Origin of the sequence: Agrobacterium bohemicum (assembly GCF_002896715.1) — a bacterium.
Taxonomy (GTDB): domain Bacteria; phylum Pseudomonadota; class Alphaproteobacteria; order Rhizobiales; family Rhizobiaceae; genus Agrobacterium; species Agrobacterium bohemicum.
In genome coordinates this window covers 346,027-576,712 of record NZ_PGEL01000028.1, presented here as the reverse complement: position 1 = coordinate 576,712, position 230,686 = coordinate 346,027, and the positions used below count along the sequence as shown (strand labels likewise).

Here is a 230,686-nt window from a genome sequence, read left to right as displayed (position 1 = left end):
GGCGAGGCTAAAAGTGCTTGCCGCGCAAGGCAGCAGAGGTGCCACCATGGCGCTCACCCTTGGAGAAAACCCCGGACGTTTTCTCTCCACCGTGCAGATCGGCATTACGCTGGTCGGCGTGCTCTCAGGCGCTTTCTCTGGTGCGACACTCGGTGCGCGTTTCACCGGATGGCTTCTGGAGCAGGGCGTGCCGGATCGCGCTGCCGATGCGATCGGCGTGGGCGTGGTTGTTGTCGCCATTACCTATCTTTCGCTGATCGTCGGCGAGCTGGTGCCGAAGCAGATTGCTCTGCGCGATCCTGAAAAGGTTGCCGTGAAGGTATCTCCTGCCATGGTGATGCTGTCGAGGATCGGTGCGCCCGTGGTGTGGCTGCTGGACAAGTCCGGCAAGCTCATCCTTGCGCTTCTTGGTCATAGCGGCGAGTCCAACAATTCTGTCACCGATGATGAAATTCGTACGGTTTTGGCCGAAGCGCATAGCGCGGGTGTCATTGAGAGCGAAGAATCGGCCATGATCACCAGCGTCATGCGTCTGGCAGACCGCAATGCGCGCGGCCTGATGACGCCACGCCGTGATGTGGAAGTGGTCGATATCGAAGATACGGCTGAAGAAATCCGGGTGCAGTTGCGCGAAACGCAGCGTTCGCGCCTGCCTGTGCGCAATGGTGCTTCCGACGAAATTCTCGGTGTCCTCTTCGCCAAGGATGCGTTCGATGCACTCGCTTCCGGTAAGGAACTGAATGTTCGAGAGCTGCTTCGCGAAGTGCCTGTCGTATCGGACCTGACAAGTGCGGTCGACGTCATCCAGTCGCTGCGCCGTTCTACCGTGCATATGGTTCTCGTCTATGACGAGTACGGCCACTTCGAAGGTATCGTCAGTTCCGGTGACGTTCTGGAAGCCATCACCGGTGCTTTCCAGGAAGATGACGGCGAAGAGCCCGCGATGGTCGAGCGCGAAGATGGCAGCTTCCTCGTTGCAGGCTGGATGCCAGCCGACGAATTTGCCGACCGCATGGGCTTCCAGATTGCCGACGATGCCGAGTTCGAGACGGTTGCCGGTCTGGTTCTCGATGAATTCAGGCGTTTGCCGGAGCTGGGTGAGCATATTACCCGCGATGGCTGGCGCTTCGAAGTGATTGACCTCGATGGGCACCGGATAGACAAGGTGCTGGTCAGCCGGGCGGCCTGATGACATCGGGCCTTCTCACCAAAGCCCAGATACGTGTGGAGCGTCTCGCTTTGCGGGACGCTCTTTCCTTTGAGCAGCGCCAATTAAAAAGCCTCGCCATTTCGGAAAATGGAGCGGTCGCTTTGAGGTTCGCAGCGGGAAGCGTTGTGTCCGGCTTTATGCCTATCAGGTCCGAAGTCGATGCGCGGCCCTTGATGGAAGCGCTGCGCGCCAAAGGCGGGCGGATTTGTTTACCTGTTATGGTGGACCGCGAAACCATTGTCTTTCGCGAATTCGTCAAGGGTGCCGAACTCTTCAAATCAGGTTTTGGCACCACAGGCCCCGGCGAAAACGCGGCGGTTCTGGACCCCGATGTTCTGTTGGTGCCGCTGTCGGCTTTCGACGTAAGTGGCCACCGGATCGGTTACGGAGCGGGACATTACGACCGTGCGATTGCCAGACTCCATGCAAANGGACTGAATCCAGTGCTCATCGGCATTGCATTCGACTGCCAGGAAGTGCCATCAGTGCCGGCAGAAGCGCATGATGTGGCGCTGGATGCCGTTCTGACCGAGAGCGGTCTACGATATTTCGATAACAGGACGGCGCAATGAGATTGCTTTTTCTCGGGGATATGGTTGGCAAGACGGGCCGCACGGCGGTGTGGGAGCGTCTTCCGGGACTTATCTCCGATCTGAAGCTGGATTTCGTTGTCGTCAATGGCGAAAANCGCCGCTGGCGGTTTCGGGATCACCGAAGACATTTATCTTGAAACGATCAATGCGGGTGCCGATGTAGTGACAACAGGCAACCACGTCTGGGACCAGAAAGAGGCGGTCAGTTTCTGCGAGCGTCATGACCAGTTTCTGCGCCCTGCCAATTACCCGAAGGGAACGCCGGGCAAGGGCTCAGGCCTGTTTNATGCCCGTAACGGTGCGCGCATTCTGGTGGCCAACATCATGGGTCGCGTGTTCATGCATCCCGAACTGGATGACCCCTTCAGCTCTGCGGAAACCATTCTTGGCGCCTGCCCGCTGGGGGAACAGGCCGATGCGATTGTTTTTGATTTCCACGCCGAGGCAACCAGCGAAAAGCAGTGTTTCGGTCACTTTGTCGACGGACGTGCCAGCTTCGTCGTCGGCACCCATACGCATGTACCCACGGCAGATGCGCAAATCCTGAACGGCGGCACTGCCTATATGTCTGATGCAGGTATGTGTGGCGATTACGATTCGTCGCTCGGCATGGAAAANGAAGAACCGATAAACCGCTTCATATCAAAAATGCCAAAGGGTCGTTTCGAGGCGGCCAGTGGTCCGGCGACCATTTGCGGCGTCGGCGTTGAGATATCTGATCGTACCGGTCTTGCAGAAAAGATCGCGCCGCTGCGGTTGGGGCCAAGGTTGGCGGAGACGGTTCCAGCGTTTTGGGTTTGATCGGGGCCTGGAGGTTGGTTCTCAGTTAATTGGCAGCGGGTGTGGCTTACCCCCNTCTGTCCTGCCGGACATCTCCCCCACAGGTGGGNAGATTAGTTGGGCGCACGACCTAGCTTCATCTCGACGCAAGAGATGGCCGAAAGTTAGCCACGATTCGATCTCCCCACCTGTGGGGGAGATGTCCGGCAGGACAGAGGGGGNTAAGCCACACCCGCCAACCCCAATAGCAATCTACCTCCAATGACGACATTGTGAGCGGCCTCTACCTCTTGCGTCTGGACGATCATCAACCCTTGCCGCATCCTGCCCGCACTCGTCTCGTTATGGGAGTGGTGCCGATGCTTCGCATGCTTATCTTCGCATTGTCAGGGCTTTTGGTGGCCACTGGCGCATCGGCCCAGCAACAGCCAAGCCGCCCTTCCGTGAGCCGCCCGCCCATCAGCCAGTGTCAGGCGATTGCCCAGACCCTGCCCGGTGTGACCTTCGCCAGCTTTCAGCCTTCGAATGTTCAACTGGCGCAGGTGGCGAAGGAAGAGGTGAAGATACAGTATATCGGGCATTCGACGTTTTTGATCACCTCTCCCGAAGGTGTGACAATTGCGACGGATTATAACGGCGTCTATCTACCTCCGGTTACTCCTGCCATCGTCACCATGAACAATGCGCATTCGACCCATTACACGCTGTATCCAGACCCGGCGATCAAAAATGTGCTGCATGGCTGGAGCGATATGCCTGACGAAAAGGCCGTGCATAAGTTACAAGTGGATGACGTTTATGTGCGCAATGTCACATCGGACATCCGCAATCGCTGGGGTGGTGGCGGGCTGTTGAAGAAAGACGGCAATTCGATTTNCATTTTTGAAATCGCCGGCCTCTGCATCGGACATCTCGGGCACCTGCACTACGAACTGACGGAAACCCAATATGCGGAAATCGGACGATTGGATGTCCTGATGGTTCCGGTTGATGGGGNATTGACGATGGGGGCAGACAGCATGAGCCGCATCGTCAAACGGCTGAGGTCGGCACTGATTTTGCCGATGCACCAGCCAAGCGCTCTAGAGCAATTTCTGGTGACGTTCGGCGCCCAGTTCAAGATCGCCTATGCCAGCGATCCTGTCATTCGCGTATCCATGCGGAGCCTTCCCCGCCAACCGCAAATTCTCGTGCCGCAAGGCATGTGAATCCATGATTGGCGGGAGAAGAAGACGTTAAGCGAATGATAGATGCTGGCGTACCCNGACGTCGGNTGTCTTGTCGTCGGACAAGTTCGCCTTGGCGATTTCCCAGCCAAATTTCAGCGTGCTGTCCGTGGAGGCCCAGATATCGGCATCATCGACATGTAGCGCAAGCATCGTCAGTTGCGGATCACTCTTACCATGTTCGTACCAGGCAGCGGTCACTGAATTCCAGTATTCTTCGAGCTTTGCCTTGTCATCGCGCACTTCCAGCTTGCCGGACAGGCAGGCGTGATAGTCATGGTCTTTCCCGACAACGCAAAAGTGGGCGCGTGCGCCCGACTTCAGCGCCTGCACGATATGGGCATCCTTTTNGGTGAAGAACCAGATGGTGTTCGTCTTTGGATCCGCATGAGGAGCCATTGGCTGCATATGGCTGTGGAGGCCTTCCAGACCAAGCATGCCGGCATGAACGGAATTGATTTCGTCCCAGAGCTGCCGGGCAGGGGCTTCGCGTGCTTCACTCAGACTGACCATGGAGTAGTTTCCTTCACATTTCTCGTTATCTTTNGCGATGACGGGGACAAGGCCACCCGCATCGGCACTCCTGACCAAAACGAAGAGAATAGATTTCAGTTCCCTAAAGCGTTTCCTTGTTAACTGGAACAGTTCTGCCGGGTATCTTTCCGCCAGGCTCAAGGGCGATTGGCTCGGGCGTACCTAGGGGTGTGCCCTTCGCCAATCGATTTTGCCCTGACGAAAACCTGCTCCGGCAAAACTGTTCCAGTTAACAAGGAAACGCTTTAATGTGTTGAGAGAAGAGTGGGCGCTTGGGCTTGAACCGCAGGGCTATCACACTTATAAGCACCGCAATCCAAACAAACGATCCGATCAGGGGTGCCATGGCTGGCCATTCACAGTTCAAGAACATCATGCATCGCAAGGGAAAACAGGATTCGATTCGTTCGAAGATGTTCTCCAAACTCGCGCGTGAAATCACCGTCGCTGCCAAATCCGGCCTGCCGGATGTGAGCATGAACGCGGCGTTGCGCCTGGCGGTGCAAAACGCCAAAGCGCAGTCGATGCCGAAGGATAATATCGACCGTGCCATCAAGAAGGCGTCTGGCGCGGATGCCGAGAACTACGATTACGTCCGTTACGAGGGTTATGGCCCGGGCGGCACGGCCGTTATCGTCGAAGCGCTGACAGATAACCGCAACCGCACGGCATCCAACGTTCGCTCGATCTTTACCAAGGCTGGCGGTGTGCTGGGCGAAACCGGATCTGTGTCCTTCTCCTTCGACCGCGTCGGTGAAATCACCTACAAGGCCTCTGTTGGAGATGCCGACAGTGTGATGGAAGCGGCGATCGAAGCCGGTGCCGACGACGTTGAAAGCAGCGAAGATGGTCACACGATCATCTGCGGTTTCGAAGCGATGAACGAAGTCTCCAAGGCTTTGGAAGCGGCTCTCGGAGAAGCGGACAGCGTCAAGTCCATCTGGAAGCCGCAGAACACCGTGCCGGTGGATGAAGAAAAGGCGCAGTCTTTGATGAAGCTCATCGATAATCTCGAAGACGACGATGACGTCCAGAGCGTCTATTCCAACTTCGAAGTATCCGAAGAAATCATGGCCAGACTTTCGGCTTGATTGCCTCTCCGCTAAANTTCAACAAGCCCTCGGCAGTGATGCGCGAGGGCTTTTATGTTTCAGACATGGATCAAGCGGCTAGTTTCAACCCGCCACGCACTTCCGCAAACACTTCCACAGAGCGCAGGCGCTTTTCGATGTCGTGGACTGGCATGGAGATGATCAATTCATCCGCGCCGGTGTCTGACAGGAAATCTGCCAGTTTCCGTTCCACCGTCGTATGAGAACCCACCACCGCGTATCTCAGCGTATGATCGACGGTGATACGTTCCATGTCGCTCCAGTGAGCGTCCATGCTTTCGACGGGTTTGGGGAACTGGGTGCGGATGTTTTTCCGCAGGTTGACAAACTGCTGCTGCGCCGAGGTGAACAGGTGTTGCGCCTCTTCATCGGTGTCCGCGCCTACGCCCATGACGCCCACCATGACATAGGGTTTCGAGAGTGTGGCGGAGGGCTGGAAGCGCTCGCGGTAGATGGCGATAGCATCCATCAGCATATCAGGCGCAAAATGTGACGCGAAAGAATATGGCAGACCAAGGGCCGCCGCCAGATGTGCGCTGTAGACGCTGGAGCCCAACAGCCAGATCGGCACGTTGGTATTCATGCCCGGTACGGACAGAATTGCCTGATCCTGTATCGGTTGACCGAGATATTGTTGCAACTCGAGTATGTCCTGAGGGAAGTTTTCGGCTCCCGCATCGAGGTTGCGACGCAGCGCACGCGCAGTGCGCATGTCGGTTCCCGGCGCACGACCCAAGCCAAGATCGACGCGGCCCGGCAGCAGGGCGGCCAGGGTGCCGAACTGTTCGGCGATGACGAGGGGCGAGTGGTTGGGAAGCATGATGCCACCGGAACCGACGCGAATGCGTTTCGTTGCAGCGCCCACATGAGCGATGACGAGGGAGGTTGCAGCGCTGGCGATGCCGGGCATGCCATGGTGTTCGGCAAGCCAGACACGCTCATAACCGTGGTCTTCCACGTGGATGGCCATGCGGCGCGAATTTTCAAGCGCCTTGCTCACGTTCTCGCCTTCGCCAACTGGGGAGAGATCGAGAATGGAAAANGGGATCATCGTACGCTCCTGACGCGTTTGATATTTTACGTTGGGCAGGATGTAAGCCGCACGGGCAAATTTGCCAGAGCAGTCGCGGCGAATTGATCGATGGATCAAAAAANCTGGTGTTGAACTGCGACGTTTTGGCACGGCACCTTGCTCGCCTTGTTGCGCCTCCTACGTGATGGTAGCGGACCGGGCCCNTCTGACCAGACCATTTTTCTGGTGATGTCGGACCGCATCGAGCGTGCTCGGTGCAGTCTGGCGGGAAACCCAAACTCTCTGAAGATGCTCGATTTATTTNAGCCAAGCGCTTCAGCGCAACTTGCGAAAGAGAGTGTCAATTATGTGCAATCTATCTCGACGTCTTTNGTTGACCGCCGGGGCAGCGACTGCCGCTGCCGCCATTCCTGCCGTGAGCCAAGCCCAGAGTTCACCCTTGCGGCAGGCAGCGCCCCTGAAACACGCGCCCGTCAAGGATGGGAAGTCAGCATTGACACCGGATGGCGCGCTCGATCTTCTCAAAGAGGGTAATCAGGCATTCCTGCGCGATGAACTGGTGTTTGCCGATCGTAACGAAGCGAGGCGGCTTGAGCTTGCCAAGGGACAGGCACCATTTTGCGCTTACGTGTCCTGCTCGGACAGCCGTGTACCACCAGAACTTCTGTTCGGGCGTGGATTGGGTGAACTCTTCATCATTCGTAACGCCGGCAATACGGTCGATACCGTCGCCATGGGCTCGATCGAATACGCCGTTGCCGTCCTCGGTGTGCCGCTCGTGGTTGTGATGGGCCATGAGAGTTGCGGTGCTGTAAAGGCTGCTATGTCGGTCGTTGAGAAAAATGCCCGCTTCCCCGGACAGATCGACAACATGATCGAGCCCATTATTCCAGCCGTGCTGGAGGCCCGTGGAATGGAGGGCGATGCCACGGAAAACGCCGTCAAACAGAATGTGAGGCGCGTCGTGCGGACATTGAGAGAGGAAAGCGACCCGTTGCTGTTGAAGCCCTTGGCAGACGGCAAGATCAAGATTGTCGGCGCCTATTACCACCTCGATACCGGTGCCGTCGATTTCTTCGATGTGATGTAAAGCAATACGGGGAACGGCGGTGTGCCGCCGCTCCCCCTCACATCAAATGAAGGATGTTGTCGTTTTGTTCACTTATCGCTGGCAGGTTTTGTCGCTCAGAGATAGGGTGCCATATGCAAAATGCGATTCGAATTATCGGGATTGATCCGGGACTGCGCCGAATGGGATGGGGTGTCATAGAAACCTTGGGCAACAGCCTGCGTTTCGTGGCGTCAGGCACCGTGACATCGGATGGCGATATGGATCTGGCTTCACGCCTTTGCCAGTTGCATGACGGCCTTGCCGAGATTGTTCATTCCCATCAGCCACATGAAGCCGCCGTGGAGCAGACATTCGTCAACAAGGATGCGGTGGCGACACTGAAACTGGGACAGGCGCGTGGCATTGCCATGCTGGTTCCGGCGCGCGCTGGGTTGCCGGTTGCGGAATACGCCCCGAATGCGGTCAAGAAAGCGGTCATCGGTGTCGGCCACGGCGACAAGCAGCAAATCCACATGATGCTGAAAATTCTCATGCCGAAGGCGGAGTTCAAGGGCAATGACGCAGCGGATGCTCTCGCCATCGCCATTTGCCACGCCCACAATCGCGTCAGCGAGCGCATGCGGCGCGTTCTGGCGGCCAGCTAACCCTTATACACATCGGACGGGCATCGACATGATCGGAAAACTCAAAGGCACTATCGATGAAATCGGCGACGACCATGTGGTCGTTGATGTGCACGGTGTCTGTTACGTCGCCTATTGCTCGACGCGCACCCTGTCACGCCTCGGCTCCGCTGGCGAAGCCGTGGTTCTCTTCATCGAAACCTATGTTCGTGAAGATCAAATCAGGCTTTTCGGCTTTCTCAGTGCGCTGGAGCGTGAATGGTTCAATCTTCTGCAGAGCGTTCAGGGCGTTGGTGCCAAGGTCGCTTTGGCGGTGCTGTCGACGCTTACCCCCTCCGAGCTTGCGAATGCCATCGCGCTCCAAGACAAGGTGGTCGTTTCGCGTGCGCCCGGTGTCGGGCCGAAAGTGGCGGTGCGTATCGTCACGGAGCTTCGCAACAAGGCTCCCGCGTTTGCGGGTGAGGCCTCCGCCTCCATCGGTTTCAAGCAGGAGCTGGGCGAGGGTGTCGCATCCGCGCCGGTGGCCGATGCCGTCTCCGCACTCACCAATCTCGGCTATTCCCGCGATCAGGCGGCCAATGCTGTGGCCGCTGCGCTGAAGAATGGCGGTGAGGGTGGTGACAGCGCCAAGCTGATCCGGCTGGGGTTACGGGAGCTTTCGCGCTAGGACAGCCTGTGTTAATTTCCTTACGATTTTAAAAAAGTAAGAAAGTCGCTTGTTATGGGGTTCCAGACAACCATCACATCCAAGGGGCAAATGACTGTTCCCAAGAATATTCGAGATCAACTCGATATCAAGCCGGGTGACAAATGCTACGTCTGGGTCCGTAATCGCGAGATGGTCGTCGTACCGCGTAACCAGTCTTTCAACGATCTGGCCGGTCTGTTGGGTGCCCCACCCAATGGCAGAAAGCTGACGATTAACGAAATGAACCCTGCGATCGGATATGCTCTGTCCGATGCCTATAAGGAATCGTTGCGCGACGAGGATGATGAATGAGCGGTCGATTTGGTATCGATACCGATATTCTCCTTCGTGTTGCTGTCATTGATGATCCCGTTCAAAGCGACAGCGTGATGAACTTCATCGACAAGCTGGGAGAAAATGACACGCTTGTCGTGGGCGTGGTCGTCATTATGGAAACGTCATGGGTCTTGGAGCGGTTTTATGGCTACTCCAAGAGTGCCGTTCTTGATTTTGTTCAGGCGATCCTCGANCGTCGTGAAATTGAGGTGCCAGACTATGAGGTGGTGGGCAACGCGATTGATATTTGCCGGAATTCCGGTGCGGATTTTNCCGATGCCGTTATTTCGGAAATGAATAGAATGGCCAGCTGCAAGATGACATACACATTCGATCAGAAAGCGGCCCGCAAAATACCCGGAATGGAACTTCTGACATGAGCGACGCGGCACGGCTGATTTCTTCGGAGAAGCGCGGCGAAGATATCGATACAACGTTGCGCCCGCAGACGCTGGATGATTTTACCGGTCAGGCGGAAGCTCGCGCCAATCTGAAAATCTTCATCGAAGCGGCCAAGAACCGTGGTGAGGCGCTGGACCACGTCCTGTTCGTCGGCCCACCCGGTCTTGGCAAGACGACGCTGGCGCAGATCATGGCCAAGGAATTGGGCGTCAATTTCAAGTCTACCTCTGGCCCCGTCATTGCCAAGGCGGGCGATCTGGCGGCGCTGTTGACCAATCTCGAAGAGCGCGACGTCCTTTNCATCGATGAANTCCATAGGTTAAGCCCGGCTGTAGAGGAAATTCTTTATCCAGCGATGGAAGACTTTCAGCTGGATTTGATCATCGGGGAGGGGCCAGCGGCGCGGTCGGTGAAGATCGATCTGTCAAANTTCACACTGGTTGCGGCCACAACTCGGCTCGGGCTTTTGACAAACCCGTTGCGAGATCGCTTCGGGATTCCCGTGCGCTTGTCCTTCTACACGGTTGAGGAGCTTGAGCTGATCGTGCGGCGTGGGGCCCGCATCATGGGATTGCCGATGACGGAAGAGGGTGCCAGAGAAATTGCGCGTCGCTCACGCGGTACGCCGCGTATTGCCGGACGGCTATTGCGTCGTGTGCGTGATTTTGCCGAGGTCGCGAGGGCGGAATCGGTGACACGTCAGATTGCCGATGAGGCGCTGACGCGGCTGCTGGTCGACAATATGGGCCTTGATCAGCTCGATAAGCGCTATCTGACGATGATTGCCGTCAACTTCGGTGGTGGGCCTGTCGGCATCGAGACCATAGCGGCTGGCTTGTCCGAGCCACGGGATGCCATCGAGGACATCATCGAGCCCTACATGATCCAGCAGGGCTTCATTCAGCGTACGCCGCGTGGCCGTATTTTGACCGCAACCGCGTGGAAGCATCTCGGCATGCAGCCGCCAAAGGATTTGGAAGCGGCGCAATTTCGTCTCACCCTCGAGGACGACTGATCATGATCACCCGCCGGACCCTGCTGAAAACTGCCGCGACAATGGCGGCGGGGCTGGTTTCTCTTGGCGCCTATGCAGGTGGCATAGAACCTTTGGCGCGGCTTTCCACCACCCGCTATCGCATCAACCNGCCGGGTTGGCCTACAGGTCAGCGACTGCGCATCGTGGCGTTGGCAGATTTTCATGCTTGCGAACCGTGGATGCCTGCTGAACGCATCGCCAAAATTTGCGACTACGCCAACACATTGGACGGAGATATCATTCTTCTGCTGGGCGACTACATGTCGGGCATGAAACTGGTGACGGGTGTCGTTCCTCCAGAAGAATGGGCACGCGCTCTGTCCGGGTTGAAGGCAACCTACGGCGTTCACGCCATATGTGGGAACCACGACTGGTGGCAGGACCTTGAAGCCCAGCGGCTGAGGCTGAAAGAGACAGTCGCACATCGGGCTCTGAGGGCCGTCGGTATTCACGTTCATTCCAACGATTCTGTCCGAAGCGGGTCTGCCGACCAGCCATTCTGGATTGCCGGACTGGAAGACCAATGGGCGTATCTTCAAGGGCGCCGAAGGACGGGGCTCGATGATCTGGGCGGAACGCTTGCGCAGGTCACAGATGATGCGCCGATCATTTNGCTGGCACATGAGCCGGATATTTTCACGTCGGTTCCTGATCGCGTTGCACTTACGCTTTCGGGGCATACGCATGGCGGGCAGGTGAACCTTTTCGGTTGGCGACCGGCAGTGCCATCCCGTTATGGCGAGCGATTCGCCTATGGTCATGTGGTCGAGGACAACAGGCATCTCGTCGTGTCCGGTGGGCTGGGATGCTCCATTGCACCCGTTCGCTTCATGTCTCCGCCAGAGGTTGTGGTGATCGAACTCGGCGGGGTGTGAGGAACCATCCCGCAGTCCGGTCATTCACCGTTTTTGGTGAGGAGCGTGTGATGACGAAGTTTCGCAAGGGTACCAAGGTTCAATGGAAATGGGGATCGGGCACGGGTGAGGGCAAGGTTACCGAGAGCTTTACCCAAGATGTCGAACGCAAGATCGAAGGCTCCGTCATCAAGCGCAAGGCAAGTGAAGACGAACCGGCCTATCTGGTCGAACAGGAGGACGGCGGTCGTGTTCTTAAAAGCCAATCTGAACTGGAAAAGCTGGACTGATCCGGGAGCCTGCCATGGCCTATGATCCGTGCCGCGTGTTCAGGAAACTCGCCCGTAACAATCTGCTGGCGAATTTCAGGCTGCACGAAACCTGCCTCCGCCTCTCACGCGATGAGCTGGTGGCCCCAAGAACAGGCTTTTTTCCGACGATCCGCGCGACCCTGAACCACATTTACTGCGTCGATCTTTTTTATATCGATGCCCTCAAGGGCGGCACATTGGGATATGCTGCTTTCTCAATGGCCGAGCCATACAGTGATATGGTCGAGCTGCGCGAAGCGCAGGCGAAACTCGACGCTGATCTCCTGGCATTCACCGATGGGCTGGCGCCTGATATGCTTGCCGATATCGTGCGCATACACAGGGCAGAGCGGATACAGACCGACCGCTGCGACGATATTCTCACGCATCTGTTCCAGCACCAGACGCATCATCGCGGACAGGTTCATGCAATGCTGTCCGGCACCTCCATCAAACCACCGCAACTGGACGAATTCGTCGTTGGTGATGATGCGGGGGTTCGCAAAACGGAACTGGACGCGCTAGGCTGGTCGGAACGTGACCTCATGCTCCCGGAAGCAAAAACATATGACTGAAGACACCCGTATCCGTATGAAATTCAAGCCGAAGCGCATTTTCCAGATGCGCGTTGCAGGCATCGCTTTTCGCGATGGCTATGTGCTGGTGCACCGGGCCACACATGAGAAATTCTGGAGTTTTCCCGGCGGCCGCGCCGAAATGGGCGAACAATCACAGGATACGTTGGCGCGCGAGATGGTGGAAGAGCTTGGCGTCGAGGCCCAGATCGGGCGTCTGCTTTGGGTGGTGGAAAACTTCTTCCATTATGAGGGCAAGGACTGGCACGAGCTTGGTTTTTACTACCTGATGGAACTGCCCGAGACGTTTCCTTTCCACGAGGAAGACATCGTGCACCGCATGCAGGATGGCAAACATCCGCTGGAGTTTCGCTGGGCAAGAGCGACCACGGAAGCCTTGACGCAGTTGGACATTCCGCCCTATTTCATCGCCGGTGAAATCGAAAACCTTCCCGCTTCCGTTCAGCACATCGTTTGGGATGACGGGAACTTGGACGACAAATGAGCGATGTCATTTCTCCACGGCACATGATCAGACTGGATCATAAGCCGCAGCTTTTCAGCTTTCGTGTGGCGGGCCTCGTGTTCCACAACGGTCATCTCCTGGTGAACCGCAGTGTTACCGACCGCTACTGGGCGCTCCCCGGTGGTCGTGCCGAAATCGGGGAGAGTTCGGAAGAAACGATCCTGCGGGAGATTGAGGAAGAACTGCATGTTAAAGCGCGGATCGAGCGTCTCTTGTGGTCAGCCGAGAGCTTCTTTTCATACGGCGAATATGACGCGCATGAGTTGGCTTTCTATTACCTGATCCATCTCGAACAGGCTTTTCCCTTTCATGAAAGCGACATCGTTCATCGTATCGTGGATGGGGTGGATGTCGAGTTTAGATGGTTGCTCGCGACCGCTCCTGTTTNGAAAGAGAGTGATTTACGGCCTGCATTTATCGCCGAGCGGATCGAGGCGCTGCCGGAACGGCACGAGCATCTGATTGTGCGTGAAGGAGTAAAGCGGCATGACTGACCTGACCGTATCCCTCTCCGGCGAACTCATCGAACACGGCCACCGGCTGACGCAGCGTGTCTATTACGAAGACACCGACTTCTCCGGCCTCGTTTATCACGCCCGCTATCTGCACTTCCTTGAGCGTGGTCGCACGGATTATCTGCGTTGCCTTGGCTGCGAGCAGAGCGCGTTGCTGACGGCGGATGAGGAGGGGCTTGTGTTCGTCGTTCATCGCATGGAAATCGACTTCAAGTCACCGGCGCGGATGGACGATGTGCTTGCAATCACCACACTCACCGAAAAAGCTGGTGGGGCGAAGATGGTGCTCAATCAGGAAATCCGGCGCGGGGAAACTTTGCTGGTTACCGCGAAAGTGATTATTGCCGTGATCAATGCCAAGGGAAGACCGCGGCGTCTACCTGATACGATTGCAGAGAAATTTTTGAAGTAAGAATTGGGAAATATGGTGCTGCTGTTTGAAGTGCCTATTTCGTAACACTCCCTTAACCATAATGTAGTCTACCTTAACCATTCGGTATTTGTGCGCCGCACGCCTTCCTTTTACCAAATTTACGGTCAAGGAAGGCTAAATGGTAATATCGGGGCACGGCTCATGGGGTTTTCGGCACTTGCCGCAGGACTTCAAACGTTGATGCGCGTTTAAATCGCCCGGTCATGCACCGGGCGTTTGGATTCGGGGATTGGATTTTTATGGAACAGGCAGGTTTGGCCGCGGCAACGCACGACGTAAGTCTTTGGGCGCTGTTCATGCAGGCTGGTCTCATCGTCAAGCTGGTTATGATCGGCCTCATCGCCGCATCTGTCTGGACGTGGGCCATCGTCATCGACAAATATGTGTCCTTCGGCAAGGCGAAGCGTCAGTTCGACCAGTTCGAACAGGTGTTCTGGTCCGGCCAGTCGCTTGAAGAGCTGTACCGGACGCTGGCGGAACGCCAGAATACGGGCCTTGCGGCGATCTTCGTGGCGGCGATGCGCGAGTGGAAGAAGTCCTTCGAGCGAGGCGCACGGTCTCCCATCGGTCTTCAGATGCGTATCGACCGTGCCATGGACGTGACCATGGCACGCGAAGGCGAAACCTTCGAAGCGCGTCTCGGTTCTCTGGCGACAATCGGTTCTGCGGGTCCGTTTATCGGTTTGTTCGGTACGGTTATCGGTATCATGACCTCGTTCCAGGCGATTGCCGGTTCCAAGTCCACCAACCTAGCGGTTGTTGCACCTGGTATCGCCGAAGCGCTTCTCGCGACGGCCATTGGTCTGGTTGCCGCTATCCCGGCGGTTATCGCTTACAACAAATTCACAGGCGATGCAGGCAAGCTCTCTGCGCGCATGGAAGGTTTTGCGGACGAGTTTNCCGCCATCCTTTCGCGCCAGATCGATGAGAAGCTGCAGACACGTCAGGCCGCGCAGTAAACGCGCACCCGAGCGAGTGGAGTAACATAATGGGAATGTCAGCAGGCGGTGGCGGCGGTGGGTCCGGTGGGCGCCGTGGTCGAGGCCGAGGACGCCGCAAGGGTGGCGCGATCAGCGAAATCAACGTGACGCCCCTCGTGGACGTCATGCTGGTGCTGCTTATCATCTTCATGGTGGCAGCACCTATGATGACGGTCGGCGTGCCTGTTGATCTGCCACAGACATCCGCCAATGCCCTAAATTCCGATACGCAGCCGATTACCATTNCCGTCAATGCCGATGGCGTGATCCATTTACAGGAAACGCCGATCCAGGCGACGGAAGTCGCTGACAAGCTGCAGGCGATTTCGACGACCGGCTATAACGAGCGTATTTTCGTGCGTGCGGACTCGGTTGCGGCCTATGGCATCGTTGCCGATGTCATGGCGCGTATTCAGGCTGCGGGCTTCAAGAATATCGGCCTTGTAACGCAACAGAAACAGGACAATTGATCTAAGTATGAAGGGCAGCGTCACCACATCTGCGATCGTGCACGCCTCGCTGCTGGCCTTTGCCCTCGTGTCTCTGGGCTCGCCAGCGCCGCTTGAGGTGTCTCAGGCTGAGTCGATGCCTGTCGATCTCGTGTCCGTGGAAGAGATGACCCAGATCCAGCAGGGCGACAAAAACGCGCCCAAGGCCGAAAAATCCGCGCCTGTTCCGACAACCCGGCCTGATATCATTCCCAATGCCCAGAACATGGGCAACAACACCGCTGATCTCGACGCTCCGCCGACACCAACGGAAAAGCCCAACAATAACGACAGTGCTGCGGCTCCGCCCAAGCAAGAAAAACCAGCGCCTGTTGTGGATACCAAGCCCAACGATGTGAAAGACATCGTCAAGGAAGAGACGTCTGCGCCAAAGCCGCAGGAGACGGCATCGCTGCCCATTCCCAAGCCGGAAATAGCGACACCACCGACGCCGACGCAACCGCCTGCCGAACAACAGGCGCAGGAGCCTCCGCCGCAAAATCAGGAGCCTGCCGAAATTCCGGTGCCGCCGAATGTGCCGCGCCCGAATTCCCGCCCGCAGCCGCCTGAGCCGAAGCCGGAGCCGCCCAAGCAGGCCGAACAAAAGCCAGCCGAGCAGAAGCCTGCTGAAAAGCCAGCGGAGAAGAAGCCGGAGCAGGCTAAATCGAACGAGAAGCCGTCCGACAAGAAACCGGCAGACCGCAAGCAGGAAACCGCCAAGTCTGCCGCTTCGCAGGCCAGCGAGTTCAATGCCGACGAGATTTCTGCATTGCTGAACAAGCAGGCTCCCTCCGGTGGTGGCGCGAAACGCTCGACCGAGACGGCGTCGCTGGGTGGCAAGAAGACGATTGGTACCGGCTTGAGTGCCAGTGAAATCGACAGTGTCAGAGGTCAAATCCAGAACAACTGGGCTATGGCATCCGGTTTGACCGGCGTTTCCGAGGTGCGGGTTGTCGTTCGCGTGTCTCTCGACCAGTCCGGCAACATCGTCGGCCAGCCGGAAGTGACTGCGACCGGCGGACCGGAAGGGACGCGACGCGCTGTTGAAGGCAGTGCGCGTCGCGCAATCTTCAGGTCTGCGCCGTTGAAAAATCTGCCAGTTGAAAAATACGATGGCGAAAGGGGATGGAACACGTTGGTCCTGAACTTCGACCCATCCGAATTCGCGCTTTAAACCGACAGTTTTGGGACCGATGGAAAGACCAATGCCCAATTCGATGTCCAATTTTTGTATGAAGCTGAAAGGCTTGTCTCAATGATCAAGTTCTCTCTCCTGCGTGCGGTAATGGTTGCCTCCGGCATGCTGTTTTCCTTCGCAGCGGTCACACCGGCCAGTGCTGAAGTTCAAATCAATATCAACAAGGGCAACGTCCAGCCGCTGCCGATTGCGGTCACCGATTTCATGTCGGGTGATGGCATCGGCGCGCAAGTTTCGCAGGTTATCGCAGCCGACCTGCAGCGTTCAGGCCTGTTTGCTCCGGTCAACAAAAACGCTTTTATCGAAANGATCAGCAACCCGGACCAACAGCCACGCTTCGAAGACTGGAAGGTCATCAATGCGCAGGCACTGGTCACGGGCCGCGTAACCAAGGAGGCCGATGGCCGTCTGCGCGCCGAGTTCCGCCTGTGGGACACGTTTGCCGGTCAGCAGATGAGTGGTCAGCAATTCTTTACCCAGCCGGAAANCTGGCGTCGTGTCGCCCACATCATCGCCGATGCTATCTATGAGCGCGTCACCGGTGAAAAGGGTTACTTCGATACCCGCGTCGTTTTCGTCTCTGAAAGCGGACCCAAGACCGACCGAAAGCGTGCGCTTTCGATCATGGACCAGGACGGCTTCAACGTTCGCAACCTGACCACGACGAAAGACCTTGTTCTGACGCCGCGCTTCTCGCCAAGCCGTCAGGAAGTCACCTACATGTCGTTCGAGGGTCAGCAGCCGCGCGTTTATCTGTTGCAGCTGGAAACCGGACAGCGTGAAGTTGTCGGCAACTTCCCCGGCATGACGTTCTCTCCGCGCTTTTCGCCCGACGGTCAGAAGGTCATCATGAGCCTTCAGCAGGAAGGCAACGCCAACATCTACACCATGGACCTGCGCTCGCGCACCACGACGCGCCTTACCAATACGGGTGCCATCGATACGGCACCGTCCTATGCACCGGATGGTCAGCGCATCGCCTTTGAAAGCGACCGTGGTGGTCGCCAGCAGATTTACGTCATGAATGCGGATGGTTCCGGCCAGACCCGTGTGTCCTTTGGCGATGGTTCCTACTCGACGCCTGTCTGGTCTCCTCGCGGCGACCTGATTGCATTCACCAAGCAATCTGGCGGCAAGTTTTCCATCGGCGTCATGAAGCCTGATGGTTCAGGCGAGCGCATCTTGACCACAGGCTTCCACAATGAAGGCCCGACCTGGGCACCGAACGGTCGCGTTATCATGTTCTTCCGCCAGAATGCCGGTTCGGGCGGCCCGCAGCTCTATTCCATCGATCTGACGGGTTATAACGAACAGTTGATCAAAACACCGACATTCGCGTCGGACCCGGCATGGTCGCCGCTTCTGGATTGATTTNCCTATTGCGGCGGCACTGAGCACAGTTGCCGCCGTATTCTACGCATGCCCTTATCCGGAACTGCCTGCTTTCTTACCGCTACGTGTTGCGGGGACACAGAAAATGAGGCATTTCCTTTCTGTTAACCATAATTGTTTGGGGGCAATTAACTGCATTCGGTTATTGTCTGGCAACGTTACTGAATTCTAAGGAGAGACCGGCAATGAGCCGTACAAACACTTCGGCACTCGGCCCGATGCAGAGAATTGCCCGCAACCCGGCCATGATCGCTCTGACGCTTGCGCTTGCGCTGGCCGGTTGCGCCAACAAGAAGAACATGCCCAACAGTGCTGGCGAACTTGGCCTTGGCGGCGGCGCAGGCTCTGCAACGCCGGGCTCTGCCCAGGATTTCACCGTCAACGTCGGCGACCGTATCTTCTTCGATACCGACAGCACATCCATCCGCGCAGATGCGCAGCAGACGCTGCAGCGTCAGGCACAGTGGCTGGCTCGTTATCCAAACTACGCCATCACCGTTGAAGGCCACGCCGATGAGCGCGGCACACGCGAGTACAACTTGGCGCTCGGCGCACGCCGTGCCGCTTCGACCAAGCAGTTCCTGGCATCGCAGGGTGTTCCTGCAAACCGCATGAGGACCATTTCCTACGGTAAGGAACGTCCGGTTGCTGTTTGCGACGATATCTCCTGCTGGTCGCAGAACCGTCGCGCTGTCACCGTTCTCGGTGGCGCAGGCATGTAATTGCCTCGCAATTTTGTGAGGATGATTGAAAGGCGGTCTTCGGACCGCCTTTTGTTTTTTCCATAGTTTGGCCGAAGTTAAGTTGCTTTTTGATGCCAAATGGAAAAANTCCGGTTTNGCGTCGTTGGGGCGCAAATCAACCAGACAGGACGCAACATGAAGAAACTTGTGGTGGCGGGAATGCTGGGGCTTGCAGCCTGCACAGGCTTGAGCGGCACTGCCGTTTCAGGGCCGCTGTTTGGGTGGGGTGGGGNCTCTGGCACGGTCAATTCGCGACAAGCACCGGTGGTGAATGTTCAGGCGAATGACACCTACCGAGTACAACAACTGGAAGAACAGCTTCGTCAGCTCAACGGTCGTATCGAGGAAATGAGTTTCCAACTGCTGCAAATGCAGGAAACGATCCGCAAGGCGCAGGAAGACAACGAGTTCCGTTTTCAAGAACTTGAAGGCGGAAAGTCTGCCGCACCGACTGCACCGAAGAAGAAGGCCGAAGCCGATATTCCATCGTCGGGCGGCCAGGACGATGTCGCAACCATCATTGAAACGCCGTCCCAAGGCGGCGCTTCAATGGGTGGCACGCCGGGTGCAGGCCAAACGGCAACAGGTCCACGGAGCAATGCCGCTCCAGGTGAAACGACGCTCGGCTCGATCGAGCTCGACCAGCGCGGCATGCCGATTGGCGGTTCACTGAACAGCAACGCGCAGAATTCTGCAGGTGCTCTTCCCGGTGTTGAAACCGGTGGCTCCCCCAGCCCTGATCCGGTCAACACCGCAGCTTTGACCAGCGAGAACGATATCTACCAGGCGGCCTACAGCCACGTTCTGTCGGGTGATTACAAGGCGGCGGAAAAGGGCTTCGAGCAGTATATCCAGGGTTACCCCAAAGGCGCAAAAGCTGCGGACGCAAACTTCTGGCTGGGTGAGGCGCAATATAGCCAAGGCAAATTCACCGATTCAGCCAAGACGTTCCTGAACGCACACCAGACCTACAGCAAGTCGCCCAAGGCGCCTGAGATGCTACTAAAGCTCGGCATGTCTCTGGCTGCACTCGACAACAAGGAAACTGCCTGCGCAACACTTCGCGAAGTGCCAAAGCGTTATCCCAGCGCCTCCAAGACCGTTCTCGGCAAAGTCACGAGCGAACAGAAACGCCTGAGCTGCTGAGCAGGTGCTGACCGGTGATGGCGATCTGTCGTTTTCCGTAGAGCCGATTGCGCCCCTAGAGGCAGCGCGGCTGTTTATCGACAAAATTTCAAAGCCCGCCCGCATTCTCGTTGCCGTTTCCGGTGGCAGCGATTCGACCGGCCTGTTGATCGCGCTGCATCGGGTTTNGACCGATACGGGCAGCCGCGACATCTCGCTGCAAGCCGTGACAATCGACCACGCATTGCGTGGCGGGTCCGCGGATGAAGCGAGGGGCGTCGCAGAGCTTTGCGCCCGGCATGGCATTGTTCACCATATCCGCCGATGGGATGGTGACAAACCGGCCACCGGAATTTCAGCCGCCGCCCGGCTTGCACGGTATGCTTTGATTGGCGAAGTGGCAGCGGAGATCGGCGCTGATGTCATTGCGATTGGCCATACGCATGGCGATCAGCGGGAAACCATCGCCATGCGCAGCGCTCGAAGCCAGCGTCATGACAATCTCGGTCTCGCTGGTATGGCGGACGCGGTTCTCTATGCCGGTCGTCATTGGATCGTGCGCCCGTTTCTAGTCTCCACACGTCAGGATATTCGCGACTTCCTGAGAGAAAAGGGGCAATCCTGGTTCGATGACCCCACCAACAACGACGCCAAATACGAGCGGGTGCGGGTGCGGATTCGTCACTCGGAACCGCAAAGGACTTTGATTGATCAGTCAATCAACAGATCGATGCTATCTGCTGCGGCGGCGCACTGGATTGAAAAACAAGCCGAATCTCATCTTGACTGCCTGATCAAGATAAANCCCGCTGGTTTGCAGTCAGATACTGCCATCGTCCGGTATGCGCTCTCGGCGCTGGCGAGCGTCATCGGCGGCCGGCGCTTCGCAATGGCGGCGGATAGCATGGACAGGGTCATGGCATTCCTGTCCAAGGGTGAGCCAGGGCGGATAACGGCGAGCCGCGCGGTTTTCGAGCTGCGTAAGGATGCGCTTTATCTGATGCGGGAAACCCGGGACATACCATCCTTGGCGGTTGCCGCAGGTGCCACCGCCCTGTGGGACGAGCGATTCGAGATCACGAATCGGTCAACGCGTACCCTGTTGATTGGCGGCAAACACGCACGAATGGCGGTTGATCTGCCCGCCTCCATTCCAAAAAGCGTTGCGAAACGGGTAATGCAGATCACGCCTACCATTGAGGTCGAGGGTAACGAAGGGTCTGCTGCGGAGGCAGGGGAGGTTGATATTCGTCCGCTGCTTGTGCCTTACGATCTGTTTTNACCGCGGTTCGATCTCGAATTGGCGAACGTGATCGCCCGCCTTATCGGTCGTTCCGCCTACCCGCAGCCTCCGGTCTAGCCGAACCTGCGCTTTTCACACGGATTTTCTCAGAGTTTTTACCTCAAATCGCATCTGATGTCCCCGCCTGCCTTGGCAAGGGCGACTGTGCTCCTTATGTTAGGGTCAACATAATGGCGGGCGCGCATTTGCCCGTTGGAGTTCGGGGAGTTCGATGAACCCAAATTTTAGAAATTTCGCCTTGTGGGCAGTGATTGCTCTGTTGCTGATCGCATTGTTCAGCATGTTCCAGACATCACCGTCACAATCGGCTTCACGTGAGATTCCCTATTCGCAGTTTCTGCGCGATGTCGATTCCGGGCGTGTTCGTGACGTCACCGTTACCGGTAATCGCGTTCTCGGCACTTACAGCGATGGCGGCACTGCGTTTCAGACCTATTCGCCGGTGATCGATGATTCGCTGATGAATCGCCTTCAGGGTAAAAACGTCACCATCGTGGCGCGCCCTGAGAGCGACGGTTCATCCGGCTTCCTGAGCTACCTCGGTACGTTGCTGCCGATGTTCCTTATTCTGGGTGTATGGCTATTTTNCATGCGACAGATGCAGGGTGGCTCGCGTGGCGCGATGGGCTTTGGCAAGTCCAAGGCCAAGCTTTTGACCGAAGCGCATGGCCGGATCACCTTCGAAGATGTCGCCGGTGTCGATGAGGCAAAGCAGGATCTCGAAGAGATCGTGGAATTCCTGCGTGATCCGCAGAAGTTTCAGCGCCTCGGCGGCAAGATCCCACGCGGCGTTCTGCTCGTTGGCCCTCCGGGCACGGGTAAGACCCTGCTGGCTCGCTCCGTTGCGGGTGAGGCCAATGTACCTTNCTTTACGATTTCCGGTTCGGACTTCGTTGAAATGTTCGTCGGCGTTGGTGCGAGCCGTGTCCGCGACATGTTCGAGCAGGCCAAGAAGAACGCGCCCTGCATCATCTTCATCGACGAAATCGACGCGGTCGGTCGCCATCGTGGCGCCGGTCTCGGTGGTGGCAACGATGAACGCGAACAGACGCTGAACCAGCTTCTGGTCGAAATGGATGGTTTCGAAGCCAATGAGGGGATCATTCTCATTGCCGCTACCAACCGTCCTGATGTGCTTGACCCGGCTTTGCTGCGTCCAGGCCGCTTCGACCGTCAGGTTGTCGTGCCGAATCCTGACATTGTTGGTCGTGAACGCATCTTGAAGGTTCATGCTCGCAACGTGCCATTGGCACCGAACGTCGACCTGAAGGTTCTGGCTCGTGGTACGCCCGGTTTCTCCGGTGCTGACCTTGCGAACCTCGTCAATGAAGCAGCCCTTATGGCCGCACGTCGCAACAAGCGCGTGGTGACCATGGCCGAATTCGAAGACGCCAAGGACAAAATCATGATGGGTGCGGAGCGTCGCTCTTCCGCCATGACCGAGGCCGAAAAGAAGCTGACCGCCTACCACGAAGCCGGCCACGCGATTACAGCGCTGAAGGTGCCGGTTGCCGATCCGCTGCACAAGGCAACCATCATTCCGCGCGGTCGTGCGCTTGGCATGGTCATGCAGCTGCCTGAAGGCGACCGCTATTCCATGAGCTACAAGTGGATGGTTTCCCGTCTCGTTATCATGATGGGTGGCCGCGTGGCGGAAGAGCTGACCTTCGGCAAGGAAAACATTACCTCCGGCGCGTCGTCCGATATTGAGCAGGCCACCAAGCTTGCCCGTGCGATGGTCACGCAGTGGGGCTTCTCCGATGCGCTTGGTCAGGTTTCCTACGGTGAAAACCAGCAGGAAGTCTTCCTTGGTCACTCGGTTTCACAGTCCAAGAACGTTTCCGAGGCGACTGCACAGACGATCGACACCGAAGTTCGTCGTCTGATCGATGAAGCCTATACGGAAGCGCGTCGTATTCTGACGGAAAACCACGATGGCTTCGTTGCCATTGCCGAGGGTCTTCTCGAATATGAAACGCTGACAGGCGAAGAGATCAAGGCGCTGATCCGCGGCGAAAAGCCAGCACGTGATCTGGGCGATGATTCTCCGGGTCGTGGTTCTGCTGTTCCGAAAACCGGGACTAAGAAGGATGGTCCTACCGAAGCCAAGGGTGACGGTGAGACCAAGGGCGACGGCGAGGCTGAAGGCGGCCTTGAACCGCAACCGCGCTGATGTCTTGAACAGACTTGATATGAGGGCCGTCCGCTGTGCGGGCGGCCTTTTTCATTGTGCGTATGTTTCTGTCGCGCCAAACAGAGTTGGTAACAACATATATTGGCCTTTCGCGGTAATTGACGTGTTGTTTNCCGGCTTTTATGGCATCTAACCAGAAAGGCTTGGCGCGGTTTAAAAGCGCTTGCCGAGCACGGGACAAATTCTGGAGTTCACATGACACGTCGCTATTTCGGAACCGATGGTATTCGCGGGCAATCCAACGTCTTTCCGATGACGCCGGATCTGGCAATGCGGGTCGGTATCGCAGTCGGCACGATTTTCCGCCGTGGAAATCACCGCCATCGTGTTGTCATCGGCAAGGATACACGTCTGTCCGGCTATATGCTGGAAAACGCGCTTGTTGCCGGTTTTACCGCCGCTGGCCTCGATGTGTTTCTGCTCGGGCCGATCCCGACGCCTGCCGTGGCCATGCTGACGCGTTCGCTGCGCGCTGATATCGGAGTGATGATTTCTGCCTCGCACAATCCATTTTCCGATAATGGCATCAAGCTTTTCGGACCAGACGGGTACAAGCTTTCGGATGAGCTGGAACTCGAGATCGAAGATCTGCTGGACAAGGACATCTATTCGCAGCTTGCCAAGCCCCATGAAATCGGGCGAGCCAAGCGCGTGGATGGTGACATCTATCGCTATATCGAATTCGTCAAGCGTACCTTGCCCCGTGATGTGACACTGAGTGGTTTGAGGATTGCGATCGATTGCGCCAATGGCGCCGCCTACAAGGTGGCCCCGGCTGCCCTTTGGGAGCTTGGTGCGGAAGTCGTCACCATCGGCAATGAGCCGAACGGCACCAACATCAATTTCGAATGCGGCTCCACCCATCCCGAAACACTTCAACGCAAAGTCCACGAAGTTCGAGCCGATATCGGCATTGCGCTCGATGGTGACGCGGACCGCGTGATCATCGTTGACGAGTTGGGTCAGATTGTTGATGGCGATCAACTTATGGCGACGATTGCGGCTAGCTGGGCCGATGACAAAATCCTGCGTGGCGGCGGCATCGTCGCAACTGTCATGTCGAACCTTGGTCTTGAACGCTTCCTTGGAGACAAGGGCTTGACGCTGGCGCGCACCAAGGTTGGTGACCGTTACGTGGTGGAGCATATGCGTAACCACGATTTCAATGTCGGTGGAGAACAATCCGGCCACATCGTACTGTCTGATTACGGCACGACCGGCGATGGCCTTGTTGCCGCACTTCAGGTTCTTGCGCGGGTGAAGCGCTCCGGTCGTACGGTCAGCGAGGTCTGCCGCAAGTTCGAACCCGTGCCGCAATTGCTGAAAAACGTTCGCACAACCGGCGGCAAGCCGTTGGAAAACCCTGTGGTTCAGCAGGCGATTGCTGATGCTGAAAGCGCGCTGGCCAATAATGGCCGTCTGGTTATTCGCCCTTCTGGGACGGAACCGCTGATCCGCGTCATGGCGGAAGGCGATGACAGCGCGCAGGTTGAGCGCATCGTCAACGAACTGGTTGGCGTCATTTCCAACGCCAGATCGGCAGCGTAAAGTTCAGAGCTTCATGAAAAGGGTCAGCGGTGACGCTAGCCCTTTTTCACATCGTGCAATGTCATGCTGTGCGGTGATAAGACGGTTGAATCTCAGTTTCGGATGCAAGAAAATCGGAAATGGCGCTTTCTTTCATCGGGCGTGAGAACAGGTAACCCTGCACGAGATTGCCACCGAGATGGGTGATGAAGGCCATTTCTTCCTCGGTTTCGACACCTTCAACGATGGCATCAAGCCCCATTTCACGACTGAGTGTCAGCACGGATCTCACGATTTTCTCGCTGGCGGGATTGTTTTGGATTCCACGCACGAAGCTATGGTCGATCTTGATCTTGGTGAGCGGCAGGGAATGAAGCGACGTCAGGCTGGAATATCCCGTGCCAAAATCATCCAGTGAAATGCCGCAGCCGATCTGTTTCAGCAAGTCTACGGATTGGCGGGCCTGGCGTGTATCATGAATAAATGCTGTCTCCGTAATCTCGAGATCGAGACGCGAGGCATCGAAACCGCTTGTCTCGATTATGGCGATAATCGTCATCACTGCTTCCGGGCTGCTCAAATCCTGCGCCGAAAGATTAAAGGATAGCCTGACGGCATCAGGCCATTTGCGGGCGGCTTCCAATGCCTTTTTGAGCAGAGGTTTCGTCAGGCTGCCGATGATACCGGCACGCTCCGCAATTGGAATGAACTGCGCAGGCGACATATGTCCGAGAACGCTGCTATTCCAGCGGGCCAGAGCCTCGAAGCCGGTGGTTTTGTTCAGCGATACATCNATGATGGGTTGAAAGACGACAGACAGTTCCGCCATCAGATCGGCTTGTTTCAAGGTCTGTTCGATCCGCGCATCTCGATGGATTTCAGCGACGTGCCGGGCGGTGAACAGCGTGCTGTTGCCGCGCTTTTGCCGTTTGCCATGATAGAGGGCGTAATCTGCGCGGTCGAACAACTCTTCCGGTGACGATGCCAGATCAGGGAAGACCGCGATGCCAATGGAGCCGGAGATCATGATCGTCGCATCGGGAAGATTGAACGGCGAGCGCAACTGATCGCACATGCGGTCGCCCTCCGAGACGATGTTGCGATCGCAGGCGACGTCGGAAATGACAAAGGCAAATTCATCACCGCCGAGTCGTGCCAGAAACAGGTCGGTTGCGGCGAAATTTCGAGTGAGGCGGTCGCTCACTTCGATCAGCAGCCGGTCACCTGACGAGTGTCCATAGAGATCGTTGACGGGTTTGAAACCATCGAGATCAATTACACCGATGGCCAGACGGGTTTCGTTTTCGATAGCCAGTTGAAATGCTTCCGTCAGATGATTGAAAAACGCGCGCCGGTTTGGCAGTCCGGTGAGGCTGTCAATATTAGCCAGTCTCAGATTTTCATTGCTGAGCGCTTGGGTCTGTTGTTGTGCGCTGATCATTTTTTCGAAGTTGCGGTAGTTGACCGTCAGTACGGCCAGCATGCCGAAACTGACGAGCAGAATATTGACTGCAATGGCGATGAATGTGGCTTGGCCGGTCCACGCAAAAANTACGATGAATGTGCCATTGACGATGACGGCGACGAAGAAAGCCGCAGAGCGCACATGCATCAGACAGAAGATGCAGGAAATGACAGTGATAGCCATGTAAAAGGCAATGTGAGACTGCTGATACGCATCGCCATAGGGATAAAGCAGGAAAGACCACAGCGTGAAGGCGATGGAGATGCCGACCGACAGACGTTGCGTTCTCTTCAAGGAAGCAAAAGCTTCCCGCGCCGTTGGGATGACTTTGCGAGACTTCCACCAAAAGGCGACCCTGATGGCGCTGATGATTGAGAAANTCATCGGGACGACAATTGTCAGCCAGACCGGTGCTACGGACAGGTGTGTCGCGGCCAATGCCCAAGTGCTTGATATCAAGATAAANTACATGATCGGCATCTGCCTGCAAANCGCACGGTATTTCGCAATCAGCAGATCGGGATTGTGATCTGGTATTTTAACAAACTCGAGAAGGAGCTTCAGCGGCGTGTTCAAAGCTTGATAACCTTGAGAAAATTGTCTTTGCGACCTGCGGCACCGAAGTGCCGACGGAAGGCGAGGGACGGGATTCCCTATGGTATCAGCGCATCATGCCTGACCTGCACTCTTGCGTCGCTTCAAGTTCGCGACCGATACTCACTATGCAGCAGCATTGTTGTGATAAGGACAATAATATTAGCTAACAAAATATTATTCCGAATTCATACAGGGNTGGGTGATATATGACGCTCCAGGCGAAAATACCCGCATTCCGGGAGTTTTATTTNGCTTTTGATAGGGAGACTGCGGCCGAGTTGCTTGAAGAACATTAACCGTGTTTTTNAGTAAATCCAAACAAGGTACTTCGGATTTTAACAGGGATTTAACCATTTTCCTTCAGGCTTCGTAAATGAAGAATTTCACGGGTATTGCCGCGTTTGCCGCCTATACCGCTTAGGGAGCCGTCATTATGAAAAAGAGCCTGATCGGTATTGTCGCCGCTTTGATGGCAAGCCAAACCGCCTTCGCAGCCGATGTGTATCAGGAGCCGCCACCTGCATTCCCTGATCAGGCACCAGAAGTGACCGTTCAGGAAGCAAGCGGCTGGTACCTGCGCGGTGATGTCGGGTACTCGTTCAACAAGTCGCGGAGCTTTGAGTTCAGCCGCGCAGCAGGTGGAACAAACACCCTCATCCGCTCGTCAAGAACATCGTCGGATGACAGTTTCCTTTTCGGTGCGGGTGCCGGCTATCAGATCAACAACTACCTGCGTACAGACTTGACGTTCGACTACATGGGGAAATCCGACTATCGCGGTCAAGCCGATTCGGCTGGCGGTGGTATCGATAATTTCCGCTCATCAATGCGTGCCTACAGCCTGCTGGCCAACGCCTATGTCGATCTTGGAACATACGGTCGCATCACTCCTTATCTGGGTGCAGGTATCGGCGGAGCTCACGTCAAGTGGGATAAGGTTCAACTTGACAGCGGTTGCTGCGAGTTCGAAGGTAAAGGCAACTGGCGCTTTGCTTACGCGTTGATGGCTGGCGCATCTATTGACGTGACATGCAACCTCAAAGCCGACGTGGGTTACCGTTTCCGACAAATCGGCAGTGGTGAAATGTTTGGTGGTACTGGTGCTGTCAGTTCAGGACGTGACAAGGGTTTGACCTCGCATGAGGTTCGCCTAGGTGGCCGCTATGTCTTCAACGGTTGCGACACAGCACAGTATATCCCGCCGGCAGACATTCCGCTTCAGCCTGCGGTTTACAAATAACCGTTACGTTTGAGCTTTAGACATAGACCGCTCGTGTCCATCAAGGATGCGGGCGGTTTTCGCGTTTTGGGGGGTCTTCCTCTATGACGCATATGGGCCAAGATTCTTTTTGCTTGCGACATATTCTACTTGACTGCGACAGGCGACGAGCATAGCAACGACGGCAGGACACCTCTCCCTAACGAGAGGCGCCTATCTGAAAGGATAGTCAAATGACAGATATAGTGAAGCCGGACACCCGTCCGGGCAATACGCATTTTTCTTCTGGTCCCTGCTCCAAGCGCCCCGGTTGGTCGCTAGATGCTCTTGCCGATGCACCTCTTGGTCGTTCGCATCGCGCCAAGGTTGGCAAAGCCAAGCTCAAGCAGGCCATCGATCTTACCCGCGAAATTCTGAACGTTCCCGCCGATTATCGCATTGGTATCGTACCTGCGTCCGACACCGGCGCCGTTGAAATGGCTCTGTGGTCGCTGCTCGGCGATCGCGGCGTCGATATGGTTGCCTGGGAAAGCTTCGGTGCCGGTTGGGTAACCGACGTCGTCAAGCAATTGAAGCTCAAGGATGTTCGCAAGATCGAAGCCGATTATGGCGTTCTTCCAGACCTTTCCACAATCGATTTCGACCGTGACGTGGTCTTTACCTGGAATGGTACGACCTCTGGTGTTCGCGTTCCAAACGCTGATTTCATTCCCGCTGATCGCAAGGGCCTGACAATTTGCGACGCTACGTCCGCGGCATTTGCGCAAGACATGGACTTCTCCAAGCTCGACGTCGTGACCTTCTCCTGGCAGAAAGTCCTGGGCGGCGAGGGCGGTCACGGCGTCATCATCCTGTCGCCACGCGCCGTAGAGCGTCTGACGACATACGTCCCAGCATGGCCGTTGCCGAAGATTTTCCGCATGACATCAGGCGGCAAGCTTATCGAAGGCATCTTCACCGGCGAGACCATCAATACGCCGTCCATGCTGTGTGTCGAAGATTATATCGATGCGCTGTTGTGGGCGAAGAGCCTCGGCGGTCTCAACGCGCTTATGGCGCGTGCCGATGCAAACGCGAAAGTCATTTTCGATTTCGTAGCAGAACACAACTGGATTGCCAATCTGGCGGTGGTGGACGAGACGCGCTCCAACACGTCGGTCTGCATTAAGATCGTCTGCAAGGATGTCGCAGCTCTCGATGCTGCTGCGCAGGCCGATTTCGCCAAGGGCATGGTTGCCCTTCTCGAAANGGAAAACGTGGCGCTCGATATCGGTGCCTATCGTGATGCGCCATCCGGTCTTCGCATCTGGGCCGGTGCGACCATCGAAACAGCCGATATGAAGGCCGTTATGCCTTGGTTGAAATGGGCATTCGAAACGCAGAAGGCTGCGGTTTTCAAGGCTGCTGCCTGATCTATTCCGGCCCTGCGACGGCAGGGCCGCGCATTTTCGCTTTCAAGACTGAACCCTTTTCAAGGAGCCCAAACCATGGCACCTCGCGTACTCGTATCTGACGAACTGTCGGAAACCGCCGTCCAGATTTTCCGCGATCGCGNCGTCGAAGTCGATTTCCAGCCGAAGCTCGGCAAGGACAAGGATAAGCTGGCCGAAATCATCGGTAATTATGATGGTCTGGCCATCCGCTCTGCCACCAAAGCTACGGAAAAGCTGATTGAAGCCGCTACCAACCTCAAGGTCATCGGCCGCGCCGGTATCGGTGTCGACAACGTCGATATTCCAGCGGCGTCGCGTCGCGGTATCATCGTCATGAACACCCCGTTCGGTAACTCCATCACCACAGCTGAACATGCCATCGCGCTGATGTTTGCCGTTGCTCGCCAGCTTCCTTCCGCCGATACGTCCACGCAGGCTGGCAAGTGGGAAAAGTCCAAGTTCATGGGTGTCGAAATCACCGGCAAGACGCTTGGTGTCATCGGTGCTGGCAACATTGGCGGCATCGTCTGCTCGCGTGCCATCGGCCTCAAGATGAACGTTCTGGCCTACGACCCATTCCTGTCGCCAGAGCGCGCGCAGGAAATGGGCGTGACCAAGGTCGAGCTGGACGAATTGCTGGCACAGGCCGATTTCATCACGCTTCACGTTCCGATGACGGACAAGACCCGCGGCATTCTCGGCGCTGAAAACATTGCCAAGACCAAGCCTGGCGTTCGCATCATCAATTGCGCTCGTGGTGGCCTTGTGGATGAGGCAGCACTTGCCGAGGCCATCAAGTCCGGCCACGTTGCCGGTGCCGGTTTCGACGTGTTCGAAGTCGAGCCTGCGACCGAGAGCCCGCTTTTTGGCCTGCCGAATGTCGTTTGCACGCCGCATCTCGGTGCATCCACCACCGAGGCGCAGGAAAACGTGGCGCTTCAGGTTGCCGAACAGATGTCGGATTACCTGATCAAGGGTGCTGTTTCCAACGCCATCAACATGCCGTCGATCACCGCTGACGAAGCACCACGCCTGAAGCCGTTCATCAAGCTGGCAGACGTTCTCGGTTCCTTCGTTGGTCAGGTGCAGGAAAGCGCCACCAAGGAAATCGAAATTCTCTACGATGGCGCAACCGCCAACATGAACACCAAGGCGCTGACATCTGCGCTGCTGGCCGGTCTTATCCGTCCGCAGGTTGCCGATGTGAACATGGTTTCCGCACCTGTCATGATCAAGGAAANGGGTATTATTCTTTCCGAAGTCAAGCGCGACAAGACCGGCGTTTACGATGGTTTCATCAAGCTGACCGTGAAGACCGAAAACCAGGTCCGCTCCGTTGCCGGAACGGTGTTTTCGGACGGTAAGGCTCGCTTCATACAGATCAAGAACATCAACATGGATGCCGATGTCGGTCAGCACATGATCTACATCACCAACACAGACGTTCCCGGCATGATCGGCTTCATGGGCACCACGCTCGGCGAAGCCGGCGTCAACATCGCCAACTTCCAGCTGGNTCGCGAAAAGGAAAGCGGCGATGCGATTGCGCTGCTTTATGTCGATGGCCCGGTTTCCGAAGAGGTGCTGGACAAGCTGCGCGCCAACCCGGCCATCCGCCAGGTCAAGTCACTGTCTTTCAACATCGACTGAGACTTTCGCCTTACATTCTATCGCAGTCATCACCCGGCACAGGAGAAATTCTGTGTCGGGCTTTTTGTATTTACGATCAAATATTTATCTATGGTTGTATATCACGAAAAATTTTATGCCATTCCCCTAAAANTGATGATCCATAGTTGCTATATCGACGATGATGAGCCGATCCTTGGGAGGGCGGCGTAATAGGAGAAGACGATGTTTGCTGCCATTAGGCGCTTTAGAGGTTTGTTTGCTGTTGCCGCATTGGGCATAGCAGTGTCATTCATTGCTGTGGATATGGCCGAAGCACGACGGGCAAGCGGCGGATTTGGCAGCCGTGGTACTCGGACCTTTTCTGCGCCGCCTGCGACAGCGACCACGCCAGGCCAGGCCGCCCCGATCAACCGTAGCATGACCCCGAATACCAATCAGGCGACACAGCCCGGTGGCGCGGCACGTCCTGCGGCCCAGGCTCCGCAACAGAGCCGCGGTATGTTTGGTGGCATGATGGGCGGCCTCATGGGTGGCTTGCTGATGGGTGGCCTGTTCGGCATGCTCATGGGCGGTGGCTTTGGCGGTATGGCCGGTTTCTTCGGCCTGTTGATCCAGGGTCTCCTGATTGGCGGTCTCGTGATGCTGGCTATGCGTTTCTTCGCATCGCGCCGTCAGGGCAAGCCTGCTTTCGGCGGTGCGGCTGGTAACGACTCTGCGCGCAACGACTATTCCGCGCCGCAGAGCAACCAGAATTCGATGGGTGGCTTCAAGATCCCGCAGATGGGCTCCAAGGCCGGTTCTTTCAGTGGTGCTGCCGCCGCTGAAACGACTGCCCCTGTTGCGCCAAAGCCGGTGCCGCATGAAAATGCCATGTCGGAAGGTGACGAAATCGGCGTGACACAGGTCGATCTGGAAACTTTCCAGAAGACGTTGCAGAACGTTCAGGCCGCTTATGCTGCCGAGGACTACGGTACACTTCGCAAGCTGACGACGCCGGAAGCCATGTCCTATCTGGCCGAGGAACTGAGCGACCATGCCACAAGCGGCGTTAAGAACGACGTGCGTGACGTGACCCTGTTGCAGGGTGATGTTTCAGAGGCCTGGCATGAAGAGGGCAAGGACTACGCCACCGTCGCCATGCGCTACTCCGCGATCGACGTGATGCGTGACCGTAACACCGGCAAGATCGTTGAGGGTGACGAGCACAAGCCGGAAGAATCGACTGAGCTGTGGACGTTCGTTCGACAGAATGGTTCGGAATGGCAGGTTGCCGCTATCCAGGCCGCTGCCTGACAGGTTGAAAAAACTGAATAAAAATGTGGCCGGTGCAGAGCTCTTCTGCACCGGCCACATGCGTTCTGAAGCCCCTGTATTTCAGGCGATCTCGGCATTTCAACCCCTAAGTCCTTGTTCCTGCTTGCCGCAGTTCATCCACGCAATTGCCCTTTTTTATTCATCCGGTGTTCAGTTGGTCCGCTCTAACCAAGGGTGGAACACAGCAATGTGAAATCATAGCGAGCGCTAAAACTTCGTTTTTATCGGAACCGTAGCTTTAAAACCGCGTTCACGATCCAAGTCAGGATGGCGACCCAAGATCCATCCAGTCGTTCGGATCAGGCAACTTTTGTTCAAAGGCGCCTGCGAGTATGGAGAGCAATCTAAATGAAACGCTTCGACCTGATCGATGGGATGCGAGGGTATTTTCTCGTCTTCATGCTTATCAACCACCTCGTTTTNGCAGGCGGTCTTTGGCTGATGGAAATCAACCATAGACAACTCGCATTCGTGGAGGACGCGCAGGGATTCGTGTTCCTGTCCGGTCTGCTGATCGGTATGGTCTATGCACGAAAGATGATGAAATACGGATATGAGCAGGGTCGCGACCTCATCTGGGCGCGGGCACTCGAGCTTTATAAATATGCAATGGGCCTTGTCATTGCGGTTCTGTTTGTTCGCATGGTCATCCCGCACGCACCATACATCTGGTACAATTGGTTGGGCATGACATCGTTTGACGATCCGCTGCGCCTGGCGGCAATTGCCACTTTCCTCTTCCAACCAACCTTCATGGATATCCTGCCGCAGTATATCGTCTACATGGTGTTTGCACCGTTGCTGGTGAAGCTTTGCCTGGATGGCAAGTGGGCCTACGTCGTCGCTGGCTCGTTGCTGGTCTGGATGGCCGGTCAGTTGGGCTTGCAGCAACTGTTTACCGCGCCTGTGAACGAGCTCGTCAAAGGTGCAGATGAGCAGGGCATTCGCGTCAGCTTCAACCTGTTCGGCTGGCAGCTCGTGTTCTATTCCGCTCTGGTGATGGGTGCTATGACGGCGCAGAACAAGATTGCCTGGACGAAGATTTTCTCGCCGCAACGTAGCTGGATTCCCAAGGCTGCTCTGCTGGTATGCCTTTTCTTCGTTCCGCTTCGCATCGCAACCGCCTGGAATCTGATGCCTGAGTTCATGCTGGGCAAATTCTCGACAATGGAAATCCGCGCCGACTTCGGTCCGGTTTATCTCATCAACTTCCTCGCCGTTGCCGTTGGCCTGACATGGTTGCTGATCGCCGGTCCGAAGCACCACAACCCGCTGGTCCAGAAGGCTGCTGCCGCTGTAATCTGGGTTCTGTCGCTGAAGTTCCTGCAGCTTCTGGGGCGCCACTCGCTTCAGGTCTATGTCTGGCACGTCGCGATCGTCTACGGCATCTATTACCTCGATGGCCGCACCGCAGAGCTGACGCAGGTCGAAAAGACAATCATCGCGCTGGTTGGTGTGGCGATGCTGGCTCTTCCTGCCCTGTGGCGCGAACGCGAAAAGTGGATTGGCAGTGGCCAGAAGACCGCTGGCGCGTAACGTACAAACTTGATTTCCCATTCGTAGAGGGCGGCTATGTCGCCCTCTACTTGCGTGTTGGCTGATTTTTTNCTATATGCAGGCCTGAAAAATCTGGCTGAACGCCTAGTGGCGATCCAGATACGACAGGCGGCGGGGCCTTGAACCCCGGTATGACTGACGATTGGAAAACACGTGAACACGCTCGACTTTGATAAGAAGCCGGAAGATACCCGTATTGTGGTCGCCATGTCCGGCGGTGTCGACTCTTCGGTGGTTGCTGGCATTCTGAAACGCGAGGGCTATGATGTTCTCGGCATTACCCTTCAGCTGTATGATCATGGTGCCGCTGTGCATCGAGCTGGCTCCTGCTGCGCTGGCCAGGATATCGATGACGCTCGGCGGGTATGCGAAACGTTTGGCATTCCTCATTACGTTCTCGACTACGAGGCACGTTTTCGCGAANCCGTTATCAACCCCTTTGCCGAAGCCTATGCAATGGGCGAAACGCCTGTTCCTTGCGTAGCGTGCAATCAGACGGTCAAATTTGCCGATCTTCTAGCAACCGCCCAAGAACTGGGTGCCGATGCTTTGGCAACCGGACATTATATCCGCTCGCGGCTCAACCCTGTCGCCGGTCATCCCAATCGCCGCGCGCTGTATCGCCCAATTGACAGTGACAGGGACCAGAGCTGGTTTCTGTTTGCCACGACGCAGAAACAGATCGATTATCTGCGCTTCCCGTTGGGCGGCCTCTCGAAGGCGGAGACGCGTGAGCTTGCCGAAGAAATGGGTCTGGTCGTCGCCAAGAAGGCAGACAGCCAGGACATCTGTTTCGTGCCGCAGGGCAAATATACCGATATCATCAACAAGCTGAAGCCGAACGCGGCTCTGGTCGGCGATATCGTCCATCTCGACGGGCGCGTGCTGGGGCGTCATGACGGCATCGTTCACTACACCATCGGCCAGCGGCGCGGCATCGGTGTTGCAACCGGTGAGCCACTCTACGTCGTGCATCTGGATGCCCGCGGCCGCCGCGTCATTGTCGGCCCACGCGAGGCGCTGGAAACTCACCGCGTCTATCTGCGTGATATGAACTGGCTGGGCGATGCATCGCTGACGGAAGATGCAGGGCAAGGCTTTGCGTGTTTNGCCAAGGTGCGCTCCACACGCCCGCCCATGGAGGCCGTGATTCACAGCGATGAGCGCGGCGTCTATGTCGATCTGTCGGTCGGTGAAGCAGGTGTGGCACCGGGCCAGGCCTGCGTGCTCTACTCCGCACCCGGCCCGGATGCGCGCGTTTACGGCGGAGGGTTCATTGAACGTTCTGAACGATCCGCCGACGCGGAAGCCTCCTTGAAGACGCTTCTGCAAAGGCCGGTGGCTGCTTGAAACGACAGGCTTTTTAGCGCGACGCAGAAAGCGGTCCTTTTTGCACATCTTGCGCTTGACACTTTAGGGAGCGGCACCTTATAAGCCGCTCATCCTTNGGAACGGACAGTTATAAAACTGTCACGTGCCTCTGTGGCGGGGTAGCTCAGGTGGTTAGAGCAGCGGAATCATAATCCGCGTGTCGGGGNTTCAAGTCCCTCTCCCGCTACCACTTTNCCAGATTTATCTGATGTTTCAATATCTCCGCAAGCGGTTGATGCACTGAGCGTTTACCGTTGAAAAAACGAGCGCCTAGCAATCCGTTCTCGCAGGCACGGTCGTCGTCCCAGCCGGGGTGGTTGAGGATGGGGTAGAGGCAGATGCCTTCTATGGGTACGCCTTGTCTCATGGCAGCGGTGACTTCTGTGTGGATGTAGGACATCCAGCTTGCTCTCCTGTCTCCTTCGATGCCTGTTTCGGCAATGAAAATTGGTTTGCCGTAGCGGGCGTAGGTCTCTGTCAGGATGGTTCTGAACGGTTTGTAGAGGGGATGGTCCATGTCGATGGGCAGGCCGCCGTGGATCCATTGGTTGTTGTGGTAGTAGTTGACGCCGATGATATCGAGATATTTGTCGGCTCCACCGATTTGCGGCCATATTCGGCCTGACAGCAGGTCCCAGCCCTGAAATTGCGATTGACGATGGCCTTCTGCCACGCCTCTTTCCCAAGGGCGTGAGGGGTCGGTGATGACGTTGATGACTGGGTCGCAATGGACGAAGCGCGCTCTGCTATCCACTGCCAGAATGGCATCCATTGCAGCAATGGCGGCACGTGCCAGCTGAACTTTCAACTCGAAGCCGCGCCCGTGGGCGAAAGGATTGAGATAGCCTGCATCTCCGCCACCCCATGAGAAGAACGAGATTTCGTTGACGGGCGAATAGTAGGGAATTTCGCCGGTCTGCTCTTTAATGAGCTTTGCGGTAGCGGTGGCAAATGCGGCGAAGCGGTCCACGAAATGCGGCGACCAGATATCGATATCGTCCGGCCATCCATAATGCAGGAGGTCCCAGATCACCTGTGTGTTGGTGTCCTTCGCTGCATTCAGCATCGGTATGAAACTCGACCAATCGTAGTGGCAGGGCGCCTTTTCGATCAGGTGCCAGCGCAACCCATCGCGCACGGTGCGGATGGAGTAGGATGCGAGTTGCCGGTAATCTTCTGTCGCATAAACGTCGTGTTCGGTAGCGGCGATGACATCAAGCCGCTTACCGATGGTCTGACCGTCTCGTGGGCGCAGGCGATGGGTTGAGCACTCGAACCCGCCTTGAAGAAAAGACTGGAGCAATCCTGTCGGGCCGGATGCCGGTCTCTCCGCGATCACGGCGTTGATGAGGCGCTCCCATTGCGGAACGACCGCAGAGGCGCTGTAGCTGGCTTCTACCTTGTGGCGAAGAGCCTGCCCAAGCGTCTCGCGCAAGCTTGCGGAAGTGCTGAGCCTTATGATCGCATCAGCAACGGACGAGGGGGAGTTGTAAGGCACGAACAGGCCGGAGACGCCGTCTTTGATCTGCTGCAGCGCGCCATTGTCTGGTGTGGCGATAACAGGCAGCGCCGCTGCTCCTGCTTCCGCGATCACATGTGGCATTCCTTCGCCTCTGGAAAGCCAAACGAAAATGTCGAGAGCCGAAAGAAGGGCGGGGATGTCCTTTCTGTCTCCGAGAAAGCTTAGGACATCATCCAGTTGTTTCGACGTCGCCAATGCCCGCAACTGCTCGGCATAGTCTGGCATGAATGCATCTGGCCCGCCGATGATCACGAACCGGACATTGGTATCTTGAGCGTGCACCAGCGCCGCTGCTTCGATAAAGTCCTCGACGTTCTTCTTCGGGTCCAGCCTTCCGACCCAGCCGACGAGGAGCCTGTTTNCATCTACACCCAGTGAACGGCGAATGGCTGCTCGTCCTTTATGATCGAACTCGGAGAGATCGACCATGGACGGTATTTCAATGACGTCATGCTCGCGACCCGGCATGACGGACGCAGCCGCGTCACATATGGATCGGCAAACGCCGACATAGCGGCTGGTGAAGTGCTTCGGCCCGGCCAGCGCTTCGGAGACCAGTCCGCCGTGTTCGATCAGTGGTGGGCGCCAGTGAAGATGCTCCAGCGCAGGGTAGATGTCAGCCACGTTCTGGCAGGAAATGACGACGTCGTAGCCCGGTATCTTGTTTGCGAGGTAGGACGCCGTGTCCTCGAAAGACATGTCGTAGGGCGCAGTGTCGACATCGACGCCAAGTTCACTCAGTTGCTCATGCGTCTGACGCGGCATGTTCGGTTTGTGAAANCATGCCACGACTTCGATGCGGTAGCGGGTGGGATCGAGATTGCGGGCCAGTAGCCGAACCTCTGTCTCCTCTCCACCCACGACGAGCCACGCGAAGACGAACAGGATGCGAATAGGCGGCTCTTGCGGCGTCATTTGTGAACCTTGAAAACGATCTGCATAAATTCCGGGCGGTTGGTAACGAGGTCGGCGAGGAAGTCCGGCCCGTCCTCAAGAGGGACGATGTGCGTTATCATTTGATCGCGGATGATGCCGCCGTGGCTCTTCAGCAGGCTCATGGTTTCATGGGCGAGACGTCGCCTGTCCCATTGACCGGAAAGCCCTCGCGGCACGCGGTTGATCTGGGCGCAGCGAATGTTGAGGCCATTATGGTGGAACTCCTCGCCCAACCGCAGACGGTCCGCGCCGCCTTGGTAGAAGGCGAGATCGATGACCGTTCCTTGCGGGCGCAACGCCTTCAACGCAATATGGAGGCTTTCCGCATGGGCGCGGGTCTGGAAGACGATATCGGCACCGCGGTCGCTGCCGCCATTGTGCCAACGTGCCTTGGCATGCTGCCATGCATCATGCTCCGTCATCGCAGTGAAGCCCATGGCTTCGGCCTTTTTACGCCTGAACTCTGATGGATCAGCAATGATGATGCCGAGCGCGCCAGCCCTTTGCGCGAATAGCGCCGTCATCAGGCCGACGGTGCCGGCGCCAACGATAATGACGTGTCGTCCGGCAATACCTGCTCCAAATGATGGGACATTGCTCCCAAGGAGGTCTGCATCTGCATGCAGGATACCATTGGCGGCGATGGGGCTCATCTGTGCAGCGAATACGCCGAGAATAGGGTCGATACCATCAGGCAGTGGAACCAGCACATCATGAAACGGGTCGGCGGTGTGGCCGCTTTTGTGACCGTAGGTTCCCGCGACGACATCGCCGGGTTGGAAGCCAGCTGCTTGGGATTCCGATACGCGGGCGACTTCCATGTAACCGAGAAACGGTACGGGATAATGCAAATCAGGTTCGTTTTCGAGAAAGACACCTCTGTTCCCATCGAACCGTGAGTGGAAATAGGGGTTGGTGTTCTTCATGAACGTCAACTCGGTTCCCGCAGAAAAACCGGTATAGAGGGTTTCCAGACGGACCTGACCATCAGAGGGTGGGCCTTCTTCGTAATCGAACAGGTAGGCTTTTCCCGGAGCCTCGATGCCAAGCGAGCGGATGATGCGATGACCCGGAGCAAGCCCTTGCGGTTCTTCCGTGCGGGATGGGTGAGCCAGAGGGGCCGGTGGATTGCGAGTAACAGCCGTATGCTCAAGTCTCACTGGCTCACCGTCTCGTGCCGATGTGGCAACCGCCAATGCGACGCGGTGCGTGACCAGGGCATCCTGATAGGTGCAGCGAATGTGATTTTCGCCGCCGCTGATAGCGTCGATGAAATCGCGGTCTTCACGCCAGACCGGATCGCCTTGCGCGTGACGGACAGGTCTTCCGGCGCCGACATCCACCATGATGTCGTGATCCGTCAGTTCGATGGCCAGGCGGTCCGCGAAGATGTTGAGGCCAACCTTGTGGCTCCATCCCAGCAGACAGGTGGAAGAAATGTTGGCGATGACGCCGGACTGAAACGTTAGACTTGCTGTCGTGACCGCTGGCACATCGAGATCGGGAAANTCCGGGCGATCCTTGAAGCCGACACGGCCATAAACATCGGTAACTTCGCCGACGAGATAACGGGCAAGATCGATGATGTGGGTTGCCTGCTCCACCATCTGGCCGCCTGAGAGCTCGGATTTCCACCACCATTGCGGCGGTGGGGTCTGGTCCAGCCAGTAACCTGAAAGAAGTTGTGCGGGGTTGTCAGCCAGACGGTTGCGCGCCTCATCGACGGTATCGAGGTAACGCCAGTGGTAACCGACACCCGTTATCAGCTTTGCGGCTTCGATGGCGGTGCTGAGTTCTTCGGCTAAAGCGAGATCGAGCGTGATCGGCTTTTCGACGAAGAAGGGTATTGCGCGGCTGATCAGATCGCGCTCCGCATCTCCATGGGCGAAGGGGGGAATGCAGATATAGACCGCATCCAACGTCTCCTGCTCCAGCATTGCGCGGTGATTATCGAAGGCTTTTGCACCGAAGCGAGAGGCGGCCTGCTCAGCGCGTGCGAAATCCGGATCGGCAAATGCGACAAGTGCGACGTCCTCAAAACCGGCGAGAATATCCAGATGGCGGTTCGCAATACCGCCGACACCGATAAAGCCGATGCGTGCCTTTTTCATGGAAACGTGTCCTTGTATGGGTTGAGTGTGGCGAGAAAGAACGCGTCGGTAAACTGCTGCGGTTTCGGTCGCCATGCGTTGAGCTGAGAATTCATTGTTGAAGCGTGTGCAGCCAGCTTGTCCGATGGCCTTGGTCTTTGCAGGGTCATTGAGAGCGTCGATCACCGCAGCGGCCAGAGAGATAGGGTTTCCAGCTTCGGCCAGGAATGGATGCTGCGCTTCCAAGGCCTCTATGTTGCCGCCAATACTGGTTGCGACGACCGGTAGCCCAATCGACATGGCTTCCAGTACCGCAAGCGGCAGTCCTTCGAACCGCGATGGTAAGACGAAAAGATCGGCGCTGGCCATGAGGTCGGCAATATCACTGCGGTGACCGGCAAACAGCACGTGTTCTCTCAAAGAGAGCTCATCGACCAAGGCCTTGACCGCTTTCAGCTCCTCACCTTTGCCGACCAGAAGAAGCACGGTGGACGGGTGAGCGGCGAGAATGATGGGTAAAGCTTTGATCAGTGTGGTGTGGTCTTTTNGCCGGGAAAATCGGGCAACCGTAATGAGAACTTTTTTACCCTTGAGATCATCGGTCAGGTCGATGTGCCGGTCCTGTCGGCACTCCAATGCAAATGTGCCATTGCGCACCACTGTCACGTCATCGGGATCGACGCCATTGTCTTCGAAACTGGCTTTGGATGCCTGTGAGACGACGATACGATGAGCAAGTGACGCGCATTCGCGTTCATATTCACGCTTCTGATCGCCATCCGTCAGAAGGTAGGGCAGATGTTCCGTTCTGATGACGGGAATATTGCAGGCAATGCCTGCTCTGGCGGTCTTGTGTCCTTCCCAACCAATGCCCGCGTGGACGTGAAGCAGCGAGGCGTCCGAGGTTTTCAGCCATTTTGAAAATTCTGCATCGTCGCTGAAGCTTTTGACGGCCAGACCATGACGTGCGGCTTTCGAAATCAATTCGTCCGAAGTGCCGGATGGTGCTGCAATGGTGACATCCCAACCATCGCCCAACGCTCGACCGAGCGTCAGCATGTGTTCACCCATGCCGGACGGGTCGAGACTGTCAGTTGCAAGGACGATCCTATGACGACCGTTGCTCATAGGCCGCTGACAGCCGCGATGTCGTTGTGTGACACGACAGAAGGTTGGCTCTGTTTGCGGATCACAGGCTGAGCAGTGGTGACAGCCGCGTAGGGATGTCTCCGAACCGCTTCATCCATCAACGCCTTCATGCCGAGAAACGTCTTGTTCCAGGATGACGCGTCGAGCATGACGTCGACAGGGACCAACCAGTTCTGACCGGACTTTTTCAAAGCAAGCGCTTCATCGCAGGCTTTTGCAAACCCGGCAGCATCGGCGGCAACAAAAACGCCTTCGACCTCCCCGTAGTGACGCATGACATCGGTAATCGGTGTGCTGACCACCGGACGACCTGCCGCGAGATATTCGGGCGTCTTCGTTGGACTGATGAATTGCGTCGAGCTGTTCAGTGCAAAGGGCATGAGTGCTGCGTCCCACCCGGAGAGATAGGCGGGCAATTCCCTGTAATCTTTCTGACCGAGGTAGTGAATATTGAGAGCTCTCGGAAGGTCTTCAGGCGCAATTTTCGCCACCGGGCCGATGATGATGAAGGAGAGTTGCGGTCTGGCTTTGGCCACTGCTTCGATCAACGCCAGATCCAGACGCTCATCTATAACGCCGTAATAGCCGACTTTCGGGCCAGGTATCGACATCTGATCTGCTGGCTCCTGCCGATCCCTACGGGCGGCATGGAAATGCGCGACATCCACGCCCGAGGGGAAGGCATGAATGTTGTCATGCCGATCGCGTTTCGCCTCGTAAAGGCTGTAACCGCCGGTGAAGACGACGTCGNCGCGCGCCATCAGCGCTGCTTCCATTTCCTTCATGCGTTGAGGTGCAAACTTGAAATTCGCCAGCTCATCCATGCAGTCATAAACAACTGCCGATGCATCGACGTGGTGTGCGAAGCCGTACATCGCAGGTGTGTAGAACCAGAGGATAGGCAGCGCCGCGCCATACATTGCCAACAGGTCATCCAGCAATTTGGCAAGGGCGCGTTCGCGATCAGCTTCGCTCCACCAGTGGGGNATGCGAGGACGCACGGATTTGACCGTCGTACCCTCGAAAGGATGAATTTCGAGATAGGCGAGGTGGTGGTCTGTCGGGATGAATTCTTCGAAGAAGAACACCGCTCTGTCCTTGGCAAAGCGTTCCATCAGATGTTGCGGACGCTGAAGAACGAAATCCCACCGCAGGTGCGAAAAACAGATGAGCGGCGCGTTGCGCTCGTTCATTGCATGTAGTGGTGAAGATATCGAACTGGAGAGATTCATTGGTGCATCCGCGTTTGAGGGCGTACTCAAACCGGGGGAAATAGGGTTTGTTCCTGAGCTATTGAAAACTTTCTAATGCTCTGAAATTCCCATGAATTTACGCAATTTCGTGACCGAATGTTGCCATGTCCAATCATCGAGAACGGCTTGTCTCGGGGAAAAGGTCGAGATGTGTTCCAGCATCGTAAGGATGCCCTCGTGAAACTGGTCGGCCGATGCAACGAGACCGGTCTGCGGAGTGATGTATTGAAGACCGCACTTGAGGTCGCTGTTGGCCAGCACCGGCAAACCGGCAAGCATATATTCGGTAATGATTGCTGGAGCGCCGTCATCGACACCACACACGACGCCGATTTTGGCCATATTCATCAAGCGGTTGATTTCAGAAAACGGTACGCCGGGCGGCCCGACGAAATCGACATTGATGTCCAGTTTCTGAGCGTGCCGTTGCAGATCGTTACTCATTTCGCCGTAGCCGAAGACGCATAATGCGCGGATAGACCGGGGGAGTTTCGCCAAGGCCTCGAAGAGAATGTCGTGACGTTTGTAGCTCTGTGCGGCGGCCACGTAGATGACATCGTAGGGTTTCTCGCCCTTGATTGGATAGAACATGCAGTCGGATGCGAACTCCGGTCCAATGGGCAGGACTGCAGTTTTTATATGTGAGTGGCGTTCGATAATCTCACGAGATTGCCATTCGGCACCTGTCAGGATCAAGTCGAAATGTCTGCTGACATCCGGCGNCACCCGCAGGGCAGGTGCGTCTATGGAATTATATATTTTATAGCTTTNCTGGCAGGCGTTTAGAATATCTTCCGATACGCCAAGTCCCCAAACGCATAGGATTTCGGGTGCGCCAAACGTATCGATGTAAGCCAGCATGTCATTGGAGCTGAAAGGGGCATCAGGCCCGTCCATCTGAAATGCCCGCCGGATGAGGAGGGGAGCCTTGCTCATATCTGGTGGCGGCAGATCACCGCCGCGCCAATGGGTCCAGATTTCAACGACATCCACAAGACCCGCTTTGACGCATGCGAGAGGAAGGCGCTCGATGTATCCACCCTCGACGTGGAAATCCGCAATGACCTCCGAGGCACGTGCTGGCCGACCACGGTTTCCACTTTGCCATTGATGTTTGAAGTGTTGGACGCTTGGAACTTCGTCGGGGAAAGTGCTGCCGTCCTGATAGTCGCTGATGACGACGAGGCGTCGTAGCTTCGGGTTTTGTGTCATCGCCGCGTTCCAGCCTGTCATCCAAAATCAAAAGCGCGACACCGGAATGTCGCGCTTTTCGTATTCATTTACTTTTAGGAGGCGCAGACGCTTTGCCAAGCTTTACCGATGGCTCGCGGCCCCAGACCCGTAAATCTGCGAGTTTCGAAACAAAATCCGTTGGGTCTTCATCCTGCGGCAATGCGATGACACCTTCATCGATTGCGTCCGCGATACCTGCTTTTTGAAGCAGGGGAGTAGCGGATTCGACGTAACCGATGAATTTACAGTGCTGGAAGGCATCTGCCACGAAGTCTCGCGCGGTCGCTTCATCGATCAGGTCGTCTATACCATCCGGCGAGGTCAGCAGAGCAACCGCGTCGAAGAGCACCGAAGGGCCGCCATCTATCATGTGGTGAGCCTTGATCATGCTGGCATCGGAGGCTTTGACGCCGCCAACCTTTGGAGCAATCAACTCGAACACGGCTTTTTCGGCAGTAATGGCGTCGGTCAGGGCCTTCAACATGCCAACATCGACACCATCCGTGATCAGAATGCCGAGCTTTCGACCTTCGAAACGCTTCGGACCATTGTTCACGATGCTGAGTGCGGGCGATGGGTCGAGATCCTGACGGGTTGGCATGGCAGCATCAGCGTGTTTTGGCATCGCCTCGAGGCCAAGCTTCTGCGCAACCGTTGCGGCCAGCGTTTCATCGATATTCAGCAGATGCGATACCATGCGTTCGCGGATCACAGGCATTTCGACCTTGCTGAGTTCGAAGGTCAAAGCCGCTGCAATGTGGCGCTGTTCTGCGCCTGTCTGGCTGATATAGAATTGCCGCGCCTGGCTGTAATGGTCTGCGAAGCTTTCAGGACGCAGGCGTGCCTTGGTGCCCTGTTCTTCTGCGGGAAAGTGGCGATATCCCTGAGTGGGCGATTCTCGCGGGCCTTCGCCATGCGAGTTCGGTTGGTAATTGACCCGGCCGACAGGGTTGCGCATGGCCATATGACCATCCTGCTGGAAATGTGCGAAAGGACACTTCGGCGCATTAATGGGCAAGTGGGTGAAGTTTGGACCGCCAAGGCGCTTCAACTGTGTATCGAGATAGGAAAAGTTGCGGCCCTGCAACAACGGGTCGTTGCTGAAATCGATACCCGGCGGCACGTTCTGGGTCATGAACGCAACCTGCTCTGTCTCGGCAAAGAAATTGTCGGGCATACGATCCAGCACCATACGACCGATGGCCTTTGGCGGCAGGATTTCTTCCGGGATGATCTTCGTGGGATCGAGAACGTCGAAATCGAAGTTATCGGCAAATTCCTGATCGAACAGCTGGACCTGCAGCTCCCATTCCGGGAAGTTGCCTGATTGAATGGAATTCCACAGGTCGCGACGGTGGAAATCCGGGTCGGCACCGTTGATCTTGACCGCTTCATTCCAAGCAACGGACTGGAGACCCAGCTTTGGCTTCCAGTGAAACTTGACGAAGGTGGATTCGTCCTTGTCGTTGACGAAGCGGAAAGTGTGGACGCCAAAACCTTCCATAAACCGCAGCGAGCGAGGGATGGCTCTGTCCGACATCGTCCACATGATCATGTTCATGCTCTCAGGCGTCAGGCTGATGAAATCCCAGAAATTGTCATGGGCCGTCTGCGCCTGCGGGAAGGCGCGGTCCGGCTCCTGCTTGGCAGCATGGATGAGGTCTGGAAACTTGATGGCATCCTGAATGAAGAAGACCGGAATGTTGTTGCCAACCAGATCCCAATTTCCCTCTTTGGTATAGGCCTTGACTGCAAAACCACGCACGTCGCGTGCCAGGTCGGCGGATCCCTTGTTGCCCGCTACCGTGGAGAAGCGCACGAAGACGGGCGTCTTTTCGCCCTTGCGCTGGAAGAGGTCCGCCTTGGTGTACTGCGCAAGCGAATCATAGTTTTCGAAATAGCCGTGAGCTCCATAGCCACGCGCGTGAACGACGCGTTCCGGTATCCGTTCGTGATCGAAATGGAACATCTTCTCGCGGAAATGAAAGTCATCTACGACGAGCGGACCACGCGCGCCGATCCGCAAAGAGTTCTGATCGTCCGAGACGGGGCCGCCTTGGGCCGTCGTCAGGACGGGTGTGTCTCCCTCCGCAAACTGGTGGAGTTCCCCACCCGATCCGCGTTGCATTTTCTGATCGTGGATGGTCACGATGTCGGTTTTCTGCATGGATTTTAGGGCAGCCGGTTTTTNGGCCATGGTGGTTCTCCTCATCGTTTCGATCTCGACTGCGTCAGCACGACCCAGACGTAGAAAGGCCGCCCGAAAGAGGCGGCCTCCTCACTCATCAGTCTGGCTTAGAGGCCGGGACGGCCGTAGCGGGTGCGCTCTTTTTCGATCTGTTCGGCATTGTAGGGATCGAGCGTATCGTCGAATTTTTCCCAACCCTGCTCATTATAGGCCACGCGGCGTTCAGACGGATCGACCCAGTTCGAGCGCTTGAGAATGGCTTCGGCTTCAGGCACCATAGCATCATCGACCTTTGCAGTGACGATGGTGCCGCCACGGCGCACGCCTTCGGCGTAGACATGGGCGTCTTCTTCAGAAACGCCGTTGTCTGTCATCGCGCCGACGATGCCACCGGCAGCTCCACCTGCGACAGCACCGGCAACGGCACCTGCGGCGGTGGCTGCAAGCCAACCTGCGGCGACGACCGGGCCGACGCCTGGGATCGCCATGATGCCGAGGCCGGTCAGAAGACCGCCCGCACCGCCGACGACGGCACCGATACCAGCACCGGTGCCAGCGCCTTCGGCGGCTTTCGATTCGTCGGTGTGATGGTTATCGGCGTTGTTGGAAACGATGCTGATGTCATCGGATGGTACGCCAGCAGATTCCAGGGCGTTAACCGCCGAGCGTGCATCTGAATGATCGTCGAAAAGTCCGGTAATGGTTTNCATATTATTTTCCTCGTATTTCGTTGGCATCATGCGATTGCGACGTTACTTGGCGACGACGTTGCCNTGGTAATCCATGGCGATCATAACGGCCTTGCCGTCCTTCATGGCTGCCGCCATCCAGATGCCCTTGTCGTCCTTCTTGAGATCCTTGACGTCAGAGAAACCGGCTTCTTCGATGCGGGTCTTTGCCTGCTCTTCGGTGAAGCTGTTTGCACCTTCGACAGGGGCCGTCGGGTTCTTGGTCTCCGGCGTTGCAACTGCTGGTGTGTTACCATCAGTGCTTGTCGCTGGAGCCGTCGTGGACGGAGCCGTCGTTGCAGGTGCAGTTGTCTGGGCAGCAGCTGTCAGGGCAGTAGCGCTCAACAGCGCTGCTGCAAGAATAATCTTCTTCATGGTGATTTCCTCTCATGCGGACCGTTCTTTACAGCTCCGTGGCTCAATAACCGTCCGTCAGACCATTCGTTCCATATTAGTGAAATTAAATGGACTTTGACGGCTGTCCTGTTTCGATCCTGACAGGGATTGCTTTGGAGGCAGGTGTCGTCGACAATTCGTCGTGATGGTCGATGGAAATCAACGTGTTGGCCTCTGGATAGTAAGCACCGATGGTGCCGCGGGGCAGGTTGTGAGCGCGCACGGAAAAGCCGCCCAGCTCTCGTCTCTTGCCATCTTCGAAATCACTGACCAGCGTGATTTCCTGGCCTTCATGCAGGCCAGCCGCAGCCATATCCTGCGCGCACATCAAGACCACATCTCTGGTTCCCTCAATGCCCCGGAAGCGGTCGGAATACTCGAATGGGCGCGCTCATGTCCCTAACAACTGCGACTTCTGGATTGTTCCAACGGCACTGATTTCAGGGCGCCGAATCTCATGCCCCTGCGTCAGACGATGTTTTCGTCGGTGTCGGCAACGATGTTGGCGCTGCGCCGTTTATCGGAAAAGCAATCAAAGAGGGAGTTCGCGGTCATGCCACGTCACGTTTTCTGGAAAGGACATCTACGGCTTTCTTTGGTTACGGCTGCGGTGTCCCTGACGCCTGCGACCACGGAAAGCGCTAAGGTCAGATTTCACATTCTGAACCGCAAGACCGGCAACCGTGTTGAAAGCCATTATGCCGACAGCACGACGCACCGCCGCGTGGCAGACAAAAATCAGGTCAAAGGATTTCCCAAGGAAGATAGCGGCTTCGTTTTGCTGGAAGACGACGAGATCGATGCTGTCGGGCTGGAAAGCACCAAANCCATCGATATCCAGACGTTCGTTCCCGCAGGCTCGATCGACTGGATATGGTATGACCGCCCGCATTTTCTGAAACCTGAAGACAAGATCGGTGCCGAGGCATTCGGCGTCATCAGGGATGCGATGAGGGCCAATAATGTCTCAGGTATCGCGCGNCTGGTGATTTATCGCAGGGAACATGCCGTCCTGCTGGAGCCTGCGGGCAATGGCATCATTTNATGGACACTGCATTACGCCGATGAGGTGCGCGAAAGCATCGATACGCTGGAGCCTAAAAAGAAACTCGATTCCGATCTCCTGTCACTGATGGAAANGCGGATCGAGGAAAATACCATCGCGTGGAAACCATCCGTCACGCAGGACAAGGTTCAAAAGAAGATCAAGGCGCTGCTCAAATCCAAGGAAAAGAGTAAAACATCCTCGAAATCCAAATCCTCGCCTGCCAAAAAGAGTGGCGGCAACGTCATCAACATTATGGATGCTCTTAAAAAGAGCCTCGCCTCTGAGAAACGAGGCTGAGCGATTCTAACTATTTCGGCAGCGGTTGCGCGGCATCGAAAAAGCCTTTCCATGGGTCATTCTTCATCGCAGAAAGACGCGGTGCGATGTTGGTGACGGTGAAATAATCAGGACTGATCTGATCTGACAATTCGGACCATTCCAGCGGCATGGAGACAGCAGCTCCGGGTCGTGCTCTTGACGAGTACGGGGCAACGGCGGTGTTGCCGCGGCCGTTGCGAAGATAATCGATGAAANTGCGACCACGCCGCTTGGACTTGGTCGAGACGGCAATAAATTTGTCCCCGTCATCTTTCGCCATGCTGACAGCCATGGCTTTGGCGAATGCCTTCACCGCCGTCCATCCTGCCTGCGGCTTGAGAGGACTTACGACATGTAACCCTTTGCCACCGGATGTTTTGACGAAGGCCGCCAGCCCTGCATCCTCAAAACGCTGCTTCAGCTCAAGCGCCGCGCCAATGACATCGCTCCAGGTCACGTCTTCCCCGGGATCGAGATCNATGGTGATCATATCGGGCTTTTCCCAACTGCGCGTTGTCGCGCCCCAGGGGTGAATTTCCAGCGCTGCCGACTGAACCAGTGCCATCAGCCCGTCGAAGTCTGTGATGCGAATCAGTGGTTCGCCCCGCTTATCCTTGGGGTCCGCAATCTGGCCGATGGCTTTGTTGGTGCCACGCCACGGATGTTTCTGGAAAAAATGCGGTCCGTCTATGCCATCCGGGCAGCGAAGAAGGGCGAGCGGCCTGTCTACGATATAGGGTGCCATCAGATGCCAGACCTGCGCGTAATAATCGGCGAGACCTTCCTTCGTCACGCCGTCGTTTGGCCAATACAGTCGTTGCGGGTGGCTGAAAGTGACACTTGTTTTGGGGACAGGCTTTGCCGAACTTTGCGTATCCTCGCGATGGATATCTTTCGCATTCTTGTCCTCTCGAATACCCCGAAACGATGCGTGGCGCAGGTTGCCATCCGCAGACCACGTGCGAAACTCCACCTCCGCAACGATCTCCGGTTTGACGAAAATCAGGTCCCGTTTTGCCAGCGCGGTGAGTTTGTCGACAAACGGGCTCGATTTTTCCTTGAGAGGCTTCAGTGTATTGAACAGCGTTTCCGCGACATCTGCCGTAAAACCCGTTCCGACGCGTCCGACGTGGTGCAATCCATCTTTATCGTAGACACCGAGAGCCAGTGAACCGATGGCCTGATCCGAGGTGGATGACAGTGTAAAGCCAGCGATGACGAATTCCTGACGGCTGGAGCATTTGGACTTCACCCATTGTCCCTTGCGTCCGGAAAGATATTTGCTGCTTTTCTGTTTGGATATCACACCCTCTAGGCTCAGGCGGCAGGCGTGATCAAGGATCATCTCGCCGCTTGCCTCGAAATGCTCGCTATATCGCAAGACAGCATCGCCGGATGGCAGCAGCTTCTCGAGAAGATGCTTGCGCTCGATCAGCTCCGCGTTTTGAAGGCTTTGGCCATCCAGATGCAACAGATCAAAGGCATAATAGCGGAAGCGGTCCGTTCGACCACCGCTCAAGTCCTCTTGCAAGGCTGAAAAATCCGATGCGCCATTGTCGCGTTCCACGACGATCTCTCCATCGAGTATCGCATTTTGAACGGGAAGCGCGGTGAAAGCCTTGACGACCTCAGGGCCAAACTTTTCGGTCCAGTCCAACCCGCTGCGGGTCAGGAGTGACACTTTGCCATCATCGATCCGAACCTGAACGCGGTAACCGTCGAATTTGATTTCGTGCAGCCAACGGTCTCCTGCGGGCGGCTTGGGTTTGAGGGTCGCGAGGGCAGGCGGGATAAAATCCGGTAAGGCTGCCTTGCGTGCGCCTTTTGGAAANTCATGCGTCTGCTTGATGCCCGCAGCAGTTTCTGACTTCTTGCTGACCGGCTTGGAATTCCAAGTATCGTCAGGGTTTGCGGTCACGTCCCTGATATCGCGCCCCGATTTGACGGAGTTAGGCTCCTCCACCAGAATATCCTTGTCACCCTTCGAGCGGGCCTCTTCATCCTCTACCTTGATCAGCAGCCAGTTTTCGCGGGTCTCGCCGGGCTTTCCGTGCATACGAACCAGATGCCACCGGCCTCTCAGCTTTTCACCATCGAGGTCAAACTCCAGATGGCCTTTCTTGTATGCTTTTTNGGCGTCGCCGACGGGGTGCCACGTGCCCTTGTCCCAGAGGATCACCGTGCCACCGCCATATTGGCCTTTGGGGATGACGCCCTCGAAGTCGCCGTAGCTCAAGGGATGGTCTTCCACGTGAACGGCAAGCCGTTTGTCTTCCGGGTTGAGGCTGGGGCCACGCGTCACCGCCCAGCTTTTGAAGACACCACCCATTTCCAGCCGGAAATCGTAATGAAGCCTGCGGGCGTCGTGTTTTTGTATGACGAAAGACGAACCCTGAACCTCACTCTTGGTGCCGCGTGGCTCAGGTGTCTGGTCGAAACGGCGTTTCGAGTTGTAGCTTTGCAGGCCCATAGTCAACTCGCTTTTTTCGTTCTGGTCCCGCTGGCTGGCTTCCTGGCGGTTTTTTCAGCCGTACCCTTGCCTCCGGCAGCGCTGCGGCGCAAAGCCTCCTTCAAATCTACGACGTTGTCGCGCTTTTCCTCGACAGGCTTCTTGATCGGGCGGCCCTCGATTTTGGCTTTGACCAGCTCCGCCAGGGCATCGTTGTAACGATCGGCATAGTCCGCAGGATCGAATTTTCCGGCACGTTTCTTGATGATGTGGCCAGCGAGTTCCAGCATCTCATCATCGAATTTCAGGTCTGGAATGGATTTGAACGTAGTGTTCTGTGAGCGCACCTCGTAATCGAAGCTAAGCGTCGTCGCGATCAGCGCCTTACCGTGCGGGCGAATGATGAGGTTGCGGTTGCGACGAAACAGCACCGCCTCTGCAACGGCGACCACATTTTGCCGCTGCATGGCCTGCGCCAGCAGGCTCAAAGCGTCTTCGCCATCGCCATCGGTGGCGGCGAGGAAATAGGGGCGGTCGAAATAGAGCTTGTCGATGTTGTCGCACGCAATGAAGTTTTCGATGCGGATGATCTTGTTGCTATCGGGCATGAGCTCTGCGATTTCGTTACCCTCAACGATGACGTGGTCGCCATTGTCGAGTTCGAAGCCTCTCACCTGATCGGATTTTTCAACCTGCTCTCCGGTATCGCTGTCGACATATTGCCGCTCGACGCGGTTTCCTGTCTTTCGATTGACGATGTTGAACGAAATCTTTTCAGATGAGGTGATGGCGGAGTACAATCCAACCTCGCAGGCAAAATCCGCGAACTTGATGTGGCCTTTCCAGCTTGCCCGGCGTGTCATGAATGCGCACCTCCGTGCCGGGGTTCAAGTCGTAGATGTTTGATCGACCTGTCGATCATCCTGATGTCTTGTGCGGTCACGACGGGGATCGGGTCCGATGCCATCGCTTCCAGGACTTCGGGTGAAAGTCCACCATTGCGCATGACCCACTCCATCGCGTCGCGCGTTTCGCGCTCCGCTCGCAGCTGCGCGTGAAGCGCCAGTATCAACCGATCTCTGACGTCACACGATTTCTGATCCTGCTTCTTCGGTACTCGAGACATGAACCGCTCCTGCGCGATATTGTTGGATTGCTAATCTAACGTCTCCACATGCCCGTCGTTCCATGATTGGCGGCTCTTCTCAATCGTCCATGCGTTCGCTGGAGTCATCGTGGAACCAAATGCGAGCAGCCGAGTTGATGCGCTTGGGGCTAAAGACGTACGGGGACAGCTTTGAATTTTGTAGGCGGCGGTGAATGCGGAGACTTGTTCCGGAATTTTGCTTGGGATGATAGCCCTCTAGGCGTCCCAGATACCTGGCCGGTCGAACTTCAAACACTTGTCAACGTCATGCTCGGCTCCCTGCAACCCATGTTGATGGTGTGGGGCCCGGCGCAAATAACGCTTTATAATGATGGCTACGCGGCAATGTGCGGCAACCGCCACCCCGCATTCTTCGGTCATCCGTTTCGCGAGCTCTGGCACGATATCTGGGATGCCGTTGACCCGATCATTTCTGCGGCCTACGCCGGGCAGGGCACATCGATGGATGACATCGAGTTTATCATGCACCGCAAAGGTTATGCCGAGGAAACCCATTTCTCGTTTTCTTATACGCCTGTGCGAGATCAGGCGGGTGTTGTGCTTGGCATGTTTTGCGCCTGTTCTGAAATAACCGGTGAGATCATCGTCCGGCGTGAGCAGAAAAGCCTTCATGAGAAGCTGCTGCAAATATTCGAAATGTCGCCGGCAGGCATCGCCACACTGGGTGGCCCTGACCACATATTTGAATTTGCGAATGAAGAATATTATTCGATGATCGGTATCGGCCGCGATATCATTGGGAAATCCGTTGCAGAGGCCGTGTCCGAGGTGGTCGACCAAGGCTTTATCGACCTCCTTGATACAGTTTATAAAACCGGAGAACCCTTCGCGGCGAGAGCTATTCCCGTCGAGCTCAATCGCGGGCCTGATGGTGAGAAGCAAAAGCGGTTTATAGACCTTGTGTATCAGGCGATGCGTGCGCCGTCCGGTGACATTACGGGCATATTGGTACAGGCACAGGATGTAACGGAACGTCTGGCCGAGCAGAAGCACAGGGAACTGATATCGCACGAGCTTGGCCACCGGCTCAAGAACCAGTTGGCCATGGTTCAGGCAATCGCATCTCAAACGCTTCGTTCGGCAGAAAACCTGGATTCTGCGCGCAAAATACTGTCTGCTCGCATCGGAGTTTTGAGTGCCGCGCATGACACAGTCATACAGGGTGGCCTGGGAACGTCCACTGTCCACAAACTGGTCAATCAGATGCTTGAAGTTCACGACGATCCAATGGCGTCGCGATTTACAGTTTCAGGAGCCAACCTGCGCGTGGGTTCACGCCCGTCCCTGTCTCTTTCATTGATCATGCACGAGTTGGCCACGAATGCGGTCAAATATGGAGCGCTGTCGGTGCCAGATGGCAAGGTGGATATTCGTTGGCATATTATTGGTGAAGCCAAAGACAGATTCGAGCTTGTCTGGACGGAAATCGGAGGCCCGGAAGTCGCGGTTCCGGAACGTGTCGGTTCCGGCTCACGGCTTATCAAGGCTGGTCTCGCTGGCGCCGCCAATGGGCGCGTCGATATTTTGTACGATGCCCGTGGTCTGCGTTGCGTGATCTCAGCCGACCTTGCCAGTTTTCAGCAGGAGCATTGATCGATGCAACCGCCAGCACGACTTCTCATCGTTGAGGACGACGGGCTCATTCGTCTCGATCTGGTTGACATGGTTTCGGATCTCGGATTCCTGGCTCAAGAGGCAGCAACAGCTGATCAAGCGGTCGAGATGCTGGAAACTGAAGTCCGTATCGACGCTATTCTGACAGATATCGATATGCCCGGCTCGATCAATGGGCTGGGGCTTGCCAATGTAGCACACCGGCGCTGGCCGGACATCAAGGTCGTCGTAATCTCAGGCAGATACAATCCCGCCGACGGCGTGTTGCCACCGGGGGCGGTTTTTCTAACGAAACCGGTCTCCCCCGATCTCATCGAAAAGGCACTGATGGACGTAGGTCTGCCTCTGTACTGAACGATCTCCACTGCCGTGGCCTGAAAGTAACGGCTGCAAACCATCTGCATTTTNGACAAAANTAATCATTGAAANTTCGTTAAAATCTGATTCGACATGCGATTCGATCAGGTGTAAAAGATAATTGTTCATGGAATGAGTACTGATAATTCGCATCTTTCAGGAGGATGAGCCTTGTCGTACGTGGCTTTTCAACGTGTGGGTACACAATTGTCTCCCCAGCAGGTCACTGATCTTCAGACTATATTTGATGGCGTTTGTTTNGAATGCCTTGAAGATCGGAGCAGTCAGGTGGCGAATAAATGCGCGGCAGTTCTGATTAGAAGTGCCCAACGCGGCATTCTGGATCATGATATGCTTCGCGACATAGGTAAGGCGGTTCTGCGCCCCCACTAATCAGATTGAGACAGTCCAAGCGCCCGGTTTCCCGGGCGCTTTTGTTTTGGTCAGCTCTTTTCCTGGATATGGGCTTCAAGAAACCAAAGCGATTTGTCGAGGTCGCGTGACGCAGCCGTGAAAATGTCGGCTGTGTTCGGGTCGCCTGCATCGTCCGCCTCATCGACAGACTTTCGAATAAGATTGGCGACGTCGCCGTAACGTTCTATCAACTCGTCCAGATGGTCCTGNATTTTGAAAATGTCCGTTGGATAGGCTTTGAGTTTCGACGTCGATGTAACCGACTGTACGCTTCCTAGCGCTGTGCCACCCAATTGGACGGCGCGTTCCGCAATCGTATCGCTGTGCTTATCCAGCTGACTGCGGAAGGTATCAAGCAACTCGTGGATGGCTATGAATTGCGGGCCTTTCAGGTTCCAGTGAGCCTGCTTCGTTACCAGAGAAAGGTCGATAACGGAGGCAAGGGCCTCGTTCAAGAGCCCTATGACGGTCGCTTTGGTATTTGAAGGTAGATCGTTTCGGGTCTTATGAGTTCTCATGTCGTTCTCCTGAAACGCGATTATGTTCTGATTTTTAAACGTCCGGGAAATCAACGACTTGGGGCGTCAGTCGTTCCATTATCTGTGATGGAAAATATATATTCTTTACGAAATCTAATTATCTGGCGGGACATCGCTCATGATCACACGGTTCATCAAGATGAGGGAGCGGTCTGGTGCGATACGATAAGTTTCGTATGCCCGGCGCCCGTCTCCCATGCTGAAGTCGTGACTGAAGGTGCTGCCTATGGGAGATTTGGTCAGTTTGGTCCTTGGCTGACCATTATAGGTAATGCTGCCCGGAATGGGCTCTATAGCGTTTGAAGCTGTTGTGCATGACGCAAGCGCCACAACGAAAAGCATGGCCAGTTTGCGCATGATATCTTTCCCAGATGTTGTCTAACTATTGTAAAGATAACGGCATCCTGTCTGTTCCATCGCGGCCATAAAAANGCCCCGCACTCTTTCGAATGCGGGGCAGGCCCTTGGGAGGGAGCTTGATCAGTCTTCGTTGGCAGCAAGCTGTGTCAGCACCTGTCCGCGACCGCGAATGCGCATGATGAGCGGCACGAAGAAGGCCGCGGCTGCAACGGCAAACAGGGCCACTGCAATCCAAGACGTGAACAGTACGGATGGATCGCCCTGGCCGATGGCCAGTGCACGGCGTAACTGCTGTTCGGCCAGTGGTCCGAGGATGAGGCCGACGACGGCAGGCGCAATCGGGTAACCGAAGATGCGCATGACATAGCCGAGAATGCCAAAGGCGAGCAGCATGCCGAGTTCGAAGACCGACGGGTTCGCGCCGATAGTGCCAAGCGTCGCGAACAAGAGAATGCCGGCATAGAGCCAAGGCTTGGGAATGGTCAGCAGCTTTACCCACAGGCCGATCAGCGGCAGGTTGAGAACCAGCAGCATGAGATTGGCGATGAACAGGCTTGCGATCAGACCCCAGACGAGTTGCGGATTGGTCGCGAACAGAAGCGGGCCGGGCTGAAGGCCAAACTGCTGGAAACCGGCCAGCATGATGGCGGCTGTTGCCGTCGTTGGCAGGCCGAGCGTCAGCAGTGGAACCAGTGTACCGGCGGCAGATGCGTTGTTGGCCGCTTCGGGACCCGCGACGCCTTCGATGGCACCGTGGCCGAATTCTTCCGGGTGCTTCGACAGCTTCTTTTCTGTTGCGTAGGACAGGAAGGTGCCGATTTCAGCGCCACCTGCTGGCATCGCGCCAATCGGGAAGCCGATTAACGTGCCGCGCAGCCACGGCTTCCAGGACCGTGCCCAGTCCTGCGCGCTCATCCAGACAGACCCCTTGACGGCTTCGACCTTTTCGTCGCCGCTCTGGCCCTGCGCCACGATGAACAGTGTTTCGCCGATGGCGAACATGGCGACGGCCAGTGTTGTGACTTCCACACCGTCCAGCAGGTCGGGAATGCCGAAGCTCATGCGCGTCTGGCCGGTCAACTGGTCGATGCCGACAATGGCCAGCGTGAAGCCGATGAACAGAGAAGTGAGGCCGCGCAGTGCGGAATCACCAAATGCCGATGACACGGTGACGAAGGCCAGCACCATCAGCGCGAAATATTCGCGGGGCCCGAAGACCAGCGCCAGCTTGACGATGTAAGGGGCAACGAAGGCAAGGGCGATGGTCGCTATCAGGCCGGCGACGAAAGAGCCGATGGCAGCAGTGGCAAGTGCCGGTCCTCCGCGCCCCGCTCGGGCCATCTTGTTGCCCTCCAGCGCGGTGACGATAGAGGCGCTTTCGCCGGGCGTGTTCAACAGGATCGACGTGGTCGAGCCACCATACATACCGCCGTAATAGATACCGGCAAACATGATCAGCGATCCGGCAGGATCGAGCCGGTAGGTGACGGGCAAAAGCAGTGCGACAGTCAAGGCCGGACCGATGCCGGGCAAAACGCCGACAGCGGTGCCGAGTGTGACGCCGATCAACGCATAAACAAGGTTCATAGGTTGCGCGGCAACCGCCAGACCCTGCAGCAGAAATTCAAAAGTGCTCATGGACAGTTGTCCCCCTGTCGGGTGAAGCCTTTGCTGCGCTTAAAATGCGGGCGCGAAGGTTTCATATCTTGTTGTTTATCGAGTGGATCGGCCGTTAGAAAAACAGCCGTTCCAAGGGACCAGCGGGCAGCGACAATTGCAGCAATTGCGCAAAGATCACCCAGATGATGAAGCTAAAAACGATACCGATGGGGATCGAATACCAGAGCTTGCGTTTGCCGAATGCGCGTGCCGTGAAGGCAAAGAGCAGGCCTGTTGCAATCGAGAAACCAGCGATTTTGAGCAGCAGCATCTGCGCGGCAAGACCGGCAATGACCCAGAAGACGGGTCCCATTTCCTGTCGGTCGCGGGTCGGAAACTCATTGCGCCATGCTTCGAACCCGGTCCAGATGGCCAGGCCGATAAGACAGAAAGCAATGGCGTAAGGAACGGTTGCCGGGCCGACCGGAGAATAACCGGCTACACTGGCAAGCCTCGCCGAATCCCAGAAAATAACGGCTGCAATCGCCACCAGAAAAACGGCGATCGCGAACGCNGCCCAATCAGGGCGGCGCTTTGTGGGTTGGGAAGGGGATGAACCCTGGCTCATTTTACCAGTCCGATGTCTTTGAGAATGGCTTCTGTGGAGGCAGTGTCTTTTGCAAGCTGCTCCTTGAAAGCATCACCTGCAAGATATGTGTCCATCCAGCCCTTGGTCTTCAGCGTTTCCTGCCACTTGGCAGATTTCGCCAGCTTTTCGATATCGGCACCAACGGCCTTTTCCTGCTCAGGTGTCAGGCCTGGAGGAGCGGCAACCATGCGCCAGTTCTGGATCACGACGTCGAGGCCGCTTTCCTTCAATGTCGGTGCATCGATACCTTCAAGCTTCTGCTCGCTGGAAATCGCCAAAATACGAACCGTTCCGGCCTTAACCTGGCTTTCGAACTCACCGTAGCTGGAAATGCCGGCTGTTACCTGCGCGCCGAGAATGGAAGCAAGAGCTTCACCGCCGCCGGAGTACGCGATGTAGTTGATCTTGGTTGGATCAACGCCTGCTGCCTTGGCAATCAGGCCAGCTGTGATGTGGTCAGTGCCGCCAGCCGAACCGCCGCCCCAGGACACGCTGCCCGGATCCTTCTTCAGCTGCTCGATGAGCTGGCCGATGTTTTCGATCGGCGACGAGGCAGGAACGACGATGGCTTCATATTCGCCGGTCAAACGCGCGATAGGCGTGACTGCGCTCAGCGTAACGGGTGCCTTGTTGGTGAGAATAGCGCCGACCATGACGTAACCGCCGACGATCAGAGCATTCGGGTTGCCCTTCTGTTGGCTTGCAAACTGTGCAAGGCCGATCGTGCCGCCAGCGCCGGGAACGTTTTGAACCTGAACGCTCTTGGAAATGCCTTCTTCCTGCAACACGGTCTGCAAGGACCGTGCCGTCTGGTCCCAGCCGCCGCCGGGATTTGCCGGGGCGATGATGGTGTAGTCGGCTGCTGCCGCGGGAAATGCAATTGCGCCTGCGAGAAGCGAAGCGATGAGGAAATGCTTCAAAGTGAACCCTCCTTGTATGCCGTTTCGGCATGTTGTTGTGATCGCGGAAGGGGCGCGCACGGACGACATCAAGGGTGGCAATCAGCGACCCGAACCATCTGTCCTGTGAGACTTTCCTCCCGCTTCTTCAGTCCGCCTCCACGGATGAACGAAGAATTGCACAGCACCATAGAAAGCTGTCATCTAACTGACGCTCGGCAACTCCTCAGCACATTTACTGTCTATTAATTTTNGAAAGGCGTCTACTGGGCGCGTAAAGCTTCGTTCCAGCGCTCTATGATGCGCGCGCGCTTGACCTGATCGAGATAGACCATCAATCCCGGACTGACCGGAACGGGCCGCAACTGCGCGCCGTGGATGGCCTGCATCATATTTGCGGTGTTCTCGCCCGCCACATCGGGGCTGACGGCCGGTATCTGCAACTGCCGCGCCATGATGGTCTGGCCTTCCTTCGACATGAAGAATTCCAGATAGCGGCGGCCAAGCTCCGCATTTTTCGCCGCCTGCGGCACCAGCCCGATGCGTGACATCACGACGGTGTAATCCTTGGGCAGTACGATACCGACATCGGGATGGCGCGAAGCCCAATCCGCCGCGTATGAACCGAGAATGTTGTAGCCAAGGATAAAACGACCATCCGAAATACGGTCCAGAATGGCGGAACTGGTGGAGTAAACCTTCACGCCCGCCGTGCCCATGCTTTTGATGACGTTCCAGATATCGCCGAACTGCTCCTGATCCCGCGACATGAACAGAAAGCCAACGCCAGAGCGTTCGATGTCATAGGTTGCAATGCGCCCATGCACCTGCTTGGCATGGCGCTCCAGATAATCCACGAATTCGGCGCGGCTGGCCGGGGGCTTTTCGGTCTGGAAGCTGGGCTTGTGATAGACGAAGACGGCGGGCTCGAAAGTTAGCGCGTAGGCCGTGTTGCGCCAGTTGGCCCAGGCGGGCCAGCGCGCGCTCATGGGCAGATCGGACCGCTGGGCGTAACCGTCATTGCTGAGTTTGACCTGAAGATCCATGGCGGAGGAGAAGGCGAAATCAGCGGTTTTTTNGCCCGCATCCGTTTCGCTCACGATGCGGTCGTAAATCTCGCCGGTGAGCATATCCTCGTAGGAGACAGCCACGTCAGGGTTGGCTTTCTGGAAACCTTCGATCATCGGCGTTGCCAGTGGTTCGTCAAGGGACGAATAGACAATGAGCGTTTCCGCATCCGCTTTGCCGGAGCGCGCGGGAAAGATCATCGGCTGCGCCTGCAAAGCGTTTGCAGTGGCAAAGAAAAGACAGAGGTGAAGAAGAATACGCATGGAAAGATCATGCCGCAGCCTCTTGCCATTCACAAGACGGCATCGCTTCGATAAATTTCCCGCAAATGGAGGGCGTCAGCTTGCGAATTCTGCTGGTTGAGGACAATCAGGTTCTGTCGGAGGGGCTGTCTGCGCTGTTGCGTGGAAGTGGCTATGCCGTGGACGTTGTTTCCGATGGTGCGTCTGCCGATGCCGCGATCGCTGCCGAAAGTTTCGATCTCGTCATTCTCGATCTCAACCTGCCGGAAATGGACGGCATCGATGTGTTACGCTCCATGCGGGCGCGCCAGGACAAGGCGGCTGTGTTGATCCTTACCGCACGCGGCACACCGGAAGAGCGCGTTAAGGGGCTGGACCTCGGTGCCGACGACTACATGATCAAGCCCTTCGACATTACAGAATTCGAGGCGCGGGTGAGGGTGCTTCTGCGCCGCAATGCCGGGCTGCGCTCGTCGCTGGTCAGTTTCGGCAAGGTTTCTTTCGATCTGACATCACGCACGTTTTCCGCCGAAGGTTTCCCGCTCGATATTCCAGCACGCGAGGTCGCGCTGTTGGAAGTGTTGTTCATGCGTGCCGGAAAAGTGGTGGCCAAAGAAGCCATCGTGCAATCTCTGACCGGTTTCGATGACGAGCTTTCCGGCAATGCCATCGAGCAATATGTCAGCCGTCTGCGCAAACGTCTCGGGCCGCATGGGCTGACGGTAAAGACGGCACGGGGTATTGGTTACTACCTTGAGAAATTGCCGGAGATGGCGGAATGAAGCAAGCCGCCTATTCGTTGAGGCGGCGTCTGCTTGGCTGGCTTCTGATTTCCACGGCGATCATTGGCTGCATCGCGCTGGCCGATACCTACCGCGAAGCCACCAATACCGCAAATATCGTCTCCGATCGCGTCCTCTCCGGCTCTGCTCTTGCGATTGCCGAGCGCGTGGTGGTGTCCGAAGACGGATCGCTGGAGGTCGATATTCCCTATGTCGCGCTTGAAATGCTGACATCGGCGGCGCAAGACCGGGTGTTTTACCGTGTCGATGGACCGAATGGTCAGTTCCTGACAGGTTATCAGAACCTGCCTTCAGTGGAAAAGGCGCGCAGTGACGCGCCGATTTTCGTGGATGCCGAATTTCGCGGTGAGCCCATTCGTGTCGCGGCCATCGAGCGTTTTGCATCGACGGGGGTCAATTCCGTACCGTTTACCGTGACCGTTGCGGAAACCACGATTGCGCGTAGCCGGCTGGCACAGGCCATCATCCTTCGTTCTGCGCTGCGTCTTCTTTTCATGATTATCGGTGCTGCCATCATCGTGTGGATTGCGGTGACGATCTCGCTGCGCCCGCTGTACCGACTGAGCGAAGCCATCGATGAGCGGAGCCCTAACGATCTGCACCCCATCCGCCAATCGGTTCCGGTGGAGGTTGAAAACCTCGTAGAGACCGTCAATTCCTTTATGGTGCGGCTGCAGTCGGCACTCGATGCGCTGAGGCATTTNACCGGCAATGCCAGTCATCAGTTGCGAACGCCGCTTGCGATCATCCGCACCCAGCTTGCGCTTTCGGCACGTGCCTCGACCTTGCAGGAAGCACAGGCGGCGGCCCACAAGGGTGACGCTTCGGTGGCCCATGCCGAACACATTCTGGCGCAGCTTTTGCGCATGGCGAACATCGATGCGGCGGGGTCGGGCGAAAAACAGAGCCTTGTCGAAGTCGATCTCGTCTCACTCGCGCAATCGGTGACAGCCGATTACGTTCCCATTGCCGCAGAGGCGGGCATCGATCTTGGTTTCGAACTGGTTGAAACAGCCAGCATTCCCGCAGAGCCGCTTCTGCTGGGTGAATTGCTGGGTAACCTCATCAGCAATGCCATCGCTTATGCAGGGCGCGGCGCGGAAGTGACGGTCAAGGTCGGGAAAGTCAACGGCATGGCTTTTCTGGAGGTAGAGGACAATGGTCCTGGTATTTTNGCGGAAANGCGGGATGTCGTGCGTCAGCGGTTTGCCAGAGGCGATGGGAATGCAGCACCCGGTGCGGGCCTCGGGCTTTCGATCGTTGAGGAAATTGCAGCTCTGTTTAATGGACGGCTCTTGCTGCAAGACGCGTCCAGTGGACGTGGTTTGAAGGCAACCGTTCAGTTCTCGCGAAACGGCGCATGATTGCGCCGTTTCTGCTCGTAATACGCAAAATTACTCGTTAATCTTGTCAATCAGCTGCATCATAATGTCAGCGCAAGCCTTCATTGGCTCGTCATCAGCACATTTGATGTCGATCTTAGTTTCGCCCTGTTCCAAGCGGAAATGTGCGCCCTTCGATGGCGGTGGCGGTGGTGGCATCATCATCCGCTCACGCGGCCCGCCTTCTCTTGGTCCACCGTCTTTGGGCCCCCAATGGCCGGGTGGCGGAGGAGGAGGGGCATCGGCTCTTTGACCGGCACCTGGTGGCGGCGGTGGTGGTGGTGGCACGTCGGCCTGTTGACCTGCATCAGGCGCACCTGGGGGTGGTGGCGGAGGCTGCTGGGCAAACGTCGAACCTGCCGCGAGGAAAAACGCGGCACCGGCAATAATCAGCTTTTTCATGAGGGGAACCTCTGGTGTTTGACAACATGGTAAGAACTGCTGCGTCAGGCAGTCGGTTGCTCGTCACCAAAANTAAAGTTCGACGGTTCTCATGTATTTCGGGAAATTTTACCCCATCCGCTCTGACGCGTAGGAGCCGGGGCTTGGCGGAAAGACAACCGTGCGGCTGCCGTTGATGAAGGTACGGTGATGGATGTGGGCGTGGATAGCGCGGGCCAGCACCTGGCTTTCGACATCGCGACCCAGCGACACGTAGTCTTCGGCTGACTGCGCGTGGGTGACTCGAACCGTGTCCTGCTCGATGATCGGACCCTCATCGAGATCGGCGGTGACGTAGTGCGCTGTCGCGCCGATCAGCTTTACGCCGCGCTCATATGCCTGCTTGTAAGGGTTGGCGCCTTTGAAGCTCGGCAGAAANGAGTGATGGATATTGATGATGCGACCAGACATCTTGCGGCACATTTCGTCGGAGAGCACTTGCATGTAACGGGCCAGCACCACAAGCTCCGTGCCGCTGGTTTCGATCAGGTCGATCAGTTGCGCTTCTGCTTTCGGCTTGTTGTCCTTGGTAACCTTGATGTGGTGGAAGGGAATGTCGTGGTTGACGACGACTTTCTGGTACTCGAAATGGTTGGACACGACGCCAACGATATCGATCGGCAGCGCACCGATCTTCCAGCGATAGAGCAGATCGTTCAGGCAATGGCCGAAACGCGACACCATCAACAGCGTCTTGGTCCGCTCGCCATCGCTGTAGATATTGGCATCCATGCCGAACTCTGCCGCAATCGGCGCAAAGCCCGCATTCAAGGCTTCCATGGTTTCGCCTTCCTCGGAAATGAAGGAGACCCGCATGAAGAATTTGCCGGTTTCGAGGTCATCGAACTGGGAGCTATCGACGATGTTGCAACCCTTGCCCGCCAGATAACCCGATATGGCAGCGACAATGCCGCGCTTGGATTGGCAGGCTACGGTCAAANCATAGGTCGTCATAGGTTTTCCCTCATCATGTGTCGCAACGGCCTATAGCGCAGGTCGAGAGTGGCGCAAAGCTTCTCGTGCTTTACCAAGGCCTTGAATTGATAAGGCATCACGGGATGGTCGAGACATGCCGGAAGCGACATTCGATGTTCAAAGGAAANGCCGCCATCAGAATTATGATAGCGGCTCACACCATTTTTTCAGGAGAGGAAGCTGTTACGCAACGCTTCAAATTTCGTCAGTTGATCCGCCAGCAATTCCTTGTTCTCGTCACGGCGCACGAAGAGCTTGAACATGGCGCTGCCGCCTGCATTCATGAACCACACAGACAGTGACCGACGTCCATGAAATTCACGGTCGATGAAGGTGATCGACGCGCAGTTGTCTTTCTTGATATGTCCACCAATGGGACTGTCGCCGTGGATGTTGAACCAGCCATGCCCCTCGGTTCCCTCGGGAAGGTGGCCGGGGACTTCGAAAACGATATCCGGTGTCTGGACGATCATCAGAACTTCGCCCCAGGAGCGCAACTCGTCCCAAATATCGTTAAACTTTTCGGCAGGAGCGGAAACAGCTGCACCATGCGGGAGAAGCGCCAGAATTTCCGCTGGCGTCACTTCTGCCTTGGCGGCAATGGCTTCCACCACGCCATCGGGCTTTTCTGCAAGGGCTGCTTTCGCGCGCTCCAGCCGCCCGTCGCTCTTCTCGGCATTCAAGCTGATGGTCATACTCAAGCCGCAACCGGGTGGTCTTGCCCGTCCTTGCCTTCATGAATGATGACGTCGAAGCCCTCGAAATGCGGGCCGGAGAGATATTCGACCTTGCCGCGATTGTTACCGGCATTGGCGTGGGCGGCGCGGAACTGCTCGGACTTCGTCCATGCGGTGAAATCGTCCTTCGTGGCCCAGACAGTATGAGAGGCGTAGAGCGTGTGATCGTCAGCCTTCGCACCCTTCAGCATATGGAATTCCAGATAGCCGGGCATTTCGGCCAGATGACGCTTGCGCTCGCGCCAGATGGTTTCGAACGCTTCTTCAAAGCCCGGCACGACACGGAACCTGTTCATGGCAATAAACATCGATTGTTTCCCTTTTAATTGGCGGTACCGGAACTGGCGCCGCTACCCTGAACGACGGAAATATAAANGATAACGAAAATAGTCAACTTATCGGATTGTGCGTTTTATAAAGATGTGCAATCAACTCAAGTTATATGGCGTGCAGGCTGTAGCGCGCCGCATTGTTCAGGATTCACATCATGCCGTTTTCACTTCGCTCACTTGGTTTCTTTGCCGTTATGGCGCTTTCGCCACTCACGGCCCACGCGTCGGATATGGGTAATCCGGAGGCGAAGCGGATCGTTGCACTTGGTGGCACGGTGACGGAAATTCTGTATGCGCTGGGTGCCGGAGATCGCATCGTGGCCCGTGACTCGACCAGCAGTTTTCCCGCTGACGCGCTGTCCAAGCCGGATGTCGGTTACATGCGGGCGCTGTCTTCTGAAGGGATTCTGTCGCAAAAGCCCGATCTGATCCTGTCGGAAGACGGCTCCGGCCCTGCCGATGTGATCGGCATTTTGAAGGCCAGCGAAGTTCCGATGGTGACCGTCGATACGCCGCCGGAAGGCAGCGCCATTGCCAAGAAAATCGAGGATGTCGGGNCCGCTGTCGGCCTTGAAGATAAGGCGAAGGTGCTTGCAGCGCAGGTCAATTCTGACCTCGTTACGCTCGCCAAGGATGTTGCTGCCGTTGGCAGCCAGAAAAAGCGTGTGCTTTTCGTTCTCTCCACCGCCGGTGGGCGCATCATGGCCGCCGGCAAGGATACAGAGGCGGCAGCAATCATTGAAATGGCTGGCGGCATCAATGCCGCTCAGGAGATTACCGGCTACAAGCCACTGACTGACGAAGCCGTGATCGCGGCCGCCCCGGATGTGGTCTTGACCATGCAACGCGGTAATCATGCGGAAANCCCCGATGAGGTCTTTGCGCTTCCCGCCTTCCAGTCCACCCCGGCTGCGGCTTCCAAGTCGCTGATCAGCATGGATGGACTTTATCTGATCGGCTTTGGCCCGCGCACGCCCGCTGCCGGTCGTGAACTGGCTGCCAAGCTCTACCCAGAAATCGTGAAGCCGTGAGCGTGTTGGCTGTGACCGAGGTCGCAGATCCCATGCCGGGCGACCGTTCCCGCAAGGGTGTCATCACTCTTGTCTATTTGTGTGTGTTTCTGGTGTTCGCCTGCTTCGTGTCGCTGTCCAGCGGGCCGACTGGCGTGGGGCTGCATGAGTTGTGGCTGTATTTCACCGGCCATTCTCAGATCATGGAGCCTCGCGATCGGGTTATCCTCGAAGCGGTGCGCCTGCCGCGCACAGGGCTTGGTCTCATGATCGGTGCGGCATTGGCTGTCTCCGGTGCCATGATGCAGGGCCTGTTTCGCAACCCGCTTGCCGATCCTGGCCTCGTCGGCGTTACCTCCGGTGCGGCCCTTTTTGCCGTGGCTGCTCTGGCGCTGGGTGGCGGTCTGCTCGCGCCTTTATCTGCATTGTTTGGCGTTCATTTCCTGCCGCTGATGGCGTTCATGGGCGGGTTGATGAACACGTTGTTGCTCTACATGATCGCGACGCGAAACGGCGCGACATCGACCACGGTTCTGATCCTTGCCGGTATTGCCGTAGCCGCACTCAGTGCTGCCTTAATGGGGCTGATGATTTTNATGGCCGATGACCGCGCCTTGCGCGACATCACCTTCTGGAGCCTTGGTTCGCTGGGTGGCGCGACGCCTCTCAAGATATGGACGACTTTGCCCTTCTTCGTCGTCATCATGGCCAGCATGCCGTTCGTCTCGAAAGGGCTGGATGCGCTGATCCTGGGGGATGCCGCCGCATTCCATATGGGCATTCCGGTGCAACGGCTGAAACGCCTCGTCATTCTAGCCGTTGCCGCAGCCTGCGGGGCAAGCGTCGCGNNCGCGGSCTCCATCGGTTTCGTTGGCATCGTCGTGCCGCATCTGCTGCGGCTGGTCATCGGTTCGTCGCACCGCTTCCTCCTGCCTGCATCCGCCATTGGTGGGGCGGGGCTGCTGCTGCTGGCGGATAGTTTNGCGCGGACCGTGGCGGCACCCGCCGAATTGCCGATTGGTGTCGTCACCGCACTCATCGGCGCCCCGGTCTTCCTGTTTCTGCTGCTGGGCCGTGGCAACGGGCTTGGTTTGAGGAATGTGTCATGATTTCCACGCGTGGCGTGACAGTCGTTCGTTCTGGGCGCAGATTGCTGGATGATGTCTCGATCGAGCTCAATCCCGGCACATTCAGCGTCATCATCGGCCCCAATGGTGCGGGTAAATCCACCTTGATGAAGGTGCTGTCCGGCGAGATGCGGGCAGATGCTGGGGATGTTGTCTATAACAAGGTCGATGTTGGCGTCTTCAAGCCTGCGCAACTGGCGCGTCTGCGCGCTGTGTTGCCACAAAGCACCGTGCTGTCGTTTCCGTTTACCGCGCTGGAAATCGTGCGCATGGGCGCAGTGGCGCAGGGATCGCTAGAGCCGGAGGAACAGGCAAGGCGGGCGCTGGCAAAGGTCGGCCTCTGCGGGTTCGAAGGTCGATCCTACAACATGCTGTCAGGCGGTGAGCAGCAGCGGGTGCAGTTCGCCCGCGCTCTGGCGCAAGTGCCTGACGCTGTGGAGAATGGCGAGGCGAGGGCGCTTTTATTGGATGAGCCAACGTCGAGCCTCGATCTCGGCCACCAGATTTCCGTGCTTGAGACCGCGCGCGATTTTGCGCTGGCTGGTGGCGCGGTGCTTGCGGTTCTGCACGATCTCAATCTCGCTGCCGAGTTTGCCGATCAACTTATCGTCATGCGCCGTGGACAGATCACGGCCTGTGGGCCATCGCTGGAAACCATCAATGATGAAACGATTGCCCGGGTCTATGGCATTGGTGGCACGGTGGGGCGTATTCCGGCACGGCACATCCCCTATGTGTTACCGCAATCGCGGCATCGCTGAAATCAGACGTCAGGGTTCAGGCCGGGTGGCCACGAAAATGGCGGCGCCCAGCATGACGGCGGCGACGATCGAGGCACGCAGCGGCGTCGGTTCGGTTGTGAACCAGAATATCCCGTAACTCATTGTCATAAGAGAAACTGCGGCGATTTTTGCCTTGCGGGGAATGGCACCTTTTTCCCGCCAATTGCGCAGGGATGGCCCAAATCTGGGGTGGGACAGAAGCCAGGTTTCGAGCCTCGGGGACGATTTGGAAAAGCACCAGAGTGCCACCAGAAGAAACGGCGTCGTAGGCAAAATAGGCAGAAACGCACCGACGATACCGGTGGCAACCATGAGCCAGCCAAGACAGAGATACAAGACGCGCATGACTGCCGGTATCATGAGTTCTCTGGTCATGATAGTGGGAAGCTGTCGTTGTATAGACGCATGTGGTTGTCTGGCATGCGACCGGAAATGGCCTTGAGGGTTGAAACCCGAGCGTTCAGGCTTTATCAGCCTCGCCCAATGCCTGCAGCATAAGCGGGCGACCAACGATGCAGGAAGAAGGAAACACCATGGCCAAACTTATTCACTCTATGGTCCGGGTGCTGGACGAGAAGCGTTCGGTGGGTTTTTACAGCCAAGCTTTCGGTCTTGAGATCGCTGAGCGTTTCGAGTTCGAGACGTTTACGCTGGTCTATCTCAGCAATGCCGACGGTGACTTCGAGTTGGAGCTGACCATCAACAAAGGCCGCGAAGTGCCTTACGCGCTGGGAGATGGCTACGGCCACATTGCCGTCAGCGTCGAAGATGTAGATGCCGAACATGCTCGTCTGGCAGCGCTTGGTCTGTCAGTCGGCAAGATCGTTAATGTGGACTATAGGGGTAGGCCATTTGCGAAGTACTTCTTCATCTGCGACCCGGATGGGTACAAGATTGAAGTTCTCCAGCGCGGCAATCGCTTTAAATAGATCAAGAGGGTTTCATGACAGAGGCAGGCGTCAAACTCGAGGAAAGCTGGAAACACGTGCTTTCGGCGGAATTCGCCAGCCCCTACATGCAAANGCTGAAAGACTTTCTGCTGGCAGAGAAAACTGCCGGCAAGCACATTTTCCCCAAAGGCAGCGAGTATTTCCGCGCACTCGACCTGACACCGCTGGACGAGGTCAAGGTCGTCATTCTTGGCCAGGACCCGTATCATGGCGCGGGACAGGCGCATGGCCTGTGTTTTTCCGTGCAGCCGGGCGTGCGCACGCCGCCATCGCTCGTCAACATCTACAAGGAATTGCAGAGCGATCTCGGGATTGCGCCCGTCAAGCACGGCTTTCTGGAAAGCTGGGCCAAACAGGGGGTGCTGCTGCTCAACAGTGTCCTGACGGTCGAAGAGGCGCGCGCTGCATCTCACCAGGGGCAGGGCTGGGAGAAGTTTACCGATGCCATCATCCGCACCGTGAATGAAGAGTGCGATAGCGTCGTTTTTCTGCTCTGGGGCTCCTACGCGCAGAAAAANGCAGCTTTCGTAGACCAGACGAAACATCTTGTTCTCAAATCACCGCATCCATCACCGCTGTCGGCGCACAACGGATTTTTTGGCAACCACCATTTCTCCAAAGCCAACGAGTTTCTTGTTTCGCGGGGCAGGGAGCCAATAAACTGGCAATTGCSGGNAAAAGTGTGATCGAACGTCGTAAAAACTGCTTTGCACTTTTAAATTTACTGATCTAAAGATAACCGGACTGTAATCTGAAGGATTTACGCCGGTGACTTTTCTGTCTGCGAAAACATCTGTTGCTCTTCCCGACCCACATGCCATCGTTGCGGCTTTTCACGAGCATTTCGCCGAGTATATGACGATGACCCGCGATGGCGAGGCTGTGCATTTCGAGGCGGATTACGGCAACGGCACATTTGGTGCCGAGGATGGGCGCTTTGCTGCTCGGATCAATTGCGTTTCGGAAAATATTCTGCTCTCCGTCAAGGCCATGGTTGCCGAGCATATTGTTGAGTTTTCCGGCGATACGTCGCTCGATTTTCGCTGGGAAGGGGATGGAGCAGAGCTGCGGGAACTGCCCAATCTGTTTAGCGGTCGCGTTGTGCGAGCCTATAATCTGACGCCAAAGATGCGGCGCGTCGTGATCGCGATCGATGAGGGCATCGAGCGGTTGATGAGTGGTGGGCTGCATGTCCGCATCCTCATCCTTCCCGATCAGGCTCGCGCTCCCGTTTGGCCGCATGTGTCGAAANCGGGTGCCATCGTCTGGGCGCAAGGCGAGGATGAACAGGCGCGTCGCGTCTATACCATCCGTTCCGGCGATATCAAGCGCGGGGAAATCAATCTCGATTTCGTCATGCACGAGGGCGACGACATGCCCGGCGCGCATTTCGGCGCAACGGCGGCTGCTGGCGATATCGTCGGTATCGTTGGCCCCGGCGGCGAACTGCCCGACGCCGAGGACTACGTGTTTGCTGGCGATGAAACCGCACTGCCGGTGATGTTACGCATGGCGGCCGAAATGCCAGCGGGCAAGAAGCTCACGGTTTATGCGGAAATCGACAATGAGAACGAGCGGCAGGAGGTTTCCTCCAAGGCGCAGGTGACGTGGAACTGGCTGTACCGCGATGGGAAAGCCGCCGGCACTGCCGGGTTGCTGCAACAATCCCTGCGCTCTCATGGCTGGAATGGTCATGAGGGGCTGCATGTGTTCGTCGGCTGCGAAAAAAGTGAAGCCCGCATTATCAAAAAGATGTTGGGGGACGAGGCCGGTCTCCCGAAAACATGCCTTCACACCGCGGGNTACTGGGTCCGTGGCGCCAATGACGACCACTGATAAAGCGCGTCTGGTTTGCTGAACAGTAAACGGCATCGTTTCCAATTTGAGAACAATCCGTTCTGAACGTCCCATCTATGCGAGCGGCCTGATCTGCACCATCTTGAACCCATGAAAGAAGGGTGTCGCTTCCCTGCGCGCCCGTCCAATCGGAGGGTTTAAAATGTTGAACCAGATCAAAGGTCTGCACCACGTCACATCCATGGCGGCGAGTGCGCGTGGCAACAACCATTTCTTCACGGATACGCTCGGCCTGCGCCGCGTCAAGAAGACGGTCAACTTCGACGCGCCTGATGTCTACCACCTCTATTACGGTGATGAGGTTGGTACACCCGGCTCAGTGATGACCTATTTTCCTTTTCCGCACATGGCGCGGGGCCGTCAGGGCACTGGCGAAGTCGGCACGACGTTGTTTNCCGTTCCCGAGGGTTCGCTTGGGTACTGGCAGGATCGTTTGGCGAAAGCCAATGTCGATGGCCTGAAAGCCGATGAAGCTTTCGGTAACAAACGCCTGCACTTTGCCGGACCGGATGGCGATGGCTTTGCCCTTGTCGAGGTCAAGGACGATGCGCGTACGCAGTGGACCGCCAATGGCGTCGGTGAAGATCAGGCGATCCGTGGTTTNCAGGGGGCGTCGTTACGGCTTGCAGATGAAGGTGCGACGGCGGAGCTTCTGAAGTTCATGGGCTATCAGGAAGTGGACAGGCAGGACGGCGTGTTGCGGCTAGGTATGCCCGGCGGTAATGGTGCCGATTTTATCGACATCGAAACCATGCCGAATATTTCCGGCGCTCGTCTTGGGGCAGGCTCGGTTCACCACATCGCCTTCGCGGTCGAAAACCGCGAGACGCAGTTGGAAGTCCGCAAGGCATTGATGGATACGGGGCATCAGGTCACGCCGGTTATCGATCGTGATTACTTCTGGGCGATCTACTTCCGCACGCCCGGCGGCGTGCTGTTTGAAATCGCGACGAACGAACCGGGTTTCGACCGCGACGAAGACACGGCCCATCTGGGCGAAGCGTTGAAGCTGCCATCACAGCACGCACATCTGCGCGCCACGCTGGAACAGCATCTGGAACCATTGGACAATTGATTTTGCAGGAAAGAGGAAACGCTTGCGGCTTGAGGGCCGCAGGCCGTTTTCAGGAGGTATATCCATGAGCAAGGACGCTTATTCTCACAAGGTTCGCGCCGGTGCGCCGGGCCAGCCAGCCTTTTTCGTCTTTCACGGTACAGGTGGTGACGAGAACCAGTTCTTCGATTTCGGCGCGCGATTGCTGCCGAATGCGACCGTCATTTCGCCCCGCGGCGACGTTTCGGAATCCGGCGCTTCGCGGTTTTTCCGCAGAACGGCGGAAGGCGTCTATGACATGGCCGATCTCAATCGTGCCACGCAGCAGATGGCTGAATTTATCAAAGCCAACCGCGATTATCATGAGGCGGGTCTAGTCGTTGGCCTGGGTTTTTCCAACGGTGCGAATATTCTCGCCAACGTGCTGATCGAATTCCCCGATCTTTTTGACGCAGCCGTGCTGATGCATCCGCTTATTCCGTTCGAGCCGAAGCCCGCGCCAGCACTCGCGTCAAGGCGTGTGCTGATCACGGCGGGCGAACATGATCCGATCTGCCCGGTCCCGTTGACAACTGGGCTGGCGGATTATTTCATGGCTCAGGGTGGTGACGTTGACGTGGAATGGCATTCCGGCGGCCACGAAATCCGTTCTAACGAGATCGAGGCGGCTAAGGTGTTTCTGGCACCATACGTTTAGCGGTTCAAGAAGGNTTTGGCNAAACCCACTACCGTCATCCTCGGGCTTGACCCGAGGATCGAACCACGTTTTACGTTGGGGGTTCGCTAAATCCTCGGGTCAAGCCTGAGGATGACGTGGAGAGGTAATTGACCTCCATCTACAAAGCAGACGATGTACGAAGTCCTTGATCGCGCTGGATCCAGCAGAAAGTGCGGGATGACGGAGCGGGAAGGTGGGATCACAAAACAGACGTTCTACCGATACCCGCAATCCTGCAATTGCTTCTCATACCGCATGGCCACGTTAGCGGATTTGCGGGCGGCCTTCTGGATGGCGGTGTTGCTGCGCCAGACGCCCTTCGCATAGCCGGTGTGGCCGGAGTAATAGGCGAGGTAAAGATTGTAGGGGTCGTTGAGGGCAATGCCGTTCTGACGGTTGCTCTTGGCATGGTACCAGCCGACGAAGTGAATTGCGTCGGTGAAATCGGTACGGCTGGCGTTCCAGCGACCTGTCTCGCGCTGATAGACTTTCCACGTACCGTCTAGCGCCTGGGCATAGCCATAGGCGGTTGATTTGCGTCCCCATGGTATGAAGCCGAAGAGCTTGTTACGCGGCGGTCGGGCATAGGGCTGGAAGCTGGATTCGGTGTAGATGGTCGCCATCATAACCGGCACTGGCACGCCGAACTCCCGTTCTGCTGCTTGTGCATCTTTCTTCCAGTTGTTGAATATGCCGTTCCGCTGTTCGAAAATCGCACAGGCATTGGTGATCTGCGACGGAGCCGTCGCGCAGCCAGCCAGAACAGTCAAAAGAAAAACGACGACAAATACGCCACGCATCGCGAAACCTCTCGTTCCGCTCATTACTAAATTGTAAATGTTAACGGTCGGTTTTGAGACAAGGTTAATGCAAATGCGGCCTATTAAGGTTTCGTTTACAATCAGATGCGGCCGATTGCGCTTGCCATCTGATAAAGCGCGAGGCCGGAGGCTGTGCCTGCATTGAGGCTGTCGAGCTCAGGTGCCTGGGCGATACGGGCCGTATGAAAGCGCGTCAGCACATCGGGGGCTAAGCCGTCGCCTTCGGTGCCGATAACGAGCGCCATGCGGTTGGAAGCCGGTATCTGCCGGATTTCCGTCGTACCTGCGGGCGACAGGCTCCAGATGTCGAAGCCTTCCGCTGCCAATGTCTCCAGCATCTCAACCGCACCGCCGCCGCGATGATATGGCACTGAAAGTACCGAGCCGACCGAAACGCGCAACGACTTCCGATAAAGCGGATCGCAGCAGGTGGCATCCATAAACACCGCGTCTGCGTAAAACGCGGCAGCGTTGCGAAACATCGAGCCGAGATTATCGTGGTTGGAAATGCCGCAACCGACGAGCACGAGCGAGGATTTCGGCAGTTGGCGTATTGTTTGTGCCATATCCTTGTCGCTCTTGCGCTTGCCGAGCGCCAGAATGCCGCGATGCAGGTTGAAACCGACAATCGCATCCAGCACCGATGCCGTGGCCACGTAGATCGGCACGTCGGATGGAAATTCTCTCAGAATATCAGACACGCCTGCAAGGCGGTTTTCGAGGATCAGAATGCTTTCCGCCTCGAAATCACCACCGGCCTTGTGCGCTGCCGCCAACATGCGCAGCACGACCGTACCTTCGACGATGAAGCGACCCTGCCTGCCGGTCAGGTCACGCTCGCGAATGTCCCTGAAAGCTGAAATGCGTGGATCATCCGCCTCGGTTATAGAGGTGAATCCCAGATCACCGGGCATCGATGGTGATGTCTGCTACGAAACGGCCCGCCTGTACATTGAACACCAGCGCCTTGCGTGTGCCGTTGGCCAGGCGTCCGTAGAACAGCATATCGCCGCTGGCGAAAGACACGTTCTCGATGGTGAAGCCCTGCGGCAGGCTTGCGGTGGCAGCAACCGGCGCGTCGGAGGGAACGGTTGGGCTGGTATTGGTGGCGGTCGCGGTCTTGGATGGGCCGACCGCCTTGTAGACAACGGCACCGAAGACAGCCATAAGGCTGATAAACATCACGGAGCCCGACACGATCTGCAACCGGATCATCTTGCGGCGAACTTTTTCCATGGCCGGGTCTAACGGCTGGTCGTCCTGTTCGGCTTGCTCGATCTGCGTCATCGGGATCCTTGGATATTGTTGATTGATCGGAAATAAGAATGAACGACCCCTTTAAACAAGGCGGAGACGCAAGGAAAGTCCTGATTGCCGGGGAAGATGCCGAAGGTCGCCTCGATGCATGGCTCGCAGCCGAAGTCGGCGGCGATCTGTCGCGCAGCCGCATCAAGGCGCTGATCGAGCAGGGCGCGGTTTCTCTGAATGAAAAGCCAATCGCTGAGCCGAAAAAGAAGGTTCATCCGGGTGACCGCATCGAGATCACCATGCCGGAGCCGGAAGACCCGGAGCCCAAGGGTGAGGACATTCCCATTGAGGTGGAATATGAGGACGAAGACCTCATCGTACTTCTCAAGCCAGCCGGTCTCGTCGTGCATCCCGGTGCTGGCAACTGGACAGGAACGCTGGTGAATGCGCTGATCCACCATTGCGGTGATAGCCTCTCCGGCATTGGCGGCGTCAAACGCCCCGGCATCGTGCACCGTCTGGACAAGGAAACCAGCGGTGTGATGGTCGTGGCCAAAAACGACAATGCCCATCGCAAATTGGCGGCACAATTTGCCGACCATGGTCGTACAGGGCCGCTCGAGCGTGCCTATAAGGCCATCGTCTGGGGACGCCCCAAGACGTTGCGTGGCACGATTGACGCCGCACTGGGTCGCGGCGCCGACCGCACCAAGCGCGCCGTCAAACGCGAAGATACCGATGATGCGCGTGAGGCCATCACCCACTACGAAGTGATCGAGCGTTATCACGAAAAGCCGGATGCGACATCGCTTGCTTCGCTGGTGGAATGCCGTCTGGAGACCGGGCGCACCCATCAAATCCGCGTTCACATGGCCCATATCGGCCACCCGCTGATCGGTGACCCGGAATATGGTGCGGCGTTCCGCACCAAGGCCAATCTGTTGCCGGAGGACGCAAAAACGGTGGTGAACCGTTTTTCAAGGCAGGCTCTGCACGCCTATTTACTCGCTTTCGAACATCCACGCACCGGCGAGGTGATGGAGTTTGAAACGGATATGCCTGACGATATGGAAGAGCTGGCGCAAGCCCTTAGGGGCTGATACCGCCCAATTACAGACACAGTCACTTCGGGAGCCATCGGCTCCCGAAGTGGTTTTTGGTGTCGCATATCCGCGTAAGCAGTAAATTATACTTATAATTTAGTTTATTATAATTACTTAAATAAGCGCCCTAATATCAAGTCTCATTTTCGCTTCAATTATTTCTACTTTTNGCGGTACAATAAAATTTTCGCAGAAGACAATGTATCTTCTGGGTTTGCCTACCGAAGATTGAATTGTACTTTGCAACCTGCTCACTAGCATGCAGAAACCAGGGATTGCGCGCCATGAATGTTAATGATCGAAAATTCATCTTTCATGATCTGCAAAAANTCGAAGGTTATATTGATCCTCCAGACGCTCTTGTTTNCACGTCATTGCTCCACGCCCAGCAGAAGAAGGCTTTCGAGGGGGGCGTTGCCGAAATCGGAGTTTTCTACGGCCGCTCTTATTTCCTCATGCGTAAAGCTGTCGGCAATGATGGCCGCGTGCTTGCAGTGGATATGTTCGATCTCGATGACTCCGACGGTGTTTGCCGCCAGTACGAACGCTTTCTGGATAACGGCATCCGACTCAATCTTGCGGTTGACGAAAGTCTGGTCATTAAGGGTGACAGCACGAAACTCGACTCCAAGGACGTGCTGGAGAAGATAGGCAAGGTGCGGTTTTTCAGCATCGATGGTGGCCATATGCTGCATCACGTCATGTCAGACAGCAAACTGGCGATGGACGTCTTGGCCGACCATGGCGTGATTGCGTTCGATGATACGTTCAATCCGCAATGGCCTGAAGTCACGGTCGGCGTAGCGGATTTTTTGCGCGAGAAAGGCGATAGCTTCAGCGCCTTCTGCATGACGAAATACAAGACCTATGTTTGCCGGCGTGAATACCATGATTTTTACGAGAGGGTTGTTCTGCAGTCGCCTGAATTGCTGGCTTTCGACCATGTCGAAACCGAGTTCCTGGGTTCGAAAGTCACGCGGCTGCACAATCCCATGGGACGCCGGATGATCTATGAATTGATGCTGCGTTCCGGCCTCACAAATTTTTCGGAACGAATCTATCGCTGATCTGTTTCCAGAGTGAAAAATACGCAGGTTATTTTATAACGCGTGTGTGAAGTGCACGCGCTTGAAACGTGAGTTTCCAATACATATTTGTTACGTGGGTTCGTGCGGGGTCGGAGTTCGACACGCAATTTTGGTTTGCCTGCGAAGGGAGCCAGCCTGGAACATAGATAAGGGGGTGCTTTATGGCCCGCAATAGTTTGCCTTCAATTACTGCCGGTGAAGCCGGTCTGAACCGATATCTCGATGAGATACGCAAGTTTCCCATGCTTGAGCCGCAAGAGGAATACATGCTTGGCAAGCGTTACGCCGAACATGGAGACCGCGATGCAGCTCACAAATTGGTGACGAGCCATTTGCGCCTCGTGGCGAAAATCGCCATGGGATATCGCGGTTACGGTTTGCCGATCGGCGAAGTCGTATCCGAGGGCAATGTGGGCCTGATGCAGGCGGTCAAGAAATTCGACCCCGAGCGTGGCTTCCGCCTTGCGACCTATGCCATGTGGTGGATCAAAGCCTCGATTCAGGAGTACATCCTGCGATCCTGGTCGCTGGTGAAGATGGGAACGACCGCCAACCAGAAACGCCTGTTCTTCAACCTCCGTCGCCTGAAGGGTAAANTCCAGGCTATCGAGGATGGCGATCTGAAGCCCGAACACGTGACGGAGATCGCCACCAAGCTTCAGGTGTCCGAGGAAGAGGTCATCTCCATGAACCGTCGCCTGCACGGTGACGCTTCGCTGAACGCGCCTATCAAGGCTGCGGAAGGTGAGGCGGGACAATGGCAGGATTGGCTTGTGGATGACCACGAGAGCCAGGAGACCGTGCTTATTCAGCAGGACGAGCTGGAAACACGCCGCCGCATGCTTTCCAGAGCTATGGGCGTTCTGAACGACCGTGAGCGTCGTATTTTTGAAGCGCGCCGTCTGTCCGAAGACCCGGTGACGCTGGAAGATTTGTCCACGGAGTTCGACATCAGCCGCGAACGTGTCCGCCAGATTGAAGTCCGTGCGTTCGAAAAGGTTCAAGAGGCTGTCCAGAAGGACGCACTTGAAACTGCGAAATCCCTGCGCGTTGTAGACGCGTAAACGAACCGGTTTTGATAAGTAAAAAGCCCCGGATGTTTCCATCCGGGGCTTTTTTGTTGGTCAATAGAAACCTTACTGTCCGGTGGCGGGCGCCGCGGCACTCCACTCGCGCAATGCGGTTTCGAAAGCAGGCTTGCCATCCGCACCCTTCTGCAGGGTCAACAGAGCGCGGCGACCGTTGCGGTAGGACACGGGAATGTCGATCCAGTCACGGGTCCGCATCAGCTCGAGGTTCGTCTTAAGTGCATCCGGAAAATCATTGAGTGCGATCATGTGGAAATCGTCGGTGATCTTCGCTGGGACGGCAATGAGAGCGTTACCGCGATCCTGCTCCGTGCTCTTCATCGCGATTCGCTGCACGCTGTCGATTGCGCCGCCTTCGAAACCGGGACCGACAGAGAAGACGATCTCGACCAGATGGCTGGCGGGCAGGGACGGGTCCGTGTTGCGCTTGAAGGTGATCAACGCGCTGAGGCCGCGGCCGGGAATAGTGATCTGGCCCTGAACGGTTGGCGAAGGCTTGCCGTTAGCATCCGCTTCGTTTTGAAGCGACCAGGATACCGTTCCTTCAATTGCTGTCGGCACGGTCTGGCCGAGCACTTCTTCATAGAGGAACATGCGGTGGCCGGAAGCGGCAGCCGCTTGCTGCTGCGCGGGTGTAGCCTGACCCGCCGGGGTGGCGGTCGTTGTCGGAGGCGTCGTTTGCGCCGTTGCTGGCGGTGCCTCTTCGTTCTGGACGTAAACGGACTGACCCTCAGCCGTTACGGGCTGGCCGTTGGCACCGGGTCCGGCGCCTTCGTCTTTTTCCGTGCCATCAGCCAGAAGACGTTGGGTAAACTTCGTGCCTGTGACCGAGCCGTCATCGACCGCAGCCGTTTGCGTCGGCGTGTTCGTAGGCTGTCCGTTCGTGGTGGGCTGTGCGGGTGTGGTTGCAGCGGGCGCGGAGGCGGGGGTAGATTCGGTTCCAGACGGTGTCGAGGCGGTGGTGCCGGTCTTTGCAGACTGCACGAGGCCACCCACCATATCATTCAGTGTATCGCGGTTGACCCACAGTGCGTAGGCACCGCCAGCCAATAGCACGAAGCCGCAAAGCGACAGAACGAGTGCCGCATAATTACGGCGTGGCTTTTTCTTCGTGCGGTAGGCCGCAGCTGGAATACCATCAGCAGCCAGACCGGAATCGTAATCGCTCTTGCCGGAATTGGTGGTTGAGTTACCGGACGTACCATCATAGCCGATCAGCTCTTCCAGATCGTCCCAAGGTGTCCGTTCCTTATCATCCTTCTGGCCGGCCTGTAGGGCGAAGGGATCGTTATCTGCGCGGGNAAGGCCAGGACTCGTCTTGGGAGGCAGGTCGAGAGCCGTGTCCTGGAAATAGGTCGAGTAGTCCTCGACAACCGCTGGCGACTGTTTTGCAGCGTTGGCTTTAGGCTCCAGCTTATCATAGTCATCATCAGAGAAAACCGGTGCTTCGCCGAAACGGACATCGTCATTGCGACGCTCATCCTTCGGCTGCTCGGCGGCTACATCCTGATAATAGGGTGAGGGAGCAGCGTAGCTTGCGGTGTAGGGCAGTGGTGTGTTTTCGTGGAAAACATCGTTCTCCGCATGGCGCACAGGCTCTTCGTGCAGATTGTCGGAAGCCTCGTAAACGGGCGCATCGTCGAGATTGTCCTGCCCAACCCAGTTCTGGTGAGCATGCTCCTCTTCAGCAACCGTCTCAGGCTCAACGGACGCAACAGGTTCCGGCGCATAGCGCGGCTCTTCTGTGGCGGTCGTGAAATATGTTTGTGTTTCTGGCTCTGGCGTAGCGTTCGCATAAGCATAGTCTGCCTCGACAGKCTCAGGTGCGACCGGCTCTTCTTCAACATAACGCTCAGCCGCGACGACTGGCTCATCATGATAGGTCGGATAGTCAGGCAGATGCTTTTCTTCGAGCCGTTCGGTCTGCACCGGCTCGGGTGCAACGGTTTCTTCGTCATAGCGCCGTTGCTCGTCCGCAACCGTTTCCTCGTAATAGGGTGAGGAAACATCGGGTTGTGCAGCAATGACGGTAGCCGCGGGCACTGCCTCGACGTAGTCATCTTCTTCATCGATGGCCGGCAGTGCCTCGGAATACTCGCCTTCAACCTCGGAAATGGCCGTATCCAGCTTGAGGATTTGCCGCTTCAGCAGCTCTTCCGGCGGGCGCGGCTTCATGTTTNCCAATTGGCGCACGACGGCGCTACGCGCTTTGTCGTACACCTTAGCCCGGTTTTCGGGAGTATTGTTCGCCAAGCCATCCACGGCTTTGCGAATGACTGCTACAAAATCCGCCATAAGCACTTTCTCGTCGAGGCCAATGACGTCCTGGCCCGATATGGTTTATGAAACTCAATCATCGAAGACATTAGTCTTCAAATGGATCAGTCACAAGTATGGTGTCATCCCGCTCAGGGCTGGTGGAAAGAAGCGCAACCGGTGCACCAATCAATTCCTCGACCTGACGGACATATTTAATAGCTTGAGCAGGTAAATCCGCCCATTTACGGGCACCGACGGTGGATTCTTTCCAGCCTTCAAGTGTCACGTATATTGGCTCGACGCGCGCCTGAGCACCCTGGCTTGCCGGAAGATGGTCGATTTCCTGTCCGTCAAGCTTATAGCCGACGCAAATTTTCAGCTCTTCGAGACCATCCAGAACGTCAAGCTTTGTCAGCGCGATGCCGGTGATGCCGTTGGTTGCGACAGACTGGCGAACCAGCGCTGCATCGAACCAGCCACAGCGGCGCTTGCGGCCCGTGACGGTGCCGAATTCATGACCCTTTTCGCCCAGGAACTGGCCGACTTCATCGTGCAGTTCTGTCGGGAAGGGGCCTTCGCCGACGCGTGTCGTATAAGCCTTGGTGATGCCAAGGATATAGCCGAGGGAACCTGGACCCATGCCGGAACCGGCTGCTGCCTGTCCTGCAACGGTGTTGGACGACGTGACATAGGGATATGTGCCGTGGTCGATATCGAGCAGCGAGCCTTGCGCGCCTTCAAACAGAATACGCGCGCCAGCGCGGCGTTTCTTGTCAAGCAAGAGCCATACGGTTTCGCTAAACGGAAGAATCTGGTCGGCAACCGATGTCAGTTCTTCCATGATCGTTTCATGGCTGACTTCGGCAGCACCGAAACCGCGGCGGAGAGCATTGTGGTGCGTCAGGATGCGGTCAACCTTGGCCGACAGCGCTTCCTTGTCTTCGAGGTCCATGACGCGGATTGCGCGACGGCCGACCTTGTCTTCATAGGCAGGGCCAATGCCGCGGCGGGTCGTGCCGATCTTGGTGCCGCTGTTGGAGGCTGCGTCTTCGCGCATGCCATCCAGTTCACGGTGCAGGGAAAGAATGAGCGTTGCGTTATCAGCAATGCGCAGGTTCTCAGGCGTGACCTTTACGCCCTGAACGTCAAGACGGCCGATTTCGGCAATCAACGCATGCGGATCAACGACGACACCGTTGCCGATAACGGCAAGCTTGCCTGGGCGCACCACACCGGAGGGCAAAAGCGACAGCTTGTAGCTGACGCCATCGATAACAAGCGTATGACCTGCATTGTGACCACCCTGATAGCGCACGACAACGTCAGCGCGCTCGGACAGCCAATCTACGATCTTACCCTTGCCTTCATCGCCCCACTGCGAGCCGACCACCACGACATTCGTCATTTCTTGCTTTCCTGCTCCTGGCGCCAATGAAGGCCCCTAACTCAAACCCGCGAATGTATACTGCGTTGTTTTGCGGAAAGCGACCCCGTTTATGTGGCGAATCCTTGTTTTTCCGGGACAATTCAGACCGGTAGCCTTTTATTGAGCTTCATCTGCGCTTGCGCGAGACGAATCGGCAGTGCAAAAAAGCTGCGGGTCTTCATCTGAAAGTCAAAAATTCCGTGTCATCCAAAGCGTATCTCGTGCTGATCATCGCCACACTGTGCTGGGGTGGAAATGCCGTGGCGGGAAAGCTGGCCGTCGGGCATGTCAGCCCCATGGTCCTTACATTTCTCAGATGGGCCATCGCGGTGACCGTGATCGTTGCCATATCGATGCCGCAACTGGTTCGCGATTGGCCAATCGTCAAAAAACGTCTGCCGTATTTCCTGGTTTTGGGCGCTGTGGGCTATACCTGTTTCAACGCGGCGCTCTACACGGCGCTGCGATACACATCCGCTATCAATGTCGCGGTCATTCAGGCTGGCATTCCGATGGTCATTTTCGCCTTCAACTTTGCACTGTTCAGGACACGTATTTCCGTCGGACAGGTCATTGGCTTCGTGCTGACGATGGTCGGTATCGGGATGCTTGCCTCACAGGGCAACCTGATGTCTCTTATTCATCTCGATATGAACATTGGTGATGCCATCATGCTGCTCGCCGTCCTTTCCTACGCGATCTACACCGTCATGTTGCGCTGGAAGCCGCAGGTCAACTGGCGCACTCTCATGGCTATTCCAGCCATAGCGGCGTTGATTTCTTCTGTCCCTCTCGTGTTATGGGAGGTTTCGCGAGACGCGGCAGTCTGGCCGGATTCCAAGGGTTGGTTGATTACAGTCTATACCGCGCTGTTCGCATCGCTCGTCGCGCAGATACTCTTCATTCTGGGCGTGGAGCGTATCGGGCCCAATCGCGCCGGCCTTTTCATCAACCTCATTCCGGTCTTCGGCACGTTTCTCTCCGTGCTCATTCTCGGCGAAACATTGCATCCCTACCAGATCATCGCGCTGCTGTTGACGCTTAGCGGCATTGCGGTGGCCGAAAGAAAAAANCCGCCGCTTCCTTGAGGAAACGGCGGCAAGTCAGTCATGAACTTTGAATGTCGAGGGTTACTTTGCGGCCTGCCTCTGGTCGAAGCCACTGAAATAGTGATCGAGCGTCGTGATAGCGTCCTGTCTTGAAACGTCGATTTTGTCTGCGCTGCTCAAGGGTGAGACTGAGGCGACAACGTCGCGCTCGATAGTCCCAAATTCGCGGGCGAAACCGCCCGGGCCTGCTGCGTCTGCATGGGTCGAAACGGATGCGATAACGGCTCCGCAGATGGCGGCTGCAAAGAGTTTCTTGAACATGGTCGTACCCCGTTTTTGCGTCGGCCAGCTTTCTGCCGGTCTTTTCCGCGTTGTTCTGATCGGCGTCAGATGTTTCATCCGGGCCAGTGATCACGACAATACAGGGCAGTCTTTTCGGGGGATTTAAGCCGATAGCTACAATTTTATCAGTCTTTATTTTTAATGCGATCTATATCGATTTTTTNCGGAACGCGCCAAAACACTTAGTTTTTCTGCTGGGTCAAAGCGTCGTGGGCAAGGATTGCGAGGTTTTTACGCCCGCTTTCGCTCCGCCCATGGGCAATCATCGACGGAAGAGGAGAAGCTTCGCCTTCTTGCGCAGCCGTCAAGGCAATCATCCGGGCCGCAATCTGTGAAATTTCCTTGCGGATCGCTTCGTCGTTGCCGCTGCCTTTGCCGTTCAGCAGTCTTTCGGTCAAGGCCGTGCCCTGATTGCGGATATCCTCGATCTCTCGGGCGATCCTGTCCGGCGTCATCGCCATTACGCCGATTTGTATCGTGGGCTTTGTTACAGCGGCGGGCTCTTCGGTGCTGTCGTCAGTCGAACGTTGCTGCTTGAGGCGGCTAACTTCCTGAGCGCGGCGCTCCAGCAGCATCTCGTTGTCTGCATTTCGGGATGCTTGCGTGGCGAGTTGTTCTTCCAGGCGCGCGATCTTGCGGCTTTCCCGGTTCATATGGTTTGCCGCTTCGCGGTTCTTGGCTGCGGCCTCATCGAGTTCCTTGGTGATGGCTTCACGTTCTTTGCGCCATGTCGCCATTTTGTGCTTGGCTTGTTCCACCTCGATGTCGCGGGCGGACAGTGTAATTTTCAAATCATCCAGTTCACGGGAAATGGTCGTGACGCGCTTGGTGAGGTTGGAAATTTCCTGCGTGCGCGACAATGCGGTCTCTTCGGCATCGTTCAAGGCTGCCTTCAGCCGGNCCGCAGCGTCCTCGTGACGGCGTGCCTTGGCGCGAAGGTCATTGGCCTCAAGCGTCATGGCTTCGAGTTGTGATTTCAGGTCTCGCGTTTCGGCAAGCAACCTGCTGGAATCCGTAACCGCCGTGTCGTTTCTGAATTTCAGAGATAGCGCTTTTTCGCGCTCCGCATCCAGTTCCTGGCGGGTTCGTGCATTTTCAGCCGCATAGAGCGCGCGCGCCATATCCTTTTGCGCCCGGACTTCCTGCGGGCTGATCGGCATCGTCGCGCGAAGCCGTTTTTCCGTGTAGACGACGATGCGACGATGAATGGCCGGTGCCATCAGCGAAACCAGCAGAATGGCAGAGAGAAAACCCAGGCCAAAAAGAAGGGCGTACTCGATCACGCAGCTTGTCTCCACTCGAAAACGCGATGCCGGAACCGACTGGGTTCTCGGCNGCGCGGATTATTCCACAGGCCCGAATTCTTTCACGCCAATCTTGTGCCAGGCCTTATGCTCAAGAGAGCGGGCGAGCACCATGTTACGCCACTTTGCGTCAATTGCGAATCAGAAGGGGTTCCAGGTGGGCTGCTGTGTCAGCTTGAGATAGCCGACATTGATGCCGAGACGTGCGCCGATTCCCGTTCTGATCGGAGCAATCGTGACGTCGCTGTTTTTCAACACGGTCATGCCGACGCCTGCAACGATGAAGGCCGAACCGGATACACCGCCATAACGACGATAAAGCGAATCAACGGAGGGAAGATTATAGACGAGCATCATGGCGCGTGTGCCCTGTCCGCCGTAATCCAGACCAAGCGACGGACCTTGCCAGAAAACGGGGTGTTGGCCGGCGTTCTTGGTATAAAGCTGTCCTTCGCCGTAGGTCAGGCCGGCCACGAACGCGCCAGAACCTTCCTGGCCCAGAATATAGCCGTTGGGCAGGCCGTATTGTTGAAAGGCGCGTTCTACCACTTTCGCAAGCCCGCCGGTCGTTTCGCCAAAAAATCCATGTCCAGCGTCGACAATCTCCTGAAGGGAGTATTGGTCGCTGCTCTGGGCAGAGGCATGCGCAGCAGATACGCAAAGGCTCGCGAGTACCACGAAAATCTTTACCAGTCCGAGGCGTGCGATGGTGCGGAGTTCGGTCAGTCGCATCTTCAATTCCGTCCGTCTGTTTCGTTCGTTTTGCCCTGTTAAGACATTTGGTATTTNGAAACTATGATATTAACAATCGGTTTACCAAATATGGTGTCATTATGGCTTAATAACTTCCACACGGTCCGCGCAGCCTTGCGCAGGAGAGAAATTTATGACGAGCAAACCAAACCTGACGCTGTCTGGAGCCGACCTGGCGGCGCTTCTTTGCAGTCGCGTATGCCATGATGTGATTTCTCCTGTTGGAGCCATCAACAACGGACTTGAGCTGCTGGATGAGGGTGGCTCGGACGCGGATGCTCTCGATCTGATCCGCACATCGGCGGTCAATGCGTCTGTCCGGCTGAAATTCGCCCGCCTCGCTTTCGGTGCATCCGGCTCTGCTGGCGCATCCATCGATACCGGCGAAGCCGAAAAGGCCGCCAAGGATTTCGCTGCCGCCGAAAAGAAAGCCGAAGTGACCTGGAACGGGGCGCGCGCCATTGTACCCAAAANCCGCGTAAAGATGCTTCTCAACCTTTTCCTCGTGGCCTATAGCGCCATTCCACGCGGCGGTAACATTGATGTGACCGTGGAAANCCCGGAAACGGATGCCAAGTTCGAAATCACAGTCAAGGGCCGCATGATGCGCCTGCCGGCGAAGTTCGTGGCCCTATCCGAAGGCACGGAAGAAGAAGACGTCGATGCGCATTCCGTGCAGCCTTATTATACGCTTCTGATGGCCCGTGATGCGGGTATGATGATCGAATACGTAGTCCACGAAGACCGCATCGTGTTCACGGCGACGACTGTAGAAACCGCTTGATTCGCCACCTTCATTGGGTACATGTCGGGCTGCCTTTTGGCGGCCCCTTTTGTTGTTCAGAACACGTGCATCAGCTGATCGTTCGGCGCATGATCTCGTTAAGATAGGCCTTGTCGACGATGCGAAAATGCGTCGTGCCGACGCGCTTAAAATCATTGCCGAGATAGAAGTTGATGGCGTCTGCGTTTTCGGAATTCACCGCCAGCCATACCGCGTCGATCCCTAACGCTGCGCATTGCGCTAAGCCCTCGCTTAAAAGACCTTTTCCAATGCCGTCTTCATTCTCCGAGACGATGATTCGTTCGTTATCGCTTGTGATGATCGCTTCCAGCTTGGTCGTGGTGAACTCGGACAAGGCGTAATCGGCGAAGAAGCCGTTCACGCCCTTGCGCAAATAGGTCCCGATCCAAACCTCTATCGAGATCGCCGCAAGGCTTGAGGCATCTGACGCTTTAGCATGTCTGAAANGCATGGTGTCGCTCTGCATTAACTCTCCGGTGCCGAAACACTTGGCCGTTAAAGCAAAAAANCCGCCGGATGAAGGGCGGTTTTTTNGTTTGCGGGCATGCTTGGGAGACTATCAGGCTGTTTCGAGAAATTCAGCCGCGCTATCGGGCTCGCGCAGAACGTAACCACGGCCCCAGACGGTTTCGATGTAGTTTGCGCCGCCTGCGGCATTTGCCAGCTTCTTGCGCAGTTTGCAGATGAAAACGTCGATGATCTTCAGTTCAGGCTCATCCATACCGCCGTAGAGGTGGTTGAGGAACATTTCCTTGGTGAGCGTGGTGCCTTTGCGGAGCGAAAGCAGCTCCAGCATCTGGTATTCCTTGCCCGTCAGGTGAACGCGCTGACCGCCGACTTCCACCGTCTTTGCGTCCAGATTGACGATGAGTTCGCCGGTCGAGATGACCGATTGGGCGTGGCCCTTGGAACGGCGTACAATAGCATGAATACGAGCAACAAGTTCGTCCTTGTGGAACGGCTTTGTCATATAGTCGTCTGCGCCGAAGCCCAGACCGCGTACCTTGTCTTCGATGCCGGCCATACCAGACAAAATCAAGATCGGTGTCTTGACCTTGGAAAGGCGAAGCGTTCTCAAAACCTCGTAGCCCGACATATCGGGGAGGTTAAGATCGAGCAGAATGATGTCGTAATCGTAGAGCTTTCCAAGGTCCACGCCTTCCTCGCCGAGGTCGGTCGTATAGACGTTGAAACTTTCAGACTTCAACATCAGCTCAATGCTCTGAGCTGTTGCGCTGTCGTCTTCGATCAGTAGAACCCGCATAATTATCCCCTTTGCCGCCGCGGAAGGTAAATGATTGCCCTTTGCGCGATGCGGATCCAGTCGTTGCCTGATTTGCAGGCTGCCACCAAATGGTTAACAAATTCTAATTACCTTTGGCAAGGTGTGTAGAATTTATTAAATACTGGCTCCAGTCTGCTGTTATTCAACGTGAATCTGCATCACCAAACTTGAATCGTAACGTGAACAAATCCCGCTAAGTGATTCAATCGACTCTTACATTGTCGTGCCCGTTTTTTCGGACTTGGCGTTTACCGACCTTTAAATGATCTGCCTTATCATTAACGATGCCCGTAAACGAAAGGTTAACGACGTCGATTTTTTATTAACGTCCGGTAACTTTTCGGAATCATTCCGGCACATGCCGCGATGAAGGGTCGGTTCGAGTTATGACCGGGGTCTCGCTATCCACGGAGTATTGCGTATGAAGTCGCGTGACAGCCTAGTTCGCCTGAAGGAATTTCAGGTCAACGAAAAACGTCGTCAATTGCAGCAATTGCAATCAATGATGTCCGAATTCGAACGAATGGCCAAGGAGTTGGTCCATCAGATTTCTCTGGAGGAGAGCAAATCGGGGATTACAGATCCAACGCATTTCGCCTATCCGACCTTCGCGAAGGCCGCTCGCCAACGCGCGGATAATCTTCAGGTCTCCATTCGCGAACTGAAGATGCAGGAAGAAGCCGCAGAAACGGTCCTGGAAGAAGTACAGGCCGAGTACGAGAGAGCAACTGCTCTCGAAAATCGCGACGTTGCGATTCGCGCTCGCGCCTGAGACACATACGAAGAACGAAACGTCCTCATTGACGGTGGCCAGTGGATCAGGAGGCTGCTTTCAATGGTGTGACGTCATGTCTTGTCGTCGGTAGCAATCGTTAAGATGTGCCCGGCGCAAATTGTTTTTCTATGGCACCGACAAAAACCGCTCGATGTTCGAGCGGTTTTTTNATGCGAGTGATTTGGCGATTGTGATCGGTTACACAATCTCAAACACTTGAAGGTTGGAAATCGATGAGCCACATCGCAAAAACGGTCACGGCACAAAAACTGACCAGAGGCTCTTGTCTTTGCGGGAACGTGCATTGGGAGTTTCGGGGCGAGATACCGGATGCAACAATTTGCAACTGCACCGCGTGCCGTCGCTACGGTGTTCTTTGGGCCTATGAATATGAAGGCCACGGCATTTCGATATATGATCCGCACGCTCAACTCGTTGGATATCAACGGGGATCAAACGTATTGTCTTTTAACTTCTGCAAGACATGCGGCAATCTGGTCTCTTGGCGCCGAACGAAAGCAGAGGAGGATGGCCGCTTGCGGATAGCTGTCAACCTGCGTCTTGCTGAACCTGCCGACGTCGCGGATATCCCGATCGTGCGGTTCGATGGTTTGCACAGCTTTGACGACTTACCGATCGACGGGCGGGCCGTGACAGACTTCTGGTTTTGATCAGCCCGAAAGACCCACAAACAGTCTGCTTTTTCACAGAGCCAGAACAAATCAGCGCCACACATTCCCCATCATCCCGGGGAAAGGTGACGCTTGATATTTGTCGGCGATTTCCCTTTGACGGGAAATCGTAAACTAGTGGCGGTACTGCTGGATGCGCGTTGTGCGCAGGCCAGCAAGGCCGTGGTCACTGATAGAAGACTGCCAGGAGAGGAACTCCTCAACTGTCAGCGTATAACGTTCGCAGGCTTCCTCGAGGCTCAATAATCCTCCTCGTACCGCGGCGACAACCTCTGCCTTTCGACGAATGACCCAGCGGCGCGTATCCGCAGGGGGCAAGTCGGCAATCGTAAGAGGGCTGCCATCGGGGCCGATGACATATTTAACTCGTGGGCGTATCATTTCGGTCATTGGACACTCTACACAAACTCAAGACCATATTTGATGCACTCTAGGGCCGTACCTTTAAAAATTACCTAAGCAACTTGTGAGGATTTGTTAAGAATTTGAATGGTTTCGCCTGATTTGTTCGAGCTTTGCTGGATTCTTGTGCCAAAAAGAAAAAATCATTTTGTCTTTTTTNATGTCAGTTACAGCCAAATAAAGTCATATCGGAATTTCATCATGTTTGCGGGTAGTCGTGATCGGCCCATAATTGGCTCTTCTCTGGCTGCCCCCNTATATTGAAAGTAAAGTTGCCTGCCGTCACCTTTCGTCGTAACGGCAGGCNTGGTGATCAGAGCATCATCAAAGAGACTTCTGTTTNCCCAGGTCCGTAAGCAAGCTGGCAACTGCCGCTATGGGCGAGCGATATGCGGTCATTCGCTTTTAGCGGGACAAGAAAGCTTGCCGATTGCAAGCTGTTGGCAGCGGATGCGGTGCCGTTCAATGCAAATGAGCTTGCCGCTCCGTTGATCCTGATCGTTACCGTATGGCCGGAAGACGAGGAAACTGCCACCGACAAGGTCATGACGTAGATACCAGTTGCCGGGATCAGCAGTTCCTTCAACGCCTCGACAACGACGTTACCAAGCGTAAATCCACCCTGTTGGACAGGAAGATCGGTAAAGCCTGAAATAGAGCCAGCCGCATGCGAAATGTTGCCGGTTGCGCGTCCAGCGCGCACCAAGGGTCGTACGGGCATGGAGACATGCCCGGCGCCCGAGATTGAAAGTGCGGTTGTCCATGACGCGCCATCCGCCGAGGTCTTGATCGAGAAACTGTCATTTCCTACCAGTCCTATTTCCGCGCGTCCGCTCCATCCGGATTGAAACAGTAACGATGCCGTATCGTTGGAGGATGCCTTGTTCACCTTGATCTGGTGCCCGCCGCCAGAGAGGGCGTTGGTGAACAGGCTGGCCTGTGACGAAACGGCCAATCTGTTGACAGTATCCGCTGTGGTGTTTACGCCAAGTTGTAGAAAACGCCCGTTTTCAGGGGGAGGCACGTCTTTCCATACGCCGGTTTGCAGCACTCTTGGGCGCTCGAGTTCCACGAACCAGGCCTGCCAGCCCTCGCGTGGTGATATGTAAATCCAGGCGTCGTCTTGCCGGAATGCCAGTTTCCCGGCCCGGTTTNCCCAATCGTCGGTGGCTGTGGAGCTGATCAGAAAGCAGTCGCCCTCTTCAGGTGTGCCGGGAGGCGTACTGATTTCGCTTTGGACAACCAGTTGCGTGATGGCATCCAGCCTTTGCAGGGCTTCATTATGCGTTACGTGCTTTTGCGCCTGGGACGGCATGATATAGGGCAGTTCAAGTCGTGTTGTCTGTTCGGTCATGGTTCGATCTCCGTTGCAACGAAGAGTGTGCGGCCATGCCTGATGCCGTGGAGAAAAATAGGAAATTATTTTTTGAGCTGCTTTNAGGGTGCCGCACCCCAGGCGATGAAATCAGGGTTGGCAAGCCCGTCGCTATCGCTGTCATCGAGTTCATAGCGTAGGGGCGCACCAGACATATCCAGCGTTATGCCGCCGGCTGCTCTGAGCACGGCATCGCCCGCTGCCGTATCCCACATCATTGTGCGGCTGAAGCGAGGATAAACATCTGCCGCCCCTTCGGCCAGCAGGCAGAATTTTAATGAGGAGCCGATGGATATACTGTCGATCAATCCTCGTTCGGCAACGAAGGCCTCCGTCTTCGGCGTGCAGTGAGAGCGACTGATAACGGCGATCGGAATTGTCGGCTTGGCGCGACAGCGAACCTTGCGCACATCAGTCTGCTCGAACTCATCGGAAATCTGAACCTTGCAGGCGATGTCTCCGTCTCCGGTCCAAAGCACCTTCAGTGCGGGCGCATAGACGACGCCCATTACCGGGGCGCCATTGCGAACCAGAGCGATGTTGACGGTAAAATCCTGTTTGCCGGAAATGAACTCCTTGGTTCCATCCAGAGGATCGACCAGAAAGAATTCGTCACCGGCGTTTGGCACAATGCCGTTGGCCGCGGCTTCTTCCGCGATGACAGGAATGTCTGGGAAATGATGCGCAAGCGCTTCGAGAATAACGTCTTCTGCCCGCTGATCGGCTTCGGTAACGGGGGAGCAATCGTTCTTATATGTGACATGGGGACCTGCGGCATGGACCGACATGATCTCTTTGCCTGCCTTCAAGGTTGCCGCAATCAATATTTCAAGCATCTAAGTCCCTTAGCCGGTCGCCAGATGGATTCTCCAGCAAAGACGACATAAGCCTTCCTTATTTGATTTACAACGCAACCGAATTGCCGCCGGATGATCTGAAACACGCGGGATTTTTGAATGCCAGCTGCTTTTTACGGCAATTGATGCTGAAAATATCACCGTTGTGATCTGTCAGGCAGCAATGCATGAGGAAAATTCAAATTTTGGGCAAANTGACTCGTTTTTGACTTCACATTTCTTCCGAACCCGATATGGGTTTNGGGTAAGGGGGACAAAAANTGCAGCCCCCGGAAGCAACATAAACGAGACCTGTTCCGTTCGAGAGTGGGTCCGGGGGAAAAATATGGAGTACTTCTTCCAGCAGCTCATCAACGGGCTGACTCTTGGCTCGATCTATGGCCTCATCGCTATTGGCTACACGATGGTCTACGGCATTGTCGGCATGATCAACTTTGCCCATGGTGATATCTTCATGCTGGGCGGCTTCGCCGCGTTGATCGTTTTTCTGATTCTGACATCGTTTTTTGCCGGTATTCCCGTCGTCATTCTCCTTTTGGTCATGATGGTTGTGGCAATGCTGATGACCGGTCTGTGGAACTGGGCCATTGAACGGGTGGCCTATCGCCCGCTTCGAGGCTCCTTCCGTCTTGCGCCGCTGATCACGGCGATCGGTATGTCGATTGCGCTGTCGAACTTCATTCAGGTGGCGCAGGGCCCGCGCAACAAGCCGATCCCGTCGCTGGTAACGGACGTCTATCACTTCGGTGCCATCACCATTTCGCTGAAGCAGCTTGTCATTGTGGTCATCACTTCGGTTCTGCTGTTCGCTTTCTGGTATATCGTCAACAAGACGCCGCTTGGCCGTGCGCAACGTGCCACCGAGCAGGACCGCAAGATGGCTGCCCTTCTGGGTGTGGATGTTGACCGCACGATCTCGATCACCTTCGTCATGGGCGCTGCTCTCGCTGCCGTCGCCGGTACAATGTATCTGATGTATTATGGTGTCGCGTCCTTCAACGACGGCTTTATCCCGGGCGTCAAGGCGTTTACCGCAGCCGTTCTTGGCGGCATCGGCTCTCTTCCGGGTGCCGTGCTGGGTGGTTTGCTCATCGGTCTCATCGAGAGCCTTTGGTCTGCCTATTTCTCCATCGCCTACAAGGACGTTGCTGCATTCGGCATCCTTGCATTCGTTCTGATTTTCAAGCCGACTGGTATTCTGGGCCGTCCGGAAGTCGAGAAGGTTTAAGATCATGGCAAATATTACCTCTGAAAAAGACAATTCCGGCCAGAGCGTGATGGCGCATGCGTTGAAGGAGGGCCTTCTTGCGGGTGTCGTCTCGCTGGGAATGTTCGTTCTTTACATCGGCATCGTCACCTATCAGGACATCAACAACCAGTTGATATGGGGTACGCGTTGGGGCCTTCTGGCCATCTTCGTTGCTATTGCCGCCGTTGGCCGTTTCCTCGTCGTCGGCTTCATCAAGCCACATCTGGATAGCCGCAAACTGGCGAAGGCAAAATCCGGCGTTCTGGAAATTTCCGAAGACAAGGGTTTCCTGCGCAAGCATTTCCTCAAGATCGCGCTTGTGTTTCTGCTGATCTATCCTGCAATCGCTGTTGGCCTCTTCGGCTTCCAAGGGTCACTGAAACTCGTCGATAACTTCGGCATTCAGATCCTTATCTACGTCATGCTGGCCTGGGGCCTGAATATCGTGGTTGGCCTCGCTGGCCTGCTCGATCTGGGTTACGTCGCCTTTTACGCGGTTGGTGCTTACTCCTACGCGTTGCTGTCCAGCTATTTCGGCTTGTCGTTCTGGGTGCTGTTGCCCATGGCCGGTATTCTTGCCGCCTTCTGGGGCATCATACTCGGCTTTCCGGTACTGCGTCTGCGCGGTGACTATCTCGCCATCGTCACGCTCGCCTTCGGTGAAATCATCCGCCTTGTTCTTTTGAACTGGACTGAGGTCACCAAGGGAACGTTCGGGATTTCGGGTATCGCCAAGGCATCCGTGTTCGGCATCTGGTCGTTCGATGTCGGCGCGCCGAACAACTTCGCCAAGGTTTTTGGCCTGACGATGTCCTCGTCCTACTACAAGATCTTCCTGTTCTACGTGATCCTACTGCTGTGCATGTTGACGGCTTACGTCACCATCAAGCTGCGCCGCATGCCGATCGGCCGTGCGTGGGAAGCCCTGCGTGAAGACGAAATCGCCTGCCGTTCGCTCGGTATCGATACCGTCAAGACCAAGCTGACGGCGTTTGCGACAGGTGCGATGTTCGGCGGTTTTGCAGGCTCGTTCTTCGCGGCGCGTCAGGGTTTCGTGTCGCCGGAAAGCTTCGTGTTCCTCGAATCCGCTGTCATTCTCGCCATCGTCGTTCTCGGCGGCATGGGCTCGCTTACCGGCATCGCAATTGCAGCTGTCGTCATGGTGGGTGGCACGGAACTGCTTCGTGAAATGGAATTCCTGAAGCACATCTTCGGACCGGATTTCACGCCGGAACTCTACCGAATGCTGCTGTTCGGCCTGGCGATGATCATTGTCATGCTGTTCAANCCGCGCGGTTTNGTCGGCTCGCGTGAGCCCACGGCCTTCCTGAAAGAGCGTAAGTCCGTCTCCGGCAGCTTCACCAAGGAAGGTCACGGCTGATGGCTTCCGGAAATATTGACATGACAAAAGACACGATCCTGAAAGTCGAACACCTGTCCATGAAGTTCGGCGGCCTGATGGCCATCAACGACTTCTCCTTCGAGGCCAAGCGCGGTGAAATCACCGCACTGATCGGTCCGAACGGGGCAGGCAAGACGACCGTCTTCAACTGCATCACCGGCTTCTACAAGCCGACGATGGGTATGATCACAATGCGTCGCAGAACCGGTGAGGAGCATCTTCTCGAGCGTTTGCCGGATTTCGAAATCACCAAAANGGCAAAGGTCGCGCGTACTTTCCAGAACATCCGGCTTTTCTCCGGCCTGACCGTGCTGGAAAACCTGCTGGTTGCCCAACACAACGCGTTGATGAAGGCATCCGGTTACACGTTCCTTGGTCTGCTCGGCATGCCGGTCTACAAAAAGGCTGCGGCGGGTGCGATAGACAAGGCCAAATACTGGCTCGATAAAGCCGATCTGACGGAACGCGCTGACGATCCGGCCGGCGATCTTCCCTATGGTGCGCAACGCCGTCTGGAAATTGCCCGTGCCATGTGCACGGAGCCGGAACTTTTGTGCCTGGATGAACCGGCGGCCGGTCTTAATCCGAAGGAATCTCTGGCGCTCAACAACCTGTTGCGCGGCATCCGTGCCGAGGGGACGTCGCTGCTTCTCATCGAGCACGATATGTCTGTCGTCATGGAAATTTCGGATCACGTCGTGGTTCTGGAGTATGGCCAGAAGATCTCCGATGGCACGCCTGATCATGTGAAGAACGACCCGAAGGTCATCGCCGCCTATCTGGGTGTCGAGGATGATGAAGTGGAAGAAGTGATTGCAGAAGAACTCGGGGGAACGCTTTGATGTCCGGTGAACCCCTTCTCAAAGTCCAGAACGTTGAAACCTATTACGGTAACATTCGCGCATTGGCTGGCGTCGATGTCGAGGTTAACCGCGGCGAGATCGTCAGCCTGATCGGCGCGAACGGTGCGGGAAAATCGACCTTGATGATGACGATCTGCGGCAGCCCGCAGGCGCGCACCGGTTCGGTCATTTTCGATGGTGAAGACATCACCCAGGTGCCGACGCATCTGATTGCTCGCAGGCGTATCGCGCAGTCTCCAGAGGGTCGTCGTATTTTNCCACGCATGACCGTGCTGGAAAATCTTCAGATGGGCGCAAACCTCGATAACCTCAAATACTTCAAAGAGGACGTCGAAAAGATTTTCGTGATGTTCCCGCGCCTGAAGGAACGTCAGAGCCAGCGAGGCGGTACGCTTTCGGGCGGTGAGCAGCAGATGTTGTCCATTGGTCGTGCGCTCATGTCACGACCAAAGCTGCTGTTGCTGGACGAGCCGTCGCTCGGCCTCGCGCCTTTGATCGTCAAGGGCATCTTCGAGGCGATCAAGACGCTTAACAAGGAAGAAGGCCTGACCGTCTTTCTCGTGGAGCAGAACGCTTTTGCAGCCTTGAAGCTGTCCGACCGGGCCTATGTCATGGTCAACGGCAAGGTGACGATGAGCGGTTCCGGCAAGGAGCTTCTGGCAAATCCGGAAGTACGCGCCGCCTATCTCGAAGGCGGTCGTCACTGACGTCTCCTGCGCCTGCAACTGCGGGCGCAGATCATCGGCAAATACCCTCGGGCTTTGTCGATCACAGATAACAATAAAGCCTTCCGATAAACGGTGGGCGCTATACCAAAGGCATGCTCTGCGGCGAAAATGTTTCGGGGCACGGATGGGGAAAAAGATGCAAGGACTTTTTTNCGAAAGTGACATTGGTGTGCGTTATGTTTNGCGCGTGCTGGTCGTCCTTCTTGGGTTCTGGACGGCGTGGCGGGCTGGAAAGTCGGTTGCGGATGGATGGGGCGACTATCCAATGGTCGTCGTTTACGTGCTGCTTTTAGGCGTCGTGATGCGCTTCCTGCACTATTCGCTGTTTGCTGGACCCATGCTCAACGGGTTCTATTACCTGATCGATGTCGTTCTTCTGCTCGTTCTAGCAACGGTTGGTTTCCGCATGCGGCGCACCAGCCAGATGGTCGATAGGTACTATTGGCTGTATGAGCGGACTTCAGCGTTTTCTTATAAGAAGAAAGATTGACAGCGGCGTTTTNCTGAATTCAGAATGCCCGCAAGAGTGGAACAGCCTGAGCAGTTAAGGTGGGTGCTGATCAGGCAAGGATAACCAACCCAACCATGGAACTGGGAGTAATATAATGAAGAAGTCTCTTCTTTCCGCAGTTGCGCTGACCGCAATGGTCGCCTTCAGTGGATCTGCCTGGGCTGACATTCTCGTCGGCGTCGGCGGCCCTCTGACGGGCCCGAATGCGGCTTTTGGTGCACAGCTCCAGAAGGGTGCTGAGCAGGCTGCAGCAGACATCAATGCTGCTGGTGGCATCAACGGCGAACAGATCAAGATCGTGCTTGGCGACGACGTGTCCGATCCCAAGCAGGGCATTTCCGTAGCCAACAAATTCGTTGCTGATGGCGTCAAGTTCGTCGTCGGTCACTTCAACTCCGGCGTTTCCATTCCGGCGTCTGAAGTCTACGCAGAAAATGGCATCCTCGAAATCACGCCTGCTGCGACAAACCCGGTTTTCACCGAACGCGGTCTGTGGAACACCTTCCGTACCTGCGGACGTGATGACCAGCAGGGTGGTATTGCCGGCAAGTATCTGGCTGACAACTTCAAGGACGCCAAAGTCGCCATCATTCATGACAAGACGCCTTACGGTCAGGGTCTTGCCGATGAAACCAAGAAGGCAGCCAACGCAGCTGGCGTCAAAGAAGCCATCTACGAAGGCGTCAACGTTGGCGACAAGGACTTCTCGGCCCTCATCGCCAAGATGAAGGAAGCTGGCGTATCGGTTATCTACTGGGGTGGTCTCCACACCGAAGCCGGTCTCATCATCCGCCAGGCCGCAGACCAGGGTCTGAAGGCCAAGCTCGTTTCCGGTGACGGCATCGTCTCCAACGAACTGGCCTCCATCGCTGGCGACGCTGTTGAAGGTACGCTGAACACATTCGGCCCTGATCCAACCATCAACCCTGCCAACAAGGACCTGGTTGCCAAGTTCAAGGCCGCTGGCTTCAACCCAGAAGCTTACACGCTCTACTCCTACGCCGCTTTGCAGACGATTGCTGCTGCTGCCAAGGACGCCGGCTCGCTTGATCCGGAAGCCGTTGCTGCTGCCATGAAGAAGGGCAAGTTCGCAACAGTTCTCGGCGAACTCTCGTTCGACGAAANGGGTGACCCGAAGCTTCCAGGCTACGTCATGTACGAGTGGAAGAAGGGCCCGGATGGCAAGTACAGCTACTTCCAGCAGGGCATGTAAGTCTTAAGCCACATTTCATCAGAAGCCCGGCAGCGATGCCGGGCTTTTTCGTTTCCAGACGGCATCTGCGGTGATTGCCACAATGGAGACAACAAGGCTGGCGATAACATCTTCATCTGGATATTGCAATTAGGGATAGCAATGAAGACGCGGCGTATTGTAACTGGCTCTGGCATCGTTGCCGTTCTTCTGCTGGCGATCGTGTCGCTCCATCTGTATAGCAACGCTCGTACGACGCAATTGTTCGGCGACATCGTCGCGCGCGTCGAAACGAACAGGCCCGTCGTTGCCCTGACTTTCGACGATGGTCCATCGGTGCGGTTCACGACGGACGTTCTGACGATCCTCAAGGAACGCGACGTGAAAGCGACGTTTTTTCTGATCGGCAAAGAGATGGCTGAAAATCTGCCGCAGGCGCGGCTGATCGCTTATGCGGGCCATGAGATCGGCAACCACTCCTATACCCATTCCAACATGGCGTGGATGGGTCCAGGCAGCGTAAAAGACGAGATAGAGCGGACGGATGCCGCCATACGCAGCGCTGGATATCGTGGTGAAATCCTCTTCCGCCCGCCCTACGGCAAAAAGCTCCTTACATTGCCATGGTATCTTTCGCAGCATGATCGCAAGACAATCATGTGGGACGTGGAGCCAGAATCCTATCCAGAGGTTGCCGGGAATGCCGATGCCATGACGCAATATGTGGTCGATAACGCAAAAGACGGCTCCATCATTCTTCTGCATGTGATGTATCGAAGCCGGGATGTTTCCCGTCAGGCCTTGCCGCATATCATCGATGGTTTGCGGCAACGGGGTTTCGGCTTCGTAACTGCCTCGGAGTTGCTAAAAGATCGCCAGCCCTAAGTGCGTATCAGGTGGAACCTGCTATCGTCTGTAGAATGGTGTCGGCCCGTTCGCTGGTGCTGGATTTCGCGAGAATGATGGTCTCGTAACCGAGCGCGCGGTAGTCGCGCAGCAGACGTTCATATTCCGCGTCTGCTACGGTGAGATCATGTTTGCGTTCATTGTCGGTCACGTAGATTTCGGGCCACGGTGGCGTCATGAACACCAGCGGATTGTAACGGTGTTCGGTCTTCAATTGATACAGCAAGCCGTCGCCGCTTGCATGGTGAAGGGCAGAGGCGGCATCAATCAGGCTTCGGTCGAAAAACACCCAGTCGCGTTCAGGTGCTTGCGCACGATCCTTCAGCGATACCGAGACAGCCAGACGGGCAAAGGCTTCCATATCGATCCATGGAAGGGCAGTGCCTCTTGCGCTCATTTCAGCGGCGACGATCCGGCGGCCCGGTTCTTCGATAGTGGCGTAACCGCGTCGTGCCAGTTCCGCCAGCAACGTGGACTTGCCGCCGCCTGAACAGCCGGAAATGACGACAAGATTATCTGACTTTTTTCTCATGTTATCTCTTGGAAANCATAAAGTTTTNCGGTGTCGATACATTACACCGTATTAATGTTCAGAACGGGAACCGAAAGCGCGATGCAACGTTTCACTGCACTATCAATGAGGTCTTAAAATGAAAACCCTTCTCATCTCGTCCTTGATCGCTGTTTCCTCCGTCTTCACCTTTGCTGCACCGTCCTTTGCGCAGGGCGTAACGGTCACAACAACAGAACGCGTTATCCGCCAGCCGGTGCGCGAAGAATACCGTCCTCGCCATCACCGTGCACCACGCGATTGCTTCGTCAAGAAGGTTCGCACCCAGCATCACGGCCGGGTTGTTATCAAAAAGACGCGCGTTTGCCGTTAATTGGTCTAAGGCGATAGTTCGAAAAACGGGCGCATCATCCGCGCCCGTTTTTNATGTGTCGTGAAGAATATGGGCGGCTTTCACAGCTGCTGACGCACGGTTCTCAACGCCGAGTTTGACGTAGATCTGTTCGAGATGCTTGTTTACCGTGCGGGCGGAGAGGCCGAGAATTTCGGCAATGTCGCGGTTGGCCTTGCCCTTTGCGATCCAGAGCAGAACCTCGGATTCCCGCATCGTCAGCGCGAAATGCTGTCGCAGCAGCACATCAGCAGGTTTATCGTTTGCCGCTGTGAGACGGAACAGGTGTTCGTCCGGTCCCATTGCTCCGAGAAATGTCAGTTGCAGCGTTGCGCGCTCGGTTTGCTGAATGATGAGCGGTGCGTCTCGAAGCCCGTCATTTTCCCGATTTNCAAGCCATTGAGCGACATGGGCGGACACGATATCCAGACCATCGTCGCTGCCAGTTGCAGCGTTGACCAGCCGTGTGGCTTGTGGCGTCGACCAGTGGATCGAGCCATTGCTGCGAACCGCCAGAAGATGGCGCCCAGCGGCATCGAGTGCGACACGTGCGCTTTGCGCAGAGCGGGCATTGGCGAGGTGAACACGAATGCGCGCCCGCAATTCGTCGATGTTGATCGGCTTGGTCAGATAGTCCACCCCGCCGGATTCCAATGCGCGCACGACATGCTCGGTCTCGGTAAGACCCGTCATGAAAATAACCGGCACCTGCGTCAAGGCGGCGTTGGACTTGAGGCGCGCGCAGGTTTCAAATCCATCCATCGCAGGCATGACAGCATCGAGCAGAATGATGTCTGGTGTGATGCGGTCAGCGATGTTGAGTGCTGCTTGACCTGAGGTGGCGATCAGTACCGAAAAGCCTGACTGTTCCAAAGCGTCGGTTAGAAATCCCAGTGTATCAGGGCTGTCATCCACCAGCAGCACGATATCTCTGGGGTGCGCCGTCATCTGCACGCTCATGGCTGACGCTCCTGTGTCATGTCGTCACCTTCGAAGCTGGAGAGAAATGCGGCGTAGCCCGCCATATCGAAGACCTGGACGTAGGTGTTCAATTTATCGGTGAAAGGTTGGTTGTCGGCATCACGTGCAAGGTCGGCAAGCTTGGCTTCTATGCCGCGTATGTAACCGATCTCGCCCAGCTGCCGCAAATCCTGAATATGCGATTGTCCCGGCGTTTTTATCACGGCTTTGACGGGCTTTGGCGGGGGCGGNACGTCCGCTTCATAAATCCAGCTCAGGCCCAGATGCACCGCGAGTTTATCACAGAGCTGACGGATATCGACAGGCTTTGCAATCGTGTCAGTGTGGTTATCCTCACCAGCACCGGCAATGGAGCCATCGCCGATATTGGCCGAGAGCATGATGAGAGGTGCTGTCTGGCCCGCTTCGCGCAGTTTCGTGACGAGCTGCCAACCGCTCATGCCGGGCATGGAGATGTCGATAAGGAAGAGATCGGGTTTGACACCTTCGATGAGGGTAAGGCAATCCGGGCCGCTTTGCGCCGTCAGGACAACGAAATCGAGGGGCCCGAGAACTTCCCGCATCAGTTCGCGATGGTCCTCATTGTCATCGACCACAACGATGGTGCGACGTGGGCCGGAATAGGAGACGATGGTTTTTNCCGGGGCAGGGGCGGTGCTGGGACGATGAACGGCCGAGAGCATCAACCGCACCTTGAAGGTAGAGCCTTTGTCCTTTTGGCTGACGACGGAAATTTCGCCGCCCAGCGTGTTGGTCAAAAGCTGGGTGATGGTGAGTCCAAGGCCAAGGCCCGGCATGGGGCGAATGCTTTCGGCTTCACCGCGCTGGAAGGGCTCATAAATGCGGCTTAAATCCTTCTCGGCAATGCCGCGTCCGGTATCCGAAATGGTGAAGGTGGCGACCTCGCTGCGATAGGTGACATCGAAATTGACCGTGCCTGCATCGGTGAACTTGATGGCGTTGGAGAGAAGATTGACGAGGATCTGGCGCAGGCGTTTTTCGTCTGTACGCACATATTGCGGCAATGCGCGGGTGCGCTGATGGAGCAACTCCAACCCTTTTGCCTGCGCCTGTGGGCGGAATAGATCGATGATCTGGTCGAGGAAATCCTGAATGTTGATTTCATTGGAATAGACCTGCAGACGGCCTGCTTCGATCTTTGAAATATCCAGCAGGCCATCGATCAGTCCCGAGAGATGATCTGCGGAGCGACGGATGACCTTTATGGCGGACTGGCGCGGTTGCGGGATCGTTTCGTCACGCTCGAGGATTTGTGCGTAGCCGAGAACGGCGTTGAGCGGCGTGCGCAATTCATGACTAAGGCCAACCACATAACGGCTTTTTGCGCGGTTGGCAGCTTCAGCCGTGTCCTTGGCGTTCTGAAGTGCCGCATCCGTTTTCTTATGTGCAGCAATTTCCTTCAGTAAAAGCGTGTTCTGCCGCGAGGATTCTTCTTCCGCCACCACGCGGCTATCGTGGGCGAGAACGAGAAACCAGCAAACGATGCCCGCTATGACGGCAAAGACGAAGAAGACGGCGAGGATCGTGCGGTTGACCACATCGACAGTGGCGGGCGAGGCGGTGCCCACCTGATGCGCGATGAGCGCCAGCGTCGCGCCGAGGACCGCGATGGCAAGTGCTGCCGACATGGCGTATCGGCCTAATCGGCTTGAGAGACGGGAAACCAGATCATCCGGTAAGAACGTGCGTGCGACAGTGGCGACCTGATAGTTCAGCTTGGCTTTTGGCTTGCACATATCGTGGCAGCGGCTATCCAGCGAGCAGCAGAGCGAACAGATGGGCGCGGCGTAGGCCGGGCACCACGCCATGTCTTCCGGCTCGAAAGGATGTTCGCAGATGGAGCAGGTAATGCTGCTTTCCTGCTTCCACTTTTGTCGCGGCTTGCGGGCAAGGTAGAATTTGCCCTTGGTGCCCCAGGCGAGTAATGGCGAAACGGTGAAGGCGACGACGAGGGTGAGATAGGGTGCAAGCGATGCGGCGAGTGTCCCGAACAGTCCAAAGTGGGCGCTGAGAGCGATGGTCGCGGCCAGCGCCATGGTGCCGACGCCCACGGGGTTGATGTCGTAAAGATGCGCGCGCTTGAACTCGATGCCGGGTGGCGCAAGGCCGAGCGGCTTGTTGATGAAAAGGTCGGCGGAGATGGTGCAAAGCCATGCCATGGCGATGATGGAGAAGATGCCGAGCGTTTCTTCCAGCAGCCGGTAGATGCCGAGTTCCATCAACAGCAGCGCGATCAGCACGTTGAACACCAGCCAGACCACGCGACCCGGATGGCTGTGTGTGAGACGGGAAAAGAAGTTCGACCACGCCAAAGACCCGGCATAGGCGTTCATGACGTTGATTTNCAATTGCGAAACGACAACGAAAGCCACCATCAGCAACAGAGCGGCGTTTTCGTTTGGTATCATATAGCCAAAGGCGGTGAGGTACATCTGCGAGGGATCGGCAGCGCGATCCACCGGAACGCCGGAGCTGAAGGTCAGGACGACAAGAAAAGAACCCGCCAGCAGTTTCGGCACGCCGACCAGAACCCAACCAGCACCTGCCAGAAACACGGCAAACCGATGCCGCAGCTTCAGCTTGCCATCCGCAGGCAGGAAGCGCAGGAAATCCACCTGTTCACCAATCTGCGACATCAGTGCCAGAATCACGGCGGATGCGGCTCCGAACTCGATCAGGTTGAAATCAGCCGTTGTTCCAGGCGGGCCGGAAGCGTGGTGAATGCCTGCGAATGCGCGCCACACATCGAACTTTTCCCAGTCCAGAAATGCGATGAAGATGAAGGGCAGGACGTTGAGGATGATCCAGAAAGGCTGGGTAATGATCTGAAAGCGGCTGATGAGCCGCACGCCGTGAGTGACCAGCGGAATAACCATGATGGCCGAGATGATGTAGCCGATCCACAGGGGTATGCCGAGCGCCAGTTCCAGCGCGCCGGACATGATCGATGCCTCGATAGCAAACAGCATGAAGGTGAAGGCGGCGTAGATGAGCGAGGTGATGGTTGAGCCGATATAGCCAAAGCTCGCGCCGCGCGTCAGCAGGTCGATATCGACACCGTAGCGAATGGCATAACGGCTGATCGGCACGCCCACGGCCAGCATGACGGTGGCGGCGACGAGAATGGCGTAAAACGCGTTGGTCGTGCCGTAGGACAGAGTGATCGCGCCGCCGATGGCTTCCAGCGCCAGAAAGGAAATGGCGCCAATGGCGGTGTGCGAGATGCGGCTGGAGGAGAATTTCCGGGCGCTTTTGGCAGTAAAGCGCAGCGCGTAGTCTTCGAGCGTCTGGTTGGCGACCCAGCGATTATATTCGCGCCTGACGGGNATGATGCGTTGCCGTGCGGCCATGCCTAAAANCCAGCGCCTTTTTNGGGGTGATGCTCAATTGTGCACATTCGGGCTAACGGGTTTGGTTTGCAAGAGAATTACGGCTTCACCGGGCTCAAAGGCGCACTGACATGCCGCCATCCACTGTCAAGACGTGGCCGTTGACGAAGGAGGCCGCATCGCTGGCCAGAAAGAGAGCCGCTCCGGCGATTTCATCCGGTTTTCCCCAGCGTTCCAAAGGCACGCGGAGCTTGGCGAAAGCCATCATATCCGGGTCCTCCGCGAGCGCGGCATTGGTTTCTGTCGCGAACATACCGGGTGCGATGGCATTGCTTGTGATGCCGCGCGCGCCATACTCCACAGCGATGCTGCGCATCAATCCGGTCAGACCCTGCTTGGCGACGGGGTAGATCGCGTCACCCGGCTTTACCACATGACCTAGGATGGAGGTGATGGTGATGATGCGCCCGTAGCCGTTTGCGTTCATGGCTTCGGCTGCATCCCGTGACAGGCAGATGGAAGAGGTGAGGTCGGTGCGGATGAGGTCCAGCACGTCATCGTCTTGGAAGTCACAGAGCGGACGTCGGTCTCGTGCGCCAACATTGTTGACGAGAATATCGAGGTGCCCGGCCTCTTTCATGACTCGGTGAACGAGGTTGCTGCCAGCGGCGGTGTCAGTGATATCGAAGGCAGCATAGTCCGCTTTGCCGCCGGCTTCACGAAGGCTGTTGGCCGATTTTTCCAGCGTTTCGGCATTGCGCCCGGTCAGCCAGACATGGGCTCCCGCCTCGGTAAAGGCCTTGGCAATTTCAAAGCCGAGGCCGCGCCCGCTGCCGGTGATGATGGCCGTGCGGTTTNCCAGCGAAANTTTTTGGAGAATGCCCATCGCTCACCGTCCCGATTTATTGGTTACGTCAACGCGGAGAATAGGCCGCGTACGAGGGAGGGAAAGGTCAACCCAGCGAGCAGCCGTTCGCAATTGCAAACTCTGGACACAAAAATGGCGTCACCGGAACGAGCGACGCCATCTTCTGATTTATCAGGCAGCAGCAGACTTTGCGAGCGGCACTTCAGCAATCGTCTGGAGGACGACGGAAGCGATCTGGTATGGGCAACCCTGGCTGTTCGGACGACGGTCTTCGAGGTAGCCCTTGTAGCCGTTGTTGACGAAGGAGTGCGGAACGCGGATCGACGCACCACGGTCAGCGATGCCGTAGGAGAACTTGTTCCAAGGCGCTGTTTCGTGCTTGCCGGTCAGGCGCAGATGGTTGTCCGGGCCGTAAACGTCGATGTGCTCTTTCCAGTTCTTTTCGAAAGCAGCCATGAGCGCTTCGAAATATTCCTTGCCGCCAACTTCACGCATGAACTTGGTGGAGAAGTTGCAGTGCATGCCGGAACCGTTCCAATCGGTATCGCCGAGCGGCTTGCAATGGAATTCGACGTCGATGCCGTATTTTTCGCAAAGGCGAAGAAGCAGGTAACGAGCGATCCAGATCTGGTCGGCAGCGCTCTTGGAGCCCTTGCCGAAAACCTGGAATTCCCACTGACCCTTGGCCACTTCGGCGTTGATGCCTTCGTGGTTGATGCCGGCTTCGAGGCAGAGATCGAGATGCTCTTCAACGATTTCACGAGCGATGGAGCCGACGTTCTTGTAGCCGACGCCTGTGTAGTATGGACCCTGTGGAGCCGGGTAACCCTGCTCAGGGAAGCCGAGCGGACGACCGTCTTCGTAGAAGAAGTATTCCTGCTCGAAGCCGAACCAAGCGCCTTCGTCGTCAAGGATGGTTGCGCGGCTGTTGGATGCGTGTGGCGTAACGCCGTCCGGCATCATGACTTCGCACATGACCAACGCGCCGTTTGTGCGGGCTGGGTCTGGATAGATGGCGACGGGCTTCAGCACGCAATCCGAGCTATGGCCTTCGGCCTGCATCGTGGAGGAGCCATCGAAGCCCCAGAGCGGAAGCTGCTCGAGTGTCGGGAATTCGTCGAATTCCTTGATCTGCGTCTTGCCGCGCAGGTTTGCTACCGGCTTGTAACCATCCAGCCAGATGTACTCGAGTTTGAACTTAGTCATTACGAACCTCTCATAGGTTAAGATGCGAAGCCTTGATATCCTTCTGCGAGTAAAACCGTTTTCTCAACCGTTCCCGCTTTCAAGTGCTGTTCTTACAGAAGCATGCGCCGTGCCAGTTTCGCTATTGAGATAAGATCGTCTTCATTTTTTNGCAGTAAAGTGATTCTCAAGAGTCAAAAATCAGCGAAAAGCCAAATGTCACAAATTGGAAAAGCGTGCAATTTCCGATGCTTTNGCAGGGGCAGGCGCTATTTTTGGTCAAAANTGATGCCGTTTTAGCGTGTGAGCTCAATTTTCCCGCAAAAACTTCGCGATTTGAGTCGATATCTGCATAAAGACTGTTCTTTAGATCAAACTGATGATGCGCCGCCTAATTTTTAGGCTTATTGATATTTTTTNAATCAGATGGGGTGCTTTTCAGCTTTTTTGAGAGTATATTCCAAGTGAAGCAACAATGCCGGGTATTCAACGAAAGAGTGAATGTCATGAGAAGCGAACCACATATGGAGAGCGCCACAATCTACCAGTTTCCCGTTGGCGGCCGTTCAGGCTTTAAGGGACTGCGTAACGATGCTATTTTGAACGGTCCTTCGGTCACAGCACCGAAGACCCATATCGACTTCGATAGCTGGTATCATCAGGAAGCGATCCTGGAAANTTCTGACACCGACAAGCCGCACAACTGAACGCTTGATCTCCAGCATGTCTCGGCGCAATCAGATGAGCGCCGGGAGGAATGGGCGAGCGTTCCGGTTTCGCCACCCCACCTACGTCAATTGACGTATACGGTTTTGCAGATGCGAGACCGATAGTCCCCTCCAGCAGCGGTAAAATAATCGCTGAGCCCAAAGAGGCTGAACAGGAGAGGGGTCCTTCCGATGACTTTCAAAACAACACGCATGGGCAAGAAGATGCTGACCGGCGCTTTGCTCGGTGCCATTTTATCCACCACCGCGTTCCATGGTGCTTTTGCCGCTGACGACACCATCAAGATCGGTGTTCTGCATTCGCTGTCCGGCACGATGGCAATTTCCGAAACGACGCTCAAAGACGCGATGTTGATGCTCATCGATGAGCAGAACAAGAAGGGTGGCGTTCTCGGTAAGAAGCTTGAAGCCGTCGTCGTTGATCCTGCATCCGACTGGCCGCTCTTTGCTGAAAAAGCTCGTCAGTTGATTAGCCAAGACAAGGTCGCCGCCGTCTTCGGTTGCTGGACGTCGTCTTCGCGCAAATCCGTTCTGCCAGTTTTCGAAGAGTTGAACTCGATCCTCTTCTATCCCGTGCAGTATGAAGGCGAGGAATCCTCCCGCAATATTTTCTACACCGGTGCTGCTCCTAACCAGCAGGCGATTCCAGCGGTCGATTATCTTGCCAGCACAGAAGGTGTCGAGCGCTGGGTTCTGGCGGGTACGGACTATGTCTACCCACAGACGACCAACAAAATCCTCAAGGCCTATCTGGAATCCAAGGGCGTGAAGCCTGAAGACATCATGGTCAACTATACGCCATTCGGTCATTCCGATTGGCAGACCATCGTCTCCGACATCAAGAAATTCGGCTCTGCCGGCAAAAAGACCGCCGTTGTTTCCACCATCAATGGTGATGCCAACGTGCCTTTCTACAAGGAACTGGCAAACCAGGGCGTGAAGGCCGAAGACATTCCAGTGGTCGCCTTTTCTGTTGGTGAAGAAGAACTCGCCGGTCTCGATACCGGCCCGCTGGTTGGCCACCTTGCAGCCTGGAATTATTTNCAGTCCGTCGATAGCCCTGTGAATGCCGAGTTCATCAAGGAATGGCATGCCTTTACCAAGAACGACAAGCGCGTGACCAATGACCCGATGGAAGCCGCCTATATCGGCTTCAACGCATGGGTGAAGGCTGTAGAGGCTGCGGGCACGACTGAGACCGACAAGGTTCTGGACTCGATCATCGGTGTCTCGGTTCCGAACCTCTCCGGCGGCTACGCCACTGTCATGCCGAACCACCACATCACCAAGCCAGTGCTGATCGGTGAAATCCAGTCGGACGGCCAGTTCGAAATCGTTCAGCAGACCGCGCAGGTCGTGGGTGATGAGTGGTCGGACTACCTGCCGGACAGCAAGGACCTGATCTCCGATTGGCGCAAGCCGATGTCGTGCGGCAACTTCAATGTCGCTACGGGCAAGTGCGGCGGTAAGGGGATGTAATATTGAGGAGGTTTGAGGCGCATCGATAAGGAGCGCCTCTTCCCACTCCAACGTCATCATCCTCGGGCTTGACCTGAGGATCTGCTTCCGCTGCTCCGCGCTCGTTGTCAACGTGGTTAGATCCTCGGGTCAAGCCCGAGGATGACGTCGAGAGAGTGGATCTCCCGGCAGGGCAGAGGGGGNTGAGCCACACCCACGACGCTCAAACACCCACACTGAAGCACCGTAAATTGAGGAGCTGACATGACGATCCGATTTCTTCTTCGAGCCATGTTTCTATGGCTGACGCTTGGGATCGCCGCTCCATCCTTCGCCCAACAAAGCGATCCCAAAGCGCTGATAGATGCGCTGGGTACCGCCGACTTCAAGCAGGCTGAAACGCTGACCGGACAGATTGCCGCAACCGGAGACCCGCGTGTGGTGCCCGCTCTGGAAGCCTATGCCGAGGGTGATCTCTACGTCCGCAAGGCCGACAATCTGGTTTNCATGGCCAAAGTCGCTGGGGCCAATTTCACGCTGATCGATCCTTTGACGGGGGTCAGTGCTGGCGAGGTGCCAAAGGCTGCCGTGACCAAGATCAGGGTCAACAATAATCTTCGCCGTGTCATTCGCGCAGCCCTTGGTGGCTTGACGCTGCTCAGCCCCGACAAATCCGTTCGTCTTTCTGCCGCCGACGCCGTTTTGAAAGCGCCGAGCGCTGAAANCCTGCAATTGCTGGAAGCGGCTCTTGCCAAGGAAATGGATGCCCAGGTGCGTACTCGCATGGAAGAAGCGCGCGCCGTTTCGCTGCTGGCCTCTGATCGCTCCATTGAGGAAAAGCGCGCTGCCATCGAGACCATCAGGAGTTTGGGTGGACGCGGTGCAATCAGCATCCTGATGGCTGCTGCGCCTGTTACCGACGCCAGCCTGAAACCCGATGTCGATGCCGCGATTTCCCATATCGAAAGCACGCTTGCGCTCTGGGACGCTGGACAGAACATCTGGTACGGCCTGTCGCTTGGTTCCGTTCTACTACTTGCGGCCATTGGCCTTGCCATTACTTTTGGCGTGATGGGCATCATCAACATGGCGCATGGCGAGATGGTGATGATCGGTGCTTACTCCACCTTCATGGTGCAGGAGGTGATCCGCAGCAATTACCCTAGTATGTTCGACTGGTCGCTGACAATTGCGCTGCCTGTGGCGTTTCTGGTTACGGGTGCTGTGGGCCTCGTGATGGAACGTGGCGTCATCCGCTTTCTCTATGGCCGCCCGCTGGAAACCCTGCTGGCGACATGGGGTATCTCTCTTATCTTGCAGCAGGGGGTGCGCTCCATATTCGGGCCAACGAACCGCGAGGTGGGCAATCCCAGCTGGATGTCCGGCTCCTTCAGTGTCGGTTATCTCAACTTCACCTGGAACCGCGTCTGGATCGTCTGCTTCTCGCTATCGGTGTTTTTCGCCCTGCTTCTGCTTTTGAAGCGCTCCGCATTCGGTCTGCAAATGCGTGCCGTGACGCAGAACCGGCGCATGGCATCGTCCATGGGTATTCGCACACCGTGGGTCGATGCTTTCACCTTTGCGCTCGGCTCCGGCGTCGCCGGGCTGGCTGGTGTTGCGCTCTCACAGATCGACAACGTTTCGCCCAATCTTGGCCAGTCCTACATCATCGATAGCTTCATGGTGGTGGTGTTCGGCGGCGTCGGTAATCTCTGGGGCACGTTTGTCGGGGCGCTGACGCTCGGCGTACTCAACAAATTCCTTGAGCCGACGGTCGGTGCGGTTCTCGGCAAGATTCTCGTCCTCGTCCTCATCATCCTGTTCATCCAGAAGCGGCCCCGTGGTCTCTTCGCACTTAAGGGAAGGGCGATCGAAGCATGATTACCGGCTTTCTCCTTCGCGCGCTCGACCGCCGCATCTCCATTGCCATCGGCATCATTCTGGCCATTGCGCTGCTGGTGCCCGCTTCCAATCTGCTCTTGCCCGCAGACAGTGCGTTTCGCATTCCGACCTACATCATGTCGATGCTGGGCAAGTATCTGTCCTATGCCATTCTGGCACTGGCGCTCGATCTGGTGTGGGGATATTGCGGCATTCTCTCGCTCGGTCATGGCGCGTTCTTTGCGCTCGGCGGTTATGCCATGGGCATGTATCTGATGCGGCAGATCGGCACGCGCGGCACCTATGGTCACCCCATTCTGCCTGATTTCATGGTCTTCCTGAACTGGAAGGAACTTCCGTGGTTCTGGCATGGCTTCGACATGTTCTGGTTTGCCATGCTGATGGTGCTGGTGGTACCGGGTTTGCTGGCCTTCGTGTTCGGCTGGCTCGCCTTCCGCTCTCGAGTCAATGGCGTCTATCTCTCGATCATCACCCAGGCGATGACCTATGCGCTGCTGCTGGCCTTTTTCCGCAACGACATGGGTTTCGGCGGCAATAACGGCCTGACGGATTTCAAGGATATTCTCGGATTTTCCGTGCAGGCGGATGGTACGCGTGCGGTTCTGTTTGCCATGACGGCCATCATGCTGGCGCTGTGCCTGATGATCGCCTCCGGCATCGTCAATTCCAAATTCGGCAAGGTATTGGTGGGCGTTCGTGATGCCGAAAGCCGCGTGCGCTTCCTGGGTTTCCGGGTTGAGAACATCAAGCTCTTCACCTTTGTCGTCTCGGCCATGATGGCGGGTATTGCTGGAGCCTTGTTCGTGCCCCAGGTCGGCATCATCAATCCCGGCGAGTTCTCGCCAGCCAATTCCATTGAAGTCGTGGTCTGGACGGCAGTCGGCGGGCGCGGCACGCTGATCGGGCCGATCCTGGGTGCTGTCTTGGTCAATGGTGGCAAANGCTATTTCACCGGGGCATTCCCTGAATTCTGGCTGTTTGCGCTGGGTGGATTGTTCATCGCGGTCACGCTGTTTTTCCCCAAGGGCATTGTCGGTACTGTCCAGCACCATCTGGCAGGGCGGCGCGAGAAGCGGCAGGTGGCGTCCACTGAAGCTGCCAAGACGGCGCAACAGGCAGCGGAGTAACGGATATGAATACGGTCTCTGAAANCAGAACGAAAAGCCTGCTCTATCTGGATGGCGTGTCGGTCTCCTTCGATGGATTCAAGGCACTGAACTCGCTGTCCTTCGTGGTCGAGCCCGGCGAACTGCGGGCTATCATCGGGCCCAATGGGGCGGGCAAGACGACGATGATGGACATCATCACCGGCAAGACGCGCCCCAACAGTGGCACGGTGCTGTTTGAGGACAGCATCGATCTCACCAAAANGGACGAGGCCGATATCGCCCGGCTCGGCATTGGCCGGAAATTCCAGAAGCCGACTGTGTTCGAGAGCCACACCGTTTGGGATAATCTGGAGCTGGCGCTGAACCGCAAGCGCGGTGTCTTCGCCACGCTGTTCTACACGCTGACGAAAGACGACAAGGCGCGAATCGAAGAAATTCTTGCCACCGTCCGCCTTGGCCACCGTCGCGATTCTCTGGCGGCCAACCTTTCACATGGTCAAAAGCAGTGGCTGGAGATCGGCATGCTTCTGGCGCAGGAGCCGAAGCTGCTGCTGGTGGATGAACCCGTGGCGGGTATGACAGACGCGGAAACGGCAGAGACGGCCGTGCTGCTCAAGGAAATCGCCAAGACCAGATCCGTGGTGGTGGTCGAACACGACATGGGCTTCATTCGCGACCTCGGCGTGAAGGTCACGTGTCTGGCGGAGGGCTCGGTGCTGGCTGAAGGGTCGATCGATTTCGTGTCGAACGACCCGAAGGTCATCGAGAATTATTTGGGGCGATGATGGTGAGGTTCGCGCGCGTGACACGCCCCGCTGCCCTGCCGGGCATCTCCCCCTCAAGGGGGNAGATCGGCTCGGAGTTGACCTCGAATCTCTTTCGAACGTTGCAAATTTGGCAGCGTGCGAGCGGCATTTGGATCTCCCCCNTCGAGGGGGAGATGCCCGGCAGGGCAGAGGGGGGTGAGCCACACCCAAAAACCATAATGGGAGCGACATCATGCTAAGCGTCGACAACATCAATCTTCATTATGGCGCAGCGCAGGCTTTGCGTGGCATTTCGCTGAACGCGGAAATGGGCAAGATCACTTGTGTGCTTGGTCGCAACGGCGTGGGTAAAAGCTCATTGTTGCGCGCCGTCACAGGTCAGCACGCGACAAGTGGTGGAACGATCAGCTTCGGCGGCGAAAGTCTCAATGGTCTTGCGCCCTACCAGCGCGCCAAGCGTGGTGTCGGTTATGTGCCGCAGGGGCGAGAGATTTTTCCGCTTTTGACCGTGCAGGAAAATCTGCAATCGGGCTACGCGCCGCTGCCACGCAAAGAACGTTTTATTCCCGATGATATCTTCAGCCTGTTTCCCGTTTNAGAATCCATGCTCTCGCGTCGAGGTGGAGACCTTTCGGGCGGTCAACAGCAGCAACTTGCCATCGGTCGTGCGCTGGTGACGCGCCCGAAAGTCCTCGTTCTGGACGAACCGACCGAAGGCATTCAACCGTCGATCATCAAGGATATTGGCCGGGCGATCGAATATTTGCGGGATTCCACCGGCATGGCGATCTTGCTGGTCGAGCAGTATCTGGATTTTTGCCGAGAGCTTGCGGACTACGTCTATATCATGGACAGGGGCGAGATCGTTCACCAAGGCCTGGCTGAAACATTGGATACGCCAGAGGCAAGACGGCATCTGACGGTGTAAANTATGGCGCCTTTACGATCACGAAGAGATAAAATTCAAACAATATTGTGAATACTCATGCATCTTTGCATGGCATTCATGCGCAGTTTAAGCGTTTCCTTGAGTATAGAGTTGTGTTATTTCCACGCAAAATGCAGCGTACGAGACACAGTGGTTCAACATCCGTATGCCGCGCTCCGTCAAACCCTTACATTCCACGCATTTTCCGGCATAGTGTCGGGAGACTGTGCCAATAAAGGCGTGCTGATGATATCAATGACTGCTTCCAGCCGGTTTGTCCGTGCTGCCCGCCCGCTTCGCGTTTTCGTTGCGAGCTTTGCCATACTCACAGGCATGAGCGCCGCAGCATTAGCCTCAAGCTGCGGTCAGAATATGGAACCGGGCCGTCACGCGTTTTCGCTGACGTCTGAAGGTTCAAAACGCACCGGCGTCTATTTTGTTCCGTCTTCTTATGATGGACAGAAGAAATTGCCCGTCGTCTTTGATTTTCATGGAAGCAACAGCAACCCCAACGGACAGATTGATCGTAGCGGCTGGGACAAACTGGCCGAACGCCAGGGCGTTGTCGTGGTTGCACTTCAAGGCAGTCTTGATGGCGATCTTCCTGGTACCCATGCCTGGAACGTGCCGGGGGTGACCACGCGCAAGGGCGGGCTTGATGAGCCCGGCTTCATTCGCGATGCCATTACGATGGTAAAATCTAAATTCTGCGTCGATGAAGAGCGCTTCTTTGGCTCTGGATATTCCGGCGGCGGACGCATGCTGTCGCAGTTCATCTGCAGTGGTAATCGGGATTTCACAGCAGCCGGCTTCGTTGCTTCGTTGCGCGCAGGCTCTCCCGTTGAAAACTCTGGCAAGTGGGTGCCGGATACTGCGAGTTGCGCACCCGCAAAGCCAATGTCGATCATCGCTTTCGCAGGCTTGAAGGATCCGGCCAACCCCTATCAAGGCGGCGGCAAGGCCTACTGGCAGTATAGCGGCGAAACGGCCTTGAAGCGCTGGGCCGAGATGGATGGCTGCAAGGGTGGCGCGAAGAGCAAGGCAACCGACAGTTTCACCTTCAACTCCTACGATGTTTGCAAGAGCGGTGCGCGTATCCACTCATACGTCATCGATGCCTGGGACCACGCATGGCCACGCGCCACGATGAAGACAGAGGTCATCGCCTCTGCCGCAGCCGTCATGCGCAAGCCGACGAGTGATGTCGCCGGCAAGGTGCAGCCAGCCGTTGATCGTAAAATCTCCACAGGTGATACGGCTCGACAGATTGATGCAGCCGAAAGAATGTGGGACTTCTTCCAGAATACGGAAGGGCAGATGGTTGTCGATGCAACGTCAAAGGCAGATTGCTCTGTGAAAGCGGTTTCCGCATCCGCGAATGCATCGGAGACGACGTGCAGCCAGACCAGCAAAGTATTGAGCAACCCCGTCCGCAACGTGCCCGTGGCCGAGGACGCATTGTAACAAAAGCCCTGAACGGGCGCAGCCGTCTGGACCAGTTGTTTCAGGAAGGCTGTGCCAAAATCAGGCTACCCGATACATTCTCCAATGAAATGGAAGCGATCCTCATCAATTCCTCCGGTGGCTTGACCGGCGGTGATGAATTGGAGTGGCAGGCCGTCGCGGGTGCTGGCACATCGCTCGTGGTTACCACGCAGGCCTGTGAAAAAGTCTATAAGGCAGGCGCTGGCACAGCAGCCGTTACTGCCCGCATCACAGTTGGCCCCGGCGCTAAACTGCATTGGCTACCCCAGGAAACCATTCTGTTCGACCGTGCCTCGCTAACCCGCAGGCTGGAAGTCGATATCGATGCTTCCGCCGAGTTCATTGCCGTCGAAGCCATTCTCCTCGGACGTCAGGCCATGGGGGAAGCGATGAAAGAGGGCCTGCTACGCGACCGATGGCGCATTCGCCACGGCGGCAAGCTCATCCATGCCGAAGAGCTTCGTCTTGATGGGAACATCGGCGAACTGACGAAGACGGCCTCTGTTCTCTCCGGTCAGGTGGCGTTCGCTACCCTGTTCTATATCGGTCCTCTCGGGGAGGCGCTCCTTCCAAAAATCCGCGATATACTGGGTTCTTCCGGCGGTGCCAGTGAATGGCAGGGAAAGCTCGTGGTTAGAGTTTCTGCGCCAGATGGCTTCACATTGAGAAAAATGCTGTTTCCGATCATTTCGCTCTTGCGAAATGGCGCGCCAGTGCCGAAAGTCTGGAATCTCTGATGCGCGAATTGAATAAGAGTTCGAGCGTCCTTTATGCGTTATAAAGAACGCATGGCGCTCTAGAAACGGGACGACGATGAACCTCACCCCCNGAGAAAAAGACAAGCTTCTGATTTCCATGGCCGCAATGGTGGCCCGTCGCCGTCTGGAGCGCGGTGTCAAGTTGAATTACCCCGAAGCGATTGCCCTGATTNCCGATTTCGTCGTGGAAGGTGCGCGCGATGGCCGTGCCGTATCGGAGTTGATGGAGGCTGGCGCGCATGTCATCACCCGTGATCAGGTCATGGAGGGCATCGCCGAGATGATCCATGACGTGCAGGTTGAAGCGACGTTTCCCGATGGCACCAAGCTGGTGACTGTCCACGAACCCATTCGCTGAGGAGCGGTACCATGGCGCTAGACCTTCGCCCAAACTGCGAATGCTGTGACAGAGACCTGCCGCCCGATAGCCTCGATGCAATGATGTGCTCGTTTGAATGCACCTATTGCCGTGACTGCGCCACATCCGTGCTGAACGGCACATGCCCCAATTGCAGTGGCGAACTGGTGCGGCGTCCGGTGCGTCCAGCGTCAAAACTGGTCAATAATCCGGCGTCGACAAAACGTGTCTTGAAAGCAGAAGGCTGCGCACCGGTCAAAGCGGCGTGACGATAAAGGAAAAANTCATGATTCCAGGTGAAGTCATTGCGGCAGAGGGTGAGATCGAGCTAAATGCGGGTCAGCCCACCATAACGATCGAAGTTGCCAATACTGGCGACAGGCCGGTTCAGGTCGGCAGCCATTACCACTTTGCGGAAACCAATGCCGCTCTGGATTTCCAGCGTGACAAGGCGCACGGTATGCGCCTGGATATTCCCGCCGGAACCGCAGTTCGGTTTGAGCCCGGCCAGAAGCGCGAAGTGACGTTGGTTCCGCTTTCCGGCAAGCGGGAAGTCTACGGTTTTCGCAAACTCGTCATGGGGAGGCTGTGACAATGGCTACAGAACATTATCATGGAAGCTGCCAGTGCGGTGCGGTGAGCTTTGAAGTCGATGCCGACCTGGACAAGACGGTGACGTGCAATTGTTCTCGCTGCAAACGTCTTGGCTCTGTGCTGACCTTCGCGCCAAAGGATAAATTCACGCTGCTTTCCGGTGAAGATCACCTGAAAGAATATCTCTTCAACAAAAAGCAAATTCACCACCTCTTCTGCGGCGATTGCGGCATCGAAAGCTTTGCTTACGCCACAGCGCCTGACGGCAGTGACGTCGTCGCGGTCAATGCCAATTGTCTCGATGGCGTTGAATCCCGCGCGCTGAAATCGCATGCCTATGACGGTGCGTCCGTATGACCTCTGGTATCAGGACGTTCCGCTTCTCATGTGGCCTTGCGTTGCTTTGCTGGGCGTTGTCGTCTTCCACATTCGTTGATGATGCCCGCGCCCAGGACACGCCGAATTGTGCCGAACCGACGACACAGAGCGATATGAACAGCTGCGCGGCTCTCGATTATGAGAAGGCTGACAAGGATCTGAACAAGGCCTATCAGCAGGTTCGCAAAAAGATGGGCGATTGGGACAAGAGTGCTGATGATGACAGCAAAGGTGCGGTCGAAGCACTCGTTGCTGCCCAGCGCGCCTGGGTAGAGTTTCGTGATGCGAACTGCGAAGCGTCCGGTTTTCAAGCCCGCGGCGGATCGATGGAGCCGATGCTCGTTTCCTCCTGCCTTGCCGATATGAGCACCAAGCGCGCCGAAGAACTACGCGAGCTTTCGGAAGGTTTCTGATGGTGGTGAGTGTCGCCCATCTGTCGATATCAGAAGCCAATGGCCGCCCTGCCGGCATCTTTAGTCTATCGCTTTTCTCCGCTTCCCAAGGAGCCTGATTTCCATGCCTTACAAGATCTCCCGCGCTTCCTATGCCAGCATGTTCGGCCCAACAGTCGGCGACAAGGTTCGTCTGGCCGATACTGAACTCTTCATCGAGATCGAGAAGGATTTCACCATCTACGGTGAAGAGGTTAAGTTTGGCGGCGGCAAGGTCATTCGTGATGGCATGGGGCAAAGTCAGGCAACGCGGGCTGAGGGTGCCGTCGATACCGTCATCACCAACGTGGTGATCATCGATCATAGCGGTGTTTACAAAGCGGATGTGGGCTTGAAGGACGGGCGCATTTTTGCCATCGGCAAAGCGGGCAATCCCGATACGCAGCCGGGCGTGACCATCATCGTCGGCCCATCGACGGAGGCGATTGCCGGTGAGGGCAAAATCCTGACCGCTGGCGGCATGGATGCGCATATTCACTTCATCTGCCCGCAGCAGATCGAGGAAGCGCTGATGAGCGGCGTCACCACCATGCTGGGCGGCGGCTCCGGCCCCGCGCATGGAACGCTGGCGACCACTTGCACGGGCGCGTGGCATATCGAGCGCATGATCGAAAGTTTCGATGCGTTTCCAATGAACCTTGCTCTTGCTGGCAAGGGCAACGCCTCGCTACCGGCACCGCTTGAAGAGATGATTCTCGCAGGTGCCTCGTCGCTGAAACTGCACGAGGATTGGGGCACGACGCCCGCTGCCATCGACAACTGCCTGACTGTTGCGGATCAATTCGATGTGCAGGTGATGATCCACACTGATACGCTGAATGAAAGTGGCTTCGTGGAAGACACAGTCGCGGCCATCAACGGACGCACCATTCACGCCTTCCATACAGAAGGGGCGGGCGGCGGGCATGCGCCTGACATCATCAAGATATGCGGCAATCCCAACGTTATTCCGTCTTCCACAAACCCGACTCGCCCCTACACCATCAATACGCTGGCAGAACATCTGGACATGCTGATGGTGTGCCATCACCTCTCGCCATCCATTCCTGAAGACATTGCCTTTGCGGAGAGCCGCATTCGCAAGGAAACCATCGCTGCCGAAGACATTCTTCACGATTTGGGCGCGTTTTCGATCATTNCATCTGACAGTCAAGCCATGGGACGTGTCGGCGAAGTGGCGATCCGCACCTGGCAGACGGCGGACAAAATGAAGCGCCAGCGTGGCCGCCTGAAAGAAGAGACGGGCGAGAACGACAATTTCCGTGTTCGCCGCTACATCGCCAAATACACCATCAATCCCGCTATCGCCCATGGCATCAGCCATGAGATCGGCTCCGTCGAAGTCGGAAAACGCGCCGATCTCGTGCTTTGGAACCCGGCATTTTTCGGTGTGAAGCCGGAAATGGTGCTGTTGGGCGGCTCTATTGCCGCAGCGCCTATGGGCGACCCGAATGCGTCGATCCCCACCCCGCAGCCGATGCATTACCGGCCGATGTTTGCCGCGCATGGCAAGCTGCTGACCAATTCTTCCGTGACTTTCGTCTCCCAGGCGTCGCTGGACGGCGGAATTGTGCAGCGCCTGGGTGTTGCAAAGAAACTGCTGGCGGTGCGCAATGTGCGCGGTGGTATTTCCAAGGCTTCCATGATCCACAACTCCCTGACGCCGCATATCGAAGTCGATCCCGAGACATATGAAGTGCGCGCAGATGGTGAGCTTCTGACGTGCGAACCGGCCACGGTTCTGCCGATGGCGCAGCGATACTTCCTGTTCTAGTGATCATCTGACGCGCAAGCATTTCCTCTTGTGCATGACTGCCCTGCGGTGCCAAGTTTTTGCTGCACTGCAAACATTTTTGCGGTATCGCAACAAGGTCAGTTCTAGAGGTGAATTGTTCCCAAGGCTTTTCACACGACACACTCGCACAGGAGAAANTCATGCTCGGTAAAAAAGTGCCTGCCGTCACCTTTCGCACGCGTGTTCGCGATGAGGCCGTTGGCGGCCCAAACCCTTACCGTTGGCAGGATTTGACATCCGACGATTACTTCAAGGGCAAGAAGGTCGTTCTGTTTTCTCTACCCGGCGCTTTCACGCCAACATGCTCTACTTACCAACTTCCGGATTTCGAAAAGCTGACGCCGGAGTTTCGCGCGTTGGGTATTGATGAAATCTACTGCCTGTCGGTCAATGACGCCTTCGTCATGAACGCATGGGCTAAAGGCCAGAACCTTGAAAACGTCAAGGTCATCCCTGATGGCTCAGGCGAATTCACGCGCAAGATGGGAATGCTGGTCGCCAAGGATAATCTAGGCTTCGGCATGCGCTCCTGGCGTTACGCCGCCATCGTCAACGATGGCGTAGTCGAGCAATGGTTCGAGGAAGAGGGTTATTCGGACAATTGCGAAAGCGATCCCTATGGAGTTTCCTCACCGCAGAATATTCTCGAAAATCTCAAGGCTCGCATAGCGGCCTGAATTTGATGAATGCCGATGTGAAGACCCGGAAGCGATTCCGGGTCTCTATGTTTTTNGATGTTGTTTTAGAGTTCGAAAATATTAACGACTGAGATATTGTTTAATTAAAAAANTATATAATACGGCTGAAACCTCCGCCGCCTGCTGACCCCGCCGTTTGTCATTAGACTAAAGAATGAAATGATCGGCATGTGCCGGGTTTCAAGGGTTTGATGCCCGTGGCACTCTGACGCACCCTTACATCTAGCTTACACGTGCACCGTAAAACTATCCTACAAATATACCTCTGGTAGTTAAAATTTTAGGAATTTCATTTACGACCAACCAATCTCTGATCACTATCGATTATGTCATACAAGGGTGGGGTGTGATGACTGACCGTTTGAGGAAATTTGTTTCATTAGAAATGAGTTTGAGCGACCCTGGCGAAGGTCAGAATCTCCGCACGTTTGCCGCCAAAATGGTGTTCATTTCCATTATCCTATCCGTGCTGGTCAGCTGCGTCGTTATCGCCATTGCGGGTTTTTTCAATGTTTTGCCTTTGCCGCTGCTGGAAGCATTGGTCCACAGCGTCATCATGGCCTGGATCGTCGGCGGTATCGTCACGGGAGTTATGTGCTCGGTCATCGGAAAAGCGATCCGCAAGTTGCACGCATCGCATGCTGAATTCGAACGTCTGAGCAAAACAGATACTTTGTCTGGTCTGGCGAACAGAAGAGCTTTCAACCAGTGCTTCGATGAAGTCGAGAACGACGCGTCGCTGGCTATCTTTGACCTCGACAGGTTCAAAGGCATCAACGATAATCATGGGCACGCCGCGGGTGACATTGTCATCAAAAGAGCCGCCGCCGCCATCGAGGATGTATTCGGTGAATTTCACTGTGTAGCGCGGCTTGGTGGCGAAGAGTTTGCCGTGATCGTTCGTGGCGGGAAGCGCAAGGATCGCCTGATCCTGATCGAACTGGCGCGCATTCGCGTGTCTTGCCTGACGATCAATTTTAATGGAACACAGTTGCAGACCACGGTTTCCGTTGGTGTCGCGGATATCGAGCCATCTCGCTCCAAACACGATACATTTGCCTCCGCTGACAAGGCGCTATATCTGGCCAAGGCGTCTGGACGCAATTGTGTTTGTCACGAAGAAGAATTGCAACTTTCACAGGCAGTTGATCAACTCAAGTCGACATTGCTCGCAGCTTCCTAATCGGCTTCGGGGCCGAACAGGCTGTGTAGGGCGAGGCATTTTATCGTCGGTGACTTGCATTCGATCTCTCGATCATCCAAGTTTCACAGAGACATAAACTCACCCTGGAAATATTATGCTGCGCGTACAATCCTATCTTCCCGCCGGCACGCCTGCGGACGAACCGACCGGCTACGTTACCCTTGCCCATGACCAGCGACACCTGCGCCGCAAGCTGCTGCATCTTCAGAATGACGAGATGGTCATGCTCGACCTGAAAGAGCCGGTGCTGTTTGCGCATGGCGATTTGCTGGTCATCGAAANTGGAGATCTGATCGAGGTTCGCGCAGCCGACGAGAAGCTTTTCGAAGTGACGGCAAAAAACACACTCCACCTCATCGAACTCGCTTGGCATCTCGGCAACCGCCATCTGTCGGCTCAGATTGAAGAAGGCCGCATTCTGATCCTTCGCGACCATGTGATCCGTTCGATGCTGGAAGGTCTTGGTGCCACTGTGCGTGAGGTGGAAGAGCCGTTCCAGCCTGCGAGCGGCGCCTATCATGCCCACGGTGGNCATTCGCATGGTCACGATCACAGCCACCACAGCCATGATTGATCGATGACAGCCAAGCGTAGCGTCGATGCGTTATTGCGCCTGCTGGCGTGGATGTCGCCCGCTTTTCCCGTTGGCGCATTCTCCTATTCCGGTGGATTGGAAAGCGCGGTCAACGACAGGCGTCTTGCGAACGCCCATGATCTTCGCGATTGGATTGGCCTGCTTTTGCATCGTGGAACGCTTTGGAACGACGCTGTTCTCCTGGCGCAAGCCTGGCGGTGCCATGACGATGCTGGGGACTTGGCCAAATTGGCAGCGCTTGCGCAGGCGTTGGCTGGTTCTGCGGAGCGCTACCGTGAAACGGTTTTGCTGGGCGAGGCCTTCATGGACGCCGCCACCGCTTGGCCGCATGATGTCTTCAGCCGCCTTCCGAAGGGAGCGCCCTATCCTGTCGCGGTGGGTGCCATAGCTGCGGCTCATGGCGTCGGCCTTGAGGACACGCTGGCGGCATACCTTCATTCCGGCGTGTCACAGTTCGTGTCTGCCGGTATTCGGCTGGGTGTTGCAGGCCAGAAAGACGGTGTGGCCATTCTCGCGCAATTGGAAGCAGATATCGCGTCTGTTGCAGACCGTACGACTGCGTCGACATTGGATGACTTGGGCTCCGCGACAATTCTTGCAGACACGGCATCGATGCGCCACGAGATACAGCACACACGTCTATTCCGCTCATAAGCCTCGAAACTCTATGAAANTAAGAATCATCTTGAAGGGAAATGGAATGAAATCGGGAAATGGTCCGCTCAGGGTCGGTATCGGTGGACCTGTCGGCTCCGGCAAAACGGCTCTGACGGAAAAATTGTGCAAGGCCATGAGTACCGATTATTCGGTTGCCGTTGTCACCAACGATATTTACACCAAGGAAGACGCCGAAGCACTGGTGCGTATGCAGGCGCTGCCGTCCGAGCGGATCGTAGGTGTAGAAACCGGCGGCTGTCCGCATACGGCCATCCGGGAGGACGCGACCATCAATCTTCAGGCCATTGCCGGCCTCAATGAACGCTTTCCCGATTTGGACGTCATTTNCATCGAATCCGGTGGCGATAATCTGGCCGCGACGTTTTCGCCTGATCTTGCAGATATCACGATCTATGTCATCTCGGTCTGTCAGGGTGAGGAAATCCCGCGCAAGGGTGGGCCTGGCATCACGCGCTCCGACCTGCTGGTCATTAACAAGAAGGATCTCGCGCCTTACGTTGGAGCCGATCTTGACGTCATGGACAATGATGCGACCCGTATGCGCCAGCAGATGCCATTCGTCTTTACCGATATGAAGCGTGGCGAGGGCGTGGGCACCATCGTTGACTTCCTCAAGCAGCACGGCGGTTTGTAACGTTCGATCGCTGCCGAGGCGGACTAAATCCGTTTCAGCGCCACGATATCCTTGATCTGAACGATACGTCCCCGCACGATGACGCCGGCGTCGCGAAGGCTGGAAAATGCGCGCGATAGCGCTTCCGGTGCAAGGCCGAGCTTGCCTGCGAGAACACTTTTTTGAAACGGCAAGCGCAGCGAATATGAGGTTGCGCCGCCGGGGCACTGCGCGATGAGATAGTTTGCCACACGTTGCGGCGCTGTCTGAAGGCGGTCGTTGGCCATGCTGTCCATGGTCGAGAGCAGGCTTCGGGAAAGGCTTTTCAGAATGGCCTTTGCCACCTGCGGCTCTTTCTCGATCATGGTTCTCAGATGGCTCAGCTCGAAACGCGCGAGCGTGCAGCTTTCTGCCGCCTGCGCATTGTAATGATAGTGGTCGGCACCAAAAATCAGGCATTCATTGAACGTATCGCCGGGGCCACATATTCTCACATCAGCTTCGCGTCCATCCTTGCTCAGACGGTAAAGACGGATGTAGCCGTTCAAAACACAAAATAGATGTTCTGCAACATCACCCTCGCGAAACAGAATGCTACGGTACGGCAGGGTAAGCACGCTTGATACGTCCATCAGCGTTGCTGTCGTGACGCCGTCAATTGCAGCAATGAGAGGCATGTGCAGAAAAGTACCATTTTTTNCTACATTTCGGATGATCGTGCTCACGCCTGTTTCGCTCCCCAACAATGGCCTGGCTGAGACGTGCCTGATGACCCGTTTGACGCTGATGGTGGAGACGATAGCAGTTGGGGTCTACGCTAAATTGATTTCGATCAACTCGTGCGATTTTTCAGAGGTGGAGCAAATAAAAAACGCCGAGCAGTGCCCGGCGTCTTGTGGTTTTTCGAACTATCGCTTCACTCTGCCGCAAGTGGGGGGAGGCGCAGGACATTGTTGGAATTGCCGTTGTTTTTCTGGCCCGTTCCGTTTTTCTGCTCGATGCTTGCCAGACGCTCTTCGAGGCCCGACAAGGTGTCTTGATTGGTCCTTGCCGCTTCAGACAGTTTCTCGTTGGACAGAACCGGATGCTCTTCTTCTTTCTTGCCTATGAAGCGACCGAAGAGATGGGCAAGCAACCGCGACAGATCATCCATGATGAGGAAGAAGGCCGGGACGACGACAAGTGACAGAACCGTCGAGACNATGATGCCGCCGATGACCGCGATGGCCATAGGCGAGCGGAACGAACCGCCTTCACCGACGCCGAGGGCAGACGGCAGCATGCCTGCCGACATGGCAATCGAGGTCATGATGATCGGGCGGGCGCGCTTGCGGCCAGCTTCTACCATGGCATGGACCCGTTCCATACCGTGACGGCGCATTTCGATGGCGAAATCCACCAGAAGAATGGCGTTTTTGGTGACGATACCCATCAGCATCAGGATGCCGATGAGGACGGGCATGGACAGGGCGTTGTTAGTAATGATTAGCGCAACCGCCACGCCGCCAATCGCCAGCGGCAGCGAGAACAGAATGGTGAAGGGTTGGATCACATCCTTGAACAACAGGATGAGAACGACCAGCACCAGCAGCAGACCGAGCAGCATGGCATTGGTAAAGCCACGCTGCATTTCACCCTGCACCTTGGCGTCTCCGCTTTCGGCCAGACGCACGGTGGCGGGCAATTGCGTTTCCGCCACGATGCGCCTGAACTCGGCCGATGACGTGTCCAGCGCCGTGCCGAAGGGAACATCTGAGCCTATGGACACCACGCGGTTACGGTCGTTACGCTTGATGGAGCTTGGACCTTCCGAATAGTCGATGTCGGCCACGCTGTAGAGCGGAACGGTGGCACCCGTCGCAGTCTTGATCTTTAGCGCGCGGATGGCTGCGAGATCACGACGGACATCGAGCGATGCCTGAACGCGGATGGGGATCTGTCGGTCATCGAGCGAAATCTTCGTCAATTGCGCGTCGATATCACCGATGGTGGCCACACGTACAGTCTGCGATATTTGCTGTGGCGTGATGCCGAGGCGCGCGATCTCGTCCTTGCGCGGGCGTATCTGCAGTTCGGGACGCGGAAGCGCGCCTTCCGAACTGACATTGACGAGGATGGGCGAAGCGCGAAGACTCGTTTCGAGAATGCCAACCGCTTTCTGCAAATCCTCTTCGCTTGACGACAGGAAATTGAAGCTGAGTTCGCGTTCGGCGCGGTCATTCAGCTTGATGATGCGCACGTCGGGAATGGTGTTTACACTGGCGAAAATGTCCCGCTCCACATCCCATTGCGGACGTGTTCTGCCGTTGTCGTCGACTTTCGGAAGATACTGGCCGATCAGCGGTATCGAGCCCAATCCATCATTGACCAGCGTTTTCACCAGCGAGTGGTCGATGTGTTGAAGAATGACGCGCACCGTTGCGCGCCGCAGCTCCAGATCGCCCTTCGGCGAGGCGCCGCCCAGAATGAAGACGCTCTCGACGCCGCTGATGCCTTTTACTGCCTGATAGATTTTCGACGTCGTCGTATCGGTTTCTTCCAGCGTTGCATTGGGAGGAAGCTCGATGGAAAGCACGACGCGCGATGCATCATCCGGCGGCAGGAAGCTGCCGGGAACACCGCTCAGGAGAATGATCGAACCGACGAGGAAGCCGATGGCGCCGAGCAGTGTGAGGTAACGCGCCCACCATCTGCTGGTGGTTGCCGTCACCATCCGCGTATAGGATTTCATCAGCCAGCCATCATTATCGTGGTGGTCATCTACGGCATCATCGGACCGCATGAGGTAAGCGGCCATCAACGGCGTGATGAGGCGCGCGACCATCAGCGAGAAGAACACCGAGAATGCCACGGTGAGGCCGAACTGGATGAAGTATTGGCCGGGTACGCCCGGCATGAAGGAAACCGGCACGAAGACGGCGATGATGGTGAAGCTGGTAGCAATCACCGCAAGGCCAATTTCATCGGCGGCTTCCAGCGAGGCGCGATAGGGCGATTTGCCCATCTTTATGTGGCGGGAGATGTTCTCCACCTCCACGATGGCATCGTCGACCAGAATACCGGTCGCCAGCGTCAGAGCCAGGAAGCTGACGAGATTGAGCGAAAAGCCCAGCACATCCATGACCCAGAAGGTTGGGATGGCTGACAAGGGGAGCGCCACGGCAGCAATCAGGGTCGCGCGCCAGTTTCGCAGGAACAGCAGCACCACAATGACCGCGAGAATGGAGCCTTCCACCAGAGTGTGAAGGGCTGCCTCATAGTTGCCATATGTGAAGTAGACGGCGTCATCGACCATTTCGATGGAGACGTTGGGGTGCTCTGCGCGCACCTTATCCAGATTTTGCGCGACGGTTTCCGCAACGGAGACTTCGCTCGCGCCCTTGGAGCGGAAGACGGCGAAGGTGACGCCCGGATTGCCGTTGAAGCGCGAGAAGGATTTCGGCTCTTCGTAGGTGTCGGTAACTTTTCCGAGTTCCGACAGCTTGACGAAGCGACCGTTGGACAGTGAAATGGTGGTGTTGGAAAGCTGCGCCACATCACGGGTATCGCCCAAGGTGCGGATCGTCTGCTCGTTACCTGCCACCTGTCCGCGACCGGAGCCGAGATCGATGTTGGTGCCGCGCAGTTGAGCGTTCACATCTGATGCGGTGATGCCGTACGCATCAAGCTTGGCTGGGTTGAGAGACACGCGTACTTCACGGTCGGCACCGCCGTAACGGTCGATCTTGCCGATGCCCGACTGGCCCTGAAGCGCCCGCTTGATTGTGTCATCCACGAACCAGGACAGCTCTTCCAGCGTCATGTTGGGCGAGGAAACGGCAAAAGTCTGGATCGCCTGTCCCTCGACATCGATCTTGCTGACAACAGGTTCTTCAATATCCGCAGGCAACTCGCTGCGGATTTTATCGATGGCGTCCTTGGTGTCCTGAACGGCTTCTTCCGTTGGTTTTTCGATACGGAACAGAACCGTGGTCAGCGACTGACCGTCGGTGACCGTTGACTGTATCTCATCGATGCCGCTGATGGAGGCAACCGCGTCTTCGACTTCCTTGGTGACCTGCGCTTCAAGCTCGGAAGGCGAAGCGCCGCTTTGCGTGACGGTGATCGCCACCACGGGAACGTCGATATTGGGAAAGCGTGTAATCGGCAGATCGTAGAAGGCTTTGACGCCCAAAAACAGCAGCAAGGCGAAGCAAAGCAGCGGCGCAATCGGATTGCGGATGGACCATGCGGAAAAGTTCATGGTGTTCTCTCAGTCAGTTCGAGGCTGCGGCGTCAGCCGGGACCGGGTTGATCTTGTCACCATCGCGCACGAATGCGCCTGCTTTTTCGACGACCACGTCGCCCGCTGAAATCCCGTTTTTGATTTCCACGAAGCCACCGTCCTGAATACCGATTTCGACAGCCACCTGTTTGACCACGCCATTTTCAACACGTCTGGTGGTCGATCCATCGCGGCCGGATGTCACTGCGGAGAGGGGGAGTGCCAAAGCATTGGCGGAGGCGATCACCACTTCGGCGCTGCCATACATGCCAGCGCGGGCAGGGCTGTCCGTTGGCAACAGGATATGGACGGAGCCGAGGCGCGTGGTGGCATCGACCGTGGGCGACACGAGCCGCACTTTGCCTTCGATCTTGTTGCGACCACCCGCCACCGTGATGATGGCTCTTTGCCCGACCTGAACTTTCTGGATATCGGTTTCCGAGAGATCGGCAACGAGTTCGATCGCGTTGTCTTTGATAACGGTAAAGAGCGGATTTCCGCTGCCGCTGGCAATGGCACCGACACGGGCATTCTTTGCCGATACGATTCCCGCAACCGGTGTCTTGACGCTTGTGCGCGACAGTTTGAGGTCGATGTCTTCTATCTGGGCATCCACGACCTTGATGTCGGCTTCACCGACGGTCACATTCTGTCTGGAGGCCTGAAGGCGGGCTTGTGCCACATCGGCAGCGGCAGCGGTCTGTTCGACCTGAGAGACCGAACCAGAGCCGGATTTACCGAGGCGATCCGCCCGGTCACGTTGGCGAACGGCGTCGTCGTAATTGGCCTGCGCCTCGATGACCTGCGCCTTGCTTTGGGCGACTGTGGCTTCGGCCTTTGCCCTGTTGGCTTGCAGCTGGCTTTTTNGTAGAATGAGGCTGTCTTTCGACAGTTCGGCAAGTGAGGCACCGGCCTCGACCTTGTCGCCTATATCGACATTCAATTTTTCGACCGACAGGCCGTCCACCAGCGGCTGCACGTAAATCTCATCAACCGGTTTGAGGGTTCCTGTTGCCACGACACGGTCCACGAGGTCGCGCTTGATTGCTTCGCTGACGACGATGGAGGGCAGGTTCTTGCGGTCGCCGCCACCCTGCGCGTTCGCCAGGCCAGGCACAAAGAGAGCCGAGACCATCAAAACCGAGAGCCGGGTTGCGAGTGTATTGCGATGCATGTGCCTGTCCGTTCCAAGGTCGGATCGCACGTCCTTCATGCACACTTTGTGTCTATGACGGTCATGCAACGATGAATGCAAGAAAGTAGGGTGACATCTCTTGCACTCACCTCGCAGATGTCTGCGTCCTCCACAAAACCCGCCCCTCTCAAGGGGCCAAGTCTACTGCGAGGCAAATATCCGAGCATGTCGTTGCGGAATGTAGTTCGTCACAGCGGTTAATTCAATCCGTCTCACTAATGGAACGAATGTGCCGCGTTGAATATCGCTGAACAGGCTGGCGAATGACGGTGGTCCGAGGCGCGACACTTTGCGCGCCTTGGTTGGTAGCAGCCTATTTCAGAGCGGCATCCGTGATTTCGGTGGTGAACGCGCCCGTCGGTTCCTTGGTGATGACGGGGTCGGAACCGCCGCCCAGCAAGGTTTTGACCGTGCGGTCGTAATCCGCCTTATCAAGCGCGCCGGTGGAGCCTGCCGTCAACTTGGCAACCTCAGTCATCATGCCCTTCTGGTGTGCTTCGGTCTGGGCGCCGGAGGCATCGTTTNCCAGAATGATATCGGCGGCATCATTGGGGTTTTCTTCCGCCCACTTCCAGCCCTTCATGGAGGCGCGCACGAATTTCACCATGTTCTCCTTGAGCTTGGCATCCTTCAGCTTGTCTTCCAGTACGTAAAGGCCATCTTCCAGCGTGGCCACGCCCTCGTCTTCGTATTTGAATGTGACGAGGTCGCTTGCCTTCACGCCCGCTTCCAGCACCTGCAGATATTCATTGTAGGTCATGGTGGAAATGCAGGCGGCCTGCTTCTGCAACAGTGGATCGACGTTGAAACCTTGTTTCAGAACGGTCACGCCATCGGCACCGCCGGTGGTTGGGATTTTCAGATGCGCCATCCATGACAGGAAGGGGTATTCGTTGCCGAAGAACCAGACGCCGAGCGTCTTGCCCTTGAAATCCGCAGGCTTGGTGATGCCGCTTTCCTTGAGGCAGGTCAGCATCATGCCGGATTTCTTGAAGGGCTGGGCGATATTGACAAGTGGCACGCCCTTTTCACGGGTGGCCAGTGCAGAAGGCAGCCAGTCGACCACCACGTCAGCGCCGCCACCGGCCAGAACCTGGGCAGGCGCAATATCCGGGCCGCCCGGCTTGATCTCGACATCGAGCCCTTCTGCTTCATAAAATCCTTTGTCCTTGGCGACATAATAACCGGCGAACTGGGCTTGCGTGACCCATTTCAGCTGAAGTGTGACCTTTTCGGCGGCCTGTGCGCCGAACGCCGTCATCAGCGTTGCTCCGGCCAGAAGCATGGATGCAAGTCTGTTTTNCATCGCTGTTCCCTTTTTTCGTTGTTTACGTGCGTCCACTGCGGACGGACGGATGCCAGAAGGTGACGGCGCGCTCTGCCAGCGCCACCAACCCGTAAAAGCCGGAACCCGCGATTGCCGCAACGGCAATCTCGGCCCAAACCATATCCACATTGCTCCGGCCCATTTCGGCGGAGATGCGAAATCCCATGCCCACGATGGGCGTGCCGAAGAACTCGGCCACGATGGCACCGATCAGCGCCAACGTGGAATTGATCTTCAGGGCGTTGAAGATGAAAGGCCATGCCGCGGGCAGGCGCAGCTTGACCAGCGTCTGCCACCAGCTCGCAGCATAGGTGTGCATCAGGTCTCGTTCCATGTGGCTGGAGGCCGACAGCCCCTGCACCGTGTTTACCAGCATGGGAAAGAACGTCATGATGACGACAACGGCGACCTTGGACTGCCAGTCGAAGCCGAACCACATGACCATGATGGGCGCAATGCCGACCACCGGCAAGGCCGAGACGAAGTTGCCAATTGGTAGCAGTCCGCGTTGCAGGAAGGGCGAGCGGTCGATGATGATGGCCATGGCAAAGCCCAAGCCGCAGCCCAGAACATATCCCGTCAGCACCGCTTTCAGAAACGTCTGCCGGAAATCCGCCCAGAGGATGGGAATGGAATTGATCAGGCGCAGGAAGATCGCGCTGGGCGCTGGCAGCAAGATAGAGGGAATGGCAAAGCCGTGCACCATGCCTTCCCACAATACGATGATGGCAGCGCCGAAGATGAGTGGTATCGCAATGCTGCTGGCGCGTTTTGCGGCCGGTGTTTGGAAACGCTGGCGCACCAGCCATTCGTTCAACGCCCAAGCGGCAAGCCAAAAGAAGATCGCGGCGATGACCCAACTGGGATTGCTCATGGCCGCTCTCCCATTCTTTTAAGCACGGCCGTATGCGCGATGCCGACAACCGATACGAGAATGGCAGCGACGGCTGCTGCCATGAACAGAGCGGCCCAGATTTGTACCGTCTGGCCATAATAGGAGCCGGACAGCAACCGCGCACCGAGACCCGCGACGGCGCCGGTTGGCAGTTCTCCAACGATGGCGCCGACCAGCGAGATGGCGACGGCGATTTTCAGCGAGGTGAAGAGGTAGGGCAGGGCAGACGGCCACCGCAACTTCCAGAAGATTTGCGACGGCGCCGCATGATAGGTGTGCATCAGATCCAGCTGAATGCTCTCAGGGCTGCGGAGCCCNTTCACCATGCCGACCACGATGGGGAAGAAGCTGAGGTAGGTCGAAATCAGCGCTTTCGGCAGCAAGCCGGAAATGCCGATGGAGTTCAACACGACGATAATCATCGGTGCCACTGCGATAATGGGGATCGTCTGGCTGGCAATGATCCACGGCATGACAGAGCGATCCATCGCCCGGTTATGGACAATGGCGACAGCCAACAGGATGCCAAGCACGGTCCCGATGGCAAAACCAAGCAGCGTCGCCGACAGTGTGATGCCCGCGTGATAGACAAGACTGCGCTTGGAAGTAATGGCCTTGTTGACGGTCTTATCCCACAATTCTGCAATGATCTGGTGCGGGGCAGGCAGCACCGGGCGTTCCTGCGCAAAGGTCTGCGGCAGCAGTTCGGCAAAGCTCAACTGCTGTCCTGCCCTAGTGGCCTGATCGCGCGCAAAGGGCATGTTGAGATAGACGACGGCGATGTGCCAGATGATGAGGATGGCGAGAAGGATGGTGAGGACAGGTAGGATGCGGTGCCGGAGGGTGGTCATGGGTGGCCCCGATCCAGACATTTGCAGAGGGCCTGCTCCAGTGAGATCGCAATGTAGTCGGGGTTATCGATGACCTGACTGTTATCGAACCTCAGCACCGTAAAGCCTTGAGATGCGAGAAAAACATCTCTTTNGATGTCGTGTTTCCGACCGTGCGTCGTTTCATGGCTATTGCCATCGACTTCTATGATGAAACGGGCAGACAGCCAGGCGAAGTCCGCAATATAACACCCAATGGGTGTTTCGCGCCGAAACCGTGCGCCTCTGGAGCGGAAATCCCGGAGAATATCCCACATGACCCGTTCGGCTTTCGTCATTTCCCGGCGCAAGGTCTTGGCACGCTGACGCGTTTTGAGTTCGATATTCGAATGCGCCGTGCGTTGCCTCCCCATTACCGGTAGCGTCTTGCGGCGTTCCCCCTCTGGCCTGCCGGCCATCTCCCCCACAAGGGGGGAGAAACCATGCTGCGTCCCCGAGGTTTCATTGGGTCGCGGGGNAAACGACTGGGTTAAGCCCCTCCCCCTTGTGGGGAGGGGTTGGGGAGGGGTTCTTGAGTTCGACGTCAAACGCTCACCCCTCATAACTATGTCCCGCCTTCAATCCTTCGCGGACCCGCTGTGCAATCTCCAGAAATTCTGGCGTTTCCCGAATCTCCAGGGGTCGTTCACGTGGCAAAGTGGACTCTATGATGTCAGTCACCNGGCCGGGNCGGGGAGACATGACAACGATCTTGGTGGAGAGATAAACGGCCTCGGGAATGGAGTGGGTTACGAAGCAGATTGTTTTGCCCGTGGTGCTCCAGAGCTTCAGAAGCTGCTCGTTGAGATGATCGCGGACGATTTCATCCAGAGCGCCGAAGGGCTCATCCATAAGCAAGAGGTCTGCATCAAAAGCGAGCGCGCGGGCGATGGAGGCGCGCTGCTGCATGCCGCCCGAAAGCTGCCAGGGAAACTTCTTGGCAAAGCCACTGAGATTGACCAAATCGAGCGTGCGTTCGATCCGCGCCTGCTGTTCGGCCTTGGTATAGCCCATGATTTCGAGCGGCAGAGCAATGTTCTTTTCGATGGTGCGCCACGGATAAAGGGCTGCGGCTTGAAATACGTAACCGTAGGACCGGTCCTTGCGGGCATTTTCCGGAGTCGTGCCGTTGACAGTGATCTCGCCGGAGGTGTGCTTTNCCAGATCGGCAATGACGCGCAAGAACGTTGTCTTTCCGCAGCCGGACGGGCCGATGAAAGACACGAATTCACCCTTTTTCACCTCGAGATCGACATTGGAAAGCGCGTGAACAGGGCCGTCGTTGGTATCGAAGGTGAGGCCGAGGTTTTTGGCGGAAACGACAGAGAAGGGAGGAGAAGCCATCGTTTTCACACCCCACTTGCCGGTATGCCTGTGCGTTCCACCTTGCGGGGTGCGACCAGTTCTTTCCAGGTGGACAGTGCTTTGCTAACGGCAGGGTATGGGTCGCGGGCCACGAACCGCCCGTGGCCTTCGCGCGTCTTCACTGTGCCTTCCTCGATAGCCACCACACCGCGCGAGACCGTAAAGCGCGGCAGGCCCCTCACCGTCTGGCCTTCGAAGACGTTGTAATCGATGGCCGATTGCTGGTTTTTNGCGGTGATGGTCTTTTCCAACTTTGGGTCCCACACGACGATATCCGCATCGCTGCCGACGAGGATCGCGCCCTTTTTCGGATAAAGATTGAGGATCTTGGCGATGTTGGTGGAGGTCACAGCGACGAATTCATTCATCGTCAGGCGGCCTGTCACCACCCCATGTGTCCAGAGTAGCGGAAGGCGGTCTTCGAGCCCGCCGGTGCCGTTGGGGATTTTGGTGAAATCATCGATGCCGTTTCGCTTCTGCTCAGTGGTGAACGCGCAATGGTCGGTGGCCACGCATTGCAGCGAGCCAGCGGCAAGTCCTGCCCAAAGGCTATCCTGATGCTGCTTGTTGCGGAACGGCGGTGACATGACGCGGCGGGCGGCGTGGACCCAATCGAGGTTGGCATATTCGCTCTCGTCCAGAATGAGATGCTGGATCAGCGGTTCGCCATAGACCCGCATGCCGTTCTGCCGCGCCCGGCGGATGGCCTCATGCGCCTGTTCGCAGGATGTGTGGACGACATAAAGCGGTGCGCCGGCCATATCGGCGATGATAATAGCGCGGTTGGTGGCTTCGCCCTCAACAGAAGCGGGGCGGGAATAGGCATGCGCCTCTGGTCCGTTATTGCCCTCCGCCAGCAATTTCGCCTGCATCTGCGCGACGATATCGCCGTTTTCCGCATGCACCATCGGTAACGCACCAAGTTCTGCGCAACGGGAGAAGGAGGCAAACATCTCGTCGTCATTCACCATCAAGGCGCCCTTATAGGCCATGAAGTGCTTGAAACTGTTGATGCCTTTATCCTGAACAATCGTCTTCATTTCGTTGAAGACCTGCTCGCCCCACCACGTCACGGCCATGTGGAAGGCATAGTCGCTAGTGGCGCGTGTGGCCTTGTTGTCCCAGCGGTTCAGCGCGTCCAGAAGCGATTGGCCGGGTTCAGGCAGGCAGAAATCCACCACCATCGTCGTGCCACCGCTCAAAGCCGCACGCGTTCCGCTCTCGAAATCATCCGCCGAATAGGTGCCCATGAAGGGCATTTCCAGATGCACATGCGGATCAATACCGCCGGGCATGACGTAGCAGCCCGTCGCATCCAGAACCGTGGCGCCGGAAAGGTCCGGCCCGATTTCTATGATCAAGCCGCCATCAATTTTGACATCGGCCTTGTAGGTCAGGTCCGCGGTGACGATGGTGCCGTTCTTGATGATGGTGGTCATTCCATGATCTCCGCAGTTTCCAGAACGGCGTGCAGCAACACATTGCAACCGGCTGCGGCCCATTCGGGGGAGATGTCTTCGGCTTCGTTGTGGGAGAGGCCGTCGACGCAGGGGCAGAAANTCATGGTTGAGGGGGCGACTTGCGCTGTCCAGCATGCATCGTGGCCCGCGCCGGAGATGATGTCCATGTGGCTGTAGCCGAGCTTTTCTGCCGCATCGCGCACGCGCCCGACCAAGACGGGATCAAAGGTCACGGGGTCGAAATGGCCTATGGCCTCGATAGTGCAGCCGACACCGAGTTCCTCTGCGATTTTCGGCACTTCCTGATCGAAGATTGCGCGCATCGCATCCAGCTTTTCCTGCGAGGGCGTGCGCAGGTCGATGGTGAAAACCACTTTGCCGGGCAGCACATTGCGGGAGTTGGGTGAAAAGATCATCTGGCCGACACCGGCAACCGCGCCGGGTTGATGGGCCATGGCGACCTCCTGCACCTTTNCCAGAATGCGGGCGGCGGCGAGACCGGCATTGACGCGCATGGCCATGGGGGTGGAGCCGGTGTGCGCTTCCTTGCCGGTTAGCGTCACCTCCAGCCACCACAGGCCTTGGCAGTGGGTAACGACGCCGATCTGTCTGCCCTGCGCTTCGAGGATGGGCCCCTGTTCGATATGATATTCGAAATAGGCGTGCATCTTGCGTGCACCGACCACNTCCTCGCCAAGCCAGCCGATGCGCTTCAGCTCGTCGCCATAGGTTTTGCCTGCCGTATCCGTGCGGCTGTAGGCGTAGTCCAGATCGTGAATGCCAGCAAACACGCCGGATGCCAGCATGGCGGGTGCAAAGCGCGCGCCTTCCTCGTTTGCCCAATTGGTGACGACAATGGGGTGTCTGGTTTGGATATCGAGGTCGTTGAGGCTCCTGACGACTTCCAACCCGGCCAGCACACCCAACACGCCATCGAATTTACCACCGGTCGGCTGGGTATCGAGATGGCTGCCGATATAGACCGGCAGGGCGTCGGGATCCGTACCGGGGCGGGTAGCAAACATGGTGCCCATTGTATCGACGCCGATGCTCATGCCCGCTGCTTCGCACCAGCGCTTAAAGAGATTTCGGCCTTCAGCGTCTTCATCGGTCAAGGTCTGGCGGTTGTTGCCGCCAGCAATGCCCGGGCCGATCTTCGCCATGTCCATCAGGCTGTCCCACAGACGGTTGCCATTAATGGTCAGATTTNCCCCGGGTGTCTGTTCTTTCGCGGGTGTTTCCGGCATGCCAGTCTTTNCCTCACCTGTTTTGATCGTCATGATGCAAGGGGCGTGCCGTTCCGTGAGGAAGTGGCAAAATGCTTTCTGAAATCGACGGCCCATAATTTGACCGACTGGTAAACATTGTGAAATTCAGCTTTGGCCCGTAAAAGAAACCGAGGGATTTTTCCCGTGTAAAGCGGTATTTTCTGATTGAGCTTTGATCATCGGCTATTTTTNGCCCATTCTGCCCGAAANCTGCATTTAAANCAGACAGAGACCTTTCATGCCCATACCCAGAGCGGCGAAAACACAGAAGCGAACACGGATACAGGAGGAGAAAGAAGAGACCATTCTCGAGGCTGCACTCGATGTTTTCTCGGCAAATGGCTTTCGTGGCACGACGATTGATCAGATCGCCGATGTCGCGGGTATGTCGAAACCGAATGTTCTCTATTATTTTCGCACCAAGGAAGCGATGCACCGTGCCTTGATCGAACGTGTGCTGGACACCTGGCTGGACCCGCTTCGTGCCTTCGATGCTACGGGTAATCCCGAAACGGAAATCCGCTCCTATCTCCGCCGCAAACTGGAAATGGCGCGTGACTATCCGCGCGAAAGCCGACTGTTTGCCAATGAAGTGTTGCAGGGTGCCCCGCACGTTGAAGACGAATTGAAGGGGCCACTGAAACGGCTGGTGGATGAGAAGGCCGAGGTCATCCGAACATGGGCCAAGGCGGGGAGGATTGCGGCTTGCGATCCCTATCATCTGATTTNCTCAATATGGGCAACAACGCAACACTACGCGGATTTCGACGTGCAGGTGCGCTCCGTTTTAGGTGAAGGCAATTCGGGTGAGGGGCGATTTGAGGACGCCGCCCGCTTTCTGGAACAGCTGTTCATGGGTGGCCTGGGGATAAATCCGGTACCTTTGAGAAAAACATGATCTAAATAATCAACTTTATACTTTACTCTAAAACTCATCTTTATTAACGTGGCACCAACCTGATCGTTCAGGGAGTGTTTTNGATGATGAGGTAAGGCATGGCGCGCAAGGACAAGAAGAAGGCGGAGCGAAACGGAAAGCGGGACAATCGCCCGCAGCAGGCATCGCAACCCGTCGCACAAGTCGCTGCCCCCGCCGGGCCGAGAAGCTTTCTCTATGTCGGCGGGCGTGATTGTCAGGTTGCCCATCTTCGCCAAATTGCCAGCAACTTCGATGCTGAACTCATTCACCACGATGGGGGCTTGCGTGAAGCGGTTTCACGCATCGATACACTGCTTCCATCAGTGGATTGCGTGTTTTGTCCCATCGACTGTATCAGCCACGATGCGTGTTTGCGGGTGAAGTCTGGCTGCAAAAAGTTCGGCAAGACATTCATTCCGCTGCGCAACGGCAGCAAATCCAGCCTTGAGCGTGCGCTTCAGACTATGAATGACCGCGCAGCCGCGAATTGATGGCTACAGGCGCGCCGTTTTGAAAAAAGCGGCGGCGGCCAGCGCCAACCAACCCAGGATCATGCCGACGCCGCCGATGGGGGCGGCCATGGGGAACGCGCCGCTGCCGGTGAAATGGCGTGAAATGAGATCGCCTGTAAAAAGCACGGTTCCGACACCGAGCAAGATCGCTGCCGGTGCTGCGGTTTTAATACGCTCCCAGCCTACGTAGATGCCCAGAAGAATGGGTGCATGGGCAAGACACATGGTGGATGCGTTGCCCAGCAGTTGCGTCGCGCCCGTATGCGTCGCCGCTGCTGCCAGCGCCACGCCGCCGGCACCCAGAAGGCCGGAGAGGAAAAGGCTTGTCGGACGCAGCCAGCTCTTGCTCATGATGCGGTGTCTTCCTGATTTNGCATGTGGAATGCGAGCCGTTCTATTGGCGTCCAGATAATGTCGCGAAGCTTGGGATTCTCGATGGTTTCATCCATTGCGCGGCGGAAGCACAGCAACCACTCGTCGCGCTCCGCAGCGCCGATGGGGGCAACGAAATGCCGTCGCCTCAGCATGGGATGACCGTATTTCTCGACATAAACAGGTGGTCCACCGAGATAGCCGAGCAGATAATCGGTAAATTTGCTTTCGCTGCTGGACAGGTCGGGTGGATGGATGGCGCGACAGCGGGAGGCTTCGGGCAAAGTATCCATCAATTCGTAGAAACGGCTGGTCAGTGCGCGGACGGTGGTCTCACCGCCGATGGCCTCATAAAGCGTGATGGTTTCGTCCGACACCGCGTGCAGTCTCCATTTCCCGTCGGTTTTGCCGATTCATAAAGAAAAGTGCAACAGGGAANGGCAGGTGCGGCAATTCGCTTCGCCGCACCTAAANGACATTTCAGCCGAAATTGCGGATGAGATCGAGCCCCTTGTTGAGCAGCGCTTCGGCTTCATCTTCATTGGCCGCTTCTACATAGCAGCGCATTTCCGGGGCATTGCCGGAGGGGCGGAAGTGGATGGTGTTGCCGTTGCTGAGCGTGACCCGCAGGCCATCGATATCGCTGGTTTCTTTGACCGCACCGACGGGCTTGAGGAAGTTTTCGAGATTGGTGGGTGAGGAGCGCAGATGCTCCATCAGGGCGGCACTCTTTTCCTGCGCAAAATCTTGCAGGCGGTCTGCGGCGGCGACCGGGAGTTTGTAGGCAGCGGCGATCTCGGACATCGGTTTTTCCTGTTCGGCTGCGAGTTTCAAGGCGGCGAGCAGAGGCAAGAAGCAATCGCGGGTCGGCAGGGCGGAAACCATCTCGCCATTCAGCGTGAAGGGGGAGGCCGTCAGAAANCCACCATTGGCTTCGAAGCCGATCACGCCCTTATTGCCCTTTGATAGAGCCTCTTCCATGCCCGCGATCACGAAGGGAGATCCGACTTTCGTGCGCAGAACCTCGAAATCGCCGCTGCTTTCGATGCCTGAATTGGAGGTCACCGGCGTAACCACGACATCTGCTTTCAAGAAATTCGCAGTCATGAGGCCGAGCAGATCGCCGCGCAAGGGAACGCCATGCTCATCCGCCAGCAAGGGGCGGTCGCCGTCACCATCAGCTGAAATGATTGCGTCGAGCTTGTGTTCAGCAGACCATGCCTTGAGCTTTNCCAATGTATCGGCAGAAACCGCTTCGGTGTCCACCGGGATAAAGGTTTCAGAGCGGCCCAGCGGCAGAACATCTGCGCCATAATGTGTGAGAGCCTCCACGAAAGCGTCGCGGGCAACCGTGCTGTGCTGATAGACGCCGATCTTGAGGCCGGAGAGCGATTTCTCTGGCAGGAGGGATGCGTTGCGTTTGAGGAAGAACGCATTCGCTTGATCCGCACGGTTTTCGGCTGTTGAAGGTTTGACGGCGACGTCTGCCGCCTCAACCTGTTTTGCGAATTCGGCAATCGCGATTTCGTCCTTCTTATCGATCTCACCATCCGGACGGTAGAATTTGATGCCGTTGCGATCTGCGGGAATATGGGAGCCAGTAATCATCAAGGCCGCTGCCTTGAGAGACAGGCTGTAGAGCGCCAAGGCAGGCGTTGGCAGCGCGCCGCAATCGATAGGCTTCAGCCCTGCCGCTGCGAGTGCGCTGATGCAGGTCTGCGCAATCGCTGGGCTTGAGTCTCTGAAATCCTGCCCGATCAGAATAGGATCGCCAGCTTTTGCCTGTCCGGAAGCGAGAAGATGTCGCGCGAAGGCCGTGGCATATATGGCGGATGCCTTGCCTTTCAAATCCTGCGAAAGTCCGCGAAGACCGCTTGTTCCAAACTTCAGGCTCATGTCGAATGCTTCCTTATTCCGGGTCGTTCCATGCTACTTCGATCAAAGAGATCGCAGACTTAACGCAAAAAGCGCCGCATTGATCCCCAATTTCGATATGCTTCTGGTTGGTACCTGATCGACAATGATCTCTCAAGTTTTGACAGTTCGCGGTGATCCGCCATATATCAAGTCGGTGTCGTAATCGGCAATTTTGATGGGAAGTGGGTCACATGGACACTGTATCGATCGATAATCGTGGTGATTTCGGTCTTTGGGCAATCGAGCGTGCCAAGGCCATTATCGCAGAGGAAGGGTCCGAACTTGCGATAGCGTCGCGGGATGGCGATCAGGATGCGATCCGCGAAGCGGCCAACAATCTGGGGGCGGCAATTTCAGCTGCACTTCTGGAAGTCTACGACGGTCTTGTGCCGGAGGAGTGATCGGCCCGACTGATCCCAGCATAGCGAAGCGCGATAAAGGCCGTGAGACAGGCGACGGCAAAAGCGTTGAGGTTGAAAAGCTTGGCAAGGTCAGGCGCGCTCCAGATGTAGAGCGCATCGCCAACCAGATAGCGGGTGAACAGGAAAGCTGCCAAAACGAAGCCCGTCATGCCGATCTGCCACAGTTTTTCTCCCGTCCGGAACGACAGTGCAACTAGCATGATGCAAGCGGCGAAGAATAGCTCGGTTCCAGCGGCGGTGCCGAACAGCTTGGTCTCGAAAATGGTGTCGATGGTGCCGATTAACGGCAACGAGACGCGGGCTGCAAGTGACGACCGGCGCGCAAGAACTGGAATGGCCAGAAAGAACAGCATGGAGGCGACGCTGATCAACGAGGCCTCGACGCCGTTTCCGACCAGCCACCAGATGGAAAGAGGATAGAACGGCTTGTTGAGAATGATGACCCACGCGACCGTCAGTGTCGCCGCCGTCAGGGGATCATGCGTGCTATCCTTCTCTGTCATGCGTCAGCTTCTCACGGGCGAGAGCAGATAGTGGCCAACGCCCCAGACGGCGCCCTTGTCATGGCCAAACAGCCCGGCGGTTGCCAGGAAGAACAAGCGCCAGCGGCGACGCCAGAGGTTTGCGTCAGGGCCATAGACCTGCTGCAGTATCGGCGTGATCCGAGCAGATTCGCGGTCGAAATTCGTAAGCCAATCCATTGCCGTCCGCCGGTAGTGATCCCCAGGCCACCGCCACTCAGCCTCGACATTGTAGATGTCATCGAAACGGTGGGGCAGGTCATGTGCGGGCATGATGCCGCCGGTGAAGAAATGATGTGCAATCCAGTCGGCCGGATCACTCTGGTCAAANCGATAGGATCGATCCTTGTGGGTGAAGACGTGAATGAAAAGCTTGCCGTCTTCTTTCAACCAGCTGCGCGTCCGTTCCATCAACGCGCGCCAGTTCGACATATGTTCGAACATCTCGACTGAGACGACGCGATCGAAGCTGCCGGATGGTGCAAANTCATTCATGTCTGCGGTGATGACAGTCAGATTGTGGATGCCCTGGCGTTCCGCCTGACTGACGATGTAGGCGCGCTGCGATGCCGAATTGGAAACGGACGTGATACGAGCATTCGGAAACTGACGGGCCATGGAAAGCGAAAGCGAACCCCAGCCACAGCCCAGTTCCAGAATATCCATGCCATCAGAGAGAGCTGCATGTTTGACTGTTTCTGCCAAAGCCGCTGTTTCCGCATCGTCCAGGGTGGTGGTGGCGCTGGGATAATAACAGCAGGAATATTTTCGCTGCGCGCCGAGCACCAGTGAGAAAAACTCAGCCGGCACCTCGTAATGCTGGCGATTGGCCTCATCCGTGTGCATGGCAACCGGGAAATCTGCCATGTTGCGCGCAAAGCCGAGTTCTTCGTCGTAGGGGACTCGCTCCATCTTGCGCTTTGTGCGAGCGCACAGAAAGTCAATGCCGGCTAGCGTCAAGCTGTCGGAGAGTGGTGCTCTTTCGGCGGTGTTGATGGCAAAAGCCAGCATGTTCATTGTTATTCCTCCTCTTTNCTCGGTCCGGGAAAAAATGCGTTGACGCGGCGCTGGAGCGAGCGAAATTTTTCGCCCCGCGATCGCAGCATGTGTTCTTCAAGCGGGGGAATGCCAGAGGCATGAACCAGCAACCAGTACATGAGGGCAGGGGCGAGCAATGCTGCCCAGCTCCATGGTGACGAACCCGTCAGCGCCAGCAATGGCCATGCACACCAGAACAGCCACTCGAAAAAGTAATTGGGATGGCGCGAATAGCGCCAGAGGCCTTCCTCGCAGACTTCAGTTTTTGCCTCCGGTTTCTTGCGAAAATGTGCAAGCTGGCGATCTGACAGAGCTTCGCCGCCCAAAGCCACCAGTGCGACGATGATCCCTGCAATATCCAGAATGCCCGGAAATTCAGAGCCATTGGATGCTGCAACATAGACCGCCAGCACGAGGATGAAGCCTGCGAGCGCCTGAATTTGCAGAAACTGAAACAGGCGGCGGCCCGCTTTGGTGCCCCATTCCTCGACCAGTTTAGCGTAGCGCGGATCCTCGCCACCACCCTTCGTGCGCGAACCGATGTGGCTTCCAAGACGGATCGACCATATTGCAACAATCAGAAAAGCAGCAACGCGCCGCTCGAATGTTCCTTCTGCCGCCAAGATCACGACAAGGCCACCGATTCCGATCGCAAAGGACCAGATCGTATCGATCCAGCCGCTGGCACCGGTTTTTCTCTGAATGGCCCATGCAGCTGTCATCGCCAGACTGAGGCCAACGGCGATTACGATCAGCAATCCATAATTCATCGCAATGCTCTTCCCATCAAATGGCCGTGCTTTCCAATAGACTACGGCGATGGAGCCAATTTGGTTTTCATGTCTGTCTAAAATTGATCGAACGAATACAAGTGATCCAAAATGTCGTCTTGATCGTTCTACTCTGCAAAAGCCGATGCCAACGCATCGCGGTGGAGGAAACTGTCATGAAAGCCTTAGTGAAATATGCAGCCTGCATTGTACTCGCTTGTGCCGGTAGCGCGTCCGCTGCCGATATCAACGGTCAGTGGGCGCGGGGTGATGGGAATGCGAAGGTTCAGATCGCCCCCTGCGGTTCGGACATTTGCGCAACCAACACGTGGATCAAACCCGGCACACCGAAAGAAAAAACTGGCGACCGACTTGTGATGAGCATCAAGCCGACGTCTGACGGCGAATATGCCGGGACCGCATTCGATCCGCAGCGTGATCTCACCTACAAGCTCACCGTTTCGGTAAAAGGCGATACGATGACGACCAAGGGCTGTGTTTTGGCAGGTATCATCTGCAAGGGCGTTGACTGGTCTCGCATACAGTAATGATTGGAAAGGCTAGGCTTGGAATGAAAAAACGTATGGTTGCCTACTTCTCGACGTTGGTCATTTTCATCGCAATTGACTTCGTCTGGCTTAGCGTCATGGCAAATGTTCTCTACAGGCCGGTGCTTGGCGACATGCTGGCAACGGAGTTCCGCCTGATGCCTGCGGTGTTGTTTTACCTGATGTATGCCGCTGGTCTGACCTTCTTCGCGGTACGCCCCGGTCTGGTAACCGCAAAATTCGGCACATCGTTTCTTTATGGCGGTCTGTTGGGCTTCATGGCTTATGGCACTTACGATCTCACCAATCAGGCGACCCTGGCCAACTGGTCCACGACGCTCACGGTCGCTGATCTGATCTGGGGCTCTCTTCTGTCTGCAATTTCAGCCTGTGCCGGGCACTGGGTGACCGAAAAAGTGAGTAGGCGCATCGTGCGTTAATGTTTCATCTTTNACGGTTTTCTCGTCACTGCAGGGTTATCATGGCGTCTTATCTCGTTGGTATGTGTGGTATCGTCTTTGCGGTGATGCTTGGGGGAAGCGCGTTGGCTTCTGAAAAAANTGATAGCGCACTCAAGTCCGGCGAGATCAAAATCGATGTTGGTGGCTTCAAGCTGAACAGCATTCTGCTCCCTGGAAAAANGGGTGCGACACTTCCGCCTATCGTGTTCATCCATGGTGCCAGCTCCAGCCTTTATGACCCCATATATGCGTTCCGCGACAAGCTGGAAGGCAAGGCAACGCTCCTGTTTGTCGACAGGCCAGGTCACGGGCGGTCCGATGTCGGACCCAAAGACAATATTCAGCCGGATGCGCAGGCCGACGCCATCGCACGGCTGATGAAAAAGCGCGGCATCAGCAAGGCGATCATCGTCGGCCATTCTTTNGGTGGCGCAATAACGGCAGCTTTTGCCATGCGGCACAAGGATATGGTCGAGGGATTGGTGTTTCTGTCGCCAGCGCTTTATCCATGGCCGGGCGGCGTTTCCTGGTATTATGATGCCGCCAGTGTGCCTGTGGCTGGCGTACTGTTTAGCACGCTGATTGCGCCCGCCGCAGGTGCTCTGGTTATCGACGGTGCGGTCAAGTCCGTCTTTGCGCCTAATCCACGCCCTTCGGACTACATATCCAAAACGAAGGCCTATCAGGCCCTGCGCCCCGTTGCCTTTCGCCACAATGCGCAGGAAGTGGCTGGCCTCAATGCCTGGGCCAAAACGGCGTCTGCCGGATTTCGTGATATAAAGGCGCCGACGGTCATCATCGCTGGCGATACCGACAAAGTCGTTTCGACCGAAATCCACTCACGCCATCTGGCACGTGATATCCGTGGTGCAGAACTCATTGTCGTGCGTAATCTTGGTCATAAATCGGACTACGTGGCAAGTGATCTGGCCATCGCCGCAATAGAAAAAATCGCCGGTAAAAAGCGCAATCTGAAAGCCATCGCGAAATTGCTTGAAGCCAAAATCGCAAATGATGGCAAATAGTTGAGAGAAAACTGGCCGGTCTGAAACCGGCCAGTCATTGTTCCACCAGCTTACATGGCGGGGAGAACGGCGATGGCGCGGATCGGAGTCTCGACGCCGGTCACATCACCTGTTTNGGTTGCCTTGCCGGTTTCCAGATCGACGGTGTAGAGCGTCTTGTCTGCTGCCAGCCATGCGGTGTTCTTGCCTTCCGCAGTCGTCTGGATGTCGAAAGCGTATGTTGTCGGCTTGCCATCAATGCCAAGCTTGCCGATTGCCTTCAGCGTTCCATCATTNGGTTTTGTCTGCTGCACCAGCGCGCCGATAGTTGCATCGATGTTGTACATAGCCGTCTTTTCGGGCTTGCCATAGGAATTGGTATAGGCAGCAGCCACGACATTCGGAGTTTCACCCTTGTGCATGTCGCCGTCCTCATAGGCCAGCGTACCATCGACGGTCACTGCACCTGTATCTGGGTGGACGCGGTGGTTGGTTGTGCCGGTCATGTAGCGAAGGCGATCTGCCATGGGGTTGAAGTCCACGATGACAGGAGCCTGTGTCATGGCCAAAGGCTTGTCCATTTTCGCGACCTCGGTGGCGGCACCTGTTTCGAGGTTGATCGAGACGATGGTGTTATCAGGCGTCACACCGATGACGGTCTTGTTGCCGGGACGAAAATCGATGCCGACCAGCTTGTCCACGCCGGTAACATCCATTGTCTTCGTGACGGCAGGTTTTNCGGTATCGAACATGACAAGTGTCTTGTCGCCGGTTAGACCCAGAACGGGTGCTGCCGAGGCAAAGGTAGCGGTTGCTGCAAGCAGGGCAGAGGCAATCGATGCTGTGCGAAGGATGGTCATATCTTTCTCCCGTGTTTAATCCGTTTCAAGAGGCGGCCAGCAAGATGCTTTCCATCGCTCTTGAAGGTTAGACACATGGGGATGGTCGTTTGGATGCAGCCGTCTAGAATTTTTTNGTGATTTGCATCCATGCCCCTCTTTCATGTGTATGATTTCTGAAACGATATGGTCATCAGGAGAGCCTTTTTGGACGTGAAGCAGACACAGGCAGACGATTTTNGGCGCAGCGCTTCACGCATGTGCCAAAGGAGATCGAAACGGCTTGCGGTTGATCTTCGACAAGGAGGCCGGGCGGCTGATTGCCGTGGCTGAACGCATCGTGCGCAGACGCGATCTGGCCGAAGAGGTGGTTCAGGAAGCCTTTATCCGCATTTGGAAGAACGCATCTCAATACGCGCCGGAACGCGGGTCCGCTCGCGGCTGGATTTACGCCATCGTGCGCAACCGCGCACTCAACATGCTCAGGGACGGAAGGCGTGAGGATCTGGTCGCCGATGACCGTCTGGATACGTTGCAGGAGGCGCAGCACGTCGAACACATCATGACATCCTGGCACCGGCTGGATCAGAACAGCAGGCTTCGCGATTGTCTTTCCACCCTGGATGAAACGAGGCGTCGGGGCATCCTCATGGCCTATGTGGGCGGCTACACGCACGGCGAAATCGCCGGGCGACTGAAGGTGCCGCTTGGAACGACGAAGTCGTGGATTCGACGTGGCCTGTCTTCGCTTCGGGAGTGCATGGCATGACGATATCAAAGGAAGACATGGCCCGCGTGGCGGATGAATATGTCCTTGGCCTTCTCGATGACGACGAAAGCCGACGCGTTGAGGCCGAAAGCCATAAGGACGAGGAACTGCGCGATGCTATCTCCGCCAGTCGCGAGCGCTTTCTACCGCTCGATCTATCCGTGGAAGAAGCAATGCCGAGCGCGTCGCTCTGGCAGCGGATTGATGCTGACCTGAGCGTCGCTCAAGAACAGCAGAGAGCACCCGTGCGTCCCGCCCCATCCAACGACAACCGTGTCCACGTCTGGAAGCGAACAGCCGTTGCGTCTCTGGCTGCATCGCTGTTGCTCACCGCAGGTCTTGGCTGGTCGCTGATGCGCGAGGTCGATCCGGTCGTCATCGCGATTTTGCTGAACGATGCGGGCGAACCGCAGGCAATCGTAGAGGACTTCAGCAACGAACAAGCCAGCATTCGTCTGCTCGCCGACTTCGTTGTGCCTGAAGGAAAAACCATGCAGGTCTGGACGCTTCCCAACCAGGAAACCGGCCCTGTTTCCCTCGGACTGCTGAACGAGCACCGCTCCGTCAAACTCGCAACGCCATCGCTTCCAAGGCCCAAGGACAAACAGCTCTACGAAATCACACTGGAGCAAAGAGGTGGGTCGCCAACGGGCAGGCCGACAGGGCCGATATTGGTGAAGGGACTGGCGAAGATACCGTTGTAATGGCGCACCCGACAGGTTTGAGCATGTGAATTTTACATAACTGATTCAATGGCATAGCGTGGTTAAAGCTGGAAAGTTCGTAGCATTGTTCGTAGCTTTTTCCAATCGAGGTTGAACACTTGGCGCAACGAAATTGTCTAAGTACCCGTTGAAAGGAGCTCGATGTGTGAATGTGGTGCGTCCTACAGCGAATATAGCGGTTTCTTTCCCATGAGTTCTCAGTTGCAGCGCCTATCGTCATTGACAACTCGTTGTTGTTTAGCGTTTGATGTCGTCGCAATCTGGGAGGGTGTTCAAGGGCATGATTTCGCGCTTCAACGAGTACATACAATATATTGAGAGCTTCAGATCGAAAGCTCCTCCGGGCGTTGAGTTATGGTATCGCGGGCACAGCTCAACGTCCTACAAGCTCGAACCCTACATCCATCGAAATCGGGTTGCTGAACATCGAACCGAAATTGAGGGTATGGAGAAAAGCGTTTACGATGAATTCCTGCGTCGTTCTCCTTTGTTCGACACCTATAAGCGAGATCAATGGGACTTACTCTTTTNGATGCAGCATTATCGGGCACCTACTCGGCTGCTAGACTGGACTGCCAGTCCGCTAGTGGCTCTATTCTTCGCTTTAATGTCAGGAAATGATGCCAACAATGCTATTGTGTGGTGTTTAAATCCGAGCGCTTGGAATGGAATAGTGCTTGATGATATCAAAGAGCCACCAAGAATTTTTGCTACCGATGAAAGTATAATAAAGCAGTACCATCCAACATTCAATGAAANGAGTAGTAGAAGCGAGCCTCTCGCAATACAGGGCATCATGAATAACCCCAGGATAAACGCACAGAAGGGGCGGTTCGTTATTTTNGGCTCAGAGCCAAAAGATCAAAAAACTTATGCGCAACAATATAAAGTCAAGAATGATGTGCTCCGACAAGCCGTTATAGATAAGAATGCGAAGTCCAAAATTCTGTCTGACCTCGAAAGCTATGGAATCACGTATTCCACCATTTNCCCCGACCTTGAAGGTCTAGCAATCGAAATTCGACGTAGGCATGGAAGATCAAATGTTTGAAATTCAGCATCAACAATTTAAATCAGCGCGTTATTGGTTGACCCGTCGTAGTCAAATCGATCTTTCACCGTCCTACCAGCGAAAGGGTGGTCTTTGGAGAATAGAAGACAGGCAAGCTTTGATTGATACAATGATAAACGGCTATGATATGCCAAAATTGTACTTTGCAGACTTCACAACTATCAAATCGCCGCTGAACATTGCTGGAATGCGATACGCCGTCATTGACGGCAAGCAGCGCATAAATGCGATATTTGATTTTCTGTCTAACAGCATGCCTCTTTCTGAGACATTTGTACTTGAGGAAANCCCAAATCTAAAGCTAGCCGGGATGTATTATAAGGATGTTGCTGAAATTGCTTTCGATTTNGCAGAGAGGGTCGAAGAGTTTCCAATGCCAATTGTTCACGTAGTGACGGACGAATCGGCAAAAATCAGAGAGTTATTTCTGAGGCTGAACAAGGGCATAGTTCTTACCGGACCTGAGAAGCGAAACGCCATGATCGGTGGTGTACCCGAAGCAATTAAGGAACTTGCAGTTCATGAGTTTTTNCTTTCCTCTACGTCCTATAAAGACGACCGAGGGGAAAGTTTGAACAATGCCGCCAAAATTCTTGCTTTTGAACTTGCTGGTGATCCAGTTGAGACAAAGCGCGTCAATCTCGACCGAATGGTTTCCGAATTAGCCAATCAGGCTCAGCAGTTAGAGATTGCCAAACAAGACGCAATGCAAACTTTAGACAAAATGTCCGTAGTTTTCGGTAATCGCGATAGAATGCTCCGCTCGGCAGGTAGCATTCCAGCTTTTNATTGGTTCATCAGGGCTTTGGATGTCGAGGTTCTGAGGCTTGTGAGGTCGTATCTCGACGCAGTAACGACAGAACTTTCGGGTAAGGGAACTCCCGTATTTACGTCCGCGGATGACGCGGATCGTTACAAGTCCGCACTAAGAAATATCAATGATAAAGTATCCCACGCCGTACGAATTGATATTCTTAGCAGAGGCTTCAAGGTTTGGCTCAGTATTATAAAGAAGTGATGTAAATTGAAANTTTTCTGATTTCTGCAATAGCTAGCGTAGCTTATCTTATTTCTAGGATTGTGGGGATCAGCTTCTTTAATTCCTCTGCGGCATCAAATCCTATTGCTGAAGCTATTTGCACATATTCAACTACGTCTATCCTTCTTTCCTTGCTTTCAAGATGCGCCACCCAAGGCTGTGTTTGCCCGAGTGCTTTAGCTACATCTTCTTGCTTAAGCCCAGCCGCTTTCCGTTTCTCGATAATGAGATTGATGAGCGCGCGATGACCGTTTGTCCAGATCGTTTTTTGCAAGAAAAAGCCCTCCTGGTTGAAAGGGCTCTTTAAGTATATGGAAAANTCCGATATGGAAAANTCCCATATATGGAGCAACCACGTGGCTGGAAAAGCGCGGGCTTCTGCACATACGACTGGTTGAATTTGGGGGCTAAAGAGGGATCGTGAAATCAGATAGCTTATGGAAAGCATGCGAAGCCTGCGGCAAGCAGTTTTCGGTGAAGGCGAAGTCATGTCCGCATTGCGGTAAGGACGGCAGACGTTTCTCGAAAGTGAAGTGGGTCGGCGGCGGTTTCGCCGCATTAGTGATTTTCACTGCAATTCTTGGTTCAGGTGAATCAAAGAAAGGCGCGGTCGAGGGCAACAGCAAAATTGCTGTACCTAAGTCAGCCATAGAGTCCGCCGCCGCGCCTTTGCCACAACGACAGGTAAGCTTCATCGCAGCAATCAGCGAGTATAAGACCCGTTTTGACTCTGCGGTAAATGAGCTTCAGCAAAGTGTTCTGCGAGACGAGCGTAGTGTGGCAATCGTGAAAGCGGTCGGTGGGCAGCTTCGCGCCGATGGATGGTTAGGCACCCTTCGCAAGTTGGAGACCAACAGCGACGGCAATGCGGTCGTCATCGTACGTGTCGCGCAAAATATCGATCTGGCGACATGGAACAACGCGATCTCGGACGTTGTGCATTCGACCCTGATTGAAANGGGAACTCCCCTTTACGCTGCCCTCGTGAACATGTCGGCTGGTGACAAGATAAAGCTCTCCGGCAACTTTATCCGTGCCGAGGCGGACGGATTATTCGAGCAAAGTATCACCGTTCGAGGCGCAATGACGGCTCCCGAATTTCTCTTCAAATTTACCGACATTTCCAAACAATAGGAGAACGAAAAATGGCAATGATCAATTGTCCAGAATGCAATAACAGCGTGAGCGATGCAGCGTACAAGTGCCCAACCTGCGGTGTCCAACTACGCAAAGCAAAGCGCGGCTTCTTTGGCAAGTTATTCAAATGGTCCTTCATTGGCTTTAATGCCTTGATGTTATTTNGGGCTATTGCAGGATTTAACACGGCGACGAAAGACATTGGGGCGCTTACTGGCGCGGAACAAGCGGGAGCCGCAATCGGAACCGGAATTGGTATGGCAATGGTGCTGACTGTCTGGGTATTGGGGGCAATCATTCTTGGGATGTTCGTGCTCTTCACCAGACCGAAGGTCGCCTGATGTATGAAGATCATGGGCGAAATGTTCCGTCCATTAAACTTAATCCGCTGGTGGACTTGCTGATGTTTATAAAACTCTCTGGCATTTCGTTTCTTGCGATTGTGGCATCAGCGATAGCCGCCCATTCTGCCTGTCTTAAAGAAACGGATATCCATCAGCAAAATGCGGATTTGGCATCTCATTCTGAGAATATTGGGCGAGAAGATGGAAGCATCGTTTCGATCTATCGACAGAAAGGCAGCACAAGGTTTGTCGAAGTGGTTCGCTATAATCGTTGTATTGCTACTGTCAAAATCTTGAGCGCTGACGAGTTAGATCGAAAGTACGACCTTATGTCTGAGCTTTGGGATGAGCGCGCCGTTGCTCAGGAAGAAGCTACCGACAACGAGGGTATGTCGGAAGCGGACGATGCCGAAGTCGTTTCGGGTGCTGATCTACCATTNCTGTCGATGGATCGATTTCCCGTGTCGAAAATCCACAAGGGTCCAATCAGGCTTCCCGATTTCAAAGGAAGGGATCGCGACTTTGCCACTTTTCGTACTCGCATTTCCAACGGCATGAAGGCGGGCGTCAATTTCGCCGGTCAATATGCGATTACGCAAGTCGGCTGCGGGTCAAGTTGTTCGATTACCTTTGTGAGTGATCTGAAGACCGGTCAGCAGTTCCGTTTTCCGTATGGTGGTGAAGAATCTGGACCGGTGACGATAAAGCACAGCGCGCGCAGTCGGCTTCTGATCGCAACGTGGCGAGATGGCGATCAATGCACACTTGGGTCTATGACATTCGACGGAAGAACCTGGGAATCGTTAGCGAAGCATCCGATTGGTAATTCAGATGCTTGCTATGAAGAAATTGACGAAAATATCCGCGCTTTCGAAAACAAACGAGAAATGAGCGGCACAAACGATGCGTTCGCTTCAGCAAACAAACGAGCTGACACTGAACGCCTCACAACACCGACAGATAAGGGACAGCCCCTCAACGCCGCCCCGAATGTGGGGATGACCGAATACGACAATATCAATGTCGCAGCTTTGCTGGACCTTTATGAGGGATACGACTCGATCCGTGCTTGCTTCAAAGCCAGAGAAAATCAATCTCCAATTTATTTGTCACAACAAGTGATGGAGAAAGCTGAAACAGATTTCCTGAAGGATGAGGCGGAAATTTTAAAGCGTGACCCAAGGATTGATAAGCAAGCCGTGTCTCGGAAAGCGCACGAGATGAACGCGTTGTTTACAATGGCTGTTATTCTGACGGGGATGAAAGATATGAATTATCAGCACTGGAAGGCATGCCAAAAGCTCGCATCGATTTTNCCACCCGGTATCGAAAACGCGAGACTGAAGAAGCGCGAAGTTGTTGGGCAGAAAAATACGGGCGGGGGGCTCATCGTTCCTCAAGACCCTCGCTTTAGATGAGCTTTTCAGAATGGCATCGCGGGGGGGGGNNAATTGCACGTTCTTGCCAGAGGCGACGGGATGAAACTCGCTTGCTTCCGAGATCAATATTGTGAATTTCCCCAGTCGATGTGCCAAGCGTTCTCTGGAATGTCTTTGAATACGGATGAGAGATGCGAAGTGGCACCCTCATCGTCACCTTTTCGGGTTGAAAGTCTCGACCAAACGAAAGTGTGGCGTCCGTCAATCGTACCTGTGTTGGCAAAGCTACTATGGTTTTCGAATGGCAAGGCGAGACCTTGATCGATGTGAACAACGATCTTTTGTTTGAAACTTCCAAAACCATTTGATTTCATTCGTCTTCCTAATGGTGAGATAAACTGGCGACCTCAGCTCTCGATCATAGTTGGTCACCAAAGCGGCTCCAAAACGGAAAATCGATTGACGACGCCGGGTAGAAATTGAACGGAGCATAATTTGTTCGATTATCTCTCAAGTGCCGTTCAAGTTTCAGCGAATAGCCCAAAAATTGATCGAGGTCGCAGAGGCTGTGCACCGGCTTAAAGTCTATCAATGAAATATCGGCTGTTGGATTAGTAATCTTATATCCGCCCTCTGGGGTAAGAAACCTGCGATTATTGTCTTGGAAATTCCCAAGTGTTCTTTCATGAAACAAGATGGCTCCATGAGCATGAGGATAAAGCGAATTGATGTGAAAACCATTTTCACGACTTCCTTCGATATCGAAAGCTGTGAAAGCCATTGGCTGTAGTTTTTTGTTCCGTCGCGTCACTTTCCCAGTTTTAAGGCATTGAGGTCTTAGTGTTGAAGCGTGATATCTCCCAAATGCTCGTTCAACTCTGCGCTGCCCTTCGATAATGTTGTGATAACCACCGTAATTTCTTAGCTGTACTGTAATAATGAACGAATTATCTGTAATATAATTTNGTAGTCTGTGCTCGTCTTGATTGTCTGAATTTAGTATATCGAATTTNGCTTTATGGATAATATTATCTAGAACCCATTCTTTTGTTTTATCGTTTGTCATCTTTCTCTGTTAATAGGCGATATAAATCTAATTGCGCCAATCATTGAGAGGCGCATGTGAAAGTTAAATAAAGAAAATCAAGATCGCTCTAGTGAGCGGACCCCTGATTGCCGAAANTCGGTCACTTCTTATTTAGTTGAGTTTTTCTTCTGTCGCGATTCAAACTTTACATAGAAGTGATGCCACGGAAGAATTCTATAATAACAAATTTCGTCAATATATTCAACTAAATTATTGAATAATTTGACATTTATTCTTCTTCTATTTCGAACTTGGGTCTCAGTATACGATTTCGCGAGACGCTTTGTCGGAGCATTACACGGCATAGCCCGGAGACAGACAATCCCAAACAACTGAACACCGGTCCGACATTAACAGTCCGATAAAGGTGACCTCAAGACGGATATTTACTTCAGTGACTGCGTCATTTGGGTAAACCGTAGCAAGACAATTGGATGAGACACTTTTCGCGTCTCATTAGGGTTTATTTTAGCCTTACGAGACGGTATGACTCAAACGTCTAGAACCAANTGATACAAGGGAAGTCAGATGTCGGTCATCTACGGATATGCCAGAGTGTCTTCAGTCGATCAGGATTTGACCATTCAGGAAGAGGCCCTTCGATCAGCCGGGGCAACGCTCATTCTGAAAGAGAAGAGAAGCGGCACCACAATAGAAGGCAGAGAAGAGCTTTCTAGATTGCTTGATTTCGTTCGGAAGGGTGACACCATCATCATTACCCGTATCGACCGTCTAGCCCGCTCCATTGGCGATCTGGCAGCTATCGTGAAACGTCTGGAGGAACGAGGCGTCTCGCTCAAGGCAACCGAACAGCCAATCGATACCAGCACTCCAGCCGGAAGAGCCTTCCTACAAATGCTTGGCGTCTTCGCTGAGTTTGAAACAGCTATTCGAAAGGAGCGCCAACTGGAAGGAATTGCCAAGGCAAAGAAGGAAGGCGTCTATAAGGGCAGGAAAGCCAGTGTGGATGGCGGCAAGATCAATGAGCTAGTTACCGCTGGCAAAGGCGCAACAGAGATCGCCAAGACACTCGGCATCGGCAGAGCAACTGTCTATCGGTATCTTGGCGAAAAGGGCTGAATTGATCGTGGATTGTTCAACAATAATGAAACGTCATACTTTTGGGCGATTTTTGCTGAAAATGTGGCAGGTCTCGGCTGGCGTGCGAGTAATGTGGTCAGGCGCTTAAAACAGGCTTGCCGATTCCATTGGTTTGGGTTTCGTCTCCTGCACCACCGCTACGATAATCTTATTCAACACGTCTTGAGAGATGTTGATACCACGGTCCTTCACCTCTTCGTGTACCCTGTCGATAAACCGCGATACATCAATATCGGAGGAGAGATCGAAATTTTCGAATTGCACAAGGGAACTGGCTAAGTTTTTCGCCATCGCCGCTGTTACTAGCATATCCTTGCGGTTCTGCGGTGGAGGATTGCTATTAGGGAGCCGAGAGCTCAAGCGGCTGATCTCACCCTGCAATGATTGTAATTGTTCGATGATATAGCGTTCAGAACTGACTTCCTTTGTTTCCAAGCCAGTGACCTTGAACTTGCCAAAATGACCAAGAAAAGGCGAGTAGGAAGCATCCTCTCTCTTCTTCGCGACGCTTGCTTTGATGGCGGCAGCGACCTTTTTNCCAAAGTCACGGACATCATCGAAGCGTAGATCGGCTCGATAGGATATGTGTTCGATTGGCGATGTATCAAANGAGTACGCCGTTTGATCGTCCTTGATGACGATAGTTGGTTNGTCAAATGCCAATCGTAACCCAAGTTCAAACATAACGTTGGCATTCTTGCCACTGACATCACACACGACAATTGCATCATCATAGAGGTTTTGAACAATGCGAGCGTGGATCACACCGATATCTTCGCTTTCGCTGACTAAGCGTGGCGTATAGCCAGCATTTGCAATTGCTTCATCGAGAATAATGCGAACGCGATCCCAATGAGACTTTNCATATTGCCCCATAGCGGCAATAGGCATGATGATCCCGCAAAACGGCAGCTTTGCTGGCTGATCGGCATCTTCTGTTTNCGATCTGGCAGACTTCGTGCTCATGGCTTCTTTCCTCAAAAATCACTCATCGCTAATTCGTAACGACGCGAAGAATTTGTCTTTCCTTTCTTCAGGAAGAAAAAATTGTTCCCAAAGCCAACTTTCGGTCTGACCTATGCTCTCTGCTGCATCTTGGCTCTTAATAATGGCAGTCCGATTTCCCGCTCCGTCGCTTTGATACGTCGTATGCGCATCTCTAAGTTGCTCGAGCTCATAAATGACTTGGGCGATCTCACCAAANTATTCGTGCACGTCTCTCCCAAATACGAATGACGCTTTGTGCGTCAAATCGACCATTTCTAGATATGCGTCATCGTATTTTGAAGCTTCGTGCTGTTTACCGAAGGCAATGAACTCTTCGTAGATTTTGTAGCGTTCTTGGAACAGGCTCAGTCGATAAGTCCTCTTCGCGGTCTCTTCTGCCAAGGTATGCTGTTGCTGAAGTAGCCCGCTTTGCTCGTTTATCGTTTTCAACTGCGCATCGACAACCTTCTGATTTTCAGCAAACTGATCGCGAGTATCGGTCAGCTCCTGGCGCTGTGTAAGCACGGCAGCGACGAGCCAAATGAAGGCAAGCGGTGAAAAGAAACCAGCAATGAAGTCACCAACCTCATTCAGAGAATTATTAGCTGGGTAGCGCGCGATTCTATCATAGCCAATCCACCAAAGGAAAATGCCGAGGTAGCCTGCGGTGATGACTCCTGCAAGTATGAGCCAATTGATACCGTTCCAAATCTTTTTCATGCGGTCGTCACCAATGAGTGGCTATAATCATTGCATCGTCTGATTTAAATCAGTGTCAGACTGAACAAATCTGCCTGCCATTTTCACACGAGACGGATATGAAGCCAGCAGCGGTCTTCTATTCCTTCGCCCGTTAGTCCTGTGTTCTCTTTCCATGGTTTCATACGCGACCTGCGATACAAAACTTGTCGAGTTCCATTGAGCCGTGTCGTGAAGTTCCTTTTTCGAGCGTACCGCATCCGCTAGTGAGCTTCGGGTGAACCTACTGATCACATTAAAAAATTCTTGTATATTTCGTCCGCTTACTTCACGGGGTCTCATCGAATTGTTGGCAAGTTTAGTTCGGTAAACTTCGTTAATCTGTTCCGGCGTGTCGAGCGTGTTTCCTTTCAGAAANGCAACAATCATCGGGAATATCAACGTTGTCTCAACCGGAACCTGTTCGTTCCATGTCGAGCAGATGACCGATAGCAAATCCACCGCTTTTTCAATTTGGCGTATCTCCAAACCGAATTGCATCCCGATTTCTGCAATGAATGTTGCTTCATCAATATCGAGAGAAATATCCCTTTTATCCGCAATCATAGCAGATGTGCTAATAAGATATTTTACCATTTCGATCCGGTCTGGAGCGGGGAGCATATAAGTTCGATCAAAGAACCTTGCCAGATAATGCCTGCTATCGAACTCGCTTCCGTAAACTGCTTTGATAGAATTGGCTAATTGCTTCGTATCGGTTGCGAGAATAAAAACCACGTTCTCCACTTCGAAAAGGTGCTTAATTCGCTCCAACATCTCAATGGCGTACGTTGGTCGGCAGCGGTCAAGCTCATCAACTAAAATGAAGAACGGAGGTTTGAAATCCTTGACAGTTAGTGCTTCGACCGCTTTGCCTAAACTGGTTTGAAAATTATCGAGACTGGTTTTNGCCTCATTGAATTGCGCCAGTTTTCTTTCTGCGAATTTATCGATCTTTGCATCCGTGAAATTGACAACGGCACCGGTAGCATCATCGACAATCGATTCAATGTCACCTGAGACCAATTCTTTCGCAGCCTGCACAACCTCTTCGGCTGCTTCTCCAACAACATAAGTAGCCGCGCGTTTCGCGAGGCCTCTAGCTGTCAGTAATGATAGCTTCCCAACATTGCGTCGAAATTCTTTACCGGCTGCTTTGACCTTCGTCGTAATCGTCCGGTTTGAGGATTTGAATGTGTTCAGAAAATTATCGAATTCGGCAACAACAGCCGTCAATGGGTCATCTGAAAAATCATCACGCCAAGCGTCGATCATAATCGCAGGATGACCGGCTTCTTTCAGGTCAGCAAACAGTCCCTTCATGAAGAAGGTTTTGCCTTCACCCCAAGTCGCATCAATATTCAGGACGTACGAGCCGGTCTTGCCACGCTCAATCCGTTCGGCAACACGTTGCTGTAAGAATTTGATGATGTACGCAGACTCTTCAGCCCGCCCAAGCTTGTCTTCGTTCTTGACCCAATACGACATTCTACCAACCCACTGCTTACTTTACCCAACGCAAACTAAATCACGGGTTGAGAGCGGCTTGCAATATCATTCCGAAATGGAAGTGGTCGTTTGTCGAGATATGCCCAGATAACTGCCAGCGCTGCCAACGCAATGATGGACGCAAGCACAACGGACAATACGCCTTGGGCAGAGACTTCCATTCCTAAGAATTTTATTGTGATTTTGGGCATTGGGCGCACCTTTTCATTTAAAAATCAAATAAAGGTGCTGCTGACTGCTGCGCACTGTGCTGATTTGCGATAACCGGGTCAAGACCTAGTTTGAAAGCTTTTATTAACCACCAGATTTGGTGCGTTGGACCTGTGGAGTACGGTGGAGAACTCGCATTACCGCATCCGGAGAAAAGCCAGCCCTATGATCGCCAGTGACAGAAAGAGCATTATCGATAGCGCAAACGAACCTGATCCGCTTGCTTCAAAAAACCAGATTTTCAGAGATAGTTGCTGTTCCATTTCCAAGCGTCCTTCAATGCGACAAGAGTTTCCGCCACTCTTATATTGATCGAATTCTACACATGGATACTACATATAGTATTAACAGCTTCTTGCTGTTTACATTTTTTTAACAATTTGCAAGGCTTTGAGCCACCGCATCCACAAGACGGATCAACTTCGCTTCCAGACGATGCCTAGAACAATCAGTGCGAGGATGAAGACAAAGCAAACGGACATAGCCCCGTTTGCCGAAGCTTCAAGAATGAAGAGTTTTACTGAGAGTTGATCCATGAGGGCGCACCTTTCCATTTAAAAATAAANTGAAGGTGCTGCTGCTGGCTGCTGCGCAATCTGCCGAAGACGGCATGGATCGTCAACTTACAAAACGAGAACAAAATTGGCTTGGCATCAAAAGTGGACCAATTAACCGCAAACGTCAGCTATTTNGCCTATTGAGCGTTTTCGATATCCGCCAGCTTTTCCAGAATTGTTCGACTCAGCTTACGCATTTCTGCGCTGATTGTCTTATGTTTCATGACCGGTCTCCCGTTTGATCATCAATGATATTGGGATTTTCAGCTTTTTGACGCATAAGCCAAACGCCCATGGCTTCGCTTGTCTCCAAGGCGCTTACTGTTCGTCAATAAGTTGTATTGTAAACCCCTTGAGCACAACTAGAGGGGGGNCAATGACGACACGAACGAGGCTGTATTTCGATCTACTTGATGGGGTTTGGGACGACATTAGAGGTCGGCTTTCCGGAACTTTCACGACGCAGGAATTCCAACGCCTACTTGAAGCGAGTGCTCCTGATGTGTGGGCACCATTCGTTGAAAAATGGGGTCCGGGCGGCAAAGGAAGCGGTAACTTCTATTCGCCTGCGAACGTTCTAAACAATTATCTCAAGGATAAAACGCGAAGTGGGGAGTTGCTAAACCTCCGCTTTGTGCCATCGGCGCAGGGATGGGGTGCCAGAGTAGTAAACCGATGGCAGTTCGTAGTAGCGGACGATATTCCCGCTTCAGAAGAAGACTGGGAATTCACAGAAGGTAGAAAGATTTTGAGATCCCATCTTTTTACCGAGCGAGCGGCTGGAGTGCGTAAGAAGTTACTGCGCTCACGAGGACGCGCCGGGCTATTCTGCGACATCTGTGAAACTACTGGAGAGCATCTTAGCGCAGGACTTCGGGATGCCCTGTTTGAAGCCCACCATTCAAGCGCCCCGATGTCAAACGGCGAACGGACGACCAGAAAGGATGATGTCGCGCTGTTGTGTGCTTGTTGTCACCGGCTGCTGCACCGCCTCGTGTTAGTTTCCGGAAATTGGGTGATGGTTTCCGAAGCGAAGGCGCTGCTCAAGATACAGGGGTAACGCAGTAAGAAATCTTTGATAGATATCGACAAACGGCAAAAAGCCCGTAGTTCAGGAGAGAAGCTACGGGCTTGGAGTTTGACCGTTGTTGACCGGTCGTTTCTTTCCGTAGCAATTTATCGTAATATAAATTTTCATATACTCAACTCAATGGTGACCCCGATGCCACAACTGCTTCAGACGTACACCGATGAGCCGTTGTCCCAACAACAGATGCAGTCAATCGCTGACGGCATGTTGGCGGCACAAGACTACGTATCGAAGAAGTGCGCGGGTTTGTCTGGAGAGATCGCAATCGCGTGTCGGGAAAAATTTCATCAGAGGTTCGTGCTTTGGGAAAGATTGGAAGCCTTCGGGGAAAGCGTTCTCATCCTCGCGTATTTTGCTGTACCTTTGTTGTTGGCTCTTGCCGCAGTGTATTTTTACAGAAGTTATGTCGAGAACTGGTTCGTCAACTTCGTCGCGAGCTTAATCAAGACAAGACGACAAGTCGGTGCGAAATCGGACCAAATCAAAAGCCGCATCAGAGAGAAGGCGAAGGAGTAGCGTTGTCTTGAAGAACAACTTCGTTCACGACATAGCCACGGAATGTCTTATGTCTAAATTCTTCGTAGTTGGCGGTTACGACTGCAATTTTCACAGTTGCCATATTTTTTCCTTTCAATTTAATAGTTCAAATTCGGTGATAATGCGTTTCCGAAGTCCAGCGTGAATAAGTGCGGCTTCTAAATATCCTGCTTGCTTCAATGGTTGGATTATAAGCCTGTCATACTGCTTCAAAAAGTGTTGTTGCAGGGCTATATCCATCATCAAGTCGTGGTAAGTCTTTCCTTTTAGTTNCAATTCATATCCTCTCGGATATGACTTTCTTTCATAATCTAAAGTTGGCTAGTGCCGTCACACGAAGTCATATGTTGGTTGGGGGTTGAAGTTTATTATGCGGGGAGGGCTTTCAATAAAGCGGCTGCTTTCTTCTCAAGGGTGAAGCCAGTGCCATAGCCAGCAGTCATGCCACCGTTGTGACCGACAATCGCCTTGAGAAGGCTGTCTTCAATGCCATCTGCATCTCTCAAAAGATCAAACAGCCGATGCCTGAACGAGTACGTTGTCTTGCCCGGTGCGACCGATTTGATGATCTTGTTGGCAGCGGAAGAGAGAGCTTCGGAGCCGCCTGAACGGCAGTAGCGAGGGAAACCGTTCGGATGACGCTTTGCAGCCTCTAGCGCAACCCCTACAAGCGGTATGTCGCGGTGTCTGGCACCACCGGTCTTCAACTTCTTGCGGTTCTCGTTGACGCCTATTCGAATGAATGGGATTGGAGCATCCAAAACGATGTCGTTTGCCGATGCGAGTACAATCTCCTTGGCATGAGCGCCTGTATTCTGCGCGATCTGAAGAATCGCTATCAATTCGTCGTTCGCATCGCAGTTTTGAAGGCGCTCCGTCACCGCAGCGATTTCAGTTTCCGTAAAGGGCTTGCGAGTTTCCTTGTCGCCCTCATAGTCGATGGAGGCATGTTCGAACGGGTTCGCACGATCAGGAAAGTTAGATTGGAAAACCTTTCTGACCATCGCGGACAAGAAGAGCAGCTTTTTCTTCGCGGTCTCGCTTTTGATTTCTCCACGCTTTATGCGCTCGCCTAGTTTAATGGCGTAGTCGAAAGCATGCTTTGGCTTGATGTCCAGCACGTCCATGTCACCCATGGTGTCTTTAAAATCTTGCACGGGGTTGGCATAGCGGTTCCACTTCTTGTCACGTGCCCGTTCGTCAAGGTCCAGCCATTTCGCGCCAGCCAACTTCTTGTATCGGGTCAGCATGTCGTCGAGGCTCAATTGCTCTGGAATTGCTCCCCCAACGACTGCCACATGCGCCTCATCTGGATTCTTCACCGATTCGAGTGAGGACAAAGACCTGATCAATGTTGTGAGGAGTTCAGAAGCGTTTTGCTGTTTCAGTTTTTCCGCTGGCAGGTAATCGACGCCAATGGCTTTCGCGCTTTCTTGGGCTTTCAAATACGTAAGGTCGTCGCCGCCCAATCCGATTGCTTCGATATTGGCGTGGTATTCGCTAATGTATTTGCCCGATAAANCATGCGCGACATCGCGATTGGACGTTTTCAAGCTTTNCCATATTTCTCTACCCAAACGGCTTTGATGTATTCGGGGAACACAAATGCGTAGGTAGTAAACCTTACCCCTCTGCATAAGACTACAATTTTTCTCCATATTAAATTTCCTTCATAATAGATAGCAACAGCCGGTCCCAACAGGCATCGGCGTGAATTTTGTTTTGAAAATATTTCGGGTTTGTCTCAAGGAAANCAGAAAGTATTTTTCGTTCCTTGGTGATGCCTATAAANTACTTGTCTAAACTTTACTGTCAACTAAAAATACGAAGTTTTTAGTAAATAATTTCAGACGTACATCGAAANCCGAAATATGTTTTCAAAACAACTTAGGTTAGGTGTCTGATTGGACTGGAAATATTTTGGCTGTGGTGAAGACAGCGAGGCGCGAAGGCGCGATTACTGCTGGAACGGAAAGTTCGTAGCAGTTTTCGTAGTAAAACAGGGCTAAATCTGCTGTTATTGAGCTAAGTGTTTGATTTTGTTGCATTTTATGGCGCACCCGACAGGATTCGAACCTGTGACCTTTGGAATCGGAATCCAACACTCTATCCAGCTGAGCTACGGGTGCATCCGTATGTGCGATGAATCGCATCTGGCAGCGATTGGTTCTTAGCCTAGCTTGTCTTTCGCATCAATGCGTAAAATTGAGACGCGGTTCTTCGAAGTGGCGGTTGCACAGTAATTTTAATCTAAATATCGTTTTTNCTCACTCAAGAATTGCACGATAAAAATCATCGCGTTGAAAATCCTGAGCTTTTTTGACAATTTCATCCTTTTTCGTTTGATCCGCGCCTAAATTATTTTCCTTCCCGCTTGAGATACGGATTCTTCATAAAAAGGTTGTTGAGCCAGAACACTGCTGTGCAACCAGCACTATGTTTGCGCTAACTTGAGATGACAATGATTATTCACGGGGAAAACTTTATGCCTTTGCTTTATCTATTATTAAACCTTGTTCTAATAAACGTAATTGGGTAATTTAACGATTATCACGACGAATCAACAAGGGGACGGATATGACGGTAGGTCTCGCATTCGAGCATGGCAGGGGTAAAATTACCTATGTGAAGGCCAATGACGTTCCATTGGTTTCCAAGGGTGAAATCGACTATTCGATTTTGTCCGAGGCTGTTGTTTACCGTCTCAGACGCGCTCAGCTATCGGTTGTAAGTGATTTTAACGAGAGCCTGTTCGAGTTCGGGCTCCGGCCGGCTGATTTTTCAGTATTGATCGTCGTTGCTAACAACACGGGTCTGAAGCAGAGCGATGTTGCAGAAGCGCTCGGTATTCAGCGTGCCAATTTCGTCGCCATTATCGATGGTCTGGAGGACAAGGGGCTTCTGCAAAGGCGCCGTTCCGATTCTGACCGGCGTGTCCACTATATTGAAATGACTGACGAAGGACGTTCCGTTCTGGAGGAGATTTCCGAAATATGGAAACGTCATGAAGCCAAGCTGATTGATCGTCTCGGTGGCGAAAAAGCGCGGGACCAGTTGATTGGCCTTCTTCGTCGTATTCAGGACTGAGCAGCGGCCTGTTCTGACTTCGATGCGAATGTAAAAAGGTGCGGCTCTGTCGCACCTTTTTAATTGCTTGTAGTACTCTCACATTTTCATCGCGCCGGGACCTGCCGTTGCGCCTGGCGGTACTTTGCCAAGAATGATCATGCCGAGCACTTCGTCCTTGGTAACATCCTGCGTTCTGGCATGGCCAACCACTTTGCCGTTCTTCATGACGAAAACACGGTCAGCAAGGTCGAAGACATCGTGGATGTCATGGCTGATCAGAAAAATGCCGATGCCCTCTTTCTTCAATTCCTTGACGAGATCGCCAACCTGAGCGGTTTCCTGCGGACCCAATGCCGCTGTGGGCTCATCCATGATGAGAATGCGGGCGTCGAAGAGGATAGCGCGGGCAATGGCGACCGATTGACGCTGGCCGCCGGAAAGCGCTTTCACCGGCTCCTTGAACCGCTTGAAGTTGGGGTTGAGGCGGCCCATCACTTCGCGAGCGGAGGCTTCCATGGCCACATCATCCAGCGTGCCCCAGGGGGTGCGTAACTCGCGACCCAGATAGAGATTGGCGGCAGCGTCGACATTATCTGCCACGGCCAGCGTCTGGTAGATTGTCTCGATGCCGTATTTCTTTGCATCGCGCGGATTACGAATATCGACGTCCTCACCGTTGATCAGGATTTCGCCGCCATCACGGCGATAGGCGCCCGAGAGAATCTTGATCAGTGTCGATTTGCCTGCGCCGTTGTGTCCCAGCAGCGCCACAACCTCACCAGAGTGGAGGTCGACCGAAGCGTTTTCCACCGCGTGAATGCCGCCGAAAGAGATGGAAATATTGCGCATTTCCACAAGCGGAGTGGATTGGTCCGTCATATCGGAAACTCCTCTTTTATTATTTGGCTCTGGCGCGATAAACGGTGTCCAGCCATACGGCCATGACGAGCACGATGCCGATGACGATACTCTGCAACGGCGTATCCATTCCCAGAAGCACCATGCCGGAATTGAGCGATTGCATGACGACCGCACCTAGAATGGCACCGGCGATCGTACCGGCACCACCGGCGAGCGAGGTGCCGCCGATGACGGCTGCGGCGATTGTGTACAGCTCGTCCAGAGTGCCCTGCGCATTGGTTGCGGCATTGAGGCGCGCTGTGGAGATGGCTGCCGCTACCGCGCAGAGCGCGCCCATCAGCGCGAAAATTCTAACCGTGACCCAGCGTGTCTTGATGCCGGCCAGCACCGCAGCCTCCGGATTGCCGCCAATGGCGAAGACGTACCGGCCGAAACGGGTGCGATTGGTGATGAAGTTCATGACGATTGCGATGCCAAGGGCAATCAGTACCGGTATGGCGATGCCAAGGGATATCTCGAGCCCCGCGTCCGGCCATGCCATGTTGTTGGCCTCGGCATATCTGCGTGCGAGATTGGTGGGCATGTAATAGCTGTTCAGGACCTTCACCGAACCAAGCACAAGGCCACAGCCGATCAGGCCCATAAAATACTCGGCCCAAACAGGCTTCAGGGGAAAGCCGAACCGTTTGCGTTGCCTTCGCGAATTGAGGATGGATAAANCGATCAGGACGCAGGCGATGATGCCGACGACCCAGCTTGCCGTCGCGCCTATGGAGCCATCGGCACCGCCACCCATCAGGCGGAAGCGAGTATCCATGGGTGCAACCGTTGCGCCGCTCGTTACCATCCACGCCGCTCCGCGCCAGACAAGCAGGCCACCGAGCGTGACGATGAAGGACGGCACATTCATGAAGGCGATGATGGCACCCTGAAATGCGCCGATTGCGGCACCCAGTGCAATGCCGATGCTCAAAGCCACCATCCACGACATCGGGTGATCATAGCCAAGCCAGCCGGGCAAAAAGCGTGTTTGCGTGACCGCCATGATCATGCCGACGAAACCGAGGATCGACCCGACAGAGAGGTCGATGTTGCGCGTGACGATAACAAGCACCATGCCGGTTGCCATGACGGAAACGGATGCGGCCTGGACCGAGAGATTCCAAAGGTTGCGCGATGTCAGGAATAGGCCGCCAGACAGGATTTCAAAACCGATCCAGATCGCGAATAGCGCAATCACCATGCCCAGCAGCCGGGTGTCTATTTCCGTCGCGTTCAAGAAACGGCGCAACGGGTTTCCCCGCTCTGTCTGTGCACCGGGCGACGGTGCGGCAATGGTTTGTTCCGCCATATTTCTAAAACTCCCTGAAATCCATCATGACTTGCACGTCCCGTTGACGCCGCAGGGTAAACCCTGCGACGCTTTCGGTTGAGGTCTCCTGAAATGAATGCGATTGGGCTTCACTTCGGGGGGNCTCGTTATGGCTTTATTTGCAAGCGGCGGCAGTCCCGGCCTTAACGCCCTGGCAAAGCTCGCTTTTGGTGATCCATTTGGCGTCCAGAACAACGTTCAGATTGTCCTTGGTGATAGCCTGAGGCTCCAGAAAGTATGAGCTCATTTCAATACCATTGGTGCCGCCCTTGAATTTGACGGTTCCTTCAAGCGTTTCCATCTTCGTACCCTTGGCCAGCGCAACGGCAACTTCGCCCGCCTTCTTGCCCAGCTTACGGCTGTCTTTCCACACGGAAACGGTCTGGGTGCCGAGTGCGACGCGGTTCAGTGCTGCCTTGTCACCATCCTGACCGGAGACCGGTACGGAGCCGGCAAGACCTTGCGCTTCGAGTGCCGCGACAACGCCGCCCGCCATGCCGTCATTGGACGAGACGACTGCATCGACCTTGTTGTTGTTGGCGGTTAGGAATTGCTCCATGTTCTTCTGGGCGATTTCCGGCTTCCAGCCATCGGTATAGGCTTCGCCGACATTCTTGATCTTGCCCGACGCGATGGCGTCCTTCAGCACTTCCATCTGGCCGGAAAAGACGAAGTTCGCGTTCGGGTCTGTCGAGCCGCCCTTGATGAAGACGTAATTACCGGTCGGCTTGATCTTGAAGACTTCTTTGGCCTGCAAGCGGCCGACTTCCTTGTTGTCGAAGGTGATGTAATAGGTGCTGGGGTTTTCGATCAGGCGGTCGTAACCGACGACTGGAATGCCTTCGGCATTTGCCTTCTCGATGGCCGGGCCAATCGCGCTCGAGTCCTGCGCAAGCACGATCAGTGCATTGGCGCCCTGCGCGATAAGGCTTTCAATATCGGTCAGCTGTTTTGCGGCGGATGTCTGAGCATCTGCGGAAATGTATTTGGCACCAGACGCTTGCAGCGCGTCCTTGATGGCGGCCTCATCGGTCTTCCAGCGTTCTTCCTGAAAGTTGGACCACGATACACCGACGATGAGATCGGCGGCAACGGCGACCGTGTGCAGAGAAACGAGTACGGCTGTACCCGCCAACAACTTGGCAAATGAATTCATGATGTCCTCCCGGGTAACGACGAAACGCCAAGGCACCTCCATGCCTGTACGATCGCCTGAAAACCTGTCGAGCTACGCCAAAAGCATTTTNCTCGACAGTCGAGAAATTAAATGTCAGAGAATCCTGAGGCTGTCAACAGCAGGTAGCGGTGGGTTTTACGGCTTCGGTTGCGGCGTGTACCTGCACGGTCTATGGCGGTGGAAACAGGCGGAGGAACCGGACAGCATGTCGGCCATAGCGAGCACCGAACTGGTGCGGCAACAAAACAGTCTGCGTGTGCTCACGGCATTGCGACGCCATGGTGACATTTCGCATACCGATCTGGCCGCACTGACTGGACTTGCCTCGGCAACCGTGTCTGCCATCACTGCAGAGTTGGAGCGGGTCGATCTTATCGAGCGAACCGAACAGCAGGCATCGTCGGGCAGGGGGCGTCCCCGCGTTCTGTTTCAGCCGAATCGNCGCTTTGGTTATGTCGCTGTGGTCGTCATATCGTCTGATGCAGTTCAATATTCCTTGGTAGACTTCACCGGTACACTGATGGACCGTTTTGGGGAGGGCAGGTCGGCTGCAAACGACTCTGATTTTGCCCAAGCCATTCTGGATGGATTGCTGCGTCTGGTCAGCCGCTCGAAGATTGCCCCAAGCGCGGTCCTGCACATTTCCATCAGCAGCAAAGGGTTGGTTGATCCCGCCAGCGCCACGCTGGTCTGGTCCCCTGTTCTCGGCGAGCGGCAGGTCAATTTTCGCGAGATATTATCGGCCCATTTTCGGGCGCAAATCTACCTTTATAACGAAACTCTTCTGGCAGCCGAGGCGCTGTGGGTTCGCATGCGTGCGCAAACAGGCGGAACCGGCGCATTGGCCGCCCTTTCCCTGGGCCATAGTATCGGTCTTGGTGTGGCCCGCGAAAGGGATGGGGAGCGCGCCGATGTCGTGGCACCCAATTTCGGGCACATGCTGCATATGCCGGATGGCGCGCTCTGCCGGTGCGGCGCAAANGGATGTGTCGAGGCATATTGCGGGTTCTATGGCATATTGCGCACAGCCTTTGAGGTTCCCACAAACACGATCCCTGCGAAGTTCGTCCCCATCGTCGAAGTGGAAAAGATCGCCGCTTCGGCCCGTTCGGGCAATCGCATGGCGGCGTTTGCCTTTCGGCAGGCGGGGCTGGCGCTTGGAAACGGCCTATCACGGCTTTNCAGTCTCTACGGCCATATGCCTGTTTTCGTAACGGGACCCGGCACCCGTTTTTNCGACATCCTCAGGACCAGTATCCACGATGGCATGATGCAGACGAACGCCATACGGATTGGAGGCTTGCCGGAGATCACAATCGTGCAAGATGAGCAGACTTTGGTCTTCGAAGGCCATATGGGGCTTGCATTGTCGCGCCTAGATGGAGATATCGTCATGTCTGGCATGGCAGCGCCACAGATAGTCTAGCGCTGCTGGCACGGTGCATGGAGACGATATGCTGATCATCGATACGAACCATCCGATCTACCGGCCTCTCTGGGTCAGGCTGTTGATCGTCGGCTTTTGTGCGGGTTGGGCTATTATCGAATTCGTCAATCACGAGATTTTTNGGGCAACCGTCGTGGGTGGTGTCGCGGTCTACTCGGCCTATGTCCTGCTGATCACCTTCAAGCCTCCGCAGGAAAAAGTCGAAGAGACTGCTCCCGTCCAACACGATGACGCATAGTCATCTATCGAGAAACCGTATCGCCTGATCGATCAACAGGTTTGCTGCCGTCATACGACGGTTGGCGTTGTCTCTAAATTCTGGCCTTACCGCATCTGGATGATTCGCGCGGGCGAAGCTGCGTCGCTTTTCCCCCAACGTTTCCGCAGTATCTTTTTCAGTGATTGCCAGTTCGTCCGAGACGTCGGAGAGTGATGTTCTTTCCAGATAGGCTGGCATACGTTCCGGCTCAGGTGCGGGCGCAGGTGTCGGCTCCTCCAGAAAATCGAGATAGAAATCCAGCGGGAGATTCGCAGATGAGGGGTCTTGGGTTGTCGTGTCGAAGACGATGCTTGCGCTGAAACTGTTGATGCCGAAGGCAGAGGCGGGCTCTTCTGTAGGCGGAGTATCTTCCACCTCGCGCTCGAGACGTTCCACAACCGACTGAAAAACGGACTGTCCGAACAGCATCTAAATTTNCCTGTTGATGGGGTAGTCGATCACATGAGCGTGGCGCCTGGCTTGCGCGCCAGAGCGGTTCACGGCTTTAATTCCACGTCAGATTGAGGCTTTCCTCCAGCACAAGATCATAAAGCAGTTGCGCGCTGGGCGGCAATGCGCGGTCCTTTGTGACGATCAGGCTATAGGGTTTGACGTTGAGTTCGAACTCCGTGGGAAGAATTCGGATGTCGCCCATCGGCGAATGCTGGCCCGAAACGAACTGCGCCATTTCCAAGGCGATGGGCGCTATCGCGTTGGTTTGCGTCACGATTGCCAGCGTCAGAACGATTGATGGCGTGTTGATGATGTTGCGTGGCAAAGCGACGCCCTGTGCCAGGAAGACGTCTTCCATTGTTCGCCGCAGCAGCGCGCCGGGCGGCTGAAATACCCAGTCATATTGCGACAAATCCTCCAGTTGTGCGTGCGCGGCCTGCAAAAGCGGATGGTCCTTCCTCACCAGAAGACAGGCGCGCTCTATGCCGATTTCATGTGCGTTGAACAGGGCGGGATCGATATCGTCGGGTATGCGACCGATGACGAAATCATGTCGGGCGGCCAGCAGTTCCCGGGCCAGAATGTTGCTGGTCTCAACCTGCACATTGACCTCGATGCCCGGATAGGTATCCATCGCCTTGCGAAGTGCTGGCACCACCAGGCTGATCGCTGGCGCGGTAACGGAGCCGATAAACACCGATCCGCCGCTGCCGGATTTCATTTGCGCCAGTTCTCGGCTGGCTTCCCGCAACTCGAGAAGAATTTTTTTNGCACGTTTTGCAAGCGCCTCACCGAACTGCGTCAGCACTACACCACGGGATGCGCGCTGGCATAAGGGGCTCTTAACAATGGCCTCCATTTCAGACAACATACGTGATGCGGCAGGTTGGGTCATGTTGAGCGCAGCTGCCGCAGCGCTTACCTGGCCGTGTTCTTCAATGGTCACAAGCATACGCAAATGCGACATTTTCAGCCCGGCACGCAACAGTGGGTTGTCTTCGGTCAACGATAAAAATTCGAAACTATTCGTTCCATTTCGTTCCATAAAGCACCGTCCTTACCGGATTAAAAAATGGTTTAGGGATTTATATCGATTTAATATATCAAAAATGATATAGGAAAAGTCTTATATTGTATTTGACAGTTATATGGATTCAGAACAGTTTGCGCCGGTATCGAGGAGGAGAGGTGAAAGATCGGATTGTGTTTGCAGTCCGTTCGAGTAAGTTACACTCCTACGCTCGGGCGTGAATTTATCGGGGCATCGTGGAGTACGATGCCTAAANGGGTTTCAAGGGAGAGAGTTTTATGAAATCAGTCATTTCGTTGTTTGCAGCCTGTGCCATCGGCGCTGCAGCATTTGCTTCGCCTGTCTGGGCGCAGGACAAGGGCGCTGTGGGCATTGCTATGCCAACGAAGTCCTCCGCACGCTGGATCGATGATGGTAACAATATCGTCAAGCAGCTTCAGGAAGCCGGTTACACCACCGATCTTCAGTATGCTGACGACGATATCCCGAATCAGCTTTCACAGATCGAGAACATGGTCACCAAGGGCGTCAAGGTCCTGGTTATCGCGTCCATCGACGGCACCACGCTGTCGGACGTTCTAAAGCAGGCTGGCGAGCAGGGCATCAAGGTCATCGCTTATGACCGCCTGATCCGCAACAGCGGCGACGTCAGCTACTATGCAACGTTCGACAACTTCCAGGTTGGCGTTCTGCAGGCAACGTCCATTGCTGACAAGCTTGGTCTGAAGGACGGCAAGGGTCCATTCAACATCGAACTGTTCGGCGGTTCCCCAGACGACAACAACGCCTTCTTCTTCTATGATGGCGCAATGTCTGTTCTCAAGCCTTACATCGACAGCGGCAAGCTGGTCGTAAAGTCCGGCCAGATGGGCATGGACAAGGTTGGCACGCTGCGTTGGGATCCTGCAACTGCGCAGGCTCGCATGGACAACCTGCTGTCTGCTTTCTACACAGACGCAAAGGTTGACGCTGTTCTGTCTCCTTACGATGGCATCTCCATCGGGATCATTTCCTCGCTCAAGGGCGTAGGTTATGGCTCGAAGGACCAGCCACTGCCGGTCGTTTCCGGTCAGGACGCTGAAGTTCCTTCCGTCAAGTCGATCATTGCTGGCGAACAGTATTCCACGATCTTCAAGGACACTCGCGAACTTGCGAAGGTTACTGTTGGCATGGTCAACGCTGCGATGCAGGGCAAAGAGCCTGAAGTCAACGACACCAAGACCTATGAAAATGGCGTCAAGGTCGTTCCTTCCTACCTGCTGAAGCCAGTTGCTGTTACCAAGGAGAACTACAAGCAGGTTCTCGTTGACGGCGGTTACTACAAAGAAGACCAGCTCAAGTAAGATTATATGACCGTGGCGGGGATGGGCTTCTTGTCCATCCCCGCTTCTCCACATAAGAACGCCGGACTGTACGGCGCTGGATTTTGACATGGACAATACCATCCTCGAAATGCGGAACATCACCAAGACGTTCCCGGGCGTGAAAGCGCTGGAGAATGTGAACCTCAAGGTTCGCCAAGGTGAAATACACGCACTCGTTGGCGAAAATGGCGCCGGAAAGTCGACCCTTATGAAGGTCCTTTCGGGTGTTTACCCCGCTGGCACCTATGACGGCGAAATTCATTATGAAGGTGAGCTGCGCAATTTCAAAGCTATCAATGATAGCGAGGAAGTCGGCGTCATCATCATCCACCAGGAGCTGGCGCTGGTTCCGCTTCTGTCGATCGCCGAAAACATTTNCCTCGGAAACGAGATCGCCACCAACGGCGTCATCAGCTGGCAGCAGACGTTCAATCGTACGCGCGAGCTCTTGAAGAAAGTTGGATTGAAGGAATCGCCAGAAACGTTGATCACCGACATCGGCGTGGGCAAGCAGCAGCTGGTGGAAATCGCCAAGGCTTTGTCGAAGAGCGTGAAGCTTCTCATCCTCGATGAGCCGACGGCGTCGTTGAACGAAAGCGATTCTGAAGCGCTTCTCAATCTGCTGATCGAGTTCCGCAAACAGGGTCTGACCTCCATCATCATCACGCACAAGCTGAATGAAGTGCGCAAGGTTGCGGACCAGATCACGGTTCTGCGTGACGGCATGACGGTGAAGACGCTCGACTGTCACAAGGAAGAGATCAGCGAGGACGTCATCATCAGAAACATGGTGGGCCGCGATCTCGACGACCGTTATCCGCCGCGTGACGTGCCGATCGGCGAAACCATTCTGGAAGTGAAGAACTGGAACGCCTACCACCAGCAGCACCGTGATCGCAAAGTGCTTCACGACATCAACGTCAACGTCCGCAAGGGCGAGGTCGTCGGTATCGCGGGTCTGATGGGTGCAGGTCGCACCGAGTTCGCCATGAGCGTGTTTGGCAAGTCCTATGGTCACAAGATCACGGGCGATGTTCTGATCCACGGCAAGCCGGTGGATGTCAGCACCGTTCGCAAAGCCATCGATGCCGGTCTGGCTTACGTCACCGAAGACCGCAAGCATCTCGGTCTCGTGCTCAACGATAATATTTTGCACAACACCACGCTTGCCAATCTGGCAGGTGTGTCGTCCGCAAGCGTCATCGACGACCACAAGGAAATGTCGGTCGCAAACGATTTCCGCAAGCGTCTGCGTATCCGGTCATCCGGTATTTTCCAGGAAACGGTCAATCTTTCCGGTGGCAACCAGCAAAAGGTCGTGCTGTCGAAATGGTTGTTCTCCAATCCTGACGTTCTGATTCTGGACGAGCCGACGCGCGGCATCGACGTTGGCGCGAAATATGAAATCTACACTATTATCAACNAGCTCGCTGCCGAAGGAAAAGGTGTTCTGATGATCTCATCGGAAATGCCTGAACTGCTCGGCAATTGTGACCGCATCTACGTTATGAACGAAGGACGCATTGTCGCGGAATTGCCGAAGGGAGAGGCGAGCCAGGAAAGTATCATGCGCGCTATCATGCGCTCAGGGGAGAAGAACTGATGAGTTCGGCCAACACATCCACCGAAGAAAGCAACGTCATTTCAGTCGGCTCGTATATCCGGTCCAATATCCGCGAATACGGCATGCTGATCGCGCTCGTCGCCATCATGGTTTNCTTCCAGTTTTACACCGGCGGTATTCTGTTCCGTCCGGTTAACCTGACAAACCTGATCCTGCAGAACTCGTTCATCGTCATCATGTCACTGGGCATGCTGCTGGTTATCGTCGCAGGACATATCGACCTCTCTGTCGGCTCGATCGTTGCCTTCGTCGGCGCAATCGCGGCCATCTTGACGGTGCAATGGGGCATGAACCCGCTTCTGGCAGCCTTGATCTGCCTTGGTGTCGGCGGGCTTATCGGCGCAGCGCAGGGTTACTGGATTGCCTATCACCGCATTCCGTCGTTCATCGTGACGCTGGCTGGCATGCTCGTATTCCGCGGACTGACGCTGTTCGTGCTGGGTGGCAAGAATATCGGTCCGTTCCCGGTCGATTTTCAGGTCGTCAGCACAGGCTTCCTGCCCGATATCGGTGGGATCGAAGGCATCAATGTCACCTCCATGGCGCTGACGCTTGCGATCACTCTTGCTCTGTTCGTGCTCGCTTTGCGCCGTCGCCAGGTCAATGTTCGCCACGGTATCGATGTCGAGCCATTTGGTTTCTTCCTCGTTCAAAACGTACTGATCGCAGCGGCCATTCTGTTCCTTGGCTACCAGCTGTCGACGTATCGTGGCCTGCCGAACGTGCTGATCGTCATGTTGGTACTGATCGCTGTTTACAGCTTCGTCACGCGCCGCACGACAATCGGTCGCCGCATCTACGCTATGGGCGGCAATGAAANGGCAACGAAGCTTTCCGGTATCAACACCGAGCGCCTCAGCTTCCTGACCTTCGTGAACATGGGTGTTCTGGCCGGTCTCGCTGGCATGATCATCGCAACGCGTCTGAACTCGGCAACGCCAAAGGCGGGTGCGGGCTTCGAACTGGACGTGATCGCGGCCTGCTTCATCGGCGGTGCTTCGGCCTCCGGCGGCGTTGGCAAGATCACTGGTGCGGTCATCGGTGCCTTCATCATGGGCGTCATGAACAATGGTATGTCGATTGTCGGCCTCGGCATCGACTTCCAGCAGATGGTCAAGGGCCTGGTGCTTCTGGCTGCCGTGTTCTTCGACGTTTACAACAAGAACAAGGGTTGATCGAAAGATCGGCGTACCAGAGATTGAACGACATGAGTGGCCGGTTTCCGGCCACTTCCATGAGATGCAGGCGTCATAACGTCTTTGAAAGGAACTACCGTGCTGATTTCTCAGATCAAGGATGCGAGCGGAAATATCATCGTCGCCGTTCGTGAAGAGGGTGGGCAAGCGCGTGCCGTCAACAACGCAGGTTCTGTTTATGCGTTGGCGATGGAAGCTGCCAACGACGGAAAATCGCTGGCGGATGTGATCGCCGCGCACGGCTACGGTGAGATCATCGATCTCGAAGAGGCTTACGCCGAAGGTCGTTTCCTGCCGCCGATCACGCATCCCGATCCCGCGCATCTGCATTTGACGGGCACCGGCCTGACCCATCTTGGTTCAGCCGCCACGCGTGACAGCATGCACAAGAAAGCGAACGAATCATCTGACGAGACGCTCACGGACTCGATGAAGATGTTCAAGATGGGCCTTGAGAACGGCAAGCCGAAGTCTGGCGAAAAGGGTGTCCAGCCCGAGTGGTTCTATAAGGGCAATGGCAATGTTGCGACCGCTCCGGGCGCTGCGCTCGTCTCTCCCTCTTTNGCGCTGGATGGTGGCGAAGAGCCTGAAATGGCGGGAATCTATGTCATTTCCGACAAGGGTGACACGTTCCGTATCGGCTTTGCCGTTTCCAACGAGTTTTCCGATCACGTGACCGAGCGGATCAATTATCTCTATCTCGCGCATTCCAAGCTTCGCCCGGCCAGTTTCGGTCCGGAAATTCGTGTCGGCGCACCGCCATCGGATATTCGCGGCACGTCGCGCATCTTGCGCGATGGCAAGGTGATTTNCGAAANGCCATTCCTGTCTGGTGAAGACAACATGTCTCACACTTTTGCCAACCTCGAATACCACCATTTCAAATACGGTCTGTTCCGGGCACCTGGCGAAGTGCATGTGCATATGTTCGGCACCGCGACGCTGTCCTTTGCCGATGGCGTGAAGCCGGAAGCAGGCGACGTGTTTGAAATCGAAGCGGCCGGGTTTGGCTTGCCACTGCGCAATGCGCTGAGGGTCGAGATGGAAGAGCCGGTTACCATCCACCAGCTTTAAGATCATAGGCCGATTTTCGAGAAGCCCTGAACCTCACGGTTCGGGGCTTTTTTTTNGAGATTAATCAGGTGCGCCGGGTGTTTCTAATGGATTGTGATCACGGCATCGCAGACATGAGCAGCACGCCTTTTCCCTGTCATTTCATATATCCGGTTTTAGATATCGCGAGCACGAAAGGACGGAGCGTGAAGCAGCTTATGCATCGCGTGTGACAAATAGGAATCCACAATAACGAACTATGCCAAAGGCGCTTCCAGTTCCAAAGAAACGCGCCGCAGGACGGGAGTGAACGAGGGGAACCAGCGTACCGATAACGAGCAGACGTTGATGAATGAGATTTCATGCCGATCACCGTCCAAANGCCATGGGTGGCATCGGGAGTTACGAAGCTTGGAGGAACGACGAGGTATTACCTCCCACAAAAGAAAACGGCGCGACCTGGGTCGCGCCGTTCGATTTTTAGTTAGCACTAGTTACGTTATGCGTTCTGGTAGGCTGCAATGATCGCGTTGACCTGATCATTGTTGAGAGACTGAACCTGAGTGGAGGTCAGGCTCTGCAGCGAGGTGCTTGTAAGGCCGGAAATCGCATCTGTTGTCAGGCCGGTGAGCGACGTGACGGTCAGTGCAGCGATTTCGCTGGACGTGAAGCTGTTCAGTTCATCACCGTCGAGTGTTGCCACCTGAGCGGATGTCAGCACTGCAACCTGGGCGTCTGTCAGGGCTGCAATGTTGTCGGAGTTGAAGGTTGCCAACTGACCAGCGCTGAGTGCAGAAACCTGCGCCGCGCTGAGGGTTGCAACCTGCGTGCTCTGCAAGCCGGAGATAGCGTCCGTTGTCAGCGCCTTGACCTGTAGTGTGGACAGTCCACCAATTTGGCTGCTGGTCAGCACGCCAACCTGCTCGGATGTCATGGAAGCAACCTGGGCAGTGCCGAGCTTGGCAATCTGTCCGCTGGTCAGTGCAATAACGTTGTCAGTGCTCAGCCCTGCAAGAGCAGATGTGGTGAGGCCTGAGAGAGCAACAACGTTCAGAGCAGCAATTTCATCGGTGGTGAAGCTGTTCAGTTCATCCGCATCGAGCGTGGCAACCTGTGCCGAGCTCAAAGCGCCAACCTGTGTGCTGGTCAGAGCTGCCACATTGTCGGAGCTGAACGCTGCCAACTGTGTGGTTGTCAGCGCCTTCAGCTGGTTGTTGCTGAGAGCAGCGACCTGTGTGCTCTGAAGGCCGGCCAACATGTCGGTCGTCAGCGCTCCGATTTGAGCGGCCGTCAATGCAGCGACCTGACCTGTTGTCAGTGCGCCCAGCTGCTCCGATGTGACCGATGCGATCTGGGCAGTCGTCAGCGCTGCGACCTGCGTGCTTGTGAAGGCAACGAGGTTGTCAGTGCTGAGGGTGGCCAGTGCCGTTGTCGTCAGGCCAGCGAGTGCCTTTACGTTCAGCGCCGCAATTTCATCGGTGGTGAAGCTATTGAGTTCGTCCGCATCCAGTGTAGCGACCTGAGCGGAGCTCAGTGTAGCGACCTGCGTGCTGGTCAAAGCCGCGATGTTGTCGGAATTGAAGGCCTGAAGCTGTGATGCTGTGAGCGCAGTCAGCTGAACGGAGGACAGTCCAGAAACCTGCGAGCTCTGCAAACCGGAGATAGCGTCGGTTGTCAGCGCCTTGACCTGTAGTGCGGACAGTCCACCAATTTGGCTGCTGGTCAGCACGCCAACCTGCTCGGATGTCATCGAAGCAACCTGGGCAGTACCCAGCTTTGCAATCTGTCCGCTGGTAAGTGCTATAACATTATCGGTGCTCAAACCTGCAAGAGCAGATGTGGTAAGGCCTGAGAGAGCAACAACGTTCAGCGCCGCAATTTCATCGGTGGTGAAGCTGTTCAGTTCATCCGCATCGAGCGTGGCGATCTGCGCCGAGCTCAAAGTGCCAACCTGTGTGCTGGTCAGAGCTGCCACATTGTCGGAGCTGAATGCTGCCAACTGTGCAGTTGTCAGTGCCTTCAGCTGATTGTTGCTGAGTGCAGCGACCTGCGCGCTCTGAAGTCCAGCCAGCATGTCCGTGGTAAGGGCCGCAACCTGTTTGGCAGTCAGCGCGGCGATCAGGTCAGTCGTCAGTGAACCAAGCTGTTCCGACGTGACGGATGCGATCTGATTTGTCGACAACGTCGCAATCTGGGTCGTGCTCAGGGCTACGAGATTATCCGTGCTGAGGCCAGCCAGTGCCGTGGTTGTCAGGCCAGCGAGCGCCTTGACGTTGAGCGATGCGATTTCGCCAGTTGTGAAGCTGTTGAGTTCATCTGCATCAAGCGTCGCGACCTGTGCAGAGCTCAGCGCTGCAACCTGAGCATTGCTGAGGGCTGCAATGTTGTCGGAGTTAAAGGCCTGTAGCTGGGACGATGTAAGAGCAACGAGCTGCGTGGCGCTGAGTGAACCAACCTGAGCAGACTGCAAGCCAGCAAGAGCGTCGGTTGTCACAGCGACAATCTGCTTTGCTGTGAGCGCGCCGATCTGAGCGGATGTGAGTGCGCCAAGCTGTTCCGATGTGACGGAAGCGATCTGGGCAGTCGACAGCGTCGCAACCTGTGTGCTTGTGAAGGCAACGAGGTTGTCGGTGCTAAGGCCGGCCAGTGCCGTTGTCGTCAGGCCAGCGAGTGCCTTGACGTTCAGCGATGCAATTTCACTGGTGGAGAAGCTGTTGAGTTCATCTGCATCCAGTGTCGCAACCTGAGCAGAGCTGAGTGCAGCGACTTGCGTATCTGTGAGAGCGGCGATGTTATCGGAATTGAAGGCCTGGAGCTGCGTGGTGGTGAGAGCCGCGAGCTGCTTGGCATTCAGCGAGCCAACCTGAGTAGACTGGAGGCCAGCAAGAGCGTCGGTTGTCACAGCGACAATCTGCTTTGCTGTGAGGGCACCGATCTGAGCTGATGTGAGCGCGCCGAGCTGCTCAGATGTGACGGAAGCGATCTGGGCAGTCGACAGCGTTGCAACCTGCGTGCTTGTGAAAGCAACGAGGTTGTCGGTGCTGAGGCCAGCCAGTGCTGTGGTTGTCAGGCCAGCGAGTGCCTTGACATTGAGCGATGCGATTTCGCCAGTTGTGAAGCTGTTGAGTTCATCTGCATCCAGTGTCGCAACCTGAGCAGAGCTCAGTGCAGCAACCTGTGTGTCTGTCAGGGCTGCAATGTTGTCGGAATTGAAGGACTGAAGCTGTGTGGTGGTCATAGCAGCAAGCTGCTTGGCATTCAGCGAGCCAACCTGAGTGGACTGGAGGCCGGAAAGTGCGTCTGTTGTTACAGCCGCGATCTGTTTTACTGTCAGAGCGCCGATCTGCGCTGATGTGAGCGCGCCGAGCTGTTCCGATGTGACGGAAGCGATCTGTGCGGTCGACAGCGTTGCGATCTGTGTGCTTGTGAGGGCAATCAGGTTGTCGGTGCTGAGGCCGGCCAGTGCCGTTGTTGACAGGCCAGCGAGTGCCTTGACGTTCAGCGATGCAATTTCACTGGTGGAGAAGCTGTTGAGTTCATCTGCATCCAGTGTCGCGACCTGAGCAGAGCTGAGTGCAGCAACCTGCGTGTCTGTGAGAGCGGCGATGTTATCGGAATTGAAGGACTGAAGCTGTGTGGTGGTCATAGCAGCAAGCTGCTTGACGTTGAGCGAGCCAACCTGTGTGGACTGGAGACCGGAGAGTGCGTCAGTTGTTACAGCTGCGATCTGCTTTGCTGTTAGCGCGCCGAGCTGAGTTGTCGTCAGTGCGCCGAGCTGTTCAGATGTGACAGCAGCGATCTGAGCAGTCGACAGTGTTGCGATCTGCGTGCTTGTGAGGGCAATGAGGTTGTCAGTGCTGAGGCCAGCGAGGGCCGTTGTTGTCAGGCCAGACAATGCCTTGACGTTGAGAGCTGCGATTTCACCGGTTGTGAAGCTGTTGAGCTCATCTGCATCGAGGGTCGATATCTGGGCAGCTGTCAAAACTGCAACCTGCGTACCTGTGAGGGCAGCGATGTTCTCGGAAGAGAGCGCGCCCAACTGGCTGGAGTACATGGAAACGATCTGGCCAGTAGAAAGGACGGAAACCTGTTCCGAACCGATGGCGCCAAGCTGATCGACGGTCAGACCAACGATTGCTTTTGCAGAAATGGCGGAGATCGAAGAGCTTGTGAATGAGGAAATCGTATCGGTGCTGAAAGCTCCGATCTGTGCCGATGACAGAGCGGCGACCTGCTTGCTGGTCAAAGCTGCGACGTCATCGGATTTCAAGCTTGCGATGGTCGTGGTTGTTAGAGAGGAAATCTGCTTGATAGAAAGTGAAGCGATAATTGAAGTCATGGACACGTGCCCCCGTTGATAACTGGCCAAAGCGCCACACACCAAGCCGTTTTCGCGCCGCGCAGCCACAGGGCCGCATCCGATACCCCGGATGCGCTTTTGCGCGAATTGGCACAGTGTCTCAATCGGTCGACACGAGCGTCGATCGAGTAAGTGTCCGTTCGGGACAATAGCAATATTAAGCAGAACATGGCTCGTGTGAGCCGGCGCATCGGAAGGGCATCATGCGTACAGAACTCTGATCGTGTTCTGATCCCTACGCCATCGGACATTGGAGTGCCGCTTTTNAAGCAGGACTTTCGACATACCTGCTCGCACCAAAANTAGTGCGTTCACGAACACCTCATATGACCGACGCCACTATCATTCGAAATGTGTAAANTATTAGTTAACGAGTCGACCAGACTTATGTCTTGGTGAAGTTAACTTCGAGTCTAAAATCGCAGAATATTCTTAAAAGGCGATAGAGTTTGCGTCATTCTGAACGGATACCAAATCAATAGACCTGTATATGAATAGTATTGCGATCTTTNAGTTGGGTATGAAATAGAAATTTGGCCTTATCGCTTAGATGGTGACTTTTTTNGGGTCTTGAGCGTTTAAGGGCCGAGGTGTCAAATAAAAATTATTTCTGGTTGTGGTTTTCAAGGGTGACCGGGCCGTTTTTATCGTGTTCCGAGTTTTGAATTCAGTATATTTTAAGAATAATGGCACGTAGAGGGAATTTTAAATAATAAATCCATGCGCCTCGACAATAAAAAGAGGCGCTCATAAATGAGCGCTTCCTAACATACGGCGAGGCCGATGTCGGGTGCCGATGACGGAGCCCACTTCTAAGCCTAATGTCAGCTCTGCGATTGATCTTGGCTTTGAGATTGTTGCACTGTGACCGATACAGTCAGGCTTTCCCCTGAGAGCCCCACTCGCATGCCGGAAACCGGAGCGCAATCACGGTAGCTGAGGCCACTGGCGATGCGAACGTAGCGTTCGTCAGGGCAGAGCTTGTTGGCGGCATCAAAACCTACCCAGCCGAGGCCCGGAACATGTGCTTCTGCCCATGCATGGGTGGCGATCTGCTCTGCTACGTCTTCCATCATCAGGTATCCGGAAACATAGCGTGCCGGTAGCCCCATATTCCGGGCAGCGGAGATGAAAATGTGGGTGTGGTCCTGGCAAACGCCTTTCCCGGACTCCAGCGCCTCTTCGGCGGTGGTTTCCGTGCCGGTCGATCCGGTTTCGTATTCCACTTCGAGGTGGATGAGTGCCATCAACTCGTGCAGACGCTCCAACGGCGTGTCACCCGTCGATTGTCGTGTGAGTTCCCGAATGAGTTTACCCGACTTGGTCAGCGGGGTTTCACGCATGAAAAGCCACAATGGCGCGTTGCCAATATGGGGGCCGAACACGCCGGCCTTGTCGATCGTTTCAACTTCACCACGCGCAACGACTTTTACCGCGCTGCGAGGACCTTCTGTTTCCACCAGTTCAACGCGGTTGCCAAAGTGGTCGTCATATCGCACTTCCAGCTTTGCCCCATCAACTGTGACGTCCCATTCCTTCACCGTTTGTGTCGGTCCGCTCGCAGGCGTCAGCCGCAGACGTTGCAGCGAGTAGGGGACCGGCTCGTCATAGAGATATTCGGTCGTATGATTGATCTTTAAACGCATGCCATGTCCCCGTATTCCGCCCGCTCGTCATTGATAGAAGCGGTAGCCATCGGTAATTTCCTGTCCCAACTGCGCGTTCCTGTTGACGAAAAGCTCTAGGAACTCGTGCAGGCCCTGGTCCATTACGCGGTTTATCGTTGTTTTCTGCAACGTCGCCTTGATTGCGTCCGCCGTATCGTGAGCCTTGTGCCTCTCGCCGTAGTCCTCGGAAAGGTGTCCGAGGTTGCTGACGATCTTTTCGTAGCAATAGGCAAGAGAACGCGGCATTCTTCCATTCAAGATAAGAAAGTCGGCAATATTGGCAGGTTTATACTCTGCATCATAGACCCAACCATAGGAACGATGCGCTGAGACGGAGCGCAGTATGGATTCCCACTGCGCATTGTCCAGGGACGACCCCACCTGCGCCGCCGCTGGCAGCAACACGTAGTATTTCACATCCAGAATCCGTGCCGTGTTGTCAGCGCGCTCGATGAAGGTACCGATGCGCGAGAAGTTATAGAGATCGTTGCGTAACATCGAGCCATGAAACGCGCCGCGTACGAGGCCGGCGCGATGTTTGATGACATCAATGATCTGCGGCAGTTCCGCAGCCTTGACCTTGCGGCCAAGCAGGTTTTTCAATTCGATCCAGAACTCGTTGGTTGCTTCCCAGGTTTCGCGCGTCAACGCGGTTCGCACCATGCGGGCATTGTTCCTGCCGTATTCAATACAGGACATGACGCTGGATGGGTTGGATTTATCTCGAAGCATATAGTCGATGGCATCCGCCGAGGTTACCTTTTCATGGTGCTCAAGAAATTCCTCGTGGGCGCCTGCGCTTTGCAGCACGCCGTCCCAGTCCTCGTCGCCACCGCCACTTCTGGTCAATGAGACACGCATACCCGCATCAACCAGCCTTGCGATATTTTCCGCGCGCTCGATGTAGCGGAACATCCAATAGAGTCCGTTCGCCGTTCTTCCCAGCATGGCTTAGTCCTCCAGTACCCACGTATCCTTGGTGCCGCCGCCCTGGCTGGAATTCACGACGAGTGATCCCTGCTTGAGCGCAACGCGTGTCAGCCCGCCGGGGATGATCTTCACCTTGTCCGAAACCAGAACATAGGGACGAAGGTCGACGTGGCGCGGCGCGATCCCGTTTTTCACCATGATAGGCACTGTGGAAAGTGAAAGCGTGGGCTGAGCGATGTAGTTGGAAGGGCGGGAGCGAAGCTTATCTGCAAACAGCGCCCGCTCTTTCTTGGATGCCGTTGGCCCGACCAGCATTCCGTAGCCGCCAGAGCCGTGAACTTCCTTGACAACGAGATCTGCCAGATTGTCCAGAACGTATTTTAAGCTGTCAGGCTCGGAGCAGCGCCATGTTGGCACGTTCTCAAGTAGCGGCTTGCGGCCCGTATAAAACTCTACGATTTCAGGCATGTAGGAATAGATCGCCTTGTCATCGGATATGCCGGTGCCCGGCGCGTTGGCGATGGTGATGTTGCCAGCGCGGTAGACATCCATGATACCGGGGACGCCCAGTGCCGAATCCGGGCGGAAGGTGAGGGGGTCGAGAAAATCGTCATCCACGCGGCGATAGAGCACGTCGATGGCCTCGTATCCGCGCGTCGTGCGCATCTTCACCTTGCCGTCCATGACACGCAGGTCGGAGCCTTCCACCAGTTCGACGCCCATCATATCGGCGAGGAAAGAGTGCTCGTAATAGGCTGAGTTGTGAATGCCTGGGGTGAGAACCGCAACGCGCGGCTTGCCCTTGCAGCCCGGAGGAGCGAGTGATGAGAGTGATTGACGCAGCTGATACGGGTAGTCTTCGACCCGCCGTACTTTGTTTNCATGAAACAGCTCAGGAAACATCTGCATCATCGTTTCGCGATTTNCCAGCATGTAGCTGACACCGGACGGTGTGCGGGCATTGTCCTCGAGTACGTAGAACTGGTCTTCACCCGTGCGAACGATGTCTGTGCCGACAATGTGCGTGTAAACGCCACCCGGTGGTTTGAAGCCGATCATCTCAGGCAGAAACGCTTCGTTGCGCTCGATCAGTTCACGGGGAATGCGTCCGGCCCGAATGATTTCCTGCTTGTGGTAGATGTCATCCAAAAAGGCGTTCAGCGCAAGAACCCGTTGCTCGATCCCTAGCGCCAGTTTGCGCCACTCTTTGGCAGAGATGATGCGAGGAATGATGTCGAAGGGGATCAGCTTTTCGGCACTGTCGGCGTGACCGTATACGGCAAAGGTTATGCCGGTTTTTCGAAAGATGTTTTCAGCGTCCCGGGACTTCTGGATCAGATGCGATCTGTCCTGGCGGCTGTACCAGTCATTATACGTTTTATATGGGCTNCGCGGAGTGGAGTCCGCATCAATCATTTCGTCAAATGCCAACTTTATGTTCCCCATTTTNGCCCATTTGAATACAACGACGACAGCAATGCAAGAACCATGCGCTGTCTAGACCGAGATTTTTNGCCACCTGCAGCTTTGCTAAATATGCAAAAANTAAGCAGTTTCGCCTTTTGTGACGTAAAATGCGGCGCAGTGGCAAAGGGTTCCTCGGTCACACTCGGCGCAGTGCCGATTTACAGAGACTAACAGCGAATTCTCTGCCTAATTTTTGACCATTCTTTCGCCGCCAATCCGCCGGTGCTTTCGGTGCCCGCGCCTATACTTGGTTAATTGTCACAATCGCAATTAGAGGTTTGTTAACCATAAAATTATACTCCTTGGTAACAGAGATATGAATCGACCGGGGGTAATATGTCTATTTCGCGCCGTGGAGTCCTGTTTGGATTACCGCTTCTTCTTGCAGGTTGCGCCAGCACCAATTTCGTTCAGCAAAANCAGAATTACGCAGCCATTCCAGATGAGAAGTTTCCGCTAAAGGCGATGCCTCTGGACAAGATCGATCCAGAACTGCGTCGCCAGGAAGTCGCGTATCAGACGACATATCCGGCCGGAACTGTCGTCGTTGATACCCCCGCTCGCCGTCTGTATTACATCATGGGCAATGGTCGCGCCATGCGGTACGGCGTGGGCGTTGGCCGTCAGGGATTAGCGCTCAGGGGTAACGCCTATATCGGCCGCAAGGCCGAGTGGCCCAGTTGGACGCCAACCCCGAACATGATCCGCCGCGAGCCGGATCGTAACCGCAAATATGCGGGCGGTATGCCGGGTGGTCCAAACAATCCGCTCGGGGCACGCGCTTTGTACCTGTACCGCGATGGCGGCGATACCATGTTCCGTCTGCACGGCACCAACCAGCCGCAGTCTATCGGCCATGCCATGTCCAGCGGCTGTATCCGCATGCTGAACCACGACATCATCGACCTCTATCAGCGAGTGCCTGTTAGCTCGCGGGTGGTTGTTTTGCAGGCCTGAGCACCTTATTAACGCCGTGATCCGGCGCTCTTTGCACCGGATCACAATCTCAACCATGGCGGTACCGCATGTGTCGTTTTCTTGCCTATTCCGGCGTTCCCGTCTGGCTTGACAGTCTTCTGATCGAGCCGGAAAGCTCGCTCATCAGTCAGTCGATGGCGGCGCGTGAGGCGAAGACTGTGGTCAATGGCGATGGCTGCGGCATAGGCTGGTACGGGGAAAGAGGCGAACCCGGTATCTATCGCGGTATTCTTCCTGCTTGGTCTGATCGGAACCTGACGTCGCTGTGCCACCAACTGCGCTCCAGCATGTTTCTGGCCCATGTCCGCTCGGCCACGACCGGTGGCGTGTCTATGGCAAACTGTCATCCTTTNGGCTTCGGCCGCCACCTTTTCATGCACAACGGTCAAATTGGCGGATATGAAAAGGTCAAGCGCGCCATCGAAGCGTATATTCCGGATGAGGTTTATTGTTCGCGCGCAGGAAATGGTGACAGCGAAGCCATTTTTCTGATTGCTGCCGGCTATGGTCTAGACCGCGATCCGGTCGGTGCTCTTAGAAAAACCTTGCAGGAATGCCTGGATATCGTCGTCAATTCCGGAATCGACCAACCTATTCGGTTCAGTGCTATCCATGCTGATGGAGAAAAGTTGCACGCCTTTCGCTGGTCCAGCGATGCACGCCCGCCAACGCTTTACTGGCGAAATGTGGGGCAGGGGATAGCGATTGCGTCAGAACCCTTTGGTACCGGTGCTGAAAAATGGGAAATAATCCCAGCGAACTCGGTGGCGACAATCGTCGGCGCTAACATAACATTTGAGCCGTTCAATCCGATCGCGCAGCCGCAGGCCCGCATGATCGCCTGAACAACAGGGCTTCTCCATAAGTCAGGGTCGATTTNGCTTTCATTCTTGCGCGACAACATTCGCTGGCTGGGCGCCGGTTTCGCGATGCTTTTTGCGTCCTCTTTCGGCCAGACCTTTTTCATTTCGCTATCCGGTGGTGAAATACGCCGCGAGCTTGATCTCAGCGACGGCCAGTTTGGGCTTGTCTATATGGCCGTAACGCTCGCATCCGCCTTCAGCCTTGTATGGCTTGGTAAAATTCTGGATGTCAAAGCGGTTCGTTCCATTGTTGCCCTGGCCGTTCTCGCACTGGCGTCAGGGNCAATCGGGCTTGCCTACTCCTCATCCATCGTGGTGCTGGCGGTAAGCCTGTTTTNGCTACGTCTTTNCGGCCAGGGCATGATGGTGCACATTGCCTACACCACTATCGGGCGCTGGTTCTCAGCGGAACGGGGAAGGGCCGTGTCGATCTCGGCACTGGGGGTGAACGCCGGACAAGCCCTATTGCCCCTGCTTGCCGTCGCTGGCATGGCAGCATTCGGATGGCGTAATCTCTGGGTTATAGTTGCTGCGTTTATCATCTTGATATTGTTTCCCGTTCTACTGGCGCTGCTGAAAGTCGAGCGCGTGACCGCGCCTGTTCCGGTCTTGCCAACTGCTCAGGTTTCCCGCAACTGGATGCGCGGCGAGGTGCTACGTGATCCGTATTTCTATCTTCTGATGCTTGGAATGCTGCCGCCAGCCTTTATCAGCAACACGATCTTTTNCCATCAGGTGCATTTGTCGCAATCGAAGGGATGGCCGCTCGAAACTTTTGCATCGGCTTTCCTGATCTATGCGGTGGTCGCCGTATCGAATTCTTTGCTTTCCGGCTATCTGGTCGATCGGTTTTCGGCGCTTCGATTGCTTCCATTCTACCTGTTGCCTTTCGGGGTCGGTTGTCTGCTGCTGGGAGCTGTGGATGCGCCGTGGGTGGTTTTCGTCTTTATGGTTTNATACGGAATTTCCGACGGCTTTTCGCTCACGCTTTTCGGAAGTCTATGGCCGGAAGTCTACGGTGTGAAGTATCTGGGCGCGATCCGCGCCGTCATCGTCGCCACCATGGTCTTTGCGTCTGCGCTCGGTCCCGGCCTTGGCGGAATGCTCATCGATTCCGGCGTGGCCTTCACGTCCCAGATCATGGTCATGGGGGTCTATTGTGTTCTGATTTGTGCCGTCCTGCTGTCGCTTACGCGTCATATTCGCATGAGATGACAAGGCGAAATTCCACGCTTCCAAAAAGCTGATCACGATCGTTTGTACGCGTTGTGAATCGATGGGTAGGCTGTTGTTTTTGGTCGGGAAAAGTGTATCTCGAATAGTTGTATTTCCCAGTTAGGTTTTGAAGATCGTTAGGTCGAACCTGCTTTATAAGGACAAAATAAAATGGCATTTTTNGAAAANCTATCGCGATACCAGCCTTACGGTTTGGCTGCGCTGCGGATCATCGCGGCGCTCTTGTTCATCGAGCACGGCACGCAGAAACTGTTCGGTTTCCCGGCGTCGCAGATGGAAGGTTCTCTTCCTACAATGTTGCTGATCGCCGGGCTTCTCGAACTGGTCGGCGGACTTCTCATCCTCGTCGGACTTTTCACCCGTCCTGTTGCATTCCTTCTGTCGGGTCTGATGGCCGTTGCCTACTTCACGGCACACGCACCGAAAAGCTTCTTTCCAGTTTTGAACGGCGGCGATGCGGCCATTCTTTTCTGCTTCATCTTTCTTTACCTGGTCGTGGCTGGCCCAGGTGCCTTCTCCGCGGATGGGCAGCGCCGTTAATCGCTGGCAAGTCTGAGATTTTGAGCGCCGCGTGGGATATTCTCAGGCGGCGTTTTTAATTCGACTTCGAATCCGCGGTCATTTGCGGTTGTCTCATCAGCCATTTTTCGATTTTNGCCTGAAGAAGTTCGGGACTGATGGGCTTTGACAGATAATCATCCATCCCCACCGAAAGACACAGATCACGATCGCTGTCTTGTGCGTTAGCGGTAACGCCGATGATCGGAACCCGCGTCCCATTCGGCATATTTTGTTCTTCTGCACGAATAGCCTGAGTTGCCTGATGACCGTTCATGACAGGCATGGAAACATCCATCAAAATAATGGAAGGTCTATCGATTCTCCACGCTTCAACCGCCTTTTTNCCATTGCTGACAATACGGAAATCAAGATTGGTTTGCTGGAGAATCTGCGTGAAGACGATCTGGTTGACGTCATTGTCCTCGGCAATCAGGACATCCAGTGATCCTGTGTTTGGTCGTACCTCGGTTGCCCGGGTCTCGTCTCGGTGTCCTTGTTCACCAGCGTTTGGGCGATGGCCGGTATCGCTGCTTTTCCTCACCGGCGCAGGCGACTCCGATCCATCTCTACCGCCGAGTTGATCCTGCAACGCACGCTCAGCGCGCCGTGTGCGGACGACATCCGTCAATGTTTNGCGCAAANGTCTGGCACGCACGGGCTTCATAAGATGTGCATCAAACTGGATTTCGGGCTCGCGGTGAACCGAATCCATCGATGTCAGGAAGACGATTGCGGTATCGCAAAGCCTAGGATCGCCTCTTATGGTGCGCGCCACCTGCACCCCATCCATATCCGGCATGTGACAATCCAGAATGACCGCATCGATATCGAAGCCGATTGCTGCGGCCTCTTCGAGAATAGCCAGACCCGCCGGGCCGCTGGCGGCTGCGTAGCCATCGACACCCCAACTTGTCAGTTGTTCGGTCAGTATCTGTCGGTTCACCGCGTTGTCATCGATCACGAGGACGCTGACTTTTTNGGTATCGATAGGGCCGGCGTTTTGCTCGGATCGATTTCCCACGATGCGCAATGGCAAGGTTACGGTAAAGGTCGAGCCTTGCCCCACCACGCTTTCCACATCCACTTTTCCACCGAAAAGCCCGACAAGTGCCACCGTGATTGCAAGACCGAGGCCGGTGCCTTCATGGCGGCGTGTCGAGGAGGTATCTGCCTGATTGAATTTTNCGAAANTGCGGTTCAACTGATGTTGCGCAATGCCGATACCGGTGTCCTGGACGCGCAGGTTCATGATGAGTTCGCTGTCGTCAACGCTCTCGGCTACAAGCTCGATCAGGACGTGGCCGGTTTCCGTGAACTTGATGGCGTTTCCGATGAGGTTCGTCGCTATCTGCCGGAAGCGTCCTGCGTCACCGCTCACCAGATGATGGAATGATGGATCAATGCTGACGATGAGTTCGATATTTTTTNCCATCGCCTGCGACGATAGAAGCGATGCAACATCCTCGACGGCTTCCGCCGCGTCGAAGGTCGTGCTGCGCAGCGTCATCTGACCTGCGTCGATCTTCGAGAAGTCGAGGATGTCGTTGATGATCGTCAGCAGCGCATTGCCGGATTTCACGATGACATCAGTAAATGTTCGCTGCCGGGTGTCGAGCTTGGATTTGGCCAGCAATTCCGCCATGCCGAGGACGCCGTTCATCGGCGTTCTGATCTCATGGCTCATATTGGCCAGAAATTCGGACTTGGCCATGTCGGCAGCTTTGGCGCGCGCCAGCAGGCCCTCAAGCTCTGCTTCACGCTGCTTCATCTCGGTGACGTCGNTTACGATGACAAGCCAGTATTCGCTGGCACTGATGGTCGCCTCCACATTGAGCCAGCGCTTCGCGTCCACTTGCTTGAGCGATGAAAAGGGTTTGCCAGCCGCAACATTATGCATCCATTCCAAACGCGTTGCTTCGGCGCTTTCGGCATCGCCAAAGTCGCCTCGGTCTGCGCAATAGGCAAAGAATGGCAGCCAGCTTTTACCAGCGGCGACCAGCTCTGGCGGGACATCGAACATGCGTGCCATCGCATCGTTCGACATGATGATCTCGCCGTTTNGAATCAGAGCCAATCCCTGGGCCATGACGCGTGTCGCATCCTGCAAATACTTACCAACACGCTGCAATTCCTGGCGGGCGGCACTGATTTCCTTGTCGCGGGCGCGCACGGCGGTGCTGTCGGAAAACGTGATAAGGATTTTGTTTCCGGCTATCCGCTGTTTTGAGAGGATCGTGAACTTGCCGGCCTTGCTTTCGACTTCCCGCGACGTATGACCATCGATCAGGTTCAGGCGGTTGATGCGGTCACGGCAAGCATCCTCAAAGCTGATATCGCCGAAATCATATTTNCCGCTTTCGTAGCCCATTTGCATATAACGCTTATAGGGCTGACCAACGAGATCGATTTGCTCTTCGACTTCCCAAAGGTCATAAAAACACGTGTTTGCGTACTCGATCGTCAGGTCCGATCCCAGCAACATGACGCCAACGGGAAGTGAATCGAGAATCGACTGAACCTCAGCGTGAAGCTTCTCAGCTTCATCGCGGGCAGCAAGCAGTGCCTGCTTTTGCTCCATCAGCGGCGTGGTGTCGGTTACGGAGCCGACTAGATAGGGTTCATCGTCTGGGCTTATCATGCGGCCCACCCTGATGATTGTCGGCACGGATGTGCCGTCGTTCAGCAGGATTTCTTCGGTTTTCTGCAGTTCCTCGCCGGTCTGGAGAACGTGATCATTTTCCTTTCGGAAGCGCTCACCCTCGTGAACGAAAATCTGCGACTCCGTCAGGCCGTAATATTTCCCACGGGGCTCGCGCCACAATGTTTCATAGGAAGCGTTCGCATAGGTAAGGCGACGTTCGCTATCCAGCATGAAAACGGCAACCGGCACACGCTCCAGCGCTTCCCGGAAAAGCCAGTTTTCGCGCGTGTGCTTCTCCAGCAGAATTTCTCGTGCTTTGGCTTCGCTGACGTCGATTCGAAGCGCAACCAGCATACCGTTTTCGAGACGCTTGTTGATGAAGCGTATGAAACGTCCGTCGCTCATCTCCTCGGTGAATTCGGAGTATGGCTCGCGGGCTTCAGCGAGCTTCGCTTCCAGCCAGGCCTCTTTGTCAGACGCGTCAGGGCTTCTGACCTTGACGACGATGTCATGGAAAGCCGCGGCGATTGTCTTCAGTTCAAGCCCGGCCTGCCAATCAAGGTTGAGGTCAGAGTATAACGTCTCGAACCGCTTGTTGGAGTAAATCAGCCTGTCTTCGGGGTCATAAACCGCAACAGCCACATCGAGAAGATCAAGCACATTTTTGCCGATCAGTGTCTCGTTTCCATCGGCCTCAATATCCGTCGCGACAGAAGGCGTTGTTTCGAAAATCTCGAACAGGAACAAAGCCCCATCTTCGGTTTCGAACCGTTCGCATTTTACCGCATGGCTTTCGTTGTGACCTTTGCACAATATCACTTCTTCCGTCGCAAAAACGAGCGAACGGCGTTCCTTATCCTGCCGCTCGTTATCTTCGGTTATGCCAAGCAATTCATGTGTTGTCTTGTTCTGGAAAGAGGCGATCGGGCGGCCGACAAAAAGTGCGTAGGCTGAATTAACGCAGACATAGCGCAATTGACTATCTTTAATGCAGGCGGGCAAATCCAGCGCTTGAACGCCTTCACATGCTTTTTCAAGCAATCCGCCCCCATTTATCAAGATATTCTCCGTAACTGCCTGTGACGTACGATAGAATCAGCACATCTGTTTTGTCGTGTTTGAAANTGAAANCTATTGTAGAATGACCGAACTGGCTACGCGCCGACGCGCTTTATTAAGGTTTGTTAACTATAGTTTTTCATGGATAGTTAAAGTTTCGGTCGCCGCTGGCGGCGCTATGGAAAATCAAGCACCTAAAACATTTGCTTGACTTTTCTCCGCAAAACGATCAAACCCCCTCAAGCTTTCACCCTCGGCAGCCGCGTGAGCTGCAGCGTCAACGAAAACGATACGACGCATGAAGGAAAAAGCGCATTGATACAGGAGCCGGCGAAATCGCCGCACTGAAGCGCAGAAAGTCATTCCAACCCACAAGTTCCCAATTCACGCGGGGTTCTTGACGCCAAGACAACCGGACAGCAAGGCTGATCCGGGTTCAAGCGTTTTGGCGCCCCGAAAGGTATACTATTGACCAGTTTTAGCGAACTCGGCCTCTCCGAAAAAATCGTGGCCGGCGTCACCCAGCTCGGTTACACCACACCTACGCCCATCCAGGAAAAAGCGATTCCGCTTCTTCTCGAAGGTCGCGACATGATCGGTCTTGCACAGACCGGCACAGGCAAGACGGCCGCTTTCGGCCTGCCGCTCATAGAAATGCTGTTGAAGCTACCTGATCGTCCTGCAAACAGAACCACCCGCACCCTTATTCTGGCGCCGACACGCGAACTGGTGAACCAGATTGGCGAGAGCCTCCGCGGCTTCGTGCGCAAGACGCATCTGAAGATCAATCAGGTCGTTGGTGGCGCGTCCATCAACAAGCAGCAACTGCAGTTGGAAANGGGCACAGATATTCTGGTTGCCACGCCTGGTCGCCTGCTCGATCTGATCTCGCGCAACGCGATTTCCCTGTCCAAGGTGACTTTCCTCGTGCTTGACGAAGCCGACCAGATGCTCGACCTCGGCTTTATCCATGATCTGCGCAAGATTTCCAGGATGGTCCCTGCCGAGCGTCAGACACTGCTGTTTTCGGCCACCATGCCGAACTCGATCGCAGACCTGGCCGGCAGCTATCTGAAAAACCCGGTTACCGTTCAGGTTACGCCTCCGGGCAAGGCTGCCGACAAGGTAGAACAATATGTTCATTTCGTTGTAGGCAAGAACGACAAGACCGAGCTTCTCAAGAAGACCCTCAACGAAAACCCGGATAGCCGTTCTATCGTGTTTCTGCGCACCAAGCATGGGGCTGAAAAGCTGTCCAAGTATCTGGAACACATCGGCTTCAAGGTTGCTTCGATCCATGGCAACAAGAGCCAGGGCCAGCGCGAACGTGCGTTGAAGGGCTTCAAGGACGGCGAATTCAAGGTTCTGGTTGCGACTGACGTTGCCGCACGCGGTATCGATATTCCAGCCGTAACGCATGTCTTCAACTATGATCTGCCTGAAGTGGCTGACGCTTACGTTCACCGGATCGGTCGTACAGCCCGCGCTGGTCTCGACGGCATTGCCATTGCGTTCTGCGCACCGGACGAAACCCGTCTGCTGCATGACATCGAAAAGCTGATGAAGATCGAGATTCCGGTTCTGTCCGGCGAACGTCCAGCAGGTCTGTCGAGCCCGTCTCGCGGGAACAACAATAACCGTGGCGCTGGCAACCGCGCCAATGCAAACGGTCCTCGCCGTCAAGGTGCAGAACGTGGCGAGCGTGCACATGGTGATCGTCCACAGCGCGGTCCTCGTGACGGCGCTTCGCGTGACGGCGGACGCCGCAATGGCGAATTCCGTGGTCAACGCGCTGGTGAATTCGCACCTGTTGAACGCGACAACGATCTGGAAGTGACGTCAGATTTCAAGCGTCCAAATGCCGAAGGCGCAGCTGGCAAGCCAGCCGTTAACCGCAACCATCGCGGTGGCCAGGGTCGTCCGGCACGTAAACCCGGTTCCTTCGCACCTGCCGGTCAGGCTCGTCCTGCTGGTAACGCAGGTCGCGGTCGCAAGCGCGGCTGATCGGGTCTGATCTGAATTAAGAAACGCCCGGATGAAAANTCCGGGCGTTTTTCGTTATGGCTTTACGCCACACAGCATTTCCCGTTTNCCCGCAAAGCCGGGTCGACGTTCGACGGTAAAGCCAACTGTGCCCAGATTGCGCCGCACGAAACCTGCCGCCGCGAATGTCGCAAAGGTTCCGCCTGGAGCGGTCTTCGCAAACAGCGCTGCCATGATCTCCAGCGACCACATATCCGGGTTCTTCGCGGGCGCAAAGCCATCGAGATACCAGGCGTCGAATGTATCCGTGCTCTGGATGATCCCCTGCATGGCGTCGCCGCAGAAGACGGTCAGACGCGTCTGCTCATCCAGAGTTATGTCAACCCAGCCTTCCGGGTCCGAGGGCCACTGCGCGACGAACGCTTTGCGCTCGGCGTCCAGCTGCGGCCAATGGGACAGCGCGCGGTCCAACTCACTCGTGGTCATCGGGTAGAGCTCGAAGGACACGAAATGCAGCTTGGCATTGGTGGGGCGGTGCAGTTTCCACTGCCGCCAGGTTTCGCACAGATTGAGTGCCGTCCCGAAACCGAGTTCACCGATGCGGAATGTTCCCTGCGCCGTTTGCCAGCGTTCAGGCAGGCCATTGCCCGACAGTGAGACGTGGCTGCATTCCTGCCGTCCGTCCGTCTGGCAATAAAAGTGGTCGCCAAAGGCCAGAGAATAGGGCATATCGCCCTCTCGCCAATCCAGCATATTTGAGCCGGCTCGTGCCGGCATATTTTCGTCGGGATGTCTCATGCTCCAAGCCGATAGTCTTCCCCGGCAAACAGGTCAATCATCTTTGCCAGCCAGCGTCTCATTGCTGATCATCGGCGGTGGCATCATGGGGCTGTGGGCGGCGGTAAAGGCGGAAAAGCTCGGTATCGACACGTTGCTGGTCGATGCCGACGGCATTGGAAGCGGTGCCAGTGGCGGTCTTCTGGGTGCTTTGATGCCGCACATGCCGGATCGCTGGTCCGACAAGAAGCAATTTCAATTCGATGCCTTGCTGAGCCTCGAAACCGAGATAGGGGCATTGGAGGCGCAAACGGGCCTGTCGGCAGGCTACCGGCGATGCGGGAGAATCATCCCGTTGCCCAAGCCCCATCTGCGCTCAATCGCGGAACGGCATCAAAGGGATGCCATATCGAATTGGGGCCAAGGTGGCCGGCAATTTCATTGGCACCTGCTGGATACGCCGCCGGTCGATGGATGGGTGAACGCAGCAGCGGGTGAGGCGGGTTTTGTACACGACACCTTCGCCGCCAAGGTTTCCCCCCGGGCATTCATTGCCATGTTGAAAGAGTATCTGCGACGGGCAAANCATGTGCAGGTGGTGGAGAACTGCGGTGTTGCGACGCTGGATAGGAATGGAGCGGCGATCTTGATGGATGGCCAGCGGATTGGCTTTGGTCACGCCATGGTCTCAGCCGGGCATCATTCATTTCCGCTTTTGACCGAAGCGTTGGGCTTCGCTGCGGATGCCGATCTTGGGCGGCCCGTCAAAGGGCAGGCCGCATTGTTGCAAGTCAATGCGGATCCCTTAATGCCTGTGGTGTTTCTGAACGGTCTCTATGTCGTGCCGCATGAGGATGGCACGGTTGCTATCGGCAGCACCAGCGAGGAAGACTTTGACGACGCTTTGACGACGGATGAGAAGCTGGATGGTCTGATTGCGCAGGCACGGCAGATCGTTCCCTCGCTTGCAGATGCTCCCGTTATCGAACGCTGGGCCGGTTTGCGTCCCAAGGCGATCGGGCGTGACCCTATGGTTGGTCCGCATCCTGATTACCCACGAATAATTGCATTGACCGGCGGCTTCAAGGTCAGTTTCGGCCTGGCACATCGCCTGGCGGATGCTGCTCTGGATGCTTTACAGGGCAAGCCCATGGATGTACCGGGCAGTTTTTCTTTTGAAGATCACATCTGCGTTTTCAACCTGCCTCATTGATTTATCAGCGTTTGCACGTCGTTAATCTGTCACGCAAATCACCTAACAGCTTGCCTTATGCAATATAGCTGATGAAAACCGTTTCGGACGGCGAGGTGACGACGCATGCGGTACGCCATTCATTTTACGCCTTCCCCGAACGACCCCTTGACCCATGCGGCTGCGGCTTGGCTTGGTCGCGATGTCTATTCCGGCCAGACGGTGGAACCACCCGCCGTTTCAAGCCTCGGCATGCAGGAAATTTCCTATCATACGGCTCTTCCACGTCGTTACGGTTTCCATGGCGCAATCAAGGCGCCATTCCGCTTGATGGATGATGTCGGCGAGGCAGCGCTGCTGCGTAGCCTGATGCATTTTGCCGGAACGCATCAACCCTTTACCTTGCCGCCGTTCGAAATTGCCAAACTCGGAAATCTGTATGGGCTGGTGCTGTCCTGGCCATCGGAAGCCCTGAATTTTCTCGCGGCAAGCGTTGTTCAGGAATTTGATCGGTATCGTGCGCCCCTATCCGACGCCGATATCGAGCGCGCCGACCCCGATCGTCTGTCTGCAACGCAACTGACCAATCTTCACCGTTGGGGCCATCCCTATGTGATGGACGAATTTCGGTTCCAGATGATCTTGACGGGTGGTGTAGTGCCTGCGGACTGCGTGCGTGTGGAGCGGGCAGTGCGTGGCGTCTTCGAGCCTGTTTTGGACAGGCAAGTCGAATTCTCCAACCTTGCCCTTTTCGTGGAAGACGAGCCGGGCGCCCCGTTCCGCGTGCATTCACTGCACCCCATGGGTCGCGTGTCTGCCCGAAAGATTGCATAACGACGCGATCGAAAATGCTCTCGACTTTCCGGTCCGCAATGCTACCGTTCACGAAATTTGCGTGAAGGTGATTTGATGATTTCCGTTGACTATCCCCGTAATCTCGTTGGTTACGGTCGTAATGCCCCTGATCCCAAATGGCCAGGCGATGCCAGAATCGCGGTACAATTCGTCATAAATTACGAAGAAGGTGGCGAAAGCTGCATTCTCGACAGCGACAAGGCGTCCGAGTCTCTGCTGTCGGAAATCGTCGGTGCGCAGCCATGGCCAGGGCAACGCAATCTCAACATGGAATCGATCTACGAATATGGATCGCGCGCCGGTTTCTGGCGGCTGTGGCGCATGTTCACCAGCCTCGGCGTCACGACCACCGTCTACGGCGTCACGTCAGCCATGGCGCGCAACCCTGAAGCCGTTGCTGCGATGAAAGAAGCAGGCTGGGAAATTGCCAGCCACGGTTATCGCTGGCTGGAATACAAGGACTTTTCAGAGGAAGAAGAGCGAAAGCATGTGCTTGAAGCCGTGCGCTTGCACACGGAGCTGACCGGCGAGCGCCCCTACGGCATGTATCAAGGCAAGCCCTCAGATAACACCTTGCGCCTCGTTATGGAGGAGGGCGGTTTCCTTTATTCTTCTGACAGCTATGCAGACGATCTGCCCTACTGGGTCAAAGGACTGAAGGATGATCCGTTCCTGATCATTCCCTACACGCTCGATGCAAACGACATGCGGTTTGCNACGCCGCAGGGCTTCAATTCCGGTGATCAGTTCTTGACCTACCTGAAGGACACCTTCGATGTGCTCTATCAGGAAGGGGCCGAAGGTGCAGCCAAGATGATGAGCATTGGCCTTCACTGCCGGCTCGTCGGTCGTCCNGGCCGGNCCGCAGCGCTTCGTCGTTNCATTGAATACGTGCTTGGCCATGAAAAGGTCTGGATACCCCAACGCGTCGAAATCGCACGTCACTGGCATGCACATCATAAGCCGGAGGCGCTTTGATGGTTGGTAGGGCCGAGTTTGTCAGCCGTTTCGGCGGCGTTTTCGAGCATTCGCCGTTTATTGCGGAACGCGCCTTTGATGCAGGCGACGTTCGGGAGCCTATGACGGCTGGCACCGTGCATGCCGCACTCACAAAACACTTTCGCGCGGCCTCCCAAGACGAAAGACTGGGCGTTCTGCGCGCCCATCCCGATCTTGCAGGAAAGCTGGCCATCGCCGGAGGGCTGACCGAAGACAGCCGCAAAGAACAGGCTGGGGCAGGTCTTGATCGCCTTTCTCCAAACGAGCATGCCCGATTTACGGAACTCAATGCTGCCTATGTCGAGAAGAACGGCTTTCCGTTCATTATCGCCGTCAAAGGTCTGACCAAAGACGATATCCTGCGCTCGTTCGAAACTCGCATCAATCATAATGTGCAGGATGAGTTTGCAACCGCGACAGAGCAGGTCGAGAAGATCGCTCTGTTGCGATTGACTGCCATCCTGCCGGAAAGCTGAGGCCATGCGCAATCTCATCTTGCATGATTATTCCGGCCTGCTGTCGGTTGTCTGGAGGACGGTCACTGAAAGTATCCCCGACTTGCAGGCGCGTATGGCACTCATCAGAAACTGGCGTGTCCAAGGTGAATGAATTTTGACTGAATTTCTTGAAATCCTGCCTTTGACCAAAGAGGTATTCGCACCCTTTGGCGATGTTATCGAGGCAGACACCGCAACGATCAAGCTCATCAATGGTGGCAATACCGAGCGGCATCATGCGCTCGCAGCGCCTGACGTGACAGGCGAGGGTGCTCGTGTCGTATTGAACATTTTTCGTGGCAAACCCAGGCGGTTTCCCTACGCCATCGATATGATGGAACGACATCCGCTTGGCAGCCAGAGCTTTACGCCGCTGTCCGGCAATCCGTTTCTGGTGGTCGTTTCTGAGGACGTGCAGGGGAAGCCTGGAAAACCGCGTGTATTTCTGGCCCGTGCGGATCAAGGCGTGAATTACCATCGCAATGTCTGGCATCATCCATTGATGACGCTCGATTCCACCAGTGATTTNCTGGTTGTGGATCGGGATGGCCCCGGTAACAATCTGGAAGAATTCTTTTTNGATCAGCCCTATTTCGTTGCGGAGCCCAAGCCATGACCGGTCTTACCACCCATGTTCTCGACGCCGCCAATGGCACCCNTGCGCAGGNTTTGAACATCGATCTTTACCGGTTGGATGGCGACAGCCGCGAAAAGCTGAAANCGGTGGAAACCAACAGTGACGGTCGTGTTGATGGTGGACCGTTGCTCATCGGCGATGAATTTCGCGCGGGGTACTATGAGTTGGTGTTCCACGCGGGCGATTATCTCCGAACCCGAGGTCTTGCTCTACCGGACCCCGCCTTTCTCGACATCATCCCCATTCGTTTTGGCATAGCAGATGAGAGCAGCCATTATCACGTGCCACTGCTGCTTTCGCCCTATAGTTACTCAACATACCGTGGAAGCTGAACTCGATGATTTTTGCCGCTATTGCCGATATCCACGGAAACTGCGCCGCACTGGAAGCCGTCCTTTCGGATATTGGAAANCTTGGGATTACCGATATCGTCAATCTCGGCGATTGCTTTAGCGGGCCGCTGGAAGCTGGCCGCACCGCTGATATTCTGGTGGGGCAGAACATCCCGACCGTTCGTGGCAATCATGATCGTGCTTTGATCGACCGCCCGTTCGAGAACATGGGAGACTGGGAAAAGCCTGCGCATGCGCAGCTCTCGACGGCTCATCTCGCCTGGTTGCAGGCCATGCCCTTCGACATGGTGTTCAAGGATGTTGCTTATTGCTGCCACGGCTCACCAAAAGGCGATCTGGAATATTGGCTAGAGAGGCTTTCACCCGAAGGCATTCTTAGCCTGCGCCCACTGAAAGAGATCGAAGCACTGGCGGAAGGTATCAAGCAACCGCTTATGCTGTGCGGTCACACCCATATAGCCCGCACCGTTCATCTTTCCGATGGCCGGTTGATCGTCAATCCGGGCAGTGTCGGTTGCCCGGGCTGGAAAGATGACGAACCGGTCTATCACCAGGTCGAAGCCGGTCATCCGCTTGCCAGTTATGCCGTGCTGGAAGAGACGGCTCACGGCTGGCAGGTTTATTTCCGGCAAGTCCGCTACGACCATGTCGCCATGGGTGAGCTTGCGCGGGCAAACGGCATGTCACAACTGGGCAATGCGATTGCTACCGGCTGGCTTGACTGATCCGCTCTCAACTCTCGTTTGCCATGACGACGCAGGAGTAGGAATGTGCCTTTAGATCCTTGCATGCAGACAGCGCTGCTGCCTGATTGTCGAAACCAGTGAAGCGGGCGCGGTAAAGTGTGGCGGAACCGCTTCTGACTGCTTCCGTGTAGGGCGCAATTCCTGAATAGCTGGATGCGATGGATGGGCGGGCGTTGCGCAGCAGGGAGAGGGCTGCTCTTTGCGAATCCGCTGCTGCGATCTGCACTTCCCATGCGCTGCGCTCCGAGGTCGTGGCGCGCACCGCAGATGTCTGCATCATATCCGGTATCACGGCGTTTCCGGCAGCGATCTGCGCGGCGATCGGGTCGCGGCGTTCCGCAAACATCGGCAAAGGCACGCTGGCAGGCGTCACGTCGAATGTTTTGCTTGAACTTGCGCTTGCGATGAGTTGCTGGTTGCCAGTTCCTCTGGACGCTTTCGGGAGTGTACGGTCCAGCAGGGACGCCATCTGATTGTCTCGACCACGGGCGGTCTTGCCACCCAGCACCACGCCAACGACGCTGCGGCCGTTGTGGTTGACCGCGCTGACGAGGTTGAATCCGGAGGCATTGGTGTAGCCGGTCTTGATGCCATCAACGCCTTGATAGCGCGCCATCAGCCGGTTGTGGCCGCGGATCGTCTTGCCGCGGAACTTGAAGGATTGCATTGCAAAAAGGTTATATTCTTTCGGAAAATCACGCTGTAGCGCGAGTCCAAGCTTTGCCATGTCGCGCGCCGTCGTGACCTGTGCCTTGTTCGGCAGGCCGGATGCGTTGCGGAAAACGGTTTTCGTCATGCCAAGCTGTCGCGCCTTGCGTGTCATGATCTGCGCGAACTTCGCTTGCGAGCCGCCCAGATGGTCGCCCATGCCTTCCGCCATATCGTTCGCGGATTTTACGATCATGCCATAGACCGCCTCGCGCACGGTGAAGGTCGTACCCGCTTTCACCCAGAGTTTCGAAGGGATGACGGCTGCACCGCGCTTCGACATCGTGATGCGCTCGTTCCAGCTGAGGCGACCATCGTGCAACGCCTCGAAAACCAGATAGAGCGTCATCATTTNCGTGAGGGATGCAGGGTAGTTTTTAACGTCGGCATTTTCCGACGCCAGTACTTTTCCTGTCTTCGCATCCATTACGAAATGCGCATAGCCCGCCTGCGCTTGAGACGCCTGCAGGGAGAGGACCGTGCAGAGGAAGGCCAAAGCAAACATCCATGTTCCAGCCAATCCCCGTCTGATCGTTCCCGACATAAATTCCCCCCTTGTCCGTCCACTCGTCGCCCCGCAAGCCTACCAATAGTTTCAGGCAGCGAAACCGTTCAAACTTTAAAGATCGCTTTCATCCTTAATTAAGTATGAAANTCGACCCCCATTGGTGGCGGGTAATTTTCTTGAAAAGAAACCTACCGTCCGGTATGTATTGACGATGGATAGTTTGACGGAACGTAAAAAGCAGCCTGACGTGGTGCGTAGAAATCTCATCGACTGCGCGGCCAGACTTGCTGCGGAGCAGGGGTTTTCGGCGGTCTCAGTGCAGGCCGTCGCATCCGCTGCTGGGGTAACGAAGGGCGGTTTGTTTCATCATTTTTCCTCCAAACACGCGCTGCTGGAGGCTTTGCTTAGCGACCTTTTGGCCAAGCTCGATGCCGACATCGACGCGCTGATCTCACGGGATCGTGACGGCTATGGATGCTTCACACGGGCCTATGTGAATGCCTTCTTTACCGATCGCAGGCGTGAAACCTATGCGCAATGGTCTGCGATGTCGGTTGCGCTGATCAGCGAACCGTCGCTGCGGCAGATGTGGCAAAGCTGGATCGACGGGCGCAATGCGCGCCATAAAAAGACGGATGGCGAGATCGGTCTCGAGCTTGTCAGGCTTGCCGTCGATGGCATCTGGCTTGCGGATTTGATGAGCGATAACGGTCACGCAGGTAACACTGGCGAGGCACTTCGCAAGAGGTTGATAGGGATGACACGCGGAGAGGACAAAACATGAATGGAGTTGTCACGACCTATGCGGCGCTCATTGCAGCTATCGTCTGCGAGGTCATCGGCACGTCTTTCCTGCAGCAATCGCAACAGTTTACCCGGCTTGTGCCAACGGTGCTCATGGCTGTCTTTTACGGTGCGGCGTTCTTCCTATTGTCCATCACCCTAAAANCGCTGCCCGTTGGTGTCGCCTACGCGATCTGGAGCGGTCTCGGCATCGTGCTGATTTCCGTCGTCGGTTATGTGTTCTTCCGCCAGACGCTTGATCTGGCCGCGATGATCGGGCTTGGGCTTATCATCGCAGGAGTCGTCGTTGTAAACGTGTTTNCAAAGACGGTTGGGCATTGACGGGCAGTGGCCTTTTCAACGTACGAGAATGGTCCGGTCAACATCGGTCAATAGTCGTTTGCCGCACAGCGCCATGGTGACATCCATTTCTTTGCGGATGATTTCCAGTGCGGTGGTAACGCCAAGCTTGCCGCCAGCGCCGAGACCATAGAGGAACGGCCGGCNGATATAGGTGCCCTTGGCGCCCAGCGCGATGGCCTTCAACACGTCCTGACCGGAGCGGATGCCGCCATCCATGTGCACTTCGATCTTGTCGCCAACGGCATCAACGATTTTCGGCAATATTTCGATGGATGAAAGCGCCCCGTCGAGCTGGCGGCCGCCATGATTGGAAACAATGATGGCATCCGCACCGGTATCGGCGGCGGCACGGGCGTCCTCCTCATCCAGAATGCCCTTGAGGATGAGTTTGCCACCCCAACGCTCCTTGATCCATTCGACATCCTTCCAGGACAGGCGCGGGTCGAACTGCTCCGCCGTCCACGACGACAGCGAGGACAGATCGGACACGTTCTTGGCATGGCCAACGATATTGCCAAAGCTGCGCCGTTTTGTGCGCGCCATATCCAGGCACCATTGCGGGCGCGTTGCCATCTGCCAGATATGCTTTGGCGTGAATTTTGGCGGCGCGGATAGCCCGTTTCGCAGATCCTTGTGACGCTGGCCGAGAATTTGAAGGTCTAGCGTCAGAACCAGCGCGGAGCACTTTGCGGCCTTGGCACGGTCGATCAGGTTATTGACGAAATCGCGGTCCTTCATCACGTAAAGCTGGAACCAGAACGGCCGCGAAGTGACGGAGGCGACGTCTTCGATGGAGCATATGCTCATGGTCGACAGAGTGAAGGGAACGCCGAACTCTTCCGCGGCTTTCGCGGCCAGCATCTCGCCGTCCGCGTGCTGCATACCGGTAAGGCCGGTGGGTGCAAGGGCCACGGGCATTGATACCTTTTCCCCAATCATCTCTGTCGCCAGCGACCGGTCTGTCATGTCAACGAGAACCCGTTGGCGCAGTTTGATCTTGGAAAANTCATCTTCGTTTGCGCGATAGGTGCTCTCCGTCCACGCGCCACTATCCGCATAATCGAAGAACATTTTCGGCACGCGACGTTGTGCCTGTTTCTTCAAGTCCGCAATGGTAAGAACTTTGCCCATGGATGAAGCCTTCAAATTTGAATAACATCTTCACCTAACATGAGAGTGTCATTTGTAACATCTGAATTTGTGTAAAAAGTCTCGATCGCTCGGATGCAGGACAGCGCTTTTGGCATGAGTTCGCGGATAACTCGAACCGCAGGTAAAGTCGCTTTGCCATAAAATCGCCTTTTACACGCTGTGAAACTCCAGATTATAAATTATACTACCTGAGATAGATTAATTCGAAATCGGTGTGATCGGAGTTAACCATGATATTGTTGAATTTCTGGCCTGCTGACCTTCCTGGACGTGTCGGTCATGTTTCGCTTTTGATTGGTGCCGGACAAAGTGCCGGTCAGCAAACATATGTCAGTTGGTGGCCTGGAAANGATGACGGAAGTAAAGAAATGGGCGTACCCGTCCATCCATATACCTACGATCAGGATGTCGTCGCTGAAGGCGGCCCTCCTATAGGGCGGGTGTCGATTTCCGGCCTCGACGAGGCGCGGATGAAACGAACCTGGGAAGCTTTGCTTGCAAAGAAGGCGCGTTACTATCTGCTGCGCAGGAATTGTGCATGGACGGTCAAGGTGTTGCTGGATGCTGGAACAGGGGTTGATATTGGGTCGATCACGGCAGACTATCTGAATTCAAGGGTCGCTGCCGGCGTCTGGACGCCGAGGACTGTGTTCGAATATGCCAGCATGTTGAAGAACAGTCACCGGGATGTGCGGCAGAAGCGGTTCGATAAGGCAACAAACAGTCCATCCGGCCTTCTCGCTAGCTGATCATTTGTAGGCGGAAAAANGGGCGGCAAAAGCCGCACATTTCATTTGCTCTGAGTTTTAAGCTCGGAACACTGGACGCAGCTCTGACCGGTGCGCAGACGGTATTGACTGGCGAAAGTCAGATAACGGTTTTTGCACCTATGCCTGCAATATAGGTTTCCTCTACTGCACGGTCGTCTCCCATCGTCAGCATGAGAAACAGTTCTTCTGTCAGGCTGTTAACAACCTCCATTTTCAGCGCCATTGCGGGCGTTGCTGATGCGTTTAGCACAGCAATATCCGCATCCGTGCCGACTTCGAGAGTGCCAATTTTGTCGACCATCGAAAGGGCTTCGGCATTGCCGCGCGTCATAAGATACCAGCTTTCCAGCGGGTTCAGACGTTCTCCCAGAAGTTGCTGAATCTTGTAGGCCTCATCCATGGTCCGCAGCATGGAATAGCTCGATCCGCCGCCAATATCGGTCGCAACGGCAATGCGCACTGGCTTTTCGCGCCGTTGCAGCGTCTTCATTGGAAACAGTCCGGAGCCGATGAACAGGTTGGATGTCGGGCAGTGAACAGCGACGGCGCCGGTTTCTGAGAGTACATCCGCTTCGCGATCCGACAGATGAATGGCGTGGCCGAGCAGCGTCTTGCTGCCCATCAGACCGTAGCGGACGTAGATATCCGTATAGTCGATGGCATCCGGGTAAAGCTCGCAGGTGTATTTGATCTCGTCCAGGTTTTCGGACAAATGGGTCTGGATGAACAGGTCAGGAAATTCCTGCGCAAGAGCCTGGGCGGCTTCCATCTGTTTCGGTGTCGAAGTAATGGCGAAGCGGGGGNTGATGGCGACGTGGTTGCGGCCTTTGCCGTGCCAGGCGGCAATCACCTGGCGCGTTTCGTCGTAACCGAGTTGCGGTGTGTCCAGCAGGCCTTGCGGAGCGTTGCGGTCCATCATCACCTTGCCGCCCACCATCAGCATGTTGCGCTTCATGGCTTCGGCGAAAAAGGCGTCGGCAGATGTTTTGTGAACAGAACAATAAGCCGCCGCCGTCGTCGTGCCGTGGCGAAGGAGTTCGTCGTAGAAATGCGTGGCGATGCGTTTTGCATGGGTGCTTTCCACGAAGCGGCATTCTTCCGGGAACGTATAGGTATTCAACCACTCCAACAGATTGGCGGCGTAGGAGCCGATGACCTGCATCTGCGGGAAATGCATGTGCAGATCAATCAGGCCGGGGACGATGAGGTGAGGCCGGTGGTCTTTTTTTNCCACACCCTCGGGCACCCGCGCAAGAATATCTTCATACTCGCCAATGGCGCTGATCTTGCCGTCCTCGATCAGCAACCCGCCATCTTCGATATAAAGGTAACTTGCTGTGTCATCGATGGAGTGCGGTGCGCGGTTGAAGCTCAAAAGTCGTCCGCGCAGCAGAAGCATGCTCATTCCGTTCTTCCTTGGGATACGGCGCTCTCATACCATGCGGTCAGCACCTTGCGTTCTTGCGGCGTGATCGCCGTGATGTTGCCGGGGGGCATGGCATGGCTGCGGCCCGCCTGTAAATAGATTTCCCGCGCATGCGCCGCAATTTGTGCATCCGTCTCAAGCTTTACCGACTTCGGGGTAAAGGGAACACCCTCCCAGACCGGCTCTGCCGCATGGCACATGGAACAGCGGCTCTGCACGACATCCCGCGCGGAGGCGAAATGAACATCAGCGGCAAAAAGCTGCTGTGTGGGGGAGAGTGTTGCCGCTTTCTCTTCCTGCTCACCCGTCAGTATCTTCGGCGCGGTGGAGAGCCACATGATGACGATGAAANTCAGGACCGTGACCAGCCATGTCCATGTTGGTCTACCCTTGCGGGCGTGGGTGGTGTTGAACCAGTGCCGGATCGTGACGCCCATCAGGAATACCAGTGCTGCAATTATCCAATTGAACTGCGTTGCAAAGGCCAGCGGATAGTGGTTCGACAGCATGAAAANGATGACGGGCAGCGTCAGATAGTTGTTGTGCAACGAGCGCTGCTTGGCGATACGGCCATATTTCGGGTCCGGTGTGCGGCCTGCAATGAGGTCCGCGACGACGATCTTCTGGTTGGGAATGATGATCATGAAGACGTTGGCCGACATGATGGTGGCTGTGAAGGCGCCCAGATGCAGGAAAGCGGCACGACCGGTGAATATCTGCGTATAGCCCCAGGCCATGCCCACCAGCGCAATGTAAAGCACGGCCATCAGGCCCCAGGTGTTGTTGCCGATTGGCGATTTGCACAGCAGGTCATAAAACACCCAGCCAATGACAAGCGACGCCAGCGACAGACAGATGGCCTGGAACTGCGTGAGTTCCAGCACGGAATGATCGATGAGAAAGAGATCCGCGCCGCCATAGTAGACGATGCAGAGCATGGCAAATCCGGAGAGCCATGTGGCATAGCTTTCCCATTTGAACCATGTCAGATGTTCCGGCATCTGCGCAGGCGCGACCAGATATTTCTGGATATGATAGAAGCCGCCGCCATGCACCTGCCACTCTTCGCCATAAGCACCCGGCGGCAAATGCGCGCGCTTTACCAATCCCAGATCGAGCGCGATGAAATAGAAAGATGAGCCAATCCAGGCAATGGCGGTAATAACGTGCAGCCAGCGGACGGCAAAGGCCATCCATTCCCACGCAATGGCGTATTCGTACATTCTGTTCCCCTGACTTTGCAACGCACTGTGCGAAATATTTACCGATCAGAAAAGGGGCGTTGTGCGAAACGCGCAGATATTGTTGCTCTACATCAGGTTTCTGTCGGAAATTCCTCCTGCATCCACTCCGTGAAGGCTTTGATTTTGGCGACGTTGCGGCGCGCTTCGGTGTGAACCAGCCAGTAGTCATGACCATCGTTACAAACCAGATCGAACGGTTGCAACAGACGTCCAGAGGCGATGTCTTCCGCAAAGTGCACAGGATTGACGATGGCAACGCCGTGTCCTGCTATCGCCGCCTGCGCTTCCAGGTTTTGAATGCCGAAATCGCTCCGGGTGCGACTGTCCAGATCGGTTTCCGTGACACCAGCCTCCGCAAACCAATGTTTCCACCACCTGTCATTCGGGCTGATGATAGGCAGCTTGAGAATATCGGAGGGGTGCTTCATTCCGCCGATGGTCGCTGCCAGCGTGGGACTGACGACCGGCGCAAAATCGAGCCGCATGATGCGACGGCTGATCAGGCCAGGCCAATCGCCTTTGCCCCAACGTATACCGATATCGACGTTGGTGCGCGAAAAATCCACGATTTCGTTGGAAAGTGCCAGTTGCACCGCAATTTGCGGATGCCGCGCCTGAAACACGCCCAACCGTTTGGCCAACCACTGGTGCGCAAATGTCGTAGTGCAGGAAATGATGAGGATATCCGCCGTTCTGTTACGAGCTTCTTCCACTGCCGTTGCCAGAATGCTGAAGGCTTGCGACGCCCGGCCTGCCAGCAATTCGCCCGTTTCGGTCAACGCAACCTGCCTTGGCTTGCGTAAAAACAGCGGCGCGCCAACGAAATCCTCCAGCAATTTGATCTGGTAGCTCACCGCTGTCTGCGTCATGCCCAGTTCCTCGCCAGCCTTGGTAAAACTCAGGTGACGGGCGGCACTTTCCAGCACGCGCATCGCATTTAATGGGACGTTACGGGATAGCTTCATGGATAAGTTCTCTTTATCCATATCTTCAGAAGTTTCATTGGTTTTNCCATGGAAACAGGAGCATTTCTCTTGCATAGCATCAAAAGAGCTTAGGAGAAATGATATGAGTACAGCCGCTTTCAGCGTCTGGCCACGGCTATTTGCGCGACTATGGACAGCGGAGTGGTTTGTGCGAAAGTCAGCTCGGCCGGGTAATTCTCAGGAGGACGAGCTACAAGACCACATTAAGCGTGATCTTGGCCTGCTGGATGGCCGCGCTCAGATCGGGCCGGGGAGGGAGCAGCAAAGCGATGAATTGCGTGAAGCACTTCGGCTGCTACCAAGGTCGCTATGACGGCAGGGCGCTTGTCTTTTACGACAGTGCCGCCAATTGGCAGAACGAGCCGGGCCAGAGTCGAGGTCGGTTCACCTTCACGTTCCAGCCAATGCGCAAAGGTGGCGCGCTTGGTCTTTGAGCCGATCATGCCGACATAGGCAAGATCGGTTCGGTTAAGTGCCTCCTTCGCAATCAGGAAATCTAACGCATGGTCATGGGTGACGATGATGAGAGCACCACCTGTCGGAATGTTATTGACTATTACTTCCGGCATCGCAGTCAGATGTGATGTGACGGTCTCGGGCAGGTCCTGAAGTTCTTCCGCGCGGGTTTCAATAACTGAGACGGATAGCGGTAGTAACGACAATGTCTGCGCCAAGGCCTTGCCCACATGGCCCGCACCGAAAATGAAGACCGCGGGTTGGGATTTACGATCCTGTGCCAGGCGTTGCTTTAACGCCTCCGTTATCGCGGGCGTGACCTTGGTGAATTTCAGTAGCGTGCGGCCACCACAACATTGGCCGATTTCGGGACCGAGTGGAATGTCCATGATGTCAATTGCCGTTCTGCCCGCCAGCATGGCTCGGGCATGGTCAATCGCCATATATTCGAACTGCCCACCGCCGATGGTTTGCCATATGCGGTCATCGGAGACGAGCATGAACGTGCCAGCTTCCCGTGGAGCGGACCCTTTGACGGATTCGATTTCGATGAGGATGGTGGGGGATTCGAGGAAGCTCTGGAGGGAGGCATCAGGCATGGGCGTTGGCCTTGGCAAGCCAGAGGGGGGCTGCCCTGCACTCGAGCGCTGCTTCATCGCCTCACACCTTTTTCAACCGCTCTACCGCCATCAACACCCTTTCAGGCGTTGCTGGCGCGTCCAGCCGTGGGCAGACTTTGTAATCTGCGACACTGGCCACCGCCATAGACAGCGCCTCCAGCACCGAGTTCGCCAGCATGAAAGGCGGTTCGCCCACGGCCTTGGAACGGCCAATGGTGGGCTCGGCGTTTTCGGACCACTCTGCCAGTTTGACGTTGAAGATTTTCGGACGGTCGGAGGCTAGCGGTATCTTGTAAGTGGAGGGCGCGTGGGTGCGCAGTCGCCCCTTGGCATCCCACCACAATTCCTCGGTCGTCAGCCAGCCCATGCCCTGCACGAAAGCGCCTTCGACCTGGCCGATGTCGATGGCCGGGTTCAACGATTTGCCAACATCGTGGAGAATATCGGTGCGCTCCATCATATATTCGCCGGTCAGCGTATCGATGGAGACTTCCGACACGGATGCGCCGTAGGCGAAGTAATAGAACGGCGTGCCTTTGCCGGCTGCGCGGTCCCAATGGATTTTTGGTGTCTTGTAAAAGCCAGCGGCGGACAGTTGGACGCGGGCGAAATAGGCCTGTTTGATGAAGTCGTTGAAGGCGATTTCTTCTGTTCCGACACTGACACGGTTAGGAAGGAACCTCACCTGATCCTCGCCCACATTCCATTTTNCCATGGCGAACTTGACGAGGCGTTCCTTGATCTGGCGTGCGGCATCATATGCGGCCATGCCGTTGAGATCGGTGCCGGAGGAGGCGGCAGTGGCAGAGGTATTCGGTACCTTGCCGGTGGTGGTAGCCGTGATTTTGACCCTGTCGATATCCACCTGAAACGCATCGGCGACGACCTGGGCGACCTTGGTGTAAAGGCCCTGGCCCATTTCGGTGCCGCCATGGTTCAGGTGAATGGAGCCGTCATTGTAGATATGGACAAGGGCTCCGGCCTGATTGAAGGCGGTCATGGTGAAGGAGATGCCGAATTTTACCGGCGTCAGCGCAATGCCTTTGCGGATAACGGGACTGGTCTTGTTGAACTCGATGATAGCCTCTCGCCGCGCCTGATAATCGCTGGAGCTTTCCAATTCTTCAACGACACGAGCGATGATGTTGTCTTCGACTTCCTGATGGTAAGGCGTCAGGGTACGGCCTGAACCCTGCTGGCCGTAGAAATTCAGTTTGCGGATTTCAAGCGGGTCCTTGCCAACCGCGTAAGCGATTTCCTCGATGAAGCGTTCCGCCCCCAGCATGCCTTGCGGGCCGCCGAAACCGCGGAAGGCTGTGTTGGAAACCGTGTGTGTTTTCAAGGGCTTCGATTGCAGTTTTACATGCGGATAGAAATAGCTTGAATCCGCGTGGAAAAGTGCGCGGTCCGTGACGGGACCGGAGAGGTCGGACGAGAAGCCGCAGCGGGCTGCATAGGTTGCGTCTACGGCGTGAATTCGGCCTTCCTCATCGAAGCCGAGTTCGTAGTCGACGCGGAAGTCGTGGCGCTTGCCGGTGGCGGTCATGTCTTCATCGCGATCAGGGCGCATTTTGACGGCAAGGTTCAGTTTCTTGGCGGCGATAGCGCAGAGTGCGGCAAACTGATTGCCCTGCGTTTCCTTGCCGCCGAAGCCGCCGCCCATGCGACGTACCTGCACGGTCACGGCGTTGGAAGGCACTTGCAGAATATGGCTGACGATGTGCTGGATTTCGCTGGGGTGCTGAGTGGAACTCCACACCGTCACTTCATCGTCTTCGTCCGGCACCGCCATAGCGATGTGGCCTTCCAGATAAAAGTGCTCCTGCCCGCCGATCCGCATCGTGCCGGTCAACCGACGCGGCGCGACGTCCATTTCCAGTTCTGCTTCGCCACGTTGCAACACCATGCCAGGCGTGACCAGCGGTTCTCCGTTTTCAAGCGCTCCGTCGATGTCGCTCCAATGCGGCAGATCGTTGTATGTGATTTTCGCCTTGCGGGCAGCCTTACGGGCAATATCGCGGGTTTCGGCGAACACGGCAAAGATCGGCTGGCCGTGAAATTGCACCAGCTTTTCCGCCAGCAACGGCTCATCGTGACGTCCACCGGAGGAAACATCGTTTTCACCCGGAACATCCTTGCCGGTCATCACCCACAGAACGCCGGGCGTGGCTTCTACTTCGGACAAGTCGATCGACACGATTTCGGCGTGCGCTCGGTCGGCCATGCCGATGGCACCGTGGATCATGCCTGCGGGTTCTGGAATATCATCGATATATTCGGCACTTCCGGTGACATGCTTGTGTGCTGAATCATGCCGTAATGATCCATGCATCTTGCCGTCGATGACGGTTTTGGTGCGTTCGAAAGTGTTGGTATCCATGGTCAAGCCTCCGCCAGCGCGAAACGCTGCAACTCTTGGCGTTCACCGGATGTCTCAAGAAAGAACCGGGTGAGTAGGTTCTTTGCCGTCAGCATCCGGTACTCGGCGGTAGCGCGCCAGTCCGTCAGCGGCCGGAAATCCTCATCAATGGTATCACGAACAGCCTCGATGGTTTCCATGCTCCAGGTCTTTCCCATCAACGCTTCTTCCAGTTTTGCTGCACGCTTCGGCGTTACCGCCATGCCGCCGAAGGCGATGCGGATATCTTCCACGGTGCCTGCCGCATCAAGTTTGAGATGATAGGCGGCGCAGAGGGCGGAAATATCCTCATCATGGCGTTTGGAGATTTNGTAGATAGCGTAATGCGTATCGGCGGTTGGGACTGGTACGAAANTTTTCTCCACGAACTCGCCAGTGAGACGGTCCTGCTTGCCGTAATCGATGAAGTATTCTTCGAGCAGCATGGTCCGGCTACCGGACGCCGAGCGCAAGGTCAGCGTCGCACCCAGCGCAATCAGCGCCGGTGGGGTATCGCCGATAGGTGAGCCGTTGGCGATGTTGCCGCCTATCGTTCCCATATTGCGCACCTGCTGACCGCCGATGCGGTCGATCAGGCGGGCGAAGGGTGGAATGTGCTTTGCCAGAACGGTGAAGGCATGGGCGTAAGTCACGCCGGCGCCTATCGAAATGCCGTCATTCTCAACCGAAATGGATTGCAGGTCGTTCAAGTGATTAATGAAGATCACGGGATTCAACGCCCGCATCTGCTTTGTCACCCACAAGCCGACATCGGTGGAGCCGGCGACGATGGTCGCCTTGGGTTCGGCGGCGTATACTTGCGCGAATTCCGAGAGGTTGGAGGGNATGATCGAGCGACAGTCACCCTTGCTGACGACAATGGTCTCGTTCATCTGGATGGCCCATAGGCGGGACATGATGCTGGCGCGATCCCGCTCTATCGGGTCAAACAGAGTGCTCGGCTTGGCAGCCGTCACGCTTTCGGCAGCGCGTATGATCGGCTCGTAACCCGTGCAGCGACAGAGATTGCCCTGCAAGGCCTTTTCGATGTCTGCACGCGACGGCTTGTCGCTGGTCAACCACAGGCCATAGAGCGACATGACGAAACCGGGTGTGCAGAAGCCGCACTGCGAACCATGGTAATCGACCATTGCCTGCTGCACCGGATGCAGCATTCCATTTTTGCCAGCAAGATGCTCTATGGTGACGATATGCGTGCCGTGTAACGAGCCTATGAAGCGGATGCAGGCATTGACGGTCTCATAGCGCAACGAGCCATCGATCAGACGCCCGACCAGCACCGTGCAAGCGCCGCAGTCGCCTTCGGCGCAGCCCTCCTTGGTGCCGGTCAGTCGTTTTTGCAGCCTCAGATAATCGAGCAGCGTTTCCGTCGGGCCGAAATCCCGAAGAGACACTGTCTCGTTGTTGAGGATGAAGCTGATTGCGTCTTTCATGCGTAGCCTTCGTATGCGTTCTGATTATTGGGCGGTCCAACCGCCGTCGATGGAAATATGCGTGCCAGTGATCTGTTTGGCCGCATCGCTGGCCAGAAAAATCGCGGTCGCTGCGATGTCCTCGACCTTCACGAATTCCTTCGTCGCTTGCAGCCGTAGGAGAACATCGTTCTTCACCTCGTCCTCGCTGATGCCGCGTGCCTTGGCCGTATCGGGTATCTGCTTTTCCACCAGAGAGGTCAGCACATAGCCGGGGCATATGGCATTGACGGTAATTCCGGTTTCGGCAAGCTCGAGCGCTGCGGATTTTGTCAGCCCGATGATACCATGTTTNGCCGCGACATAGGCAGATTTATAAGGTGAGGCGACGAGCCCGTGGGCCGAGGCGATGTTGATGATGCGGCCTTTTCCCCCAGCTTTCATCAGTGGAATGGCAGCCCGCATGGTATGAAAAGAACTGGTCAGATTGATGGCGATGATCTGGTCCCACTTTTCCGGCGGGAAATCTTCCACCGGCGCAACGTGCTGAACGCCCGCATTGTTGACCAGGATGTCCACTGAGCCCAGCTTTTCGTGGGTTGTCTTGATGAGATCGGCAATCTCGTCCGGCTTGGTCATGTCGGCGGGNTGGTAGAGAACACGTGTTCCGCTCTCCGCTTCCATCAGGAGGCGCGTGTCTTCGATCTCATGCTCAACGCCGAATCCATTGAGCATGACGTTGCAGCCGTCATTGGCGAAGGCTTGCGCTATAGCCAGACCAATACCACTGGTTGAGCCTGTTACGATCACGGTCCGATGCATGCGTTCCCCTTTTNACCCAACGTTGCAACGATTTACGGCAGGTTATGCCTAAATCGTGGGGNCTGGCAATCGGATTTCACGTAAGGATAACACGCTGTGGCTTGACTTTGGGGGCCGCGCATATTGTCTTGCGCCAAACTTATATCCGGGAGGCATGTATGGGCGGTTATATTCTCGCCATCGACCAAGGCACGACATCGACACGCGCCATTGTTTTNGATGGTTCGATGCAGGTGGCAGGGACGGCACAAAAGGAGTTCCGGCAGATATTTCCCGATTCCGGCTGGGTGGAGCACGATCCGGAGGAAATATGGGAAAGCGTCGTCTGGTCCATCCGCCAAGCTCTCGAAAAAGCCAAGCTTAAAGCATCCGACATCGCTGCCATCGGCATTACCAACCAGCGCGAAACGACGCTGCTGTGGGATCGGGAAACCGGCAAACCGCTGCACAATGCCATTGTCTGGCAGGATCGGCGTACCGCCAAACTCTGCGAAAAGCTGAAAAAGGAAGGCCACGAAAAGACCTTCGTCAAGAAGACCGGCCTGCTGCTCGATCCTTATTTCTCCGGCACAAAGCTGTCCTGGCTGCTTTCCAAGATCAAAGGCGCACGCAAACGGGCCGAAAAGGGTGAGCTTTGCTTCGGCACCGTCGATACCTTCCTCATCTGGCGGCTGACGGGTGGGAAGTCCTTTGTGACCGATGCCACGAATGCATCGCGGACGCTGATGTTCAACATCGAAANGAATGTGTGGGACAAGCAGCTACTCGACATTCTCGACGTTCCGTCGTCGATTCTGCCTGAAGTTCTGGATTGCGCGGCGGAATTCGGCGTTGCCGATGAGGAACTGTTCGGCGCACCTATTCCTATTCTCGGTGTCGCTGGTGATCAGCACGCGGCCGTTATCGGGCAGGCCTGCTTTGCGCCCGGCATGTTGAAATCCACCTATGGCACCGGCTGTTTTGCGCTTCTCAACACCGGTGAAGACATGGTGCGCTCCAAAAACCGGCTGTTGACGACGATTGCCTACCGCCTCGACGGCAAGACGACTTATGCGCTGGAAGGATCGATCTTCGTGGCGGGAGCTGCCGTTCAGTGGCTTCGTGACGGGCTGAAGATGATCGGTGCAGCGTCGGAAGCGGGTGCTTTGGCGGATAAGGCGGACGCCACGCAGGAGGTCTATCTGGTGCCGGCCTTCGTCGGCCTCGGCGCACCCTGGTGGGATGCGGAAGCGCGTGGCGCGATGTTCGGTCTGACGCGCGGCACGGGGCCAGCCGAGTTTGCCCGCGCGGCGCTGGAGGCCGTCTGCTACCAGACCGCCGATTTGCTGGACGCCATGCATAAGGACTGGAAGAACGCCAATGGCGACACTGTCTTGCGTGTCNATGGCGGCATGGTTGCCTCCGACTGGACGATGCAGCGTCTGTCCGACCTTATCGACGCGCCGGTGGATCGACCCGTCATTCTGGAAACAACCGCGCTGGGTGCGGCCTGGCTTGCGGGCAGCAAGGCAGGTGTATGGCCGGATATGAAAGCATTTTCCGACGCATGGTCCCGCGACAGTCGCTTCGAGCCGAAAATGGACGGCGAGATGCGAGAGCGCAAGATCAAAGGCTGGAGAAACGCCGTTACCCGCACCTTGAGCAACAGCCCAAAATAAGCAGTTATAGTAAAGTCTGAAATGCGATATTATGGCCGCTGTTCAAGGGGAGAGGGACAGCAAATGCCAGACATCGCAGAGCATGAATTGTCGCTGAGCCGTATTATCAACGCGACTCCTGAAAGGGTGTTTCAGGCATGGGTCGAACCCGAGTTGCTTATCCAGTGGTGGGCGCCGTTGCCGTATCAAACGTCGCAGGCTGTCATAGACCTGCGGCCGGGCGGTGCTTTCAATACCACAATGCATGCGCCGACGGGCGAAATATACGAAAACCTCGGCGTGTTTCTCGACGTCGTCCCCAACCGTCGCCTGGTCTTCACCGATGCGTTCCGGGAGGGTTGGATTCCGGGAGGACGTCCCTTCATGACCGGTTATGTCACGTTCGAAGACGCTGGAAACGGCGCCACGAAATATGTGGCGCGGGCGCTGCACTGGACTGCCGAAGATAAACAGACCCACGAGGAAATGGGCTTCGAAGAAGGGTGGAATGCGGCAGCTGAGCAGATGGAGGCGCTGTTACAGCGTCTTTAAGGGGCTTGAGGAACCGGATCCAATAGTTTNGCCAAGCGGTTGGTTTCCGATTCTTTTCCGCGCTCGCGGTCCATCGATTTTATCGAAGGGTTACTTCCAGATTTTGGATTTGCCTCCGTCCTGCTGTATCCCTATCTCTCAACGAACATCATTGAGGGATTAGGCATGGAATTGGGTCTCTATACGTTCGCGGATGTCGATCCGAATGCACCAAACGGTAAAGGACCGGAAGGTGCGCGCCGGCTGAAAGACCTGTTGGAAGAAATAGAGCTTGCCGATCAGGTGGGTCTGGATGTTTTCGGACTTGGCGAACATCACCGCCCGGATTATGCCGTTTCCTCGCCGTCCACGGTGCTTGCCGCCGCCGCCGTCAAAACAAAAAACATCCGGCTGACGAGCGCGGTTTCGGTGTTGAGTTCCGATGATCCCATTCGCGTGTTCCAGCAATTTGCAACAGTCGATCTGTTGTCCAATGGTCGTGCCGAAATCATGGCCGGTCGTGGCTCGTTTATCGAATCCTACCCGTTGTTCGGTTATGCGCTGGAGGATTATGACGAGCTTTTCAGCGAAAAGCTGGACCTGCTGCTGGCCCTTCGTGAAAAGGAAATTGTCACATGGTCCGGTACCAAGCATCCGCCCATCAATGGGCGCGGTGTCTATCCACGACCCTTGCAGGAGCATCTCCCGGTGTGGATTGCCGTTGGCGGCACACCGCAATCTGTTGCGCGGGCAGGGGCAATGGGTCTTCCGGTCGCACTGGCGATCATCGGCGGTGAATATAAACGCTATGCACCATTGTTCGATCTCTACCGCGAGGCGGCTCGGCGTGGCGGTCAGGATATTACGAAGCAGAAANCCAGTATAAATGTGCATGGCTTCATTGCCGACACGACCGACAAAGCCGCTGACCAGTTTTACGGTCCGCAGGCTGAAGTCATGAACCGTATCGGTCGTGAACGTGGCTGGGGACCGACCAACCGTGCCCAATATGATGTGGCCCGTGGCCCCGAGGGCAATCTGTTTCTGGGAGATCCGGAGTTGGTGGCTGAAAAGATCATAAAGGCACATGGCGTGTTCAAGAACGACCGCTTCCTGTTGCAGATGGCAATTGGCCCTATGCCGCACGATCAGATCATGCGCGGCATCGAGCTTTATGGCACCAAAGTCGCCCCAATCGTCAGAAAAGAATTGACTGGCCGCGCCGATAGCGCGAAAGCCACGGCCTGAAAAAACGACGGAACTACAATGGTTATCTCCACCGAAGAAGAACTGGCGAAGCTGAAAGACATTGGTCGCATCTGCGGACTGGCGATGCAGACCATGGCCGACAGGATGGAGCCGGGCATGACGACGCTGGAGATGGATACCATTGGTCGCAAGGTGCTGGAGGATAACGGCGCGCAATCTGCGCCGGCGTTCTGCTACCAGTTTCCGGGTGCCACCTGCATCAGCGTCAATGAAGAGGTGGCGCATGGCATTCCTGGCCCTCGTATCATCAAGGCGGGCGATCTCGTCAATATCGATGTTTCTGCGGTAAAGGATGGCTTTTTCGGCGATACCGGCTCCTCCTTTGCCGTTCCGCCGGTCAAGAAAGAGATTGAGCGTCTGTGCCGTGATGGCAAGCGGGCCATGTGGACCGGCCTGCAACAGATCAAGGCCGGTCGTCCGCTGGCAGATATCGGCAATGCCATTGGCGCATTTGCCAAGAAGAACCGCTATACGCTCATAACAAACCTCGCCAGCCACGGCATTGGCCGCTCCCTGCATGAGGAGCCGACCGAACTCGCCACATGGCCGGATAAGGATGAAACCCGCATTATGACCGAGGGCATGGTGTTCACTGTCGAGCCCTTCCTGTCCATGGGAGCCTATTGGGCAGAAGATGGCGACGATGATCCATGGACTCTCTACAGCGACCCTAGTGCACCCACGGTACAGTTCGAGCACACCGTCGTTTCCACCAAAAACGGCCCGCTGATCCTGACGCTTGTTGACTGATGCATAACGTCTTGTAATCGCTGCGATCAAAATAAGTTGGTTGTCGCGCACAAGCGACGCTGGAATAAGCGGCACATGACATCCAATGACAATATGCCCGCAGGTCGGGCGCTCGCGCTCGGTTTTNGCGGCACACTCGCGATGGCGTCCGCCATGGGCTTCGGCCGCTTCTCGTTTACTCCGATCCTGCCAGGCATGATGGCGGATATCCCGCTTTCGGCGGGGCAGGCGGGCATCATCGCTGCGGGGAATTTTTCCGGTTATCTGACCGGTGCTGTTCTTGCCGCTTATTCCTGGGGAACGGGGCGAGAGCGTCTTGTCGCACTCTCCGGGTTGTTCGCAACGGCGCTTCTGTTGTTTGCAATGGCAGCCGTCAGCTCCTTGGAAGCGTTCACGGTCATCCGGTTTCTTTCAGGCGTGGCAAGCGCTCTGACAATGATCTTCACGTCGCAGATTGTCATCGGTCACGCCGCCAAAGCCGGGAAGGACTATATACAGGCGCTGCATTTTGGCGGTGTCGGTACGGGTATCGCCATCTCCTCCCTTCTGGTGTTTTTGATTGGTGTGGTGTTCGATGCCGGTTCTGTCTCTTGGCGCGAGGAGTGGATCGCAGGCGGCGTCTTTACCCTGCTTTCCTTGGCATTCGTGTGGCGGATTTTGCCTGATGGCCCGCCTCGCTTTGCTGAGACGAGGGCCGAGCCGCCCATCCGCTGGCACATGCCACTGGCATTGGTGACACTCGCTTATGGCCTTTTTGGTTTTGGCTACGTTATCACGGCCACATTCATCGTGACGATTGCGCGCATGGCTGCGGCTGGAGCGATGGTAGAGTTTCTGGCATGGTTCGTTACTGGTTGCGCCGCTGCTGTTTCGCTTTTTGTCTGGAAGCCCGTGTTGCGCGCCGTGGGATTGAAGCACGCTTTCGTTATTGCGCTTGGCGTTGAGGCCGTCGGGGTGCTGGCGTCGGTTACGCTGCCGCCGGTTTTCGGCGTCCTCGTGGGTGGCCTGTTTCTCGGTCTGACATTTATGGTCATCACTGCTTACGGCCTTCAGTTGGGGCGTGAATTTNCTGCAGAAAGCCCACGCCGCGCCTTCGCCTTCATGACCGCTGCTTTCGGCACGGGGCAGATTATCGGGCCACTTGTCGCAGGCTGGGTAGCGCAGATGACCGGAAGCTTTACGGCGCCGACTATTCTCGCAGTGATCGTTCTCGTGTGCAGTATTTCCCTGATGATACCGATGTTGATACGGTCGCCTTCATAAAATACCTGAGGGTTAATGCAGCGCCCTGTCTTACATCTTGGTAAGTTAGCGTTTGTCTCATTGCTGTGCACAAATTTCTGGCCTAGTTTCCCCCCAAACTGCTTCGCCAATAATGGCTGACCCCAACTCGCGAGAGTTTGTAACGTGTTTCATTCCTTCTTCCCAAAACCAAACCTGTTTTTCACGTCTGCCGTTCTTTGGGCGTTTGTTGCCATTTTCGGCTGGTATTTCGTGTTTCAGGCACTTGGCGATTCGCTTGGATACGCGATGCCTGAGCAGGAACCGTACGACCTCAGCTATTTCATCGTTCCTGCAAATTTGTATTTCTACGCGTATCTTACTATTTGCCTTGGCTTATTCGGTGCGTTTTGGACCGTCGCTGCGCGGGAGCATCCGTGGAAATACTGGTCCATTTGGGGGTCGCTACTAATCATCGCAGTGACCTATTTCGGCGTTCAGGTCAGTGTGGTCATCAACAATTTCAGGCGACCTTTTGGTGACCTGCTCCAGAATGCACTCTCTAAGCAGCCAGGGATAACTGCTTGGGATTTCTACAGTTTGCAGATCGTTTTTGCTAAGCTTGTGTTCTTCAGCATGGCAGTATCGATCCTGACGGATTTCTTTACCAGCCACTATGTTTTTCGTTGGCGCACAGCGATGAACAATTTCTACATGTCCAAATGGGACAAGCTCCGCCATATTGAAGGCGCGTCTCAGCGCGTGCAAGAAGACACGATGCGGTTTTCTGCAACGGTTGAAGGGCTTGGTATCACGCTCATCAATTCTGTGATGACGCTTGTCGTCTTTCTCCCGATCCTGTTTGCGCTATCGAGCTATGTGTCGGAACTGCCAATTATCGGCGAAGTACCGCATGCTCTTTTCTGGCTTGCGATCCTCTGGTCAGCCTTCGGTACGATTTTGCTGGCAACGGTCGGCATCAAACTGCCAGGTTTGAATTTCCGAAATCAACGTGTTGAAGCGGCTTATCGTAAGGAGCTGGTCTACGGAGAAGACCATGCGGAGCGCGCAGATCCAGTGACGGTAAAAGAACTGTTCGGAAATGTCCGGAAGAATTATTTCCGCATGTACTGGCACTATCTCTACTTTAACGTAGCGCGCTATTTCTACATCCAGGCAGATGCAGTATTTTTGCTTCTAATGCTTGTTCCAACCATTGTTGCAGGTAAAATCACCTACGGCATCTACCAGCAGATCGCCACTGCGTTCGGTCAGGTCAGCAATTCGTTCCAGTATCTGGTCAATTCATGGACCACGATCATCGAACTGCTTTCCATCCACAAACGCTTGAAGGCCTTCGAAGCCGCGATTGACGATAAGCCCCTACCGGAGATCGACCAGCGCTATTTGAAGCGGGAAGCTGAAGATGGTGAGTTGGCAGCCAACAAGCCGACGTGAAACAAAAAGGGTGGCCATGTGCCACCTTTTTTNATTTCAGAACCAGACGCCCATTATCCCCNGGGCCTCTGCATTCGCCTTGCCTCGATCATCGGCATTGCCTGCGCGTAACTCACGCAAGCGACATCTTCGCGTTTGCACACGTCACGCAACAACCGCTCGAAGGCGTTCCAATAGGCGCCGCCATTCATCTTGACGAAGTGAAAGCCGAGCTGCAGCGGAATGCGCTCGCCGTCATATTGTTTGTCGAAGGCGGCGCGGAAGGCTTGATAGGCGCGCTCTTCGAATTCGGCTGATCTCTCTCTGTTTNCGATGGCCATGGAATGGCGCACGAAGAGATTGTAGTCCATGGCGATAATGGGCCGGTTGCTTGGGCCCTCGGGAATCAGCGGCAGGCCGAAATGTTCGATGCCGTCTTTCTGGACCGGCCATGCCGGACCCTTGGTGATGCTGGTTGCATCATAGATGAAGCCATGTTTTTTCTGCGCCGCCGTCAGTGCATCGCTCTGCGAGAGATAGGGTGCGCGAAAGCCGTTGATACCCTTGACGAGGTCACGCCAACCTTGTGGTTCCTCGTCCTTCTTGCCGATCATCTGCCAGGCGTTTTCCATCGTGCTGGTAAAGTTGGTAAATTCCGTATCCCATTGCTCTTCGTTCCAGTCACCACCATCGAAATGGCCGCAGGTGTGGTTGGCAATTTCGTGGCCTTCCTGTTTCGCTGCCCAGATGTTTNGCAAACGCGCCTCAACTTCCTCCACGGATTGGCCAAAGCCGACATTGGAGCGTCCGGCTTTCTTGCCCGGTCCCTGATAGCTCTTGGCACTGGTCTTGCGATCCATCACCAGTGTGCAGGCGAGAAAATAGGTGAAATGCGCACCAACCTCTTTCGCCGTTGCGCGGCTTCTCTCCCACAGCGAATTGTCGCCCGCGCCATCGAAGGAAACTATGACCAGCTGTTTNGGCTTTTCCGACGTCTGCGCGCATATGGGCGACGCGAAGGTAAGAGATAAGGTGAGAAGAGTTAGAGCACGCAACATTATGACCACATTTTCAAAAGGTGTTGCTTCTTGACGCCGCAATAAGGCGAAGCTTTGATTTCTCTGGCGATTTCGGACTGATCGCTCTTATCAATCCGTAGACACGTGTCTAAAGCGAGAAGCGATCGCAGATTAATGCTGGCGCTTTGGCGTGGTTGTTTTAAGCATATCCTCACACTGCTTCACACTTCGCGCCGCACGTTCAAGGGGCCATTCATGCTACTGCTTATTCTCTCTCTTGTCTTACTTCTCGGTACCCATTCGCTTCAGATCGTTGCACCAGCGTTTCGCAACGGCATGATCTCGCGCATGGGCGAGGGGGCGTGGAAGGGCATCTATTCCCTCTTTNCCATCGTTGAGGTCGCCTTTGTCGCCTATGCCTTTGACCAGGCACGACAGGTTACGGGCGTCCTTTACTCGCCACCCATCTGGACAAGCCACATCGCCCTGACGCTCATGGTGTTTTCGATGATCTGTCTCGTGACCAGCATTTTGCCTGCTGGCCACATCGCCACTAAAACCAAACACCCGCTTGTTCTGGCCGTCAAAATCTGGGCGCTGGCCCATCTTCTCGCCAATGGCGAGACATCTTCTGTGCTGCTTTTCGTTTCCGTTCTGGCGTGGGGTGTGGTGATGCGCATTTCATTGAAGCGCCGTGCGAGGGCGGGCGAGGTCGTCACACGTCCTTTCGTGTCGGCACGCTACGACATCGTTGCCGTGGTGCTGGGCATTGCATTGTGGGCCGCTTTCATCTGGAAGCTGCACGAATGGTTGATCGGCGTTCAGCCACTCGCAATGTAAGAAATTGAGTTTTCCCCTTACATATAAGGGAAANTAGGCTAGAAGGCCGACCAATGACCGTGGTTGGCCTTTTTGCTGGCCTCGGCAAAGGGCTTTGGCATGTCCGCAGACCGGGTGAACGGTGACGGTTCCGGTGCGGGTAATGGAGAATTCGATGGCGAACGAGAATGATACCTTCATCCGCGAAGTGAACGAGCAGATCCGCTCGGAGCAGATGAGCAATTTCTGGGGACGGTACGGAATTGTCGTCATCATTGCTGCGGTGCTGGTTGTTTTTGGTGCGGCTGGTGCCGGCATCTATGAATACTGGAACAGCAACCGCGCATCGGCTTCCGGAGATCAGTTCGCGGGCGCGCTGAAGCTTGCTGCTGAAGGCAAGAATGATGAGGCGCTGAAGGCGCTTGCCGATCTGGAAACGGCCGGTCATGGCTCCTACCCGGTGCTGGCCAAGTTCCGCTCCGCCACGCTTCTGGCCCAGAAGGGCGATGCAGCCGCCGCAATCGCAGCCTTCACCGCCATCGGCAACGATACATCCGCACCGCAGGTTTNCCGCGATACGGCCAAGGTGCGCGCCGCATGGCTGCTGGTTGATACCGGCACATACGAACAGGTTTCCGCCCAGGCGGAAGTGCTGTCGAGCGAGGGGCAGGCGATGCGCAACTCCGCACGTGAGGCGCTTGGTCTTTCCGCTTACAAGGCAGGCGATTTCGTCAAGGCAAAGCAATGGTTCCAGCAGATTATTTCTGATGCACAGGCTCCGCGCAACGTCACCAGCCGCGCGCAGATCATGCTCGACAATATTGCCGCATCCGGCAAGGCAGCGTAAGTTCGCGCCGTAGTTTCAAGTTAGGGTTTCCCCATGAGTTTCACCGTCGCCATCGTAGGGCGTCCCAACGTCGGCAAGTCTACGCTGTTCAACCGCCTTGTCGGTAAGAAACTGGCGCTCGTTGACGATACGCCGGGCGTGACCCGCGACCGCCGTCCCGGTGATGCGAAGCTCATCGATTTGCGCTTCACCATCATCGACACCGCCGGTCTGGAGCAATCCGGTCCGGAAACGCTTCAAGGTCGCATGTGGGCGCAGACGGAAGAGGCCATAGACGAGGCCGATCTTACGCTGTTTGTGGTGGACGCCAAGTTCGGCCTGACGCCTGCCGACAAGACGCTGGCGGAAATGCTGCGCCGTGGTGGCAAGCCGGTGGTGCTGGTTGCCAACAAGTCCGAAGCGCGCGGTTCAGACGGCGGCTTTTACGATGCCTATACTCTGGGTCTCGGTGAGCCTTGCCCCATTTCGGCAGAACACGGCCAGGGCATGATCGACCTGCGCGACGCTATCGTTGCGGCCATCGGTGAAGAAGTTGCGTTTCCGAAGGATGATTTTGACGAGGCGGAAACGGATGTCATCATACCCCGTGGCGAAGATGGTGAGGACGATGACGAAGAAGAAGAGCCGGTTTACGACGAAACCAAGCCGCTTCGCGTGGCAATCATCGGTCGTCCGAACGCTGGCAAATCCACACTCATCAACCGCTATCTCGGAGAAGAGCGCCTTCTGACCGGACCTGAAGCGGGCATTACCCGCGACAGTATTTCAGTCGAGTGGGACTGGCGCGGCCGTACCATCAAGATGTTCGATACGGCAGGTATGCGCCGCAAGGCGCGCGTGATCGAGAAGCTGGAAAAGCTTTCGGTGGCGGATTCGCTGCGCTCCATCCGCTTTGCCGAAACCGTCGTGATCGTGTTCGATTCCACCATTCCCTTCGAAAAGCAGGATTTGCAGCTCGTTGATCTGGTGATCCGTGAAGGGCGCGCNGCCGTGCTCGCCTTCAACAAGTGGGACCTTGTGGAAGACCCGCAAGCGTTTCTGGCAGACCTGCGCGAAAAGACCGAGCGTCTGCTGCCGCAGGCGCGTGGCATTCGCGCAGTGCCGATGTCCGGCCAGTCTGGCTACGGCCTCGACCGGCTGATGCAGAGCATTGTGGACACCGACAAGATCTGGAACCGACGCATCTCCACAGCCAAGCTCAACAAATGGCTGGACGCGCAGGTTACCCAACACCCACCACCGGCAGTATCCGGTCGCCGCCTGCGGTTGAAATACATGACGCAGGTCAAGGCCCGCCCACCGGCCTTCATGGTTTCCTGCACACGTCCGGAAGCCATTCCCGAATCCTATACGCGCTATCTCGTCAACAATCTGCGCAAGGACTTCGACATGCCCGGCGTGCCGATCCGCGTCCATTATCGTGGTTCGGACAATCCGTTCGAGAGCAAGGCGAAGAAGAAGCGGTGATTGCGGTTTCTGATTCGATGAAGTGACCTTTCATAACCCTCGGNCTTGACCCGTGGGTCCATTGCGTTGGACGTTGTGGCTCGTTAGATCCTCGGGTCAAGCCCGAGGATGACGGCCGAGGAGTTGTCGAGCTTCATCGATAAATTGGGAGAGTTGCACCCATTTTTCGATTGATGTCGCATTGAACTGTTAATTCTCAGGTAAANCCCATGCTGATCAAGCAGACCGATTATCACCGCATCTACCGGGTCATCAACAGCCTGCTGATCAATGAAAATGCTGATCCAGCCACCGCCAGCATGTATTTCAGCACCTTCGGTGCCTTCATTCTGGAGCATCATTACAAGGTCAAGGCAAAGCCCAAGGGTGGGTTGGCTGCCTATAATTTNGATGGCAAACGCATCCTGTTTGCGGATCATCGCGACGATGGCCATGTGACCGGGGCTGGTGAGAATTTTCATTGCTGGGTGGAGGCGGATGGGTGGGCCATTGACTTCATGGCACCTACGTTCACGCAGGCGGCGCGTGATCTCGCCGTGCCGTCGAAGATGTTTCAAAANCCGCTGTCATCCATGGCACCATCCATCAATGATCTCGCGAAATCCGGCGATTTTTTCTACAAGTCCGAACCGGAGGCGTCGGCGCGGCGTTTTGCCGATTGGCGCAAACAGGCAATGATTGGCGACTTGGCAACGATCGCGGTGGGCTGGTTCCGCAAGTCTCCGAAGCAGATACAATCGTTGATTTCGGTCAGCGACGATAAGGGACAATCCACAACGATCCCGTTGTCGGGTAATTCGCTGGTCGGAAGCTGGTAATTTGGGGATGAATAAGGACGGCCAGCGTGAACCCGCGGCAGCCGCCTGACGTCAATCAGCAGCCCGACCCCGCTCTAAAGATAGCGGCGGTCGCGTCCCGACGCGTCTTGTGACAGTGTTGCCCGCATTCGTCCACATGCCTATCTGGAAAANGCGTCGAATTTCATGATATTTCCACCGCGGCTGCCCTTCCGGGAGCCGAACTCGGTTAGGCCACTGCTGGCAGCGGATGTGACGTTGTCCAGAAACTGCCGCGAAGCCTTTTCCCAGGAATAGGTTTTGGATAGCGCTAACGCCGCCTCCTGAGAGCATTCAAGTGCATCCATACAGGCAGTCCGCAAGTCCGCGTTCAACGCGCCAGCCTTGGGGTGGGCACCGAGAATATCGATAGGTCCGGTCACGGGAAATGCCGCCACGGGCACGCCACTTGCCAGCGCTTCCAGTATCGTATTGCCGAAAGTGTCGGTCTTGGATGGAAAGACGAACACATCGGCTTGCGCATAGGCATCGGCCAGCTCTTCACCGGTCTTGATGCCCGTGAAGTGCACATCGGGATATTTTTCCTGAAGCTCGGCGCGGGCCGGTCCATCGCCGATCACGACTTTTGAGCCGGGTAGGTGGAGGTCAAGAAACTCAGGCAGGTTCTTTTCCACCGAGACGCGACCGACTGTCATGAAGATAGGGCGAGGCAAGTCGAAGGGGCGTGCCAGCTTTTCTCGCGGGTGAAACAAAGCGGCGTCGATGCCACGGCTCCAGCGCTTGAGGTTCTTGACCCCGCGCGCATCCAGTTCTGTCTCGAGGCTCGGCGTTGCCACCATGCAGGCGCTGCCACCGTTGTGGAACCACCGCACGAAAGCATAAAGCCAGCTTTCGGGAACTGGAAAACGCGCCGCGACATATTCCGGGAAGCGGGTGTGGTAGCTCGTAGAAAAGCGCATGCCGTGCTTTATGCACCAGCGCCGCGCCATGAAGCCCAGTGGTCCCTCGGTGGCGATATGCACGTAGGATGGCTGGCTTTTCTCGATCTCTTTGGAAACGCGGCGATAACCGGCTACGGATAGTCGAATTTCAGGATAGGTCGGGCAGGGGATGGAGTGGAAGCTTTGCGGCGTGACCATGCAGACTTCGACGCCCATGCGTTCCAGTTCGGCATTGGTGTTCTCTATCGAGCGCACCACGCCGTTGACCTGCGGATGCCATGCATCTGTAACAATGGTTATTTTGGTCATGACGTGCCGACCTCCGCTCGCGCATTTGCGAATCCCGATATGTGCCGGGTCTTCGCGTGTATGCGACAGGCGTGTTACAGCATCATGTCAGCCGATTATTCAACTGCGGGGTAGCAGGCCGGGATCGATGAGTGCGCCGTGGTGGCCGATGACGGTTGCCGCAGCTTTGGCGGCGAACGTGGCGGCGTCAGCAGGTGTGCTACCGGTGATCAGTTTCGATAGGAATGCACCATTGAAGCTATCCCCCGCGCTGGTGGTATCCACCACTGATGCTGCTTTGACGGCGGGTGCATGGCTGCGTTGTCCGGCGAAATCGAGCGTCGCGCCCTTTTCGCCGTCCTTGACAACGATATTGGCGACGCCCAACCCGCGATAGCGCTTTATCGTCGCTTCGATATCGGCATCTCCAAAACTGCCCGTCTCGTCATCGAAACTCGGCATGACAGTGGTCGCGGCTCGGGCGCCATCGGTGATGATGCTCAGCATGGTGTGCTTGTCGGCCCATAGGCGCGGGCGAATGTTTGGATCGAACACCACATGTTTGCCCGCTGCCTTGGCGCGGCGCAACTCTGACAGGAATGTATCGACGGCCATGGGTGTTGCGAGGATGGCAAGTGTTATGCCGGAAAAATAGATGAGATCGGCGGCTTCTATCGTGCCGCGCAGGTGGTCCGCGTCGGTCGCAAGCTGGCGGGCAGCGGATGTGCTGCGCCAATAGCTGAAGGTGCGCTCGCCATCTTTCAGGTTGATCAGGTAGAGCCCCGGCGTGCCACCTTTGATGCGTGAGATGTTGCCGGTTTCGATACCTGCTGCCTGAATGAAACTGCGCATTTCCTCGGAGAGCGGATCATCGCCCAGTGCGGTAAAGTAGTCGACGGTCCAGTCGGCGGGCAGGCAGGCGCGGGCATACCATGCGGTGTTGAGCGTATCGCCGGCAAATCCCTTGCGCAGCAGACCGTCTCCTGCCTGCGAGAGTTCCACCATGCATTCACCGATAGAAAGAAACCGTCCACCCATTCCAATGCCTCCCGTATGTGACCTTTCGCTTACGACGCCTGATAGAAGCTGGCAAGTGCAAGTCATCATATGAGTGAGATGGCAGACGAATGGAACGCGATTGCCGTTTACGAATTGAAGTGGGCTTTATATGCTCTGCACAAATTCACTGGAGATTGCCTATGTCAGACCCGAATGCCTCCACCCCTGATGGCGCAGAACATGCAGACTGGTGGAGGGGGGCGGTAATCTATCAGGTCTATCCACGGTCTTTTCAGGATACGACCGGTGATGGTTATGGAGATCTTCCGGGCATTACCAAACACCTGCCCTATATCTCGTCCCTCGGCGTCGATGCCATCTGGCTCTCGCCCTTTTTCACGTCTCCCATGGCGGATATGGGCTATGATGTCTCGGATTACTGCAATGTCGATCCGATGTTCGGAACCTTGGCGGATTTCGATACGCTGATTGCCGAAGCGCACCGGTTGGGACTGAAANTCGTCATCGATCAGGTCATCTCTCATACTTCCGACCAGCATCCATGGTTCAAGGACAGTCGCGCTAGCCGCACGAACCCCAAAGCCGACTGGTATGTCTGGGCAGACCCGAAGCCGGACGGCACAGCGCCCACCAACTGGCTGTCGGTGTTCGGTGGTCCGGCCTGGGAATGGGACGGCGTCCGCAAGCAATATTACATGCACAATTTCCTCGGCTCGCAGCCGGACCTGAATTTTCACAATGTCGAGGTTCAGGATGCATTGCTGGAGACCGTTCGGTTCTGGCTGGAGCGAGGCGTCGACGGTTTTCGTCTGGATACAGTCAACTATTATTTCCATGACAAGCTGCTGCGCGATAACCCGCCGCACGAACCAGACAGCGATGACGCCGGTCTCGATGCACCGGACGTCAATCCTTACGGCATGCAGAGCCACATCCACGACAAGACTCAGGTCGAAAATATTGCATTTCTCAAGCGTTTTCGGGCGCTTCTCGATGAGTACCAGGGCCGTATGACGGTGGGTGAAGTCGGCGATGGCGCTCGCTCGTTGAAGACAGTGGCGTCATACACCGCTGACGGCGACAAGCTGAACATGTGCTATACGTTCGATCTTCTGGGTGGAGAATTTTCCGCGAACCATATCCGCAGTGCGGTCAGTGGTTTTCAAAAAGCAGTGACGGATGGTTGGGTCTGCTGGGCTTTTTCCAACCATGATGTCATCCGTCATCTCAGCCGCTTTGCTGAAAACAGTGAAGAACAGACACGCGTTGCCAAACTGGCCTGCAGCGTGCTCGCCACGCTGCGCGGCTCCATCTGCCTGTATCAGGGCGAGGAACTGGCGCTGACGGAAGCGGAGCTAGCGTTCGAAGATCTGCGTGATCCCTATGGCATTCGCTTCTGGCCTGCCTTCAAGGGCCGCGATGGATGCCGCACACCGATGGTGTGGGAAACCGGACATCCCAATGCGGGTTTCACCACTGCCGAAAAACCATGGCTGCCAGTGCCATACGCCCACGCCATGCTGGCGGCAGACGGACAGGAACGCAAGCCGGACTCGGTGCTGAACCATTATAAGGCGGTTTTGGCATTCCGCAGGANCCACGACGCGCTGCGCGATGGCGATATGGTGTTTCTGGATACGCAGCAGGATTTGCTGGCGTTTACGCGCAACAAGGGTGACGAACGTCTGCTGTTCGTCTTCAACCTGACGCGGGAGCCGATGGATTATTTGATTCCTGCTGATCTGAGGATCAGCGAAGTCCTGTCCATGCCTGGTTTNCAGCCGTTGTTTGACGCAGGCACGGTGAAGCTGGATGGGCTTGACGTGTTTTGCTGCCGGATTGCCTAGCTCTTGAGCGTGCTGTTTCGGTAGCGCGCTTTTACAAANTACCCTTCGTCATCTCAGGGTCGAGGCTGAGGACGAATTGCCACATGAGGCCTTTGTCGAACTGCTCTTCGCGGCACATCATCCAGCTGAGCGCCTGTTGCGATGACCAGCCCTTTTTGTATGAGCGGGCGGAGGTCAAAGCGTCGAAGACGTCGCAAATGGTGCTCATGCGCACTTCCTTGCTGATGGCGTCGGCTTGCAGCCTGTCGGGATATCCTTTGCCATCCAGTCGCTCGTGGTGGGAGCGGCAGATCTGGAGTACCAGTGTTGGCATGTTCAGGTTTGTCGACAGCAGTTCGTAACCGAGGCCGGGGTGTTGTTCAACGATACTGCGTTCTGCTGCGTTCAGTGGTCCCTGCTTTTGCAGAACCTGCTTCGGGATGGAAAGCTTGCCGATGTCGTGCAGTAGTCCAGCCACGCACAAATGCTGAACGGTCTCTTCGTCCATCTGTAAGGATCTGCTGAAATGAAGAAGCAACGCTGCGACAGAAAGTGAATGGACGAATGTGGCGTTATCGCGAGATCGCAGGCGTGACATGCCGATATAAAGCGACGGGTTTTCTTCCATCGTTCGCGCAACGTCATCAATCAGCGGCGTGAAGGCCTCGACAGTGACGGCTCTGCCCTCGAAAATATCGACGATCAACGATTTGGTTTCAGCAGCGTGCCCCTGAATTTTCGTTGCCGTTTCGAATCGATCCTGCTTGGTCGCGTTTGCGATATTTTTCGCACCCGAAGGTAGAGACGATCCCGATGTATTTCGTCCCAGTGCCGTGTTGATGAAGACACCGCTGATATTGCTGTTGAGGATAATATCGATCTCGTGGCCCGAACGGATCGTAAAACGTCTTCCCAAGGTTGATGAATTGTGCCACGTACCCTCTATAGCTTCAACGAACATGCCGACTTTAAGTTGTGTTTTGTCGATCTTCGTTACAGTCACAGATTGCCTCGATCGCTATGCTCCATCCTCGGAACTTGTTATCTAACGCAACTGTCTTAATTTAATATGAGTATTCTAAATATACTTCCCTGTTTGCTAAGCTTGACTTGATGTTATGAGTGCAAACCGGTCGACATCCACCATGCCCATGTCTGAAATCTTGAGATGTGGAATGACAGGCAGGGGCAGGAAGGCCACTTGGAGGAAAGGTTCTTCCAGTGTCGTGCCGAGCGCGTAGGCGNCCTTGCGCAGTTTGTGCAGCGTGTCGCGTACGATTTCATAGGGCTCAAGGCTCATTAGACCTGCAACGGGCAGGGCAATTTCACCCGTGATCTTGCCGTCTTCCACGACAACGAACCCGCCCTTGATAACACCAAGGCGATTTGCGGCCTGTGCCATGTCGTCCTCGCTGACGCCGACGACACAGATATTGTGGCTGTCATGCCCGACAGTCGAGGCGATCGCGCCTTTCTTCAGGCCGAAGCCCTGCACGAAACCGTTGGCATGGTTGCCGTTTTTGCCGTGGCGCTCGATGACTGCAACCTTGATGATGTCGTTGTCCAGATCGACGCTTGTCTGGTTGCCATCCGATGGAAGTTTGTAGCGGCGGTGTTCGGTGATGATCTTACCGGGCATGACGCCGATCACGGGCGTTTCGCCTTCTGTGACTGGAACGCCGAAATGCGATGCCAGAACGGGGCGTGCCTTGACGCTATCGAGACCCACCGGCGCGATGGGTTTGCGGGTGGCGAAAAGCTCCTTCGTCACTCTGCGTCCCGCGGAAAACACCATGCTGGCCTTGCAGTTCTGCAACGTGTCGATGACAACAAGATCGGCGCGCCAGCCGGGAGCAACCAGTCCGCGATCGCGCAATCCGAAGGCTTTGGCTGCCGAAATCGAAGCGGCACGGTAAATGGCCAGTGGTTCGATACCTGCCCCAATTGCTGTGCGGATCATGTAGTCCAGATGACCCTGCTCGGCGATGTCGAGCGGATTGCGATCATCCGTGCATAGCGCCAGATAAGGAGAAAGGCGTTCGGTGATGATTGGCATCAGCGCGTGCAAATCCTTGGAAACGGAGCCTTCCCGCACCAGAATGTGCATGCCCTTGCGGATTTTCTCCAGCGCTTCCTCGGCTGTCGTGCATTCGTGTTCTGTACGGATACCAGCGGACAGGTAGCCGTTTAGGGAAGTACCCAATAGCAGCGGCGCGTGACCATCGATATGCTGGCCCTGAAAGGCTTCGAGCTTGGCCATGCAGATCGGGTCTTTGTGGATGACGCCCGGGAAATTCATGAACTCGGCAAGGCCGATGACTTTTGAGTGGCCGCGAANCGGTAGCAGCTTTTCAATCGGCAGATCGGCCCCGGATGTTTCGAGATGCGTTGCGGGAACGCAGGAGGAAAGCTGGACCCGGATGTCCATGATGGTTTCCAGCGAGGAATCGAGAAAGAACTGGATGCCTTCGACGCCCAGCACATTGGCAATTTCATGCGGATCGCAGATCGCCGTCGTGACACCGTAGGGAAGGACGCAGCGATCGAATTCATGCGGCGTGACCAGAGACGATTCGATGTGCAGATGCGTGTCGATAAAGCCGGGCACGACTATCTTGCCAGTGATATCGATGACCTCGACACCCTCATAGCCCTCGCATGTACCGATGATGGTGTCGCCGCAGATCGCGATGTCGGAGACAACGAGTTCGCCCGTGACTAGATCGAAGAAGCGTCCGCCTCTCAGCACGATGTCGGCCTTCTCGCGACCTGTTCCCTGATCGATCTTGCGTTCGAGTGTCGAAGCCACGTTGTACCTCATTTCGATTCTGCCGTTGAAACTGAGTAAGCCAGACGAGCGGAGCGCTTGTCCAGCACGTAAAACAAAACCGGGCGCGAAGGTCGCGCCCGGTCGTATGGTTTCAACTCCGTAGTGATTATTCGGCAGAGACGATCTTGCCGCCTTCCCACTTGTAAAGTGAGAAAGCCTGTGAGGTCAGATCGCCGGTTTCGCCGTAGGTCAGCTTGCCGATGGCCGTTGCCACGGGCTCGCCTGCCTTGAGGACCTTGGCTACGGCTTCTGCGTCTTCGGCGCTGCCTGCCTTTTCGATCCCGGCTTTCAGCACTTCAACGGCTGCATAGGCGTTCAGCGTGAAGGCTTCCGCTGGAATATTGGCGGCGGTCAGTGCATCTGCTGCGGCCTTGGAGTCTGCGCTCTTGGTGGCGTCGGCAGCGTTGGTGAAGATGGTACCGGCAGCAGCGTTGCCGCCGATGCTCCAGAACTCGGAGTTGGACAGGCCATCGCCGCCGATGACGGTTGCCTTAGTACCGGCATCATTCAACTGGCGCACCAGAAGGCCTGCTTCCGGGTGGTAACCGCCGAAATAGATGACATCGACATTTTCTGACTTCAGGCGGGTGGTCAGCGCGCTGAGATCCTTGTCGCCTGCCGTCAGTGCGTCATAGAACACTTCGGTTACGCCACCGTCGTTCAGCGTCTTCTTGAACGAGTCAGCCAGACCTTTGCCGTAAGCCCCCTTGTCGTGAATGATGGCGATGCGGCGATCCTTCAGCTGTGCGAGCACCAGCTTGCCTGCTACTTCCGCCTGCTGGTCATCACGACCGCAGGTGCGCAGCACGTTCCACAATTCGCGGTTCGTAAGGTCAGGTGCTGTTGCGGTTGGCGTTACCATCAGCACGCCGTTTTCGGCAAACACGTCGGACGCGGGAATGGCTACGCCTGACGTGACAGGGCCAACGACGAAACGAATGCCTTCGGCAACCAGTTGGTTGGCAGCTGAAACGCCCTGCTTGGGCTCGCCACCATCATCAGCCAGTTTCAAAACGACCTGCTCGCCCATAATGCCGCCATTCTTGTTGATAACGTCTACCGCCGTCTGCGCGCCGTTCTTCACCTGTGCGCCATAGGCCGCGACCGGGCCGGTCAGCGGCGCGATAAGGCCGATGACGATCTCGGCGTGGGCCAGCGGTGCGAAAGCGACCGATGCGGCCAGCGTGAGGCCGGATAAAATCTTGAGTTTCATTTCAGTTTCTCCTTGGGTTGGGTCTTATCCCGAATCTACCGTCGCTAACCGGGCGCGCTTGAGACAGCGCAAATCAGCCGGTCCGCCCGACGACAAGGTGTCGTTCCATGTTTGATTTCCGACGTCCTGTCCCGGTTCATACCCACCAGAGCCGATTGCGCAAGCCATGTTTGATCCAAAGCCGGCTCAGCAACGTAAATCATCTGTGAAGGCAAGGCAGACCCACTCTCACACCGACTGAATTCCTTGCCCGCATCTGGCTTTTCATCTCGCGCAGGAGGATAGTGCCGTCATGACATCGCCAGACGAAGAGTTCCTGAGCAATCTTCCGGTCTTCCTGCATTTCGAGGATGTAGCAGACCCGATGCTCTACCGTGCACTGCCTGAGGGCTGGGCGCTGGCGCTTGCCGATATTATCGACTCCACCGGTGCAATCGATAAAGGGCGGTACAAGGCTGTCAACATGGCAGGTGCTGGCGTCATTTCCGGTATTCTCAATGCTCTCGATCGGCACGATTTGCCCTTTGTCTTTGGCGGCGATGGTGCAGCCGTTGCGGTCCCTCCAAATCAGGTCGAGGCAGCCCGGCAGGCTTTGTCAAAGGTGCAGAGCTGGGTGGCTGACGATATCGGCCTGACGCTTAGAGCGGCCATCGTTCCGCTCTCCGTCATTCGCGAACATGGTTTCGATGTGCGCGTTGCCCGGTTTCAGGCGAGCGAGGATGTGTCCTATGCCATGTTTTCCGGTGGGGGCAATCATTGGGCCGACGAGCAGATGAAGCAGGGCCACTATCTGGTTGATGCTGCCGGTCGCGGCGAACGTCCTGACCTGACAGGCCTTTCCTGCCGCTGGAACCCTATCAAGACGACCCATGGGAAGGTGGTGTCGATTATAGCCATTCCTGGTCCGACGGGCGATTCCGCCGCTTTTCGGGACATTGTCTCCGAAATCGTAGCACTTGCCAACGAAGACGGGCGTGGCGGGCATCCTGTTCCAGTCGACGGGCCACCGCTGGGTTTCATTCGGGAAGGAATGGTTCTGGAAGCCCGTGCCCTTTCCGC

At 55.6% G+C, this 230,686-nt stretch carries 211 protein-coding genes, 2 tRNA genes and 3 pseudogenes (2 of these 216 running past the window's edge); 126 read left to right on the top strand and 90 right to left on the bottom strand.

What is annotated here, in order from left to right:
* The 4 genes and pseudogenes from CUC55_RS21435 to CUC55_RS21415 form a co-directional block, all read left to right on the top strand.
* Positions 1 to 1,189: the 3' portion of a hemolysin family protein gene (locus CUC55_RS21435; RefSeq protein ID WP_067650760.1), read on the top strand. Its footprint begins 74 nt before the window's first position; the window shows 1,189 of its 1,263 coding nt (coding positions 75-1,263); its start codon lies off the left edge, out of view; its stop codon occupies positions 1,187 to 1,189.
* Positions 1,189 to 1,782 (top strand): 5-formyltetrahydrofolate cyclo-ligase, encoded by a 594-nt coding sequence (locus CUC55_RS21430; protein ID WP_103089073.1) that lies wholly within the window; start codon positions 1,189 to 1,191, stop codon positions 1,780 to 1,782. Before CUC55_RS21435 ends, CUC55_RS21430 begins: the two co-directional genes overlap by 1 nt.
* Positions 1,779 to 2,604: pseudogene (locus CUC55_RS21425) on the top strand (TIGR00282 family metallophosphoesterase). Before CUC55_RS21430 ends, CUC55_RS21425 begins: the two are co-directional and overlap by 4 nt.
* Before the next feature lie 338 nt (positions 2,605 to 2,942).
* Complete coding sequence (locus CUC55_RS21415; RefSeq protein WP_103089072.1) at positions 2,943 to 3,791, top strand: MBL fold metallo-hydrolase; 849 nt, start codon at positions 2,943 to 2,945, stop codon at positions 3,789 to 3,791.
* A gap of 27 nt (positions 3,792 to 3,818) precedes the next feature.
* On the opposite strand, the gene CUC55_RS21410 is transcribed toward CUC55_RS21415, so the two are convergent.
* Positions 3,819 to 4,322 (bottom strand): pyridoxamine 5'-phosphate oxidase family protein, encoded by a 504-nt coding sequence (locus CUC55_RS21410; RefSeq protein ID WP_103089071.1) that lies wholly within the window; start codon positions 4,320 to 4,322, stop codon positions 3,819 to 3,821.
* A gap of 365 nt (positions 4,323 to 4,687) precedes the next feature.
* Between CUC55_RS21410 and CUC55_RS21405 the strand changes: the two genes are divergently transcribed.
* Positions 4,688 to 5,434, top strand: a complete 747-nt coding sequence (locus CUC55_RS21405; protein WP_067645551.1) for a YebC/PmpR family DNA-binding transcriptional regulator — start codon at positions 4,688 to 4,690, stop codon at positions 5,432 to 5,434.
* Positions 5,435 to 5,504: 70 nt separating this feature from the next.
* Here the strand turns inward: CUC55_RS21405 and CUC55_RS21400 are convergent, their stop codons facing one another.
* Complete coding sequence (locus tag CUC55_RS21400; RefSeq protein ID WP_067644302.1) at positions 5,505 to 6,506, bottom strand: LLM class flavin-dependent oxidoreductase; 1,002 nt, start codon at positions 6,504 to 6,506, stop codon at positions 5,505 to 5,507.
* A gap of 328 nt (positions 6,507 to 6,834) precedes the next feature.
* Between CUC55_RS21400 and CUC55_RS21395 the strand changes: the two genes are divergently transcribed.
* The 21 genes from CUC55_RS21395 to glmM all read left to right on the top strand — a co-directional run bounded on the left by CUC55_RS21395 (position 6,835) and on the right by glmM (position 24,830).
* Complete coding sequence (locus CUC55_RS21395; RefSeq protein ID WP_103089070.1) at positions 6,835 to 7,578, top strand: carbonic anhydrase; 744 nt, start codon at positions 6,835 to 6,837, stop codon at positions 7,576 to 7,578.
* Between the two features lie 113 nt (positions 7,579 to 7,691).
* The gene (gene ruvC, locus CUC55_RS21390) at positions 7,692 to 8,204 is read left to right on the top strand and encodes a crossover junction endodeoxyribonuclease RuvC (RefSeq protein WP_067644305.1); all 513 of its coding nucleotides are present in this window, start codon (positions 7,692 to 7,694) and stop codon (positions 8,202 to 8,204) included.
* Between the two features lie 28 nt (positions 8,205 to 8,232).
* A complete protein-coding gene (gene ruvA, locus CUC55_RS21385; protein ID WP_067644308.1) occupies positions 8,233 to 8,850 on the top strand; it encodes a Holliday junction branch migration protein RuvA in 618 nt (205 codons plus the stop codon).
* A 54-nt stretch (positions 8,851 to 8,904) separates the two neighbouring features.
* Entirely contained in the window at positions 8,905 to 9,183 is a 279-nt protein-coding gene (locus tag CUC55_RS21380; RefSeq protein ID WP_067644311.1) for an AbrB/MazE/SpoVT family DNA-binding domain-containing protein, read from the top strand.
* Entirely contained in the window at positions 9,180 to 9,587 is a 408-nt protein-coding gene (locus tag CUC55_RS21375) for a type II toxin-antitoxin system VapC family toxin (RefSeq protein ID WP_103089069.1), read from the top strand. Before CUC55_RS21380 ends, CUC55_RS21375 begins: the two co-directional genes overlap by 4 nt.
* Entirely contained in the window at positions 9,584 to 10,624 is a 1,041-nt protein-coding gene (ruvB, locus tag CUC55_RS21370) for a Holliday junction branch migration DNA helicase RuvB (protein WP_103089068.1), read from the top strand. Before CUC55_RS21375 ends, ruvB begins: the two co-directional genes overlap by 4 nt.
* A gap of 2 nt (positions 10,625 to 10,626) precedes the next feature.
* Positions 10,627 to 11,520 (top strand): metallophosphoesterase, encoded by an 894-nt coding sequence (locus CUC55_RS21365; protein ID WP_103089067.1) that lies wholly within the window; start codon positions 10,627 to 10,629, stop codon positions 11,518 to 11,520.
* Positions 11,521 to 11,570: 50 nt separating this feature from the next.
* On the top strand, positions 11,571 to 11,789 hold the full coding sequence (locus CUC55_RS21360) for a hypervirulence associated TUDOR domain-containing protein (RefSeq protein ID WP_067644326.1): 219 nt from the start codon (positions 11,571 to 11,573) through the stop codon (positions 11,787 to 11,789).
* Between the two features lie 14 nt (positions 11,790 to 11,803).
* Positions 11,804 to 12,385 carry a DinB family protein gene (locus CUC55_RS21355; RefSeq protein ID WP_067644329.1) on the top strand — a complete coding sequence of 194 codons (582 nt, stop codon included), beginning with the start codon at positions 11,804 to 11,806 and terminating at the stop codon, positions 12,383 to 12,385.
* Entirely contained in the window at positions 12,378 to 12,890 is a 513-nt protein-coding gene (locus CUC55_RS21350) for an NUDIX hydrolase (RefSeq protein ID WP_067644333.1), read from the top strand. Before CUC55_RS21355 ends, CUC55_RS21350 begins: the two co-directional genes overlap by 8 nt.
* A 23-nt stretch (positions 12,891 to 12,913) precedes the next feature.
* Positions 12,914 to 13,405 (top strand): NUDIX hydrolase, encoded by a 492-nt coding sequence (locus tag CUC55_RS21345; RefSeq protein WP_103089231.1) that lies wholly within the window; start codon positions 12,914 to 12,916, stop codon positions 13,403 to 13,405.
* Positions 13,398 to 13,838, top strand: a complete 441-nt coding sequence (ybgC, locus tag CUC55_RS21340; protein WP_067644339.1) for a tol-pal system-associated acyl-CoA thioesterase — start codon at positions 13,398 to 13,400, stop codon at positions 13,836 to 13,838. The genes CUC55_RS21345 and ybgC overlap by 8 nt, the downstream gene beginning before the upstream one ends.
* A gap of 260 nt (positions 13,839 to 14,098) precedes the next feature.
* The gene (tolQ, locus tag CUC55_RS21335) at positions 14,099 to 14,818 is read left to right on the top strand and encodes a protein TolQ (protein ID WP_103089066.1); all 720 of its coding nucleotides are present in this window, start codon (positions 14,099 to 14,101) and stop codon (positions 14,816 to 14,818) included.
* Positions 14,819 to 14,847: 29 nt separating this feature from the next.
* Positions 14,848 to 15,309: a protein TolR gene (tolR, locus tag CUC55_RS21330; RefSeq protein WP_103089065.1), complete on the top strand. Its 462-nt coding sequence runs from the start codon at positions 14,848 to 14,850 to the stop codon at positions 15,307 to 15,309.
* Between the two features lie 7 nt (positions 15,310 to 15,316).
* Positions 15,317 to 16,501, top strand: a complete 1,185-nt coding sequence (locus CUC55_RS21325; RefSeq protein WP_067644345.1) for a hypothetical protein — start codon at positions 15,317 to 15,319, stop codon at positions 16,499 to 16,501.
* An 81-nt stretch (positions 16,502 to 16,582) separates the two neighbouring features.
* Complete coding sequence (gene tolB, locus CUC55_RS21320; protein ID WP_103089064.1) at positions 16,583 to 17,896, top strand: Tol-Pal system beta propeller repeat protein TolB; 1,314 nt, start codon at positions 16,583 to 16,585, stop codon at positions 17,894 to 17,896.
* A gap of 206 nt (positions 17,897 to 18,102) precedes the next feature.
* Positions 18,103 to 18,639: a peptidoglycan-associated lipoprotein Pal gene (pal, locus tag CUC55_RS21315; RefSeq protein ID WP_067644350.1), complete on the top strand. Its 537-nt coding sequence runs from the start codon at positions 18,103 to 18,105 to the stop codon at positions 18,637 to 18,639.
* A gap of 156 nt (positions 18,640 to 18,795) precedes the next feature.
* Positions 18,796 to 19,806 carry a tol-pal system protein YbgF gene (ybgF, locus tag CUC55_RS21310; protein ID WP_170063933.1) on the top strand — a complete coding sequence of 337 codons (1,011 nt, stop codon included), beginning with the start codon at positions 18,796 to 18,798 and terminating at the stop codon, positions 19,804 to 19,806.
* A 4-nt stretch (positions 19,807 to 19,810) separates the two neighbouring features.
* Entirely contained in the window at positions 19,811 to 21,145 is a 1,335-nt protein-coding gene (tilS, locus tag CUC55_RS21305; RefSeq protein WP_245417799.1) for a tRNA lysidine(34) synthetase TilS, read from the top strand.
* 154 nt (positions 21,146 to 21,299) lie between these two features.
* Entirely contained in the window at positions 21,300 to 23,261 is a 1,962-nt protein-coding gene (gene ftsH, locus CUC55_RS21300) for an ATP-dependent zinc metalloprotease FtsH (RefSeq protein WP_103089063.1), read from the top strand.
* A 216-nt stretch (positions 23,262 to 23,477) separates the two neighbouring features.
* Positions 23,478 to 24,830 carry a phosphoglucosamine mutase gene (glmM, locus tag CUC55_RS21295; RefSeq protein WP_067644356.1) on the top strand — a complete coding sequence of 451 codons (1,353 nt, stop codon included), beginning with the start codon at positions 23,478 to 23,480 and terminating at the stop codon, positions 24,828 to 24,830.
* Between the two features lie 61 nt (positions 24,831 to 24,891).
* On the opposite strand, the gene CUC55_RS21290 is transcribed toward glmM, so the two are convergent.
* A complete protein-coding gene (locus CUC55_RS21290) occupies positions 24,892 to 26,250 on the bottom strand; it encodes a putative bifunctional diguanylate cyclase/phosphodiesterase (protein WP_425352902.1) in 1,359 nt (452 codons plus the stop codon).
* Between the two features lie 1,054 nt (positions 26,251 to 27,304).
* Between CUC55_RS21290 and CUC55_RS21285 the strand changes: the two genes are divergently transcribed.
* From CUC55_RS21285 to CUC55_RS21255, 7 genes are all read left to right on the top strand, one after another.
* Positions 27,305 to 28,111, top strand: coding sequence for an outer membrane protein (locus CUC55_RS21285; protein WP_067644361.1), 807 nt, complete (start codon positions 27,305 to 27,307; stop codon positions 28,109 to 28,111).
* 212 nt (positions 28,112 to 28,323) lie between these two features.
* Positions 28,324 to 29,502 carry a phosphoserine transaminase gene (locus CUC55_RS21280; protein ID WP_103089062.1) on the top strand — a complete coding sequence of 393 codons (1,179 nt, stop codon included), beginning with the start codon at positions 28,324 to 28,326 and terminating at the stop codon, positions 29,500 to 29,502.
* A 75-nt stretch (positions 29,503 to 29,577) separates the two neighbouring features.
* Positions 29,578 to 31,173, top strand: a complete 1,596-nt coding sequence (gene serA / locus CUC55_RS21275; protein ID WP_103089061.1) for a phosphoglycerate dehydrogenase — start codon at positions 29,578 to 29,580, stop codon at positions 31,171 to 31,173.
* Between the two features lie 204 nt (positions 31,174 to 31,377).
* Positions 31,378 to 32,448 carry a Tim44 domain-containing protein gene (locus CUC55_RS21270; protein ID WP_067644369.1) on the top strand — a complete coding sequence of 357 codons (1,071 nt, stop codon included), beginning with the start codon at positions 31,378 to 31,380 and terminating at the stop codon, positions 32,446 to 32,448.
* Positions 32,449 to 32,817: 369 nt separating this feature from the next.
* A complete protein-coding gene (locus CUC55_RS21265) occupies positions 32,818 to 34,005 on the top strand; it encodes an OpgC family protein (RefSeq protein WP_103089060.1) in 1,188 nt (395 codons plus the stop codon).
* 174 nt (positions 34,006 to 34,179) lie between these two features.
* Positions 34,180 to 35,376 carry a tRNA 2-thiouridine(34) synthase MnmA gene (gene mnmA / locus CUC55_RS21260; RefSeq protein ID WP_103089059.1) on the top strand — a complete coding sequence of 399 codons (1,197 nt, stop codon included), beginning with the start codon at positions 34,180 to 34,182 and terminating at the stop codon, positions 35,374 to 35,376.
* 134 nt (positions 35,377 to 35,510) lie between these two features.
* Positions 35,511 to 35,587 (top strand) — tRNA-Met (locus tag CUC55_RS21255).
* Here CUC55_RS21255 and CUC55_RS21250 read toward each other — a convergent pair.
* The 8 genes and pseudogenes from CUC55_RS21250 to CUC55_RS21215 form a co-directional block, all read right to left on the bottom strand.
* The gene (locus CUC55_RS21250; RefSeq protein WP_103089058.1) at positions 35,582 to 37,834 is read right to left on the bottom strand and encodes a glycosyltransferase family 4 protein; all 2,253 of its coding nucleotides are present in this window, start codon (positions 37,832 to 37,834) and stop codon (positions 35,582 to 35,584) included. The genes CUC55_RS21255 and CUC55_RS21250 overlap by 6 nt on opposite strands.
* Positions 37,831 to 41,016: a glycosyltransferase gene (locus CUC55_RS21245; protein ID WP_425352901.1), complete on the bottom strand. Its 3,186-nt coding sequence runs from the start codon at positions 41,014 to 41,016 to the stop codon at positions 37,831 to 37,833. The genes CUC55_RS21250 and CUC55_RS21245 overlap by 4 nt, the downstream gene beginning before the upstream one ends.
* Positions 41,017 to 41,171: 155 nt before the next feature.
* A pseudogene (locus tag CUC55_RS21240) lies at positions 41,172 to 42,326 on the bottom strand (glycosyltransferase family 1 protein); the annotation flags it as partial.
* A gap of 72 nt (positions 42,327 to 42,398) precedes the next feature.
* Entirely contained in the window at positions 42,399 to 42,938 is a 540-nt protein-coding gene (locus CUC55_RS23720; RefSeq protein ID WP_425352900.1) for a glycosyltransferase, read from the bottom strand.
* Positions 42,939 to 43,623: 685 nt separating this feature from the next.
* Positions 43,624 to 45,747: a catalase gene (katE, locus tag CUC55_RS21230; protein ID WP_103089226.1), complete on the bottom strand. Its 2,124-nt coding sequence runs from the start codon at positions 45,745 to 45,747 to the stop codon at positions 43,624 to 43,626.
* A gap of 128 nt (positions 45,748 to 45,875) precedes the next feature.
* Complete coding sequence (locus CUC55_RS21225) at positions 45,876 to 46,478, bottom strand: general stress protein (protein WP_103089055.1); 603 nt, start codon at positions 46,476 to 46,478, stop codon at positions 45,876 to 45,878.
* A gap of 42 nt (positions 46,479 to 46,520) precedes the next feature.
* Positions 46,521 to 46,871: a hypothetical protein gene (locus CUC55_RS21220; protein ID WP_103089054.1), complete on the bottom strand. Its 351-nt coding sequence runs from the start codon at positions 46,869 to 46,871 to the stop codon at positions 46,521 to 46,523.
* Between the two features lie 85 nt (positions 46,872 to 46,956).
* Complete coding sequence (locus CUC55_RS21215) at positions 46,957 to 47,223, bottom strand: hypothetical protein (RefSeq protein ID WP_342587819.1); 267 nt, start codon at positions 47,221 to 47,223, stop codon at positions 46,957 to 46,959.
* 222 nt (positions 47,224 to 47,445) lie between these two features.
* On the opposite strand from CUC55_RS21215, the gene ku (CUC55_RS21210) reads away from it, so the two are divergent.
* On the top strand, positions 47,446 to 48,237 hold the full coding sequence (gene ku, locus CUC55_RS21210; protein WP_103089053.1) for a non-homologous end joining protein Ku: 792 nt from the start codon (positions 47,446 to 47,448) through the stop codon (positions 48,235 to 48,237).
* 10 nt (positions 48,238 to 48,247) lie between these two features.
* Here ku (CUC55_RS21210) and ligD read toward each other — a convergent pair whose 3' ends face one another.
* Genes ligD through CUC55_RS21195 form a run of 3 tightly spaced genes read right to left on the bottom strand, consistent with a single transcriptional unit; the run spans position 48,248 to position 51,833 of the window.
* Complete coding sequence (gene ligD / locus CUC55_RS21205) at positions 48,248 to 50,728, bottom strand: DNA ligase D (protein WP_103089052.1); 2,481 nt, start codon at positions 50,726 to 50,728, stop codon at positions 48,248 to 48,250.
* 2 nt (positions 50,729 to 50,730) lie between these two features.
* Complete coding sequence (gene ku, locus CUC55_RS21200) at positions 50,731 to 51,570, bottom strand: non-homologous end joining protein Ku (RefSeq protein WP_067644397.1); 840 nt, start codon at positions 51,568 to 51,570, stop codon at positions 50,731 to 50,733.
* Positions 51,567 to 51,833, bottom strand: a complete 267-nt coding sequence (locus tag CUC55_RS21195) for a hypothetical protein (protein ID WP_067644400.1) — start codon at positions 51,831 to 51,833, stop codon at positions 51,567 to 51,569. The genes ku (CUC55_RS21200) and CUC55_RS21195 overlap by 4 nt, the downstream gene beginning before the upstream one ends.
* 171 nt (positions 51,834 to 52,004) lie before the next feature.
* Between CUC55_RS21195 and CUC55_RS21190 the strand changes: the two genes are divergently transcribed.
* Together CUC55_RS21190 and CUC55_RS21185 are read left to right on the top strand one after the other, a co-directional pair.
* The gene (locus CUC55_RS21190; RefSeq protein WP_157940995.1) at positions 52,005 to 53,468 is read left to right on the top strand and encodes a sensor histidine kinase; all 1,464 of its coding nucleotides are present in this window, start codon (positions 52,005 to 52,007) and stop codon (positions 53,466 to 53,468) included.
* 3 nt (positions 53,469 to 53,471) lie between these two features.
* Complete coding sequence (locus tag CUC55_RS21185) at positions 53,472 to 53,843, top strand: response regulator (RefSeq protein WP_067644406.1); 372 nt, start codon at positions 53,472 to 53,474, stop codon at positions 53,841 to 53,843.
* Between the two features lie 446 nt (positions 53,844 to 54,289).
* Here the strand turns inward: CUC55_RS21185 and dps are convergent, their stop codons facing one another.
* The 6 genes from dps to CUC55_RS21150 form a co-directional block, all read right to left on the bottom strand.
* Positions 54,290 to 54,778: a DNA starvation/stationary phase protection protein Dps gene (dps, locus tag CUC55_RS21175; protein WP_103089050.1), complete on the bottom strand. Its 489-nt coding sequence runs from the start codon at positions 54,776 to 54,778 to the stop codon at positions 54,290 to 54,292.
* 114 nt (positions 54,779 to 54,892) lie between these two features.
* The gene (locus tag CUC55_RS21170; RefSeq protein WP_067644414.1) at positions 54,893 to 55,156 is read right to left on the bottom strand and encodes a hypothetical protein; all 264 of its coding nucleotides are present in this window, start codon (positions 55,154 to 55,156) and stop codon (positions 54,893 to 54,895) included.
* Between the two features lie 123 nt (positions 55,157 to 55,279).
* Complete coding sequence (locus CUC55_RS21165) at positions 55,280 to 56,797, bottom strand: tripartite tricarboxylate transporter permease (RefSeq protein WP_067644417.1); 1,518 nt, start codon at positions 56,795 to 56,797, stop codon at positions 55,280 to 55,282.
* Positions 56,798 to 56,891: 94 nt separating this feature from the next.
* Complete coding sequence (locus tag CUC55_RS21160; protein ID WP_067644419.1) at positions 56,892 to 57,386, bottom strand: tripartite tricarboxylate transporter TctB family protein; 495 nt, start codon at positions 57,384 to 57,386, stop codon at positions 56,892 to 56,894.
* Positions 57,383 to 58,327: a Bug family tripartite tricarboxylate transporter substrate binding protein gene (locus CUC55_RS21155; RefSeq protein ID WP_067644421.1), complete on the bottom strand. Its 945-nt coding sequence runs from the start codon at positions 58,325 to 58,327 to the stop codon at positions 57,383 to 57,385. The genes CUC55_RS21160 and CUC55_RS21155 overlap by 4 nt, the downstream gene beginning before the upstream one ends.
* A 242-nt stretch (positions 58,328 to 58,569) precedes the next feature.
* Positions 58,570 to 59,637, bottom strand: coding sequence for an ABC transporter substrate-binding protein (locus CUC55_RS21150; protein WP_103089225.1), 1,068 nt, complete (start codon positions 59,635 to 59,637; stop codon positions 58,570 to 58,572).
* Positions 59,638 to 59,717: 80 nt separating this feature from the next.
* Here CUC55_RS21150 and CUC55_RS21145 point away from each other — a divergent pair, with 80 nt between their 5' ends.
* Both CUC55_RS21145 and CUC55_RS21140 read left to right on the top strand, forming a co-directional pair.
* Complete coding sequence (locus CUC55_RS21145; RefSeq protein WP_067645566.1) at positions 59,718 to 60,398, top strand: response regulator; 681 nt, start codon at positions 59,718 to 59,720, stop codon at positions 60,396 to 60,398.
* Positions 60,395 to 61,783 carry a sensor histidine kinase gene (locus CUC55_RS21140; protein WP_103089049.1) on the top strand — a complete coding sequence of 463 codons (1,389 nt, stop codon included), beginning with the start codon at positions 60,395 to 60,397 and terminating at the stop codon, positions 61,781 to 61,783. The genes CUC55_RS21145 and CUC55_RS21140 overlap by 4 nt, the downstream gene beginning before the upstream one ends.
* A gap of 30 nt (positions 61,784 to 61,813) precedes the next feature.
* Here CUC55_RS21140 and CUC55_RS21135 read toward each other — a convergent pair whose 3' ends face one another.
* The 4 genes from CUC55_RS21135 to hmuQ all read right to left on the bottom strand — a co-directional run bounded on the left by CUC55_RS21135 (position 61,814) and on the right by hmuQ (position 64,262).
* Positions 61,814 to 62,203 (bottom strand): hypothetical protein, encoded by a 390-nt coding sequence (locus tag CUC55_RS21135; RefSeq protein WP_067644426.1) that lies wholly within the window; start codon positions 62,201 to 62,203, stop codon positions 61,814 to 61,816.
* Positions 62,204 to 62,311: 108 nt separating this feature from the next.
* Positions 62,312 to 63,196 (bottom strand): formyltetrahydrofolate deformylase, encoded by an 885-nt coding sequence (purU, locus tag CUC55_RS21130; RefSeq protein ID WP_103089048.1) that lies wholly within the window; start codon positions 63,194 to 63,196, stop codon positions 62,312 to 62,314.
* 188 nt (positions 63,197 to 63,384) lie between these two features.
* Positions 63,385 to 63,912 (bottom strand): heme utilization cystosolic carrier protein HutX, encoded by a 528-nt coding sequence (gene hutX / locus CUC55_RS21125; protein WP_425352178.1) that lies wholly within the window; start codon positions 63,910 to 63,912, stop codon positions 63,385 to 63,387.
* 2 nt (positions 63,913 to 63,914) lie between these two features.
* Positions 63,915 to 64,262 carry a heme-degrading protein HmuQ gene (gene hmuQ, locus CUC55_RS21120; RefSeq protein ID WP_067644432.1) on the bottom strand — a complete coding sequence of 116 codons (348 nt, stop codon included), beginning with the start codon at positions 64,260 to 64,262 and terminating at the stop codon, positions 63,915 to 63,917.
* A 179-nt stretch (positions 64,263 to 64,441) separates the two neighbouring features.
* Here hmuQ and CUC55_RS21115 point away from each other — a divergent pair, with 179 nt between their 5' ends.
* The 3 genes from CUC55_RS21115 (at position 64,442) to CUC55_RS21105 (ending at position 67,184) form a co-directional block, all read left to right on the top strand.
* A complete protein-coding gene (locus CUC55_RS21115; protein ID WP_103089047.1) occupies positions 64,442 to 65,317 on the top strand; it encodes a heme/hemin ABC transporter substrate-binding protein in 876 nt (291 codons plus the stop codon).
* 32 nt (positions 65,318 to 65,349) lie between these two features.
* The gene (locus CUC55_RS21110) at positions 65,350 to 66,405 is read left to right on the top strand and encodes a FecCD family ABC transporter permease (RefSeq protein WP_103089224.1); all 1,056 of its coding nucleotides are present in this window, start codon (positions 65,350 to 65,352) and stop codon (positions 66,403 to 66,405) included.
* Positions 66,402 to 67,184, top strand: a complete 783-nt coding sequence (locus CUC55_RS21105) for a heme ABC transporter ATP-binding protein (RefSeq protein ID WP_067644440.1) — start codon at positions 66,402 to 66,404, stop codon at positions 67,182 to 67,184. The genes CUC55_RS21110 and CUC55_RS21105 overlap by 4 nt, the downstream gene beginning before the upstream one ends.
* 9 nt (positions 67,185 to 67,193) lie before the next feature.
* Here CUC55_RS21105 and CUC55_RS21100 read toward each other — a convergent pair whose 3' ends face one another.
* Positions 67,194 to 67,550, bottom strand: coding sequence for a YbaN family protein (locus tag CUC55_RS21100; protein ID WP_067645571.1), 357 nt, complete (start codon positions 67,548 to 67,550; stop codon positions 67,194 to 67,196).
* Between the two features lie 188 nt (positions 67,551 to 67,738).
* On the opposite strand from CUC55_RS21100, the gene CUC55_RS21095 reads away from it, so the two are divergent.
* The 5 genes from CUC55_RS21095 (at position 67,739) to CUC55_RS21075 (ending at position 71,763) form a co-directional block, all read left to right on the top strand.
* On the top strand, positions 67,739 to 68,134 hold the full coding sequence (locus CUC55_RS21095) for a VOC family protein (protein WP_067645573.1): 396 nt from the start codon (positions 67,739 to 67,741) through the stop codon (positions 68,132 to 68,134).
* A gap of 14 nt (positions 68,135 to 68,148) precedes the next feature.
* Positions 68,149 to 68,841 carry a uracil-DNA glycosylase gene (gene ung, locus CUC55_RS21090; protein ID WP_103089046.1) on the top strand — a complete coding sequence of 231 codons (693 nt, stop codon included), beginning with the start codon at positions 68,149 to 68,151 and terminating at the stop codon, positions 68,839 to 68,841.
* 82 nt (positions 68,842 to 68,923) lie between these two features.
* Complete coding sequence (locus CUC55_RS21085) at positions 68,924 to 69,991, top strand: DUF2218 domain-containing protein (RefSeq protein WP_103089045.1); 1,068 nt, start codon at positions 68,924 to 68,926, stop codon at positions 69,989 to 69,991.
* A 163-nt stretch (positions 69,992 to 70,154) separates the two neighbouring features.
* Positions 70,155 to 71,087 (top strand): VOC family protein, encoded by a 933-nt coding sequence (locus CUC55_RS21080; RefSeq protein WP_103089044.1) that lies wholly within the window; start codon positions 70,155 to 70,157, stop codon positions 71,085 to 71,087.
* A gap of 64 nt (positions 71,088 to 71,151) precedes the next feature.
* Positions 71,152 to 71,763, top strand: coding sequence for an alpha/beta hydrolase (locus CUC55_RS21075; protein WP_067644451.1), 612 nt, complete (start codon positions 71,152 to 71,154; stop codon positions 71,761 to 71,763).
* A 236-nt stretch (positions 71,764 to 71,999) separates the two neighbouring features.
* Here the strand turns inward: CUC55_RS21075 and CUC55_RS21070 are convergent, their stop codons facing one another.
* From CUC55_RS21070 to CUC55_RS21060, 3 genes are all read right to left on the bottom strand, one after another.
* The gene (locus tag CUC55_RS21070; protein WP_067644454.1) at positions 72,000 to 72,584 is read right to left on the bottom strand and encodes a transglycosylase SLT domain-containing protein; all 585 of its coding nucleotides are present in this window, start codon (positions 72,582 to 72,584) and stop codon (positions 72,000 to 72,002) included.
* Between the two features lie 101 nt (positions 72,585 to 72,685).
* Positions 72,686 to 73,519, bottom strand: coding sequence for a TrmH family RNA methyltransferase (locus tag CUC55_RS21065; RefSeq protein ID WP_067644455.1), 834 nt, complete (start codon positions 73,517 to 73,519; stop codon positions 72,686 to 72,688).
* Positions 73,509 to 73,892 (bottom strand): hypothetical protein, encoded by a 384-nt coding sequence (locus CUC55_RS21060; RefSeq protein WP_067644458.1) that lies wholly within the window; start codon positions 73,890 to 73,892, stop codon positions 73,509 to 73,511. The genes CUC55_RS21065 and CUC55_RS21060 overlap by 11 nt, the downstream gene beginning before the upstream one ends.
* Before the next feature lie 38 nt (positions 73,893 to 73,930).
* On the opposite strand from CUC55_RS21060, the gene CUC55_RS21055 reads away from it, so the two are divergent.
* The 3 genes from CUC55_RS21055 to rpoH all read left to right on the top strand — a co-directional run bounded on the left by CUC55_RS21055 (position 73,931) and on the right by rpoH (position 77,108).
* Positions 73,931 to 74,953: an RluA family pseudouridine synthase gene (locus CUC55_RS21055; RefSeq protein ID WP_067644461.1), complete on the top strand. Its 1,023-nt coding sequence runs from the start codon at positions 73,931 to 73,933 to the stop codon at positions 74,951 to 74,953.
* Between the two features lie 287 nt (positions 74,954 to 75,240).
* Entirely contained in the window at positions 75,241 to 76,023 is a 783-nt protein-coding gene (locus CUC55_RS21050) for a class I SAM-dependent methyltransferase (protein ID WP_103089043.1), read from the top strand.
* A 182-nt stretch (positions 76,024 to 76,205) separates the two neighbouring features.
* Positions 76,206 to 77,108, top strand: a complete 903-nt coding sequence (gene rpoH, locus CUC55_RS21045) for an RNA polymerase sigma factor RpoH (RefSeq protein WP_103089042.1) — start codon at positions 76,206 to 76,208, stop codon at positions 77,106 to 77,108.
* A 72-nt stretch (positions 77,109 to 77,180) separates the two neighbouring features.
* Here rpoH and CUC55_RS21040 read toward each other — a convergent pair whose 3' ends face one another.
* Together CUC55_RS21040 and CUC55_RS21035 are read right to left on the bottom strand one after the other, a co-directional pair.
* Positions 77,181 to 79,427 (bottom strand): hypothetical protein, encoded by a 2,247-nt coding sequence (locus tag CUC55_RS21040; protein ID WP_103089041.1) that lies wholly within the window; start codon positions 79,425 to 79,427, stop codon positions 77,181 to 77,183.
* Positions 79,428 to 79,497: 70 nt separating this feature from the next.
* Positions 79,498 to 80,796: an adenylosuccinate synthase gene (locus tag CUC55_RS21035; RefSeq protein WP_067644474.1), complete on the bottom strand. Its 1,299-nt coding sequence runs from the start codon at positions 80,794 to 80,796 to the stop codon at positions 79,498 to 79,500.
* A 221-nt stretch (positions 80,797 to 81,017) separates the two neighbouring features.
* On the opposite strand from CUC55_RS21035, the gene CUC55_RS21030 reads away from it, so the two are divergent.
* Positions 81,018 to 81,905: a DMT family transporter gene (locus CUC55_RS21030; RefSeq protein ID WP_103089223.1), complete on the top strand. Its 888-nt coding sequence runs from the start codon at positions 81,018 to 81,020 to the stop codon at positions 81,903 to 81,905.
* Positions 81,906 to 81,947: 42 nt separating this feature from the next.
* Here the strand turns inward: CUC55_RS21030 and CUC55_RS21025 are convergent, their stop codons facing one another.
* Positions 81,948 to 82,187 (bottom strand): hypothetical protein, encoded by a 240-nt coding sequence (locus CUC55_RS21025; RefSeq protein ID WP_157940994.1) that lies wholly within the window; start codon positions 82,185 to 82,187, stop codon positions 81,948 to 81,950.
* 1,466 nt (positions 82,188 to 83,653) lie between these two features.
* Positions 83,654 to 84,250 (bottom strand): DUF1134 domain-containing protein, encoded by a 597-nt coding sequence (locus CUC55_RS21015; RefSeq protein ID WP_067644482.1) that lies wholly within the window; start codon positions 84,248 to 84,250, stop codon positions 83,654 to 83,656.
* A 148-nt stretch (positions 84,251 to 84,398) separates the two neighbouring features.
* Between CUC55_RS21015 and chpT the strand changes: the two genes are divergently transcribed.
* Positions 84,399 to 85,049 carry a histidine phosphotransferase ChpT gene (gene chpT / locus CUC55_RS21010; RefSeq protein ID WP_103089038.1) on the top strand — a complete coding sequence of 217 codons (651 nt, stop codon included), beginning with the start codon at positions 84,399 to 84,401 and terminating at the stop codon, positions 85,047 to 85,049.
* A 70-nt stretch (positions 85,050 to 85,119) separates the two neighbouring features.
* Here chpT and CUC55_RS21005 read toward each other — a convergent pair whose 3' ends face one another.
* Positions 85,120 to 85,521, bottom strand: a complete 402-nt coding sequence (locus CUC55_RS21005; protein ID WP_103089222.1) for a GNAT family N-acetyltransferase — start codon at positions 85,519 to 85,521, stop codon at positions 85,120 to 85,122.
* 108 nt (positions 85,522 to 85,629) lie between these two features.
* A complete protein-coding gene (ctrA, locus tag CUC55_RS21000; RefSeq protein ID WP_067644491.1) occupies positions 85,630 to 86,334 on the bottom strand; it encodes a response regulator transcription factor CtrA in 705 nt (234 codons plus the stop codon).
* Between the two features lie 442 nt (positions 86,335 to 86,776).
* On the opposite strand from ctrA, the gene CUC55_RS20995 reads away from it, so the two are divergent.
* Positions 86,777 to 87,127: a flagellar export protein FliJ gene (locus CUC55_RS20995; RefSeq protein WP_067644494.1), complete on the top strand. Its 351-nt coding sequence runs from the start codon at positions 86,777 to 86,779 to the stop codon at positions 87,125 to 87,127.
* Positions 87,128 to 87,363: 236 nt separating this feature from the next.
* Positions 87,364 to 87,801 carry a GFA family protein gene (locus tag CUC55_RS20990; RefSeq protein ID WP_067644497.1) on the top strand — a complete coding sequence of 146 codons (438 nt, stop codon included), beginning with the start codon at positions 87,364 to 87,366 and terminating at the stop codon, positions 87,799 to 87,801.
* A gap of 135 nt (positions 87,802 to 87,936) precedes the next feature.
* Here the strand turns inward: CUC55_RS20990 and sciP are convergent, their stop codons facing one another.
* From sciP to cysQ, 3 genes are all read right to left on the bottom strand, one after another.
* Entirely contained in the window at positions 87,937 to 88,212 is a 276-nt protein-coding gene (sciP, locus tag CUC55_RS20985; RefSeq protein ID WP_027675777.1) for a CtrA inhibitor SciP, read from the bottom strand.
* 325 nt (positions 88,213 to 88,537) lie between these two features.
* Entirely contained in the window at positions 88,538 to 89,539 is a 1,002-nt protein-coding gene (locus CUC55_RS20980; RefSeq protein WP_425352899.1) for a DUF2793 domain-containing protein, read from the bottom strand.
* 104 nt (positions 89,540 to 89,643) lie between these two features.
* On the bottom strand, positions 89,644 to 90,435 hold the full coding sequence (cysQ, locus tag CUC55_RS20975) for a 3'(2'),5'-bisphosphate nucleotidase CysQ (protein ID WP_103089036.1): 792 nt from the start codon (positions 90,433 to 90,435) through the stop codon (positions 89,644 to 89,646).
* Positions 90,436 to 90,781: 346 nt separating this feature from the next.
* Here cysQ and CUC55_RS20970 point away from each other — a divergent pair, with 346 nt between their 5' ends.
* The 7 genes from CUC55_RS20970 to CUC55_RS20940 all read left to right on the top strand — a co-directional run bounded on the left by CUC55_RS20970 (position 90,782) and on the right by CUC55_RS20940 (position 97,286).
* Positions 90,782 to 91,684: a branched-chain amino acid ABC transporter permease gene (locus CUC55_RS20970; RefSeq protein ID WP_067644505.1), complete on the top strand. Its 903-nt coding sequence runs from the start codon at positions 90,782 to 90,784 to the stop codon at positions 91,682 to 91,684.
* Positions 91,685 to 91,688: 4 nt separating this feature from the next.
* Entirely contained in the window at positions 91,689 to 93,086 is a 1,398-nt protein-coding gene (gene livM / locus CUC55_RS20965; RefSeq protein ID WP_103089035.1) for a high-affinity branched-chain amino acid ABC transporter permease LivM, read from the top strand.
* Positions 93,086 to 93,949, top strand: coding sequence for an ABC transporter ATP-binding protein (locus CUC55_RS20960; RefSeq protein WP_103089034.1), 864 nt, complete (start codon positions 93,086 to 93,088; stop codon positions 93,947 to 93,949). The genes livM and CUC55_RS20960 overlap by 1 nt, the downstream gene beginning before the upstream one ends.
* Complete coding sequence (locus tag CUC55_RS20955; RefSeq protein ID WP_103089033.1) at positions 93,949 to 94,677, top strand: ABC transporter ATP-binding protein; 729 nt, start codon at positions 93,949 to 93,951, stop codon at positions 94,675 to 94,677. The genes CUC55_RS20960 and CUC55_RS20955 overlap by 1 nt, the downstream gene beginning before the upstream one ends.
* A gap of 157 nt (positions 94,678 to 94,834) precedes the next feature.
* Positions 94,835 to 95,188: a DUF6867 family protein gene (locus tag CUC55_RS20950; RefSeq protein WP_103089032.1), complete on the top strand. Its 354-nt coding sequence runs from the start codon at positions 94,835 to 94,837 to the stop codon at positions 95,186 to 95,188.
* Between the two features lie 115 nt (positions 95,189 to 95,303).
* A complete protein-coding gene (locus tag CUC55_RS20945) occupies positions 95,304 to 96,422 on the top strand; it encodes a branched-chain amino acid ABC transporter substrate-binding protein (RefSeq protein ID WP_103089031.1) in 1,119 nt (372 codons plus the stop codon).
* A 141-nt stretch (positions 96,423 to 96,563) separates the two neighbouring features.
* On the top strand, positions 96,564 to 97,286 hold the full coding sequence (locus tag CUC55_RS20940; protein ID WP_067644519.1) for a polysaccharide deacetylase family protein: 723 nt from the start codon (positions 96,564 to 96,566) through the stop codon (positions 97,284 to 97,286).
* 7 nt (positions 97,287 to 97,293) lie between these two features.
* On the opposite strand, the gene CUC55_RS20935 is transcribed toward CUC55_RS20940, so the two are convergent.
* The 5 genes and pseudogenes from CUC55_RS20935 to CUC55_RS20915 form a co-directional block, all read right to left on the bottom strand.
* Positions 97,294 to 97,839 (bottom strand): AAA family ATPase, encoded by a 546-nt coding sequence (locus CUC55_RS20935; protein WP_067644521.1) that lies wholly within the window; start codon positions 97,837 to 97,839, stop codon positions 97,294 to 97,296.
* 412 nt (positions 97,840 to 98,251) lie between these two features.
* A pseudogene (locus CUC55_RS20930) lies at positions 98,252 to 99,169 on the bottom strand (response regulator); the annotation flags it as partial.
* Positions 99,166 to 102,561, bottom strand: a complete 3,396-nt coding sequence (locus CUC55_RS20925) for a hybrid sensor histidine kinase/response regulator (RefSeq protein WP_103089030.1) — start codon at positions 102,559 to 102,561, stop codon at positions 99,166 to 99,168. The gene CUC55_RS20925 and the pseudogene CUC55_RS20930, both read right to left, overlap by 4 nt.
* Positions 102,562 to 102,655: 94 nt before the next feature.
* A complete protein-coding gene (locus CUC55_RS20920; protein WP_103089029.1) occupies positions 102,656 to 103,426 on the bottom strand; it encodes an SDR family oxidoreductase in 771 nt (256 codons plus the stop codon).
* Between the two features lie 153 nt (positions 103,427 to 103,579).
* The gene (locus CUC55_RS20915) at positions 103,580 to 104,614 is read right to left on the bottom strand and encodes a glutamine synthetase beta-grasp domain-containing protein (protein WP_067644538.1); all 1,035 of its coding nucleotides are present in this window, start codon (positions 104,612 to 104,614) and stop codon (positions 103,580 to 103,582) included.
* A gap of 485 nt (positions 104,615 to 105,099) precedes the next feature.
* Between CUC55_RS20915 and CUC55_RS20910 the strand changes: the two genes are divergently transcribed.
* The 19 genes from CUC55_RS20910 to ureG all read left to right on the top strand — a co-directional run bounded on the left by CUC55_RS20910 (position 105,100) and on the right by ureG (position 121,114).
* A complete protein-coding gene (locus CUC55_RS20910; protein WP_103089028.1) occupies positions 105,100 to 105,300 on the top strand; it encodes a DUF2735 domain-containing protein in 201 nt (66 codons plus the stop codon).
* Between the two features lie 213 nt (positions 105,301 to 105,513).
* Positions 105,514 to 106,800 (top strand): urea ABC transporter substrate-binding protein, encoded by a 1,287-nt coding sequence (gene urtA, locus CUC55_RS20905; RefSeq protein WP_103089221.1) that lies wholly within the window; start codon positions 105,514 to 105,516, stop codon positions 106,798 to 106,800.
* A 243-nt stretch (positions 106,801 to 107,043) separates the two neighbouring features.
* Positions 107,044 to 108,660: an urea ABC transporter permease subunit UrtB gene (gene urtB / locus CUC55_RS20900; RefSeq protein WP_103089027.1), complete on the top strand. Its 1,617-nt coding sequence runs from the start codon at positions 107,044 to 107,046 to the stop codon at positions 108,658 to 108,660.
* On the top strand, positions 108,657 to 109,808 hold the full coding sequence (urtC, locus tag CUC55_RS20895; protein WP_103089026.1) for an urea ABC transporter permease subunit UrtC: 1,152 nt from the start codon (positions 108,657 to 108,659) through the stop codon (positions 109,806 to 109,808). Before urtB ends, urtC begins: the two co-directional genes overlap by 4 nt.
* A 5-nt stretch (positions 109,809 to 109,813) precedes the next feature.
* Entirely contained in the window at positions 109,814 to 110,575 is a 762-nt protein-coding gene (gene urtD, locus CUC55_RS20890; RefSeq protein WP_103089025.1) for an urea ABC transporter ATP-binding protein UrtD, read from the top strand.
* A gap of 214 nt (positions 110,576 to 110,789) precedes the next feature.
* A complete protein-coding gene (gene urtE, locus CUC55_RS20880) occupies positions 110,790 to 111,485 on the top strand; it encodes an urea ABC transporter ATP-binding subunit UrtE (RefSeq protein WP_103089023.1) in 696 nt (231 codons plus the stop codon).
* Positions 111,486 to 111,740: 255 nt separating this feature from the next.
* Positions 111,741 to 112,949, top strand: a complete 1,209-nt coding sequence (locus tag CUC55_RS20875; protein ID WP_067644557.1) for a CE1 family esterase — start codon at positions 111,741 to 111,743, stop codon at positions 112,947 to 112,949.
* Positions 112,880 to 113,707 carry an urease accessory protein UreD gene (locus CUC55_RS20870; RefSeq protein ID WP_067644559.1) on the top strand — a complete coding sequence of 276 codons (828 nt, stop codon included), beginning with the start codon at positions 112,880 to 112,882 and terminating at the stop codon, positions 113,705 to 113,707. Before CUC55_RS20875 ends, CUC55_RS20870 begins: the two co-directional genes overlap by 70 nt.
* A gap of 76 nt (positions 113,708 to 113,783) precedes the next feature.
* Positions 113,784 to 114,086 carry an urease subunit gamma gene (locus CUC55_RS20865; RefSeq protein ID WP_103089022.1) on the top strand — a complete coding sequence of 101 codons (303 nt, stop codon included), beginning with the start codon at positions 113,784 to 113,786 and terminating at the stop codon, positions 114,084 to 114,086.
* A gap of 11 nt (positions 114,087 to 114,097) precedes the next feature.
* Positions 114,098 to 114,355 carry a DUF1272 domain-containing protein gene (locus CUC55_RS20860; RefSeq protein WP_082760146.1) on the top strand — a complete coding sequence of 86 codons (258 nt, stop codon included), beginning with the start codon at positions 114,098 to 114,100 and terminating at the stop codon, positions 114,353 to 114,355.
* A 17-nt stretch (positions 114,356 to 114,372) separates the two neighbouring features.
* Positions 114,373 to 114,678, top strand: a complete 306-nt coding sequence (locus CUC55_RS20855) for an urease subunit beta (protein ID WP_067644563.1) — start codon at positions 114,373 to 114,375, stop codon at positions 114,676 to 114,678.
* Positions 114,679 to 114,680: 2 nt separating this feature from the next.
* Positions 114,681 to 115,037, top strand: a complete 357-nt coding sequence (locus CUC55_RS20850; protein ID WP_067644565.1) for a GFA family protein — start codon at positions 114,681 to 114,683, stop codon at positions 115,035 to 115,037.
* A complete protein-coding gene (locus CUC55_RS20845) occupies positions 115,034 to 115,471 on the top strand; it encodes a lysozyme inhibitor LprI family protein (protein ID WP_067644566.1) in 438 nt (145 codons plus the stop codon). The genes CUC55_RS20850 and CUC55_RS20845 overlap by 4 nt, the downstream gene beginning before the upstream one ends.
* 103 nt (positions 115,472 to 115,574) lie before the next feature.
* Positions 115,575 to 117,284 carry an urease subunit alpha gene (gene ureC / locus CUC55_RS20840; RefSeq protein ID WP_103089021.1) on the top strand — a complete coding sequence of 570 codons (1,710 nt, stop codon included), beginning with the start codon at positions 115,575 to 115,577 and terminating at the stop codon, positions 117,282 to 117,284.
* A gap of 161 nt (positions 117,285 to 117,445) precedes the next feature.
* Complete coding sequence (locus CUC55_RS20835; protein ID WP_067644572.1) at positions 117,446 to 117,982, top strand: peroxiredoxin; 537 nt, start codon at positions 117,446 to 117,448, stop codon at positions 117,980 to 117,982.
* A 412-nt stretch (positions 117,983 to 118,394) separates the two neighbouring features.
* On the top strand, positions 118,395 to 119,186 hold the full coding sequence (locus CUC55_RS20830) for a GGDEF domain-containing protein (RefSeq protein ID WP_157940993.1): 792 nt from the start codon (positions 118,395 to 118,397) through the stop codon (positions 119,184 to 119,186).
* Between the two features lie 115 nt (positions 119,187 to 119,301).
* Complete coding sequence (gene ureE / locus CUC55_RS20825; protein ID WP_103089020.1) at positions 119,302 to 119,781, top strand: urease accessory protein UreE; 480 nt, start codon at positions 119,302 to 119,304, stop codon at positions 119,779 to 119,781.
* A 3-nt stretch (positions 119,782 to 119,784) separates the two neighbouring features.
* A complete protein-coding gene (locus CUC55_RS20820; RefSeq protein WP_067644578.1) occupies positions 119,785 to 120,456 on the top strand; it encodes an urease accessory protein UreF in 672 nt (223 codons plus the stop codon).
* A gap of 46 nt (positions 120,457 to 120,502) precedes the next feature.
* Positions 120,503 to 121,114, top strand: a complete 612-nt coding sequence (gene ureG / locus CUC55_RS20815) for an urease accessory protein UreG (RefSeq protein WP_103089019.1) — start codon at positions 120,503 to 120,505, stop codon at positions 121,112 to 121,114.
* Positions 121,115 to 121,137: 23 nt separating this feature from the next.
* Here the strand turns inward: ureG and CUC55_RS20810 are convergent, their stop codons facing one another.
* The 10 genes from CUC55_RS20810 to CUC55_RS20765 form a co-directional block, all read right to left on the bottom strand.
* Positions 121,138 to 121,770, bottom strand: a complete 633-nt coding sequence (locus CUC55_RS20810; RefSeq protein WP_067645578.1) for a Crp/Fnr family transcriptional regulator — start codon at positions 121,768 to 121,770, stop codon at positions 121,138 to 121,140.
* A gap of 239 nt (positions 121,771 to 122,009) precedes the next feature.
* Entirely contained in the window at positions 122,010 to 125,336 is a 3,327-nt protein-coding gene (locus CUC55_RS20805) for an efflux RND transporter permease subunit (RefSeq protein WP_103089018.1), read from the bottom strand.
* Positions 125,337 to 125,349: 13 nt separating this feature from the next.
* Positions 125,350 to 126,492, bottom strand: coding sequence for an efflux RND transporter periplasmic adaptor subunit (locus tag CUC55_RS20800; protein ID WP_425352898.1), 1,143 nt, complete (start codon positions 126,490 to 126,492; stop codon positions 125,350 to 125,352).
* A gap of 373 nt (positions 126,493 to 126,865) precedes the next feature.
* Positions 126,866 to 127,858, bottom strand: a complete 993-nt coding sequence (locus tag CUC55_RS20795; RefSeq protein ID WP_103089016.1) for an ABC transporter substrate-binding protein — start codon at positions 127,856 to 127,858, stop codon at positions 126,866 to 126,868.
* Positions 127,859 to 127,880: 22 nt separating this feature from the next.
* Positions 127,881 to 128,753: an ABC transporter permease gene (locus CUC55_RS20790; protein WP_067644591.1), complete on the bottom strand. Its 873-nt coding sequence runs from the start codon at positions 128,751 to 128,753 to the stop codon at positions 127,881 to 127,883.
* Positions 128,750 to 129,625, bottom strand: coding sequence for an ABC transporter permease (locus CUC55_RS20785; protein ID WP_103089015.1), 876 nt, complete (start codon positions 129,623 to 129,625; stop codon positions 128,750 to 128,752). The genes CUC55_RS20790 and CUC55_RS20785 overlap by 4 nt, the downstream gene beginning before the upstream one ends.
* Positions 129,622 to 130,017 carry an endonuclease domain-containing protein gene (locus tag CUC55_RS20780; RefSeq protein ID WP_103089014.1) on the bottom strand — a complete coding sequence of 132 codons (396 nt, stop codon included), beginning with the start codon at positions 130,015 to 130,017 and terminating at the stop codon, positions 129,622 to 129,624. The genes CUC55_RS20785 and CUC55_RS20780 overlap by 4 nt, the downstream gene beginning before the upstream one ends.
* 178 nt (positions 130,018 to 130,195) lie before the next feature.
* Positions 130,196 to 130,987, bottom strand: coding sequence for an ABC transporter ATP-binding protein (locus CUC55_RS20775; RefSeq protein WP_103089013.1), 792 nt, complete (start codon positions 130,985 to 130,987; stop codon positions 130,196 to 130,198).
* Between the two features lie 5 nt (positions 130,988 to 130,992).
* Positions 130,993 to 132,447 carry a dihydropyrimidinase gene (hydA, locus tag CUC55_RS20770; RefSeq protein WP_067644604.1) on the bottom strand — a complete coding sequence of 485 codons (1,455 nt, stop codon included), beginning with the start codon at positions 132,445 to 132,447 and terminating at the stop codon, positions 130,993 to 130,995.
* On the bottom strand, positions 132,444 to 133,715 hold the full coding sequence (locus CUC55_RS20765; protein WP_170063932.1) for a Zn-dependent hydrolase: 1,272 nt from the start codon (positions 133,713 to 133,715) through the stop codon (positions 132,444 to 132,446). The genes hydA and CUC55_RS20765 overlap by 4 nt, the downstream gene beginning before the upstream one ends.
* Positions 133,716 to 133,974: 259 nt before the next feature.
* Here CUC55_RS20765 and CUC55_RS20760 point away from each other — a divergent pair, with 259 nt between their 5' ends.
* Together CUC55_RS20760 and CUC55_RS20755 are read left to right on the top strand one after the other, a co-directional pair.
* The gene (locus CUC55_RS20760; protein ID WP_103089012.1) at positions 133,975 to 134,634 is read left to right on the top strand and encodes a TetR family transcriptional regulator C-terminal domain-containing protein; all 660 of its coding nucleotides are present in this window, start codon (positions 133,975 to 133,977) and stop codon (positions 134,632 to 134,634) included.
* 98 nt (positions 134,635 to 134,732) lie between these two features.
* Complete coding sequence (locus CUC55_RS20755) at positions 134,733 to 135,146, top strand: DUF2325 domain-containing protein (protein ID WP_067644611.1); 414 nt, start codon at positions 134,733 to 134,735, stop codon at positions 135,144 to 135,146.
* A gap of 3 nt (positions 135,147 to 135,149) precedes the next feature.
* Here CUC55_RS20755 and CUC55_RS20750 read toward each other — a convergent pair whose 3' ends face one another.
* From CUC55_RS20750 to CUC55_RS20740, 3 genes are all read right to left on the bottom strand, one after another.
* On the bottom strand, positions 135,150 to 135,518 hold the full coding sequence (locus tag CUC55_RS20750) for a DUF423 domain-containing protein (protein WP_067644614.1): 369 nt from the start codon (positions 135,516 to 135,518) through the stop codon (positions 135,150 to 135,152).
* Complete coding sequence (locus CUC55_RS20745) at positions 135,515 to 135,916, bottom strand: group II truncated hemoglobin (RefSeq protein WP_103089011.1); 402 nt, start codon at positions 135,914 to 135,916, stop codon at positions 135,515 to 135,517. Before CUC55_RS20745 ends, CUC55_RS20750 begins: the two co-directional genes overlap by 4 nt.
* 103 nt (positions 135,917 to 136,019) lie before the next feature.
* Positions 136,020 to 137,435: a phosphomannomutase gene (locus tag CUC55_RS20740; protein WP_103089010.1), complete on the bottom strand. Its 1,416-nt coding sequence runs from the start codon at positions 137,433 to 137,435 to the stop codon at positions 136,020 to 136,022.
* Positions 137,436 to 137,647: 212 nt separating this feature from the next.
* Here CUC55_RS20740 and CUC55_RS20735 point away from each other — a divergent pair, with 212 nt between their 5' ends.
* Positions 137,648 to 137,857 (top strand): hypothetical protein, encoded by a 210-nt coding sequence (locus tag CUC55_RS20735; protein WP_067644623.1) that lies wholly within the window; start codon positions 137,648 to 137,650, stop codon positions 137,855 to 137,857.
* On the opposite strand, the gene CUC55_RS20730 is transcribed toward CUC55_RS20735, so the two are convergent.
* The 3 genes from CUC55_RS20730 to CUC55_RS20720 all read right to left on the bottom strand — a co-directional run bounded on the left by CUC55_RS20730 (position 137,830) and on the right by CUC55_RS20720 (position 140,207).
* Complete coding sequence (locus CUC55_RS20730) at positions 137,830 to 138,381, bottom strand: hypothetical protein (RefSeq protein ID WP_067644626.1); 552 nt, start codon at positions 138,379 to 138,381, stop codon at positions 137,830 to 137,832. The genes CUC55_RS20735 and CUC55_RS20730 overlap by 28 nt on opposite strands.
* 3 nt (positions 138,382 to 138,384) lie before the next feature.
* Entirely contained in the window at positions 138,385 to 139,416 is a 1,032-nt protein-coding gene (locus tag CUC55_RS20725) for an SAM-dependent methyltransferase (RefSeq protein WP_103089009.1), read from the bottom strand.
* 2 nt (positions 139,417 to 139,418) lie between these two features.
* Positions 139,419 to 140,207 carry a DUF1295 domain-containing protein gene (locus CUC55_RS20720; protein WP_103089008.1) on the bottom strand — a complete coding sequence of 263 codons (789 nt, stop codon included), beginning with the start codon at positions 140,205 to 140,207 and terminating at the stop codon, positions 139,419 to 139,421.
* A 176-nt stretch (positions 140,208 to 140,383) separates the two neighbouring features.
* Here CUC55_RS20720 and CUC55_RS20715 point away from each other — a divergent pair, with 176 nt between their 5' ends.
* From CUC55_RS20715 to CUC55_RS20705, 3 genes are all read left to right on the top strand, one after another.
* Positions 140,384 to 140,755 carry a DUF2147 domain-containing protein gene (locus CUC55_RS20715; protein ID WP_067644635.1) on the top strand — a complete coding sequence of 124 codons (372 nt, stop codon included), beginning with the start codon at positions 140,384 to 140,386 and terminating at the stop codon, positions 140,753 to 140,755.
* Between the two features lie 23 nt (positions 140,756 to 140,778).
* Positions 140,779 to 141,195, top strand: coding sequence for a DUF2177 family protein (locus CUC55_RS20710; protein WP_067644638.1), 417 nt, complete (start codon positions 140,779 to 140,781; stop codon positions 141,193 to 141,195).
* Between the two features lie 86 nt (positions 141,196 to 141,281).
* Positions 141,282 to 142,241 (top strand): alpha/beta fold hydrolase, encoded by a 960-nt coding sequence (locus tag CUC55_RS20705; RefSeq protein WP_245417811.1) that lies wholly within the window; start codon positions 141,282 to 141,284, stop codon positions 142,239 to 142,241.
* A gap of 50 nt (positions 142,242 to 142,291) precedes the next feature.
* Here the strand turns inward: CUC55_RS20705 and CUC55_RS20700 are convergent, their stop codons facing one another.
* Positions 142,292 to 143,080, bottom strand: a complete 789-nt coding sequence (locus CUC55_RS20700) for a DUF4394 domain-containing protein (protein WP_103089006.1) — start codon at positions 143,078 to 143,080, stop codon at positions 142,292 to 142,294.
* Positions 143,081 to 143,342: 262 nt separating this feature from the next.
* Between CUC55_RS20700 and CUC55_RS20695 the strand changes: the two genes are divergently transcribed.
* The 4 genes from CUC55_RS20695 to CUC55_RS20680 all read left to right on the top strand — a co-directional run bounded on the left by CUC55_RS20695 (position 143,343) and on the right by CUC55_RS20680 (position 146,643).
* The gene (locus CUC55_RS20695; RefSeq protein WP_245417796.1) at positions 143,343 to 143,828 is read left to right on the top strand and encodes a sigma-70 family RNA polymerase sigma factor; all 486 of its coding nucleotides are present in this window, start codon (positions 143,343 to 143,345) and stop codon (positions 143,826 to 143,828) included.
* Positions 143,825 to 144,532 (top strand): anti-sigma factor, encoded by a 708-nt coding sequence (locus CUC55_RS20690; protein WP_067644650.1) that lies wholly within the window; start codon positions 143,825 to 143,827, stop codon positions 144,530 to 144,532. The genes CUC55_RS20695 and CUC55_RS20690 overlap by 4 nt, the downstream gene beginning before the upstream one ends.
* A gap of 268 nt (positions 144,533 to 144,800) precedes the next feature.
* The gene (locus CUC55_RS23715) at positions 144,801 to 145,604 is read left to right on the top strand and encodes an FRG domain-containing protein (RefSeq protein WP_103089004.1); all 804 of its coding nucleotides are present in this window, start codon (positions 144,801 to 144,803) and stop codon (positions 145,602 to 145,604) included.
* Positions 145,585 to 146,643: a DUF262 domain-containing protein gene (locus CUC55_RS20680; protein WP_103089003.1), complete on the top strand. Its 1,059-nt coding sequence runs from the start codon at positions 145,585 to 145,587 to the stop codon at positions 146,641 to 146,643. Before CUC55_RS23715 ends, CUC55_RS20680 begins: the two co-directional genes overlap by 20 nt.
* 43 nt (positions 146,644 to 146,686) lie before the next feature.
* On the opposite strand, the gene CUC55_RS23265 is transcribed toward CUC55_RS20680, so the two are convergent.
* Entirely contained in the window at positions 146,687 to 146,938 is a 252-nt protein-coding gene (locus CUC55_RS23265; RefSeq protein WP_067645580.1) for a helix-turn-helix domain-containing protein, read from the bottom strand.
* 2,708 nt (positions 146,939 to 149,646) lie between these two features.
* Positions 149,647 to 149,898 carry a hypothetical protein gene (locus CUC55_RS20655; protein ID WP_067644668.1) on the bottom strand — a complete coding sequence of 84 codons (252 nt, stop codon included), beginning with the start codon at positions 149,896 to 149,898 and terminating at the stop codon, positions 149,647 to 149,649.
* A gap of 1,241 nt (positions 149,899 to 151,139) precedes the next feature.
* On the opposite strand from CUC55_RS20655, the gene CUC55_RS20645 reads away from it, so the two are divergent.
* A complete protein-coding gene (locus CUC55_RS20645; protein WP_067644674.1) occupies positions 151,140 to 151,691 on the top strand; it encodes a recombinase family protein in 552 nt (183 codons plus the stop codon).
* Between the two features lie 1,755 nt (positions 151,692 to 153,446).
* Here CUC55_RS20645 and CUC55_RS20630 read toward each other — a convergent pair.
* Positions 153,447 to 154,925, bottom strand: a complete 1,479-nt coding sequence (locus CUC55_RS20630; RefSeq protein WP_067644684.1) for a KAP family P-loop NTPase fold protein — start codon at positions 154,923 to 154,925, stop codon at positions 153,447 to 153,449.
* A 1,164-nt stretch (positions 154,926 to 156,089) separates the two neighbouring features.
* Between CUC55_RS20630 and CUC55_RS20625 the strand changes: the two genes are divergently transcribed.
* Positions 156,090 to 156,773, top strand: a complete 684-nt coding sequence (locus CUC55_RS20625) for an HNH endonuclease (RefSeq protein WP_067644686.1) — start codon at positions 156,090 to 156,092, stop codon at positions 156,771 to 156,773.
* A gap of 162 nt (positions 156,774 to 156,935) precedes the next feature.
* Positions 156,936 to 157,319: a hypothetical protein gene (locus CUC55_RS20620; protein ID WP_157940988.1), complete on the top strand. Its 384-nt coding sequence runs from the start codon at positions 156,936 to 156,938 to the stop codon at positions 157,317 to 157,319.
* 389 nt (positions 157,320 to 157,708) lie between these two features.
* On the opposite strand, the gene CUC55_RS23430 is transcribed toward CUC55_RS20620, so the two are convergent.
* Positions 157,709 to 158,977 carry a DUF6538 domain-containing protein gene (locus CUC55_RS23430; protein ID WP_342587820.1) on the bottom strand — a complete coding sequence of 423 codons (1,269 nt, stop codon included), beginning with the start codon at positions 158,975 to 158,977 and terminating at the stop codon, positions 157,709 to 157,711.
* A 415-nt stretch (positions 158,978 to 159,392) separates the two neighbouring features.
* Positions 159,393 to 159,469, bottom strand: a tRNA-Arg gene (locus CUC55_RS20610).
* 448 nt (positions 159,470 to 159,917) lie between these two features.
* Here CUC55_RS20610 and CUC55_RS20605 point away from each other — a divergent pair.
* A complete protein-coding gene (locus CUC55_RS20605; protein ID WP_082760150.1) occupies positions 159,918 to 160,427 on the top strand; it encodes a MarR family winged helix-turn-helix transcriptional regulator in 510 nt (169 codons plus the stop codon).
* Between the two features lie 78 nt (positions 160,428 to 160,505).
* Here CUC55_RS20605 and CUC55_RS20600 read toward each other — a convergent pair whose 3' ends face one another.
* The 3 genes from CUC55_RS20600 to xylF form a co-directional block, all read right to left on the bottom strand.
* Complete coding sequence (locus tag CUC55_RS20600) at positions 160,506 to 161,288, bottom strand: ATP-binding cassette domain-containing protein (RefSeq protein WP_067644695.1); 783 nt, start codon at positions 161,286 to 161,288, stop codon at positions 160,506 to 160,508.
* A gap of 19 nt (positions 161,289 to 161,307) precedes the next feature.
* Positions 161,308 to 162,621 (bottom strand): sugar ABC transporter permease, encoded by a 1,314-nt coding sequence (locus CUC55_RS20595; protein ID WP_103088996.1) that lies wholly within the window; start codon positions 162,619 to 162,621, stop codon positions 161,308 to 161,310.
* A gap of 136 nt (positions 162,622 to 162,757) precedes the next feature.
* Positions 162,758 to 163,798: a D-xylose ABC transporter substrate-binding protein gene (xylF, locus tag CUC55_RS20590; RefSeq protein ID WP_067644701.1), complete on the bottom strand. Its 1,041-nt coding sequence runs from the start codon at positions 163,796 to 163,798 to the stop codon at positions 162,758 to 162,760.
* 226 nt (positions 163,799 to 164,024) lie between these two features.
* On the opposite strand from xylF, the gene CUC55_RS20585 reads away from it, so the two are divergent.
* Positions 164,025 to 165,245 carry an ROK family transcriptional regulator gene (locus CUC55_RS20585; RefSeq protein ID WP_103088995.1) on the top strand — a complete coding sequence of 407 codons (1,221 nt, stop codon included), beginning with the start codon at positions 164,025 to 164,027 and terminating at the stop codon, positions 165,243 to 165,245.
* A 259-nt stretch (positions 165,246 to 165,504) separates the two neighbouring features.
* Here CUC55_RS20585 and CUC55_RS20575 read toward each other — a convergent pair whose 3' ends face one another.
* Together CUC55_RS20575 and CUC55_RS20570 are read right to left on the bottom strand one after the other, a co-directional pair.
* Positions 165,505 to 165,954, bottom strand: coding sequence for a hypothetical protein (locus CUC55_RS20575; protein ID WP_067644709.1), 450 nt, complete (start codon positions 165,952 to 165,954; stop codon positions 165,505 to 165,507).
* A gap of 76 nt (positions 165,955 to 166,030) precedes the next feature.
* Entirely contained in the window at positions 166,031 to 167,023 is a 993-nt protein-coding gene (locus CUC55_RS20570) for a LysR family transcriptional regulator (protein ID WP_067644712.1), read from the bottom strand.
* Positions 167,024 to 167,286: 263 nt separating this feature from the next.
* Here CUC55_RS20570 and chvE point away from each other — a divergent pair, with 263 nt between their 5' ends.
* The 4 genes from chvE to araD1 all read left to right on the top strand — a co-directional run bounded on the left by chvE (position 167,287) and on the right by araD1 (position 172,266).
* Positions 167,287 to 168,351 (top strand): sugar ABC transporter substrate-binding protein ChvE, encoded by a 1,065-nt coding sequence (gene chvE / locus CUC55_RS20565; protein ID WP_067644714.1) that lies wholly within the window; start codon positions 167,287 to 167,289, stop codon positions 168,349 to 168,351.
* A gap of 88 nt (positions 168,352 to 168,439) precedes the next feature.
* Positions 168,440 to 169,975, top strand: coding sequence for a sugar ABC transporter ATP-binding protein GguA (gene gguA / locus CUC55_RS20560; protein ID WP_103088993.1), 1,536 nt, complete (start codon positions 168,440 to 168,442; stop codon positions 169,973 to 169,975).
* On the top strand, positions 169,975 to 171,171 hold the full coding sequence (mmsB, locus tag CUC55_RS20555; protein WP_103088992.1) for a multiple monosaccharide ABC transporter permease: 1,197 nt from the start codon (positions 169,975 to 169,977) through the stop codon (positions 171,169 to 171,171). Before gguA ends, mmsB begins: the two co-directional genes overlap by 1 nt.
* Before the next feature lie 99 nt (positions 171,172 to 171,270).
* Positions 171,271 to 172,266 carry an AraD1 family protein gene (gene araD1 / locus CUC55_RS20550; protein WP_103088991.1) on the top strand — a complete coding sequence of 332 codons (996 nt, stop codon included), beginning with the start codon at positions 171,271 to 171,273 and terminating at the stop codon, positions 172,264 to 172,266.
* A gap of 478 nt (positions 172,267 to 172,744) precedes the next feature.
* On the opposite strand, the gene CUC55_RS20545 is transcribed toward araD1, so the two are convergent.
* The 4 genes from CUC55_RS20545 to CUC55_RS20530 form a co-directional block, all read right to left on the bottom strand.
* Positions 172,745 to 176,584 (bottom strand): beta strand repeat-containing protein, encoded by a 3,840-nt coding sequence (locus CUC55_RS20545; protein WP_067644725.1) that lies wholly within the window; start codon positions 176,582 to 176,584, stop codon positions 172,745 to 172,747.
* Positions 176,585 to 177,429: 845 nt separating this feature from the next.
* Positions 177,430 to 178,251 carry a transglutaminase family protein gene (locus CUC55_RS20540; protein ID WP_067644728.1) on the bottom strand — a complete coding sequence of 274 codons (822 nt, stop codon included), beginning with the start codon at positions 178,249 to 178,251 and terminating at the stop codon, positions 177,430 to 177,432.
* 27 nt (positions 178,252 to 178,278) lie between these two features.
* Positions 178,279 to 179,220: an alpha-E domain-containing protein gene (locus tag CUC55_RS20535; RefSeq protein ID WP_067644731.1), complete on the bottom strand. Its 942-nt coding sequence runs from the start codon at positions 179,218 to 179,220 to the stop codon at positions 178,279 to 178,281.
* Positions 179,221 to 179,223: 3 nt separating this feature from the next.
* Positions 179,224 to 180,633 carry a circularly permuted type 2 ATP-grasp protein gene (locus CUC55_RS20530; RefSeq protein WP_170063930.1) on the bottom strand — a complete coding sequence of 470 codons (1,410 nt, stop codon included), beginning with the start codon at positions 180,631 to 180,633 and terminating at the stop codon, positions 179,224 to 179,226.
* A gap of 372 nt (positions 180,634 to 181,005) precedes the next feature.
* On the opposite strand from CUC55_RS20530, the gene CUC55_RS20525 reads away from it, so the two are divergent.
* From CUC55_RS20525 to CUC55_RS20510, 4 genes are all read left to right on the top strand, one after another.
* Positions 181,006 to 181,626, top strand: a complete 621-nt coding sequence (locus CUC55_RS20525) for a L,D-transpeptidase (protein WP_103088990.1) — start codon at positions 181,006 to 181,008, stop codon at positions 181,624 to 181,626.
* Between the two features lie 68 nt (positions 181,627 to 181,694).
* Positions 181,695 to 182,492 carry a class II glutamine amidotransferase gene (locus tag CUC55_RS20520; protein ID WP_103088989.1) on the top strand — a complete coding sequence of 266 codons (798 nt, stop codon included), beginning with the start codon at positions 181,695 to 181,697 and terminating at the stop codon, positions 182,490 to 182,492.
* Between the two features lie 84 nt (positions 182,493 to 182,576).
* A complete protein-coding gene (locus CUC55_RS20515) occupies positions 182,577 to 183,725 on the top strand; it encodes an MFS transporter (protein WP_103089217.1) in 1,149 nt (382 codons plus the stop codon).
* A 171-nt stretch (positions 183,726 to 183,896) separates the two neighbouring features.
* Positions 183,897 to 184,286 (top strand): DoxX family protein, encoded by a 390-nt coding sequence (locus CUC55_RS20510; protein WP_103088988.1) that lies wholly within the window; start codon positions 183,897 to 183,899, stop codon positions 184,284 to 184,286.
* Positions 184,287 to 184,341: 55 nt separating this feature from the next.
* On the opposite strand, the gene CUC55_RS20505 is transcribed toward CUC55_RS20510, so the two are convergent.
* Positions 184,342 to 187,608: a response regulator gene (locus CUC55_RS20505; protein WP_425352897.1), complete on the bottom strand. Its 3,267-nt coding sequence runs from the start codon at positions 187,606 to 187,608 to the stop codon at positions 184,342 to 184,344.
* Between the two features lie 867 nt (positions 187,609 to 188,475).
* On the opposite strand from CUC55_RS20505, the gene CUC55_RS20500 reads away from it, so the two are divergent.
* Positions 188,476 to 190,011, top strand: a complete 1,536-nt coding sequence (locus tag CUC55_RS20500) for a DEAD/DEAH box helicase (protein WP_103088986.1) — start codon at positions 188,476 to 188,478, stop codon at positions 190,009 to 190,011.
* 54 nt (positions 190,012 to 190,065) lie between these two features.
* Here the strand turns inward: CUC55_RS20500 and mnmC2 are convergent, their stop codons facing one another.
* Positions 190,066 to 190,788, bottom strand: a complete 723-nt coding sequence (gene mnmC2, locus CUC55_RS20495; RefSeq protein ID WP_067644750.1) for a tRNA (5-methylaminomethyl-2-thiouridine)(34)-methyltransferase MnmC2 — start codon at positions 190,786 to 190,788, stop codon at positions 190,066 to 190,068.
* On the opposite strand from mnmC2, the gene CUC55_RS20490 reads away from it, so the two are divergent.
* The 8 genes from CUC55_RS20490 to CUC55_RS20460 all read left to right on the top strand — a co-directional run bounded on the left by CUC55_RS20490 (position 190,787) and on the right by CUC55_RS20460 (position 196,025).
* Positions 190,787 to 191,980 carry an NAD(P)/FAD-dependent oxidoreductase gene (locus tag CUC55_RS20490; RefSeq protein WP_103088985.1) on the top strand — a complete coding sequence of 398 codons (1,194 nt, stop codon included), beginning with the start codon at positions 190,787 to 190,789 and terminating at the stop codon, positions 191,978 to 191,980. The two genes, mnmC2 and CUC55_RS20490, sit on opposite strands and share 2 nt — an antisense overlap.
* 105 nt (positions 191,981 to 192,085) lie before the next feature.
* Positions 192,086 to 192,793 (top strand): DUF1045 domain-containing protein, encoded by a 708-nt coding sequence (locus CUC55_RS20485; RefSeq protein WP_067644756.1) that lies wholly within the window; start codon positions 192,086 to 192,088, stop codon positions 192,791 to 192,793.
* Between the two features lie 75 nt (positions 192,794 to 192,868).
* A complete protein-coding gene (gene puuE, locus CUC55_RS20480) occupies positions 192,869 to 193,792 on the top strand; it encodes an allantoinase PuuE (protein ID WP_103088984.1) in 924 nt (307 codons plus the stop codon).
* Positions 193,792 to 194,289 carry a 2-oxo-4-hydroxy-4-carboxy-5-ureidoimidazoline decarboxylase gene (gene uraD, locus CUC55_RS20475; protein ID WP_067644762.1) on the top strand — a complete coding sequence of 166 codons (498 nt, stop codon included), beginning with the start codon at positions 193,792 to 193,794 and terminating at the stop codon, positions 194,287 to 194,289. Before puuE ends, uraD begins: the two co-directional genes overlap by 1 nt.
* A gap of 4 nt (positions 194,290 to 194,293) precedes the next feature.
* Complete coding sequence (locus CUC55_RS23355) at positions 194,294 to 194,422, top strand: ribonuclease HepT family protein (RefSeq protein WP_280940003.1); 129 nt, start codon at positions 194,294 to 194,296, stop codon at positions 194,420 to 194,422.
* Between the two features lie 3 nt (positions 194,423 to 194,425).
* Positions 194,426 to 194,926, top strand: a complete 501-nt coding sequence (locus CUC55_RS20470; RefSeq protein ID WP_103088983.1) for an ureidoglycolate lyase — start codon at positions 194,426 to 194,428, stop codon at positions 194,924 to 194,926.
* A complete protein-coding gene (gene uraH, locus CUC55_RS20465) occupies positions 194,923 to 195,279 on the top strand; it encodes a hydroxyisourate hydrolase (RefSeq protein ID WP_103088982.1) in 357 nt (118 codons plus the stop codon). Before CUC55_RS20470 ends, uraH begins: the two co-directional genes overlap by 4 nt.
* A 5-nt stretch (positions 195,280 to 195,284) precedes the next feature.
* Complete coding sequence (locus CUC55_RS20460) at positions 195,285 to 196,025, top strand: metallophosphoesterase family protein (RefSeq protein WP_103088981.1); 741 nt, start codon at positions 195,285 to 195,287, stop codon at positions 196,023 to 196,025.
* Between the two features lie 7 nt (positions 196,026 to 196,032).
* Here CUC55_RS20460 and CUC55_RS20455 read toward each other — a convergent pair whose 3' ends face one another.
* Positions 196,033 to 197,274, bottom strand: coding sequence for a serine hydrolase (locus CUC55_RS20455; RefSeq protein WP_170063937.1), 1,242 nt, complete (start codon positions 197,272 to 197,274; stop codon positions 196,033 to 196,035).
* Positions 197,275 to 197,473: 199 nt separating this feature from the next.
* Here CUC55_RS20455 and CUC55_RS20450 point away from each other — a divergent pair, with 199 nt between their 5' ends.
* A complete protein-coding gene (locus CUC55_RS20450; protein WP_067644777.1) occupies positions 197,474 to 198,046 on the top strand; it encodes a TetR/AcrR family transcriptional regulator in 573 nt (190 codons plus the stop codon).
* Positions 198,043 to 198,387 carry a DMT family transporter gene (locus CUC55_RS20445; protein ID WP_103088979.1) on the top strand — a complete coding sequence of 115 codons (345 nt, stop codon included), beginning with the start codon at positions 198,043 to 198,045 and terminating at the stop codon, positions 198,385 to 198,387. Before CUC55_RS20450 ends, CUC55_RS20445 begins: the two co-directional genes overlap by 4 nt.
* A 15-nt stretch (positions 198,388 to 198,402) precedes the next feature.
* On the opposite strand, the gene CUC55_RS20440 is transcribed toward CUC55_RS20445, so the two are convergent.
* The gene (locus CUC55_RS20440; protein ID WP_170063929.1) at positions 198,403 to 199,539 is read right to left on the bottom strand and encodes an alpha-hydroxy acid oxidase; all 1,137 of its coding nucleotides are present in this window, start codon (positions 199,537 to 199,539) and stop codon (positions 198,403 to 198,405) included.
* A 389-nt stretch (positions 199,540 to 199,928) separates the two neighbouring features.
* On the opposite strand from CUC55_RS20440, the gene CUC55_RS20435 reads away from it, so the two are divergent.
* Positions 199,929 to 200,309 (top strand): hypothetical protein, encoded by a 381-nt coding sequence (locus tag CUC55_RS20435; protein WP_157940986.1) that lies wholly within the window; start codon positions 199,929 to 199,931, stop codon positions 200,307 to 200,309.
* Between the two features lie 118 nt (positions 200,310 to 200,427).
* Here the strand turns inward: CUC55_RS20435 and guaD are convergent, their stop codons facing one another.
* The 7 genes from guaD to CUC55_RS20400 form a co-directional block, all read right to left on the bottom strand.
* The gene (guaD, locus tag CUC55_RS20430; protein ID WP_103088976.1) at positions 200,428 to 201,735 is read right to left on the bottom strand and encodes a guanine deaminase; all 1,308 of its coding nucleotides are present in this window, start codon (positions 201,733 to 201,735) and stop codon (positions 200,428 to 200,430) included.
* Positions 201,732 to 202,979, bottom strand: coding sequence for a urate hydroxylase PuuD (gene puuD, locus CUC55_RS20425; RefSeq protein ID WP_103088975.1), 1,248 nt, complete (start codon positions 202,977 to 202,979; stop codon positions 201,732 to 201,734). The genes guaD and puuD overlap by 4 nt, the downstream gene beginning before the upstream one ends.
* 92 nt (positions 202,980 to 203,071) lie before the next feature.
* Positions 203,072 to 203,965 carry a LysR substrate-binding domain-containing protein gene (locus tag CUC55_RS20420; RefSeq protein ID WP_067645588.1) on the bottom strand — a complete coding sequence of 298 codons (894 nt, stop codon included), beginning with the start codon at positions 203,963 to 203,965 and terminating at the stop codon, positions 203,072 to 203,074.
* Positions 203,966 to 204,189: 224 nt separating this feature from the next.
* A complete protein-coding gene (gene xdhC / locus CUC55_RS20415; RefSeq protein ID WP_067644795.1) occupies positions 204,190 to 205,041 on the bottom strand; it encodes a xanthine dehydrogenase accessory protein XdhC in 852 nt (283 codons plus the stop codon).
* Between the two features lie 61 nt (positions 205,042 to 205,102).
* Positions 205,103 to 207,442 (bottom strand): xanthine dehydrogenase molybdopterin binding subunit, encoded by a 2,340-nt coding sequence (gene xdhB / locus CUC55_RS20410; RefSeq protein ID WP_170063928.1) that lies wholly within the window; start codon positions 207,440 to 207,442, stop codon positions 205,103 to 205,105.
* A gap of 2 nt (positions 207,443 to 207,444) precedes the next feature.
* Positions 207,445 to 208,914, bottom strand: coding sequence for a xanthine dehydrogenase small subunit (gene xdhA / locus CUC55_RS20405; protein WP_103088974.1), 1,470 nt, complete (start codon positions 208,912 to 208,914; stop codon positions 207,445 to 207,447).
* Positions 208,915 to 208,938: 24 nt separating this feature from the next.
* A complete protein-coding gene (locus tag CUC55_RS20400; protein WP_103088973.1) occupies positions 208,939 to 209,715 on the bottom strand; it encodes a 3-hydroxybutyrate dehydrogenase in 777 nt (258 codons plus the stop codon).
* A gap of 158 nt (positions 209,716 to 209,873) precedes the next feature.
* On the opposite strand from CUC55_RS20400, the gene glpK reads away from it, so the two are divergent.
* The 6 genes from glpK to sbmA all read left to right on the top strand — a co-directional run bounded on the left by glpK (position 209,874) and on the right by sbmA (position 216,581).
* Complete coding sequence (gene glpK, locus CUC55_RS20395; RefSeq protein WP_103088972.1) at positions 209,874 to 211,373, top strand: glycerol kinase GlpK; 1,500 nt, start codon at positions 209,874 to 209,876, stop codon at positions 211,371 to 211,373.
* A 63-nt stretch (positions 211,374 to 211,436) separates the two neighbouring features.
* Positions 211,437 to 211,904: an SRPBCC family protein gene (locus tag CUC55_RS20390; RefSeq protein WP_067644810.1), complete on the top strand. Its 468-nt coding sequence runs from the start codon at positions 211,437 to 211,439 to the stop codon at positions 211,902 to 211,904.
* A 165-nt stretch (positions 211,905 to 212,069) separates the two neighbouring features.
* The gene (locus CUC55_RS20385; RefSeq protein WP_103089215.1) at positions 212,070 to 213,131 is read left to right on the top strand and encodes an LLM class flavin-dependent oxidoreductase; all 1,062 of its coding nucleotides are present in this window, start codon (positions 212,070 to 212,072) and stop codon (positions 213,129 to 213,131) included.
* Positions 213,132 to 213,149: 18 nt separating this feature from the next.
* Complete coding sequence (gene map / locus CUC55_RS20380) at positions 213,150 to 213,902, top strand: type I methionyl aminopeptidase (protein ID WP_067644813.1); 753 nt, start codon at positions 213,150 to 213,152, stop codon at positions 213,900 to 213,902.
* Between the two features lie 75 nt (positions 213,903 to 213,977).
* Positions 213,978 to 215,165, top strand: coding sequence for an MFS transporter (locus CUC55_RS20375; RefSeq protein WP_103088971.1), 1,188 nt, complete (start codon positions 213,978 to 213,980; stop codon positions 215,163 to 215,165).
* 144 nt (positions 215,166 to 215,309) lie between these two features.
* Positions 215,310 to 216,581: a peptide antibiotic transporter SbmA gene (gene sbmA / locus CUC55_RS20370; protein WP_067644819.1), complete on the top strand. Its 1,272-nt coding sequence runs from the start codon at positions 215,310 to 215,312 to the stop codon at positions 216,579 to 216,581.
* Between the two features lie 53 nt (positions 216,582 to 216,634).
* On the opposite strand, the gene CUC55_RS20365 is transcribed toward sbmA, so the two are convergent.
* Positions 216,635 to 217,618: a polysaccharide deacetylase family protein gene (locus tag CUC55_RS20365; RefSeq protein ID WP_103088970.1), complete on the bottom strand. Its 984-nt coding sequence runs from the start codon at positions 217,616 to 217,618 to the stop codon at positions 216,635 to 216,637.
* Between the two features lie 216 nt (positions 217,619 to 217,834).
* Between CUC55_RS20365 and CUC55_RS20360 the strand changes: the two genes are divergently transcribed.
* The 4 genes from CUC55_RS20360 (at position 217,835) to CUC55_RS20345 (ending at position 221,530) form a co-directional block, all read left to right on the top strand.
* Entirely contained in the window at positions 217,835 to 218,419 is a 585-nt protein-coding gene (locus tag CUC55_RS20360; RefSeq protein WP_103089214.1) for an NnrU family protein, read from the top strand.
* 154 nt (positions 218,420 to 218,573) lie between these two features.
* Positions 218,574 to 219,245, top strand: coding sequence for a tetratricopeptide repeat protein (locus CUC55_RS20355; protein WP_103088969.1), 672 nt, complete (start codon positions 218,574 to 218,576; stop codon positions 219,243 to 219,245).
* 33 nt (positions 219,246 to 219,278) lie between these two features.
* Positions 219,279 to 220,712 (top strand): ribosome biogenesis GTPase Der, encoded by a 1,434-nt coding sequence (gene der / locus CUC55_RS20350; RefSeq protein WP_067644828.1) that lies wholly within the window; start codon positions 219,279 to 219,281, stop codon positions 220,710 to 220,712.
* A gap of 209 nt (positions 220,713 to 220,921) precedes the next feature.
* Entirely contained in the window at positions 220,922 to 221,530 is a 609-nt protein-coding gene (locus tag CUC55_RS20345) for a DUF2026 family protein (protein ID WP_103088968.1), read from the top strand.
* Between the two features lie 140 nt (positions 221,531 to 221,670).
* Here CUC55_RS20345 and CUC55_RS20340 read toward each other — a convergent pair whose 3' ends face one another.
* Both CUC55_RS20340 and CUC55_RS20335 read right to left on the bottom strand, forming a co-directional pair.
* Positions 221,671 to 222,759 (bottom strand): bifunctional monoglucosyl/glucuronosyl diacylglycerol synthase, encoded by a 1,089-nt coding sequence (locus tag CUC55_RS20340; RefSeq protein ID WP_082760151.1) that lies wholly within the window; start codon positions 222,757 to 222,759, stop codon positions 221,671 to 221,673.
* Positions 222,760 to 222,858: 99 nt separating this feature from the next.
* On the bottom strand, positions 222,859 to 223,776 hold the full coding sequence (locus tag CUC55_RS20335) for a sugar kinase (RefSeq protein ID WP_067644834.1): 918 nt from the start codon (positions 223,774 to 223,776) through the stop codon (positions 222,859 to 222,861).
* Between the two features lie 161 nt (positions 223,777 to 223,937).
* Between CUC55_RS20335 and bglA the strand changes: the two genes are divergently transcribed.
* Positions 223,938 to 225,605 carry a beta-galactosidase BglA gene (gene bglA / locus CUC55_RS20330; RefSeq protein WP_103088967.1) on the top strand — a complete coding sequence of 556 codons (1,668 nt, stop codon included), beginning with the start codon at positions 223,938 to 223,940 and terminating at the stop codon, positions 225,603 to 225,605.
* A 31-nt stretch (positions 225,606 to 225,636) separates the two neighbouring features.
* Here the strand turns inward: bglA and CUC55_RS20325 are convergent, their stop codons facing one another.
* From CUC55_RS20325 to CUC55_RS20315, 3 genes are all read right to left on the bottom strand, one after another.
* Positions 225,637 to 226,587 carry an HD-GYP domain-containing protein gene (locus tag CUC55_RS20325; protein WP_157940985.1) on the bottom strand — a complete coding sequence of 317 codons (951 nt, stop codon included), beginning with the start codon at positions 226,585 to 226,587 and terminating at the stop codon, positions 225,637 to 225,639.
* 96 nt (positions 226,588 to 226,683) lie between these two features.
* Positions 226,684 to 228,393 (bottom strand): adenine deaminase, encoded by a 1,710-nt coding sequence (gene ade, locus CUC55_RS20320; RefSeq protein ID WP_170063927.1) that lies wholly within the window; start codon positions 228,391 to 228,393, stop codon positions 226,684 to 226,686.
* 127 nt (positions 228,394 to 228,520) lie between these two features.
* Entirely contained in the window at positions 228,521 to 229,627 is a 1,107-nt protein-coding gene (locus CUC55_RS20315) for an ABC transporter substrate-binding protein (RefSeq protein WP_067644843.1), read from the bottom strand.
* A gap of 292 nt (positions 229,628 to 229,919) precedes the next feature.
* Here CUC55_RS20315 and CUC55_RS20310 point away from each other — a divergent pair, with 292 nt between their 5' ends.
* Positions 229,920 to 230,686, top strand: partial view of a DUF3095 domain-containing protein gene (locus tag CUC55_RS20310; RefSeq protein ID WP_067644846.1) — the 5' portion only. Its footprint extends 403 nt past the window's final position; only the first 767 of its 1,170 coding nucleotides appear in the window; it begins with the start codon at positions 229,920 to 229,922; the stop codon falls past the right edge of the window.

Excerpts from the sequence above, each read along its gene's own strand:
- ku (WP_067644397.1), bottom strand. The coding sequence starts at position 51,570 with ATGACACGCCGGGCAAGCTGGAAAGGCCACATCAAGTTCGCGGATTTT.
- CUC55_RS20335 (WP_067644834.1), bottom strand. The coding sequence starts at position 223,776 with ATGGGTGGACGGTTTCTTTCTATCGGTGAATGCATGGTGGAACTCTCG.
- CUC55_RS20855 (WP_067644563.1), top strand. The coding sequence starts at position 114,373 with ATGATTCCAGGTGAAGTCATTGCGGCAGAGGGTGAGATCGAGCTAAAT.
- CUC55_RS21095 (WP_067645573.1), top strand. The coding sequence starts at position 67,739 with ATGGCCAAACTTATTCACTCTATGGTCCGGGTGCTGGACGAGAAGCGT.
- CUC55_RS20715 (WP_067644635.1), top strand. The coding sequence starts at position 140,384 with ATGAAAGCCTTAGTGAAATATGCAGCCTGCATTGTACTCGCTTGTGCC.
- CUC55_RS21185 (WP_067644406.1), top strand. The coding sequence starts at position 53,472 with ATGCAACCGCCAGCACGACTTCTCATCGTTGAGGACGACGGGCTCATT.
- CUC55_RS21170 (WP_067644414.1), bottom strand. The coding sequence starts at position 55,156 with ATGCGCAAACTGGCCATGCTTTTCGTTGTGGCGCTTGCGTCATGCACA.
- CUC55_RS20790 (WP_067644591.1), bottom strand. The coding sequence starts at position 128,753 with ATGAGCAATCCCAGTTGGGTCATCGCCGCGATCTTCTTTTGGCTTGCC.
- CUC55_RS20850 (WP_067644565.1), top strand. The coding sequence starts at position 114,681 with ATGGCTACAGAACATTATCATGGAAGCTGCCAGTGCGGTGCGGTGAGC.
- CUC55_RS21135 (WP_067644426.1), bottom strand. The coding sequence starts at position 62,203 with ATGAAAAAGCTGATTATTGCCGGTGCCGCGTTTTTCCTCGCGGCAGGT.
- katE (WP_103089226.1), bottom strand. The coding sequence starts at position 45,747 with ATGCAGAAAACCGACATCGTGACCATCCACGATCAGAAAATGCAACGC.
- CUC55_RS21165 (WP_067644417.1), bottom strand. The coding sequence starts at position 56,797 with ATGAGCACTTTTGAATTTCTGCTGCAGGGTCTGGCGGTTGCCGCGCAA.
- CUC55_RS20755 (WP_067644611.1), top strand. The coding sequence starts at position 134,733 with ATGGCGCGCAAGGACAAGAAGAAGGCGGAGCGAAACGGAAAGCGGGAC.
- ruvC (WP_067644305.1), top strand. The coding sequence starts at position 7,692 with ATGCAAAATGCGATTCGAATTATCGGGATTGATCCGGGACTGCGCCGA.
- CUC55_RS20600 (WP_067644695.1), bottom strand. The coding sequence starts at position 161,288 with ATGACGGACCAATCCACTCCGCTTGTGGAAATGCGCAATATTTCCATC.
- CUC55_RS20940 (WP_067644519.1), top strand. The coding sequence starts at position 96,564 with ATGAAGACGCGGCGTATTGTAACTGGCTCTGGCATCGTTGCCGTTCTT.
- CUC55_RS20645 (WP_067644674.1), top strand. The coding sequence starts at position 151,140 with ATGTCGGTCATCTACGGATATGCCAGAGTGTCTTCAGTCGATCAGGAT.
- xdhC (WP_067644795.1), bottom strand. The coding sequence starts at position 205,041 with ATGCCTGATGCCTCCCTCCAGAGCTTCCTCGAATCCCCCACCATCCTC.
- CUC55_RS20730 (WP_067644626.1), bottom strand. The coding sequence starts at position 138,381 with ATGACAGAGAAGGATAGCACGCATGATCCCCTGACGGCGGCGACACTG.
- CUC55_RS20420 (WP_067645588.1), bottom strand. The coding sequence starts at position 203,965 with ATGAAGCTATCCCGTAACGTCCCATTAAATGCGATGCGCGTGCTGGAA.
- chvE (WP_067644714.1), top strand. The coding sequence starts at position 167,287 with ATGAAATCAGTCATTTCGTTGTTTGCAGCCTGTGCCATCGGCGCTGCA.
- CUC55_RS20450 (WP_067644777.1), top strand. The coding sequence starts at position 197,474 with ATGGATAGTTTGACGGAACGTAAAAAGCAGCCTGACGTGGTGCGTAGA.
- xylF (WP_067644701.1), bottom strand. The coding sequence starts at position 163,798 with ATGAATTCATTTGCCAAGTTGTTGGCGGGTACAGCCGTACTCGTTTCT.
- ybgC (WP_067644339.1), top strand. The coding sequence starts at position 13,398 with ATGACTGACCTGACCGTATCCCTCTCCGGCGAACTCATCGAACACGGC.
- map (WP_067644813.1), top strand. The coding sequence starts at position 213,150 with ATGGTTATCTCCACCGAAGAAGAACTGGCGAAGCTGAAAGACATTGGT.
- CUC55_RS21100 (WP_067645571.1), bottom strand. The coding sequence starts at position 67,550 with ATGCGCGTCTTGTATCTCTGTCTTGGCTGGCTCATGGTTGCCACCGGT.
- CUC55_RS20835 (WP_067644572.1), top strand. The coding sequence starts at position 117,446 with ATGCTCGGTAAAAAAGTGCCTGCCGTCACCTTTCGCACGCGTGTTCGC.
- CUC55_RS20605 (WP_082760150.1), top strand. The coding sequence starts at position 159,918 with ATGACGGTAGGTCTCGCATTCGAGCATGGCAGGGGTAAAATTACCTAT.
- CUC55_RS20970 (WP_067644505.1), top strand. The coding sequence starts at position 90,782 with ATGGAGTACTTCTTCCAGCAGCTCATCAACGGGCTGACTCTTGGCTCG.
- pal (WP_067644350.1), top strand. The coding sequence starts at position 18,103 with ATGAGCCGTACAAACACTTCGGCACTCGGCCCGATGCAGAGAATTGCC.
- hutX (WP_425352178.1), bottom strand. The coding sequence starts at position 63,912 with ATGACCATCAGCTTGAATGCCGAGAAGAGCGACGGGCGGCTGGAGCGC.
- CUC55_RS21350 (WP_067644333.1), top strand. The coding sequence starts at position 12,378 with ATGACTGAAGACACCCGTATCCGTATGAAATTCAAGCCGAAGCGCATT.
- CUC55_RS21360 (WP_067644326.1), top strand. The coding sequence starts at position 11,571 with ATGACGAAGTTTCGCAAGGGTACCAAGGTTCAATGGAAATGGGGATCG.
- CUC55_RS20575 (WP_067644709.1), bottom strand. The coding sequence starts at position 165,954 with ATGCTGTTCGGACAGTCCGTTTTTCAGTCGGTTGTGGAACGTCTCGAG.
- CUC55_RS20860 (WP_082760146.1), top strand. The coding sequence starts at position 114,098 with ATGGCGCTAGACCTTCGCCCAAACTGCGAATGCTGTGACAGAGACCTG.
- CUC55_RS21060 (WP_067644458.1), bottom strand. The coding sequence starts at position 73,892 with ATGACGCAGATCGAGCAAGCCGAACAGGACGACCAGCCGTTAGACCCG.
- CUC55_RS20750 (WP_067644614.1), bottom strand. The coding sequence starts at position 135,518 with ATGAGCAAGAGCTGGCTGCGTCCGACAAGCCTTTTCCTCTCCGGCCTT.
- CUC55_RS21105 (WP_067644440.1), top strand. The coding sequence starts at position 66,402 with ATGATTTCCACGCGTGGCGTGACAGTCGTTCGTTCTGGGCGCAGATTG.
- CUC55_RS21035 (WP_067644474.1), bottom strand. The coding sequence starts at position 80,796 with ATGACGAATGTCGTGGTGGTCGGCTCGCAGTGGGGCGATGAAGGCAAG.
- CUC55_RS20620 (WP_157940988.1), top strand. The coding sequence starts at position 156,936 with ATGCCACAACTGCTTCAGACGTACACCGATGAGCCGTTGTCCCAACAA.
- CUC55_RS21055 (WP_067644461.1), top strand. The coding sequence starts at position 73,931 with ATGAACGACCCCTTTAAACAAGGCGGAGACGCAAGGAAAGTCCTGATT.
- CUC55_RS21325 (WP_067644345.1), top strand. The coding sequence starts at position 15,317 with ATGAAGGGCAGCGTCACCACATCTGCGATCGTGCACGCCTCGCTGCTG.
- glmM (WP_067644356.1), top strand. The coding sequence starts at position 23,478 with ATGACACGTCGCTATTTCGGAACCGATGGTATTCGCGGGCAATCCAAC.
- ctrA (WP_067644491.1), bottom strand. The coding sequence starts at position 86,334 with ATGCGGGTTCTACTGATCGAAGACGACAGCGCAACAGCTCAGAGCATT.
- CUC55_RS20990 (WP_067644497.1), top strand. The coding sequence starts at position 87,364 with ATGAGCCACATCGCAAAAACGGTCACGGCACAAAAACTGACCAGAGGC.
- CUC55_RS20810 (WP_067645578.1), bottom strand. The coding sequence starts at position 121,770 with ATGCCTCTCATTGCTGCAATTGACGGCGTCACGACAGCAACGCTGATG.
- CUC55_RS20690 (WP_067644650.1), top strand. The coding sequence starts at position 143,825 with ATGACGATATCAAAGGAAGACATGGCCCGCGTGGCGGATGAATATGTC.
- CUC55_RS21065 (WP_067644455.1), bottom strand. The coding sequence starts at position 73,519 with ATGCCCGGTGATCTGGGATTCACCTCTATAACCGAGGCGGATGATCCA.
- CUC55_RS20995 (WP_067644494.1), top strand. The coding sequence starts at position 86,777 with ATGAAGTCGCGTGACAGCCTAGTTCGCCTGAAGGAATTTCAGGTCAAC.
- CUC55_RS21405 (WP_067645551.1), top strand. The coding sequence starts at position 4,688 with ATGGCTGGCCATTCACAGTTCAAGAACATCATGCATCGCAAGGGAAAA.
- CUC55_RS21025 (WP_157940994.1), bottom strand. The coding sequence starts at position 82,187 with ATGTTCAAGAAACTCTTTGCAGCCGCCATCTGCGGAGCCGTTATCGCA.
- CUC55_RS21195 (WP_067644400.1), bottom strand. The coding sequence starts at position 51,833 with ATGTCTCGAGTACCGAAGAAGCAGGATCAGAAATCGTGTGACGTCAGA.
- sciP (WP_027675777.1), bottom strand. The coding sequence starts at position 88,212 with ATGACCGAAATGATACGCCCACGAGTTAAATATGTCATCGGCCCCGAT.
- CUC55_RS20390 (WP_067644810.1), top strand. The coding sequence starts at position 211,437 with ATGCCAGACATCGCAGAGCATGAATTGTCGCTGAGCCGTATTATCAAC.
- CUC55_RS20935 (WP_067644521.1), bottom strand. The coding sequence starts at position 97,839 with ATGAGAAAAAAGTCAGATAATCTTGTCGTCATTTCCGGCTGTTCAGGC.
- CUC55_RS20315 (WP_067644843.1), bottom strand. The coding sequence starts at position 229,627 with ATGAAACTCAAGATTTTATCCGGCCTCACGCTGGCCGCATCGGTCGCT.
- CUC55_RS21355 (WP_067644329.1), top strand. The coding sequence starts at position 11,804 with ATGGCCTATGATCCGTGCCGCGTGTTCAGGAAACTCGCCCGTAACAAT.
- CUC55_RS21285 (WP_067644361.1), top strand. The coding sequence starts at position 27,305 with ATGAAAAAGAGCCTGATCGGTATTGTCGCCGCTTTGATGGCAAGCCAA.
- CUC55_RS20915 (WP_067644538.1), bottom strand. The coding sequence starts at position 104,614 with ATGACTAAGTTCAAACTCGAGTACATCTGGCTGGATGGTTACAAGCCG.
- CUC55_RS20435 (WP_157940986.1), top strand. The coding sequence starts at position 199,929 with ATGGGCGTACCCGTCCATCCATATACCTACGATCAGGATGTCGTCGCT.
- CUC55_RS21270 (WP_067644369.1), top strand. The coding sequence starts at position 31,378 with ATGTTTGCTGCCATTAGGCGCTTTAGAGGTTTGTTTGCTGTTGCCGCA.
- CUC55_RS20545 (WP_067644725.1), bottom strand. The coding sequence starts at position 176,584 with ATGACTTCAATTATCGCTTCACTTTCTATCAAGCAGATTTCCTCTCTA.
- CUC55_RS20845 (WP_067644566.1), top strand. The coding sequence starts at position 115,034 with ATGACCTCTGGTATCAGGACGTTCCGCTTCTCATGTGGCCTTGCGTTG.
- CUC55_RS20875 (WP_067644557.1), top strand. The coding sequence starts at position 111,741 with ATGACTGCTTCCAGCCGGTTTGTCCGTGCTGCCCGCCCGCTTCGCGTT.
- CUC55_RS20655 (WP_067644668.1), bottom strand. The coding sequence starts at position 149,898 with ATGAAATCAAATGGTTTTGGAAGTTTCAAACAAAAGATCGTTGTTCAC.
- CUC55_RS20710 (WP_067644638.1), top strand. The coding sequence starts at position 140,779 with ATGAAAAAACGTATGGTTGCCTACTTCTCGACGTTGGTCATTTTCATC.
- CUC55_RS20485 (WP_067644756.1), top strand. The coding sequence starts at position 192,086 with ATGCGGTACGCCATTCATTTTACGCCTTCCCCGAACGACCCCTTGACC.
- CUC55_RS21380 (WP_067644311.1), top strand. The coding sequence starts at position 8,905 with ATGGGGTTCCAGACAACCATCACATCCAAGGGGCAAATGACTGTTCCC.
- CUC55_RS20735 (WP_067644623.1), top strand. The coding sequence starts at position 137,648 with ATGGACACTGTATCGATCGATAATCGTGGTGATTTCGGTCTTTGGGCA.
- CUC55_RS20820 (WP_067644578.1), top strand. The coding sequence starts at position 119,785 with ATGACAGCCAAGCGTAGCGTCGATGCGTTATTGCGCCTGCTGGCGTGG.
- CUC55_RS23720 (WP_425352900.1), bottom strand. The coding sequence starts at position 42,938 with ATGTTCTATCCAATCAAGGGCGAGAAACCCTACGATGTCATCTACGTG.
- CUC55_RS23355 (WP_280940003.1), top strand. The coding sequence starts at position 194,294 with ATGCGCAATCTCATCTTGCATGATTATTCCGGCCTGCTGTCGGTTGTC.
- hmuQ (WP_067644432.1), bottom strand. The coding sequence starts at position 64,262 with ATGTTTATTGCCATGAACAGGTTCCGTGTCGTGCCGGGCTTTGAAGAA.
- uraD (WP_067644762.1), top strand. The coding sequence starts at position 193,792 with ATGGTTGGTAGGGCCGAGTTTGTCAGCCGTTTCGGCGGCGTTTTCGAG.
- CUC55_RS20535 (WP_067644731.1), bottom strand. The coding sequence starts at position 179,220 with ATGCTGGGAAGAACGGCGAACGGACTCTATTGGATGTTCCGCTACATC.
- CUC55_RS21070 (WP_067644454.1), bottom strand. The coding sequence starts at position 72,584 with ATGCGTGGCGTATTTGTCGTCGTTTTTCTTTTGACTGTTCTGGCTGGC.
- CUC55_RS20625 (WP_067644686.1), top strand. The coding sequence starts at position 156,090 with ATGACGACACGAACGAGGCTGTATTTCGATCTACTTGATGGGGTTTGG.
- CUC55_RS20540 (WP_067644728.1), bottom strand. The coding sequence starts at position 178,251 with ATGCGTTTAAAGATCAATCATACGACCGAATATCTCTATGACGAGCCG.
- ruvA (WP_067644308.1), top strand. The coding sequence starts at position 8,233 with ATGATCGGAAAACTCAAAGGCACTATCGATGAAATCGGCGACGACCAT.
- CUC55_RS21075 (WP_067644451.1), top strand. The coding sequence starts at position 71,152 with ATGAGCAAGGACGCTTATTCTCACAAGGTTCGCGCCGGTGCGCCGGGC.